At 64.3% G+C, this 230686-nt stretch carries 210 protein-coding genes and 11 pseudogenes (2 of these 221 cut by a window edge); 143 read left to right on the forward strand and 78 right to left on the reverse strand.

Going from position 1 to position 230686, the window contains the following annotated elements; genetic code table 11:
* The 3 genes in view from ACQCSV_RS09260 to ACQCSV_RS09270 are tightly spaced (at most 10 nt apart) and all read right to left on the reverse strand, a layout consistent with a single transcriptional unit that may run on beyond the window.
* Positions 1–722: the 5' portion of an amidohydrolase family protein gene (locus ACQCSV_RS09260; RefSeq protein ID WP_354154255.1), read on the reverse strand. It extends 703 nt beyond the left edge of the window; only the first 722 of its 1425 coding nucleotides appear in the window; the start codon lies at positions 720–722; the stop codon falls past the left edge of the window.
* Positions 715–1698: an acetamidase/formamidase family protein gene (locus ACQCSV_RS09265; protein ID WP_354154254.1), complete on the reverse strand. Its 984-nt coding sequence runs from the start codon at positions 1696–1698 to the stop codon at positions 715–717. The genes ACQCSV_RS09260 and ACQCSV_RS09265 overlap by 8 nt, the downstream gene beginning before the upstream one ends.
* Before the next feature lie 10 nt (positions 1699–1708).
* Positions 1709–2683 (reverse strand): branched-chain amino acid transaminase, encoded by a 975-nt coding sequence (locus tag ACQCSV_RS09270; RefSeq protein ID WP_354154253.1) that lies wholly within the window; start codon positions 2681–2683, stop codon positions 1709–1711.
* 461 nt (positions 2684–3144) lie between these two features.
* Here ACQCSV_RS09270 and ACQCSV_RS09275 point away from each other — a divergent pair, with 461 nt between their 5' ends.
* The 15 genes from ACQCSV_RS09275 (at position 3145) to ACQCSV_RS09345 (ending at position 16155) form a co-directional block, all read left to right on the forward strand.
* Positions 3145–4032: an ABC transporter permease gene (locus tag ACQCSV_RS09275; protein WP_354154252.1), complete on the forward strand. Its 888-nt coding sequence runs from the start codon at positions 3145–3147 to the stop codon at positions 4030–4032.
* A complete protein-coding gene (locus tag ACQCSV_RS09280; protein WP_354154251.1) occupies positions 4029–4892 on the forward strand; it encodes an ABC transporter ATP-binding protein in 864 nt (287 codons plus the stop codon). The genes ACQCSV_RS09275 and ACQCSV_RS09280 overlap by 4 nt, the downstream gene beginning before the upstream one ends.
* Before the next feature lie 2 nt (positions 4893–4894).
* Positions 4895–5698: an ATP-binding cassette domain-containing protein gene (locus ACQCSV_RS09285; protein WP_354154250.1), complete on the forward strand. Its 804-nt coding sequence runs from the start codon at positions 4895–4897 to the stop codon at positions 5696–5698.
* Positions 5695–6768, forward strand: a complete 1074-nt coding sequence (locus ACQCSV_RS09290; protein WP_354154249.1) for an ABC transporter permease — start codon at positions 5695–5697, stop codon at positions 6766–6768. Before ACQCSV_RS09285 ends, ACQCSV_RS09290 begins: the two co-directional genes overlap by 4 nt.
* Positions 6769–6825: 57 nt before the next feature.
* Positions 6826–7653 carry a hypothetical protein gene (locus tag ACQCSV_RS09295; RefSeq protein WP_354154248.1) on the forward strand — a complete coding sequence of 276 codons (828 nt, stop codon included), beginning with the start codon at positions 6826–6828 and terminating at the stop codon, positions 7651–7653.
* Positions 7654–7662: 9 nt separating this feature from the next.
* A complete protein-coding gene (locus ACQCSV_RS09300; RefSeq protein ID WP_354154247.1) occupies positions 7663–8493 on the forward strand; it encodes an MBL fold metallo-hydrolase in 831 nt (276 codons plus the stop codon).
* 27 nt (positions 8494–8520) lie between these two features.
* A complete protein-coding gene (locus ACQCSV_RS09305; protein ID WP_354154246.1) occupies positions 8521–10116 on the forward strand; it encodes an ABC transporter substrate-binding protein in 1596 nt (531 codons plus the stop codon).
* A 93-nt stretch (positions 10117–10209) separates the two neighbouring features.
* Entirely contained in the window at positions 10210–10884 is a 675-nt protein-coding gene (locus ACQCSV_RS09310) for an isochorismatase family cysteine hydrolase (RefSeq protein ID WP_354154245.1), read from the forward strand.
* 43 nt (positions 10885–10927) lie between these two features.
* The gene (locus ACQCSV_RS09315; RefSeq protein ID WP_354154244.1) at positions 10928–11695 is read left to right on the forward strand and encodes an MBL fold metallo-hydrolase; all 768 of its coding nucleotides are present in this window, start codon (positions 10928–10930) and stop codon (positions 11693–11695) included.
* The gene (locus ACQCSV_RS09320; protein ID WP_354154243.1) at positions 11692–12516 is read left to right on the forward strand and encodes an MBL fold metallo-hydrolase; all 825 of its coding nucleotides are present in this window, start codon (positions 11692–11694) and stop codon (positions 12514–12516) included. Before ACQCSV_RS09315 ends, ACQCSV_RS09320 begins: the two co-directional genes overlap by 4 nt.
* A 42-nt stretch (positions 12517–12558) precedes the next feature.
* Complete coding sequence (locus ACQCSV_RS09325; RefSeq protein ID WP_354154242.1) at positions 12559–13491, forward strand: polysaccharide deacetylase family protein; 933 nt, start codon at positions 12559–12561, stop codon at positions 13489–13491.
* A complete protein-coding gene (locus tag ACQCSV_RS09330) occupies positions 13488–13916 on the forward strand; it encodes a cupin domain-containing protein (RefSeq protein ID WP_354154241.1) in 429 nt (142 codons plus the stop codon). The genes ACQCSV_RS09325 and ACQCSV_RS09330 overlap by 4 nt, the downstream gene beginning before the upstream one ends.
* A 60-nt stretch (positions 13917–13976) precedes the next feature.
* On the forward strand, positions 13977–14699 hold the full coding sequence (locus ACQCSV_RS09335; protein WP_354165927.1) for an aldolase/citrate lyase family protein: 723 nt from the start codon (positions 13977–13979) through the stop codon (positions 14697–14699).
* 113 nt (positions 14700–14812) lie between these two features.
* Positions 14813–15430, forward strand: coding sequence for a cupin domain-containing protein (locus tag ACQCSV_RS09340; RefSeq protein ID WP_354154239.1), 618 nt, complete (start codon positions 14813–14815; stop codon positions 15428–15430).
* A 2-nt stretch (positions 15431–15432) separates the two neighbouring features.
* Positions 15433–16155, forward strand: a complete 723-nt coding sequence (locus tag ACQCSV_RS09345; RefSeq protein WP_354154238.1) for a hypothetical protein — start codon at positions 15433–15435, stop codon at positions 16153–16155.
* Here ACQCSV_RS09345 and ACQCSV_RS09350 read toward each other — a convergent pair.
* Positions 16152–17090: a polysaccharide deacetylase family protein gene (locus tag ACQCSV_RS09350; RefSeq protein ID WP_426939492.1), complete on the reverse strand. Its 939-nt coding sequence runs from the start codon at positions 17088–17090 to the stop codon at positions 16152–16154. The two genes, ACQCSV_RS09345 and ACQCSV_RS09350, sit on opposite strands and share 4 nt — an antisense overlap.
* Positions 17091–17178: 88 nt before the next feature.
* On the opposite strand from ACQCSV_RS09350, the gene ACQCSV_RS09355 reads away from it, so the two are divergent.
* Genes ACQCSV_RS09355 through ACQCSV_RS09365 form a run of 3 tightly spaced genes read left to right on the forward strand, consistent with a single transcriptional unit; the run spans position 17179 to position 20245 of the window.
* The gene (locus tag ACQCSV_RS09355) at positions 17179–18552 is read left to right on the forward strand and encodes an amidohydrolase family protein (protein WP_354165930.1); all 1374 of its coding nucleotides are present in this window, start codon (positions 17179–17181) and stop codon (positions 18550–18552) included.
* Positions 18549–18767 carry a hypothetical protein gene (locus ACQCSV_RS09360; protein ID WP_354154235.1) on the forward strand — a complete coding sequence of 73 codons (219 nt, stop codon included), beginning with the start codon at positions 18549–18551 and terminating at the stop codon, positions 18765–18767. Before ACQCSV_RS09355 ends, ACQCSV_RS09360 begins: the two co-directional genes overlap by 4 nt.
* Positions 18764–20245: an amidase gene (locus ACQCSV_RS09365; protein WP_354154234.1), complete on the forward strand. Its 1482-nt coding sequence runs from the start codon at positions 18764–18766 to the stop codon at positions 20243–20245. Before ACQCSV_RS09360 ends, ACQCSV_RS09365 begins: the two co-directional genes overlap by 4 nt.
* 686 nt (positions 20246–20931) lie before the next feature.
* Here ACQCSV_RS09365 and ACQCSV_RS09370 read toward each other — a convergent pair.
* From ACQCSV_RS09370 to ACQCSV_RS09400, 7 genes and pseudogenes are all read right to left on the reverse strand, one after another.
* On the reverse strand, positions 20932–21240 hold the full coding sequence (locus ACQCSV_RS09370) for a hypothetical protein (protein WP_354154233.1): 309 nt from the start codon (positions 21238–21240) through the stop codon (positions 20932–20934).
* 166 nt (positions 21241–21406) lie between these two features.
* Entirely contained in the window at positions 21407–22882 is a 1476-nt protein-coding gene (locus tag ACQCSV_RS09375) for an NCS1 family nucleobase:cation symporter-1 (protein ID WP_354154232.1), read from the reverse strand.
* Positions 22883–22936: 54 nt separating this feature from the next.
* Entirely contained in the window at positions 22937–24367 is a 1431-nt protein-coding gene (locus tag ACQCSV_RS09380) for an amidohydrolase family protein (protein WP_354154231.1), read from the reverse strand.
* A gap of 107 nt (positions 24368–24474) precedes the next feature.
* A complete protein-coding gene (locus ACQCSV_RS09385) occupies positions 24475–25119 on the reverse strand; it encodes a GntR family transcriptional regulator (protein ID WP_354154230.1) in 645 nt (214 codons plus the stop codon).
* A gap of 638 nt (positions 25120–25757) precedes the next feature.
* Positions 25758–26974, reverse strand: a pseudogene (locus ACQCSV_RS09390) (ISL3 family transposase); the annotation flags it as partial.
* Positions 26975–27022: 48 nt separating this feature from the next.
* Positions 27023–27892, reverse strand: a pseudogene (locus ACQCSV_RS09395) (IS3 family transposase); the annotation flags it as partial.
* Positions 27893–27912: 20 nt separating this feature from the next.
* Complete coding sequence (locus ACQCSV_RS09400) at positions 27913–28203, reverse strand: transposase (protein WP_426939106.1); 291 nt, start codon at positions 28201–28203, stop codon at positions 27913–27915.
* Between the two features lie 211 nt (positions 28204–28414).
* On the opposite strand from ACQCSV_RS09400, the pseudogene ACQCSV_RS09405 reads away from it, so the two are divergent.
* A pseudogene (locus tag ACQCSV_RS09405) lies at positions 28415–29701 on the forward strand (IS3 family transposase).
* A gap of 30 nt (positions 29702–29731) precedes the next feature.
* On the opposite strand, the pseudogene ACQCSV_RS09410 reads toward ACQCSV_RS09405, so the two are convergent.
* A pseudogene (locus tag ACQCSV_RS09410) lies at positions 29732–30613 on the reverse strand (IS481 family transposase); the annotation flags it as partial.
* 252 nt (positions 30614–30865) lie between these two features.
* On the opposite strand from ACQCSV_RS09410, the gene ACQCSV_RS09415 reads away from it, so the two are divergent.
* The 4 genes from ACQCSV_RS09415 to ACQCSV_RS09430 all read left to right on the forward strand — a co-directional run bounded on the left by ACQCSV_RS09415 (position 30866) and on the right by ACQCSV_RS09430 (position 35595).
* Positions 30866–32134 carry an alkaline phosphatase family protein gene (locus ACQCSV_RS09415; protein ID WP_426939493.1) on the forward strand — a complete coding sequence of 423 codons (1269 nt, stop codon included), beginning with the start codon at positions 30866–30868 and terminating at the stop codon, positions 32132–32134.
* Complete coding sequence (locus ACQCSV_RS09420) at positions 32131–33315, forward strand: alkaline phosphatase family protein (protein ID WP_426939494.1); 1185 nt, start codon at positions 32131–32133, stop codon at positions 33313–33315. Before ACQCSV_RS09415 ends, ACQCSV_RS09420 begins: the two co-directional genes overlap by 4 nt.
* Positions 33316–33682: 367 nt before the next feature.
* On the forward strand, positions 33683–34555 hold the full coding sequence (locus ACQCSV_RS09425; protein WP_426939495.1) for an NAD-dependent epimerase/dehydratase family protein: 873 nt from the start codon (positions 33683–33685) through the stop codon (positions 34553–34555).
* An 8-nt stretch (positions 34556–34563) separates the two neighbouring features.
* The gene (locus ACQCSV_RS09430) at positions 34564–35595 is read left to right on the forward strand and encodes an aldo/keto reductase (protein WP_426939496.1); all 1032 of its coding nucleotides are present in this window, start codon (positions 34564–34566) and stop codon (positions 35593–35595) included.
* A 311-nt stretch (positions 35596–35906) separates the two neighbouring features.
* Here ACQCSV_RS09430 and ACQCSV_RS09435 read toward each other — a convergent pair whose 3' ends face one another.
* A complete protein-coding gene (locus tag ACQCSV_RS09435) occupies positions 35907–36170 on the reverse strand; it encodes a hypothetical protein (RefSeq protein WP_354156395.1) in 264 nt (87 codons plus the stop codon).
* 681 nt (positions 36171–36851) lie between these two features.
* Between ACQCSV_RS09435 and ACQCSV_RS09440 the strand changes: the two genes are divergently transcribed.
* Entirely contained in the window at positions 36852–37679 is an 828-nt protein-coding gene (locus tag ACQCSV_RS09440) for a hypothetical protein (RefSeq protein ID WP_354224671.1), read from the forward strand.
* A 144-nt stretch (positions 37680–37823) separates the two neighbouring features.
* Here the strand turns inward: ACQCSV_RS09440 and ACQCSV_RS09445 are convergent, their stop codons facing one another.
* Complete coding sequence (locus tag ACQCSV_RS09445; RefSeq protein WP_354156393.1) at positions 37824–38111, reverse strand: hypothetical protein; 288 nt, start codon at positions 38109–38111, stop codon at positions 37824–37826.
* 285 nt (positions 38112–38396) lie between these two features.
* Between ACQCSV_RS09445 and ACQCSV_RS09450 the strand changes: the two genes are divergently transcribed.
* Positions 38397–39026, forward strand: coding sequence for a hypothetical protein (locus ACQCSV_RS09450; protein WP_354156392.1), 630 nt, complete (start codon positions 38397–38399; stop codon positions 39024–39026).
* A 299-nt stretch (positions 39027–39325) separates the two neighbouring features.
* Here ACQCSV_RS09450 and ACQCSV_RS09455 read toward each other — a convergent pair whose 3' ends face one another.
* Both ACQCSV_RS09455 and istA (ACQCSV_RS09460) read right to left on the reverse strand, forming a co-directional pair.
* Positions 39326–40075, reverse strand: a complete 750-nt coding sequence (locus ACQCSV_RS09455; protein WP_426939251.1) for an ATP-binding protein — start codon at positions 40073–40075, stop codon at positions 39326–39328.
* Positions 40072–41626 (reverse strand): annotated as a pseudogene (gene istA, locus ACQCSV_RS09460) (IS21 family transposase). The gene ACQCSV_RS09455 and the pseudogene istA (ACQCSV_RS09460) overlap by 4 nt, the downstream one beginning before the upstream one ends.
* Before the next feature lie 547 nt (positions 41627–42173).
* Here istA (ACQCSV_RS09460) and ACQCSV_RS09465 point away from each other — a divergent pair.
* From ACQCSV_RS09465 to ACQCSV_RS09485, 5 genes and pseudogenes are all read left to right on the forward strand, one after another.
* Positions 42174–43165 (forward strand): annotated as a pseudogene (locus ACQCSV_RS09465) (IS3-like element ISAar46 family transposase); the annotation flags it as partial.
* Between the two features lie 148 nt (positions 43166–43313).
* Positions 43314–44528, forward strand: coding sequence for a tyrosine-type recombinase/integrase (locus tag ACQCSV_RS09470; RefSeq protein WP_426938917.1), 1215 nt, complete (start codon positions 43314–43316; stop codon positions 44526–44528).
* A gap of 215 nt (positions 44529–44743) precedes the next feature.
* Positions 44744–45484, forward strand: a complete 741-nt coding sequence (locus ACQCSV_RS09475; protein WP_426938916.1) for a tyrosine-type recombinase/integrase — start codon at positions 44744–44746, stop codon at positions 45482–45484.
* Complete coding sequence (locus ACQCSV_RS09480) at positions 45481–46566, forward strand: tyrosine-type recombinase/integrase (protein WP_426939497.1); 1086 nt, start codon at positions 45481–45483, stop codon at positions 46564–46566. The genes ACQCSV_RS09475 and ACQCSV_RS09480 overlap by 4 nt, the downstream gene beginning before the upstream one ends.
* A 68-nt stretch (positions 46567–46634) precedes the next feature.
* Positions 46635–47075, forward strand: a pseudogene (locus ACQCSV_RS09485) (transposase); the annotation flags it as partial.
* A gap of 195 nt (positions 47076–47270) precedes the next feature.
* Here the strand turns inward: ACQCSV_RS09485 and ACQCSV_RS09490 are convergent.
* The 15 genes from ACQCSV_RS09490 to ACQCSV_RS09560 form a co-directional block, all read right to left on the reverse strand.
* On the reverse strand, positions 47271–47684 hold the full coding sequence (locus ACQCSV_RS09490; RefSeq protein ID WP_426939498.1) for a nuclear transport factor 2 family protein: 414 nt from the start codon (positions 47682–47684) through the stop codon (positions 47271–47273).
* A gap of 276 nt (positions 47685–47960) precedes the next feature.
* Positions 47961–48308 (reverse strand): hypothetical protein, encoded by a 348-nt coding sequence (locus tag ACQCSV_RS09495; RefSeq protein WP_426939499.1) that lies wholly within the window; start codon positions 48306–48308, stop codon positions 47961–47963.
* Between the two features lie 1594 nt (positions 48309–49902).
* A complete protein-coding gene (locus ACQCSV_RS09500; RefSeq protein WP_354154943.1) occupies positions 49903–50121 on the reverse strand; it encodes a hypothetical protein in 219 nt (72 codons plus the stop codon).
* Positions 50122–50351: 230 nt separating this feature from the next.
* Positions 50352–51836, reverse strand: a complete 1485-nt coding sequence (locus tag ACQCSV_RS09505) for an aldehyde dehydrogenase (NADP(+)) (protein WP_354154944.1) — start codon at positions 51834–51836, stop codon at positions 50352–50354.
* 40 nt (positions 51837–51876) lie between these two features.
* Positions 51877–53340 carry an FAD-dependent oxidoreductase gene (locus ACQCSV_RS09510; protein WP_354154945.1) on the reverse strand — a complete coding sequence of 488 codons (1464 nt, stop codon included), beginning with the start codon at positions 53338–53340 and terminating at the stop codon, positions 51877–51879.
* Positions 53337–53669, reverse strand: coding sequence for a (2Fe-2S)-binding protein (locus ACQCSV_RS09515; protein ID WP_354154946.1), 333 nt, complete (start codon positions 53667–53669; stop codon positions 53337–53339). Before ACQCSV_RS09515 ends, ACQCSV_RS09510 begins: the two co-directional genes overlap by 4 nt.
* Entirely contained in the window at positions 53666–54850 is a 1185-nt protein-coding gene (locus ACQCSV_RS09520) for an FAD-binding oxidoreductase (RefSeq protein WP_354154947.1), read from the reverse strand. Before ACQCSV_RS09520 ends, ACQCSV_RS09515 begins: the two co-directional genes overlap by 4 nt.
* A complete protein-coding gene (locus ACQCSV_RS09525) occupies positions 54847–55572 on the reverse strand; it encodes a GntR family transcriptional regulator (protein ID WP_185263362.1) in 726 nt (241 codons plus the stop codon). The genes ACQCSV_RS09520 and ACQCSV_RS09525 overlap by 4 nt, the downstream gene beginning before the upstream one ends.
* Positions 55569–56525 carry an ornithine cyclodeaminase family protein gene (locus tag ACQCSV_RS09530; protein WP_354154948.1) on the reverse strand — a complete coding sequence of 319 codons (957 nt, stop codon included), beginning with the start codon at positions 56523–56525 and terminating at the stop codon, positions 55569–55571. The genes ACQCSV_RS09525 and ACQCSV_RS09530 overlap by 4 nt, the downstream gene beginning before the upstream one ends.
* Entirely contained in the window at positions 56522–57523 is a 1002-nt protein-coding gene (locus ACQCSV_RS09535; protein WP_354154949.1) for a proline racemase family protein, read from the reverse strand. The genes ACQCSV_RS09530 and ACQCSV_RS09535 overlap by 4 nt, the downstream gene beginning before the upstream one ends.
* A 90-nt stretch (positions 57524–57613) precedes the next feature.
* Complete coding sequence (locus tag ACQCSV_RS09540) at positions 57614–58519, reverse strand: dihydrodipicolinate synthase family protein (protein ID WP_354154950.1); 906 nt, start codon at positions 58517–58519, stop codon at positions 57614–57616.
* Between the two features lie 152 nt (positions 58520–58671).
* The gene (locus tag ACQCSV_RS09545; RefSeq protein ID WP_185263366.1) at positions 58672–59544 is read right to left on the reverse strand and encodes a substrate-binding periplasmic protein; all 873 of its coding nucleotides are present in this window, start codon (positions 59542–59544) and stop codon (positions 58672–58674) included.
* A gap of 63 nt (positions 59545–59607) precedes the next feature.
* On the reverse strand, positions 59608–60261 hold the full coding sequence (locus ACQCSV_RS09550) for an amino acid ABC transporter permease (RefSeq protein ID WP_354154951.1): 654 nt from the start codon (positions 60259–60261) through the stop codon (positions 59608–59610).
* On the reverse strand, positions 60258–60902 hold the full coding sequence (locus tag ACQCSV_RS09555) for an amino acid ABC transporter permease (RefSeq protein WP_426938358.1): 645 nt from the start codon (positions 60900–60902) through the stop codon (positions 60258–60260). Before ACQCSV_RS09555 ends, ACQCSV_RS09550 begins: the two co-directional genes overlap by 4 nt.
* 1 nt (position 60903) lies before the next feature.
* On the reverse strand, positions 60904–61689 hold the full coding sequence (locus ACQCSV_RS09560) for an amino acid ABC transporter ATP-binding protein (protein ID WP_185263369.1): 786 nt from the start codon (positions 61687–61689) through the stop codon (positions 60904–60906).
* A 2312-nt stretch (positions 61690–64001) separates the two neighbouring features.
* Between ACQCSV_RS09560 and ACQCSV_RS09565 the strand changes: the two genes are divergently transcribed.
* From ACQCSV_RS09565 to ACQCSV_RS09575, 3 genes are all read left to right on the forward strand, one after another.
* Positions 64002–65036, forward strand: coding sequence for an AAA family ATPase (locus tag ACQCSV_RS09565; protein ID WP_426938359.1), 1035 nt, complete (start codon positions 64002–64004; stop codon positions 65034–65036).
* Positions 65037–65626: 590 nt separating this feature from the next.
* Positions 65627–65773, forward strand: a complete 147-nt coding sequence (locus tag ACQCSV_RS09570) for a lmo0937 family membrane protein (protein ID WP_354154953.1) — start codon at positions 65627–65629, stop codon at positions 65771–65773.
* Positions 65774–66239: 466 nt separating this feature from the next.
* The gene (locus ACQCSV_RS09575) at positions 66240–66608 is read left to right on the forward strand and encodes a Fic family protein (RefSeq protein ID WP_354154954.1); all 369 of its coding nucleotides are present in this window, start codon (positions 66240–66242) and stop codon (positions 66606–66608) included.
* Positions 66609–66770: 162 nt separating this feature from the next.
* On the opposite strand, the gene ACQCSV_RS09580 is transcribed toward ACQCSV_RS09575, so the two are convergent.
* Entirely contained in the window at positions 66771–67589 is an 819-nt protein-coding gene (locus ACQCSV_RS09580; protein ID WP_354154955.1) for a DUF1206 domain-containing protein, read from the reverse strand.
* A gap of 123 nt (positions 67590–67712) precedes the next feature.
* Positions 67713–68144 carry a DUF309 domain-containing protein gene (locus tag ACQCSV_RS09585; protein ID WP_354154956.1) on the reverse strand — a complete coding sequence of 144 codons (432 nt, stop codon included), beginning with the start codon at positions 68142–68144 and terminating at the stop codon, positions 67713–67715.
* A gap of 236 nt (positions 68145–68380) precedes the next feature.
* Between ACQCSV_RS09585 and ACQCSV_RS09590 the strand changes: the two are divergent.
* Both ACQCSV_RS09590 and ACQCSV_RS09595 read left to right on the forward strand, forming a co-directional pair.
* Positions 68381–68821, forward strand: a pseudogene (locus ACQCSV_RS09590) (DNA polymerase IV); the annotation flags it as partial.
* Positions 68822–69213: 392 nt separating this feature from the next.
* Entirely contained in the window at positions 69214–69609 is a 396-nt protein-coding gene (locus tag ACQCSV_RS09595) for a carboxypeptidase-like regulatory domain-containing protein (RefSeq protein WP_354154957.1), read from the forward strand.
* Between the two features lie 53 nt (positions 69610–69662).
* Here the strand turns inward: ACQCSV_RS09595 and ACQCSV_RS09600 are convergent, their stop codons facing one another.
* On the reverse strand, positions 69663–69839 hold the full coding sequence (locus ACQCSV_RS09600) for a hypothetical protein (RefSeq protein ID WP_354154958.1): 177 nt from the start codon (positions 69837–69839) through the stop codon (positions 69663–69665).
* A complete protein-coding gene (locus ACQCSV_RS09605; RefSeq protein WP_354154959.1) occupies positions 69836–70456 on the reverse strand; it encodes a transcriptional regulator in 621 nt (206 codons plus the stop codon). The genes ACQCSV_RS09600 and ACQCSV_RS09605 overlap by 4 nt, the downstream gene beginning before the upstream one ends.
* A 1340-nt stretch (positions 70457–71796) precedes the next feature.
* Here ACQCSV_RS09605 and ACQCSV_RS09610 point away from each other — a divergent pair.
* From ACQCSV_RS09610 to istB, 4 genes are all read left to right on the forward strand, one after another.
* Entirely contained in the window at positions 71797–72657 is an 861-nt protein-coding gene (locus tag ACQCSV_RS09610) for a DUF4062 domain-containing protein (protein ID WP_354154960.1), read from the forward strand.
* A gap of 332 nt (positions 72658–72989) precedes the next feature.
* Positions 72990–73274, forward strand: a complete 285-nt coding sequence (locus tag ACQCSV_RS09615) for a hypothetical protein (RefSeq protein WP_354154961.1) — start codon at positions 72990–72992, stop codon at positions 73272–73274.
* A 208-nt stretch (positions 73275–73482) separates the two neighbouring features.
* Entirely contained in the window at positions 73483–74727 is a 1245-nt protein-coding gene (gene istA, locus ACQCSV_RS09620; protein WP_426938360.1) for an IS21 family transposase, read from the forward strand.
* Positions 74724–75482, forward strand: a complete 759-nt coding sequence (istB, locus tag ACQCSV_RS09625; protein ID WP_354223765.1) for an IS21-like element helper ATPase IstB — start codon at positions 74724–74726, stop codon at positions 75480–75482. Before istA (ACQCSV_RS09620) ends, istB begins: the two co-directional genes overlap by 4 nt.
* Positions 75483–75804: 322 nt before the next feature.
* Here istB and ACQCSV_RS09630 read toward each other — a convergent pair whose 3' ends face one another.
* The 4 genes from ACQCSV_RS09630 to ACQCSV_RS09645 form a co-directional block, all read right to left on the reverse strand.
* Positions 75805–75966, reverse strand: a complete 162-nt coding sequence (locus ACQCSV_RS09630; protein ID WP_354154962.1) for a recombinase family protein — start codon at positions 75964–75966, stop codon at positions 75805–75807.
* 122 nt (positions 75967–76088) lie between these two features.
* Positions 76089–77969, reverse strand: a complete 1881-nt coding sequence (locus ACQCSV_RS09635) for a glycoside hydrolase family 15 protein (protein ID WP_426938361.1) — start codon at positions 77967–77969, stop codon at positions 76089–76091.
* A 200-nt stretch (positions 77970–78169) separates the two neighbouring features.
* The gene (locus tag ACQCSV_RS09640; RefSeq protein ID WP_354154964.1) at positions 78170–78418 is read right to left on the reverse strand and encodes a hypothetical protein; all 249 of its coding nucleotides are present in this window, start codon (positions 78416–78418) and stop codon (positions 78170–78172) included.
* 976 nt (positions 78419–79394) lie between these two features.
* Positions 79395–80075 carry a Pr6Pr family membrane protein gene (locus ACQCSV_RS09645; protein ID WP_354154965.1) on the reverse strand — a complete coding sequence of 227 codons (681 nt, stop codon included), beginning with the start codon at positions 80073–80075 and terminating at the stop codon, positions 79395–79397.
* 266 nt (positions 80076–80341) lie between these two features.
* Between ACQCSV_RS09645 and ACQCSV_RS09650 the strand changes: the two genes are divergently transcribed.
* The 3 genes from ACQCSV_RS09650 (at position 80342) to ACQCSV_RS09660 (ending at position 83687) form a co-directional block, all read left to right on the forward strand.
* Positions 80342–80923, forward strand: coding sequence for a GNAT family N-acetyltransferase (locus ACQCSV_RS09650; protein ID WP_354154966.1), 582 nt, complete (start codon positions 80342–80344; stop codon positions 80921–80923).
* Positions 80826–82289, forward strand: a complete 1464-nt coding sequence (locus tag ACQCSV_RS09655) for a protein adenylyltransferase SelO (protein ID WP_354154967.1) — start codon at positions 80826–80828, stop codon at positions 82287–82289. Before ACQCSV_RS09650 ends, ACQCSV_RS09655 begins: the two co-directional genes overlap by 98 nt.
* A gap of 126 nt (positions 82290–82415) precedes the next feature.
* The gene (locus ACQCSV_RS09660; protein WP_426938362.1) at positions 82416–83687 is read left to right on the forward strand and encodes a lytic transglycosylase domain-containing protein; all 1272 of its coding nucleotides are present in this window, start codon (positions 82416–82418) and stop codon (positions 83685–83687) included.
* A 23-nt stretch (positions 83688–83710) separates the two neighbouring features.
* Here ACQCSV_RS09660 and ACQCSV_RS09665 read toward each other — a convergent pair whose 3' ends face one another.
* The gene (locus ACQCSV_RS09665; RefSeq protein ID WP_354154969.1) at positions 83711–84091 is read right to left on the reverse strand and encodes a cupin domain-containing protein; all 381 of its coding nucleotides are present in this window, start codon (positions 84089–84091) and stop codon (positions 83711–83713) included.
* Between the two features lie 139 nt (positions 84092–84230).
* Between ACQCSV_RS09665 and ACQCSV_RS09670 the strand changes: the two genes are divergently transcribed.
* From ACQCSV_RS09670 to ACQCSV_RS09690, 5 genes are read left to right on the forward strand one after another with little or no spacing between them, the layout of a single operon-like run.
* The gene (locus tag ACQCSV_RS09670; RefSeq protein ID WP_354154970.1) at positions 84231–84593 is read left to right on the forward strand and encodes a TraR/DksA C4-type zinc finger protein; all 363 of its coding nucleotides are present in this window, start codon (positions 84231–84233) and stop codon (positions 84591–84593) included.
* Entirely contained in the window at positions 84583–85161 is a 579-nt protein-coding gene (locus ACQCSV_RS09675; RefSeq protein ID WP_354154971.1) for a DNA alkylation repair protein, read from the forward strand. Before ACQCSV_RS09670 ends, ACQCSV_RS09675 begins: the two co-directional genes overlap by 11 nt.
* Before the next feature lie 53 nt (positions 85162–85214).
* On the forward strand, positions 85215–85415 hold the full coding sequence (locus ACQCSV_RS09680) for a DUF1918 domain-containing protein (RefSeq protein WP_193342549.1): 201 nt from the start codon (positions 85215–85217) through the stop codon (positions 85413–85415).
* Positions 85416–85466: 51 nt separating this feature from the next.
* Positions 85467–86042, forward strand: a complete 576-nt coding sequence (locus tag ACQCSV_RS09685; RefSeq protein ID WP_354154972.1) for an NUDIX hydrolase — start codon at positions 85467–85469, stop codon at positions 86040–86042.
* Positions 86039–86842 carry a thioesterase family protein gene (locus ACQCSV_RS09690; protein WP_354154973.1) on the forward strand — a complete coding sequence of 268 codons (804 nt, stop codon included), beginning with the start codon at positions 86039–86041 and terminating at the stop codon, positions 86840–86842. The genes ACQCSV_RS09685 and ACQCSV_RS09690 overlap by 4 nt, the downstream gene beginning before the upstream one ends.
* 49 nt (positions 86843–86891) lie before the next feature.
* On the opposite strand, the gene ACQCSV_RS09695 is transcribed toward ACQCSV_RS09690, so the two are convergent.
* Both ACQCSV_RS09695 and ACQCSV_RS09700 read right to left on the reverse strand, forming a co-directional pair.
* Positions 86892–87596: an endonuclease/exonuclease/phosphatase family protein gene (locus tag ACQCSV_RS09695; protein WP_282331555.1), complete on the reverse strand. Its 705-nt coding sequence runs from the start codon at positions 87594–87596 to the stop codon at positions 86892–86894.
* Positions 87597–87688: 92 nt separating this feature from the next.
* On the reverse strand, positions 87689–88078 hold the full coding sequence (locus tag ACQCSV_RS09700; protein ID WP_354154974.1) for a DUF2177 family protein: 390 nt from the start codon (positions 88076–88078) through the stop codon (positions 87689–87691).
* Between the two features lie 16 nt (positions 88079–88094).
* On the opposite strand from ACQCSV_RS09700, the gene ACQCSV_RS09705 reads away from it, so the two are divergent.
* Positions 88095–88862 carry a lipoyl protein ligase domain-containing protein gene (locus tag ACQCSV_RS09705; protein ID WP_354155054.1) on the forward strand — a complete coding sequence of 256 codons (768 nt, stop codon included), beginning with the start codon at positions 88095–88097 and terminating at the stop codon, positions 88860–88862.
* Between the two features lie 44 nt (positions 88863–88906).
* On the opposite strand, the gene ACQCSV_RS09710 is transcribed toward ACQCSV_RS09705, so the two are convergent.
* The 3 genes from ACQCSV_RS09710 to ACQCSV_RS09720 all read right to left on the reverse strand — a co-directional run bounded on the left by ACQCSV_RS09710 (position 88907) and on the right by ACQCSV_RS09720 (position 90971).
* Positions 88907–89548 (reverse strand): MBL fold metallo-hydrolase, encoded by a 642-nt coding sequence (locus ACQCSV_RS09710; protein WP_354154975.1) that lies wholly within the window; start codon positions 89546–89548, stop codon positions 88907–88909.
* The gene (locus tag ACQCSV_RS09715; protein WP_354154976.1) at positions 89545–90630 is read right to left on the reverse strand and encodes an S-(hydroxymethyl)mycothiol dehydrogenase; all 1086 of its coding nucleotides are present in this window, start codon (positions 90628–90630) and stop codon (positions 89545–89547) included. The genes ACQCSV_RS09710 and ACQCSV_RS09715 overlap by 4 nt, the downstream gene beginning before the upstream one ends.
* Positions 90631–90713: 83 nt before the next feature.
* Complete coding sequence (locus ACQCSV_RS09720) at positions 90714–90971, reverse strand: mycoredoxin (protein ID WP_056340387.1); 258 nt, start codon at positions 90969–90971, stop codon at positions 90714–90716.
* 129 nt (positions 90972–91100) lie between these two features.
* Here ACQCSV_RS09720 and ACQCSV_RS09725 point away from each other — a divergent pair, with 129 nt between their 5' ends.
* On the forward strand, positions 91101–91850 hold the full coding sequence (locus ACQCSV_RS09725; protein WP_354154977.1) for an SOS response-associated peptidase: 750 nt from the start codon (positions 91101–91103) through the stop codon (positions 91848–91850).
* Positions 91851–91895: 45 nt separating this feature from the next.
* On the opposite strand, the gene ACQCSV_RS09730 is transcribed toward ACQCSV_RS09725, so the two are convergent.
* On the reverse strand, positions 91896–92318 hold the full coding sequence (locus tag ACQCSV_RS09730; RefSeq protein WP_354154978.1) for a VOC family protein: 423 nt from the start codon (positions 92316–92318) through the stop codon (positions 91896–91898).
* Between the two features lie 19 nt (positions 92319–92337).
* Between ACQCSV_RS09730 and ACQCSV_RS09735 the strand changes: the two genes are divergently transcribed.
* The gene (locus ACQCSV_RS09735; RefSeq protein ID WP_354154979.1) at positions 92338–92658 is read left to right on the forward strand and encodes a chorismate mutase; all 321 of its coding nucleotides are present in this window, start codon (positions 92338–92340) and stop codon (positions 92656–92658) included.
* Positions 92659–92729: 71 nt separating this feature from the next.
* Here ACQCSV_RS09735 and ACQCSV_RS09740 read toward each other — a convergent pair whose 3' ends face one another.
* Positions 92730–93119 carry a hypothetical protein gene (locus ACQCSV_RS09740; RefSeq protein WP_185260689.1) on the reverse strand — a complete coding sequence of 130 codons (390 nt, stop codon included), beginning with the start codon at positions 93117–93119 and terminating at the stop codon, positions 92730–92732.
* A 154-nt stretch (positions 93120–93273) separates the two neighbouring features.
* Here ACQCSV_RS09740 and ACQCSV_RS09745 point away from each other — a divergent pair, with 154 nt between their 5' ends.
* The 6 genes from ACQCSV_RS09745 (at position 93274) to pdxS (ending at position 101509) form a co-directional block, all read left to right on the forward strand.
* The gene (locus ACQCSV_RS09745) at positions 93274–93609 is read left to right on the forward strand and encodes a DUF6504 family protein (protein ID WP_354154980.1); all 336 of its coding nucleotides are present in this window, start codon (positions 93274–93276) and stop codon (positions 93607–93609) included.
* Positions 93606–97094 (forward strand): DNA polymerase III subunit alpha, encoded by a 3489-nt coding sequence (locus tag ACQCSV_RS09750; RefSeq protein ID WP_426938363.1) that lies wholly within the window; start codon positions 93606–93608, stop codon positions 97092–97094. The genes ACQCSV_RS09745 and ACQCSV_RS09750 overlap by 4 nt, the downstream gene beginning before the upstream one ends.
* 116 nt (positions 97095–97210) lie before the next feature.
* Positions 97211–99220: a threonine--tRNA ligase gene (gene thrS, locus ACQCSV_RS09755; RefSeq protein ID WP_354154982.1), complete on the forward strand. Its 2010-nt coding sequence runs from the start codon at positions 97211–97213 to the stop codon at positions 99218–99220.
* Between the two features lie 20 nt (positions 99221–99240).
* Positions 99241–99828: an HIT family protein gene (locus ACQCSV_RS09760; RefSeq protein WP_426938364.1), complete on the forward strand. Its 588-nt coding sequence runs from the start codon at positions 99241–99243 to the stop codon at positions 99826–99828.
* Entirely contained in the window at positions 99818–100441 is a 624-nt protein-coding gene (gene pgsA / locus ACQCSV_RS09765) for a phosphatidylinositol phosphate synthase (RefSeq protein ID WP_426938365.1), read from the forward strand. Before ACQCSV_RS09760 ends, pgsA begins: the two co-directional genes overlap by 11 nt.
* A 141-nt stretch (positions 100442–100582) precedes the next feature.
* Positions 100583–101509, forward strand: a complete 927-nt coding sequence (pdxS, locus tag ACQCSV_RS09770; RefSeq protein ID WP_354223206.1) for a pyridoxal 5'-phosphate synthase lyase subunit PdxS — start codon at positions 100583–100585, stop codon at positions 101507–101509.
* Positions 101510–101575: 66 nt separating this feature from the next.
* On the opposite strand, the gene ACQCSV_RS09775 is transcribed toward pdxS, so the two are convergent.
* Positions 101576–103588, reverse strand: a complete 2013-nt coding sequence (locus ACQCSV_RS09775; protein ID WP_354154986.1) for a M3 family metallopeptidase — start codon at positions 103586–103588, stop codon at positions 101576–101578.
* An 84-nt stretch (positions 103589–103672) separates the two neighbouring features.
* Here ACQCSV_RS09775 and ACQCSV_RS09780 point away from each other — a divergent pair, with 84 nt between their 5' ends.
* Complete coding sequence (locus ACQCSV_RS09780; protein ID WP_426938366.1) at positions 103673–104944, forward strand: CapA family protein; 1272 nt, start codon at positions 103673–103675, stop codon at positions 104942–104944.
* Positions 104945–104996: 52 nt separating this feature from the next.
* Here the strand turns inward: ACQCSV_RS09780 and ACQCSV_RS09785 are convergent, their stop codons facing one another.
* Positions 104997–105764 (reverse strand): glutamine amidotransferase, encoded by a 768-nt coding sequence (locus tag ACQCSV_RS09785; protein ID WP_354154988.1) that lies wholly within the window; start codon positions 105762–105764, stop codon positions 104997–104999.
* Positions 105761–107053: a MurT ligase domain-containing protein gene (locus ACQCSV_RS09790; protein ID WP_354154989.1), complete on the reverse strand. Its 1293-nt coding sequence runs from the start codon at positions 107051–107053 to the stop codon at positions 105761–105763. Before ACQCSV_RS09790 ends, ACQCSV_RS09785 begins: the two co-directional genes overlap by 4 nt.
* 90 nt (positions 107054–107143) lie before the next feature.
* On the opposite strand from ACQCSV_RS09790, the gene pdxT reads away from it, so the two are divergent.
* From pdxT to ACQCSV_RS09835, 9 genes are all read left to right on the forward strand, one after another.
* The gene (pdxT, locus tag ACQCSV_RS09795) at positions 107144–107854 is read left to right on the forward strand and encodes a pyridoxal 5'-phosphate synthase glutaminase subunit PdxT (RefSeq protein WP_282330648.1); all 711 of its coding nucleotides are present in this window, start codon (positions 107144–107146) and stop codon (positions 107852–107854) included.
* Between the two features lie 2 nt (positions 107855–107856).
* A complete protein-coding gene (locus tag ACQCSV_RS09800; protein ID WP_354154990.1) occupies positions 107857–108612 on the forward strand; it encodes a YebC/PmpR family DNA-binding transcriptional regulator in 756 nt (251 codons plus the stop codon).
* Between the two features lie 35 nt (positions 108613–108647).
* Positions 108648–109226 carry a crossover junction endodeoxyribonuclease RuvC gene (gene ruvC, locus ACQCSV_RS09805; protein ID WP_354154991.1) on the forward strand — a complete coding sequence of 193 codons (579 nt, stop codon included), beginning with the start codon at positions 108648–108650 and terminating at the stop codon, positions 109224–109226.
* 90 nt (positions 109227–109316) lie between these two features.
* Positions 109317–109961, forward strand: coding sequence for a Holliday junction branch migration protein RuvA (gene ruvA, locus ACQCSV_RS09810; protein ID WP_354154992.1), 645 nt, complete (start codon positions 109317–109319; stop codon positions 109959–109961).
* Positions 109954–111042, forward strand: a complete 1089-nt coding sequence (gene ruvB / locus ACQCSV_RS09815) for a Holliday junction branch migration DNA helicase RuvB (protein ID WP_354154993.1) — start codon at positions 109954–109956, stop codon at positions 111040–111042. Before ruvA ends, ruvB begins: the two co-directional genes overlap by 8 nt.
* Before the next feature lie 182 nt (positions 111043–111224).
* Positions 111225–111632, forward strand: coding sequence for a preprotein translocase subunit YajC (yajC, locus tag ACQCSV_RS09820; protein WP_354154994.1), 408 nt, complete (start codon positions 111225–111227; stop codon positions 111630–111632).
* Between the two features lie 111 nt (positions 111633–111743).
* On the forward strand, positions 111744–113501 hold the full coding sequence (secD, locus tag ACQCSV_RS09825; protein WP_354154995.1) for a protein translocase subunit SecD: 1758 nt from the start codon (positions 111744–111746) through the stop codon (positions 113499–113501).
* Positions 113501–114523 (forward strand): protein translocase subunit SecF, encoded by a 1023-nt coding sequence (gene secF / locus ACQCSV_RS09830; RefSeq protein ID WP_354154996.1) that lies wholly within the window; start codon positions 113501–113503, stop codon positions 114521–114523. The genes secD and secF overlap by 1 nt, the downstream gene beginning before the upstream one ends.
* 138 nt (positions 114524–114661) lie before the next feature.
* Entirely contained in the window at positions 114662–117055 is a 2394-nt protein-coding gene (locus tag ACQCSV_RS09835; RefSeq protein WP_282330656.1) for a RelA/SpoT family protein, read from the forward strand.
* 691 nt (positions 117056–117746) lie between these two features.
* On the opposite strand, the gene ACQCSV_RS09840 is transcribed toward ACQCSV_RS09835, so the two are convergent.
* Together ACQCSV_RS09840 and ACQCSV_RS09845 are read right to left on the reverse strand one after the other, a co-directional pair.
* Positions 117747–119363 (reverse strand): DUF349 domain-containing protein, encoded by a 1617-nt coding sequence (locus ACQCSV_RS09840; protein WP_354154997.1) that lies wholly within the window; start codon positions 119361–119363, stop codon positions 117747–117749.
* A 66-nt stretch (positions 119364–119429) separates the two neighbouring features.
* The gene (locus tag ACQCSV_RS09845) at positions 119430–120230 is read right to left on the reverse strand and encodes a peptidylprolyl isomerase (protein ID WP_354223220.1); all 801 of its coding nucleotides are present in this window, start codon (positions 120228–120230) and stop codon (positions 119430–119432) included.
* A gap of 235 nt (positions 120231–120465) precedes the next feature.
* On the opposite strand from ACQCSV_RS09845, the gene hisS reads away from it, so the two are divergent.
* Complete coding sequence (gene hisS, locus ACQCSV_RS09850; RefSeq protein ID WP_354154999.1) at positions 120466–121851, forward strand: histidine--tRNA ligase; 1386 nt, start codon at positions 120466–120468, stop codon at positions 121849–121851.
* A 23-nt stretch (positions 121852–121874) separates the two neighbouring features.
* On the opposite strand, the gene ACQCSV_RS09855 is transcribed toward hisS, so the two are convergent.
* Positions 121875–123131, reverse strand: coding sequence for an APC family permease (locus tag ACQCSV_RS09855; RefSeq protein ID WP_354155000.1), 1257 nt, complete (start codon positions 123129–123131; stop codon positions 121875–121877).
* Between the two features lie 109 nt (positions 123132–123240).
* Here ACQCSV_RS09855 and aspS point away from each other — a divergent pair, with 109 nt between their 5' ends.
* Together aspS and ACQCSV_RS09865 are read left to right on the forward strand one after the other, a co-directional pair.
* Positions 123241–125028 (forward strand): aspartate--tRNA ligase, encoded by a 1788-nt coding sequence (gene aspS / locus ACQCSV_RS09860; protein ID WP_354155001.1) that lies wholly within the window; start codon positions 123241–123243, stop codon positions 125026–125028.
* A gap of 69 nt (positions 125029–125097) precedes the next feature.
* Complete coding sequence (locus ACQCSV_RS09865; protein WP_354155002.1) at positions 125098–125976, forward strand: GNAT family N-acetyltransferase; 879 nt, start codon at positions 125098–125100, stop codon at positions 125974–125976.
* Here ACQCSV_RS09865 and ACQCSV_RS09870 read toward each other — a convergent pair.
* Positions 125973–126683: an acVLRF1 family peptidyl-tRNA hydrolase gene (locus ACQCSV_RS09870; RefSeq protein WP_354223222.1), complete on the reverse strand. Its 711-nt coding sequence runs from the start codon at positions 126681–126683 to the stop codon at positions 125973–125975. The genes ACQCSV_RS09865 and ACQCSV_RS09870 overlap by 4 nt on opposite strands.
* A gap of 75 nt (positions 126684–126758) precedes the next feature.
* Between ACQCSV_RS09870 and ACQCSV_RS09875 the strand changes: the two genes are divergently transcribed.
* The 23 genes and pseudogenes from ACQCSV_RS09875 to ACQCSV_RS09985 all read left to right on the forward strand — a co-directional run.
* On the forward strand, positions 126759–128159 hold the full coding sequence (locus ACQCSV_RS09875; RefSeq protein ID WP_354155004.1) for a replication-associated recombination protein A: 1401 nt from the start codon (positions 126759–126761) through the stop codon (positions 128157–128159).
* Positions 128160–128423: 264 nt separating this feature from the next.
* The gene (gene rpsD / locus ACQCSV_RS09880) at positions 128424–129050 is read left to right on the forward strand and encodes a 30S ribosomal protein S4 (protein ID WP_058932352.1); all 627 of its coding nucleotides are present in this window, start codon (positions 128424–128426) and stop codon (positions 129048–129050) included.
* Positions 129051–129195: 145 nt separating this feature from the next.
* Positions 129196–129570, forward strand: coding sequence for a DUF948 domain-containing protein (locus tag ACQCSV_RS09885; protein ID WP_354155005.1), 375 nt, complete (start codon positions 129196–129198; stop codon positions 129568–129570).
* Positions 129571–129587: 17 nt separating this feature from the next.
* Positions 129588–129833, forward strand: a complete 246-nt coding sequence (locus ACQCSV_RS09890; RefSeq protein WP_354155006.1) for a DUF6167 family protein — start codon at positions 129588–129590, stop codon at positions 129831–129833.
* A gap of 118 nt (positions 129834–129951) precedes the next feature.
* The gene (gene alaS / locus ACQCSV_RS09895) at positions 129952–132630 is read left to right on the forward strand and encodes an alanine--tRNA ligase (RefSeq protein WP_354155007.1); all 2679 of its coding nucleotides are present in this window, start codon (positions 129952–129954) and stop codon (positions 132628–132630) included.
* Positions 132631–132637: 7 nt separating this feature from the next.
* Positions 132638–133249 carry a Holliday junction resolvase RuvX gene (gene ruvX / locus ACQCSV_RS09900; protein WP_354155008.1) on the forward strand — a complete coding sequence of 204 codons (612 nt, stop codon included), beginning with the start codon at positions 132638–132640 and terminating at the stop codon, positions 133247–133249.
* The gene (gene mltG / locus ACQCSV_RS09905) at positions 133233–134873 is read left to right on the forward strand and encodes an endolytic transglycosylase MltG (RefSeq protein ID WP_354155009.1); all 1641 of its coding nucleotides are present in this window, start codon (positions 133233–133235) and stop codon (positions 134871–134873) included. Before ruvX ends, mltG begins: the two co-directional genes overlap by 17 nt.
* Positions 134870–135730, forward strand: coding sequence for a shikimate dehydrogenase (locus tag ACQCSV_RS09910; RefSeq protein ID WP_354155055.1), 861 nt, complete (start codon positions 134870–134872; stop codon positions 135728–135730). Before mltG ends, ACQCSV_RS09910 begins: the two co-directional genes overlap by 4 nt.
* A 26-nt stretch (positions 135731–135756) precedes the next feature.
* Positions 135757–136956, forward strand: coding sequence for a chorismate synthase (gene aroC / locus ACQCSV_RS09915; RefSeq protein ID WP_282330671.1), 1200 nt, complete (start codon positions 135757–135759; stop codon positions 136954–136956).
* Entirely contained in the window at positions 136956–137525 is a 570-nt protein-coding gene (locus tag ACQCSV_RS09920; protein WP_426938367.1) for a shikimate kinase, read from the forward strand. Before aroC ends, ACQCSV_RS09920 begins: the two co-directional genes overlap by 1 nt.
* Positions 137522–138613 carry a 3-dehydroquinate synthase gene (gene aroB / locus ACQCSV_RS09925; protein WP_354155010.1) on the forward strand — a complete coding sequence of 364 codons (1092 nt, stop codon included), beginning with the start codon at positions 137522–137524 and terminating at the stop codon, positions 138611–138613. Before ACQCSV_RS09920 ends, aroB begins: the two co-directional genes overlap by 4 nt.
* A complete protein-coding gene (locus ACQCSV_RS09930; RefSeq protein WP_354155011.1) occupies positions 138613–139131 on the forward strand; it encodes a tetratricopeptide repeat protein in 519 nt (172 codons plus the stop codon). The genes aroB and ACQCSV_RS09930 overlap by 1 nt, the downstream gene beginning before the upstream one ends.
* A 178-nt stretch (positions 139132–139309) precedes the next feature.
* Positions 139310–139873, forward strand: coding sequence for an elongation factor P (efp, locus tag ACQCSV_RS09935; protein ID WP_056340266.1), 564 nt, complete (start codon positions 139310–139312; stop codon positions 139871–139873).
* Positions 139873–140283, forward strand: a complete 411-nt coding sequence (gene nusB, locus ACQCSV_RS09940) for a transcription antitermination factor NusB (protein WP_056340263.1) — start codon at positions 139873–139875, stop codon at positions 140281–140283. The genes efp and nusB overlap by 1 nt, the downstream gene beginning before the upstream one ends.
* Before the next feature lie 72 nt (positions 140284–140355).
* Positions 140356–140641 (forward strand): annotated as a pseudogene (locus ACQCSV_RS09945) (GntR family transcriptional regulator); the annotation flags it as partial.
* A 192-nt stretch (positions 140642–140833) separates the two neighbouring features.
* Positions 140834–141155, forward strand: a pseudogene (locus ACQCSV_RS09950) (sugar phosphate isomerase/epimerase); the annotation flags it as partial.
* A 67-nt stretch (positions 141156–141222) separates the two neighbouring features.
* Positions 141223–142254, forward strand: coding sequence for a DUF4158 domain-containing protein (locus ACQCSV_RS09955; protein WP_426938368.1), 1032 nt, complete (start codon positions 141223–141225; stop codon positions 142252–142254).
* Positions 142255–142298: 44 nt separating this feature from the next.
* A complete protein-coding gene (locus ACQCSV_RS09960; RefSeq protein ID WP_426938369.1) occupies positions 142299–142610 on the forward strand; it encodes a hypothetical protein in 312 nt (103 codons plus the stop codon).
* A gap of 305 nt (positions 142611–142915) precedes the next feature.
* Positions 142916–144064, forward strand: a complete 1149-nt coding sequence (locus ACQCSV_RS09965) for a Tn3 family transposase (protein ID WP_426938370.1) — start codon at positions 142916–142918, stop codon at positions 144062–144064.
* A complete protein-coding gene (locus ACQCSV_RS09970) occupies positions 144061–144717 on the forward strand; it encodes a DedA family protein (protein ID WP_354155015.1) in 657 nt (218 codons plus the stop codon). The genes ACQCSV_RS09965 and ACQCSV_RS09970 overlap by 4 nt, the downstream gene beginning before the upstream one ends.
* Positions 144714–145841: an MFS transporter gene (locus ACQCSV_RS09975; RefSeq protein WP_426938371.1), complete on the forward strand. Its 1128-nt coding sequence runs from the start codon at positions 144714–144716 to the stop codon at positions 145839–145841. The genes ACQCSV_RS09970 and ACQCSV_RS09975 overlap by 4 nt, the downstream gene beginning before the upstream one ends.
* 47 nt (positions 145842–145888) lie before the next feature.
* A complete protein-coding gene (locus ACQCSV_RS09980) occupies positions 145889–147580 on the forward strand; it encodes an LssY C-terminal domain-containing protein (protein WP_426938372.1) in 1692 nt (563 codons plus the stop codon).
* A 270-nt stretch (positions 147581–147850) separates the two neighbouring features.
* A pseudogene (locus ACQCSV_RS09985) lies at positions 147851–148147 on the forward strand (dihydroxyacetone kinase subunit DhaK); the annotation flags it as partial.
* 322 nt (positions 148148–148469) lie between these two features.
* On the opposite strand, the gene ACQCSV_RS09990 reads toward ACQCSV_RS09985, so the two are convergent.
* Positions 148470–149744 (reverse strand): PrsW family intramembrane metalloprotease, encoded by a 1275-nt coding sequence (locus tag ACQCSV_RS09990; protein WP_426938373.1) that lies wholly within the window; start codon positions 149742–149744, stop codon positions 148470–148472.
* 100 nt (positions 149745–149844) lie between these two features.
* On the opposite strand from ACQCSV_RS09990, the gene pyrR reads away from it, so the two are divergent.
* From pyrR to ACQCSV_RS10055, 13 genes are all read left to right on the forward strand, one after another.
* A complete protein-coding gene (gene pyrR / locus ACQCSV_RS09995) occupies positions 149845–150432 on the forward strand; it encodes a bifunctional pyr operon transcriptional regulator/uracil phosphoribosyltransferase PyrR (protein WP_354155018.1) in 588 nt (195 codons plus the stop codon).
* A complete protein-coding gene (locus ACQCSV_RS10000; protein WP_354155019.1) occupies positions 150429–151472 on the forward strand; it encodes an aspartate carbamoyltransferase catalytic subunit in 1044 nt (347 codons plus the stop codon). The genes pyrR and ACQCSV_RS10000 overlap by 4 nt, the downstream gene beginning before the upstream one ends.
* Positions 151472–152824 carry a dihydroorotase gene (locus ACQCSV_RS10005; RefSeq protein ID WP_282330677.1) on the forward strand — a complete coding sequence of 451 codons (1353 nt, stop codon included), beginning with the start codon at positions 151472–151474 and terminating at the stop codon, positions 152822–152824. Before ACQCSV_RS10000 ends, ACQCSV_RS10005 begins: the two co-directional genes overlap by 1 nt.
* On the forward strand, positions 152824–153354 hold the full coding sequence (locus ACQCSV_RS10010) for a hypothetical protein (RefSeq protein ID WP_354155020.1): 531 nt from the start codon (positions 152824–152826) through the stop codon (positions 153352–153354). Before ACQCSV_RS10005 ends, ACQCSV_RS10010 begins: the two co-directional genes overlap by 1 nt.
* Positions 153335–154609: a glutamine-hydrolyzing carbamoyl-phosphate synthase small subunit gene (gene carA / locus ACQCSV_RS10015; RefSeq protein WP_426939552.1), complete on the forward strand. Its 1275-nt coding sequence runs from the start codon at positions 153335–153337 to the stop codon at positions 154607–154609. Before ACQCSV_RS10010 ends, carA begins: the two co-directional genes overlap by 20 nt.
* On the forward strand, positions 154609–157953 hold the full coding sequence (gene carB / locus ACQCSV_RS10020; protein WP_354155021.1) for a carbamoyl-phosphate synthase large subunit: 3345 nt from the start codon (positions 154609–154611) through the stop codon (positions 157951–157953). The genes carA and carB overlap by 1 nt, the downstream gene beginning before the upstream one ends.
* On the forward strand, positions 157946–158818 hold the full coding sequence (pyrF, locus tag ACQCSV_RS10025) for an orotidine-5'-phosphate decarboxylase (RefSeq protein ID WP_354155022.1): 873 nt from the start codon (positions 157946–157948) through the stop codon (positions 158816–158818). Before carB ends, pyrF begins: the two co-directional genes overlap by 8 nt.
* 109 nt (positions 158819–158927) lie before the next feature.
* Positions 158928–159245 (forward strand): integration host factor, actinobacterial type, encoded by a 318-nt coding sequence (gene mihF, locus ACQCSV_RS10030; RefSeq protein ID WP_181577315.1) that lies wholly within the window; start codon positions 158928–158930, stop codon positions 159243–159245.
* 46 nt (positions 159246–159291) lie between these two features.
* Complete coding sequence (gene gmk, locus ACQCSV_RS10035) at positions 159292–159864, forward strand: guanylate kinase (protein ID WP_354155023.1); 573 nt, start codon at positions 159292–159294, stop codon at positions 159862–159864.
* Between the two features lie 39 nt (positions 159865–159903).
* Positions 159904–160164 carry a DNA-directed RNA polymerase subunit omega gene (gene rpoZ, locus ACQCSV_RS10040; protein ID WP_090581074.1) on the forward strand — a complete coding sequence of 87 codons (261 nt, stop codon included), beginning with the start codon at positions 159904–159906 and terminating at the stop codon, positions 160162–160164.
* A gap of 28 nt (positions 160165–160192) precedes the next feature.
* Positions 160193–161443: a bifunctional phosphopantothenoylcysteine decarboxylase/phosphopantothenate--cysteine ligase CoaBC gene (gene coaBC / locus ACQCSV_RS10045; protein WP_354155024.1), complete on the forward strand. Its 1251-nt coding sequence runs from the start codon at positions 160193–160195 to the stop codon at positions 161441–161443.
* 78 nt (positions 161444–161521) lie between these two features.
* Complete coding sequence (gene metK / locus ACQCSV_RS10050; RefSeq protein WP_354155025.1) at positions 161522–162757, forward strand: methionine adenosyltransferase; 1236 nt, start codon at positions 161522–161524, stop codon at positions 162755–162757.
* Between the two features lie 11 nt (positions 162758–162768).
* Positions 162769–164919 carry a primosomal protein N' gene (locus tag ACQCSV_RS10055; RefSeq protein WP_354155026.1) on the forward strand — a complete coding sequence of 717 codons (2151 nt, stop codon included), beginning with the start codon at positions 162769–162771 and terminating at the stop codon, positions 164917–164919.
* A 41-nt stretch (positions 164920–164960) separates the two neighbouring features.
* Here ACQCSV_RS10055 and ACQCSV_RS10060 read toward each other — a convergent pair whose 3' ends face one another.
* Genes ACQCSV_RS10060 through ACQCSV_RS10075 form a run of 4 tightly spaced genes read right to left on the reverse strand, consistent with a single transcriptional unit; the run spans position 164961 to position 168829 of the window.
* The gene (locus ACQCSV_RS10060) at positions 164961–166037 is read right to left on the reverse strand and encodes a glycosyltransferase family 1 protein (RefSeq protein WP_354155027.1); all 1077 of its coding nucleotides are present in this window, start codon (positions 166035–166037) and stop codon (positions 164961–164963) included.
* Positions 166034–166963, reverse strand: coding sequence for an alpha/beta hydrolase (locus ACQCSV_RS10065; protein ID WP_354155028.1), 930 nt, complete (start codon positions 166961–166963; stop codon positions 166034–166036). Before ACQCSV_RS10065 ends, ACQCSV_RS10060 begins: the two co-directional genes overlap by 4 nt.
* An 11-nt stretch (positions 166964–166974) precedes the next feature.
* Positions 166975–167844, reverse strand: coding sequence for an aldo/keto reductase (locus ACQCSV_RS10070; protein ID WP_354155029.1), 870 nt, complete (start codon positions 167842–167844; stop codon positions 166975–166977).
* Between the two features lie 10 nt (positions 167845–167854).
* A complete protein-coding gene (locus ACQCSV_RS10075) occupies positions 167855–168829 on the reverse strand; it encodes a sugar-binding domain-containing protein (RefSeq protein WP_354155030.1) in 975 nt (324 codons plus the stop codon).
* Positions 168830–168953: 124 nt separating this feature from the next.
* Here ACQCSV_RS10075 and ACQCSV_RS10080 point away from each other — a divergent pair, with 124 nt between their 5' ends.
* The 8 genes from ACQCSV_RS10080 to holA all read left to right on the forward strand — a co-directional run bounded on the left by ACQCSV_RS10080 (position 168954) and on the right by holA (position 181046).
* Positions 168954–170765: a glycerol-3-phosphate dehydrogenase/oxidase gene (locus tag ACQCSV_RS10080; RefSeq protein WP_426938374.1), complete on the forward strand. Its 1812-nt coding sequence runs from the start codon at positions 168954–168956 to the stop codon at positions 170763–170765.
* 94 nt (positions 170766–170859) lie between these two features.
* Complete coding sequence (locus ACQCSV_RS10085; protein ID WP_354155031.1) at positions 170860–171612, forward strand: MIP/aquaporin family protein; 753 nt, start codon at positions 170860–170862, stop codon at positions 171610–171612.
* Between the two features lie 47 nt (positions 171613–171659).
* Entirely contained in the window at positions 171660–173174 is a 1515-nt protein-coding gene (gene glpK / locus ACQCSV_RS10090) for a glycerol kinase GlpK (RefSeq protein WP_354155032.1), read from the forward strand.
* A 337-nt stretch (positions 173175–173511) separates the two neighbouring features.
* Positions 173512–176043, forward strand: a complete 2532-nt coding sequence (gene leuS, locus ACQCSV_RS10095) for a leucine--tRNA ligase (protein WP_354155033.1) — start codon at positions 173512–173514, stop codon at positions 176041–176043.
* A 57-nt stretch (positions 176044–176100) separates the two neighbouring features.
* Positions 176101–177129: a DegV family protein gene (locus tag ACQCSV_RS10100; RefSeq protein ID WP_354155034.1), complete on the forward strand. Its 1029-nt coding sequence runs from the start codon at positions 176101–176103 to the stop codon at positions 177127–177129.
* 74 nt (positions 177130–177203) lie between these two features.
* A complete protein-coding gene (locus tag ACQCSV_RS10105) occupies positions 177204–178097 on the forward strand; it encodes a ComEA family DNA-binding protein (RefSeq protein ID WP_354155035.1) in 894 nt (297 codons plus the stop codon).
* Position 178098: 1 nt separating this feature from the next.
* Positions 178099–180096, forward strand: a complete 1998-nt coding sequence (locus ACQCSV_RS10110) for a ComEC/Rec2 family competence protein (RefSeq protein ID WP_354155036.1) — start codon at positions 178099–178101, stop codon at positions 180094–180096.
* Entirely contained in the window at positions 180030–181046 is a 1017-nt protein-coding gene (gene holA, locus ACQCSV_RS10115) for a DNA polymerase III subunit delta (RefSeq protein ID WP_354155037.1), read from the forward strand. Before ACQCSV_RS10110 ends, holA begins: the two co-directional genes overlap by 67 nt.
* 117 nt (positions 181047–181163) lie before the next feature.
* Here the strand turns inward: holA and rpsT are convergent, their stop codons facing one another.
* Both rpsT and ACQCSV_RS10125 read right to left on the reverse strand, forming a co-directional pair.
* Complete coding sequence (rpsT, locus tag ACQCSV_RS10120) at positions 181164–181424, reverse strand: 30S ribosomal protein S20 (RefSeq protein WP_056340153.1); 261 nt, start codon at positions 181422–181424, stop codon at positions 181164–181166.
* 168 nt (positions 181425–181592) lie between these two features.
* Positions 181593–182099 (reverse strand): type II toxin-antitoxin system PemK/MazF family toxin, encoded by a 507-nt coding sequence (locus ACQCSV_RS10125; RefSeq protein WP_426938375.1) that lies wholly within the window; start codon positions 182097–182099, stop codon positions 181593–181595.
* A gap of 163 nt (positions 182100–182262) precedes the next feature.
* Here ACQCSV_RS10125 and lepA point away from each other — a divergent pair, with 163 nt between their 5' ends.
* Both lepA and hemW read left to right on the forward strand, forming a co-directional pair.
* Positions 182263–184116: a translation elongation factor 4 gene (lepA, locus tag ACQCSV_RS10130; protein WP_248760508.1), complete on the forward strand. Its 1854-nt coding sequence runs from the start codon at positions 182263–182265 to the stop codon at positions 184114–184116.
* Between the two features lie 36 nt (positions 184117–184152).
* On the forward strand, positions 184153–185382 hold the full coding sequence (gene hemW, locus ACQCSV_RS10135; protein ID WP_354223246.1) for a radical SAM family heme chaperone HemW: 1230 nt from the start codon (positions 184153–184155) through the stop codon (positions 185380–185382).
* Positions 185383–185503: 121 nt separating this feature from the next.
* On the opposite strand, the gene ACQCSV_RS10140 is transcribed toward hemW, so the two are convergent.
* Complete coding sequence (locus tag ACQCSV_RS10140; protein WP_185260611.1) at positions 185504–185923, reverse strand: DUF4870 domain-containing protein; 420 nt, start codon at positions 185921–185923, stop codon at positions 185504–185506.
* Between the two features lie 129 nt (positions 185924–186052).
* Positions 186053–186901, reverse strand: coding sequence for a DUF3097 domain-containing protein (locus ACQCSV_RS10145; RefSeq protein WP_354155040.1), 849 nt, complete (start codon positions 186899–186901; stop codon positions 186053–186055).
* 147 nt (positions 186902–187048) lie between these two features.
* Here ACQCSV_RS10145 and hrcA point away from each other — a divergent pair, with 147 nt between their 5' ends.
* From hrcA to ACQCSV_RS10160, 3 genes are all read left to right on the forward strand, one after another.
* On the forward strand, positions 187049–188062 hold the full coding sequence (gene hrcA / locus ACQCSV_RS10150; protein ID WP_354155041.1) for a heat-inducible transcriptional repressor HrcA: 1014 nt from the start codon (positions 187049–187051) through the stop codon (positions 188060–188062).
* Between the two features lie 77 nt (positions 188063–188139).
* Positions 188140–189267: a molecular chaperone DnaJ gene (gene dnaJ, locus ACQCSV_RS10155; protein WP_354155042.1), complete on the forward strand. Its 1128-nt coding sequence runs from the start codon at positions 188140–188142 to the stop codon at positions 189265–189267.
* Positions 189268–189269: 2 nt separating this feature from the next.
* The gene (locus ACQCSV_RS10160) at positions 189270–190061 is read left to right on the forward strand and encodes a 16S rRNA (uracil(1498)-N(3))-methyltransferase (RefSeq protein WP_426938376.1); all 792 of its coding nucleotides are present in this window, start codon (positions 189270–189272) and stop codon (positions 190059–190061) included.
* Between the two features lie 9 nt (positions 190062–190070).
* Here ACQCSV_RS10160 and ACQCSV_RS10165 read toward each other — a convergent pair whose 3' ends face one another.
* Positions 190071–191027 carry a GerMN domain-containing protein gene (locus ACQCSV_RS10165; protein WP_354155044.1) on the reverse strand — a complete coding sequence of 319 codons (957 nt, stop codon included), beginning with the start codon at positions 191025–191027 and terminating at the stop codon, positions 190071–190073.
* A 386-nt stretch (positions 191028–191413) separates the two neighbouring features.
* Here ACQCSV_RS10165 and ACQCSV_RS10170 point away from each other — a divergent pair, with 386 nt between their 5' ends.
* From ACQCSV_RS10170 to ACQCSV_RS10190, 5 genes are all read left to right on the forward strand, one after another.
* On the forward strand, positions 191414–192499 hold the full coding sequence (locus ACQCSV_RS10170) for a PhoH family protein (protein ID WP_354155059.1): 1086 nt from the start codon (positions 191414–191416) through the stop codon (positions 192497–192499).
* Positions 192496–192969: an rRNA maturation RNase YbeY gene (ybeY, locus tag ACQCSV_RS10175; RefSeq protein WP_282330709.1), complete on the forward strand. Its 474-nt coding sequence runs from the start codon at positions 192496–192498 to the stop codon at positions 192967–192969. The genes ACQCSV_RS10170 and ybeY overlap by 4 nt, the downstream gene beginning before the upstream one ends.
* Positions 192966–194297 (forward strand): hemolysin family protein, encoded by a 1332-nt coding sequence (locus tag ACQCSV_RS10180; RefSeq protein WP_354158189.1) that lies wholly within the window; start codon positions 192966–192968, stop codon positions 194295–194297. The genes ybeY and ACQCSV_RS10180 overlap by 4 nt, the downstream gene beginning before the upstream one ends.
* Positions 194281–195255 carry a GTPase Era gene (era, locus tag ACQCSV_RS10185; RefSeq protein WP_185260602.1) on the forward strand — a complete coding sequence of 325 codons (975 nt, stop codon included), beginning with the start codon at positions 194281–194283 and terminating at the stop codon, positions 195253–195255. The genes ACQCSV_RS10180 and era overlap by 17 nt, the downstream gene beginning before the upstream one ends.
* Before the next feature lie 97 nt (positions 195256–195352).
* Complete coding sequence (locus ACQCSV_RS10190) at positions 195353–196927, forward strand: LCP family protein (protein WP_354155046.1); 1575 nt, start codon at positions 195353–195355, stop codon at positions 196925–196927.
* A gap of 70 nt (positions 196928–196997) precedes the next feature.
* On the opposite strand, the gene ACQCSV_RS10195 is transcribed toward ACQCSV_RS10190, so the two are convergent.
* Positions 196998–198950: a M13-type metalloendopeptidase gene (locus ACQCSV_RS10195; protein ID WP_354223248.1), complete on the reverse strand. Its 1953-nt coding sequence runs from the start codon at positions 198948–198950 to the stop codon at positions 196998–197000.
* Positions 198951–199205: 255 nt separating this feature from the next.
* Between ACQCSV_RS10195 and leuA the strand changes: the two genes are divergently transcribed.
* The 3 genes from leuA to ACQCSV_RS10210 all read left to right on the forward strand — a co-directional run bounded on the left by leuA (position 199206) and on the right by ACQCSV_RS10210 (position 202615).
* Positions 199206–200945 (forward strand): 2-isopropylmalate synthase, encoded by a 1740-nt coding sequence (gene leuA / locus ACQCSV_RS10200; protein ID WP_354155048.1) that lies wholly within the window; start codon positions 199206–199208, stop codon positions 200943–200945.
* An 84-nt stretch (positions 200946–201029) separates the two neighbouring features.
* Positions 201030–201782 (forward strand): DNA repair protein RecO, encoded by a 753-nt coding sequence (recO, locus tag ACQCSV_RS10205; protein ID WP_282330714.1) that lies wholly within the window; start codon positions 201030–201032, stop codon positions 201780–201782.
* Between the two features lie 2 nt (positions 201783–201784).
* Complete coding sequence (locus ACQCSV_RS10210; RefSeq protein ID WP_354155049.1) at positions 201785–202615, forward strand: isoprenyl transferase; 831 nt, start codon at positions 201785–201787, stop codon at positions 202613–202615.
* On the opposite strand, the gene ACQCSV_RS10215 is transcribed toward ACQCSV_RS10210, so the two are convergent.
* Positions 202570–203580: an alpha/beta hydrolase gene (locus ACQCSV_RS10215; protein ID WP_426938377.1), complete on the reverse strand. Its 1011-nt coding sequence runs from the start codon at positions 203578–203580 to the stop codon at positions 202570–202572. The genes ACQCSV_RS10210 and ACQCSV_RS10215 overlap by 46 nt on opposite strands.
* A 75-nt stretch (positions 203581–203655) precedes the next feature.
* On the opposite strand from ACQCSV_RS10215, the gene ACQCSV_RS10220 reads away from it, so the two are divergent.
* Positions 203656–204729 (forward strand): quinone-dependent dihydroorotate dehydrogenase, encoded by a 1074-nt coding sequence (locus ACQCSV_RS10220; RefSeq protein WP_354155051.1) that lies wholly within the window; start codon positions 203656–203658, stop codon positions 204727–204729.
* An 86-nt stretch (positions 204730–204815) separates the two neighbouring features.
* On the opposite strand, the gene ACQCSV_RS10225 is transcribed toward ACQCSV_RS10220, so the two are convergent.
* Entirely contained in the window at positions 204816–205418 is a 603-nt protein-coding gene (locus tag ACQCSV_RS10225) for a DUF3043 domain-containing protein (protein WP_354155052.1), read from the reverse strand.
* A 54-nt stretch (positions 205419–205472) separates the two neighbouring features.
* Here ACQCSV_RS10225 and ACQCSV_RS10230 point away from each other — a divergent pair, with 54 nt between their 5' ends.
* The 5 genes from ACQCSV_RS10230 (at position 205473) to ACQCSV_RS10250 (ending at position 210687) form a co-directional block, all read left to right on the forward strand.
* Positions 205473–206918 carry a dipeptidase gene (locus ACQCSV_RS10230; RefSeq protein WP_354155053.1) on the forward strand — a complete coding sequence of 482 codons (1446 nt, stop codon included), beginning with the start codon at positions 205473–205475 and terminating at the stop codon, positions 206916–206918.
* 183 nt (positions 206919–207101) lie between these two features.
* The gene (locus tag ACQCSV_RS10235; protein ID WP_426938378.1) at positions 207102–207491 is read left to right on the forward strand and encodes a HesB/IscA family protein; all 390 of its coding nucleotides are present in this window, start codon (positions 207102–207104) and stop codon (positions 207489–207491) included.
* A gap of 187 nt (positions 207492–207678) precedes the next feature.
* On the forward strand, positions 207679–208551 hold the full coding sequence (gene coxB, locus ACQCSV_RS10240; RefSeq protein WP_354156438.1) for an aa3-type cytochrome oxidase subunit II: 873 nt from the start codon (positions 207679–207681) through the stop codon (positions 208549–208551).
* A gap of 10 nt (positions 208552–208561) precedes the next feature.
* Positions 208562–210289, forward strand: a complete 1728-nt coding sequence (ctaD, locus tag ACQCSV_RS10245) for an aa3-type cytochrome oxidase subunit I (RefSeq protein ID WP_354156439.1) — start codon at positions 208562–208564, stop codon at positions 210287–210289.
* The gene (locus ACQCSV_RS10250; protein ID WP_354156440.1) at positions 210286–210687 is read left to right on the forward strand and encodes a cytochrome c oxidase subunit 4; all 402 of its coding nucleotides are present in this window, start codon (positions 210286–210288) and stop codon (positions 210685–210687) included. The genes ctaD and ACQCSV_RS10250 overlap by 4 nt, the downstream gene beginning before the upstream one ends.
* A gap of 130 nt (positions 210688–210817) precedes the next feature.
* On the opposite strand, the gene ACQCSV_RS10255 is transcribed toward ACQCSV_RS10250, so the two are convergent.
* Positions 210818–211123 carry an HPr family phosphocarrier protein gene (locus ACQCSV_RS10255; protein ID WP_354156441.1) on the reverse strand — a complete coding sequence of 102 codons (306 nt, stop codon included), beginning with the start codon at positions 211121–211123 and terminating at the stop codon, positions 210818–210820.
* Between the two features lie 173 nt (positions 211124–211296).
* Here ACQCSV_RS10255 and ACQCSV_RS10260 point away from each other — a divergent pair, with 173 nt between their 5' ends.
* A complete protein-coding gene (locus tag ACQCSV_RS10260; protein WP_282331368.1) occupies positions 211297–212085 on the forward strand; it encodes a GntR family transcriptional regulator in 789 nt (262 codons plus the stop codon).
* Positions 212086–212178: 93 nt separating this feature from the next.
* Here the strand turns inward: ACQCSV_RS10260 and ACQCSV_RS10265 are convergent, their stop codons facing one another.
* From ACQCSV_RS10265 to ACQCSV_RS10280, 4 genes are all read right to left on the reverse strand, one after another.
* Complete coding sequence (locus ACQCSV_RS10265; protein WP_354156442.1) at positions 212179–213855, reverse strand: cytochrome bc1 complex cytochrome b subunit; 1677 nt, start codon at positions 213853–213855, stop codon at positions 212179–212181.
* Positions 213833–214903, reverse strand: coding sequence for a cytochrome bc1 complex Rieske iron-sulfur subunit (locus ACQCSV_RS10270; protein ID WP_282331366.1), 1071 nt, complete (start codon positions 214901–214903; stop codon positions 213833–213835). Before ACQCSV_RS10270 ends, ACQCSV_RS10265 begins: the two co-directional genes overlap by 23 nt.
* 99 nt (positions 214904–215002) lie before the next feature.
* Positions 215003–215791: a cytochrome bc1 complex diheme cytochrome c subunit gene (locus ACQCSV_RS10275; protein WP_354156443.1), complete on the reverse strand. Its 789-nt coding sequence runs from the start codon at positions 215789–215791 to the stop codon at positions 215003–215005.
* Positions 215792–215878: 87 nt separating this feature from the next.
* Positions 215879–216553 carry a cytochrome c oxidase subunit 3 gene (locus ACQCSV_RS10280; RefSeq protein ID WP_426938379.1) on the reverse strand — a complete coding sequence of 225 codons (675 nt, stop codon included), beginning with the start codon at positions 216551–216553 and terminating at the stop codon, positions 215879–215881.
* A gap of 111 nt (positions 216554–216664) precedes the next feature.
* Between ACQCSV_RS10280 and trpD the strand changes: the two genes are divergently transcribed.
* Entirely contained in the window at positions 216665–217723 is a 1059-nt protein-coding gene (gene trpD, locus ACQCSV_RS10285) for an anthranilate phosphoribosyltransferase (protein ID WP_354156445.1), read from the forward strand.
* Positions 217724–217787: 64 nt separating this feature from the next.
* Here trpD and ACQCSV_RS10290 read toward each other — a convergent pair whose 3' ends face one another.
* Complete coding sequence (locus ACQCSV_RS10290) at positions 217788–218069, reverse strand: Lrp/AsnC family transcriptional regulator (RefSeq protein ID WP_056340053.1); 282 nt, start codon at positions 218067–218069, stop codon at positions 217788–217790.
* 120 nt (positions 218070–218189) lie between these two features.
* The gene (locus tag ACQCSV_RS10295; RefSeq protein ID WP_354156446.1) at positions 218190–218585 is read right to left on the reverse strand and encodes a DUF3054 domain-containing protein; all 396 of its coding nucleotides are present in this window, start codon (positions 218583–218585) and stop codon (positions 218190–218192) included.
* Between the two features lie 373 nt (positions 218586–218958).
* Here ACQCSV_RS10295 and ACQCSV_RS10300 point away from each other — a divergent pair, with 373 nt between their 5' ends.
* From ACQCSV_RS10300 to ACQCSV_RS10315, 4 genes are all read left to right on the forward strand, one after another.
* Positions 218959–219129 carry a VOC family protein gene (locus ACQCSV_RS10300; RefSeq protein WP_426939553.1) on the forward strand — a complete coding sequence of 57 codons (171 nt, stop codon included), beginning with the start codon at positions 218959–218961 and terminating at the stop codon, positions 219127–219129.
* 304 nt (positions 219130–219433) lie between these two features.
* Positions 219434–220615: a type III polyketide synthase gene (locus ACQCSV_RS10305; protein ID WP_354156447.1), complete on the forward strand. Its 1182-nt coding sequence runs from the start codon at positions 219434–219436 to the stop codon at positions 220613–220615.
* A gap of 12 nt (positions 220616–220627) precedes the next feature.
* Positions 220628–221320, forward strand: a complete 693-nt coding sequence (locus ACQCSV_RS10310; protein WP_354223253.1) for a class I SAM-dependent methyltransferase — start codon at positions 220628–220630, stop codon at positions 221318–221320.
* Positions 221313–222455: an NAD(P)/FAD-dependent oxidoreductase gene (locus ACQCSV_RS10315; RefSeq protein WP_354156449.1), complete on the forward strand. Its 1143-nt coding sequence runs from the start codon at positions 221313–221315 to the stop codon at positions 222453–222455. Before ACQCSV_RS10310 ends, ACQCSV_RS10315 begins: the two co-directional genes overlap by 8 nt.
* Positions 222456–222494: 39 nt before the next feature.
* Here the strand turns inward: ACQCSV_RS10315 and ACQCSV_RS10320 are convergent, their stop codons facing one another.
* On the reverse strand, positions 222495–222914 hold the full coding sequence (locus ACQCSV_RS10320) for a nuclear transport factor 2 family protein (protein ID WP_354156450.1): 420 nt from the start codon (positions 222912–222914) through the stop codon (positions 222495–222497).
* Positions 222915–222973: 59 nt separating this feature from the next.
* On the opposite strand from ACQCSV_RS10320, the gene ACQCSV_RS10325 reads away from it, so the two are divergent.
* The gene (locus ACQCSV_RS10325) at positions 222974–223639 is read left to right on the forward strand and encodes a peptide deformylase (RefSeq protein ID WP_354156451.1); all 666 of its coding nucleotides are present in this window, start codon (positions 222974–222976) and stop codon (positions 223637–223639) included.
* A 20-nt stretch (positions 223640–223659) separates the two neighbouring features.
* Here ACQCSV_RS10325 and ACQCSV_RS10330 read toward each other — a convergent pair whose 3' ends face one another.
* Positions 223660–225657 carry a S9 family peptidase gene (locus tag ACQCSV_RS10330; protein ID WP_426938380.1) on the reverse strand — a complete coding sequence of 666 codons (1998 nt, stop codon included), beginning with the start codon at positions 225655–225657 and terminating at the stop codon, positions 223660–223662.
* Positions 225658–225757: 100 nt separating this feature from the next.
* On the opposite strand from ACQCSV_RS10330, the gene ACQCSV_RS10335 reads away from it, so the two are divergent.
* The 4 genes from ACQCSV_RS10335 (at position 225758) to ACQCSV_RS10350 (ending at position 228791) form a co-directional block, all read left to right on the forward strand.
* On the forward strand, positions 225758–226645 hold the full coding sequence (locus tag ACQCSV_RS10335; RefSeq protein WP_354156453.1) for a putative RNA methyltransferase: 888 nt from the start codon (positions 225758–225760) through the stop codon (positions 226643–226645).
* A gap of 102 nt (positions 226646–226747) precedes the next feature.
* Entirely contained in the window at positions 226748–227212 is a 465-nt protein-coding gene (locus tag ACQCSV_RS10340) for an NfeD family protein (RefSeq protein ID WP_354156454.1), read from the forward strand.
* Between the two features lie 32 nt (positions 227213–227244).
* Complete coding sequence (locus tag ACQCSV_RS10345) at positions 227245–228195, forward strand: SPFH domain-containing protein (RefSeq protein WP_354156455.1); 951 nt, start codon at positions 227245–227247, stop codon at positions 228193–228195.
* A gap of 248 nt (positions 228196–228443) precedes the next feature.
* The gene (locus ACQCSV_RS10350; protein ID WP_185260564.1) at positions 228444–228791 is read left to right on the forward strand and encodes an RNA polymerase-binding protein RbpA; all 348 of its coding nucleotides are present in this window, start codon (positions 228444–228446) and stop codon (positions 228789–228791) included.
* Positions 228792–228933: 142 nt separating this feature from the next.
* Here ACQCSV_RS10350 and ACQCSV_RS10355 read toward each other — a convergent pair whose 3' ends face one another.
* A complete protein-coding gene (locus tag ACQCSV_RS10355; protein WP_354155706.1) occupies positions 228934–229677 on the reverse strand; it encodes a polyprenol monophosphomannose synthase in 744 nt (247 codons plus the stop codon).
* A gap of 117 nt (positions 229678–229794) precedes the next feature.
* Positions 229795–230686, reverse strand: partial view of an amidohydrolase family protein gene (locus ACQCSV_RS10360; RefSeq protein ID WP_354155707.1) — the 3' portion only. It continues 764 nt past the right edge of the window; 892 of the gene's 1656 nt are visible here — the last part of the coding sequence; the start codon falls outside the window, past its right edge; the stop codon is at positions 229795–229797.

Here is a 230686-nt window from a genome sequence, read left to right on the forward strand (position 1 = left end):
GCGAGGGTGATGGCCCGCTGGAAGGAGAGCTTTTCGGAGAGGTTGTTGTGGGCATGGTGCATGTACTCAAGGGCGGTCTTGCCCTGGCGCTGCAGCTTCTTGTACGAGTACATGACAATGTCGTCGTCCTCGGCATGGACCGCAAGCATTGCGCCCGCGGCGGCCGTCTGCTCCATCAGCCCCCACATGTTGCCCAGGTCCGTCTTCTGCTTGGGCCGGGTCGGCGTCGTGTTCGTCATCCACACCTTGTAGCTGCCGTGCCCGTTGGCCACCGCATCCGGGACCTGCTCCAGGACCTCGAACGGGATCTCCGGCTCCTTGAAGGTGCCGTGCAGCGCGTAGTCCGTGTACGTGGAGCCGGCCCACTCGGCGGACTTCCGTGCGAAGGACTCGGACAGTTCGTCGCCCGGCTTCCAGTGCGCAAAGTCAACGAGGGTGGTGGTGCCGCCGTAGATCGCGCCCTCGCTCACGCGGTCCGGCCCGAAGCACATGATGCCGCTCTCCGCCGCGGTGGGAAGCACCGAGTTGGTGTGCACATGGGGGTCCACGCCGCCGGGAACCACCAGCTTGCCTTTCAGGTCCACCACCCGCCGGGCTTCGTCGGGCGTGCCGACGCCTGAGGCGCGGAGCGACACGATCTTGCCCTCCGCAATGCCGATGTCCAGGCACTCGGCACCGGAGGGCGTGACGACCAGGCCGTTGGTCAGGAGGAGATCAAACATCGGAGACCTGCGCATTCATAGTGTCGGAAGAATCAAGAGTGAAGGGTTCGGCGCTGAAATAGCGCGAGGCCAGCGTGACCTTGGCCGAGACCCGGGCGTTGACCAGCTGCGAGACGGACACGTCCGCGGCCGCGCTAAGCAGCATCGCGGTCTTCTCCCGCGACCAGTTCCGGTCCGTTTGAAGCAGTTCGAGCATGTCGTCCAAGGCGAGCCTCGCCGCCTCGTCCAGGGTGTCGCCGTCGCCGATGGTGATGACGGAACCGGAGCTGAGGACCACCGGCCGCCGGATGCCGGCGCCGGCATCCGGAACCGCAGACCCGGGGACCACCGTGCAGGAGAGCCGCACGCTGCCTTCGACCTCGACGGCGGTCAGCGAGCACTCGCCGTCACCCTGGGCCGCGTGCAGATCCCCGGCGTACAGCATCGCTCCGGGCACCTGCACGGGGAGTACGACGGCGGAACCGGCCGTCACGTCCTTGCAGTCCATGTTCCCGCCATGGATTCCCACGGTGCTGGAATTGGGACCGGCACCGACCGGCGCCACCCCCACCTTGCCGACCATGGGCCGGACAGGGATGTTGATGCCGTGGTCGAACACCACCTGGCCGTCCACGATCTCCACCACGTGGCCCGCCCTGCCGAGGCCGCCGGTGAAGCCGCCGCGTCCTGGCAGGGTGACCATCGCCCCGCGGTCGGCGATCCTGATCTCGTGGATGTCCACGCGCAGGGCGTCGCCGGGATTCACCCCGCGGATTGCCACCGGTCCGGTGACCGGAATGGACAGCTTCTCGTACTCGCCGGTCTCCTCGAAGAGGCCGCCGGTGAGCAGGCTCCGCGCGTCGAGCCAGAAATGCTCGCCCTGGTTGACTGTGAGGACCGGTTCGGAGTTCGCCTCAAAGGACAGTGAGGCGTGCTCGTAGCCGGCGCGCGCCAGCTCCGCGGACGGCACCTCCTGCAGCGTCTGGATGTCTTGCATGGTTTTCCTCCTAGGCCGGGTAGACGGGCGTGGCCCAGTTCTGGTCCGCGGCCACACGTCCGAGGACGGCCTGCTGGTACAGTTCCTGGAGGCTGCGGGTGATGTCTCCGACTGTTCCCTTGCCGATGGGGGTGCGGTCCACGGACGCGACGTGGTTGACTTCTGCGGCGCTGCCGCAGACAAAGACTTCGTCGGCTGAGTACAGCTCGGTGCGGTCGATGGGGCGGATGTCGACGTCGAGGCCCAGCTCCGTGCGGGCGAGGTGCAGGACGCTGTCCCGGGTGATTCCCTCGAGGATGCTGTCCGTCACCGGGGGAGTGCACAGCTTTCCCTGGCGGACCATGAAGACGTTGTAGCCGGCGCCCTCGGCGACGTGTCCGTTCTCCGTGAGCAGCAGCGCCGCGTTGTAGCCGTTGCGCTTGGCTTCCAGCAGGGCGAGCCGGCCGTTCTGGTAGTTGGCGATCGACTTCACCCGGGGCGGCATGGACCGGTCCGAGAGTCGGGCCCAGCTGCTGATCTGCACATCCAGGCCGGTGGAACCGAAGTAGTTGCCCATGGGGATGGCTGCCATGAACACGGTGGAGGGACCGGTGTCTTCCGGCTTGCCGTCCTTGGAATCGACAAACACCTGGGCCCGCATGTGCAGATTACCCCGCAGTTCGTTGGCCCGGATCAGTCCCAGGAGCTGTTCGCCGAGCTGGACAATGTCCTTCGGGCCGTCAATCTCCACTACCCTCATGGAGTCGATCAGGCGCTTCATGTGGTCGCCGATCCTGAAGGCGTACAGCTGCTGCTCGTCTTCGCTCCAGTACGCGCGGAATCCCTCAAAGACTCCGACGCCGTACTTCAGCGAGGTGCTCAGCACATGGAGACGGGCATCGGCGTAGTCCACCAGCTCGCCGTCGTGGAGCAGATACTTCACCGGTTGGCCCGGAGCGGGCTGTTGGGTGGCTACTGCGGCTGCTGTTTCTTGAAAGTTGGGCATCGTGGGCTTCCCGTTCCTCATCTGTTGCGTGGGTGCTGGCGGCGTCGACAGCACTCTAGCTTCATCACAATCGGTACTTGATCACTATATTGAAGTCACTTCGGTGCCGTGTCAATGGCCTGCTTGCGATGGGAAGGGGTGCGCGCAGTGCCTTGCGAGCCTCCTTAATGGGGCCACTGAAGACCTGCACTACCACGCGGTCACTTCGGAGAGGTTCCCCGGTTCCCCAGAAAAAGAGTGCAATTCGTCACACTTGGCACTACAGTCAAATTCAATAAAGTGATGAGACTTTGATATGAGGCAGCTGCCGATCAAAGTCCGAGCAGGGAGCTGAACGTGCAACAGCCACTGGTCCTGACGCAGGACGATCTTCGATACATTGCGAGTGAACTCATTGTGAGCGGGCCCGGCGCCCACTTCGCCCCAAACGCCGTTGCCGGCCAACTCCACGCGGAGGCCCCATGAGCATCCAAGGCCTGCCGCGCACCTCACCCGGGCTCCGGGCTGCGGCGTGGGTCCGCCGCGGCCAGACCCTCCTGATCAACCGGTCCAGCCCCATCATGGCCACGATTGCGGTGGTCATCATTGTGGGTCTGCCCCTCATGGCCATTGTGGCACCGCTGCCGCACGATCCCATGCGTCCGGACACCGACGCGATCGGCATCGCGCCGAATGGGACCCACTGGTTCGGCACCGATGGAAACGGGATGGATATCTTCTCCCGGACTATCGAAGCGGCAAAGCTGGACCTGCCCGTAGCCCTCGCAGCCACAGCACTGTCGCTCCTCGTGGGTGTCCCGCTGGGGCTGTTTGCCACGAGCGGCAGGCTGGGGGAGGCCATCATGCGCGTCATTGACGCCTTCGCCGCACTGCCGATCATCGTGATCGCCGTCGTCGCCATCAAGCTCATGGGCGGCGGGGCAACGGACGTGGTCCTCGCGATCGCCATTGTGGCGGCGCCACGGTTCGTACGCCTGTCCCGGGCGGCGGCCATGGCCCTTCGCTCCGCGCGCTACGTGGAGGCTGCGGCGGCGATCGGGTGTTCGCCGGTCCGCATCGCGTTCAACCACATCTTCCGCAACGCCTACGGCGTGGTCCTGGTGCAGGCAACACTGACAGCGGCCAACGCACTGGGAACCATTGCGGCACTGAACTTCCTGGGCGTGGGGGTCAAGCCTCCCACGCCGACGTGGGGAGCCATGATCAACGACGGCGTCAGCATGCTGATCCGCGGCGAATGGTGGGCGGCTGCCTTCCCCACCGCCGCCATGCTCCTGGCCATCGGCTCACTGAATGTGATTGCCGGAGCAATCGAAACGAAAATCGAGCGAGTGGAGCGGGCGCGATGACAGCAGGACTTCACGTGCGGGACCTCGTGACGGAGTTCCACTCCCGCGAGGGTGTGACACGTGCCCTTCATGGCATCTCCTTCGATGTCGGCGCCAATGAAATCGTGGGCGTCGTGGGCGAATCAGGATCGGGTAAGTCCACCGTGGTGCGCTCAGTGGTCAAGTTGCTGATGCCGCCGGGGCGCGTCATGGAGGGCACTGCCGAGTTCCACGGCCAGGATCTGATCCGCATGCCGGAGCGGCAGATCCGCCACATCAGGGGCAAAGAGATCGGCTTCGTTGCGCAGAACCCTTTCAGTGCGCTGAACCCGGTGGTGCGCATCGAAAAGCAGTTCTTCAACATCGCCAAGGCGCACGGGCTTAAGGCCGACGCCGAATCGCGCGGCCGTGCCCTCGAACTGCTGGCCTCCTCCGGCGTCAATGATCCCGAACGCGTCATGCTCGGCTACGCGCACGAGCTCAGCGGCGGCATGGCCCAGCGCGTCGTCATCTCCATGGCCTTGTACCTGAACCCGCGTTTGGTCATCGCGGATGAACCGACGACGGCGCTGGACCTCACCGTGCAGCGGCAGGTGCTGGACACCCTCACGCGGCTGACGAAGGGGAGCGGCCGGTCGATGCTGATCGTCACCCATGACCTGGGGGTGGTGGCCCATTACTGCGACCGCGTCCTGGTGATGTACCGCGGCCGCATTGTTGAACAGGGTCCAGTCTCCGAGGTGTTCGTCCGGCCCCAGGACCCCTACACTGTCTCGCTGCTCAACTCCGTTGTTCAGCCAAAGGCGGCCTCAGTCAGCGCGGCGCCCTGCCACACCGGTAAAACGCATCCCACCGAACTCTCCGAATCCAGGAGCATCTGACCATGCCCATCATTGAATTGAAGGACGTCCGGAAGACGTTCCGAACGCCGCAAGGACTGCCTGTCACGGCAGTCGACGGTGTTTCTCTCGCCGTCGAACACGGCGAGACCTTGGGGATCATTGGCGAAAGCGGTTCCGGCAAGTCGACCCTTGGCCGCCTGATCCTCAGGCTCATTGAGGCCGATTCCGGCACGATACTCCTCGAAGGCGAGGATATCCGTGCGTTGTCGAAAGCGCAGCTGCGGAACCGGCGGAGGCGCTGGCAGATTGTCTTCCAGGAGCCGTTCGCATCACTTAATCCGCGCCTGACCATCCGCCAGATTGTCGAGGAACCCCTGATTGTCGCGAAAGCATATGGGTCGGGGGCCGAGCGCCTGCGCAGGGTCACGGACACCCTGGAAGAGGTGGGACTCTCGCAGGATTTCCTGAATCGCCGCCCGGCCAACCTCAGCGGGGGGCAGCAGCAAAGGGTGGGCATCGCCCGGTGCCTCGTCACGGACCCCGCCCTGGTGGTCCTGGACGAGCCGACGTCGTCCCTGGACCTCACCATCAGGGCGTCCATCCTGCGGATGCTCGCGAAGCTTCAGGCTTCGAGGGGGCTGACCTATGTCTTTGTCTCGCATGACATTGACACGGTCCGGCACTTCTGTTCCCACGTGGCCGTGATGCACAGGGGACGGTTCGTGGAAACGGGCACCACGGACGACGTTCTCTCCAATCCGCAAGAGCCCTACACGCAGGCCCTCATGTCGGCGGCAATGCCTCCCATCCCGTACACCCCTGGAGAAAAGGCGGCCTTGGCATGATCCGCTACGTCGCGTCCCGCCTTGTCATTGCCTTCCTGCTCCTTTTGGGACTGATCACCCTGAGCTTTGGCCTGGTCTCGCTGCTTCCCGGCAACCCGGCAGTCGCGCTGCTCGGCGAGTATGCCACTCCGACGGACATCGCTAGGATCAATGCCGAGTTGGGCTTGGACAAGCCGTTCTGGGAACGCTATCTGGAGTACATGGGCCGCACCCTGAGCGGGGACCTGGGAAAATCGTTCTTCACGGGAAGCCCTGTGGCGGGGGAGATCTGGATCCGGCTGCCCAATACCCTGGTCTACCTGGTTCCCGGCCTCGTCCTGGCGCTGCTCATCGGCATGGGAATGGGCACACTGGCGGCCTACCGCTACGGGCGCGGGGCAGACAAGGTCTTCACCGTCGGCGTCTCGTTCCTCATGGCCATGCCGGAGTTTGTCCTTGCCCTCCTCCTTCTGTTCATCTTCTACCAGCAGCTCCATTTGGCACCTGCGCCACTGGGAATGCTGTCCAGCGCCGACTTTCCACCTCCCAGAGTGACGGGATCCGTTGCCCTGGACGCGGTGATTGCCGGGCAGTGGGGAACGGTGCAATCCATCCTCAGCAGGGCCGTCCTGCCTATCGTCACCATGGGGCTCTTCTTCGCGGCCCCGTTCGGAAAGACCGTGCGGACCGGCCTCCTCCAGGTCCTGAATTCGCCTCAGATCGAATTCGCTAGGGCCTGCGGACTGAAGCCGCTGCAGGTCTTCCGCTACGCGCTAAGTGACGTCCGCGGGGCCTTGATGACATACATGGTCCTGCTGTTTGCCGCAGCACTCAGCGGCGCTGCCATCGTCGAAAGCGTCTTCTCCTGGCCCGGCGTCGGCGGCTGGTCCCTGGATGGTGTCCTCAAGGGTGACGTGCCTGTCATCCAAGGGTTCGTCCTCATTATGGGTGCCACGAGCCTCTTGGGTTATGTGCTGCTGGACGCCCTCATCACGCTCTTGGATCCACGGACCCGCAGCAGCGTCATGCGCGGCGTGAAGGGCCCGTCGAAGCCGCGCCCTGCGGCGGAACAGGCCGTACAGCAGGGTTGAGACCCGGCTTCGCAAGAATTTCCTTGACAAACCCTCAATATTCAATAGATTGAAGATATGTTCACTACATTGCAGACAGACAAGTTAGCAGTCCTCGGCGGGAGCATTCCGCTCGACGGCCGCGTGAGCTGGGTTCCCCAAGGTGCAAGAGGGTTCCAGCCGTCGAACGCCTATCTGTTGACCGAAGGCTCCTCCAGGCTCCTGGTCGATTCCGGGCTGGCCATCCACAGCGAGCAGATCCTTGACGACCTTGCAGGTCTCGTCGGAGAAGGCGGGGGAGTGTCCATCTTCTTCACCCGCAGCGAGATGGACTGCGTATCGAACCTCGAGCCGATCGCCGGCAGGTTCGATATCGAGCGGCTGTATACCGGCGGGGTCATCAATCCCTTCGATGCTTTCGATGACGTCAGCCGGCTTGCATTGCGGGGGCGCCGCCATCAGATCGACGCCCAGCGCACCGCGGAGGGCGACTCCATGGCGCGGGCGGCCGAAATTGAGATAGCTCCCGGCCGGGTGCTGGAAGTCGAAGCGCCCTTGCTGCGTCTCCTGCCCACCTTCTGGGGCTGGGACAAGGAAACGGGCACCCTCTTCACCTCGGACACCTTCACCCACGGAGTCATGGACCGGCCTGAGGGCCAGCGCATCATTGACTCCACGGTCGAGGACACCACCACGGTGGAGCAAGTGGCTGGCCACCTGTACGCAAAATACGAATGGATTCCACGCTCCACATGCGAGCCCCTGCGGGACTGGCTTCAGGAGAAGTTCGACACCCTCGACCCCGAGGTCATCGCCCCGTCCCGCGGCTGCGTCCTGAAGGGACGCGACGTGGTGCGGCGCCACCTCGATTTCATGCTCGACGCGCTCACCCCGCAGCTGGTTTAGGAGACCATCATGGAAGAACTACTCGTAGAAACGATGAGCACCGACCTTCCGCGCAGTGTCGCGAAGGGCGTCACCTGGATGAGCTCCTGCCTCCCGTTCCACCTGGCGGACCGTGTGATCCACGGCCACAACTCCACCTACCTCGTCCAGGGCGAGCACTCGTCCATCCTGGTCGATACGGGCAACCCGTCCAGCTGGCCCATCATTTCGCGCACGCTCGATGAGCTGCTGGACGGCCGCCAGCTGACGTACGTGTTTCCCACCCACCCCGAGCTTCCCCACACCGGAAACCTGCCGCGGCTTGTGGAGAAGTACCCGGACATCCAGGTGGTAGGGGACATCCGCGACTATCACCTCTTTTACCCGCAGATCGTTCCGAACCTCCATGCAAGGGTGCCCGGAGACCGGATCGATCTGGGCGGGCAGGAGTTCACGGTGGTGGAGGCCCTTATCCGGGACCTGCCCAACACCCAATGGGGATTCGCGCCGGGAGCCGGCGTGCTCTTCACCGCCGACGGCTTCTGCTACATGCACCGCCCCGAACTCGACGACGAAGACCCGGTACACCTCCCGGGCGAGTGCGGATTGACCACCGGCGAACTGCGGGTGCCCATCGCCGTCGAGAATGCCGCCTTCTTCACCGGAAGCGCCTTGTACTGGGCGCGCTTCGCGAACGACGCCGACGCAGTTTACGACCGCGTTCTTCATCTTATTGATGAGTTGGGCGTCAGGTCCGTTGCCCCCACCCACGGCAACTTCATCAGCAACATCCGCGACGTCGAGCCCATCATTCGCGCCGGCCACAAGAGTGCGTACCGCTACGAAACCGCCCAGCCCTAGATTCCCCCTAATAACGGAGTGACTGTTATGAAGAGTCTGCGTTTGCTCACCGGAGGCGCTGCTGTCGCCCTCACCACGTCCCTCGTCGCCTGCGGCGGTTCCACACCGCCGGCGGAAGTAAACCCGTCCATCGAAAGTGTTGTTGTTGCCGTCGGCGCCCTGCCGGACAGCCTCACGCCGTCGCCTTGGGGAGGCAGCGCTTCGCATGTAGTGCTGAGCGGCCTTGGCTCCCAACTCCTCGAGTACAAGGTCGGAGCCAGCGACGGCAGGACGTGCCCCGAACCATCCACAGAGGTCTCCGGCCGGCTGGCCGAGAGCGCCAAGGCCAGCCCGGACGGTACCGGCGTGGTTGTCACCCTCCGCAAGCTCACCAGCCAGTTCGGGAACGCGCTATCGGCCGAAGACGTCCGATGGAGCTTCGATATCGGTATGAAGCGGCAACCGGTGATGAGGGGAACACTGAAAAGCAGTGGCTTCAATGTGGACGACTTGGTCAAGGTGATCGACGAGCGGACCTTGCAGCTCAACACCACAGGGCTGACCTCCTACACCGAAGAATCCCTGCAGAACAACCTGTTCTACATCCACGACAGCACTGAAGCCAAGAAGCACGTCACGGCGGAAGATCCGACCGCGAATGCCTGGCTTTCGAAGAACCTGGCCGACTACAGCGGCTGGAAGCTTGAAGAATTCACGCCGGGCGCTTCGTTGACGGTGACGGCCGATCCGGTGTGGGAGGGTACGCGCGGGACCGTGAAGCGGGTGGCCGTCAAGGCTGTCCAGAGCACCGCCACCCGCAGCCAGCTGGTTGAAACCGGCGAAGTGCAGGTGGCCAATGGCTTCGAGTACGACCAGTACAAGTCCCTGGAGAAGTCACCGGGTGTCACTGTCCTGAACTGCGCCAGCCAAACCCGGGACACGATGATGATCAACACCAAGACAGGTCCGTTGGCTGACCCCAAGGTCCGTCACGCCGTTTCCATGGCGATCGACCGGGACGCCCTGGTGAAGGGTGCGTATGCCGGTTTCGGTGAACCCGCCGGCTCCATCTTCCCCATGGTTGAGGACTCTGCAATCTACAAGTTCAACAAGGATGAAGCCAAGAAGCTCCTGGCCGAGGCAGGGTACGGCAATGGGTTCCCGATGACGCTGAGCTACAGCACCACCCGCCCGGGCCCGGTGGCCGCCAAGTCGGCAGTCCTGATCCAGTCCATGCTCAAGGACGTCGGCATTGACGTCGAATTGCAGAATGTGGCCAGCTCCACCGACTTCTCCACGGCGCTGATCGACGGCCGGTACCAGGCGGTGCTTTACTCGGAGCCCATCGTGATCGCCGATCCCGCGTTCTACAGCTACGCGTTCTACGGAACCGGCGCCCCGAGCAACAGCACCGGTTGGTCCAACCCTGAGTTCGATAAGGCACGCAGCGAACTTGCCGCGACGCCTGACCAGGAAACAGACAAGCGCTCCACCCTTCTCAAGAAGATGGCAACACTGGTTGACGATGGCTCAGCCATCCTGTCGCTGGTCGAAACCAGGGGAGTGCTGGTTGCGAAGACCGGGCTGACCGGGGCCGTGCCCCTGACCAACGGTCAGATCTACTTCAACGCCCTCGGCCGCTAGGCCGCCAGCAGTCCCGCGTGGTGCCGGCCAGCCGACGTCCTGCCCGGCCGGCACCACTTCACAAAGCACCACCTCACAAAAGGAAAACTTCTCATGATTGAAATCTGCGGAAAGCAGGTCCGGGACACCCTGCAGGAACTGCTCGACCCGGCCACCACCGCCCTCGTGGTGATCGACATGCAGGAAGGTGCCGTGTACGCCGGCGGCGCGATCGGCGACTCCGGCCACGACCTGTCCATGATGCCCGACGTTGCCAAGCGATGCGGAAGCGCCATTGAATCGGCCCGGAAGAACGGAGTGCCCATCTTCCACATCCGTGTGGAAAACCTACCCGACGGCGCCAGCTCACCTGCTGCGTGGCTGCGGGCTCTGTACACGGCCGCGAATGGCCGGCCTATTGACCTTGGCAGGCTCAGCCTCAAAGGCGATCCGGCGACGGAGTTCTGCGCCGAGTGTATGCCCGAGGAAGGCGAGGTCATCATCACCAAGCGCCGACCCAGCGCGTTCGTGGGCACGGAACTGGCGCTCCTCCTGCGGAGCCAGGGCATCGAATCCGTTGCCCTGGTTGGCGTTTCCACCGGCGGATGCGTCGAGGCCACGTTGCGGGACGCCGTCCACAACGACTTCTACGCCGTGCTGATCGAGGACGCCGTGGGCGCCTACGACACAGTCGTCCACGATGCTGCGCTGACTGTGATGAGGGCCCGCCACGATGTCTGCACGCTGGACGACGCTATCGCCGTCTGGGACTCGGCCAGCGCCTCCTAGGCAGGCCAACGAAGCAAACCGGAACAAAGGGAAGGAGAAGTCGTTGAATCCACACACAGCCCAGGCAGCGGTCGCCGTCAACGGCGTCCACAGCCTCATCGGAGACCGCGTCCATCGCCTGGGGGCGGACATCACCCTTAACGAACAGGTCAGCTGGTGCCCGCCCGGCGTCCGCGTCACCCAGCCCGTCAATTGCTACCTCATCAAAGGAAGCGGCGGCTCGGTGCTCGTGGACACCGGCATCCGGCTCCACGAGGCGGAGATCATCCGGCAGCTGGAATCGCTGCTCAAACCAGGGGAACGGCTTACCGTCGTTCTCACGCGGACGGAGATGGAATGCTGCCTGAACCTACCCGCCATCGAGGCGCGGTTCGACGTCGAATCCGTCTGGTACACCGGCGGAATCACGGTCCCAAGGACCTCGGCGACGCCCCGGCGCATCATGGTCAACCCGGGAACGTCGCTTGCAGTGGAGGTCATGGCAGGACTGACACTGGAGTTTGTGTCACCGCTGATGCGGCTCCTGCCGACGTTATGGATCTTCGATCCCGTCTCCGGCGCGCTCCTGACCTCGGATGCCTTCACGCATGGCTCGTACGGCAGCTCGAACGCGGCGGCCGGTTTGCACAAGTTCCAGTGGTTTGCCCAGGCCGATACGCAAGGCATTTCGAGGGATGTTGAACAGGTCATCCGCGAACGTCAGGTGAAGGCCATCGGACCAGGCTACGGCGAACCGTTTGTTGGGACGGGCGAATGCGCAGCGGAGGCCGCAGCCTTGGCCGCGGCCATCCGGAAAGCAGGCCTCCAATGAGTCCCGACCCCCGCGGCGTGGAGCCCCCCAAGGGCCGCGTCCTCGCCGACGGCGTCCACTGGCTGGGCGGCTGCCTGTCGGCCAACGCCGAAGGCCAGGAAGTCCACTACCACGTCTCCTCGTATCTGGTGATCGGCTCCGAAGCGTCGATCCTGGTGGATACGGGAGATCCCGCACACCGGGAAACGGTCCTGGCGCAGCTGGACCATGCGCTGGGAGGACGGACTCTGGACTACGTCTTCCCGACGCATCCGGAAATCCCGCACGCAGGCAACCTCCCGGTCTTGCTGGCCAAGTACCCCTCGGCTGTTGTTGTGGGCGATGTCCGTGATTACGCCCTTCATTTTCCCGAATACAGGGACCGGCTGAGATCCAGGGCCGCGGGCGAGGCGCTGGATCTCGGCGACAGGGAGTTCCGCTTCTTTCCGGCTTACATCCGTGACTTGGAGAACACGCTCTGGGGCTATGACTCAGGCGCGCGGATCATGTTCGTCTCCGACGGTTTTTCCTACATCCACGACATTCCCGCCCCGGACGAGGATGACGAGCCCGTACACCTGCCAGGGCAGTGCCGCTTGCTCTCCAGCGAGATGCCGGAGCCGCCCTCGGTGGAACAGGCCGCCTACGGAACCGGCCGTGCGCTCTACTGGACCAAATTTGTCGACGTCAGCACGGCCTTCCAGTGCATCGAAGAGACCCTGGAGTCCTATCCTGCCGTGCTGATCGGGCCCGCCCACGGAAACGTCATTGACGACGTCGACAGCATGCTCAAGACGTCGCTGGCCGCCCACCGGAAAGTCTACGAGGGGCAGGCGTTGTAAAGTGAAATCTCATCAATATAATGAACAGGCAAGGAGAAGCCAATGCGGGACCTGATTGGATATGGGGAGAACCCTCCGATTGTCACGTGGCCGCACGGCGCGAAGGTTGCAGTCTCCGTGGTGCTGAACTACGAGGAAGGCGCCGAGAGTTCCATCGAAGCCGGCGACGAGCGGGACGAGGACGTCTCGATCTTCGGTGGCTGGTCCGCCGATCCCTCTCGGCGCAGCCTGATGAAGGAGTCCTTCTTCGAGTACGGCAGCCGCGTGGGCATCTGGCGCTACCTCGGGATGCTGCGCGAGTACAACGTCCAGGCAACGGTCATGGCCTGCGGTGCCGCCCTTGAACGGAATCCGGACGCCGCCCTGGCCATGATTCGGGACGGCCACGAGATCTGCGCCCACGGCTACAAGTGGCGCGGAACGGTGGGAATGGGCCCCGAGGAGGAGCGGCAGGAGATCCGCAAGTCCCTGGCCGCCGTCGAGGCCGTTTCCGGTGTGAGGCCGGTGGGCTGGTACGTCCGCGAGGGCATCACGGAGAACACCCGGACCATCCTGGCTGAGGAAGGCGTGCTGTACGACTCGAATTCCTACGCCGACGACCTTCCGTACTACGTGCAGGCAGGCCCGCACCGCCATCTGGTGGTTCCCTATTCGGGCGACACCAACGATGCCCGGTTCTGGGGCAACGGCAGCCTGGGCACCGGAGAGGACTTCTTCAACGTTTTGAAGGACTCCCTCGACTGCCTCCTCATCGAAGGCGAAACCGTGCCGAAGATGATGTCCGTGGGGCTGCACCTGAGGATCGGCGGCCGGCCCAGCGTCGCCCAGGGCGTGCGCCGCTTCCTCGAATACGCCCTTGCCCAGTCCGGGGTTTGGTTCGCCACCCGCGAGGACATCGCCCGGTGGTGGATGGACCACCCGCCTGTGCAGGGCGACACCATCGTCGCCGAGGCCGCCTTCGAAGGCGCGGCATGATGCGCCCCGGCGACGGCGGGACGGCCACGGTGGATATCGGCCGCCTGGTGCACAACGTCCACGAGCAAGGCTTCACGCCCCTGGACAAGGTTGGACTCAAGGGACAACGCGACCAGGGCCTGGTCAGCACGCTCATCTCCAGGGACCTCAGCGGTTCAGATGATTTATGCGTCAGCTGGGGAAGGATCCTGCCCGGCCAGCACCACCTGTGCCACCACCATCCTGACGCGTCCGAGTTCTACGTCGTCCTCAGCGGGGCACCCATCGTCCACCTCGGCGACACCACCTACCGGGCAAAACCCGGCGACGGCATTTACATCCCCCGGGGAACCACCCATGGACTCACAAACGACGGCGACGAGAACGTGGAGCTCATTGTGGGGGTCAGCAAGCCCGCGGACTGGCAATTCGTCCCTGACGAGTGACCAGCCTTTCAGGCACCAGATCGCTGTTCATTTCCGCGCCATCCGAATGAGGAACCTCCCATGACCCAGGAACCAGCCGCCGCCCTTGAACGCAGCGTCGGCATCATCACCGCAGATCCCACGCCCACCTTGTTGGCCCTCCTTGCCCACGCCACCATTGACTTCTTGGTCCTCGACGCCGAGCAGACCGGGATCACCGTTCAGCAATGCAGCGATGTGGTGCAGCGCCTGGCCGGCTCCGGGGTGAAGGTGGCGGTGCGCGTGCCCGACCTGGACAGGAACACGCTGGTGGCTTTCGCCAACACCGGTGTGGCGGAGATCGTGCTGCCGCAGGTACGGACGGTGGACGAACTGGAACGCGCCTACGAAGCCACGCGGTACGCTCCTGCGGGATCGCGTCCGCGGCAGGTGACGCCGGCCTCGGCCTTCGGCATGGACTACTCCTTTGCTCCCGTAATCACGGTGTTGTTCGAGACGGCCGAGGCCGTGGAGCGCGTCAAGGAATTCGTGGGCAGCGAGGCGTTCGGCGGGGGCTGGGTGGGCCCGACCGATCTGGCTGCCGACCTGCTTCGCCACGGAGATGAGCGGCCGGAGGCCTTGCAGGAAGCCGTCCAGCGCGTGGTGGACGTGGTTGCCGGTGCCAGCCGCAGTATCGGACTCCCGGCACCCGGAATGGCCGCCGCAGCGGGTGTTTTCGAGCGCGGAGCCGACCGCTGTGCCGTCTATTGGGAGAAGGAACTCGCCTCCATGTTGACTGGCTACACCGAACTGCGGGCCGCGTGAGCGCCATCGGCAGAGGCGGAACGCCCGTCGAATCCAGGCCATTCAAAAAACCACCAACGCCAAATTTTCTTCGATATACTGACGCAAAACCAAGGACTAATGAAGGAGTCGTTGTGGAAGGCACAGACACAGCCAGCAGCGAAGCAACCGAGTCCCTGGAACGCGACTTCTGGATCGCCCATCTCGGCGCGATGATCAAAGAGCAGCGCCTCGGACGGTTCACCGTGGAGGAGCTCGCCGAACGTGCAGGTGTCAGCGCGGGTCTCATCAGCCAGATCGAGCGGGGAATCGGCAACCCGTCCTTTGCCACGCTCCTGCGCCTGGCAAACTCCCTCGAACTGCCGCTGGCCAGCATGTTTACTGATCCCAACGAAGGGCAGAACCACATGCTGGTCCGCCGGGCAGACCGGCGCCGCATCGAAATCCCCTCGCAAGGCATCATCATGGAGCTGATCGTTCCCGATTCGGAGCGCAAGCTGGGGGTCATCAACATGACCATTCCCGCCAACTTCGACGGCTCCCATGTTCCGCACTCCCATGAGGGCGAGGAGTGCGTCATCCTCCAATCGGGCACACTGGTGGCGACCATTGGCGGCCAGGACTTTACGTTGGAAGCCGGCGACAGCCTGACCTATGACGCTTCCCTGCCGCATTGGTGGAGCAACCACACGACTTCGGCCGCAGTCATGCTCGCGATCTCCACGCCACCGTCCCTCGGCAAGGCGCACTGAACGTGGGCGTTCCCGGGCCGGGGACACGGCTGGGGATTCTTGTCCCATCGAGCAACTCGAATGCGGAGACGCTCACTGCGGCGATCCTTGCGGGGCAGCCGGACCTGGGCGTCCACTACAGCCGGTTCCGCCTTCCGCCGAGCCTTGATGACACGGTGGACCTGAGCGTTCTCGGGGAAGCCCCGGCATTGCTGAACGACGCCGATCTGCAGGCTATTGCGTTCCACGGCACCTCTGGTTCGTGGACGGGGATCACCAGCGACCGGGCACTCTGTGCCGAACTCGAAGCGGTGTGCGGCGGCGTGCCGGCGACTACGGCCTCCGTGGCCGTCGTGGAGGCCCTCGCCGCGTTAACGGCAACGCGCGTCGGCGTCGTCTTTCCCGGTCCGCGCGCCATCGCCTTACGGATACAGCGGGAATACGCCAACCACGGCATCGACGTGCAGGCCGTTTCGGTTCCAGAGGTGGCAATGAGCAACCCTGAGATCGCCCGTTTGGACACCGCCGCCATCGGCGCCATGATGCGGCCCGCATTCGCGGACGGCCTCGATGCTGTGGTGTGTGTCGGCACCAACCTGCGCTCGGGCTATCTGGTGGAGGGTTTCGAGGAGGAGTTCGGCATCGCTGTTGTCGATAGTGCCATCGCTACCTTATGGCATGTGCTTAACCTGGCCGGCGTTTCACGCCAGATCCCCGGTTGGGGTGCGCTGCTCGCAGCGCACTAGCCTGACGACGCCGATGACCCGTCCGCCGTCGTCTGGTCCGTCGTCGTGGTCTGTAACCAGGCGTTCACAATCTCTTCGCGCGTCGCGAACCAGGCTGCTTTGCCGTGCGCATGGTCAAGGAAGCGGTCAAGGGCGACGGCGTACGCCGGCCTTCCGATGAGCCGCGGGTGCAGTCCGACGCTCATCACGGAGGGCCCGCTGCGGGGGTCATCGAGCAGCAGGTCCAGGGCCGCGATCAGGTGGTTGCCAAACGATGCTGCCGTGGGGAACTGCCTGAACAGACCGGAATCGTTGGTGTCTCCCGCGTAGGGCAGGACCGGGAGCTTCGGGTTTGCCGGACCGGACCCCCAATGCGGCAGGTCGTCATTGAAACTGTTGGACTCGTAGGTGAATCCGTTCTCGGCGAGCACCCTGCGTGTACCGGGCTTGAGTCCATCCCGCGAATACCAGCTGGTGGGGGTCTGGCCCGTGCTGGCCTCGATCGCGTCGCGGGAGGCGACAATGAGGCGTTCCTCAGCATCGTCGTCGAGGTCCGTGTGGGTGTCCCACTGGTGGCCGTGGTCGGCAATTTCGTGTCCGTCGCGGACCAGTGCCGTGGCGATGGGCGGGTTCAGCTGCAGGGCTATGGCGCAGCAGAAGGCGGTGGCCCGGATGTCGTGTTTACGCAGGATCCGCAGCAATCGCCACATGCCGGCACGGGCACCATACTCGAAGGCCGATTCCAGGGTGAGGTTCCGGGCGGCTGAGGCAGGAGCCGGAATCCAGTGCGCACCCAGGTCATTGGCGCTATCGCCGCGGGGGATACTGCGCTCGGCGCCCTCCTCAACATTGATGACCAGGGAAACGGCCACACGCGCGTCGCCTGGCCAGCGGAAATCGGGAGGTGTTTCGCCATATCCGACGAAATCCCGATGCGTCTGTGGCTCTGCCATCATGTTCTCCGTTCGGGGGTTCCGACGCCGCATCGTTGCGGCTATAGTGAAGCAAACTTCGATATGATGAAACTAGCCGAGAGGGGAGCGAATGTCCACGCTCATTCGCGGAGGCACCGTTGTCACGGGCTCCGGGGACACCGTCATCGAGGCCGGTGCAGTGGTCATCCGCGACGGCCGCATTGCGGACGTCCTGGACCGCTGGGGTGCGGACCGGGAGTTTGCCGGCGACGTCATCGACGCGTCGGGCTGCGTGGTGATGCCGGGCCTCATCAACGGCCATACCCACGGAGTGACCCCCGGCGCCCTGTTCCCCAGTGCGGCACCGGCACTGTCCGCGGAGCGCTGGAGGGGCAACCTGGACAGGCACCTTCTGGCCGGAACCACCACCGTCCTTAATCTCTGTGGCTTCGCGTCCATGGAGGATGTTCGCGAGGCCGACCGCCGGCACGCCGTGCATGTGCGGGGCGCAACGACGCACCTGCCGCAGTGCCTGCAGGCAGCGGCCATGGCAGACGGCCAGGGACTGACGGCCGAGGCCCGTGAACTCACCGTTGAGCGGATGCTCGACGACGGTGCTGTCGCCATCGGGGAGCTGGGCGGAGGCCAGACACTGGGCGGAGGAGGCCAGGATCTCGTCTACATCCCCGCAGCCATCCATAAGGCCGCCGGGATCCGCATCACCATCGCCCAGGCCCGGTGCATCAAGGAAGCAGTGCTGGGCCGGTTCATCGATGCCGGCGCGCTCAACCTGACTGCCCTCGCCGAGGCGGCCAGAGAGGCTGGACTCGCGGAAGCCCTCACCGCCACTCAACTCGCCAAGATCGTCACGGACTCCGTGATGCCCTCGTTCGTCCCGGCCATCGAGGGGATCAGAGAAGGAGTCCACGCAGCGGCCAAGTTCTGCGTGCCGGCCATCGTGCACAGCGCCTCCGCCACCGCCGGTGTCCTGCGGGAGCTCATGCTCCAGCTGGACGGCAACGGGGCCACCGTGATTGCCGCCCACGCAAACCACCCCTCCCACACGCCCGACGAGGCCTACCAGCTGGCCGTCCTGGGCCGGAAAACGGGCTGGCCGGCCGAGGCATCGGTGTTCGACCTCCTGCACCGCAAGCACACCGTCACCACGCGCGAACACTGGGACCTGCTGCTCCGGGAACCGGGCCTCATCTCGGTCATCGGCACCGATTACGGGCACGACGGCGACCACGACGAGCTGATCTCCGCCGTCCAGGACATCGCGGCCCACGGACACCGCTCCCTCGCGGGTGCCGTCGCCATGGCAAGCTCGACGGTTGCGGACCTCATCCCGGGCATCGCCCCCGGAAGCGGACGGCTCAAGGCAGGCCGCGTCGCGGACGTGGTTGTCGCCCGAATGGAGGACTTTCGCGATGTGCGGACTGTCCTGGTTGACGGCGTCAGCGTGGTCCGGGACGGACAGCTCACCCCGGAGGCCCACCGATGAACCAACCATTGGGCCGTGACCCAGCATTGAGCAGCGAACAGCTGATGGTCATTCGCGAACTGGTGGGTGAGGTGATCGCGCGGGAGGACCTGCCGGCGCTGGAAGCCGCGTACCGGGACTTCCGGGCAGGGATGGATGAACTGCAGTCATCCTTCGAGCACCTGACCCGACCATCGGATCAGGCCGGCGCAGCGCACCCGGCGGTGGAACCGTGACCGAACCATGGGGGCTGGGCATCGCCGAAGCGGCGGGCCGCATCCGACGGCGGGAGCTGTCGGCGGTTGAACTTCTCGACTCCGTCCTGAACCGGCTCCAGGACACTGAAGGCTACGCCCACGCCTGGGCCTTCGTGGACGAGCGAGGGGCCCGCGCAGCAGCCACTCTGGCCGACGGCCAGGCCGCCAGGGGGCAGCTCGGCGGCGCCCTCCACGGGATTCCCCTGGGCGTAAAGGATGTCATCGATGTCCACCGGATGCCCACCGAAGGCGGCTCGGACAGCCTGCGGGGCAACATCGCCAAGGACGACGCCGGCGTCGTACGTCAACTCCGTGCCAGCGGTGCTGTGATCCTTGGCAAACTTCAAACGCATGAGTTCGCCTTCGGGCAGGGGACGCCACCATCACGTAACCCCTGGGATCCTGAGCGGTACGCAGGAGGATCCAGCGTTGGATCCGGAGTCGCCGTCGCCGTCGGAAGCATTCCCGGGGCCCTTGGCACGGACACCGGAGGCTCGGTTCGAAACCCCGCCGCCGTCAACGGCTTGGTGGGGCTCAAGCCAAGCGCCGGCATCGTGTCGTGCGCCGGGGTCCTGCACGTCAGCCACACGATGGATCACGTGGGACCGATCACCCGGAGCGTCGAAGATTGCGCGGCACTCCTTGACGGCATGGTGGAACCCCAGGCACTCACCCGGCTCGGAGGGCCGGTGTCCGCCCGGATTCGGGACGTTCCAGTTCCCGTGAGGCTTGGCGTCGACCGTCGGATGTGGTCTGAATGGGGGGTCGCCCCCGAAGTCATGGCCGTCGTGGAAAATGCCCTCTCCGTACTTGCGGACCTGGGGATGGAGATCGTAGAGCTGTCCCTCCCCGAACTGGACGTGGCGCTGCACTCCAGCGTAGCGATTTCCCTGTCGGAAGCGGCCCAGCATCACCGTGAGCGGCTGAAGCGAGCCGCCGGCGCGTATCTGCCCGGTACACGCGTCATGATCGAGACCGGCGCCCTGGCCACCGAGGACGATGTCCGCCTGGCCTGGCAGGTGCGGACCTATCTCCGAACGTACCTGCCGGAAGCCATGGCCCGCGCAGGCGTGGGCGGGCTGGTTTCGCCCACCCTCCCGGCGATCGCACCGCTCGCGTCCTCGATGTCCTCGGAACTCACTGGATCCACAGGCCAGGACTCGTTGGCTGCCGCCCTGCGCATGCTTTCCGCTGCGAACCTCACCGGAATGCCCGGCGTCAGTGTGCCCTGCGGCTTTGTCAGCGGGCAGCCCGTTGGAATGCACATCATGGGTCCTGAACACTCCGATGCGACGGTGCTCGCGATCGCCTATGCCTACGAGCGAACCACGCCGTGGTGGACGCAGGTCCCGGTGCACGAGTTGCCGACCGCGTCCCACTTGGGCTTTGGGGGTAACGCAGCAAATGGAAAGAGCCTGGACACCGCCGCAACCGCGGCTTCATGGAATCCGGCCTGAATTTGGGGCAATAAGCCGAAGGAAATCGGGCAAAAAGAGAAGTGTGGACAATGTCCACACTTAGGGTTTCGGATCGGGCCGTACATCGGCCGGACTGGGTCGGATTGGGGATGTTTTCAGGAGTTCCCAGTGTTTGCAGGGGCTGGAGTCCGGTTCAAGTCCCACCTCGGGCACGTGTTTAACTGTTCAGGGGCTTGTGGGCCTCTGAGTGTGGACAAACTGTTCACTTATTGACCCCCGATCGGATTTTCCGGGGGTGTGCGGGGTTCCGGAGTTCCTTTTCGGTTATGTGGGGGAGCGGCTCACGACAGGGTCCTGGTCCCGCCTGTACGGCCTTCTTCTGGGAGTTGATCTTCGTTCGTCCTTCCTTCCCTTTGGTCCTCGACTTCACTACTTCATGGCGGCTGGGGCCGGATACAACATGACCTGCTGACTATTTGTGGTGCCTGGATCGAGGTGGCGGCCAGTTCCGATATATCTGTTCTGACTCGTTCATGTCGGGATGTACGCGGGACGGCATGACGTCCCTGCGTTTGGGAGATACCCGTCGACACGTTTCGGTCTGCGGAGCACACGCAGGAGTGGAATTCTGATCCGGAGCGGTGGGATGCTGTGGTGTTCGGTTGGCTCCGTAACGGCCCGCCGTCGTCGGTCTCTTCATCCCAGTGACTGGTGTCTAGGTTGCTTCAAGGCCCGGATGGCCGGAAGGCCCGGTCTTTGTCCATGTTCCAGCCGGCGACCATTCCGCAGCCGATCATTTGGTCGCTGAGCCTGGCCAGACGGTAGGCGGGTCGGGCTTCGAGGGCGAGTTCCCGGAACTGGTGAGCTTTGCTGACTCGGCCTTCCCACCAGTTGATGAAGGCGACCGCGGTGAGGAGGGGCGCCGAGTGCCTGGTGCTGCTGTGCGTGTAGGCGCGGAGGAGCAGCTGCTCCGCCCATTCGACTCGGGACCACTGAAGCCCGCCGTGCGTTTGGGCGAGGAGGACCCGGTCCATGCCAAGCTCGACCGGGGCGGTCCGGGCTGGCGCTGCGCGAACGAGAGAAGTGCAGAGAGCCGGAACAAACCCAGTGTCCCGGCTCTCTGCTGGTTAGGCCTCGATTGGTTACCTCAAATAGTCCCGGACATATCTCTCGAGGCGGTCGAGGGGGGCGTTCAGCCCATCACTCTGCCGGCTCGAGCAGTGCTTCTGCTTCCGGGGCGACCGTGGAGACTTTCTTCTGGCCGCCCATTACGAAGAAGTAGGCGAATCCGGCGGTGAGGAGCCCGACGGGCCAGGCAAAGGCTGCAACCGCGCCAAGGGCTGGCACGAGTGCCATGGTGGCTGCGATCGCGGCCGTCGGGACGAATACGCCGACGGCTTTCGGGTTGACTCCCTTTCGGAAGAAGTACTCTCCGTTTTCGTCTGACCGATAAAGGTCTTTGATGTTGACGATGCCGCGGTTGATCAGGAAGTAGTCGGCGGCCATGATGCCGAACAGGGGTCCGAGGAAGGCGCCCAGGCCGCCGAGGAAGTAGTTGACGACGACCGGGTTGGAGTACAGGTTCCAGGGCATGACGAGCAGTGCCAGGACTGCGCTGATGATGCCGCCGCGGCGGAAGTTGATGTGCTTGGGCCAGACGTTGGCGAGGTCGTAGGCGGGGGACACAAAGTTCAGGACGACGTTCACTCCGATCGTGGCCACAATGAACATCACTGCGCCGACGACCAGGATGAATGTGTCGGGTACCTTAGCGAGGATCAACGCGGGGTCGGTGATGGCTTCGCCGAAGGCGACAACCGTTCCAATGGTCATGGTGATGCTGATGGCAGCGAATGCCGCGAAGTTCACAGGTATTCCCCAGAAGTTGCCGCGGACAACCGACTTCGCCGATTTCGCGAAGCGGGTGAAGTCGCAGTAGTTCAGGAGCATGGTGGCGTAGGTTGCGACGAGGAGGAAGGCGCCGGTCAGTACGCCCCGGAATGCGTCGCCCCCTGCTAGCGGGTTGATCGAGAGGTCCATGGGGATGTTCCACCCTGCCAGGCTGAAGAGCCAGATGGCCATGGCGAGCATGACGGCCCAGACAATGGGGCCGGCCCAGTCCTGGAAGCGGCGGACAGCTTCCATGCCGCGGGTGATGACCAACAATTGCAGGATCCAGAGCAGGATGAAGCAGGCCCATCCCAGGAGTGACAGGCCAAGGAAGCTTTGGTTCTGCCACTGCTGCAGGTCAGGATCGATCCTCAAGAGAAGGACGACGACAGCCATCGAGGCCAGATAGGTCTGGATTCCGTACCAGCAGATGGCAATGACGGCCCTGATGAGGGCGGGGATATTGGCGCCCCAGATCCCGAAGCTGATGCGTGCCATGACGGGGAAGGGGACGCCTGTTTGTTGGCCCATTTTCCCGGCCCAGTTCATGCCGAAAAAGAGGATCGCGGTGCCGATCAAAATTGCTGCCAGGACCTGCCAGCCGGTGAGGCCGATGACGAACAGACCCGCGACGAACGTGTATGTGCCGATGTTGTGGATCGCCGACATCCAGACGGCGAAGAAACTGTATGAGGTCCATTTCCGCTCCGTTGCGGGGGCAAGGTCCTCGTTGTAAAGCCGGCCCGATGGATCGAGCGCGGCCAGGGACTCGTGGCTGCTGTCCATGATGACTCCTTTGTCAAACATCTTCGGTGGGTTCGGTTGGGGTGATGCGGTTTGTTAGGCGGTGTGGTTCACGGCCTCGAGTGCTGCCGGGGCTGCGGGGGTGTCCCGGAATCCGTGGCGCTTGATGAACCGGCCGACCGGGCCGGGGTCGTGGAATCCGTTTTCATCCACGACGATCCGTCCGGCTGAGACCACAAGCTGGGGCCAGCCCCGCAGAGCCTTCCCGTCGAACTGCGAGAAATCGGTGCCCATATGCAGGGCGGCGCCGGAGACGGTCCGTACTTCGGCGGGGTCGACCAGGACGAGGTCGGCGTCGAAACCGGGTGCTACGACGCCCTTTCCCGGAACGGCGTTGATGCGGGCCGGCCCGGCGGAGAAGACCTCCACGAAGCGTTCAACACCATGGCCTTCGGGCGAAACCATGGTCGTGAAGGTGACCGGCATCCTGGTTTCGACACCGGGGAGCCCGTGCGGCATCTGCCGGATGTCATCGCTGCGCTCGCGTTTTTGTGACAGGTCGTAGCAGGAGTGGTCGGACGCGACGGTGTCGATGGCGCCGGCGAGTACCCGTTCCTTGAGGGCGGCGACCGTTTCCGGGCTGCGCATCGGAGGGCAGCAGGCGTACCATTCCGGAAAGTCTTCGCCGTAGACGTTTTCGTCCAGCGTCAGATAATGCGGACAGGTCTCCGAATAGGCCGTGAGCCCGTCCATTCGGGCTTCGGTCACCAGGTCGACAGCTCCCGGGGTGGACTGATGGACGAAGTACACCGGCGCTCCGGTGTATTCGGCCATCGCCAGGGTTTCTTTCACGGAGATTTCTTCGGCGAGCTCCGGCCGGGTCCGGTGCAGGTGGCGTATGCCAATGTCACCTGTGGCCGCGTGCCCGGCCGTGCAGTCGGCGATGATCGCGTCGTGTTCAGCATGAATGTAGGTGAGCCCGTCGAGCCGGACCATCTGCTTCATTACCCGCAGGATGGTGTCATTGTCCGCCATGGTGGACCCGCGATTCGTTGTGTACATCTTCACGGACCGGATTCCCAGCGCGGCTAGCTCTTCCAGCTGGGCCGGCACCGTTTCGTCCCACGTGACGACGGATGCGTGCAGGCCCACATCGCAGCGCGACTCGCGGGCCAAGGCGATCTTGTTGCGGGCTGCCTCCAACGGTGTTTCGGCGTCGTCCCGCGGGATGCCGAAGTCAATGATCGTCGTGGTACCACCCCAGAGTGCAGCCGTTGACGTCACCGCGTAATCGTCGAGGGTGCGGTGTTTCCCCGTTATCTGGGCGACGTGACAATGCCCGTCCACGCCGCCGGGGAGTAACAGGCGACCGCGAGCGTCGACGGTGGCGGATGCCTGGGGCACCCGATGAACGGTGTCAACGAGTTCCGCGATCTTTCGGCCCCTGATGACCACGTGTGCGTTCTTGCGGCCGTCGGCGTTGACGACCGTCGCATTGGAGATGACGAGATCTGGCAGATCTTCCATTGGATGTCCCTTCTGTGGGATTCTTTTGTCCGCCACGTGACGATTTTTGGGTGCACTAAATAGAGGGCCGGCAGGCTAATGGCAGCGAACCGTCCCGAATACCTGGGTCAGTGGTGCAGGTAATAGTCCTTGCGGTACTTCTGGATGTGTTCCCTGGACGCAGCGCCGGCGCGGTCAGGGTCCCCGCTGGCGATAGCTTCGTAGAGTTGGCGGTGCTCCCGGATCAGCTCGGGAAGATCAGTTGCGTGCCGGAAAAGCCAGTGCATCCGTCCTTGCAGCGGCTCCAACGCGGCCCGCAGGAACTCGTTTCGCGCGATGGTTGTGATGGCGTCGTGGAACTGATTGTTTGCTGCGTGGGCTTCGAAAATTGATCCCGTCGCCAGGCAGCTTTGCGCCGTATCCAGCAGAGAATTCAGATGGGCGAGCTCCGCGCGGGTGGCCCGTGCGGCTGCCAGTTCACTTGCCAGGACCTCAAGGGCAAGTCTGACATCGAACAGGTCGGCCACCTGTTCCGGCTTCAGGCTGCTGACCACTGTTCCCCGAGAGTTCGCCCGGTCGCTAACGAGTCCCTCCTGCCGCAGCATGCGCAGAGCCTCTCTAACCGGCAACCTGGAGACGCTGAACTCGTCCGCAAGGTCCCGCTCAACAAGCCGCGTGCCCGGAGCATAGTGGCCCTCGAAGATCCGGTTGCGGATCGCATCACGCACACTGTCACGCAATGGCCGGTCATCAATGCCTGCTGAACTGTCCATGATGTGTACCTCTGATATGGGTTCGAACGGGGGGGATGGTCCTCACCGGACACGAACGTCGTCAACGTTGTCCATACCGGCAGGTGGAGAGACGGCAGGGGCTGTTCTTCGGACCTAAGTGATGAACGGAATCCTTTTTGGGATACCTTCTTGGGATCCCAAAAACCAGTGTGAGGTATCACACTTGTCGACGTCAAGACTTTTTCTTGAAGCGGTCCGCAGAAGAAAAGCTGAGCCCTAGCAGCGGACTGCTCCCGGGCACCAGCATGCAAAAAAAATTCTGGTCGTTCGCCGACGCCCACACCATCGACACCGCTGACCTTCTGTCGGGTACCAACGGCCGGCCTCGTGGCCAGCAAATGTCAGGCTGACATGAAAATTGCGGTGACGTTGTCCCGTTGACTGAATGATCTGGCGGTCGGCGTTTTGAGGCAGGATTATCCGGTGGGTTGCAGGGGCGCGAGGGTCACTTGGTAGCCCAGGGATTCGAGCTGTCCGATCGCGCGGGCCTTGGTCTTGGCAGGTGCTTGCAGCCTGAAGTTGAACCACCCTGGGTTTGATGGAGACTCTAACCTCACACGGAGAATAGAGTCATGGCAAGTGGTAGAAAATTTGGGCTCTCCTGACTCTTCCGTGGGTCAATTTCGGCCGGGGAGCACCGGTTTGTGACCGCCGAGGCTGAGCATCGCGAGGGCGATGAGTGCTTCGGGTGATTTGAAGCCGAAAGCGATGCGGGTGATGAGTCTGATCTTCGTGTTCATCGATTCGACTCGTCCGTTGGAGAGCCCATGCTCGATCGCGGCGAGGATCGCGGCGCGGTGGTTGACGATGCTGCGTTGGAGCTTCACGAACGCGGGGATCCGGCACCGGCGCGCCCAGGCGACCCATTTATCGAGGGCTTCGGCGGCTTCGTCGTGGGGCAGTTTGAAGATGACCCGGAGTCCTTCCTTGAGGTAGTAGGCCCGGCCGAGGGTGGGGTTGGTCTGCACGATCCAGGCGAGCTTGACCTGCTGCTTCTCGGTCAGGTTCTCCGGGTTCTTCCAGAGCGCGTAGCGGAGTTCTTCACACCGGCTGCGCGGGCACTGTCCGGGCGGGGCGGCGCGTCTTTCGCTGGCCGGCCGCGGCCGCGCCTGGCCTCGGTGGTCCGGGCTGCCTTTCGGGCGTCGTTCCACGCGGCCCGGCGCACCTCGTCGAGGGCTTCGGTGGCCCATTTGACGACGTGGAACGGGTCGGCGCAGCGGACCGCATTCGGGCACCGCTGGGCCACGACAACGGCGATCCACGCGGCCCCGTCGGCGGAGACGTGCGTGATCCGGGCGCAGCGTTCTGCCCCGATGGCGTCGAAGAACGTGCCCAGGGTGGCCTTGTCTTGGCCCGGGGCCGCCCAGACCAGCCGGCCGCTGTCGTGGTCGACGACGACGGTCAGATACTTGTGGCCGCGCTTGTAGGAGATCTCGTCGATGCCGATCCGCCTCAGGCCGGCGAACTGGTCGTGGAGCTTCTCCGTGTCGTTCCAGACCCGGGTGATGATCGCGCCGACAGTGCGCCAGGCGATACGCATCAGCTCCGTGATGGCGGTCTTGGACGTTTGCGTGGCCAGCCAGGCGACCTGCGCGTCGAAATGGTGGGTGTGGCCGGCCTGATGCCGGGCCCAGGGCACGGCGGCGACGCTCACGCCGTGGACCCGGCAGGACACCCTCGGGGCGTCGGCTTCCAACTCGACCCGGATCGTCCCGGCGTCCAGTGCCCGCCAGCGGCGTCGACCCTGGCCCTGGTCGTATTTCGGGCAACGGCGGCGGCAGATCCCGCACCGGTTCCGCATCGAGCCTGTCGGCCTGACAGAGGCGACCAGTATCCCTGAGGTGTGTCAAGGATGTGAGACAGTCGCGTAGTTTCTTTTTGGTCAGGCAGCCGCTGGAAGCGGTTGCGCGGTGGGTGTGAAAGCCGCCATTGCTGTGGCCGGCGGGAGGCCGTCATTGTTGCTGTGGGGCCGCCAGCGGTTGTAGAACACTTCGATGTACTTCATCACTCCGCGCCGGGCTTCCTGGCGGGTTGTGAAGCTGTGGTGGTGGTAGAACTCGTTTTTCAGGGATGAGAACGCCGACTCGGCCACTGCATTATCCCAGCACACCCCGGTGGCTCCCATGGACTGTCGGATGCCGTTACCGGTGCACCAGACACTCATTTCCCGGGATGTGTACTGCGTTCCGCGGTCGCTGTGAAAAATGGCACCAGGCTGCAGATGACCGCGGTCCCTGGCCATCTTCAGCGCCCCGGTAGTCAGAGAGGCACGCATGTGGTCAGCCATCGCCCAGCCGACGACCATGCGCGTGCACAGATCGATGACAGTAGCCAGATACAGCCAGCCCTCGCCGGTGCGCAAGTATGTGATGTCCCCGACCAGACGGGTTCCCGGGGCGGCGGAGGTGAAATCCCGCCCGATGAGGTCCGCGAAGACCTTGTCCGGATCCGAGGGAATCGTCGTGCGCTTGAACGCCCGCATCCGCTTCGCGGCCCAGCCGTTCTCCGCCATGATGACCGCCACCGTTCCCACCGACACCTCGATGCCAGCGGCGGCAAGTTTCGTATGGACCATGCGGTGCCCGAATATCCCGTCGGAAGAATCGAACATGACCTTTACGTGTTCTGTCAGCTCCCGGTGCCGGGCCGCCGTCGGGGACTCTTCCGCGGCCAGCCACCGGTAATACGAGGCCCTGGAAATGCCCAGCCGCCCGCACATCCATTGGATGGGGAACTGCGCGTTCTTCGCCTGAACAAGGCGGTAGAGATCCTCTACCGTTGTTCTCTGGCGAAGAACGCTGAAACTTTTTTTAGGAAGTCATTTTCCCTCTCGACTTCACGCAGCCGGGCTTCCAATGCCCTGTATTTCGCCGGATCCACCGGATCATCGGGTTTGCCCCCGCCCTCCGATTGGCCCTCATGATGCAGCCGCACCCAACGCTTCAGAGCGGTTACGGAAATCCCCAGCTCCGGCGCAACCGAAGCCGGCGAACGTCCCGAGGAAATCACCAGCGCAACGGCATCAGCTTTGAACTCATCGGAATAGGTTGGTCGAGCAGACATGGGCACAATCCTTTCAAACTGTGTCTCACATCAGTAGTACACCTCACCCCGTTTCCTCGTCCAGATCGATGGCCTCGACGACCGTTTTCTCGACACCGAGCAGAGTTCGCCATAGTCTTGCATTTCGCACGCCGTTTTCCCGTCTGAAAGTTTCTGTTCCTTGAACAGTCAGAAACCTAGACAGGAAGCGGCGTGCGTTCGTTAAGGCGCGCTGAAAACGCCCACGGAAGAGTCAGGAGAGCCAAAATTTGATGAGGAAACCAAGGCCCGCGTGGTGCGGATGTATCTCGAGCGCCGGGGTGAAGTTGCCGGCGAGTCGGAAACGGCCGCCCGGAAGCACGTAGGTGCCCTGTTGGGCGTCAGCGCGGACACGATGCGGCCCTGGATCGTCCAGCACGAGATCGAGACCGGTTCCAGGCCCGGGGCGACGGTGGCGGAGAACGACGAAGTGAAGAAGCTGCGGCGCGAGAACGCCGAGCTGCGCCGGGCCAACGCGATCCTGAAGGCGGCCTCGGCTTTCTTCGCGGCCGAGATCGACCGGCCACACACCAGATAGTTGCCTTCATTACGGCCCACAAGGACCGTAAAGACGCCAAAGGCCTGCGATGGGGCGTCGAACCGATCTGCGCCGTGCTCACCGAGCACGGGACCAGGATTGCCCCGTCGACTTACTACGCCGCCATCAAGCGCGGCGTGTCCAAACGCGAACTCTCAGACAGGAAAATGATCGACATCATCAAGACCATCCATAAAGCCAATTTCAGCGTCTACGGTGTCCGTAAAATGTGGAAGAAGCTCCTGCGTGAAGGCCACGAGATCGGCCGGGACCGGGTCGGACGGCTGATGCGTGCCGCAGGGCTGCGGGGTGTGCTGCGCGGCGGACACAAGACCTTCACCACCCGCCGTGATGACCTGGCGGCAAGGTTCCCGGACCGGGTGAAACGCCAGTGGAATACCGGCGTCCAGGACAGGATCTGGGTCGCAGATTTTACGTATGTCTGGACGTACGCGGGGTTCTGCTATGTGTCTTTCGTCACGGACGCGGCGTCACGGCGGATCCTGGGCTGGAAGGCCTCGATGAGCAAAGAGACCCCTCGTCACTGATGCCCTCCAACAGGCCCTGTCGGTGCGCCGGCGTACCGACAGCGAGTTCACCGCGACCGGGCTGATACACCACAGCGACGCCGGGTCACAGTACACCTCCGTCATGCTCACCGAGCATCTGGTCGCTGCGGGCATGGAGGGCTCAATCGGTACCGTGGGGGACGCGTACGACAATGCCCTGATGGAATCGACCATCGGACTGTACAAGACCGAACTGATCGATTTCGACCGCTTCACCACCTGGAAATCACGCCAGCACGTCGAGTCCGAAACGGCCCGCTGGGTCCATTGGTGCAACACCGAACGGCTGCACACAAGCATCGGGGACATTCCGCCAACGGAATTTGAAACCACCCATCAACAAACGTGTATTCTGTCAACGCAGACTGCATAAACGAAGTCTCCATCAAACCCAGCGCGGTTCATGCAGCCACTCGGTGAAAGCGGCAACACGCTCGGACTCTGATGCGTAGGGTTTGGCGTAGGCCCATTCATCGAGCATGGTGCGGTTGTAGCGCTCAACTTTTCCGTTGGTCTGTGGCCGGTAGGGGCGGGTGCGTTTGTGCTTGATGTCCGGGCCCAGTGCGTCCTTGAATGCGTAGGAGCGGTAGCAGGAGCCGTTGTCGGTCAGCACCCGTTTCACGGTGATTCCGCAGGCTTCGAAGTAGGCGTTGGCGCGTTCCCAGAACCCGGCCGCGGTTTCCTTCTTCTCATCGGCCAGGATCTCGGTGTAGGCCAGTCGGGAGTGGTCATCGACCGCGTTGTGCAGGAAGGCGTAGCCCGGTCGCCGGTTCATTGCCGTGCCGGTCTTGTTCCGATTGCCTGCGGCCCTGCCCACCGTGCGGTGTCCGCCGCCTTCAGGGATCCGCCCGAGTTTCTTGATGTCGACGTGGACCAGCTCTCCGGGGCTGTGGTGTTCATAGCGGCGGATCACCCTGCCCGTGGCACGGTCCAGCCAGGACAGCCTTGCCAGCCCGAACCTGGAGAGGACCCGGTGCACCGTGGAGGGGTGGATGCCCAGCAGGTAACCGATCCTGGCAGGTCCCCACCGGCGGTTGATCCGGAGTGCGATGATCCGTCGCTCCCGCCGCACGGACGTCCGGCCCGGGGAGCTGACGGGCCGGCTGGACCGGTCATTCATCCCGTGCTCGCCGTGATCCCGGTAGCGGCCAGCCCACCGCGCCGCGGTCGTCACCGAGACTTGGAACCGTTCAGCTGCCCGGCGCAGCGGCCACCCGTCATCGACGATGCACTGAGCCAGCCGGAGCCTGCCCTTGGGCGTCAGGATGGCGTTAGCATGGGACATTGAAGACCTCCTTGTGGATCGGACTCTTAGACAAGCCCCACTCCACTCGGAGGTCTTCTTTTTGTCACCTAACCACGCCGAACGTTCCTAACGTCCGTGGTCAATACAGCTAGGCGTTGGCCGTCACCATTGCTGTGCCCACGAGACGGGCAGCGCGTAACTTTTCCGGCCCCGCGTTCGATTACCTGTGCGCTGGCCACAGCTCACTCAGTGGAGCAGGCGACCGGACCCGACGATGAAGGAACCCACGACGTGAACTTTTCCAGACGTAATTTCCTGGGCGTGGCAGGCACTGCTGCCGCCACCGCCTTAGCCACGGGCAGCACATTGCGGGCCGCGGATGCTGCCACACCGGCGCTGCCGGCCGCGGGTGCTTCCGGGATCGAGCACATCATCGTGGTGATGATGGAGAACCGCTCCTTCGACCACTTCCTTGGCTGGATGCCGGGCGCCGACGGGAAACAGTCCGGACTGAGCTACACGGACCGCTACGGCATCCCGCACACCACCCACCACCTGACGGATTTCCAGGGCTGCGGCCACCCGGACCCGGACCACTCGTACGAGGGCGGCCGGATCCAGTACAACAACGGCAAGAACAACGGCTGGCTCCGGGCGGGTAAAAATGACGAATTCGCCGTCGGCTACTACGACGCCGCGGACCTCGACTTCTGGCGCCAAGCCGGCCCGGATTGGACGGTCTGTGACCGGTACTTCGCCGCCACGATGGCCGAAACCTATCCGAACCGGTTCTACCAGCACGCGGCCGCCACCGACCGGCTGCACAACTCCACGGTCACGTCCACGCTCCCGACCATCTGGGACCGGCTGGCCGCTGCCGGAGTCTCCGGCAAGTACTACTACGGCGACATCCCCTTCACCGCACTCTGGGGCACCAAGTACCTAGACATATCGCACCACTACGCCGAATTCCTCGCCGACGCCAGCGCAGGCAGGCTGCCCGCTGTGTCCTTCGTGGATCCTCGCTTCACCGAGGAAGGCTCCGGCACCTCCGGGGATGACCACCCGCACGCGGACATCCGCTCCGGAGAGACCTTCCTCGCAGAGGTCTACAACGCGGTGACGACCGGCCCGGGCTGGGCCAACACCCTGCTGGTCATCAACTACGACGAGTGGGGCGGGTTCTACGACCACATCGCACCGGGCACGGCCCCGGACACGAGCCCGGACACGGCCCTGCGCGGCTTCCGGGTACCGTCCGTGGTCATCTCCCCGCGCGCCCGACGCCGGCACATCGCCCACGACGTCTATGACCACACCTCCGTGCTCAAAGCCATCGAATGGCGGTGGAACCTGCCAGCCCTGACACCCCGGGACAAGGCCGCCCGCAACATCGCCGAAGTCCTGGACTTCGGCACACCCGCCAATCTCGCAGCGCCCAAATATCTTGTCCCGCCGTTCGTCGCCGGGCCGGCCTGCACCCCTGTGGGCCCGCCCCCGGAAGAGGAATGGTCCGGCCTGAAACAGAAAGCACTCGCCGACGGATGGAAACTCGCGTGAACACCACCACAGATCACACGACGACGACCTCCGGATCCCGCAAGCGGGCCCGCCGGTTGGCTCTGCGGGCCTCCGCCGCGGCCATTGTCCTGCTCGCCGCGGCGGCGATCGGCTACGGACCGGCCCAGCCCTCCGCCACAGCCGGCGCTCCGACAGCCACTACCGCTGGCCAGGGCTACCTGCCCGGGGCGAAGCATGTCTTCGTCATCAACCTCGAAAATAAAGGCTACGACGAGACGTGGGGTCCGGCGTCAGCCGCCCCGTTCCTGTCCAAGACGCTCAGGGGCCAGGGGGTGCTGCTGAACCAGTACTTCGGCACGGCCCACAACTCCCAGCCGAATTACGTCGCCCAGATTTCCGGCCAGGGGCCCAACCCCCAGATGCAGGCCGACTGCCAGAACTACTCACCGTTTGTCGGAAGTGGCACGGCAAGTCCTGGCCAGGCCGTCGGCGACGGCTGCGTCTTCCCCGCCAGCGTCCCCACAGTGGCCGGCCAGCTGACCGGAGCCGGCAAGACGTGGAAGGGCTACATGGAAGACATGGGAACCCCTTGCCGGCACCCCGCCGTCGGCGCAGTAGACGACACCCAGAAGGCAAAAGTCGGCGACCAATACGCGGCCCGCCATAACCCCTTTGTCTACTTCGCCGGGATCACCGACTCACCGGACTGCGCTAAGAACGACGTCGACCTCAGCACCCTGAAAACGGACCTCGCCTCCGCCGCCACCACCCCTAATCTGTCCATGATCACCCCGAACCTCTGCCACGACGGCCACGACGCCCCCTGCGTGGACGGACAGCCTGGCGGCCTCAAGAGCGCCGACGAGTGGCTCAACCATTGGGTTCCGGCCATCACCTCCTCCCCGGCATTCAAACAGGACGGCGTCCTTGTGATCACCTTCGACGAATCGGACGGACCCCCGTCCGATGCAACCGCCTGCTGCGGGGAGGGTCCCGGGCCGAATTCGCCACTGCCTGGTATTACCGGGATGGGCGGCGGCCGCGTCGGAGCCCTTGTCCTCTCCCCGTTCACCAAAGGCGGGACCTGGTCCACCACCCCGTACAACCACTACAGCCTGCTGGCCAGCATCGAAGACACCTTCGGACTGCCCTACCTCGGCTACGCCGGCACGCCAGGACTGAACCGCTTCGGACTCGACGTGTACAACGCCAAGGTCTAGGACGAGTAACAGAATAAACGTAAGTGCCCGGCAGGTGTCCAAATCACCGGCCGGGCGTTTTTCGCGGCTACGAGCTACACACGGCCAGCGTCAGTGCCGCGCCACGTCTACTACAGGGAAGGTAGGACTCCGCGTCCTAGGAAAAGCAGGGACAGGAAAACCTGCTGACAACGCCGCGCGAGGTGCGTAACGTCCGATGGGGTAGTCCGCAGGAAACCGGTTCCCGCCGAGCGACCTGCAGGGCCGGCTGGCGAGCGTTTTGCACGAGGCTGCGTGGGCAATTCGGCCCGCCCCACCGGCTGTACCGAGTCCCGATGGGGCGGCCGCCGCGGGATGTCGAGCTTGATGGAGAAGTAAGGGAGTAGTCATGAGAATTGCAGTGACAGGCGGAAGCGGAAAACTGGGACGGCATGTGGTCCGCAGGCTGACCGACGACGGCCACCAGGTGCTGAACCTGGACCGGGTCGGGGACAGGAGTCCTGGGCTGGCCGTCGTGGACTTGCGCAATTATGGACAGGTGCTCGATGTGCTCCTCGGTCTGGACGACAGGCACAAGGGGTTCGACGCCGTTGTCCACCTGGGTGCAGTTCCCGCGCCCGGCATCATTCCGGATGCCGCCACGTTCGAGAACAATATGCTCTCCAGCTACAACGTCTTCCAGGCGTGCCGGCGGGCCGGGATCAAGAAGGTGGTTTACGCCTCCAGCGAGACGGTGCTGGGACTGCCGTTCGACGTCGACCCTCCCTACATCCCGGTGGATGAGGAATACCCGGCCCGTCCGGAAAGCACCTACTCACTCGTGAAGCATCTTGAGGAGCAGATGGCGGTCCAGCTGACGCGGTGGGATCCGGAGCTGAGCATCACGGGCCTGCGGTTCTCCAACGTCATGGACCCTGAGGACTACGAACGGTTCCCGTCGTTCGATGCGGACGCCAGTGCGCGGAAATGGAACCTCTGGGGCTACATCGACGGGCGCGACGGCGCGCAGGCTGTGGCGCGTGCGCTGGAACACGGCCAGCCCGGATTCCAGGCTTTCATCATCGCGAACGCGGACACCGTCATGACCCGTTCCAGCGTCAGCCTTGCCGCCGAGGTGTTCCCCAACGTCACCGTAACCAAGGAGCTGGGCGAACACGAGACCATGTTGTCGATCGACAAAGCCCGGCGCCTGCTGGGATTCGAGCCTGAACACACCTGGCGGACCTACCACTCCAACCGCACCACCCCCACCGAGAACTGAGGAGCATCATGCAGTACCGCACACTGGGCAACAGCGGCGCCGTGGTTTCGAACTACGCGCTGGGAACCATGACGTTCGGGGCCGAGGCCACCGAGGAAACGTCCCACGCCATCCTGGATAGCTATGTTGCCGCCGGCGGCAACTTCATCGACACCGCTGACGTTTACAGCACCGGTGTATCGGAGGAAATCATCGGACGCTGGCTCGCGCGGCGGCCCGAAGCCAAGGACAGCGTGGTACTGGCCACCAAGGGACGCTTCCCCATGGGCGAGGCCCCGAACAACGTCGGCACGTCCCGCCGCCACCTGACCCGGGCCTTGGATGATTCCCTCCGCCGCCTGGGAGTGGAGCAGATTGACCTCTACCAGATGCACGCATGGGACCCCATCACACCGCTGGAGGAGACGCTCCGCTTCCTGCACGACTCCGTCAGCAATGGCAAGATCGCCTACTACGGTTTCTCCAACTTCCTGGGGTGGCAGCTGACCAAGGCGATCCACCTGGCCAAAGCCCACGGCTGGAGCGCCCCCGTAACCCTGCAACCGCAGTACAGCCTGCTGGTCCGCGAGATCGAGTCGGAGATCGTCCCAGCCTCCTTGGACGCGAACATCGGCCTGCTGCCGTGGTCGCCCCTGGGTGGCGGCTGGCTGTCCGGCAAGTACAAGCGCGACGAGCCGCCCGCCGGTGCGACCCGGCTCGGCGAGAACCCCAACCGAGGCATGGAAGCGTGGCAGGCCCGCAACGACGACCCCCGCACCTGGGACGTTATCGGAACAGTGGAAAAGACTGCCGCTGACCACGGTGTGAGCGCCTCGCAAGTGGCCCTGGCCTGGCTGGCGGACCGGCCCGCGGTGACGTCCGTGATCCTGGGCGCCCGCAACATCGACCAACTGGCAGACAACCTCGCCGCGGCGGACCTCGAACTGACCCCCGAGGAAACAGAGCGGCTGACCCAAGCCAGCCAGCCGCGCGTCGGAGTGTATCCCTACGGCCCCATGGCACATGAACAGCGCAGCCGGAAGATCCAAGGCGGCAGGTAGGCGGGGTCTTCGGCCACCCGTCTGATCGGAAAGTTATGCAGAGGCATGACCCATTGTTACAGGCAACTCTCAGTTGTCTTCCTCCAATGAAGAGGGGGCCGAACGGGGATCAGAAGTTGCCCGCACCATCGAAGGTACACTCCGAGCACCCCCCAAGAAACACGGCGAGTCGTGTCTCTTACACCGAGCCCGTGAGCCGGCGCCTTACCGGACTTGCATACGTCCGGTAAGGGATCCTTCACCGCGACACGAGGTGAGTCCGTTCACAGCCAATATGCAGTTTTCGCGCACCCGCGCTTCCGAGAAAAGAACTACGCCTCGACGAGAATCACCAAGGTCTCGGGCAGCACGCCGTCATACGCCATCGCCTCGGCCCCTGCCTCGGATTGCATCAAGGCCATGACCGCATCCATGTCGGCAACGTCCATCAGCACCGCCACTTGCGTCGGGTTCTGTGGGTTGACGAACGTCCGGATGTTGGTGACGCCGAGGGGTCCGAAGATCTCTTCGCGTTTCGGTGAGGCAAGCCAATGATCCTTGTCCTTCACATCGTGGTGGCCGATCACGGTTGGCATAGCGCGTCCTCTCGACGAGGGGCCAGCGGTCCGCAGGCCCACTGCGCAGAACGCTACTGCTCGTTCCACACCCAGGCAAGGCCTTTCGTGGCCGCATCTCTCTCGGTCAGCGGGCTGCCGCAAAAGGTTCGGCTACGGGCGGCCGAGGGGTGACATTTATCGCTGCGATTCACATTGCACGCAAATCCCAGCGAATAGCGCGAATCCGCGGAGAGCGGACCGATTTCAGCTCCCCGGCTATTCGGTTATAAAGGAAATCTGTTAGTATCGTCGGTAATAACAAGACTTTGTAAGTACCGAGTAGCCGGGGAGTCCCCTATCAAAAACCCATACCGTCCCGGAGCGGCCAACACGCCACTCTTTCTTGCAGGACGTGAAAGTCAGGAAAGAATCCTACGGGCGATACTCAGGGGAGCCCCCGAGATCCCGGCCAACTATCGCATTACAGGGCTCCGCGGTGTGGGGAAAACCGTGTTGCTCAAGCACTTCGAAGAAGTCACGAAAGGGGAGCTCAACTGGGCCGTCGGCAGACTGCAGTTAGAGCCTCGACACAATCGCGAAGACGCCATCGTCGGAGTGCTCCACGACCTCCTCCTAGACGTTCAGGCTCAGGTATCACGGACCGAGAGTCTTCGCCAGAAGACGGAGGCCGTTATCAGTGGCGCGCGATCCCTGGCGACCATGACATTTGAAGAAGTCACCGTCTCGCTGGGCGGAGCGGCAAATTCGAAGGAATCCAACCTGGCGGCCGACCTTCTGGAAACGGCTCGGATCGCCGTAAAATCCGGAAGGGTCGGTCTTGTGCTGATGCTCGACGAGGCGCAGGTCCTCGTGGACGACAAGGACCGCGACGGACAGCATCCGCTGTCACTGCTCGTCGCCGCAGTCAACACACTCCAGGAGCAGCAGGTGCCGATTGCACTCGTGCTTTGCGGACTGCCGACCTTGATCGCGAACCTACTCAAGGCTCGAACCTATAGCGAGCGGATGTTCCGCGGGGAAGAAGTGGGTCGCCTGACACGGGACCAGACCCGTGAAGCGTTCCTTCGGCCACTGGATGGCACCGGCAAAGAGGCCAACGATGAGCTCCTTAAGGCCGTGATCGACGATGTTGAAGGCTATCCGTACTTCGTGCAGCTGTGGGGTGCCGAGCTCTGGGACGATGCCGTCGACACTTCATCGGACGTCCTGACAGCGGACCTGTTGAAAGGTCTCCGCGAGGCGATCTTCAAACGTTTGGACCACGATTTCTACTCACCCCGGCTGGACTCCCTGACCCCCGCCGAGCAGGACCTCCTCCTCCTCACCGGCGATTGCGATTACCCGCCGCTGCGGACGGCTGACATACACAGGGTTACTTCCCGCAAACAGGGCAACGTCAACGTCCTGATGGGCAGGCTAGCGGACCAAGGTGTGATTTACCGGCTACAAAAGGGCCTCTACGAATACACAGCGCCCAAGTTTCATGAGTACCTGATTCGCCGCAAGTCCCGTACAACCTGGACATAGTCTCGGCGTGCGTCGGGCAATCTAGACTGGCCCTGAGCGATGAATGGTGCGGGTCGCCAGAGGTTGGCATTACCACCAAGGGGCCATCTAGCCCACAACGCTGCAGGCATCCCGAAAGCGCCGTTCGGCCAGTCTGTATTCATCTTAGAGCGGGTTCGCCTCACCGGCGTTGCCGTCGGCCACCAACACCTTGAGGTAGTCAGCGACGATTTGTATATCGCTCTTCAAGGCTTCTGGGGATCTGGAGGCGAGATCGGCATATTTCCCAGTTGCCGTGTTACGCGATTCTTGGGACATGCCCGCTGGACCACCGGAAAAAGATGCAGCCAGAGCCTTGAATTCTTTGCACGTGTCCGCAGCGCTCTTCGGTGCGGAACACCCTCCGAGGAAAACCGCTCCTACAACGATCATGACTGGTGCGAGTGACTTCATGTTTCCCCCAAGGAAATCGATCAACGGCGAACGTCCAGCGTAAGCGTACCGTAGCGATAGATGCGGTCGTGCGCGGCCGCGTGCCCTATCAGGAAGCGCTTCTCCCGCCCCAAATGAGGTCAACCAGCCGGGTTATCCTCAGGGTCGTTGCTGGTTAGTTCCAGCTTTTTATCGCTGCGATTCACAGGCCTCGTTCACGCCATTCCCCAGCGGAGTGTCCCGCAGAAGGTTACATCCGAGGGCGGCTGACTCCCTTCGGGATTAATGAGGCTGTGGTTGCGGACAATGGTATTCGGGTTCGCCAGCATCTCAAGATTTACGCAATTTATCGCATCGATGGAAAAATTTCTTCCGTCTGGGCACTGTTGTTCCTATCGTGTTTGCAAGGACGACGATGTCCTTTCATTGAGCGGTAGGGGGCCACCGATCGAGAACACGGTGTTGCACAATATGGAGATGCGGGGAGTCCGACTGACGGTCGGGATTGCAGGCTCTTTTGGGATTCTGCATTACGCGGTTCTCGCGTTTACTGCCACCCGTCCCACTGCCGACAGGCAGCCGAACGTCGAGCAGTGGCCTTTGCTGACTGAGGATCTGCTGGGACGTGGGTTTAGGCCCGCGCGCAATGCTGATATTGAGGACATCGTTCTTAAAGCCCAGCCAGCTGACGACAGCATCCAGTGCCGGGCTTCTGCCGAGGGACTCGTTTCATTGCTGGTCGACAACAGCCTCGTGTGGTCACGTGTATTCAACCCGGAGGACCCGGAGACCGCCCTCTGGCTCAAAGCTGCGCGAACCAACGGAGTAACTATCATCAGCGGCGACCATCTCCGGAGCGCTGAGATCGGGGTCGATTGCGCCGCAACCATGGAGTCCCTAGCGATGGCCAAGGTTCCTACTGCGTGGACCCGTTAGCCGGACAAGCTGAACGAAAGCCCGGGAATCTTCGGGCTGCCAGTACTGCAAATGCCAAAGTAGATGAAAGTTGTTCGGGTATTCCTTTTTGACATGGCGCATCGAAGCCGGGAAGGAGCCCGGGAGGCCGCGACGGTCATTCTCAGGGCTGGCCAAATCTGCTGAATGATCGCGAGATGGCCTGGACTGAGTATTTGAGGCTTTGAGCACCGCCCAATCGTGCGGTTCAGCACCACCGATCGTGCGAGAGAGCGCCAGTGGTGGTGTGGCTGGGAGCCACTGACGCTCTCCGTCATCGATTACGCGCTGGCCAGCGCGGTGTGCTCCCTCATGTTGTAGGTGCCCGTCTCAACCCAGATCGTGTTGTGGATGATCCGGTCCATGATCGCGTCCGCATGAACACCGGAGCCGAGCCGCTGGTGCCAGTCCTTCTGCGAATACTGGGTGCAGAACACCGTCGACGTTTCGCCGTAACGGCGCTCCATCAGCTCCAGCAGCATGGTGCGCATCGACTCCGTCGGCCGGTCCAGCAACCACTCGTCAATAACGAGCAACGTGAATGCGGCGTATTTGCGCAGGAACTTCCCGGCCCCGCCGGGGGTGTCTTGGGCGGCGACCCAGGCTTCCTCGAGGTCGGGCATGCGGACGTAGTGGGCGCGGATGCGGTGCTCGCAGGCGCGTTTACCAATCGCGCATCCCAGATACGACTTCCCCGACCCGGTGAACCCCTGGAAGACGACGTTCTGCTGCCGGGCCACGAACGAGCAGGTGCCGAGCTGGGTCAGCAGCTGCCGGTTCAGGCCGCGTTCGTCGAGCAGGTCGATGCGACGCAAATCCGCGTTCGGATAACGCAGCCCCGCCCGTCGGATCAGCCCGGCGACCTTGGTGTGCGTGAAGGTGGAGTAGGCGTCATCGACGACCAACCTCACTCGCTCTTCGAACGACAGACTGATCGACAGCGTCTCGTCCTGGGTATCGATCACCTCCAGCAGCTCGCCTGCGTTCATCTCCCGCAGCTTGCGTTTGGTCTCCCCGTCCAAGCGGTTCAACGGGTCACTCCGGCGTAGTAGGCGCCGCCGCGGACGTAACCGCCATCATCGCACTCAGGCTCCTCCGAGACGTGGCCGGTCTTGTCCTGCCCGGTATCGAGAATCGGTCTCAGGTGTGCATACCGCGGGGAGCGGATCGGCCCTCGCAGCGCGAGCTGACAGGCGGCTTCCACCCGGGCTGGTGAGAACTTACGCGACAGGCGCAGGACCGCCAGGGCCGGGTCGTAGCCGGCCTCCTCGATGGAGGCTGCCTCGAAGATCTTGCCGATCACCGTCACCGTGGCCGGGCCCATCCGGGCACCCCAGTCGTCAATCCGGGCCCGGTCCCAGGCCTGGAAGCTGCGCCCCTCGGGCAGGTCCGCATCGTTCGTCTGATACTGATTCACCGTGCTTGCCGACAGCAGCAGGTGGCTGGTCAGACGCTCATCACCCCGATAGACCTCCAGCATCGTGTCCGTGACGCGAAGGTCAACGAGGGAGCCGATGTGACTGAAGGGGACGGAGTAGAAGTTCTTCGCCCAGACCACGTGGGCGTTCTTGTTCACCTTGCGCCGGTAGGACCACGTGCTGATCTCGAACGGGGCTGCCGGCAGCGTTGCATCAGCGGCAGCTCCTCGGTGGTGAAGACGCTCAGCCGGGACCCGGCGCGTTTCTGGAACGGTTGCCGGTTATAGGCATCCATCTGCTCATAGACCCGGGTGCGCAACTGCGCCAGAGATGTGAACTGCTCGTGCCTGAGCCCCGCGATGACCCAGGTCGCGACATGAGAGACCGTGTTCTCGACGCTCGCCTTGTCTTTCGGAGCCCGAACTCTGCCCGGTAATACCGCGGCCGAATAGTGCGCCGCCATCTCGCGGTAAGCGTCGTTGAGAACGACCTCTCCCTCGCGGGGGTGGGAGATCACCCCGGTCTTCAGGTTGTCGGGAACCAGGCGCGGGACGCTGCCGCCGAAGAATGCGAACATCGCCGCATGGGCGCGTAGCCACGACTCCTGCCGCATATCCAGGCTCGCTTCCACGAACGCATACCGGCTGAAGGGCAGGCAGGCGACGAACAAATACACCTTCGAGATCTCACCCGTACTCGGATCCACAGCTGCATCGTGGGCCCGGACCAGTCGACCTCGATGCTGCGGCCGGCCTTATGACCAACCCGGGACGACGCCCCGGTCACGGCGGCGTGCTCGCCGTAGAGCCGGCAGAACCGGTCATAACTCATCACTGCCTGTCCTGCGCGAGAAAACGCGTCGACATACTCCTGGTGCAGCAGCTTCAACGTCACCCCCACCCTGGCCAGCTCGGTGTGCACCCGAGGCCAGTCCGGCTGCGCAAAGACACTCTCACGGACGCCACGGCCGGGAAACAACGCCGCATACACCGCGGCCTCCGACAGCTCGGCGACGTCATCCCAACCGAGACCTGCCAGCTCCGCCGCATCGAGGACCGCCTGAATGCTGTGACGGGATATCCCATGAGCGGACTCAATTGCTCTTCGCGACAGGCTTTGATTACGCAGCTGCAACACCAGCTTCGCTTTGATCTTCCGTACCATTACCGGTACTCCTTCCACCATGTGTCCGTCACATGGTGGAAGGAGCTTTACAGGCGGTGCTCAACCACACCAACAGTGGTGCTCAACCACACCAGTCGCGCTACCGGACGATGGCGCTCACCCGCACCACAGGTGGAGCCCACACAAGCCAATATTCACTGGACGGGGTAAGCCGTCAGCCGGATATTCCCGGCAGCAATTAGAAGGATCCCCACCGTGGTCAGCAGCCCTATGAACATCAGCAGCGCAACGACCAATGTTTCCCCGGAGGTCAAGGAAAAACTTAACGTGTCCGCATCAAGGGGCATCGGGGGGTGCAGGGTCACTGCTTTTCTGCCCAACGTTCGTGGGCGGACTGGCGGCTGGTGCCGACGGCGCGGCCTATGTCGGCCCAAGATGCTCCGGCCGCCTTGGCCGCTGCCCTACGTGTCAGGCTGGAACGGTACCAGGGGCTCGTAGCAAGTCCGTTTAATCGCGTGGGGCGAGAGCCAGGAATCCAGTCATCATGTCCAGTCCAGTTTTGAGTGCAGTACGCGAAGATAGTGCTGTGAGTAGTAGTAGTAGTAGTAGTAGTAGTAGTAGTAGTAGTAGTAGTAGTTCTGGGCCGCGGGCCGGCGGGCCGCGGCCTCGCCGGTCATTCACCCCGGCCCAGAAGCTCGAGTTCTTGGCGGCATATGAGAATGCCTGCGAGAGCAATGAGGGTGGTGCTTTCCTGCGCACAGAGGGCCTGTACTCGTCGCAGATGACCGAATGGAGGCGGCTGAGGGACGCCGGCGTCCTGGCCGGAAAGAAGGCCGGGGAATCGATCGGGAAACTCTCGGCGGACCAGGCCGAGAACGCGCGTTTGCGCCGCCAGTTAGAGGTGAGCGAGAGCCGGTTGAAGAAGACCGAGGCAGCCCTGGACCTGATGGGAAAACTACAGGCGTTCTTAGAGAGCGCCTCAGAGGATATGCCGGACGAGCCCCGATCCAAGAAACGCTGATGGCAACGTACCGGTCGATGCTGGAACTGAAGATTCCATCACGCCGGGCGGCGGCATTGACCGGCGTTTCCAGGACGACCGCGAACCGCAAACCGGCACCGCCGCGGGACCACCATGCGGTGTTGCCGCAGAACAAGCTCAGCGCCGCTGAGCGGGCGGAGATCCTGGCCGCGCTGAACTCGCTGGAGTTCGTGGACCTGGCACCCATGCAGGTCTATACGAAGCTGCTGGACGAGGGAATCTATCTGGGATCCCTGTCGACCTTCTATCGTGTGCTGGAGGAAAACAAGCAGGTCAAAGAACGCCGCCGGCTGGCTAAGCACCCGCCCCGGACGGTTCCTGAACTGGTCGCCACCGCCCCGGGGCAGGTGTTCACGTGGGATATTACAAAGCTTGCGGGCCCGGTCAGGGGCAAGTACTTCGACTGCTACATGATGATCGATATCCATTCCAGATTCATAGTCGGCGCGCACGTCCACGCCACCGAATCCGGGGCGCTGGCGGTGGAAATGATGAAGGGAATCTTCGGAATCCACGGCATCCCCCAGGTCGTGCACGGATTATGCCGAGGAAAACGCTAAGCCGAGGAACTGTGTTGTGGGCCGTGCTACTCGGGGAATCGGGATTCTTTCTTCGGCTTAGTGCTGGGGACTCATTGCGGGGTTACCGTCGTCGTATCCATAGACCCGGTGAAAGGGGAATGTCATGGATACGAAGGTCAGAGAGATTGGCGAGCGGGTTGTTGCTGCGTTGGAAGCCGACGGCCATGCGAAGCTAACGATTGTCCAGTACCGCAACGCAATTCGGTGGTTGGAAATACTCGCTCAAGATCGTGGTGAAGAATATTCGCCTGCGTTAGGTGCCGACTTTGCCGTGATGACTGCAGACCCACGCACTGGAAAGGTATTCAGTCCGAGGCCGCGTGCGGACTTTGCCCGCTTGGCTGGAGTCTTCGACTCCTACGTGTTCACCGGGCAGGTGGACCTTTCGGCGAAAAGGCACGGCGGTGGTCGGGTTGTTCCGCAGTCAAAGGATTTCACCGTGCTCTTGGCTGCGTGGTCGGCGGAGATGGAGCAGCGCGGTCTGGCAGTGGCCACCCAGAGCGCTTACAGTCGTGCCGCGTGCGATTACCTCCTCTATTTGGAGGCCAACGGAATCATGTCCCTTCAGGAGGCCGACGGGGCCAGTGTATTTGGGTTCCTGGAATCATTGAGCGATCGCTGGGCGAAAACTGCGTTGTGGTCTGCGGTCACGAGTTTCCGTCCGTTCCTGAACTTCACCCAACGTGTCGACCTGCTCAATGCACTGAAAATGGCCGGGGTGAAACGTCACCACGGCATCGTTCCCTTGCTGGGCAACGACGAAGAAGAAATTGTTGTTCAAGCCTGCATGAATGGGCAAGTTTCCGCACGTGACGCAGCGATCACACTGCTGGCGCTGGTGACCGGCCTGAGGGCGTGTGATCTTGTTTCCCTGCGTTTGCAGGACATCGACTGGCGAGGGCGGACGGTCGGGATCGTCCAACAGAAGACCAGCAATCCGCTGACAATGCCGTTGCCTCCTGCGATCGCGGGGAAACTTGCAGAGTACGTCCTTGGTGAGCGGCCGAACGTTGTGGACGAGCACGTGTTTTTGCGTGTGGTGGCGCCCCATACTGAACTGGCGGGCCACGCGGCGATTTATCGAGTGACCGCGCGGGTGTTCAAAACAGCAGGGTTGGAACGTACAAGGGTGGGGACAAGGTTGCTACGCCACAATGCGGCCTCCAAGCTCCTGCGTGCAGGGACACCGCTGCCAACGATATCGGCGGTTTTGGGCCATTCAAGCCCTGATTCCACCGACGTCTATTTGAGTACTGACACCGAGCATATGCGCGCGTGCGTGCTCCCGCTCCCGATCCGGCAAGGAGTCATCCGGTGAACGGGCCCAGGTTCACCAGTGTGTTCGCGCCCGATCTTGAACGTTTCCTTGGCTTCAAGGAAAGCATGGGCATTCATTGCGCATCCCGGCTGTGGTATTTGAAGAATTTCGATCGCTACTGCACAGACCACGGCCTGCAGAATTTTGACCGGTCCGCCCTTGAAGGATGGGTCACCTCAAGGCTTTCGGGCCGGCCGAATTCCTGCCGGTCGTGGATGTCATACATCAGAGACTTCGGGCGCTGGGAGCGCATCAACGGCAACGAGAATGCGTACGTGTTATCGGATCAGTGGAAGAGCAAACGCATCCGCATCCAGCCGTATCTGTTCTCGCACGAAGAAGTCAGCAGGTTCTTCGATGCCGCGGCACGGTTGGAAAGCATCTCGCCATGGAAGTGGCAGGGGCTCGCGTTCTTCGCCCTCATGCATTCGTGCGGGCTGCGCACCTGCGAGGTGCGCCGCCTGGCAGTAAACGATGTGAACCTTGATGAAAGGTTCATCGACGTGCGCTGGTCCAAGGGCAACCGCAGCCGCCAGCTTCCGATCACCGATCAGGTCGTTGGCATCCTGGCTGAATGCGATCGGGCGTTGGAGCGGACCCTGGGCAAAAAACGAGCCGCATTCTTCGCTTCCTCCACCGGCAACCCGGTAGACCCGGTATCCGTTGGGGTGATGTTCACCAGGATCTGGGACCAGGCCCGGCTGCCGCGGCCCCTTGAAGGGAAGCAACCGAGGCCCTATGACCTGAGACATCACTATGCCTATGCCAACATCGAGCGGTGGATGGCCGAAGGCGTTGACGTCAATGCCATGCTGCCCTACCTGGCCCGGTACATGGGCCACGCGTCGCTAGACAGCACCTATTACTACATCCATACATCCGCGGATTTCATGGGCGGCTACGCCGACATCGTCCGTGAAGGCCAGAAGATACTGCCTGAGGTGGGATTCGAATGAAACGAGACACCAGCAGCGATACCCCGAACTTCTGGGGATACGCGCGTAACTATTTGCACGAATACATGCCCAAAGTCAGGGACCTGTCCCCAAAAACCATCGAAGCCTACCGGATCTCATTGGAGTGCTTCGTGGACTACCTCGTCACCGAGCAGCATATCCAGCACGAGGACATCGGCTTTGACCACTTCGAACGACGCTTCCTCAAGGGCTGGCTGATCTGGATGCGGGAGAGCAAAAACTATCAGCCAAAAACCCTGGGTCTGCGTCTGACCGCGATCAGGGCGTTCCTGCGCTACGCCTCCCAAGAGGACCTTCGGTTGGTGGCGTTGCATGATGCGGCCAAGACACTCAAGGCCCCAGCCGTGGCGAAGAAGCCCATCGAATACTTGGAGCAGCACGAAACCGCGGCGATCCTTGCGGCCTTCACCGGCGCAAGCGTGAAGTCGCGGCGCAACCGCATGCTCCTGATACTCCTCTACGAGTCCGCGGCACGCGTCAGTGAAATCACCGGTCTGACCCTCGGGGACCTGCAGCTGGCACGGTCGGCGCACCTGACGCTGACCGGTAAAGGGAACAAGAGCCGCGTCGTCCCCCTGGGCGATAAAACGGTCGAGCACCTGCAGGTCTATCTGGAGGAGTTTCATTCCCGGCGGGCGAGCCTGCCGGCCACGCGCCCGCTGTTCAACAGCACCCATTTCGGGGAACCTACCAGGCTCTCGGAAGACAGTGTCTCGGCGATCCTCAAGAAGGCCGGGGAAATCGCGCGGGGATCCTGTCCGTCAATTCCGGACAAGCTAAATTGCCACATGCTGCGCAAGACCAAGGCCATGGACCTCTACAAGCAAGGGATTCCGCTGCCGATCATCATGCAACTGCTCGGACACGAAAGCATGAGCACCACCTCGGCCTTCTACGCCTTTGCCACCCTGGACATGATGACGAAAGCCATGAACGCCGCAACCCCGGAATCAGCCACGCTGACACCGAATGGCTCAGCGAAGAAAGACTACAAATCCTCTACACGCTCCGGTAACCTCAAAAATGCTAAGCCGAAGAAAGAATCCCGATTCCCCGAGTAGCACGGCCCACAACACAGTTCCTCGGCTTAGCGTTTTCCTCGGCATAATCCGCGTTAAGCCGAATTCGGCTTAACGCGGACCGTGGAACGTCCATGACATCCAAAACCGTCGCCGCGCTGCTCTCGGATCTGGAAGTCACCCGATCCCATTCCAGACCCCGGGTGAGCAATGACAATCCCTACAGCGAGGCGCTGTTCAAGACGCTGAAATACGGTCCGGAATTCCCCGAACGCTTCGCCTCAGTCCACGATGCCGGCGCATTTATCAGCGGGTTCGTGGACTGGTATAACCATCATCACCAGCACTCCGGCATCGGCTTCCACACGCCCGCCAATGTCCATTACGGCCACGCCTCCACCGTGGCCAAGGAACGCTCTGCAACCCTCGCTGCAGCCCGCGCGAGACACCCCGAACGCTTCACCAAGAAAACAGATCCCAAAATCCTCGCACTCCCAGGACCAGCCTGGATCAACCAGCCAAAGGAAATCACCGAACAGTCAGCCGCCTAACTCCCACTGGTACCGCTCAGCTTGAAAAATTCCGCTGCGACGGCGCCTCATATCCCTAGAGATACGAGACGAAGGGATTAGGCACGCCCTCGCTCCCTGGACTCTTGACGCCATTTAGCGATCACAAAACACCGCCGAATAACGCCGAAAGTCACAGGAAAGGTCCTCGAGTAGGTCCGGAGCGCGATCGGGGTCTTAGCTATTCCCCTTGGTCATACGGTTGATCTGCGCATCAATCCCACCGGCGTCGCGCACAATTTCCGTATAGATCCGACCCGAGTGGAATCTGCCGTCTTTGACTTGAAAGATGTTGACCCCCACGAACTCCAGGAGCGTGCCGTCCCGGCGTGTTCCACGCATGCTCCACTCCATCCAGACATCATCGCCGTCCGCCACAGTCCGGGATATGGTGGCAGTGAGATCAGGTAGGTCGCTAAGAAGCATGCTGAAGTTTCGGCGGACGGAGTCCTGCCCCTGCACGGATTCCCCACGGCGTGCCGGCGCTTCGTCAACATACGCGGCGTCAAAGCAATTCACGGCCGCTTCCAGGTCATGCGCCGACAGGGATGTAATCCACAGCTGCGCCACCGCCTCCGGATCGCTACTCATGCACCCAATCGTGGAGGTTCACGGACAAGTTGGCAACATAACGCGCGGCCTTTTTCACGGGGCCGAGCCGCCTGAACATCGGGAACCTGGCTGAAGGAGGCAACACCGCTCCCGCAGAGTCGTAACGGCGAGGTGCCGCGAAGCCGGCACAGCGCGAGTGCGGTTGCATTCCTGGTGGTGAACGTGGCGGAAGTCCCGGCCGACCCGGACCTCTCTGGCGAACACCCGGCCCTGCCACCCCGCAGCTGAGGGAAGGGTCCGGCGATCGGCGGACGCTCAGTCCTTGAGACTGCTGGTAGTGACTTCGAATTCCTCCACTTCAAGGATCTGCGTTTTTTGCGCATCGCTGGTCTCTGTCCGGATTTTGTTTGCCGCCTCTCGGCTGGCACCCAGAGCTTCCTCACTATCCCACAGCGTAATGGAGAGGGCCTTGTCGGTTTCCTTCCCGTTCAAGTAATAGATCCCCCGGCATCCGGGGATTTCAAGCACCCTCTTGACTATTTCTTCCGAGGGTGCGTCTGCGGTGGTCTCCGGGCCGGTTTTATAGGTGCCGACTCTAGCGAACATCGATTTTCCTCCAATAATCCCTGGCTGGAACCCGCTTACCGATTCAATCTGCAACATATGGAGGGGGCCTGTGTGGCCAGAACACATGCTGCCCCGCGACAAGCTCTACCAGTGACTGAGCGTGGTTAGGGTGGCACCGTCAGCCCGCATTCCGTCAAATCAACAAGCCAGCACTCACCGTTGTTCGGATCAGCCCGCAGACACCGCATTCGACGCAATCATCAAAGTCGGCACCGGCGCGTTCAGAGCCCCAACCGAACCGTGCCCCTACCACTGCAACTTCGACGGCGACATGCACGGCACCCTCCATGAAATAATCTCACGAAGCGTGCCCGCCGCCCTGTCTGCCCCTCCATCCCTTCATCTGACAAGGCAGCCAATCACCATTCTGAGCTGCGAAATAGCCGCAGTGACGTGACGACGCACCAGAACCGGAACTCCAGCGGGCCACACCTGGCCGCAGTCGTTAGGAATCCAGCCCCATGTCTGTCAGTTCTTGCCCCAGAACCAGTTCCAGTGTGGAGATCTGCATGTCATCCAGATGTTCTTTCCTCCGCGCGATCATGGCCGAGAAATCCGGCCGAGCTTTGAACTCGTCGATCGCCTCCCGGCTCTCCCACACGGCGTATGTAACTGGGATAGCTCCGAGGCTGACTGAGATCCCGAAGTAGCCTGCACCGAAACAGCCGGGTCAGGAAGTCCATCAGGCGTACCTACAGAAGCAGAGATACAACCAACGGATCGCCCAAAATGAATGGCTACGCGGGCGGAGTTTGCAATTCGCCGTCGTCCCCGTGTCAATGGCCAATAGTTTGTGCCCACGGGCGGCCAGCAAAATGCCCGCTGGGCGAGTTCTAGTCATCGTTGCACTTCTCTTTGGCGCACAATTGTTCGGGTCCCAGACCCCTAGCGCTCTGTTTCTCCGGGCCGATCCTGCGACCCTGCATTACGGCCTTGGCATGAGTTAGTCCGCGGCGGGTCTAGTCCTGGCCATCTTTGCCTTTACCGCTTTCTTGGGGGGCGACTGTGAGCGACCGTGTGGCGAAATGGTTCGGGGGACCCAAAGCCATCATGCTTGCTGGCTTCTTGGGTGCGGCGGCCTACATACTGATGATTTTCGTGCGGGGGAACGCCCTGACTTTTACCGTATGGCTTGGTCTGTCCGGATTCAGTGGCGGAGTAATTATCGGCGCCTTGCCCACCATTGTGGTGAACCGGGCACCGGCAGACTCCGTCGGCATAGACTCGGCTGTATATAACACCGCAAGGACAGTCGCCGGGGCGGTCGCGGGTGCAGTCTTTGCCTTGGTGATGTCCTCACTTATGACCACCAGCACCGCGGGCGGGATCACGGTCCCTGTTTCATCCCACCTGTCGTATCAGGCAGTGTGGGGGATCTGCGCGGTGATTTGCGTTGTTCTCGCCATTTTTGGCCGGCCGGATGGGCCAGCCACTTGCCAGCCCTCCGGCTGACCTGGATGCCGGTGCGGAATCTACAGCAGTAAAAGAACCAGCGGCCACCTGACCGTCGTCGATCCTGGAGACGGGATCCGCGCACCCATCGTCGCGTCCCACTGACGGGCTCCGTGCGAGGCAGCTCATTAGCTGCCTCGGGCGGAGTTCGTCCCTGTGTCAGGGAGTCCCAGCGGCGTCACTGGATCATGGGGATGTATTCGCCCGTATGCCGTTCGGAATTGTCGAAGAAATGCCCCAGACGTTTGGGCGTACGGAGCACAACCTGCCTGCGGCCGCTCATGCTTGCCCGGAGCATGCTCTGAATCTTGGCTTCCAGTAGAGGCACGGCGGAGAGGCTGCGCAGCCAGACGTCGAACACCGGGTGGCCCGCCGCTGGCGTTGGCTGACCGTGCATTTACCTGTTGGCAAGCGAACTCTATTTGTCCGACGCTTCGGCATAGGCTCCGAATCCCGGCACATGTATCCCGCCGGCGAGGATCCACCAATAGGAGTCGCTGGCATACAAGCGCTTGCCTATGCTCTGCCGGCTGGTCTCCTGCTCGGGAACATCCCGGCCCTGTGCCCTGCTCCCGGGCCGGTCCACACGCCGGCTAAGAATCTGCCACACCGGGACCACAACCACGGCTACGCCTCCCGCCGGCCGTCCACCAGCCGAGGCACCCCAAGGGGATTATCCCCGCGGAGTGCCTCCGGCAGGAGGTGCTGGGGGAAGCCTTGGTAAGCGACCGGCCGCAGGAAGCGTTCGATCGCGGCCGTGCCCACGGACGTGCTTCCGGCGGCGGTGGTGGCGGGGTACGGTCCGCCATGCTGCTGCGCATAAGTGACCGAAACACCTGTTGGCCACTGGTTCCAGACCACCCGACCTGCCTTGCGGGCCAGGATCTCCACAAGTTCGGCCACCTGGCAGGAATCAGTTCCATGGACGGTGGCGGTCAGTTGACCTTCGAAGGTCTCGGCGAGCTCGGGGAGTTGGGACTCGTCGTCGTACGTGATGACTACGGCGGTGGGTCCGAAGCATTCGGTTTGGAGGGCATGCGGCTCCGACAGCATGTCCGCGGCAGTGGTGAGGAGGAGCGTCGGACCCGGGGGATCGGCCAGTGGGCCTGCTCCCTGGGCCAGCACCGTGAGGCGCGGGTTTGATTGCAGGTTCGCCAGGACGTCGGTGTAGCCGGACTGGATCCGTTCATTAAGCAGGGGCGCGGCCGGTGGCAGGGCGGCGTCGCGCAGGGCCTCCACCATCCCGGATCCAGCCGGAACAAAAAGCGTCCCGGGCTTGGTGCAGAATTGCCCGGCCCCCATGGTGAAGGAGCCCACGAACCCCTGGGCGATCTCCGCACCACGCTGGCTTGCTGCGGATTCGGTGACGAAGGCCGGGTTGTTGCTGCCCAGTTCCCCGAAGAAGGGGATCGGTTCCGGCCGGGAATTCGCGATATCGAACAGTGCGCGGCCGCCAGGGATGGACCCCGTGAAGGCGCCGGCTTTGACCCGAGGGTCGCGCAGGGCTGCGGCTCCCGCGGCAGTCCCGGCGATGAGGGCGAACGTGCCGTCCGGAGCGCCAGCCTCGCGAAGCGCGGAGGTCACCACCTCGGCTGTGAGCCGGGACAGTCCGGGGTGGCCGGAGTGGGCCTTGAGCAGCACCGGGCTGCCTGCAGCCAGGGCTGAAGCGGTGTCGCCGCCGGCAACGGAGAACGCGAAGGGAAAGTTGCTGGCCGCGAACACTACTACGGGGCCCACGGGCACGCGAACTCGCCGCAGGTCCGGTCGCGGCGCGCCCATTGGCCACTCGGCGTCGGCGTGGTCGATGCGGGCGTCAAGGTAGCCGCCGTCGCGCAGCTCTTCCCCGAAGAGGCGCAGCTGGAAGGTAGTGCGTTTGAGCTCTCCGCGCAGGCGCGCCCCGGGCAGGTGGGTTTCCTGTTCGGCTTCGTGAATGAGTTGGTCGGCTGCGGCATCCAAGCGGTCCGCGACGGCGTCGAGCAGCCGGGCGCGCTCGGCGGGACGGAGTGCGGCCAGTGGCGCCGCCGCCGTTTGGGCCGCTGCCAGCAGTTGTTCCAGCTCGGCGTCGGTGGTGGGCTGGAGTGCGACGGCGGAGGCCGGGGCGATCGTGGTCATGCGCAGTCTCCTTTCGGGAGGCAGGGTCAGAAGGGGAAGTTCAGTCGTCCGTAGTCTGGAGGGCGGCGAGTTCGCCGATCCCCACGGGTGCAGCCAATGGTCGTTTTGCGGCGGCGGACAGGCTTTCAATGGTGGGAGCACCACCCGGGCCTGCGCCCAGGCAGGCGGCCGCGAAACCGCAGACGCGGCCCTGGCACCAGCCCATTCCGGCGCGGGTGAAGGATTTGAGTGTGCGGGCGTCGCGGGCTCCCAGGTCGTCCCGGGCCCCGGTGATCTCGCCGGCCGTGACCTCTTCGCAGCGGCATACGGTGGTCTGCGGAGCGAGCCAGTCCTGCCAGGCGGCGGGCACAGGGTGGGCACGGTGCATGGCCTCGGCGAAGCGCCGGTGCCGCACCATGGCACGCAGGCCCTGCAGTGCCGCGGCGGGTTCCGGAGCGGCTGCTGCGGAGGTGCCGGCAGTGAGGCCCTCGAGCACCGCCAGGGTAGCGCCTCCGACACCGGTGACCTCCCCGGCAAGGAACAGGCCGGGAATGCTGGATTCCTGGCGGTCGGTGACGACGCCGACCAGGGAGCCATCGGCATCCAGGCGGGTTTCAACTCCGAGGGACAGGGGCAGCTCCATCTGCGGCGTGAAACCCCAGCCGAAGCCGATGACGTCCACGTCCCGGTAAACGCGCTCCGTGCCGGGCCGGACCCGGCCGGCAGCGTCCACCTTGGCTGTGCGCACGCCGGAGGCGCGGCCGTCTCCCAGTACCTCCGTGACGATGGTCCGGATGCGGTACGGGATCCGGTGCCGGGCGAACACGGCCGCGTACTCCACTCCCTCGACGGCCTTCTCGGGCACACCCGCGGCTGCCTTGAGGTGCGGCAGCCAGGCCTTGGGTGAGGACGATTCGAGCACTGCGGGGACCTGTCCGCCGGCTTCGGCAATGCCCGCCGCCACCGGTAAAAGGAACGGGCCGGTGCCGGCGATGACGAAGCGCTTCCCCGGCAGGGCTCCGTTGCCCTTGATGAACGCCTGGATTCCGCCGGCGGCCATCACGCCGGGCAGGTCCCAGCCGGGAACCGGCAGCTGGCGGTCGTAGCCGCCGGGGCACAAGACCAGGCGGCGGGCGACGACGGTGCTGCCGCCGTCGGCCGTTCCGGACATCGGGCCGGCCGTCACGGTGGGCGTTGTGCGGACAACGAATCCGGCGTCGACCTTTTCCGCCATCCAGACCTGTTGGCCGGGCACGTACGTGATCCGGCCCGTGTGGCTGGCGGCGTCGAAACGGGCACGGAGGTCCCTGTAGGTCCGCCAACCATGGTGGCCTTTACCATCGGGGTTGGGCTCGACGGTTTCGGGGCGGTGCCGCCAGAACTGGCCGCCTGGTTGGGGGCCGGCATCCACAACCACGACGGCGGCTCCGGCCTCGGCTGCCGAAACGGCCGCTCCCAGCCCCGCCGGCCCCGCACCCACGACGGCAACATCCGCTTCAACGATGCCCGGAACCGCGGCACTCATTCCCGTCCCCCCTCGGATCCAGCCAATGGACGTACGTTGGGCTCGCAGGAACCCTTGATGTCCATGCCCTCGCGCACTTCCACCAGGCAGGCGCGCTGGTTCGGTACGCCGTCGACCGCGACGAGACAGTCGAAGCACACGCCGATGCCGCAGAACAGCCCGCGGGGACGTGCGTGCGTGCGCGTATCGCGCCAGGCGGTGATGCCGTTGGTGACCAGCGCCGAGCCAACGCTTTGGCCCGCAGATGTCCTGATCGGACGGCCGTCAAAGCTGAGGGTTATCTCGCCCGGCGTGCCAGGCAAGTTGTCTCCTGATGTGTAGGCGCTCATGCTGTGGCCTCCTCTCGGTGTGTTGTGCTGTTGGGGGCTTGTTCGCCGAACCGGGCCGGGGCAAACGGGGCCAGGTCAAGATCCGGCGACTGGCCGGCCAGGGCCTGTGCCAGGAGCTTGCCCGTTCCCGCGGAAAGGCCAATGCCGGCACCCTCATGGCCGGCCGCATGCCACAGTCCGGGGGCGCGATCGTCATGGCCTATCACCGGGAGGTGATCCGGGCAGTAGGGCCGGAAACCGTGGTAGTGGCGGATGGCCTTAACGTGTTCGAGGAAAGGAAAGAGCGCCACGGCGTTACCCGCCAGGAGCCGGAGCGCGTCGGTGCTCACCGTGCGGTCGAAGCCGACGCGTTCGCGGGTGGAGCCGATGAGGATGGTGCCGCTGGGGGTTCCTTCGACCACTGGTGAGGCCTGGAGTCCGGCGTCGGAACTGCCCACGTTGTCGATGTACTCGGCCGCATAGACCTTGTGGTGGACCATGGGCGGCAACGGCTCGGTGACCATAACGAAGCCGCGGCGGGGGAGGAAAGGTACGCTCACCCCGGCCAGCGCGGCGAGTTGGCCGGCCCACGTCCCGGTGCAGTTGACCACGGCCGCGGCGGAGAAGTCGCCGCGCGGAGTCTGGACGCCGGTGACGCGGTCTCCGCTCCTAAGGAAGCCGCTAACGGGCGTATCCGCAACGAAACGTGCCCCGGCCTGAGTCGCCAGCCGGACCAGGTGCCCAGCAACCAGCATGGGCTGCACCTGGCAGTCCTCCGGGTAGAACGCTCCGCCCAGGGCGTCCGGTGTGATGTGCGGTTCGGCTTTCCGCAGCTCATCCGGGTCCAGCCTGTCCACAAGAACGCCGTAGCCGGACTGGGAGGCCATCACACGGTTGAGCGATGCCAGACTGCTTTCGCGGGAGGCCACGATGATGCCGCCCTTGGACTCGAATTCCCAGAGCCGCTTGTGCTCAGCCAGGTCGCCATGCCACACGTCCAGGGAGTAGCGGGTCAGTTCAAGCTCGGGGCCGAGTTCCTTGTCAGAGACGAGGATGTTTCCTTCGCAGGCCGACGACGTGCCGCTGGCGGGGAGCCCCTTGTCCAGGACGGTCACGGTGAGGCCCTGTTGCGTTGCGAAATAGGCAGTGGCGGCCCCGATTACGCCTGCGCCGATGACAAGCACATCGCTCGCTGCGTTCATGTCTGCTGCTCCTCGGCTGTCTCGGTCTCTCCGGTGGCCCAAAGGCCACGGGCGTGGCTGATGTGTTGGCGCATCAATTCAGTCGCCGCGGCTCCATCTCCGGCCTCGATGAGGTCCAGCAGGACGTGGTGTTCCTGGGCGGAATCGGCCAGCCGGTTGCTCTCGCTCAGGATCTTGAGGCCGTACAGGCGGGTTCGGGACCGGAGGCTGGTGGCCAATTCAACAAGCTGGCCGTTGCCGGCGTACCGCAGAAGCTCCGCGTGGAAGATGCGGTCCGCGGAAAGGTAGGCAGTGAGGTCGCCCTGCCGCGCAGCATCAACAATGTCGTCGGCCATGGACCGCAGGACCTTGACTCCGGATGGTGGAACAGTGCCGGCCACGTCGCCAACAACCGGCGGCTCGAGGAGCAGGCGGATCTCCGTAAGCTCGTCCAGCTCCCGGTCGCTCATGGTGGTGATCCGGAAGCCTTTGTTTTTGACTGTCTCCACCAGGCCTTCGCGCGTCAGGTCCATCATTGCCTCGCGCACGGGTGTGGCTGAGACACCGAAAGCGGCGGCAAGTGCCGGTGCGGAATAGAGGGTGCCCTCCTCCAACGTGCCGGCGATGATCGCTGTGCGCAGGGAATCGGTCACTGACTCGCGCAGGCTGTGCTGGCGGCCGAGCGGGGCGATCGGAAGCTGGTTGTTGGTTGGCACGGTGAGCACTCCTTGTACGGGATTCATGATCGAGTGCCTCCTTCATACACCAGGCTGGCGATCACGAGGTCTTCCCATGCCATCCCCACCCCGGCGTACAGGCAGGGCTTTCCTGCCGAGCGCCCGAATTCGCCTTTCACAAGATCGCGGAGGTTGGCGGGACGGATCGCTTGCCACTCCTCTGCAGACCGTGCAGGTATCAGGTCCCCGGCTTCGCGCAGCGCCGAGGCCCGTCCCTCGACCACGACGTCGCTGCGCCGCACAAAGGCGGCATCGACCTCCCGGGCATCCAGGCCGTGCTGGCCCACCGCTGCCACTACGGCACCGGGGGCAACCAAGCCGCCGTCGAACAGCGGCGTACGGGAGGAGGTTGCGCAGATCACCACATCGGCGTCGGGCACCTCCGCAGGGGTTCCGGGGCGGACTTCGATGCCCTCTGCGTCCAGCTGTTCGATCAGCGCCGACACCCGCTCCGGGCGCCGGCCGACGACGGCGAGGCTCGCCTCCGGGAGCACGGCGTGCGCGGCGCGAAGATGGTTGAGCGCTTGTACGCCGGTGCCGAACACAAGCACCCGGGTCGGGCCGGGGTGACGGGGAGCGGCGGGGCGGGGCGCCGAGGCAAGGATGTGCTTGATGGCCAGCAGCGTGGTGGCCGGTGTCCGGATGGCCGTGAGTTCGTTGCCATCCATCGTGGCCAAAGGGGTTGACGTGTCTGAATGGAAGAGAATATAGACCCCCTGGATCTTTTCCAGCCCCCGTGCCGGGTTGGCTGGGGCCACGGTGAGCGCCTTGATCCCGCTGTACTCGCGGTTTGTTGCAGGCATGAGCAGGAATTCGCCGTTTGGCGCGGGGCTGAACAACCGCGGGCTGTCGTCCTCAGGGTCAACCACGTTCAGGAGCGCCTGCTCAATGGCATCGATGGCCGTTGTCCAGGGAGCAGCAGCCCGCACCGACGTCGAATCAAAGTAAGGAATGTTCACAGCAGGAACCCCGCAGGAAAGGGATCGGTGGGATCGAGGAAATACTGTGCGGTGCCGGTCAGCCAGGCCCGTCCTGTGACGGTGGGGATCACCGCTGGACGGCCGGCGACTTCCGTCTCCTCGACTAGGCGGCCGATGAAACGCGAACCTATGTAGGACTCGTTGACGAAGTCCGTGCCCAAGGCCAGCTCGCCGCGGGCGTGCAGCTGGGCCATCCGGGCGCTTGTTCCTGTGCCGCAGGGTGAGCGGTCGAACCAACCAGGGTGGATGGCCATCGCGTGGCGGGAATGCTCCGCTGTGGACCCCGGCGCCTTGAGATACACGTGATGGCAGCCGCGGATGTCGTCGCGCTCCGGGTGGACCGGTTCGTCCGTGGCGTTGATCGCGTCCATGATCGCCAGTCCGGCCTTGAGCAGGTCATCCTTGCGTCCGCGCTCGAACGGCAAATTCAGGCTGTCTAGGTCTACGATCGCGTAGAAGTTTCCGCCGAACGCCAGGTCGTAGGACACCGGACGGAACCCGGGCACTTCGACCTTGGCGTCGAGCCGCTCAACGAACGATGGCACGTTGCGGATGGTCACGGACTCGGCCTGCCCGTCTTTGACTGCCACCTCTGCGATCACCAGGCCGGCAGGAGTGTCGAGCCGTACGGTGGTAACGGGCTCGACGACGTCGACCATGCCGGTCTCCACCAGGACGGTTGCGACCCCGATGGTGCCGTGGCCGCACATCGGCAGCAGACCGGAAACCTCGATAAACAGCACGCCGAAGTCCGCGTCCGGACGCGTGGATGGCTGGAGGATGGCCCCGCTCATCGAGGCGTGGCCGCGCGGCTCGGTCATCAGGAGGGTACGGATCCAATCGCTGTTCTCCATGAACCACAAGCGGCGCTCAGCCATCGTGTCACCGGGGATCGTCCCGATTCCGCCGGTGATGACCCGCGTGGGCATGCCTTCGGTGTGCGAGTCCACGGCGTGGAAAATGCGGCTGGTTCTCATGGAATACTCCCTCTTTGTTCCATCTGTTGCTCCGTAACTGCCCCTTGGCGTCCCAAGGGGCAGTTACGGAACTGGCGGTGAGCTGGTCGGTTATTTGTAGCCCTTGGCGAGTGCTGCTTCGGTGTCACGGATGACGGCGTCGCGCACGGCCGGGGTGAGCGGACCGCGCGGCGGGCGGCAGGCGCCGCCGCGGAGGCCAACGACGTCCATGGACAGCTTGATGGCCTGGACGAACTCCGTCTTGCTGTCCCAGCGGAGCAGCGAGTGCAGGTCGCGATAGATTTCGCGGGCCCGCTCGAGGTCTGCGACATCGCCGGAGGTGGAGAGCCGGTAGAGCTCGAGGGTGGCTTCCGGAATGGCGTTCGGGTAGCCCGCCACCCAGCCCACGGCACCTGCCAGGCCCATTTCGACGACGGTATCGTCGGTCCCGATCAGGAGGTCCACTTCGGGAGCGAGTTCCTTGATCTCGTAGGCGCGGCGGACATCGCCGGTGAACTCCTTGACGCCGACGATCAGGCCTTCGCCGTGCAACCGGGCGATCAGCTGCGGGGTCAGGTCCACCTTCGTGTCGATCGGGTTGTTGTACGCCACGACGGGCAGCCCGACGGCGGCCGCGAGGCGGTAGTGGTCCACTACCTCGTCATCGGTGGCCCGGTAGGAGTTCGGGGGGAGCAGCATCAGGGCGCCGGCGCCGGCTTCGGCGGCCTGTTCCGCCCATTTGCGGGTTTGCAGGCCACCGTAGGCGCCCACGCCGGCCATGACGGTAAAGCCTTCGGGGGCGGCGTCGACTGCCGTGGTGATTACCCGGGCGCGTTCTTCTTCGCTGAGGGTCTGGTATTCACCCAATGAACCATTCGGGGCCACACCGTGGCAGCCTGCGTTTGCCAGGGATCGGACGTGCTCGGCGTAGGCGTCGTAGTCCACACTCAAGTCGTCATTGAACGGCAGTGAGGTAGCGACGAGCACTCCATGCCACGGCTTACGGGTTTCAGTCATGATGGATGATCCTTTCGGTTGGCACGCTTGGCGCGTGTGTTGCAGCCGTGACGTACCTCACGGCCAAACTTACCATGTGACATTGCACAGGTTGCTAAAAATGGGTGATGGATTTCGTTGAGGTCAGGTTCCGATTCGATCGGGCACCGGGGCTAGCTGGCCGGAACCACGTACTGTTCGGCGGCGACCTTGCCAAGCCCCTCGGACAGGCCGGCGTCGATCAGTAGTTTCGCGATCGTTCCGTCTTCGCGCTGGGCGACAATTCCGGCGTCGAGCGCTTCCTTAAGGCTTGTGTTGCCTTTGGTGATCGGGAAGGCAGCCTCGGGGGCATTCTTGATGGCGCCGACGCGCGGATCCGGCTTCTCGTTGGAAAGGGCCACGGTCACACCCTGGGCATCCTTGAACTGGAGCACCTGCACGCCATAGGCGTCGACGTCAGCGTCGAGCCGACCGGCGTCGAAATCGGCCTTCAGCTCCACGCTGCTGGGGTACGTCACCAGGCGGTCGCCCAGGATCTTCTTGAGGTCCTCGACCCAGAGGTAGCCGTCGATGGTGCCGACCTTGTTCATCTTTTCAAGGTCGGTCACTGTGGTGGCGCCGGACTTGGAGACGATGCCCATGCCGTCAAGGTACGTGGAGGCGGAGAAATCAACAGCCTTGAGACGCTTCTCGGTGGCGTCGATCGTGCCGAGGGCGAGGTCGATGTTTCCGCCCGAGATGGACTGGACGGCGTCGGCATAGGTGGCCTGCTGGTACACCGGGGTCAGGCACTCATCCGTGGCGATCTTGTTGACGATCTGGATGTCGATGCCTGTCGGGGTGCCCGAGCCATAGCTGCTGAACGGCGGGATATCGATGACTCCGATAGTGAGCTTTCCCGGGGCGACGGTATGGATGTCTGTGTGCTTAGGCGTGCACCCTGAATTGCTGGCATCCGAGGTCCCTCCGCAGGCAGAGAGGCTGAGGCCCAGTGTGAGTGCGCTCGCGGTCAGGAGTCCGGCTGTCTTGATGCGATTGTTGATCATGATTGCTCCCGTGGTGGTTGGTTGGGGGACTGATGGAACGTTGACGATGATGCGGGAAAACGGTCAGGCGTGGCGGGCCATGCGTTTTTCGAAGAAGACGGTGATCCAGGTGGCGGGCATTGAGATGGCGGCGTAGCAAAGACCGGCGAGGGCGAAGATCTGCAGGTAATTGAAGTCCTGGCTGCCGATGTTGTAGGCGGACTTCATCAGCTCGGGGACTGCGATGGCGTATGCCAGGGACGTTCCTTGGAACATTTGAATGGCAACACCCATGAGCCCGGGGATTGCCGAGCGCATGCCTTGGGGCATGATGACCCGCCAGAAGGTGTGCCGCTGGGCGAGCCCCAGGGCGCTGGAAGCCTCGAGCTGTCCGCGGCCCACAGACTGGATGCCGGCCCGCATGATCTCGGACGAGTAAGCGGCCGAGTTCCAGATCAGCGCCAGGCACGCGGCGGTGATGCTTTCGAAGGCGATGCCGAACTTCGGCAGGCCGTAGTAGAAGAGGTAGAGGATCACCAATGCCGGTGCCCCCCGGCCGATTTCGACGACGGCAAGCGCCAGGGTGCGGACGGCCAGATTCTTTGCGCTCACCATGACGCTGAGGACCAGGCCCAGCGGGTAGCCGGCGACGATTGATACCCCTGCGATCAGAAGGCTGACGCCAAGGCCGGACATCATCTGCGGCAGGTATGCTGCCCATTCGGTAAGCCAGGTCATGCGTAAACAGCCTTCCTCATGCGGGAATCGAGTCTGCGGGACAGGTAGGCGACCGGCAGGCTGAGCACGATGTAGAGAATGCCCACCAGCATGTAGGGCAGGATCCCCTCGACGGTGGGGTGCTGCCGGGCGAAGGACTGGGACTGGAAGACCATCTCGGCAACGATGATCGTCGAGGCGATCGAGGAGTCCTTGAGTAGACCGGTCAGGTAGGTGGCGATGGGCGGCGACACTATCCGGAAGGCCTGGGGGACCATCACGCCGTAGAACGTGGTTCCGCGGGTCAGGCCCAGTGCGTGGGCAGCTTCGCCCTGTCCACGCGGAACTGCTTGGAGTCCGCCACGATAGATTTCGGCGAGATAGGCCATGGAAACCACACCCAGTCCGACTATCGCTGCGGCAACGGGGTTGAACTTGAAGGTTCCGATCTGGATGCCGAACTTCAGCAGGAACAGCCAAACGATGATCGGCACGCCCCGGACCAGGTCGACGAAGAGCCGCGACGCCAGCCGGATAAGCATGTTCGACGACGACAGGCCTACGGCCAGTGGGACGGCGCCTACTATGCCGATGGCGAATGCCGACAGGGTCAGCGCGATGGTCATGGGCAAGCCTTGGAGTACTGCTGAAAGGGCGTCCATATCAGCGCTCCAGCACAGCTCGCAGGAAGCGGCGGGTCCGGGCCTCCCGCGGGTCGCTCATGATGGCGTCCGGGTCGCCCTGTTCGATGATCTTGCAATCGGCCATGACCACGAGCGTGTCGGAAACGTCCCGGGCGAACTGCATCTCATGCGTGACCACGATCATCGTCATTCCATCGGCCGCCAGTTCGCGCATGACGGCCAGGACCTCGAGCCCCACCTCGGGGTCCAATGCCGACGTCGGCTCATCGAACAGCATGATGCTCGGATCAAGTGCCAGGGCGCGGGCGATGGCGATGCGTTGTTGCTGGCCGCCGGAGCACCTGCCCGGGTGTTGGTTCGCCTTCTCCCTGAGGCCAACCCGTTCCAGCAGCTCCAACGAGCGCGCGTCGGCCGCTTCCTTGGTGCGCCCCAGTACTTTCTGCTGCGGAAAGCTGATGTTTTTCATGGCGGACATGTGCGGGAACAGGTTGAAGGACTGGAACACCATGCCCACGGTGCTGCGCAGGGCGGCAAGGTCCTTGTTGTTGACCACCTTGCCCGGTTCGATGGTGTGCCCGGCAACCTGGATGGTGCCGGAATCGGGACGCTCCAAGAGGTTGATGCACCTCAGGAACGTGCTCTTGCCGGCACCCGAGGGGCCGATAAGTGCTGTGACCGTACCCGGCTCGACGTGCAGGGACACGTCGTCGAGGACAGTGTGGTCGCCGTAGCGCTTGGAAATGTTGTCTAACTTGATGCCCGTACGGGGCGCGAGCTTGCCGTCTGCAATTTCTGAAAGGGTCATAGCGATCTTCCATGTGGGGACCAAAAGGCCATCGGTCGATGTGGGCCATGTCACGTGATATGTGAAATGGTACATGTTACAGGGTCTCAATGGAAGAGGGGTTTTCGAAACTAAGGACGCGCGGGTCGACGGCCCTCGCTATGGCGCTCCGCCGGTAGGGAGCGACAATCGTGCTGGAAGCACTCAGCGTAGCGTCCCACGAGGTTCTCTTAAATTTGCAGTACGGGTTGGCCGGCCGACCTGACTGCACACCGCGCCGGTCCCGAGATGACGATTCCAAGGCCCATTAGGATCCCAGAGGAGCCGACAGCACTCCTTTTCGTCAGCCTGCAGGAGAAGTAATCCTGACCACTGAATACGGCCACGCAGGGCGGTTGCCCGCGCAAGGGGCGGAAACCAAAACGAACGGTCCAGGACGTGGGACTGGACACCCGAATCATGAAGGGATAATGACCTGCCGATAACAATGATTCGTCACGGCGGCCCCCGTCGCGGTAACGCCTGGCTGCGCGCGGGTTTCGCCCAAGGTCCTGGGTTCCGCGATGGCAAGGGCGGATCATACTTGTCAGTCAGGGGTGGTTTGGGCAAACCGGCAAGGCAGCGGTCGGTCGGCGCCGGTGCTCATGGTGTTCAGCGTCTGGCCTCCTCGTGTTTGATCAGGCGTGGTCCGACTCCTTAAGGCATGGCATGTTCGGAGGGAGGGACAAGCCGCGATGTCGTTTTCCATTCCCAGCCTGCGAGTTGCCACGTATTGGGGGTACTCGATGGCAGCCGTCGGCGGGGCCACGCCGCGGCGCTGGAACAACGTATTCAGAACGGTATAAGCGCACGCAAACGACAGAACTGCCTCGGCCGGAGGGTCGCGGCAGTCGCTCGGAAGAGCAGCAAAGTGGGTAAAAAAGAAGTGTGGACACTGTCCACACATTCGGCTTCGGACTGGGCCGTACCGCTGCCGGACTAGGCCGGATTCCGTATGTTTCCGCGGGAGCCCAGTGTTTGCAAGGGTAGGAATGCAGTTCGAGTCCCACCTCGGGCACGTTTTCCCACGTCAGAGGCGTTTTTTGCTTCTGATGTGTGTACATTTACCCTACGTTGGCCCCTGTGAGACCGGTTACGGAGTGCGCCTGGCGCCGCGCGCGCCTATGAAATTATTTGAGTGGCCGGCTCAGGACCTGGCGAGTATGCCCGCCGTTTGCTGGGGTGTGGGGGGCATTTGTGTCTCCTTTTCGGTTGATGTGGCGGCCGTAGTGGGCCTGTCGCCTATTCATGTCGCGCGGTTGCGCTGATGACATGACCTGGATGAGGTTTCTTGAGATCCTTTCGTTATTTTCGTTCCATCTTGGAGTCTGGGGGAGCGGGAATGTGGCCGTTTGTCCGGCCCAAGGGGTGTGGACATTGTCCACGGAGTCCACGGGCGATTGTTCCCTTTGCATTCCGTCCGTTCCTGCAGGTTCTGCCGGCACCACTTCATGCGTCCGGACGTTCCATGCGACATGACTTGGATGAGGATCGGTGTGCTTCGCCTCGTGACGGTTTGATCGGCTGCCCAACTTGCCATCTCGTTAGTTCTTTCCGCTGCTCGTCGGGTTCTGATGACACTTATCCATGTTGTGCGTCGACGATTCTGCTATGATCTGCGGGGGAGACCGGCGCGGAGGCCTGTCGTGGCCGCGGCGAGGGTGCCGTCGAAGGCAGTAGCGCCGGCTGGAACGGGCGCGCGTGCCAGTGGCTGGGAGTTCATAGCTGCCTTGCTCCTTTAGGATTGTGCTCCGCGACCTAGCGCTGTCACCTCTCCATGCCATCCGCACGCCGTTCAGACATGACCGCCTGATGAGATGTTCGCGAAGCCCTGCGCTCAGCCCACGCATGGGGTGGCGGATCGCCACACCTATCAGTGCTGTGTTGGGGTTGGCTGCTGGCTGGCCTAGGGCCGGGTATGCAGCCCGCAGGGCACGGCCGACAGAGTCCCGGGCCGCGTCGGAGCGAATGGTGTGTGGGTCCGGAGTAGACAGTGAGACACGGTGTTATCGCAGGTCAGTGTCACTTCAGGTTCACTGCGTGGACAAAACTCCGAATAATCGTGGACACGCACACGAGTCGTCTTCAAGTCACCTTCGCTAACCGATGGGTGCACTCGACTAGCCTGGCCGGCGCCGGCGCCGACGCCGATGAATCGAGGGGACGTGATCACGCACGTCAGACAGTTCACGCGAGGAAGCGAACGGTCTCGGCTTCAACGTCACAGACGCTGTCTCCGGGTACCTGGTGAGGCCAACCCCACCCTGGTCGGAATCGAGTACTACAGTGGATGCATGGCTGCCAGCCGCAATCCGCTCGACGACCTGCGCGAAACCATCGGCCATCTGACCGATCAGCTCAGGCTGCACGGTTCGGAGCGCGTTGACGACCTGGTCGGCGACCTCATCGGTGCGAGGCCCGGGCCGGCCCGGGCGCTGTCCGAGGTGCAGGCCGAGCTCGACGCGCTGGTCGGGCTGGAGACGGTGAAGGAACAGGTGCGGGCCCTCGTCGCACTGCTCCAGGTCCAGGCCCGCCGTAAGACGCACGGCCTGCCGGAGGTGGCCACATCACAGCATCTGGTGTTCCTCGGAAACCCGGGCACGGGCAAGACCACCGTGGCGCGGCTCCTGGCCGAGATGTACCGCGCGGTCGGTCTGCTGCAGAAAGGCCACCTGGTCGAGGTCGACCGTTCGGGCCTGGTGGGGCAGTACGTCGGCGCGACCGCCATCAAGACGGACCGGGTGATCCGGCGTGCGCTGGACGGCGTCCTGTTCATCGACGAGGCCTACGCGCTGGCCCCGGAGGACGGCCGGATGGACTTCGGCCCCGAGGCGATCGAGGTCCTGCTCAAGCGGATGGAGGACCACCGCCACCGCCTGGTCGTGATCGTGGCCGGGTACCCGCGGCTGATGGAGTCCTTCTTGCTCTCGAACCCCGGACTGCGCTCCCGGTTCGCCCGCGAGATCACGTTCCCTGACTACTCCGTCGGCGCACTCCAGACGATCTTCCATCAGATGCTGGCCCAGCACGAGTACACGCTGGAGCCGGGTGCGGACCAGATGCTGCGCCGCATCTTCACCGGGCTCCACGCGGGTGAGGACTCCGGCAACGCACGGTTCGCCCGCACGCTGTTCGAGCAGGCGCTCAACCGTCAGGCGCTGCGGCTGTCGCTCGACGAGGAACAAAGTCTCGACGCGCTCGATCGTGAGGCCGTCATGACGCTCACCGCGGACGACATCGTCGAGGCCGCGCTGGCCTTGGGCGAGGAGCCAGAGCCGGAACCGACGCCGGAACCGGAGCGGTCACGCTGGTGGCGCTGGCTGGTCTGACCGGATCTGGGGCGGCTGTCAGGCGAAGGCCCGTCCCGCCCCCGAGCGGGAAAAGCCCAACTATTCCACTGTCGTGCAACCGGAGGACAGCTTTCCTACCCGCCCCAAGCTTGCTCGCTACGGCCATGGACCCCCAAACCGGTCGCAAACAGCGCCACCGCGGCTTCGCGCTGCTCCTCAGACAACGAACTGCCCTTAAACATGAAACTGATGTGCGCGCCGTGGCCCTCGGCCACCGCTTAGACGTTGGCGGGTGCAGTATGACCCCGAACCGGGAACGGGCCCAGGCCTGGTCGCCAAGGTCCCGTCCGTCGGGGGATGGGGTTCCGGCTGGCTGGGGTTCTAAGCCGTTGCCACCTTCGGCGTCCTTGCACTTTCTGCTCTCGCAACCTCGTCTGCAAGGACCCCGCGCCGGGGGCGGCGAGCGGGGGCGCACGTCTTCTTCCGCGGTGAATCGAGGTGCCATAAATGCTTCGGGCTGCCGATCGGATGGTGTCAAGCCTTATCGTCTTGCCATTTGCAACAACCCGATCCTGACATATGGTGTTATCCACCACACGATTTTCGCGGGGTATTTAAAGGAGACTCTCATGCTGCTTTGGATAGCTATCGTTATCGCAGTTCTCTGGCTTCTCGGCCTGCTCGGAAACATAGGCGGCGGGTTAATTCACATACTGTTGGTCATCGCCGTGGTCGTCTTGGTCATCCACTTCGTTCGCGGCAGGTCACGCGTTTAATACGAAACTTTGGTCCGCCGATGCGGGACGGCGAGATGATCTGCCGCCGCGTTCTCGGATAAGGCTCGGCAGTTGAGAATATCCTTCAATCGTTGCTGCCGGAGGGGTCCCGGCTCTCTGCGTAAGGGCCGGCTCGGGACTTTCCGGGCTCCTTCTGTAACTCCGGTAGCCGGCCTTTCGTCAGATGCCGGTACGCAGCTGAGGTGTTCTCCCACTAGTTGGATCCTCTGAGGCGGTGGTACTGGTTTGGTGCCATAAATGTATGGCTATGAATCTGCGTGTTCCCGAAGAGCTGGACTGGCGACTGGACCTGCTGGCTGCCGAGGAAACATACCTCCAAGTCTGCGTTGCTGCTAGAGGGTGCAGAGCTTGTGCTGCAGCGCCACCGGTGCCGTCGGGACATCGGCGAGGGGCTGGATTTCCTTATGAGCCATGACGCGGAGCTCCTGACCCGCCTTGAGGATGCGTGACCGCGTACCTCGAGATTGAGGATGCGCTGCAGGTCGTTGACCCGTACGGGTTCCATATCCGTGACGTTGGGCTAGTTGCCTCGGCTTTGGCCCGGCCGGCAACAACTGTCTTGGGTGCGGAGGCCTATCCGCAGTTGCCGATGAAGGCAGCTGCCCTCTTGGATTCGGTGGGCCGGTTCCATCCTCTAATCGACGGCAACAAACGCACGGCGTGGACGCCGATGGTTGTGATGCCCTGGATCAACGGCTACCGGCACGACTTCACCACTGATGCGGCATTTGATCTCGTGGTGGGGGTGGCCGCCGGCGATGTCTCACTTGAAGTCAGTGCCGGGCTGATTGCCACGAATCTCGTCAGGCGCTAGTCGACGGTTTCGTGGGCATGCCGGTTGCGTGGTTCCTGAGCCGTCATGTGATTCTGTACCGGTCGGGTCATGAGATTGACTGACGCGCTCCTGGTGGCTCCCGGGCGGGCCGGCCGTTGCCCCAGGTCAGTGGAGCTGGAGCCGGCCGCGTCGGCGGGCGGCTTACATTCGCGCGACTTTGGCCTTCACCATCAGGTAGAGGCCGTAACAGATCAGACCGGCGCCGACGGCGGTCAGCATATAAACTCCGTAGGGCTGCTCGCGCAGGGCCTTCAATCCGCCGTCCAAGCCGGTGGACTCCTGAGGGTGGGCGTTGACTGTGGCAATGATGACCAGCAGTCCCACCAGAAACAGTGCGATGCCCTCTGCTACGTAGCCGACCACGCCCAGCCCCGTCACAACGGACCGGCCGGCGCCCGAGGACGGCAGCCGCAGATCCTTCCTGAACGATGCCTTGCATCCGAGGACCACGAAGACAATGCCGACGACAGCGACCGCGGCCCCGATGGCGATCAGCAGGAACGCACCCCCGGGTGCTTTCATGATTGAGACCGTGAAATCGCTGGTGGATTGTCCGCTGTTCTTGCTGTTTCCGCTTGCCGAGGCAGCGAACGTCAGCGCGATGACGGCGAACACTACCCCCTTGCCTGAGGCGGAAAGTTTCTTCCCCACCTTCTTCTTGGCTTCCAGCTGACCGTAGGCGAACACGGCGTTACCGGTTTGCCAGAGCGCCAGCGCCACACAGGCAGCGAATCCGGTCCACAGCAGCAGCAGTCCCGCGGGCTGGCCGGCGAGCTGGGCGACGGCCCCGCCCTGGTCCGCCTGTCCGGCTTTGCCGGAGGCCAACTGGATAGCGACGGACCCGGTCAGAACGTGCAACACGCCGCTGACGGCAAAACCTGCCCTGGCGGCGATCACGAGAGCCCGGGAGTTCGATGCTTCCTCGACCGCGTCCGCGGCGTCCTTCAGCTCTTTCTTCATTTTCCGATCCTCAGTGCCAGCGCGCGCAAATACGGTGCTGTGCAACACACTATTTTCTCACGGGAGCCCGCGCTCAAACAGGCCCGGTCTGAGCCCGCGAAGACGAACTGGCCCGCAGCCGGGTCAGGGGCCGGTGCGCATGCGATCGCGTGCGCAATTCACAACGGCGGACAAGTCGAGCCCGTAGGTCGGCCCCTCGCCGGAACCGTACTCCGCGAGTCGGGCCGCACCGCGCTCTAAAAGCCGGAGCGCGCCAACGCTGTTACCCCGGGCGGCGTGGGTGAGCCCGACGCAGATCTGGGCGAGACCTTGCCAAAGTTTGCGTTCTTCGGCTGGCCCAGCTTTCCATCGGGCCTCGAGTACCTCATGGGCGGCGAAGGGCCGGCCAGCTTCCACCAGACTCCGGGCCGATACCAAAGTCTGCGCCGGCGGCAGCGGCTCCTCCGAGACCGGCTCCACGCCAGCGCTTCCGTACGGCAGCGGCCGCCCAAGAGCGTCACGTGGCCGGGCCTGCCGCGGGCGCCTTGAAGCATCCCGATCCCTGTCACCAGTCATTGCAGTTTCCGCCCTGGGCGGCCCTGGACCTTATCAACCTTCATACGGCCAATGCTATGACCCGGCCGTTCGAACATCCGTCACCGCACTAAGATCCTCTGCGGGGGTCGGACAACCCTGAGGTGGTGGGAGCAGCAGTCCGGGACGCCGCGCAAGAACTTCGCGACTTTCTTCAAAGCGACGGAATCGACCTCGCTCTTGCTGACGTTGCCGTGCCGGGGCATCCGGAGCCCCTCCTGGTCCGGGAGTTCGGCCCCAGGATGGGTCCTTGGTACGCGGAGCTCGGACGCGGGGACGGTGCCAGCGTTTTGGATGACACCCCGTGGGTTGCCCGCGGGCATAGCCGGGAGACCACCTTCCAGCGGGACCTGACTGAGCCCGCCCAGGTGGACGACGCCGTGCGGGAGTTGACAGGGCGCGTCCTTGAGGATGTTGTGGCCGAAGGACGGCCCGTGGTGGGGCTGATCCTGAAGGTTCGGTACGCACCGTTCGTCACCAAGACCCACGCGAGGAAGATTCCCGAGACATTCGACCGGGAGGAAATCCTCGCGCGGGCCTTGGACCTCGCAGCCGGAATCGAAGCGGGCCGTCCGATCCGACTCCTGGGCCTGCGGGCCGAAATGGCAATGCCCGACGATGCCAGAAAGGGTCATACGCCTACGCGCGGCGGTTGGTGACGGCGTCGCTCCCTTCCTTACGAGCGCGGATGAGTCACTTCGCGGAAGTATCGGTCGTAGGTGTCGCGGGCGCCGGTGGTAAGGCCGGTGCCGACGTCGTACGTCGCTCCAGCGCCAGCGTTTGCCCGAGCCTGCGCCGTGGAACGGCACCGGGGATGACGGTGGTGACGGTCCCATGGCAAGGACACTGGCATTGGCCTGGTGGATGTCGGCAACTGAGGCGAGCGGGTTGTACGAGCCTGCGGGACGCGACACCGGCCCAGCTACGGTGGGTGGATACTCAGTGGTGTGCATCAATTTGTTGAGCCGCCTGTCGGCGACGTTGTCCGGTGCAGGCCAACGGACCGCCGCCGTAAGCCAGTGGCGGGCAGAGATCGTGATGTTGTGCTGGAATGTTGGTGAGTGAAGTGAAGTGTTCCGTCTGGGCCTTATTGCCAGCACTCCTGTGGTTGTGCGGGTGCAGCAGTCAAAGCGGTCCGGTTACGGGGCATTCCGGGGTTGTGACCGGGTTCGTCCTGACCGCCCCGGTCTGCCCCGTGGAAAATATTGGTCTGGAGTGTCCACCGCGCCCCGTATCAGGGGCCACGGTGGTGGCCTTGGACGGGGATGACGTCCAGGGCTCAACACAAACCGATAGCACCGGGGCCTTCCGTCTGACGCTGCCCGACGGTCGTTATGTGATCAGAGCGACCAACGTCGGCGGTTACGCTTCGACGGCTACCGAGCCTGTGGTCATCTCGGACCGGCCCGTTCACATCACGCTGGTTGTTGACAGCGGGATTCGCTAAGCCTGATCCGCGCAGGGCTGGTAGATGTCGCCGTCACTCAATGCCAGGAGCGATCACGTGCACGTTAGTTTCTGTGGCGGCGTGGTGAGCGTAGGGCCAATGCCCTGGAGGATGAGGGCAGCACCGCCGACCAGTTTGATGTCGGCATGGGTGCCGGCGGCTTGGAGACGCCGGCCGAGCTCCTGGAGGAGTGCATGGATTTGTGTGGTGGTGAGTTCGCCGCCGGTCATGCGGTGGCCAGGCTGCGTTCGCGGATGAAGACGTTCAAGGCGGCCAGTTCAGGGGGCGTTTGTGCGCGGGTGAGTTCCTTCATGGATGTACGGATGCTGCGGTAGGACTCTGCGGGCATCCACGCTGCGTCGAGGGGCTTGATGCGCCTGGTCCAGGAGGGGGAGGGCTGGCAGAGCCGGTGAGCGGTGTAGTTGGTGATGCCGGCCAGAGCTGCGGACCAGTGCGGGTCCTTGAGTCGCGGGCTGCGCTGGAGTAGCGGCCTGCCGGCTTTCAGGGATGCTGTGGCGTAGTCGGCGAGCATCTTGATGGCGAACTCGTAGTCGCGCGAGCTGATCAGTTGGGTGAAGGTCTTGGCGTAGTCGCGCCGTGCCGGGTCGTGGTCGCGGCCGCTGGGAATGGGGTCCGTGGCTTCCAGCGATAGTCCAAGGGCCGCGAAGATAGCAAGGGTTTTGCCGAGTTCGGCGCGTTCGTGGCCTGCTTCGAGATCCATAAGGAATTTCCGTGACACACCAGCGGTCTCGCCGAGAGACTGCTGCGACAGCCCGCGGTCCCGGCGCCGGGCACGGATGATTGCCCCGACTGTTGCGGGCGAGTCGATACTGGTTTCAAATGTCATGGCGTCCTCGCGGTCTCCCTCTATTATGTCACCGAACGGTGACAGGAGCATCCTTGTTGGGCAGGCCCTCGGATTCGGTCGGGGCGGTCATGTCCTGTGCCGTCGAATGTCCCATGATCAGAGAAGGAAATAGCCGGCGGATGGAAAGGGGCGGGTGGTGTGCTTGGATCCTCGATTCGTGGCCGAAAGTCATGGCCCGGCCAAATCGATACTCGCGACTAGTGTCGTGTTATTTTTCCGCGGTCAGTGCCGTGTGCCGCCGCTGCTTCCGGCGGGTTGGAGTTGTTTCCGCAAGGCAAAAAAGAGGGTGTGCACAATGTGCACACCCTGGGCTTCGGATTGGGTCGTACTGGTGGCGGACTGGGCCGGATTGCAGAGGTTATCGGGGGGAGTGGCGGAAATTCAAGGGCCGGAACCCGGTTCGAGTCCCACCTCGGGCACAGTGTTTTTGCAGGTCAGGGCATTTTGGTGCTTTTTCGCGTGCACAGTGTCCACACTCTTGCCTCTGATCTGATGTTCAGGGTGTGTGGGACCCGGATAGACCTATTTGGTTGTGTGGGGGAGCGGCTGCCTACGGCGGACCGGGTACCGTGCTGTGGGGTGTCTGCTGGGTGTTCATCCTCGTTCGTCCTTCCGTTGGGTTTTCGCGTTCACCCCTTCATGGTGGCTAAGGCCGCGCACGGCATGATTTGTTGTCTATTATTTAGGTCGGTCCAGGGTTGCGGTCTGTCCTGAATTTCGACTCCCTGATACCTGTTCATGCAGGCATGCGACGGTAACGGCATGACTTGGCAACTGATCCGGCGCTGATCACTCGGCCGCTGAGCCTGGCCAGTCGGTAGGCGGGGCCGGCCTCGAGGGCGGGCTGTAGGAGCTGGTGAGCCTTGCTGCATCTGCCTTCCCGCCAGTTAATCCGCCGCCGACGCCATCACTTTCCCGTCACCCCGGCATTCGGATTCTGGGTATCCGGCGTCGCTGTCCTCGCTGTTTTGGCGATGTGAGCTGGCCACTCTGCCCTCAATCAGATCCCGACGATCTCTGCCTCCCCGGGCGAGCAGTGCGGCGAGGACCCAGACCGGATCTATACCGATCGCCTGTGCGATCGCAGCGGTCGTTCGTGGATACGAGGGCGTATCAGATGAGGAGTCCGCCCCCCATCACCGGGCATTTTGCGGGCGGGTCATACGGGAATCGGGCGGCCATGGAAATTCGGCAAATCGTGATCCGGAAATTTTGGGTGGCGCTTTCGCCGGTGGGGGACCGGCTTACGGGCACACGCTGGCGCGAAAGAACGGCATGGGGTTCCGGGAAAGAACGGAGGAGTAGGCCAGAATGGCACCATGTCTTTTACTGCTACCGCAATAGTCGTCCTTATCGCGTCCCCTGGCGACACGGCTGACGAGCGGGCAGCGATCCAGCTCCAACTGAGTAGGTGGAATGTCAGTCGCGGCGAACGTGAAGGCGTCGTCGCCGTGCCATGGCTGTACGAGCAGCACGCGGTGCCGGTGTTGGGTGGACACCCTCAGTCAGTAATCAACGCTCAGGCCGTGGGTCGAGCGGACGTTGTGGTGGCCTTCTTCGATTCTCGGCTTGGCACAGAGACCCCGGAAGCTGTATCGGGTACCGCTGAGGAAATAAAGCGAGCACATGCTGCCGGCAAACCGGTCCACGTCTACTTCTCGACCGAGGACATTCCCAGATCTGCTGACCCAAATCAGCTGGCAAAACTCGCTCAGTTCAAGAAGGACATGGAGTCTGAGGGGCTTCTCGGGGAATACAGCAGCCCTGAGAATCTGGCTAGCCAGGTGTCGAACGCCATTGATTTCGATGTAAACACGCAGAATTGGTCCTCGACACTCAGTCGGACCGCAGGCACTGCCGGAGCTGCTCTCGAAGCCCGCCATGACTACCAAAGAGAACAGAACGGCGTCGATAACAAGGGAAAGCCGCGCTATCGGACGACCGCGAATCACTTAGTCATCCGCAATAAAGGCGAGGCAACCGTTTCTGACGTCCACGTCACTGTGGAGGAAGTTGACGGTCAGTTCTTATTCGAGGAGCCCGCAGCGTTCGACCTGACCAAAAACTCCGAGCTGCAGTTCAGCATGATTGCACTCCGTTCAGGCAATGCAAAGGTCAATATGAGCTGGACTGAGGACGGGGACTCGCGAGAAGCTGTGCAGTCCATCCGTGTAAGGTAGAGCGCCCGTTGATGGATCCTATACCGGGCGTCAGATGTGCTCGGCCGCCGCGATTAGACGTTCAAACTCATCCGCCAGTTCTGGGACCGGTCGACGGCCGTCGAGTTCGAGGGTCGCCCCGTTTCGAAGCAGCGGTTCGATGTCGAGAACGTATCGGCGGATCGCGGACTGGTCAGCCTCTGAGCTGCCGTAGGCATTGTTCGTACGAACCGAGACTCGCTCGATGAGGACTTCTACCGGCGCGCTCAGGAGAACAACAACGGAGAAGCGGTCATAGAAGCGACCTTGATTTTCGACAGACCCCGCGCTCCCACCGCTGAAAGGTACTCACTTTGTTTCTGATCCTGCACCAATACGACGAGGCAAAGGGCATCGGCACGAAGCGCATCGTCAACATCAACGACATTGACGAAGTGCGCTTTCCGTCTGGGGAAGGCAAGGAGATGCCAGAGGTCTGGATCTACTGGACCAATGGTGCCGCGAAGAGCACCTTTGCGCTGGCGCAGTTCGTCGGAGAGGGGAAATTTCACAGGAAAGCGACGGAGCAGGAGTTCATTGACGCCGTGGCCAAGGCTGCCGCACATCCCGGCGTTCACCTTTTCCCGGGAAGCGATTGAGTATCTACTCAAATGAGTAGACACTCAATAGCACTGCCTTTCGGCGGGGCCATTTTGCTGAGTGCTATGGCTTAGGGGAGCGGGCAAGGAGATGCCGGTAAAGCGTTGCGCGGGAAGGCCCGTTTTGGAGGCTATGTCCGTGTTAACGCCAACCGAAAATAGGGCCAGGAACGCCAACTGAAAATAGGGCCACCGACCATTATGGAAGGTGATCAATTTGGATGATTGGGCGGAGATACGCCACCTGTTTTCGACGGGCAAGCACTCGAAGCGTGAGATCGGCAGGATCGTGGGGGTTTCCCGCGGAACGGTGGATCGGGCTTTGGAGTCGGACCGGGCGCCGAAGTATCAGCGGGCGGCCGGGGTGTCGAGTTTTGATGCGTTTGCTCCCAGGGTGCGTGAGTTGTTGGTGAAGACGCCGACGATGCCGGCAGCGACGCTGGCGGAGCGGGTGGGTTGGTCTGGTTCCGCGTCGTTGTTCCGGGCGAAGGTCGCCGCGATCCGGCCTGAATACGCCCCGCCTGACCCGGCCGACCGTCTGGTCCACGAGCCGGGGTTCCAGGTGCAGTGCGATCTCTGGTTCCCGCACGAGCCGCTGCCCGTCGGTGCGGGCCAGAACGACACGCCACCGGTGCTGGTGATGACCTCGGCGTTCTCGGGATTCATCCAGGCACGGATGCTGCCGTCGCGGACGACGCCGGATCTTCTGGGCGGGATGTGGACTCTGCTGCAGGACGCTCAGGCGGTTCCGTCGCGGCTGTTGTGGGACAACGAGTCCGGCATCGGCCGGCGCAAACCGACGGAGCCGGTGGCGGCGTTCGCCGGGTCCCTAGGACTGGAGATTAAGCTGCTTCCGCCGCGAGATCCGGAGTCCAAGGGCATGGTCGAACGGATGAACAGGTTCTTCCGTCAACGGTTCATGCCGGGCCGGGACTTCCGCTCACCAGCGGATTTCAACGGCCAGCTGGAGGACTGGCTGCCCAAGGCCAATCACCGGTACTCGCGGTCCCGCCACGGCCGCCCTGACGAGCTGATCGTCCTGGACCGGGAGAGGATGCGGGAACTGCCGCCGGTGACCCCGGAGGCGGTGTTCCGCAACGCGGTGCGGCTCCCGCGGGATTACTACGTGCGGGTGTTCTCCAACGACTATTCCGTGGACCCTTCGTTCATTGGGAGGATCGTGGATGTCACTGCTGATCTGGACACTGTCTGGGTCACTCATGAGGGTGTCATCATCGCCACCCATGTCCGGGCATGGGCCCGGCACCTGGTCCTGACCGATCCGGCCCATGTGGCCCGCGCGGCGGTCATGCGCCGGGACTTCCGGACCCAGCGGGTGCACCGCCCCGAACCCGAGGAAGCGGTGGAGGTGCGGGATCTGGCCGCCTACGACGAGATCTTCGGCATCGACCTCGGCCAGCAGCCGAACCTGGTCCTGGAGGTGGCGTCATGAGCGGGACACCGTCACAGATCGAGTACTACGCCCGGGCCCTGCGTGCACCGCGGATCAGCGATGGGTTCCGCCGGCTCGGGGACCAGGCCCGGGACGCCGGCTGGTCCCATGAGGAGTACCTGGCCGCGGTCCTCTCCCGGGAAGTCTCCGAACGCGAAGCCTCCGGCGCGGCAACACGGATCAAGGCCGCACGGTTCCCGGCCCACAAGGACCTGGAGGAGTTCAACTTCGACCATCAGCCCTCCGCGGACCGGAACCTCATCGCGCACCTGGGCACCGGGGTGTTCCTCTCCGAGGCCAAAAACGTGGTCCTCCTCGGGCCGCCCGGCACCGGCAAAACGCACCTCGCGGTCGGCATCGGCATCAAGGCAGCCAAGGCCGGGCAGCGGGTCCTCTTCGACTCCGCCACGGGCTGGGTCGCCCGACTGCAGGAGGCCCACTCCCGAGGGAAACTCGCCCAGGAACTGGTCAAACTCCGCCGCTACGGGCTCCTCATAATTGACGAAGTAGGCTACATCCCGTTCGATCAGGACGCCGCGAACCTGTTCTTCCAGCTCGTCTCGAGCCGCTACGAACACGCGTCCATGATTCTGACGTCTAACCTCCCGTTCGCCCGCTGGGGCGACGTCTTCGGAGACCTGACCATCGCCTCGGCCATGATCGACCGGATCGTCCACCACGCCGACGTCATCAGCCTCAAAGGCAACAGCTACCGCCTCAAAAAACACCAACCTGCCGCCAGTACGGCACAATAGAACAACAACCCGTGGCCCCGTTCTCAATTGGCACTATTGGCCCTATTTTCGGTTGGCGTTAACAGTCCGCCATGGAGGTGCCTTTGTCCCCCAAGAGTGTTGCATGTTCGAGCTTGTCTGGATCGCCCACGGACGGCCGACCGGCGCCGCGCCCGTGCACCGTGGCCCCCGCGCTGGCATGGGAGGGCATGGGCCGAGCGTTCGGCCGCGTAGATACGTTCCATCTGACCGAAGAGAGCCAGCACAACAAGCGCCAGCTGGTTCATCGGATCATCCTTGGCTGTGGTGTCGATCCTGAACGGATCCGCCAGTGTTCGCAGCCCTATGTTCCGTCGGCCAGCTCGTGGACAAGGTTGAGCGTGTCCCGGACAGTCCGACCCAGGCAGTCAAGAGTATGGACTACCAGCACGTCCCCAGGGCGGGCGTAGCCCAAGGCCGCCGTAAGCCCAGGACGGGCGCGTGTGGCTCCCGACTTCTTGTCCACTTGTATCTCTCTGGGTGGGATCAATGCCGGCAGCGCCCAGGGCGTCCAGCTGGCGGTTTAGATCCTGCCAGGCCGGCACTGGCGAGGCCCAAGACCACGTTCAGGCTGCTCAACCGGTCGGGTTACCAAGGTCCGGTCCAATGCTGAAGCCATCTGGTCAAGAACGGGATGGCCGGGGTTCCGGACCCGGGGTACTTCTCCTCTGACCGGCTGATCGCCCAGGCAGCGTTGACCAGCCCGATGTGGCTGAACGCCTGCGGGAAGTTCCCCAACAACTCACCGCTGCCGGCGGCCACCTCTTCAGAAAGCAGGCCCAGCTCTGTGGCGAAGCCTGCAGCGCCTTCAAAAACTTCCCGGGCGCGCTCAACGGAGCCGGCGAGGGCAAGTGCATGGGCGAGCCAGAACGTACACAGCAGGAACGTCCCTTCAGCCCCGGGCAGCCCGTCTTCACCACCGTACCGGTACACCAGGCCCCTTGTGTCCGTGAGGTGCCGCTGGATCGCGTCAATTGTTGCCAGCATCCGTGGGTCATCCCCCGGCAGGAAGCCGACAATTGAGAGCATCAGTGCTGAAGCATCCAGCTCATCGGAGCCCAACGCCTGGGTGTAGGAGTTGGCAGTATCACTCCAGCCCTGGGCCTTTATAGCAGCGGCGATCTGCTCTCGTACGTCCCGCCAATAAGGAACCCTGTCGGTGGCATCCAGGAGGTCGGCAATGCTGACGGCGCGGTCCACGGCCACCCAGCACATGAGCTTTGAGTACAGGTAGTGGCGGGGCTCGCCGCGGACTTCCCAGATCCCCTGGTCCGGGGACTGCCATCGTGCGGCTGCTGCATCGGCGGCGTCCGCAAGGAATTTGCGGGTGTCCGGGTCCATGTCTGCGAGGTATTCCGGCAAGATTGCTGCAGCGTCCAGGAGTTCCCTGTACACGTCGAGCTGGCGTTGCCGCCATGCTGCGTTCCCTATTCGGACGGGCGTGCTTGAACGCCAACCCGGCAGGTGGGGCAGTTCACGTTCTGACAGGTCACGTTCACCACCGACCCCGTACATGATCCCGAGCTCTTCACCCTCGCCCAGTTGGCCGGAGCCAGCCGTCGCCAGAAAGCGGAAGAACCTTCCGGCTTCGACCGGGCAGGCGGCAACCCAGAGTGCCTGCAGCGTCATGCTTGCATCCCGGACCCATGTATAGCGGTAGTCCCAGTTGCGCTGGCCTCCGATGACCTCCGGCAGGGACGTGGTGGGGGCGGCCACGATCGCTCCAGTGGGGTGGAAGGTCAGCGCCCGCAACACCCTCCCGCTCAGGGAGACCAGTTCCTGCCACGGGCCCGTGTAGTTCTGGTGCATCCCCGACCAGCTCGTCCAGCCCTCAATGGTGTCGGCAAGCCGCCGGGAAATTTCCTCCTGTGCCCAGAAGACGGGCGCATCCTCCCAGCTGTTCGCGTGTTCAAGGGCGAATCCAAAAGCATCACCCTCTCGCACAACAACGCGGGCCCGGGCGACATCACTTTCGATCGTAAACGGAACAGGAGCAGACAATGACAGGACCGCGGCGCCTCCTCTAATCAACAGCCCACCTGATCCCCCGTGGACCAAAGGCCGTATCAACCCGTATTCCGGTCGCGCCACAAAGACGACGTCAAGCTGAACCGTTCCTCGTATGCAGGAAACTTGCCGCAACAGCGCCCCCGGTGATCCGGCACCGAGGTCATGGCCCCTGTTCCCGTTTCCAAGAGCCAGGGCGTCGGTCAGGGTGACCTCACCCTCGTCGGTGCGGAAAAAGGTCTCAAGAACCATGCTGGGACCGACATATCGCCGGGTGGACGTGAAGTCAGCAACAGGACGGATTGACCAGAACCCTGCGTCGTCACCCAGGAGACGTCCAAAAACCGAGGGACTATCGAACCGGGGCAGGCACAACCAGTCCACAGACCCTGCAGCACTCACCAACGCCGCAGACCGGCAGTCAGAGAGCAATCCGTAGTCTGCGATGGGGCTACTGCTCATTGACACAGCCTGACTGACTCGGTCCGCTTCAGCAAGGGGGGCTGGCAATGTCAACCCGATTTCAGCCCACCTGGCCCGGGAAACCGCAGCTTGAACAGGGACCACATTCCATTCCTCTAAGGAGAGTAGGCGCGGCTGTTGGTTCAGAATGGCGGCCTTTCACAGAGACCTAGGCGTGCAGCAACACGATTCCTGTCGGGTCAGGATTGGTCTGCCGGAAAGAACGGGCGTTCCCGGGGCGCGTCCTGGGCCTCAGTTGCCTTCAGCCGGATGAAGTCGCGGTCCTCTTGGGAAAGCACGGTCTCGCCGTGCCGGTTACCTTCGTCGGTTCCGGTTTTATTGCAGATGGTTGCTGTGACCGTGCGGGGCAGAATCAGGCATCCCGGATTGTCGGTGAGCCACTTCTGAGTGGCGGGATCGAGATGGTCCCACTGATCCCTGATGTTCATTTTCAACCGGTGTCCTTCCTTTGGGAACTCATGTCCATAGACCCCGGCAGGGGATCCCGGTATGAGAGTGTGCTCAGAGTACGCCGGTCCGTCGGTGAAGGACAGGGGCATATCGACGCTAGGAGAGCTTCTCGATTTCAACGAACATAATCCAGGCGGTGCCGCGGTACCAATCGTGTGCGCGGTACCTGCCGGGCGGACGTAGCTTTGGCCGATACTCAGCTCGACGGCCGTCTCGGCCCCGTCCGGGGCCGCCGCCCACAGGGTGCCTTCCGTGAGGGGGACGACCACGTACTCGTGTTCATGCACGTGTGCCGGGATCGTATCGCCCGGTTCCAGTTCCCAGCGTGTTACCCCGGAAGATGCCATTCTCGATCTGTGTTTCGCTGATGACCATGGTGCTCCTGTGTCGGCTACGTTCGTTGTGCTGCTCGGCCGGGCCTATCCACCCCCAACCGGGGGATGCCCTGCTCGGGTCAGGCGGCCCTGCGCCGGCCGCCTTTCCTGCCTCGTGCGGTGGATCGTAAACCGCAGTGTATGCGGCTGCCGGAACCATGCTGAGCCCCACCACCATGAGCTGCAAGCCGATAACCATGATGCAGGCAGCGGCGATGGTCCAGGGTCTGTTCGCTCTGGCCGTAGCGGGTTTCAGGTCCCGGTGTCGCTGGAGGCTCGGCAGGAGCTGAGTATTCCATCCTCATAGCCCCGAGTGCACACCCGGGTCCATGGCGCCTTGTGTGATCGTCGGCCGGTCTGTACTGCTCGGGGTCCATGCGTCTGCCCCCTCGGGCTTAGTGTCCCGCGGCCACCCGAGGCACCCGTCAACTTCGGGAGCGGCAGCTGGTCCGCAATGGTCCCGTAGAGGGTTCCCCAAGCGGGACAGCGGATCCCGGAACGGGCACCGATCCGTGTCGGGTCAGTCCTGGGAGAGAAAAGTTACCCGGCGGAACTCGGGTTTCTTCTGAACGACCGGTGCTTAGTTGATGGTGCTGGCGCCGGATTGAAGGGGTACCCCGTTGGCGCCGTAGGTGAGTCCGGCAGGTTGCGGGGCGATGTGAAGCCGCGTGGAGAACGCGGCGATGAGGGCGAAGAGGAAGGCTGCTGCCGCGATGGCCAGCGCCATCGCGGCGACGGTTCCGTAGCCGCTGACCCGTGGGTCGAGGAACGGGTAGGGGTACCAGTCGACGATGGGACCGCGGATCAGGCTGTAGACCAGGTAAAGGAGCGGGAACCCGAGCCAGATCAGCGAGGTGCGGACAGGGACCCTGGTTTTGGGCAGGTCAACAAGCCAGTCGATCACCATGATCGTCGGGATGGTGTAGTGCAGCGCGACGTTGATCCAGGGGATTGGAGTGTTGACGTCGATGTTGCTCAGCAGAAGGTTGTAAACGATCCCGGTGATGGTCATGTAGATGGTCGCAGCTCCGCGAAGGAGTTCGAGCCAACGGGGGCTTTCGCCTTTCCATGCGTACCGGCCGGCGATCGCCAGGGTGATGAAGGCAATGATGTTTGATTCGATGGTGAAATAGCTGAAGAAATTCCCCGCGGAGGCGCCGGGAACGTTCTGGAGCAGATGTGTCAGCTGGAAAAGTATGGCCAGGAATCCGAGCAGGGCAAACCAGAACCTGAAGAGCGCCAGCCCTCGATTGGGTGTCATATAGGGATCCTATGTGGCCAGGGATGTCGGGGCCGTGAGGTTGGCATTGTCGACGCCGGGTCTGCGTGCGACCCGGGGCCGGTGCTTCTCGCAGGGCGGGCTGACTCCATGGAGGTGCTGTTCCCTGGGCGCCCGTTCAGGGATCGGCTAGCGCGCACCAATTACGGTTCTCTCGTCCCGCACCGACGGGTGTTGTTCTACCGGTATCTTTTGAGGAACCGCACATCTCGCCCGAACCGGGCCGCATGGCATGGGATGATCTTGCAATGAGCGAACTTGAGGTCAAGCGCTTGGTCCGCGGGGACGCGGCTGCGGCATGCGTCATGTTTGAGATGATGGCGCGTGTCTTCGGAGAAGACAGCGAGCCGCTCAGCGAGGACTACCTCGAAGATCTTCTTGGTCCAGAGGGTTTCTGGGCCCTGGCGGCTTTCATTGGCCCGGATATTGTTGCCGGCCTAACTGCTCACACGTTGCCGATGACACGTTCACCAACGTCGGAGGTGTTCATCTACGATCTTGCCGTGCGGCAGGACCATCGGAGACAGGGCGTCGCAAGCCGACTGGTGCTCGAACTGCGCGCCACCGCCGCGCTGGAGGGCATCCACGAGATATTCGTCCCGGCCGACAACGAGGACGTGCACGCCTTGGATTTCTATCGGGCGCTGGGAGCTACCGCTTCGCCGGTCACGTTCTTCACCTTCAAGTCGGGCAATGACGCATGGACGGTGCTGCCGCGGGTAGTCTGGAAGGATGAGCTCCGCAATCCCAATAACGCTCACCTTCGATGGACGCTTCGCCCGCGAACTCGGGGAGCTGGCGGTTCCGTGGCAGGCGGACGAAGCACCTGATCCGCAGCTGCTGGTCCTGAACGAGCCGTTGGCCAGCGAGCTGGGCCTGGACCCGTCCGCGCTGCGGTCGGATGAGGGGACGCTGCTGCTGATCGGCAACCGGGTCCCTGACGGTGCCACGCCGGTGGCCCAGGCCTACGCGGGGCACCAGTTCGGCGGCTACTCACCGCAGCTCGGCGACGGGCGTGCCCTCCTGCTGGGCGAGGTCACGGACATCCACGGGCAGCTCAGGGACATCCACCTCAAGGGTTCCGGCCGGACACCGTTCGCCCGCGCGGGTGACGGACTCGCCGTCGTCGGTCCCATGCTGCGCGAGTACGTCGTCAGCGAAGCCATGCACGCCATGGGCATCCCCACCACGAGGTCCCTCGCCGTAGTGGCCACGGGCCGGCCCGTCCGCCGCGAAAGCATACTGCCCGGTGCTGTACTTACCCGGGTGGCGAGCAGCCACCTGCGCGTCGGCAGCTTCCAGTTCGCCCGCGTCAACGGCGACACGGACCTCCTCCGCCGCCTGGCCGATCATGCCATCAGCCGGCATTACCCGGACGCCGCGCTCGCCGACAAGCCCTATCTCGCGTTCTTTGACGCCGTCATAGCCGCGCAGGCATCCCTGGTGGCGCAATGGATGCTGGTGGGCTTCGTCCACGGCGTGATGAACACCGACAACATGACCATCTCCGGCGAGACCATCGACTACGGTCCGTGTGCATTTATGGACAGCTTCAATCCCGGCGCGGTCTACAGCTCCATCGACGCGGACGGACGCTACGCCTACGGCAACCAGCCGATCATTGCCGAATGGAACCTCACCCGGCTCGCCGAAGCACTCCTGCCCCTGCTCCACGAAGACCAGGACCAGGCCGTGGCGCTCGCAGTGGAGTCCCTCGGCGCCTTCCGCACGCTGTACAGCGCGGCCTGGTCAGCCGGCATGAAATCCAAGCTTGGGCTGCGCGCGGACACTCCCGACGACGTCGCGTCGCCGCTGGTGGACGGCGTGCTGGCGCTGCTTCAGGAAGCCGAAGTGGACTACACCTCCTTCTTCCGGAGCCTCGTCTCGGCAGCCCGCGGCACCCCGGAAACTGCCCGGGCCATGTTTGCGGAGCCCGAAGCCTGCGACGCCCGGGCGGCTCGGTGGCTGGCGCTGGCGCCGGACGCGGACCTGATGGAACAGGTCAATCCCGTCTACATCCCCAGGAACCACCTGGTTGAAGAAGCTCTTGACGCTGCTATTGCAGGCGACCTGGACCCCTTCAGCCGCCTGATGGCCGTCGTGGCTGAACCGTACACGCAGCGCCCCGGGCTGGAACGCTACGCCGGCCCCGCCCCTGAAGACTTCGGGAACTACCGGACCTTCTGCGGAACCTGAGCCAACAAGGGCGGCCGGATTGGCGCGCCCTGCAGGCTGTCGCCCCGGTAACGATGTGGCAGGTCAGGCCCCGCAAGCCCGATATGCCCGGTAAGCTCACCAACTATGTCCCGGATTGTTCAAAGAATGCGGCTGCCCGCCCTCGCGGGCATGCTGGCGGTCACCCTGGTGGGGTCGGCTGCGCTGCTTCCGTCACATGCCGCAGACGACGCGCCGCCGGGCGGCTATCCCTCATGGCAGGACGTGCAGAACGCCAAGCAAAGCGAGGCCGGCAAGGCGGCAGAAGTCACGAGAATCAACACGCTGCTGGGCGGGCTCCAGACCGAAGCCGAGGCACTGGGCAATGCGGCCGTAACGTCCGCCGCGGAATCCGCGTTGGCCGAAGCGGCGCTTCAGGCCTCGACCTCCACCGTGGACGCCCTGGCCGCCCAGACCGCACGCGCCACGGCCGAACTGGGACAGTACAAAAAGGAAATCGGTGCCCTGGCGGCCCAGTCGTACAAGACCGGTGGCACCAACATGGGTTTCTTTGTTGCCCTCGACGCCGTGCAGAACAACAGCATCCAAGGCCTGAACATCGTCCAGATCGTCAGTGATAAGACAGCCGTCCTGGTGTACAAATCCGCAGCCGCAGAACGCATTTCCCGCGCCCTGGCCGATCAGGAGCAGGCAGCCAGGGCCGAACGCGAGCGCCTGTCCGGGGAGGCCAGAACCAAGCTCGACGCCGCCCAGTCGGCACAGCAGGCCATGTCCCGGCAGATCGCGGAGCAGCAGGTACACGGCCAGGAGCTGACCGCGCAGCTGGCCTCCCTCAAGGGCACTACTGCTGCGGTGGAGGATGAGTTCCGGCAGGGCCGGGCGGCCCTGGCCGCATACGAAACCGCGCAGGCCGCCAAACGGGCCGCGGCGCAGGAGCAGGCACGCCAGCAGGCGGAGGCGGCAGCCAAGGCGGCGGCCCTCGCCGCTGCGCAAAAACCGGCTCCGGCCCCGCCTGCTGTACCGGGAGTCCCCGCCCCTGCTCCGGTCCCGAGCCCGACGCCGGTGCCGCCGCCCGTCGTCGTTGTACCTTCCGTGCCGGGAGGCGCCATGAACGACCCCGCGGGCGCAAAAAACTACGCGGCCGGGCAGTTGGCTGCCCACGGCTGGGGCCAGGACCAGTTCCAGTGCCTGGCGTCACTGTGGACCAAGGAGTCCAACTGGCTGACCACCGCCACCAACCCCTCCTCGGGCGCATACGGCATCGCCCAGGCGCTGCCGGCCAGTAAGTACGGGACGGCAGGCAGCGACTGGCTCACCAGTTACCGGACCCAGGTCAATTGGGGACTGTCCTATATCGCGGACCGCTACGGGTCACCTTGCGGCGCGTGGAACCATTCCGTGGCCAAGAACTGGTACTGACCTGGTCCGGGTCGGCAGCCGGGTCACGTTTCCGGGGCTTTGGCGTATTCCGCGGCGCTGAGGAATTCGATGCCGACGAAGGTTTCATCGCCGTCCACCCAGGCGTCATGCCCTGGCGGAATGGTATAGGAGTCACCGGCGCTGATGGTGATCCGGTTGCCATCGGTGGTCTCGACGTGGAGGGAGCCGGAAACGCAGAAACCCACGTGGTTGTTTTGGCACGACTCGGTCTGGACCACTGGCTTGATGCAGTCCGACCAGCGCCAGCCGGGACTGAACGTCATCCGGCCGATCGTGTAGTCACCCACTTTGACGATGTCGACTTCAGTCTTGTCCGGGCGGCGCTTCTCATCCGGTGTGTTATGGGATTTGACTTCAAGCTCGGTAACGATGTTTGTAGGCATGACACGCAGACTTTCTCTTTTGATTCTGTGTCCATCAGCCGTCTGTCCCTGGCTGACAGACGGCATCTGAGGCGCTTACGATTGCCAGCTTCCTCCAACCCGCCGCACTTGTCGAGACCCAAACCACTAGGCTTTTCCCATGCCCGATTTTGACCGTTTCCGGGTCCTGCTGGAGGAAGAGCGCGCCCGGAAACTTGCACTCCTCCCCGCCCTCCGTGCGGACATCTCCTCGGCCAACGCCGCCCGCCAGGATTCCAACGTGGACGACGAACACGACCCCGAGGGTTCCACCATTGCGTTCGAGCTGTCGCAGGCATCGGCGCTGCTGCGGCAGAGCAGCTCTGGCCTTGACCAGGTGGAGGCGGCGCTGGCGCGGATTGCGGCCGGCACCTACGGGACGTGCGCCGTGTGCGGGGATCCCATCGCGGAAAGACGGCTCGAAGCCCGCCCGTCGACGCCGTTCTGCATAGTCCACGCTGCGACCGGCCGGCATGGACGGTAGCGGTGCCGTGAACGAGCGCGTCCCGGAGGCTGCCGGCTTCATCGACGCCACCCTGCAGAACGAGGGCGCCTGGTACCGGGCTGAGGACGTGGAGTCCCGGGTGGGTGGGGCGCTGGGGTCCTATGGATCGTCGGTGGGAGCCGTCCGCGGCACTGTCCGCGACGCCGGCACGAAGTTTAAGGACCTTGGCCATGACGACGTGACCGCTTTAGCGTCGCTCCTCTGGGGCCGGCCCGGTCCAGGCAGGCTTCCAATCTATGAGCGGCGGCTCGCCGCCGTTGTGTTGCTGCAGTCCCGGGTTTCCCTCCTCCGCCACTCTGACCTGACCCGGCTGGAGGGCTTCATCCGAACCGCGCAGACCGGTGAACTGGTGGACGCCCTGATTGCCGACGTTGTGGGTCCGTTGCTGCAGGGTCTGGGCGGAAACGACCGACAGCGCGCCGACGTCGTCATCACCCGCTGGCACCAGGACCCGGACGACGCACTCCGCCGCGCAGCCCGGCTCATCGCGTCCCAGGGAACTGACCTGCCGTCCATTTCCGGGAAGCGCAACCGGGCACAGGACTGACCCCTGTTCCCTGATCCCCGTCAGCCGTACTCTGGGCCTTGGAGGTGATTGCCATGGAGGCAGCGCAGGGTGACAGGATCATCGTCAGGGGGAGGACCGTCGGATCGTCGGACCGGCACGGGGTAATCGTTGAAGTCCGCGGTCAGGAAGGTCATCCGCCCTATCTGGTCCGCTTCGACGACGGACACGAAACGGTTATGTACCCCGGCGGTGATTTCGCCGTCGAACGCGGCCACGGGGGACAAACAGGCTGACGCGCCGCGGGCTGCGCGTCCGGGCCAGCGGGCACCTGTCAGACTGGTGGAATGGATCACTCCTTGGCTGCCACGTCCCCTGATGCGAACCTCACGTTTCCGCCGGTCCGGACCGGTCCGCGGGACCCCGGTGACGCCTGGGTGGAGGGCAGCCGCGGCAAGTTCTGGGGCCGGTTCGGTGCCGCCGGCGTCCTGGCCTATGATCCCGGCAAGGGTGTCCTGCTGCAGCACCGCGCGCTGTGGAGCCACAACGGTGGTACCTGGGGACTGCCCGGCGGAGCGTTGCACCAGGGTGAGGACGCCGTCACCGGGGCCCTCCGCGAGGCGCACGAGGAAGCTGCGATGCCTGCCGCGGATGTGAGCGTCCTCTTCACCTCCGTGCTGGACATTGGCTACTGGTCCTACACCACCGTCATAGTACTGGTGACCGCGCCTTTCGAGCCCGTGATCAGTGATCCGGAAAGTCTCGAACTCCAGTGGGTTCCGGTGGATGCGGTGGACCTCAAAGAGCTCCATCCCGGTTTCGCAGCATCCTGGCCGGATCTGCGGACAGGCATGCTGGAGCGTTCTGCCCAGCGGACAGGGTGGGCTGAGCCCCACAAAGACAAGCGAAAGGGTCAATGTTGACTGCTGCACTCCCGGAACTGGCCGATGGCGATTTCTATTATGAGGCGTTCGGCGGTGGCCGATTCCGCTCCACCATCCACGCCCAGGGGGCCTGGAACGAGCACGAACAGCACATGGCGCCGGCTTCCGGCCTGATGGCGGACAGCCTGGAGCGCCACGAACCCCGCGACGACATGCGGATGGCCCGGCTGAGCTACGAGATCCTGGGCCTGATCCCCGGGGGCGGGTTCCACATCGAAACCACCACTCTGCGCCCCGGCCGGACCATCGAGCTCCTGCAGGCCGAACTGGTTGCCAACGGCCGCGTGGCCATCCGTGCCACAGCATGGCGGATGATCACCAGCGACACAGCCGGGGTTGCCGCCGTCGAGGACGCCGCCATTCCGGCGCCCGATGAATGCAAACCGCTCGACGGCCCTGCCATCTGGCCCGGCGGCTACATCCGGTCCCTGGAGATGCGTGTGGCAGAGGGCCACCGGCCCGGCGCGGGGATCGTCTGGCTCCGCACCCTGCACCCTCTCACCGACAACGCCGACAGCGGCGACCTGGCCCGACTGATGGGCCTCGTTGACACAGCCAACGGGATCGCGGCCAGGGTCCCGCCAGGTAAAGACAGCTATGCCTTCCCCAACCTGGACCTGCAGATCCACATGTACCGCAGGCCCGGGGGCGAATGGCTGGGCCTGGACAACGCCGTCTCCTTCGGAACCGACGGTATTGGCCTCACGTCCACCGTCCTGCACGATCTACAGGGGCCCTTCGGCCGCGCCGAACAGATCCTGACGCTGCGCAGGACCTGAGGCGCAGTTCCCAGGCGTTGATTTCTGCCTGGCCGCTTCCCGGCAGGCCTCAGGACGCCGGGGGCTCCTGGACCGGCGTCGAGTCCTGGCCGTATTCGGCGGTCACCAGGATGGGCAGGTGGTCGGAGGCGCCGCGGGGCAGGGTTTCCACGTTCTCGATGTTCAGGCCCAGGGACGTGGCAAAGTCGAAGTGGCCCTTGAACACCTTGTAGCGCGTGTAGGTCCGGCGATCACTGAGGGATAGTTCGTACCCCGTGTTCTTCATGTGTTCGTTGAGGTTCTTCGTGAAGAAGGGGTAGTTGAAGTCCCCCACCATTAAAGTCATCAGGCCGGTGCCCATGCCCAGCAGTTCCGCGTGGGCAGCATGGATCTGGTTGCGCCGCAGCGAGTTGGTGGCGGTCAGCGGTGCAGCGTGGAAAGACGCGATGACCAGTTCGTGATCGGTCTCGTTGTCCCGCACGCGAGTGCCGATGAGGCGCTCATGGGCGGGCGCCAGGACCATGTCGTGAAGGGACTTCTTGAGCGCGAATGCCTTGGTGCCGTGGGCGGTGAACCGGTCCGGCCGGTAGTAGATGGCCAGCCCAAGCCGGTTGCCTTTCGTGGAATCGGCCAGTTGCAATTGACCCAGTGTGTCCGGCAGGTCAGTGGTGTCACATTCCTGCAGGCACAGGGCATCAACGCCGAAGTCCTGTGCCAAGGCGACCAGCTCCCCGCTGGCCTTGTGCTTACGTAAGTTGTAGCTAATGACGCGTATCAGTGGATTACCTCTTCTGAGGAGTAGCGGGTGGGCCCAGTTCTTGAGTTTAGCCACCGATGGGGGACGGTGCAGTATTAATCCGCTGGATGTCAGGTGGAGCGGAACACCAGCCATCCGGCGAGGGTGGACAGCCCAGTCAGGGCGGCACCCCATAGGATGTCCACGACAATAAGCTGGAGTGGCCACGTCTTGAGCGTGGCGGCATTCGTGAGGTCGTAGGTGGCGTAGGCAAAGGCGCCCAAGGCGGCCCCGTAGCCGACGGCGGTCAGCCAGCTGCCGCCGTCGAGCGCCGGCCGCAGCGCAAAGAAGACAATTCCTGCTATGTACATGACATAGAAAGCCACGGCGTAACCTAAGTGTGGCTTGTCTGCGAGCAGGTCACCGATGTGGCTGCGGTAAAACGGGTTCATGAGTTTGAGCCAGACGGAGTCGATGACGGCAAACGCAGCAGCGACAACAAGGAATTGCAATATGACCATAAGGGAGCTTAGCAACATGCAGGACGCCGAAGCGGGAATGCAGACCCTGACCGTGGTGCGGCAGGATCACACCCTCGGCGCCGCACGCGACCTGGAATTCGGCCTCGAACTGCTGACCCATGCGAAGACCGGCAGGATCGGCCCCACGCTCCGGCTGTACCGGCCCGCACCCACTGTTGCGTTCGGTCAGCGGGATACCCGGCTGCCCGGCTTCGACACAGCCGCCCAGGCGTGCCGGGAGTACGGATTTGAACCCCTGGTGCGGAAGGCCGGTGGCCGCGCCGCCGCTTACCACGAGGGCACTCTGGTGGTGGACCACGTGATGCCCCATACCGATGCCATTGCCGGCTCCAAGGCCCGGTTCGGATTCTTTGGTGAGTTGCTGGCGCAGTCTTTGCGGAACGTCGGTGTGCAGGCCGCAGTTGGCGAAATTCCGGGGGAGTACTGCCCAGGCGAGTTCAGCGTTCACGGAACCGATCCGGCCGATCCGGCGCGCCGGATCAAACTCGTCGGAACAGCGCAACGCGTGGTGAGTGGCGGGTGGCTGTTCAGTTCCGTGATCGTGGTGGAAAACTCCGCCCCCATCCGCCACGTCCTGACGGACAGCTATGCCGCCTTGGGCCTGGACTGGGACCCGGCCACTGCCGGCGCGGCCAACGACCTCGTGCCCGGGCTGACGGTCCAGGATGTCCAGGACGCCGTAATTGCCGCGTACGCGGGCCACGCCTCCCTCCGGCACGCCGACTTCAGCAGCTATGCAGGTTTGGACACCAGGGAGGCGTAGCCCGCGCTAGCCGTGCTGGGCCAGATGGCGGGGCTCCGGGGCCCTTAGTGGCCCCGGGCGATCCACTCGTCCAGGTGCGGGGCTTCTGCTCCGATGGTGGTGCTGTCGCCGTGCCCGGTCCGGACCACCGTTTCGGCCGGCAGGGGCAGCAGCCACGTCCGGATCGACTCGATGATGGTGGGGAAGTCGCTGTAGGACCTGCCCGTGGCGCCGGGGCCACCCTGGAACAGGGTGTCCCCACTGAAAAGCGAGCCCTCACCATCGGGCCCGTCCGCCAGGTGGAAGGACACCGAGCCGGGCGAGTGCCCGGGGGTGTGCAGGGCCGTCAGGCTGGCCCCCGCCACCTCGATGATGTCGCCGTGCTTGATGGCGACATCGGGTTCCACATCCGGGTAGACGTTGCGCCACAGCATCCAGTCGTCCTGGTGAAGGTGGATCGGTGCCTGGACGAGGTCCCAGAAGTCAGCTACCGACCGGATGTGGTCGTCGTGGCCGTGGGTCAGCAGGATCGCCTTGAGTTTCCGGCCACCGACGGCGGCGGCTACGGCCTTGGCATCGTGCGCGGGATCGATGACCACGCATTCCTCCGCGTTGCCCACGATCCAGACGTTGTTGTCCACATCCCAGGTGCCGCCGTCGAGCGAGAACGTCCCGGATGTGACGAGGTGCTCGATCCTGACGCTCACAGTTCCACCACAGAACGCAGCACGGAACCGGAGTGCATCTTCTCGAACGCTTCCTCCACCTGGTCGATGGTGATCCGCTCGGTCACGAAGGCATCCAGATCCAGCTTGCCCTGCTTGTAGAGGCTGATCAGCATGGGGAAGTCCCGGGACGGCAGGCAGTCACCGTACCAGGAGGACTTCAGCGACCCGCCGCGGCCGAAAACGTCCAGGAGCGGCAGCTCCAGGGTCATCTCCGGCGTCGGGACGCCCACCAGTACCACGGTGCCGGCGAGGTCTCGGGCGTAGAAGGCCTGCTTGTACGTTTCGGGACGGCCGACGGCGTCAATCACCACGTCTGCGCCGAAGCCGCCGGTGAGTTCCCGGATCTTCTCCACCGGGTCGGAATCAGAGGAGTCCACGGTGTGGGTGGCACCGAGTTCCTTCGCGCGCTCCAGCTTTTTCGCGTCGATGTCGACGGCGATGACGGTGGTTGCGCCGGCGAGCGCGGCGCCGGCGATGGCAGCCATGCCCACACCACCGCAGCCGATGACGGCGACGGTGTCACCGCGCTTGACGCCGCCGGTGTTGATCGCGGCGCCCAGTCCGGCCATGACCCCGCAGCCGAGCAGGCCGATGGCGGCAGCATCGGCGTCGGGATCAACCTTCGTGCACTGGCCGGCAGCCACAAGGGTCTTTTCGATGAAGGCTCCGATGCCCAGGGCGGCGGACAGTTCGGTGCCGTCCTCCAGCGTCATCTTCTGGGTGGCGTTACGGGTGTTGAAGCAGTACTGGGCCTGGCCGCGGTTGCACGCACGGCAGTCGCCGCAGACGGCCCGCCAGTTCAATACCACGCGGTCGCCCGGGGCGACGTCCGTGACGTCCGGGCCAACGGCACTGACCACTCCAGTGGCTTCGTGCCCGAGGAGGAACGGAAAGTCGTCGCTGATGCCGCCCAGCTTGTAGTGCAGGTCGGTGTGGCAGACGCCGCTGGTGAGAATGTCCACCAGGGCCTCGCCCGGACCCGGATCCGGGACCAGGATGGTCTCCAGAGTGACCGGGGCGCCCTTGGAACGCGCTACGACACCTTTGACTTTATGGATCACGAAAGGCTCCCTCAATGCAGATAGACAGAACGGGACCAACACGGATGTTGGTCCCGTTCTGTTTACCACATGAGCTGCGGTGTTCAGGCCGCGAGGCGGCTCTTTACCTCGGCAGCGGAAGGATTGGTGGCGGCAGTGCCGTCCGGGAAGAGCACGGTGGGCACGGTGCGGTTGCCGCCGTTGAGCTTCTCCACGAGGTCGGCTGTGCCCTCCACCTCTTCGATGTTGATTTCCGTATAGCCGATGCCCTGCGCGTCCAGCTGCTTCTTCAGCCGGTTGCAGTAGCCGCACCAGGTGGTGGAAAACATGGTGATGGTGCCGTTCTCGGGGGTAAAGTCCACGGAGCTCTCCTGAAATCGTTGGGTAGGTTCCTTCCCGTCAACGGTAACCCGGGGCAGGCTATTCCCTGAGCCGGCCCGGTGGATGCGGTGCCGGATGACAGCAGATAACGCTGATGGCATGCTGGAGCCATGTGTGGACGCTATGTGATGGCACGGGCCGTGGGCGACTTGCTGGCCGACTTTGATGCCCAGCTGGAGGAGGAAGTGCACCTTCCCCCGTCATGGAACGTGGCGCCAACCGACGCTGTCCCGATCGTCCTGGAACGGCTGATCGACGACGGCCCCGTGCGGCAGCTCCACGTGGCCCGCTGGGGCCTGGTGCCGTCCTGGGCGAAGGATCCGGGCATCGGCCCCAGGATGATCAACGCGCGCAGCGAGACTTTGCTCGAGAAGCCGGCCTTCCGCAAAGCCGTGAAGTCACGTCGCTGCGCTGTCCCGGCGGACGGGTACTACGAATGGAAGCAGGGCACCGGCAAAGCCAAGCAGCCCTACTACGTCCATCCGGGCAAAGGCAGCGGGCTGGTGTTCGCGGGCCTGTACGAGTGGTGGAAGGATCCGTCCAAGGCCGAGGGTGACCCCGGCCGGTGGATGCTCTCCACATCCATCCTGACGGCGGACACCCCGCCGCCCGGTGCTGAGTCGACAATCTTCGGCAAGCTCACTGCCTTGCATGACCGCGTGCCGCTGCCCATGGACCGGGCCACGATGGCGTCGTGGATCGACCCGCAGATCGACGACGCCGCCTTCCTGGTGGACCTGGTCCGCGCCCATGTCAAGGACGTCGCGGCCGACTGGCACGTGGATTCCGTCGGCACCGAGGTGGGCAACGTGCGTAACAACTCCCCGGAACTCATCCGTCCGGTAGAGGCGCTGTTCTGAGGCGTTCCGGTCGCTGACCCGGCTGACGGCGGAGGTGCCCGGCCCTTAAACGGTGACCTGGCCGCCGTCGTCCACTGTCCAGGTGGGGTTATAGGCAATTTCCCAGCGGAAGCCGTCCGGATCGGCGAAATAGCCGCTGTACCCGCCCCAAGGCTGGGTGACCGGCGCAGCGACGATGGTGGCTCCGGCCGATGCCGCCTCCGCCATGACCCGGTCCACCGCCTCGGTGCTGGGCAGGTTGTGGCTGAGTGTGATGCAGGGGACCGGGCCGGGCGCGCCTACGCCGGCCTCGGCGTGCATCTGCGCGGCGTCCCACAAGGAAAGGACGAGGCCGTGGTTGACCTGGATGAACACCACATCGCCCGGGAATTCGCGGTGGACAGGCCAGCCGAGGCCTTCGGCGTAGAACCGGCGGGAGGCGTCAACACTGCGAACGCCTAGTGAGATGAAGTCGACTCTGGGCTGCATGCTTCGATACTGTCAGAAGATGGCAACAATTCAAGGAAACGATCGGGATGCTTTGGCCGACAAGGAACAGCTCGCAGCCGTTCGGATTGCGGTCGACGAAGTTGATGAGCAGATTGTCACGCTCATTGCGCGGCGTGAACGCCTGATCCGCATCGCCGGAAGCCTGAAGGGGGACGACGCTGAAGTCCGTGCCCCCGGCCGGGTGGAACGGGTGATTGAGCATGTCCGGTCCGCCGCGGAAAAGAAGGACATTGATCCGGACATCGTGGAATCAACCTACCGGGCCATGATCTTAGGGTTTATCGAACTTGAAATGAAGGTCCACAAAGAGAGCAGCTGACACCGCCGCAGGTGCTGTCCGGATTCGGGTCCGGCAGCACCTGCCCCGGTGTTTGCCTGCTCCAGTGTTTCCTAGAGCGCTTCGTCGACGGCGACGCCCGACTGGAATTCCCGGCCGTCGGCCTCGCTGAAGGCCGACATGACGTGTCCCTTGCCCAGGCCATGGACGGCCGCGACGGGGAAGTTGCCCGTGATGGTGTTGCCCGAGTGTGTCACACCGGCAAGATCATAGTTTTCCTCGGCGCTTTGGTCATGGCTGAACGAGTAGAAGGCAATGGCCTCCCCGTTCATGAACTCAATACCCAACCGTCTTTGTGATGAGTAATCAGGGCTCGCCGCCACCAGGCCCACTACGTACGCACCTGCCCCCGGTATGTTGCCGTCGATATCGAAGGTTGCCACGAGCTTTTCGTCCTGGGCCTTGATGCTTACGTGCTTGAGGAGTGCGTCATGGGTGCTCATGCCACAATCCTGCCCTCCTGCTGCCCGTCCGTCCACCCCTGTCTAGGTTTTGTCGGAGCGCCGTCGTAGACTGGATTTATTCGAATATGTGTTCGAATAATTTGCTGTTGCATCAGCATCCTGCATCAGCTCCGTTCAGTTCCGGGAGGCGCCCATGGGTACGTTCAGCGAGTCCGTGGACGTCGTCTGCACCCCCGCGGGCCAGCCGCTGAAACTCCAGTGGGCCGGGCGGCACTACACCGTGTGCGCCGAGCCTGTCCGGTGGTACGAACGCCGGCAGTGGTGGGCCGAGGAGCGCCGTGCGCCCCTCGGCAGCGGGCCGGGGCTGGTGGACCACGAAATCTGGCGCGTCCAAGTACATGCGGACCCGCAGGGTACCGGCCCTCGGGATGCAGGAGAGCCGCTCACCCTGGACCTGAGCAGGCATGTCGGCAGCGGCCGCTGGAGGATCCTGCGGATCCACGATGCACTCCGGCCCCAGACGGCATGAGCTTCTCCCACCTTCACGTTTCCACGGCCTTCAGCGCACACTATGGCGTGGCGTGGCCCGACGAACTGGCCCAGGTTGTCGCCGCGGACGGCGCAACCGCGCTCGCCTGCACGGACCGGGACGGCCTGTACGGCACCATCAAACACCTCAAAGCCTGCATGGCCGCCGGCATCGACCCCATCGTGGGTGTGGACCTAGCGGTCTTCGACGACGACGGCGACCACCGCACCCAGCTCGCCGGCAGGGTGGTGGTGCTCGCCCGGGGCAACAACAACGGGGCGGGGTACCGGGCCCTGTGCCGGCTGGTGTCCGATGCCCATGCCCGCACCTCCGGCAAAGCCGGGGGAGCGGTACCGGTGGCGGTCACCCGCGCCGAACTCGCCTCCCGCACGCTCGACCCCAAAACCCTGAAACCGGTCCTGACAGTACTGATCGGCCCGGATTCCGACGTCGGACGGGCCATGAGCGGCCGGCGCTACCTCCGTCCGCGCACCCTTTTCAAAGGCTGGCTGGACGCCATGCCCCCAAAAACCCTGGTGGCGGAAGTCGTTTCCCAGCTCACCGCCCCCGGGGCGCACCTGAGTACCGCGCATGCGGTACGTATGCTCAAGCTCGCGGAAGAACACCATGTACCGGCTGTGCTCACCAACGCGGTCCGCTACTGCGCAGAGGACGGTGCCGCCACGGCAGACGTGCTCGACTCCGCCCGGACCCTGAAGTCCCTCCCCGAACTCGCGGCCGAACCGCTGCTCCAGCCCAACGGGCAGGCCTGGCTCAAATCCTCTGCGCAGATGCTTCAGCTCGGCAAGGAAATTATCCGCGCCGCAGGGTATGGCGCAGCGGACCTCAAACAGCTGATGGCGCAGACCGAGGCGCTCGCCGACTTCTGCCGGATCGACCCGGTGACTGACATGGGCTGGAAGCAGCCGGTAGTCCCCGAGGCATCGGTCATAGGCATCAGCCAGGACCCGCACAATGAACTGGTGCAGCGCTGTGAGGCCGGGATCAGCAGGCGGTTCCCTGGGATATCAGGCTCAGCCCACAAGGACATGCGCTCGCGGCTGGAGCACGAGCTGGGGATCATCAGGAACCTGGGGTTTTCCTCTTACTTCCTCACGGTCGCGGAGGTCTCCCGGATGATCCAGGACATGGGGGTCAGGGCAGCCGCCCGTGGTTCCGGGGCTTCCAGCCTGGTCAACTACCTGATTGATGTCAGCCAGGTGGACCCCCTGCAACACGACCTGATCTTCGAACGCTTCCTGTCCCGGGACCGGGCCACGTTGCCGGACATCGACATCGACGTCGAAAGCGCCGAACGGCACAACGTATACCGGCGGATCTTTGACCGCTTCGGTTCCGAGCGCGTCACGCTGATGAGCATGCAGAACGGGTACCGCGCCCGCGGTGCCGTCCGCGACGCCGGGATGGCCCTGGGTATGGACCATGATGACGTCGGCGAGATCGCCAAGCAGCTGTGGCGCTTTTCGGCCCGGAAATTCCGTGAGGCACTGGTTGAGAAACCTGAGCTGCGTGAGTTCGCCGGGCGGGTGGAACAGCGGGACTTCGCCGAAAACCAGCAGCTTGACCTGCTGGTGGACCTCACCGAACGGCTGGACCGGCTGCCCCGCCATATCTCCATGCATCCCTGCGGGGTGATCCTGGGCGACGCCACGCTGCTTGACCGGACCCCTGTGCAGCCCAGCGGACTGGGGCTGCCCATGAGCCAGTTCGATAAACACGACATGGATCCCATGGGCATGCTCAAGCTTGATGTCCTGGGCGTCAGGATGCAGAGCGCCATGGCGTTTGCCGTCCGCGAAGTCATCCGGATCCATCCCTCCAAAGCGGAAGTGGTTGCGGCCGGGGCCCACCCTGCAGGTCCTGACGGGACCGGGCCGGACTACATCGCCGAGAACGGGCACATCGACCTCAACGCCGTGCCGCTGGATGATGAACCAACCTACGAACTGATCCGCAGCACCCACACCCTGGGCTGCTTCCAGATCGAGTCGCCCGGGCAGCGGGAGCTGATCGGCAAGCTGGCGCCGCGTGAGTTCAACGACCTCATCATCGACATTTCGCTGTTCCGGCCGGGCCCGATGAAATCGGACATGGTGCGGCCTTTCCTGGAGCACAGGCACGGCTTCGCGCCGGAGGTCTACCCGCACCCCGACCTGAAACCCGTGCTGCAGGAAACGCATGGGGTCACTGTCTTCCACGAACAGATCCTTAAAACCTTCCACGTGATGACCGGCTGCGGCCTGGCGCGCGCAGACGAGTTTCGCCGGGCGCTCGGCGACGAGGTCCACGAGCTGAAGGTGGAGGAGTTCTTCCGCAAGGAGGCCCGGATCAAGGGGTACGCCCCGGAGGTGGTGGACAAGGTCTGGGAGACCCTGAAAGCCTTTGGCAGCTTCGGCTTCTGCAAGGCGCACGGTGCGGCGTTTGCCGTTCCCACCTACCAGTCCGCCTGGCTCAAGACGCACCACCCCGAGGCTTTCCTGGCGGGGCTGTGGGAACACGATCCCGGCATGTACCCCAAACGGCTGCTGGTGGCCGAAGCCCGCAGGCTGGGCATTCCCATCCTGCCGCTGGACATCAACCGCAGCCAGGCCAAGTACAGGGTGGAACGAGTGGCGGCAGGGCCGGATGCCGGCAAGCTGGGGATCAGGCTGAGCCTTAACGGCATCTACGGCCTGTCCGGGACCGAGCTCAAGCGGATTGTCGCCGGCCAGCCCTACGACTCCCTGGCTGACCTCCGGGCCCGGTCCAGGCTGAGCAAGCCAAGTATCAAAAGGCTCGCCCAGCTGGGTGCTTTTGATTCCCTGCACCGTGAATCGGGCGGCGCCGCCAACCGCGCGGACCTCGTCCAGCACCTGCAACAGCTCCAGGCCGCGGGCGGTACCCGGAAAGGCATCGACATCATGGAAGGGCAGCTGTCCCTGCCGCTGGGGGATGTGGAACTGCGGAACGTCAAACCCGGGCTTCCCGCGCCCACCCTGGTGGAAAACGTCCGGGCAGAACTGGACCTGATGGCCATAGACGTCAGCGGGCACCTGATGGACAGCCACCGGCCCCTGCTGGACCGGCTCGGGGTCACCACTGCCGACAAACTGTTGAGCCTGCGCAACAACACCGAGGTACTGGTGGCCGGGGTGCGCATCGCCACCCAGACCCCGCCCATGCGTGGCGGCCGGCGGGTGGTGTTCATCAGCATCGATGACGGCACCGGCTGCGTCGATTCCGTGTTCTTCCATGAAGCCCAGGAGCAGGCGGGGCTGTTGCTGTTCGGCACCAGGCTGCTGCTGATCCGGGGCACTACACGCCGGACAGGTCCCCGGGGAATCAGCCTGAGCGCCAGCATGGCCTGGGACCTGAGCCGGGTGGAATCCCTGCCGTTCGCGGCGGACCGCGTGGAGAGCACCGATGTACCGCATCCCCTGGACGGGATCAGCCGAAGCCTTGCGATTACCGGAATGGGCGGCTGAGGGGTCGCGGGTCCCGTTGGTCGGCCTCCCGGGAAACCGATAGCATTGACGATGGCTGGCTGTGGTCCCCGTACGCCACAAGCTATGAAGCCTAAAACTTTGAATAGGAGACACCCGTGTCAGATGCCCAGCAGATCACCCTCATCGTCGATGGCGAAGAGACTAAGGTGACTACCGGGACAACCGGTGCGGAACTCTTCTTTGAGCGCCGCGATGTTGTTGTTGCCCGCGTCAACGGCGAGCTGAAGGACCTGGACCAGGAACTGCCCGAGGGCGCCGAGATCGAGGGCGTCACCATCGATTCCCCTGACGGCCTGGACGTCCTCCGCCACTCCACCGCCCACGTGATGGCCCAGGCAGTGCAGCAGCTGCGCCCGGACGCCAAGCTGGGCATCGGCCCGTACATCACCGACGGCTTCTACTTCGACTTCGACGTCGCCGAGCCGTTCACCCCCGAGGACCTCAAGACCCTCGAGAAGATGATGCTCAAGATCGTCAACCAGAACCAGAAGTTCGTCCGCCGTGTGGTCAGCGAGGACGAAGCCCGCGAGGCCATGAAGAACGAGCCCTACAAGCTAGAACTCCTGGGCAAGAAGAACAACGCCGCCGAAGCAGGCGAGGGCGTCAACGTCGAGGTCGGCGCCGGCGACATCACTATCTACGACAATGCTGAGCGCAAAGAGGGCACCACCGTCTGGTGCGACCTCTGCCGCGGCCCGCACCTGCCCAACACCAAGCTCATCTCCAACGCCTTCGCACTGACCCGGTCCTCCTCGGCGTACTGGCTGGGCAACCAGAAAAACCAGCAGCTGCAGCGCATCTACGGCACCGCCTGGCCCACCAAGGACGCGCTGAAGGCCTACCAGGAGCGCATCGCGGAGGCTGAGCGGCGCGACCACCGCAAGCTCGGCGTCGAACTTGACCTGTTCTCCTTCCCCGACGAGCTGGGCTCCGGCCTGCCGGTGTTCCACCCCAAGGGCGGCATCATCCGCAAGGAGATGGAGGACTACTCCCGCCAGCGCCACGTCGATGCCGGCTACGAGTTCGTCTACACCCCGCACATCACCAAGGGCCACCTGTACGAAGTCTCGGGCCACCTGGACTGGTACAAGGAGGGCATGTTCCCGGCCATGCACGTGGATGCCGAACTCAACGAGGACGGCACCGTGCGCAAGCCCGGCCAGGACTACTACCTGAAGCCGATGAACTGCCCCATGCACAACCTGATCTTCCGCTCGCGTGGACGGTCCTACCGTGAACTGCCCCTGCGTCTGTTCGAATTCGGTTCGGTCTACCGGTACGAAAAGTCCGGCGTGGTCCACGGCCTGACCCGGGTCCGTGGCATGACCCAGGACGACGCCCACATCTACTGCACCCGCGAGCAGATGAAGGACGAGCTCACCAAGACCCTGAAGTTCGTGCTCGACCTGCTCAAGGACTACGGTCTGAACGACTTCTACCTGGAGCTGTCCACCAAGGACCCGGAGAAGTACGTCGGCGAGGACGCAGCCTGGGAAGAAGCCACCCGGACACTCGCCGAGGTGGCCGAGGAATCCGGCCTGGAACTCGTCGCGGATCCGGGCGGCGCAGCCTTCTACGGACCGAAGATCTCCGTTCAGGCCAAGGACGCGCTGGGTCGCACCTGGCAGATGTCCACCATCCAGCTGGACTTTAACCTCCCGGAACGCTTCGAGCTGGAGTTCCAGGCAGCCGACGGCACCCGCCAGCGTCCCGTGATGATCCACCGTGCGCTCTTCGGTTCCATCGAGCGGTTCATGGGCGTGCTCACCGAGCACTACGCCGGCGCATTCCCGGCGTGGCTTTCCCCTATCCAGGTGGTGGGCATCCCGGTGGCCGAAACGTTCAACGAGTACATGTTCGACGTCGTTGACCAGCTCAAGGCGGCAGGCATCCGCGCCGAGGTGGACACGTCCTCGGACAGGTTCCCCAAGAAGATCCGCACCGCCAGCAAGGACAAGATCCCGTTTGTCCTGATCGCCGGCGGCGACGACGCCGAGGCCGGCGCGGTGTCCTTCCGCTTCCGTGACGGGAGCCAGGACAACGGCGTGCCGGTTGCCGAGGCCGTCAAGCGGATCACAGAAGCCGTCCGTAACCGGACCAGCTAGCGGAAACGGATAAAAACACGGTGCAGGACAACACAGGCGCAGGCTACCCAGGGGATGCCGGCGTGACAGATGACTTTGATCTCGCGGGCGTGCCGGATGCTTTCCAGCGCCTGTGGACTCCGCACCGGATGGCCTATATCAAGGGCGGCCAGCACCAGTTCAAGAACGAGAACGACTGCCCTTTCTGTGTGGGTCCGGGCCGGTCTGACGAGGAAGCCCTGATCGTTTACCGGGGCAAGACCTGTTACGTGGTCCTTAACCTGTTTCCGTACAATCCGGGCCACCTCCTGGTCTGCCCCTACCGGCACGTCCCGGACTACACCGACCTCACGGTGGAAGAGACCTCGGAATTTGCGGAGATCACCCAGACAGCCATGCGGGTCCTGCGCAAGGTTGCGAACCCGGGCGGGTTCAACCTCGGCATGAACCAAGGTGTGGTGGGCGGGGCAGGAATCGCCGCCCACCTGCACCAGCACATCGTTCCACGCTGGGGCGGGGACGGTAACTTCTTCCCCATCATCGCCCAGACCAAGGCCATCACGCAGACCCTGGATGAAGTCCGCCAGCAGGTTGCAGAGGCCTGGCCCGGGGAGACGGATGCTGAATAGGCATGCGCGCGGGTTTTTCACCGCACTGTTCACTCCGCTGGCGCGTTGGCTCCTGAGAATCGGTGTTTCCCCTGATGCCGTGACGGTCATCGGAACCGCCGGCGTGGTGGTCGGAGCGTTGGTCTTCTACCCCCTCGGCCAGCTCTGGTGGGGGACCCTGTTCATTACCGCGTTCATCTTCTCGGACGTGCTCGATGGCATAATGGCCCGGCTTCGGGACTCAGGCGGCCGCTGGGGAAACTTCCTGGACTCCACGCTGGACAGGATCGCCGACGGTGCACTGTTCGCCGGCGTTGCTATCTGGTTCTTCACCGGGGGCGCCGATTACGCCATCGCCGTCGCAGCCATGCTCTGCCTGGTTTTGGGCATGGTGGTCTCGTATGCGCGGTCCAAGGCCGAAGCCCTCGGTTTCACAGCCAATGTGGGCTTCGCCGAGCGCGCCGAGAGACTGGTGTCGGTGCTGGTGGTCACCGGATTTACCGGCCTGGGGCTGCCCCCCGTGGTCCTTCTGGTGACGCTCGGACTCCTGGCCCTGGCCAGCCTCATTACCATCATCCAGCGCGTAGCCACCGTCCATCGCCAGGCGTTTGCGGAGTCCGCGGCTTCGGATTAAGGCTGATTAAGCCCGCCGCCTGGCGTGGGACTAGTATTGTGACTGCCCGGTCAATGTATCCGGCAACCCGGTGCGTGTACTTTCGGTTTCTTGCCGCCCTCACGCCCGGCGAAGATCAGCTATCTACCCATAGGGGTTTTTGTGTCTACACCTGATGTAAGCAGCGAAGCCGGTTCGTCCGCGAACAGCGTCACGGGCAGCAACCGCGTCAAGCGGGGCATGGCTGAGATGCTCAAGGGCGGCGTCATCATGGACGTCGTCAACGTTGAACAGGCCCGCATCGCCGAAGACGCCGGTGCCGTTGCAGTCATGGCGCTCGAACGCGTTCCGGCCGATATCCGCGCCCAGGGCGGCGTGTCCCGCATGTCGGACCCGGACATGATCGACAAGATCATCGACGCCGTCTCCGTGCCGGTCATGGCCAAGGCCCGGATCGGCCACTTCGTGGAGGCCCAGGTCCTGCAGTCGTTGGGCGTGGACTACATTGACGAGTCCGAGGTCCTGACCCCGGCCGACTACGTCCACCACATCGACAAGTGGAACTTCACGGTTCCCTTCGTCTGTGGCGCCACGAACCTCGGTGAGGCGCTGCGCCGCATCAACGAAGGCGCGGCCATGATCCGCTCCAAGGGCGAGGCCGGCACCGGCGACGTCTCCAACGCCACCGGGCACATGCGCCAGATCCGCGCCGAGATCGCCAAGCTCGCGGCCTTGCCCGAGGACGAGCTGTACGTCGCGGCCAAGGAACTGCAGGCCCCGTACGAACTGGTCAAGGAAGTTGCCGCTGCCGGCAAGCTCCCCGTGGTGCTGTTCACCGCCGGAGGCATTGCCACCCCGGCCGACGCTGCGATGATGATGCAGCTCGGCGCTGACGGCGTGTTTGTAGGTTCCGGTATCTTCAAGTCCGGCAACCCGGCCCAGCGTGCCGCTGCCGTGGTCAAGGCCACCACGTTCTTTGACGACCCCGACGTCATCGCCAAGGCCTCCCGCGGCCTCGGCGAAGCCATGGTGGGCATCAACGTCGCTGACATCCCGCAGCCGCACCGCCTCGCCGAGCGCGGCTGGTAACAGCTCTAAAGCAGTACGACGGCGGCGGGTCACCTTACGAAGGTGGCCCGCCGCCGTCGTCGGTGGTTAGCCCAGGCCGCGGCGTTTCAGCAAGGGCTCCAGTTCGGCGTCGCGGCCGCGGAGTGCGCGGAAGGATTCCAGCGGGTCCCTGCTGTTTCCGCGGGAGAGCAGCTCCTGGCGGAAGCGTTCGCCGTTGGCCCGCGTTAGCCCGCCGTTCTCGGTGAACCAGTCCACAGTTTCGGCGTCCAGCACCTCACTCCAGATGTACGAGTAATAACCGGCCGCATAGCCGGCGCCCGCGAAGATGTGCTGGAAATAGCCGGTTCGGTAACGCGGCGGGATCAGGGCATGAGCCACGCCCGCGGCGGCAAGGGCCTTTTCCTCGAAGGCGAGTGCATCGTCCGGGACCTCGGTGACATCCAGCGTGTGCCAGGCCAGATCCAGCAACGCAGCGCCAAGGTATTCCGTGGTCCCGAAGCCTTCGCCCCAGAGCCGTGCGCCGTTCAACTTGTCCACAACCTGCTGCGGAAGCGGTTGGCCGGTGGCGTGGTGCCGGGCGTAATGTGCAAGTACCTCCGGCCACAGGATCCACATCTCGTTGACCTGCGATGGGTATTCCACAAAGTCGCGGGGTACAGCAGTCCCGGCGAACCGCGGATACGCCACGTTCGACAACAAGCCGTGGAGCGCGTGTCCGAACTCGTGGAATGTGGTGCGCAGTTCGTCCAGCGTCAGGAGCGTAGGCTCGCCTGCCGGCGGCTTGGAGATATTGAGGTTGTTGATCACCACGGGAAGGGTGCCGAGCAGGCCCGACTGTTCCACCAGCGAGTTCATCCAGGCGCCGCCCCGTTTGGATTCGCGGGTGTAGTAGTCGCCCAGGAACAATCCCAGCCCGCTGCCGTCCTGGTCCCGCACTTCCCAGACGCGGACGTCCGGGTGGTAGCCTGCGAGGTCCTTCCGTTCGTGGAAGGTGATGCCGTAGAGGGATGTGGCTGCGAAGAAGACGCCGTCCCGGAGAACGCTGTCCAGCTCGAAGTAGGGGCGGAGCGCCTGTTCGTCCACTGCGTACGTATCCCGCCGCACCTTGGCCGAGTAGAACGCCCAGTCCCAGGCCTCCAGCGGATGCCCTGCCGCCTCGGCCAGCGCCGCAGCCTCGGCGTCGGCATTGCGCACGGCGGCGGGGGACAGCCTGTTCAGCATGGACTGGACCGCCTCAAAGTCGCGGGCTGTCTGGCGGTCCACCACGAATTCGGCATAGTTGGCGAAACCCAGAAGGGCTGCCTTTTCAGCGCGCAAGCCAGCCGTTGACCTGGCCAGTTCCAGGACATCCAGGCCGCCGCCGTCACTGCCCCGGCCGGTGGAGGCCTCAAACAGCCGACGGCGGATGTTCCGGTTTTCCAGGGCAGCCAGGGCGGGCTGGTTGCTGGGCTGGATCAGCGTCAGCAGGAATTTTCCGTCGTGGCCAACGGCGCGGGCCGCCTCAGCGGCGCTGGCGACATCATCGGCCGGCAAGCCGGCCAACTCTGCTGCCGTGTCCAGCAGCAGTGCGGCCGATTTCATGGCCGCCTTGACCCGCTGGCCAAACTCCGTGCCCAGTGTGGACAGCTCCGCGTTGATTTGCTTCAGCCGTTCCTGGCCCGTTTTGTCGAGCTGGATCCCGGACTGGCGGAACTCCTTCACATACTCCTTCACGAGACGGACGGACTCAGGGTCAAGCCCGGAGGTGTCAATCGCCGCGAACCTGTCGAACAGCGCGCGATTGAGGTAGATCTCGTCCTGATGGGCCGAAATACGGGGTGAGAGTTCGGTCTCCAGGTCACGGATCTCGTCTGTCGCGTCAGCTGAGGCAAGCGTGAAGAAGGAGGCCGTGGCCCGCTCGAGAAGTTGGCCGGCCTTCTCCATGGCCACGGCCGTATTCTCGAAGTTCGCAGGCACCGGGTTGTCCACAATCGCCTGGATTTCCACCAGATGTTCCGCCAGGCCAGCCTCGATGGCCTCGGCGTAATCGGATGCTCTGATGTGGGCAAAAGGCGGCAACCCATAAGGCAGGGTGCTGGCACTAAGGAGGGGATTCGTCATCTCGCTAACCTTTCATACTGCCGTATGCTTCTCAACGCGCGGCTTTGCGGCATTGGTGCGACGGCCAGACCTACAATGACGCCTATGGGGAAAAGGTTGGGCGCCGCTTCTGTGGGCGCTGTTGCTCTTCGTTCCGCCGCGGCGCTGTCCGGCGGCATGCTGGCCGCGGCGCTGCTGGCAGGCTGCGGCCTGATCGCCGAAGAGACCGCTGCTTCCGCCGGGGCCGCCGCGAGTACCGGTGCCGGGACAGCGCAGCCGAGCCCGACGGCAACCCCCACCCCGACGCCCACTCCCACCCCCGGCGCGGGGCCGGCGTGTCCCACGCTGCGCTGCGCGTCCGTGCTGGTGACCGGCGACATGCTGGTCCATACCCAGCTCTGGCAGCAGGCCCGCGACGACGCCGCCGCGGCAGGGAAAACAGGCCTGGACTTCACCCCACTCCTCGAAGGCCAGCGCAAGTACATCCAAGCCAGCGACCTCGCCATCTGCCATCAGGAAACCCCTGTGGCCGGGCCCGACGGACCGTTCTCGGCGTACCCGTCGTTCAACGTCCCGCCTCAGATCATTACAGCGTCCAAGGCGGTGGGGTACGTGGCGTGCACCACCGCGAGCAACCACACCATCGACCGGAGCACGGACGGAGTGCTGCGCACCCTGGATGCACTGGATGCCGCGGGGCTGAAGCACACCGGTTCCTACCGCACGCAGACCGAGTCGCAGGGAATCCTGATCCTGCAAACCAACGCCGCCAAGATCGCCATCATTCAGGGGACTTACGGGCTCAACGGCCAATACCCTGAATATGACTGGCAGGTGGACATCCTGGATGCGCCCACCATGATCGCCAAGGCCGTCAAGGCACGGGCTCTCGGTGCGGACATTGTGCTCGGGGCCATGCACGCCGGTGATGAGTATTCCAGCGAAGTCAACGCCCAACAGCAGGAAGTGGCGCAGGCCCTGGTGGACAGCGGCCAGTTCACCATGATCTACGGCCACCACACCCACTCGGTGCTGCCCATCGAAAACTACAAGGGAACCTGGATCGTCTACGGGCTGGGCAACGGCGTCACTGAACTGTCGCCCTGGTATGTGGTGAACAACGAGGGCCTGCTGGTGCGGGCGCAGTTCAGCCAGGACGCTGCCGGAAAGTGGACGGCATCGGACCTCGCCTGGGCCCCTTCAGTGATTGTCCGCGACCCGTACCGCTGGTGTTCGGTGGCAACCGACGCGCCGCAGGGCGTCTGCGCGACTCCCGAGGCCGACGCCGCCACCCGGCTGAGGACCACCACCGTGGTGGACTCGATGGGCGCGGCTGCTGCGGGAGGGCACGAACTTCTGATCACCAAGGACCCCTGAGGCCCTTCGCCGGGGGAAACCGTCAGCGTGGTGCTACCCAGCGCAGTGGCACTCAGCGCGGACGGCGCGTCGCGTGCTCCCGGGCCAGTACTGCGTAGCGGTCGTCCGGGGCGCCGGCCGTGAAGGTGCCGTATTTACGCTCCGCGGCGGTCCTGATGAGGAAGTCGGCGATGGCAGGGTTCTTGGGCAGCAGGGAACCGTGCAGGTAGCTGGCCACCACATTTTTGTAGCGCGCGCCTTCGTGGCCGTCGCTGCTGTTGTTGCCGGTGCCCTTGGCAACGGTGCCGAGTGGCCGGACGCCAGCACCCAGGGTGGTCTGCCCGCTGTGGTTCTCGTAGCCCAGGACCTCGCCGAACTCCGGTGTGGCCACCTTGACGTTGCCGATCAGGCGTTCGTCGGTGCCGTGTGTTTCCACGTCCAGGATGCCGATCCCCGGGATGACCGTACCCAAGCGGGTCTTGAAGAAGCGTCCGAACAGCTGATACAGCCCGCAGATCACCAGCATGGGGGCGCCGTCTTCCGCCAGCCGGGTCAAGACGCCGGCGCGTGAGTGCAGGTCATCCTGGATGACCAGCTGGCCGCTGTCTTGCCCGCCGCCCCCGACAATGAGGTCCGCATCGGCGGGAAATTCGTCGCCCACGTTGTACTCCAGCAGCTCCGGGGTGTAACCGTGCCAGCCGATCCGCTGCTTGATCACCAGGGCGTTGCCCCAGTCGCCGTAGATGTTCATGTCCCGCGGGTAGAGCTGCAGGACGCGGATGGTGCCCTTGGAATTCTGTTCGACGCCGTCCGGACCGATGCCGGGTGATTCAGCAGTCATGAGACCACCTCCACTGTGGTGATTTTGGACAGCTCGCGGCGGATGGCCAGCATGGCTGTGTACGTGCAGAAGATCCGCTTCGGTTTGCCCTTGGCCGCACGGATGAATTCGGCCAGTGCGGGCGCGATCTCCGGCTGGACGCCGCCGATCCGGACGTCGTCATACTGCAGCCGCAGTGCCATATCGTAGGCCCGGGACCCGGTGAGCTGGTCCACGCCGCCGTCGCGGAGCGAATCGAATTCCACGTCCCACAGCCAGGACATGTCCCGGCCGTCGGCATAGTTGTCATTGATGGCGATCATGGTGGCGTAGCCGTCCGCGGGGAAGGACTTCAGCCCTAGCCGGAAACCGCTGGGGTTCTTGACCAGCACGAGGTCCAATGGCTGGCCGTCCACCGTGAGGCTTTCGCCGCGGCCGAACGCAGGCTCCACCCGGGATAGCGCCGTGAGCAGGGTGGCGTGGTCTGCTGTGACGGCACCACCGCCACAGATACTGCGGGCCAGGGTCAGCGCCGCAGCCGCATTAAAGATGTTGTAGACGCCGCGGAGCTTCATCGCTGTGGTGACCGTGACGCCGTCGTACTCAAAATCGGCGGTGTCCGGCCCCACTTTGCGGAGTACGACGTCGGCCGCCGGCTTGTGCGGGAGCGCTGCGGGGGCAGGACTGCCGGGCGCTGCCCGCATGTCGTCGTCGTTGGGGAAGGTGCTCAGGAGCGAATCGTCCAGGCCGAAGTACTGGACGTCCTGGCCGGTGAGCGTGTCCGCGATGCGGGCCACCCGCGGATCCTCCCGGTTGAGGACCACTGTTCCGGTGGTTTTGTCCGCGATGTGCTGCAGCAGCTGGGCCGTTTTGTCGATCTCGCCGAACCGGTCCAGCTGGTCGCGCAGGACGTTGAGAAGGAGGCTGTACCGCGGCGGAACACGGTTCACAAAATGCGTGGCGTGGGCTTCGTCGAGCTCCAGGACGGCGACGTCGGCCGTAAGCCTGCCGCGCCAGTCCACTTCGCCCAGCAGGGCAGCCGCCACACCACGGGTGAAATTGCTGCCGGTGCGATTGGTGAAGACCTTCAGGCCCTGGCTCTCCAGCAGTTCCACCACCATTTTTGTGGTGGTGGTTTTGCCGTTGGTCCCGCTCACAACTGCAACGCCGTGGGGGAGCGTGGCGAGCGTCCGCTGCATAAAGCCGGGATCGATTTTCTCGACCACCAGCCCGGGCAGCGCGGACCCTCCGCCCCTGAGCCGGGACACCCGGCGGACCAGCTTGCCGAGCGGAACACTGATGTAAAGCATGCTCTGTAATATATCCCAGCAACGGCATAGAACCCTTCCCGGAAGCGCTTCCGGCGCCGCCTCGGGACCAGCGCCCATTATGCTGATTGGATGACAAACCCCCTTTCGGCTGCTTCTGCACGCGTGGGCTCGGGCCTCCGGATCGGCGTCCTGGCACTTCAGGGCGACTTCCGCGAACACCTCCGGGCCGTGGAAGCCGCGGGTGCCGCCGGCGTCGGAATCCGCCGCCCCTCCGAACTGGACGGCCTGGACGGCCTCATCATTCCCGGCGGAGAATCAACAGCCATCGACAAGCTGGCCCGCGCCTTTGAGCTGGCCGGACCGTTGAAGGACCGGATCCGCGACGGACTGCCGGTCTACGGTTCCTGCGCCGGCATGATCCTTCTCGCAGACGCGATCGCCGATCCGGCCACGGACCTGGCCGGCAACCCGCAGCAGACTTTCGGTGGCCTGGACATCACGGTGCGGCGCAACGCCTTCGGCCGCCAGCGCGAGTCCTTTGAAGCGGACCTGGACTTCAAGGGCCTGGACTTCAGCGCCACGGAATCCGGTGTGGCCCCGGTGCATGCTGTGTTCATCCGCGGCCCCTGGGTGGAACGCGTCGGAGCCGGCGTGCAGATCCTGGCGCAGGTTGAGCCTGCGGACCCGGAGCATGCCTCCCATGCGGCCAGCCTGCCGGGGACAGCTAGAATTGTCGCAGTGCGTTCTGGCCACCTGTTGGCCACCTCCTTCCACCCGGAAGTGACTGGGGAGAAACGCGTACATGAACTTTTTATCCGCATGATCAGAGGAGACGCGTAAGCATGTCAGGACACTCCAAATGGGCAACGACCAAGCACAAGAAGGCCATCCTCGATAGCCGCCGCGCAAAGTCGTTCGCCAAACTGATCAAGAACATCGAAGTCGCTGCGCGTATGGGCGGACCGGACCTCGCCGGCAACCCGGGCCTGGAACTCGCCGTCACCAAGGCCAAGAAGACGTCGGTGCCCGCCGACAACATCGACCGTGCCATCAAGCGTGGCGCCGGCCTCACCGGTGAAGTGGTTGACTACACCGAGATCATGTACGAATGCCGCGGCCCGCAGGGTTCGGCGCTGCTGATCGAGTGCCTGACGGACAATAAAAACCGTGCAGCCTCCGAGGTCCGCCTGGCCATTTCCCGCAACGGCGGCACCATCGCTGACCCGGGTTCGGTGAGCTACCTCTTCAGCCGCAAGGGCGTCGTCTCGATGCTGAAGAACGGCCTCAGCGAGGACGACGTCCTGATGGCTGTCCTCGACGCCGGAGCCGAGGAAGTCAAGGACAACGGCGACAGCTTCGAGATCCACTCCGAACCGACCGACCTCCAGGCCATCCGCGATGCCCTCAAGGAAGCCGGAATGGAGTACGAGACCGACGAAGCCGAGTTTGTGCCGTCCATGCAGGTGCCGCTGGACCTCGACGCCGCCAAGAAGTTCATGAAGCTGGTGGACGCACTGGAAGAACTCGACGACGTCCAGAACGTCTACAGCAACGCCGACCTCAGCGACGAAGTCCAGGCCGCACTGGAAGCTGAGTGACCTTCAGCGTTGTGGCCTAGGGCGGATGTCCCAGGGTGACCCTGCGCGTATTGGGCGTTGACCCGGGCCTCACCCGCTGCGGCATCGGCGTTGTCGACGTCGAACGGAACCGGCGGGCCACGATGGTGGCCGTCGGGGTAGTGGGTACCTCTCCCGAGGAGACTCTGGACCAGCGCCTGCTGGTGATTGCCCTGGCCATCGACGAGTGGCTGGACCGCTATGAACCCCACGTAGTCGCCGTCGAACGCGTTTTTTCCCAACTCAACGTCAGCACGGTGATGGGGGTGGCGCAAGCCTCCGGTGTGGTGATTGCAGCCGCGGCCCGGCGCGGGATCCCGGTGGCTCTGCATACCCCGTCGGAGGTGAAGGCAGCCGTGACCGGCAGCGGCACCTCCAACAAGGAAGCCGTGACCAAACTTGTCACGAAAATCCTCCGGCTGGACGCGCCGCCGCGGCCGGCGGACGCTGCAGATGCCCTGGCACTGGCCATCACCCACGCCTGGCGGGCCGGCAGCGGCGCCGCCGTGGCCACCACCGGCCCCGGCAGCATGTCGCTGACGCCGGCCCAGCGCGCCTGGGCCGCCGCCGAGGCGAAAGCGCGCCGTGGGCGCTGAATGTCCGCCGTGCTTGCTAGGGTATTCGTAGATATGTTCGGATAGCCGGTCCTGCTCCCAGGAGTCCGGCAGTACACCAGGAGCCCGGCTTTGATCAGTTTCCTTCGCGGGACAGTAGCGCACGTTGGCCTTTCCTCTGCCGTAATCGACCTAAACGGGGCCGGTATGAGTGTCAACGCCACACCCCAGACCCTCAGCCGCCTCCGCACCGGCGAGGAAGGCAAGCTCTTCACCTCGCTGATCGTGCGCGAGGATTCGCTGACCCTGTTCGGTTTTGCCTCCGACGACGAACGTGAAGTCTTTGACGTCCTGCTGAGTGTGAGCGGCGTGGGCCCGCGGCTCGCTCTGGCGGTGCTCGCCGTGCACGAGCCTGAAGCGATCCGGGTTGCTGCCCACACTGGCGACAGCAAAACGTTCACGAAGGTGCCCGGCATCGGCCCCAAGGTGGCCGGACGGATCGTACTGGAACTGGCCGGCAAGCTGGTGCCACACGGCACGGCAGGTGCCCCCGGCGCTTCCACCCCGGCCGAAGCAGCCTGGAAGCCCCAGGTGGTGGCGGCCATGACCAGCCTCGGCTGGTCGGAAAAGGATGCCGCTGCCAGCATCGAGAAGGCCCTTGCGGACGATCCCGAGGTTGAATTCCGGGGCAACGTGGCCGAGATCCTACGGACCACGCTGCGCTGGCTGGGCCAGGATGGCGCGCGGGCCGGCAACCGCATAGGCAGCCGTGGCTGAGCCGTCGGTGGTGGCGGCAGGGGAGGAACCCGAGGAACGGGTGATCGAAGCCGCCCTCCGGCCGAAGAACCTGGATGACTTCGTCGGCCAGCACCGGGTACGCAGGCAACTCTCCTTGGTGCTGCAAGCGTCCCGGATGCGTGGACGCAGCGCCGACCACGTACTGTTTTCTGGCCCTCCCGGCCTGGGCAAAACCACCTTGGCCATGATCGTGGCTGCTGAGATGAACGCGCCTCTGCGGATCAGCAGCGGTCCGGCCATCCAGCACGCCGGGGACCTCGCCGCCATCCTTTCCTCGCTTTCCGAAGGGGAGGTCCTGTTCCTGGACGAGATCCACCGGATGTCACGGCCGGCAGAGGAAATGCTCTACATGGCCATGGAGGATTTCCGTGTGGACATTGTGGTGGGCAAGGGCGCCGGGGCCACCGCTATCCCGTTGGAGCTTCCGCCTTTCACTCTGGTAGGTGCCACTACACGCGCCGGCCTGCTGCCAGGACCGCTCCGGGACAGGTTCGGGTTCACCGGGCACCTGGAGTTTTACAGCGTGGCCGAGCTGGAACTGGTGCTCAGGCGCTCCGCCGGCCTGCTGGACCTCAAGGTCAACTCTGCGGGGTTCAGCGAAATTGCCGGCCGGTCCCGCGGTACGCCGCGTATCGCCAACCGGCTCCTCCGCCGGGTCCGGGACTGGGCACTGGTGCATGGGATTGAGCAGATCGATTCCCGCGCAGCCTCCGCTGCCTTGGACATGTATGAAGTGGACAAACGAGGCCTGGACCGGCTGGACCGGGCAGTCCTCGAAGCACTCATCACAAAGTTCGGCGGGGGACCCGTGGGACTTTCCACCCTGGCCATCGCGGTGGGGGAGGAGACCGAGACCGTTGAAACGGTGGCGGAACCGTTCCTTGTGCGCGAAGGCTTGCTGGGCCGGACGCCCCGGGGGCGCATCGCCATGGCCCCGGCCTGGACCCACTTGGGCTTTGCCATACCGGCCGGGGTTTTCGGGCAGGAGCCGCTGGATTTGTTCGAACCGGACCCGGACAGTGCCGAGTCCGCGGCCGAATGGGCGCCGAACGGTCAATAGCACTGTCCTCCCAGCTTTTCCCTTTAGACTGGTATGACACCCGGCACGTTCGGGTCTGTGTTCCCGCGGCGGCTCCGAGGAGCCGTTACCTGCCAGGCGCGATTTTCTGCAACGGGGAACGACGCGGACGCTGCCAAACACCCGATACGCCAGTACAGAACGGAATCTTCCCTGTGGATCCAATGAACATCGTCTTGTTCGCAATGCTCGGAATCTTTATCTTCATGATGTTCCGCCGCAACAAGAAGACCAAGGAACAGCAGGCAACGCTGCAGTCCCGGTTCGAGCCCGGTGTCGAGGTCATGACGAGCTTCGGACTCTTTGGCCGGATTGTCTCCATGGACGACGCCGAGAACAAGGTTGTCCTGGAACTCTCGCCCGGGAACTTGGCCACAGTTCACCGCCAGTCCGTGACCAAGATTGTGGAACCGGCTGTCGAAGCAGATGCTCCGGCCGTCCCGGATGACGCTTCGTCGCTGACCAGCCACTCATCCCTGACCAGCGAAGAAGCCGGCACCCCGGCAGTTTCCGCAGAAACCCCGGATGAGACCCTGAAGCGCCTCAATGACGAGGGCAAGAAGGACATCTAGTCCTCGCCGCACGGCAGCCCGCGTTATAACGCCTCTACGGCTGGGGACAACCGCCAGTGGGACTGTTAGTTCCCGCCGGTGGTTCCTCCGTAAATAAGAGAAAGATTCACAATGGCACGAACTGGCCCCAACAACTCAGGCCTGAGGGTACTGGTGTGGCTCGGTGTAGTCCTCGCCGTGCTGACCGCCGTCCTGGCCGGCGGCACCCTTGCCGGACAGGCAAGCTGGGCACCCAAGCTGGCACTGGACCTCGAGGGTGGCACCCAGATGATCCTGGCGCCGAAGGTTGAGGGCGGTTCGGACATCAATGAACAGCAGCTCAACCAGGCCGTGGCCATTATCCGCCAGCGTGTGGACGGCTCAGGTGTTGCCGAAGCGGAAATCAGCACCCAGTCCGGCCGCAACGTTGTGGTCAGCCTTCCGGGTACGCCTTCCACTCAGACCAGGGCTTTGATCCAGGCGTCCGCCGACATGAACTTCCGCCCGGTCCTCCTCAACGGAGCCGGCGCGCCCGTCTCCACGGAATCCCTCACCCCTGAAGACCAGCTGCCGAAGCCCACCGCGGACCCGGCCAACAGCAGCGACGTCAACTGGATCACTCCCGAGCTATACCGCGCCTTCGAAACCCTCGACTGCGACCACCCGTCCCAGGACAAGCAGAAACGGTCAGACCCCACCAAACCGCTGGTCACCTGCGAACCTGCCACGGCCACAACGCCGGCCCTGAAATACATCCTGGGCCCCGTCGAAGTCAAGGGCACCAACATTGTCACGTCCTCGTTCCAGCTTCAGCGGGGGTCTCAGGGTGCCGTCACGAACCAGTGGGCCGTGAACATCCAATTCGATGGCGAAGGCACGGCCAAGTTCAAAGACGTCACCCAGCGCCTGAACCAGTTCTACGTTGCCGCCGGTGGCGAAGCGGGCAAGGATCCCAAGGCTCAGTTCGCGATTGTTCTCGATGACCAGGTCATCTCCGCACCACGGTCGCTGGCTGTGATCACTGACGGGCGGCCGCAGATCACCGGTAACTTCACGGAGCAGACAGCCAAAGCGCTGTCCGATCAACTGCGGTTCGGTGCGCTTCCCATCAGCTTCGAAATCCAGAGCGAGCAGCAGATTTCCGCCACCCTGGGTGGCGAACAGTTGCGCATGGGCCTGTTGGCCGGTCTGATCGGCCTGCTGCTCGTGGTGGTCTACTCACTGTTCCAGTACCGCGCCCTGGGGTTCGTGACTATTGCATCGCTGGTGGTGGCCGGCGCCCTCACCTATCTGGCCATAGCCATCTTGGGATGGACTGAAAACTACCGGCTTTCCCTCGCCGGCGTGGCCGGCCTCATCGTCGCCATCGGCCAGACCGCTGACTCGTTCATCGTCTACTTTGAACGCATCCGCGATGAACTCCGCGAAGGCCGTGGATTGGTCTCCGCGGTGGAGAACGGCTGGAAGCGGGCCAAGCGCACTGTCCTTGCCTCCAAGGCCGTGAACCTGCTGGCTGCCCTGGTGCTCTACTTTGTGGCTGTCGGCAACGTCCGCGGGTTCGCTTTCACGCTGGGTCTGACGGCCATTGCCGACCTCCTGGTGGTCTTTATGTTCACGCATCCGACGCTCCAGGTCCTGGCGCGCACCAAGTTCTTCGGGGAGGGCCACCGGCTCTCAGGCCTGGACCCCAAGCGGCTGGGTGTTGTGCCGCTTTACCGCGGCGCCGGGCGCGTGCGGACGCCTGAGGCCAAGCCTTCCGTGGTCCGGGCCAAAAACACCGGTGCCGCAGCCGAAGCTGAACGACGCATGACCATCGCAGAACGCCGCCTTGCGGAAAAGCAGGAGCAGCTCACCGGCTCCTCCAAGAGCGCAGCCAAGGAGAACAAGTAATGTCCAGCAGCTTCGCCAATTTCGGCAACGAGCTTTACTCCGGCAAGCGCTCCTACAACTTTGTCGGGGCCAGGAAAGTCTGGTTCCTCGTCGCGGCGCTGGCGGTGGCTTTGTCCATTCTGATTCCCGTTGCCAAGGGCGGCTTCAACCTCGGCATCGAATTCCGCGGTGGGTCCGAGTTCACAGTCTCCAACGTGAAGACCGTTGATGCCGCGGCGGGCGAACAAGCCGTGCAGGACGTGATGCCAGGAGCCATTCCGCGCGTGGCCAACGTCGCCGGCACCACGATGCGGATCCAGACGGACAAACTCACTGATGATGAGACACTCAAAATCAAGGCGGGGCTGACGTCCGCCTACGGCGTCACCGACAACGAGGTGACCTCCACCTTTGTCGGTCCGACATGGGGTGCGGACGTTACCAAGCAGGCCTTGATCGGCCTGGCGGTGTTTGTGATCCTCGCCGCAGTCCTTATGGCGCTCTACTTCCGAACCTGGAAGATGTCGCTGTCGGCTGTTTCGGGCATGCTGGTGACGATGTTCGTCACCGCAGGCGTGTATGCCCTCAGCGACTTCGAGGTAACGCCGTCTGCCATCATCGGGTTCCTTACCGTGCTCAGCTACTCGCTGTATGACACGGTGGTGGTCTTCGACAAGATCCGTGAAAACACCGCCGATGTTGATGCGTCCACCCGCCGCACTTTTGGTGAGGAAGTCAACCTCGCCGTCAACCAGACCCTGGTGCGTTCCATCAACACAATGATGGTGGCCATCCTGCCGGTCGGAGCCATCCTGTTCATCGGTGCCGGCCTTTTGGGGGCGGGCACTTTGCGGGACCTGTCGCTGGCACTGTTCGTCGGAATCCTGATCGGTACGGCCGCGACCATATTTATCGCTGCCCCGATGTATGCCTGGCTGCGCCAGAATGAACCTGACCTGGTGAAGCAGGCCAAACGCGTGGAACAACGCAGGTCCGCGAACAACGCCAAGACCGAAGGATCAGCTGCGGCCGCAGGGGCCTGACCCATCGCACCACAACGGGCCGGGCGGCGTCGGGATATCGACGGCGCCCGGCCCGTTTCGCATTTCAGCGCCCGGTTACATATGTGAACTGGCGGGGGAATAGACTGAGGTAATTAAACAGTCGTGAGGGGTGCTTCATTGGAAGAACGTTCGGCGTCGGTGCCAACGGCAGACGGGGATAACAGCCCGGGCCACGGAATTCAGACCGGGCTGACCGCTTCCGCACGCCCGGCGCCGGCAGTTCCTGTAGACAATTCGGGCGCACGCCCTACATTTCCCGGCCGACGCGAGCGGACGCGCTCCCGGCTGGCCCGGCTGACCGGGCGCGGCGCGGTACCGTATTCGCCCATTCTTGAGCCTCTGCTGCGTACCGTACGCGCGAACAACCCCAAAGAAGACTTTGACCTCATCCAGCGCGCTTTTGAGGTGGCCGAGCAGAGCCACCGCGGGCAGAAGCGCAAAAGCGGCGACCCGTACATCACCCACCCCGTCGCCGTAGCCACCATCCTCGCTGAGCTCGGCCTTAGCGGAACCACGTTGGCCGCGGCCCTGCTGCACGACACGGTGGAGGACACTCCTTACACACTGGCTGACCTCAAGAAGGACTTCGGTCCTGAGGTTGCCATGCTGGTGGACGGCGTCACCAAGCTGGACAAAGTCAGCTTTGGTGAGGCCGCGCAGTCCGAGACCGTCCGCAAGATGGTTGTGGCCATGGCCAAGGACATCCGGGTCCTTATGATCAAGCTCGCGGACAGGCTCCACAACGCCCGGACCTGGCGGTTTGTTTCCGCGGAGTCATCGGCACGAAAAGCCCGCGAAACCCTGGAAATATTCGCGCCCCTGGCCCACCGGCTGGGCATGAACACCATCAAGTGGGAATTGGAGGATCTGTCCTTCGCTGCCCTCTACCCCAAGGTCTATGAAGAAATCGTCCGAATGGTGGGCGACCGCACCCCGGAACGGGAGAAGAGCCTGGGCGTCATCCGGGATCAGATCACCGACGACCTCCGTACCGCCCGGATCAAGGCCACCATTACGGGCAGGCCGAAACACTATTACTCGATTTACCAGAAGATGATCGTTCGGGACAAGGATTTCGACGACATCAACGACCTCATGGGCGTCCGGGTGCTCGTCGATTCGGTCCGGGACTGCTACGCAGCCCTGGGCACCATGCATTCGCGCTGGAACCCGTTGCCGGGGCGTTTCAAAGACTATATCGCCATGCCCAAGTTCAACATGTACCAGTCACTGCACACCACGGTGATCGGCCCCGGCGGCAAGCCCGTGGAGATCCAAATCAGGACCCACGAAATGCACCGCCGGGCTGAGTACGGTGTGGCAGCGCATTGGAAGTACAAGGATCAGCCCAACCGTACCGCAGTGGGGCCGGGCAGCCCCCGCGACGGCGACATGGGCTGGCTGAGATCCCTGGTTGACTGGCAGCAGGAGACCTCCGATCCGGGGGAGTTCCTGGACTCTCTGCGGTTTGAGATCAACGCCAGGGAAGTCTTTGTCTTTACCCCCAAGGGCGAGGTCATGGCCCTGCCTGCCGGTTCGACGCCGGTGGATTTTGCCTACGCGGTCCACACCGAAGTCGGTCACCGCACCATCGGCGCGCGGGTCAACGGCAAGCTCGTTCCCTTGAACAGCGAGCTGAACCACGGCGACTGGGTAGAGATCTTCACCTCGAAGGCTGAAGGCGCCGGACCGAGCCAGGATTGGCAGCACTTCGTCAAAAGTGCCCGCGCCCGGAACAAGATCCGTCAGTGGTTCAGCAAGGAACGGCGCGAAGAGGCAATCGACCGCGGCAAAGAACTGCTGACACGGGCCATGCGGAAGCAGAACCTGCCCCTGCAGCGACTCATGACGCACGAGGCCTTGGCAGCGGTGGCCGCAGAGTTCAAGTACGTTGACATCTCCGGCCTCTACGCCGGCGTAGGGGACGGCCATACGTCAGCGCAGTCGGTCATGGAGAAACTCGTTGAAAGCCTGGGCGGCAACGAGAGCACCGACGACGACATCACTGAAGTCAGCATCCCTACGCAGGTGGCCAAGACCAAGTTCTCCGATTCCGGAGTGGTGGTGCGCGGCGTTGGCGATGTCTGGGTGAAGCTCGCGCGCTGTTGCACGCCTGTTCCGCCGGACCCGATTCTCGGCTTTGTCACCCGCGGTTCCGGTGTTTCGGTGCACCGTACGGACTGCACCAACATTTCCGATCTCCGGGACCAGCCCGACAGGATCGTAGAGGTGGACTGGGCACCCACCCAGTCAAGTGTTTTCCTGGTGGAGATCCAGGTTGAGGCGCTGGACCGGAAGTCCCTGCTCTCGGATGTCACCCGCGTCCTGTCCGAGAACCACGTCAACATTCTGGCGGCCAGCGTTAACACCTCCACCGACAGGGTGGCTATCTCCAGGTTCGCCTTCGAGATGGGGGACCCCAAGTACCTCAGCCACGTCCTCAGTGCCGTGCGGCGCATCGATGGCGTGTTCGACGTCTACCGGACCACCGGCAACAAGCGCCGGAGCTAGCAGGGCCAGCTTTTCCAATCCAGCCCGTTTGTGCGGGACCCGGGGGCTGGCTTCGATGGCCAGGATCAGCAAGCGCAGCCGCACGTCCCGCTCCGGGCGGGCCAGCAACCCCGCCAGCGCGGGCAGGGCCCGGTGGGCGTCGACGTGCAGCGCAATATCCACGGCGGTACGCAGCGGACTGGAGACCATCAGCCCGCCCATACTTACAACGTCGAACGGCCCCAGCCGGACTTCATGGAGCGTGCACCCCCGTGTATTGCGGAGGCTCGAAATCCGCCGCTTCGCATCCACAAGCAACGCGAGGCGGTCCGGTTCAGCAGCACAGCCGTAGATCCACGCCGCCGTCATCCGCCCGGCTACCACGCGTTGCCTGACCGCCGCCGGCACCGCGCTGGCCACCGTTCTGGCCCGAATCTGGGGTGACGCTGCAGCGTCCGGCAACGTGAATCCGTGCTGGTGGAACTGCGCCAGGATGCCATCCGCCGCCAGCGACTGGAGTTCGGGCCACGCGAAAGGCTTCCCCGGCGAATACAGGTCCGGGTATTGGGACGGTGAGGAAGTGGCCATCCCTCCATTTTGCCGCGTCGTACCTTAACCAGCACAGGCCCCGTCCCGGTTATGTGGATAACCGGGACCGGGCCTGTGGGTCCTGCGACAGGCGCCTGGCGAAAGGCGTCCTACAAAGTATTGACTAGGAAAGCTCGCTGGCCGAGCGCTGGATCTGGTCCAACCAAGCCTGCCTCGCCTCGAGGGCTTCGCGGGCCCCCTTGATCTTGCGCTGGTCGCCGGCTTTCTCGGCCTTGGCGAGATCGTCCTGCAGGCCGGAAATGGCTGCTTCCAGCTGCGACAGGGCGCTGTTGGTGCGGGCCTTCGTCTCGGGGTTGGAACGCTGCCAGTTTTCCTCTTCGGCGTTGCGGACAGCGTCCTCCACTTTGCGGAGGCCGGCTTCGATGCGGCCCATGTCGGCGCGGGGCACCTTGCCGGCTTCCTCCCAGCGGTCCCGGACAGACTGAAGCGCCTTTTTGGCAGCGGCCAGGTCCTTGACCGGCAGGATGCTGTTCGCTTCGGTGAGGAGCGCTTCCTTCACCGTGAGGTTGGCGGCGTATTCCTGGTCGATCTCCTCGTTGGCTGCCTGCCTGTGTGTGAAGAACACGTCCTGGGCGGCACGGAAACGGGCCCAGAGGGCGTCGTCGTCCTTGCGGCTGGCACGAGGTGAGGCTTTCCATTCATCCATGAGCCGGCGGTATTCGCCCGCGGCGAAGCCCCAGTCGGTGGATGAGGACAGCGCTTCGGCTTCGGTGATGAGCTTTTCCTTGGCCGATTTTGCGGCCGAGTTGGTGCTGTCCAGCTGGGAGAAGTAGGCGCGGCGGTGACGGTCGAAGACGGTCCGGGCGGCACGGAATCGCTTCCACAAGGCGTCCTCGTTGCTGCGGCCAAGCCGGATGCCGCCCTTCTGGGCCGTTTTCCAGCTTTCAAAAAGATCGTTCATCCGGGCGCTGGAGGTCTTCCATTGGATCTGTGCGGGATCCTGCCCCGAGATCTCTTCGGCTTCGGCCACGATGGCCTCGCGGGCCGCGAGCTCGGCGGAGCGAACGGCGTCATGTTCTGCCTTCTCCGCCTTTTCGAGGTCTGCGATCTGCACGGAAACAGCGTCGAGCCGTGCTTCGGTGGATCGGAGGTCTCCCACCATGTTCCGCTCCGCCAGCTGCTCGCGCAGGTGCGTGACGGTCTTCTGCATATCGGTGCTGGGCGCTTTGGAGCTGATGCGCTGCTCCAGGAGCAGGACCTGGGCAACGATGTCGTCATGCTTCCGCGCGAAGTAGGCAAGGGCTTCGTCATTGCTGACGCCGGGGTACTGGCCCACCGGGTGCTCATCGCCCTCGATCGTCAGGAATACGTGGCCGTCACCCTCGACACGGCCCCACTTTGAGGCTTCCGCCAGGGACGTCGCGGAGGCCACGGGTGCCGGTGCTGCCACAGGTGCGGCTGCTGCCGGCTTGGGCCGGGCGGCGAAGGCTGCCGGTGACGGAGCGGGTCGAGCCGACGGAGCAGGCGCCGGGGCTTCCTCAGCGGGAGCCTGAACAGCCGCGCTGTCGTCAATGGCCGCAGGCTCTTCAGCGGGGGCCGTACCGGCCGCGTCACTTTCAAACGGGACGGCCACGCCGCCTTGATCCACGTCCGCTGGAACCTCGGTTTCAACCGTGGCCTGCTCGGCGGTTGCCTGGACAGCGTCTGCCTGGTCAGCCACGGGGGCCGCTACCTCGGTCAGGTCTGCTGTTGTTTCGTCGGATTTCTGACTGTCTGTCACCGCTAAAAGTCTTTCGCTTGGAGGGAAATACTCACGTACTGCACCGCGGCCATAAGGCCTGGCTTCCTACTTCAGAGAAACCGAGTCTATCGTGACTGGTTGCACAGGTGCTCCGTCTGACGCACTGGAGCCAGGGGTGATTCCAGCGGCGGCAATGGCGTTCACTGCTTCCATTCCGGAGGTCACCTTGCCCACCACCGTATAGCCCCCGGCCGAGTCGGCGGGAATCACTGTGTCTTTGTAGACCACAAAGAACTGTTTGCCGTTGCCGTAGGCGTTGTCGCCGGACCGGGCTATGGCAATCGTGCCGGCAGGGTAGGTGTTGTCTGCCGGAGTGTTTTCGAGGGGTCCCCAGGTGTACCCGGGGTCGGCGGCAGCGGTGGCCCCACCGCACTGCAGGAGGCCGAAGGTTTCACCCGTGGTCAGCCGGTGGCACGCGCTGCCGTTGTAGAAGCCCTCGTCCGTCAGTGCTTTGAAGACCGCGGCAGCCTGGGGTGCCTTGGTTCCGTCGATTTCGACGCCGAGCACGTTTCCGTTCAGTGCCATTTCACCAGTGAACACCTTGCCCGCGGCGGTGTCCGCGGCCGGGATGTTGGCGCCGTTCGTGGCGGGCGCGGAAGGCGCGGGGGAGTCCGTGGGGCTGGTCAGGCCGGCCGCAAGGGCCGCGTATTCGTCCTCCGTGGGGTTGCCGGCAAAGGCAGTCAGCTGGAGCACGACGGCGAGCAGGACGGCGGCGGTGCCGGCGCCGGCGGCGATGATGTTGTCACGCTTGCGCCGTTTTTCCTGGTCCCGCCGCAGCTCGCGCTTTGCCTCCATCTGCTGGATGCGCCGTTTGGCTTCGCGGGCGCTGCGTGAACTGGCCGCCACTGGTCCTCCTGTGTGTCGGGCCGCGTCCGGACAATATTGAATCCGAACGCGGGTGTCTGCCGGCCGCCCTCTGCGCTGCCGGCCGCTGTATTAGAGATGCCGGCGGATGACGCATAAACTGACTGCCGCACATAGTTTATGCATGAGTTGCCGGACTGCCGCCGTTCCCTGCCCGTTTCGGGTGGAATGCCGGGCAAAGTCCCAGGCACCCTTCATCAAGAGGAGAACATCCACCATGGCACGCACCGCCTCCCTGTCCGGATTCCCCGAGTGGCTTCCCGAGGAGCGGCTGGTGGAGCTGCACGTGTTGGACACCCTTCGCAAGGTTTTTGAGCTGCACGGCTTCGCGTCCATCGAGACGCGTGCCGTGGAGACCGTCGGCCAGCTCCTGCGAAAGGGTGAGATTGATAAAGAGGTCTACGGTCTCAGCCGCCTTCAGGACGACGAGGCCGATACCACCGACGCGGGGAAGGCCGGCAAATCGGACCCCAACGCCCTCGCGCTCCACTTCGACCTCACGGTGCCTTTTGCGCGGTACGTCGTCGAGAACGCGGGATACCTCGCGTTCCCGTTCCGGCGCTACCAGATCCAGAAAGTCTGGCGCGGGGAACGCCCGCAGGAAGGCCGGGCCCGCGAATTCACCCAGGCAGACATCGATGTTGTGGGCGACGGGGAGCTGCCGTTTCGCTATGACGTGGAGATTGCCCTGGTCATCGCGGAAGCCCTAAGCGCGCTGCCGATTCCGGACTTCCGCCTGCGGATCAACAACCGCAAGCTTGCCGAGGGCTTCTACCGCGGCATTGGCCTGGATGACACCGCCGGCGTGCTCCGCAGTATCGACAAGCTGGAAAAGATTGGCGCAACCAAGGTCGCAGAGCTGCTCAAGACCGAACTGGGCGCCTCCGATGAGCAGGCGCAGGCAGCGCTCAAGCTGGCAGGAATCCGCACCGAGGACACCTCGTTTGTGGCCCAGGTCCGGGCACTCGGCGTGACGAATGACCTCCTCGAGGAGGGCCTGAATGAACTGGAACAGGTGATCGCAGCCGCCGTGCAGCGCGCGCCGGGCAAGGTCATTGCCGATCTCAGCATCGCCCGCGGCCTGGACTACTACACCGGCACGGTGGTGGAGACGGTCCTGGTGGGCCACGAACAGCTCGGTTCCATCTGCTCCGGTGGCCGCTATGACGCGTTGGCGAGCAAGGGCAACCGCAAGTTCCCAGGCGTCGGCCTCTCCATCGGTGTGACCCGGCTGGTGTCGCGCATCTTGAGCCAGGACCTGGCCAAGGCCTCACGGTCGGTCCCCACCGCAGTGCTGGTGGCGCTCACCACTGACGATGGCTGGGGTGCAGCGCAGGACGTCGCCGCCCAGCTCCGCAGCCGGGGCATTGCCACGGAAGTGGCTGCCAAGGCGGAGAAATTCGGCAAGCAGATCAAATTCGCGGACCGCCGCGGCATCCCGTTCGTCTGGTTCACCGACGACGACGGCAGGCACCAGGTCAAGGACATCCGATCCGGTGCGCAGGCCGACGCCGATCCCGCAACCTGGATACCGCCGTCGGAAGACCTTAACGTCCAGGTCACAACAGCCCAGGTGCCAGCGGCGGCAGCCCAGCCGGCCTGACCGGCCCGGTCTGGCGTTGCCGGCTAGCGGCGCAGCCGAAGCACCACGAACCGGCCGGCCGCTCCTGCGGCCAGGACAGCGGCCATCCCCAGCACTGAGGCGGGCGGCAACGTGAACGCCAGCAACAGGCAGCTGATGAAGCCCGCCACATTGAGCCACCGTGGGCCGTGGGCCGGATGCTCCTCCAGGGTGTACGCCGCGGCGTTGGTCACCGCGTAGTAGATGAGCACGCCGAAGCTGGAGAACCCCACCACCGTCATCACGTCAGTGGTCAGGATCAGGAGAATCACGACGGCGGCCACCGCGAATTCTGCCACGAACGGCACCGCGTGCCGGCCGCCCACCCGTGCCAGGGGCGCCGGCAGATCGCGTTCCCGCGCCATGGCCAGGGTGGTGCGGCCCACGCCGGTGACGAGGGCCAGCAACGCGCCCAGGCAGGCCGCTGCCGCGCCGGCCTGGACGACCGGCGCGCCGGCGGCCAACTGCGAATTAACCACTGCGTCCAGCAGCGGGGCCGAAGTGGCGGCCAGCCGGCCTTCGGTCAAGTGGTTTTGGAGCAGCAGCGCCAACGCCAGGTAGATAACGAAGGCGCCGGCGAGGGCCGATAGGATCGCGCGCGGAATGGTCCTGGCCGGGTTCTTGACTTCCTCGCCCAGGGTGGCGATGCGCGCATAGCCGGCGAAGGCGAAGAACATCAGGCCGGCGGCCGGCAGCACGCCACTCAAGCCAGCGGCAGCTCCGCCGTCGGCCGTCCCGCCTGTTGAAAAGCCGGACGGATGCGGCCCGACGATCGCGGCAACGGCAACGAACACCAGCGTGGCCAGGACAACGCACAACAGGATCCTGGTCAGCAGCGCTGTGCGGGTAATCCCAAACAGGTTCACAGCGGTCAGCGCCACGACCGCAGCGATGGCCACCGGCACTGCATAGCCCGGTGAGACATAGTGGCCGACGGTGAGGGCCATGGCGGCGCAGGAGGCCGTTTTGCCGCTGACAAATCCCCAGCCGGCCAGGAAACCAGGCCATTCCCCCAAACGTCTGCGTCCGTATACGTACGTTCCGCCGCTCGCCGGATACCGGGCGGCTAACTCCGCGGAAGCCACCGCGTTGCAGTAGGCAACGGCACCCGCGATCAGGACGGAGAGGACCAGGAATTGTCCGGCCAGTCCCGCGGCCGGGGCGAAGACCACAAAAACGCCGGCCCCGAGCATGGAGCCGAGGCCGATGGACGTGGCGTCAAACACGCCAAGCCTCCGTTGCAGCTGCTGGTGTTCGGACATGGGGTAGGCGGGCCTTTCCAGCGGGTAAACTCAGACGGGATTGTTCCCGGAACGATCCTATGCAGTTTTTTCTTTTGTTTTCCTGCTGTCTTCTTCAGAAAGGCGTGCTGTGCTGCGCACACATGACCTCGGATCCCTTCGCTCCGAGCACATTGGACAAACCGTAACCCTGGCCGGCTGGGTGGGCCGCCGTCGTGATCACGGTGGTGTTGCATTCGTGGATCTGCGCGATGCGTCCGGCGTGGCCCAGGTTGTGGTTCGTGAGGAAGAGGTCTTCCACAGCCTGCGCAACGAGTACGTCCTGCAGATCACCGGCACCGTCTCCCAGCGCCCCGAGGGCAACGAGAACCCCGCCTTGGCCACCGGCGCCATCGAGGTCATGGCGGACAAGGTGGTTATCCTCAACACCTCCGATCCGCTGCCGTTCCAGATCGATGAGCACGTGGAGGTCGGTGAGGAAGCCCGCCTGAAGCACCGCTACCTTGACCTGCGCCGCCCCGGCCCCGCCCGCAACCTCCGGCTGCGCTCCGAAGCCAACCGGATTGCCCGCGAACTGCTCCACCAGGACGGTTACGTCGAAATCGAAACCCCCACGCTGACGCGTTCGACGCCGGAAGGCGCCCGCGACTTCGTGGTCCCCGCCCGCCTGGCGCCGGGTTCCTGGTACGCGCTGCCGCAGTCCCCGCAGCTTTTCAAGCAGCTCCTGCAGGTGGGTGGCTTCGAGAAGTACTACCAGATCGCGCGCTGCTACCGCGACGAGGACTTCCGCGCCGACCGCCAGCCCGAATTCACCCAACTGGACATCGAAGCCAGTTTCGTGGACCAGGACGACATCATTGCCCTGGGCGAAAACATCGTCAAGGCGCTGTGGAAGCTGATCGACGTCGAGATCCCCACGCCCATCCAGCGCATCACGTACGCAGATGCCATGGCGCGCTATGGCTCGGACAAGCCCGATCTCCGCTTCGGCGTGGAACTGACTGAGCTCACCGAATTCTTCAAGGACACCGGCTTCGGCGTCTTCAAGGCCTCGTATGTCGGCGCCGTGGTGATGCCCGGCGGCGCTTCCCAGCCGCGACGCACCCTGGACGGCTGGCAGGAATTCGCCAAGCAGCGCGGCCACAAGGGCCTGGCATACGTCCTCTTCAAGGAAGACGGCGAACTGGCTGGCCCGGTTGCCAAGAACCTGAACGACACCGAGCGTGCAGGCCTCGCCGACGCTGTGGGCGCCAAGCCGGGCGACTGCATCTTCTTCGCCGCAGGTGAGAAGTCAGCGGCGCGCGCCCTCCTGGGTGCTGCGCGCGTGGAGATCGGCCACCGTACCGGCCTGATCGATCCCGGCGCCTGGGCCTTCTGCTGGGTGGTTGACGCCCCCATGTTCGAACCGGCCGCCGCAGCGGTGGCGTCCGGCGATGTGGCTGTTGGTGCCGGAAAGTGGACGGCCGTCCACCACGCCTTCACCTCGCCCAAGCCTGAGTTCATGGACACGTTCGACAAGGATCCGGAATCGGCCCTGTCCTACGCCTACGACATTGTTTGCAACGGCAACGAAATCGGTGGCGGCTCAATCCGTATCCACGAGCGCGACGTCCAGGAACGCGTCTTCGAACTGATGGGGCTGGACAAGGCAGACGCCCAGACCAAGTTCGGCTTCCTTCTCGAAGGCTTCAAATTCGGCGCCCCTCCGCACGGCGGCATCGCGTTCGGCTGGGACCGCGTGGTTGCACTGCTGGCAGGCGTGGAGTCCATCCGCGACGTCATCGCTTTCCCGAAGACCGGCAACGGCTACGACCCGCTGACGCAGGCACCCGCGCCGATCACGGCGCAGCAGCGCAAGGAAGCCGGCGTGGACTTCAAGCCCCAGGCGAAAACGGAAGAGCCCGAAAAGGCCGAGTAACCTGGACACCGCAGTCGAGAGGCTCCCCGGGAAACCGGGGGGCCTTTCGCATTGGAAGAGTGGTACATCATGACAGTTTCACGTCCTGCACCAGCCCTTGCCCTGCCCGGGTTTGAGGCGCTGATGGACGCCGCCTGGCCGGCCCCGGACCGTGAGGAATCCGGCGGCTGGGTGCTTCGGGCAGCCTCCGGCGTGACCCAGCGGGCCAACTCGGTCTGGCTGCGCGAGCCGGATCGCGACACCGGCCGGCAGCACGAGGCCTTGCACGCGGCGCGGCTCTGGTACCGCCGCAGGCGCCTGCCGTTGATTTTCCAGGTCTTCGATGATCCCCGCTCCGCCGGACTGAATACCGTCCTCGACGGGGAAGGCTTCACCCGGCAGTCCGAAACACTGGTGATGTGCCGGCGCAACGGCGCGAACGGAGCGGACCAACCTGCGGTTCGACCATCGGTGACCCACCCTGCGGTTCGACCATCGGTGACCCACCCTGCGGTGGCCGATTCCGGCGTCGAGATCTCCACGGTCCCCAGCGATGAGTGGATCGAGCTGTGGTGGAGCGTGGATGGCCGCGGCGGCCCGGCCGAGCGCGAGACCGCACGCGGCATCCTGGCAGGCTGCCCGTCGCTCTATGCCCTGGTGAGGTCCGACGACGGTGTTCCCGCCGCCGTCGGCCGGCTCGCTGTCCCTCCCACCGGGGAGGCAGGAGGCAGTTGGGGCGGGCTGTACAGCATGGCCACCCGCCCGGACGCCCGGCGACGCGGCCATGCCCTGCGGATCATGCAGGCACTCCTGCATGAAGGCCACACGCGCAACCTGGCCCGCTACTGGCTGCTGGTCACCGAAGCGAACTCCGGAGCCCAGCAGCTCTACGCCAAGGCGGGATTCCAGGAAGCCGGCCGCTACCTTTACCGGCAGGAACGGCCCACGCGGCATCTGACCGGCTGCTAAGGGGCCCGGAGATTCTGATTGCTCGCCGGGTTGTTCGCAGGCGCGTCCGCTACCTGGATCCGGACGGCGCAGACATCCGCGGCGGCCTTCCTCAGCACCGAGCCGTTGGGATCGGGCACATCCAGGAAGTCCAGCCGCGGGACTGAGGCATAGGGCCTCAGGGCCGGGTGATCCATGACCAGCCCAGCAAGGGTCCTGTCCCCGCCGGGAGCAAGATACTCGAGTGGCTGGCCGTCGAAGACCGCTGCTGCGTGCGCTGCCACTTTCTCCACCAGCTCATCCGCCTGGTTGGCCCGGCGGCGTGCGAACCGCTGCTGGGACTGGCCACCGGCCGCGCTGCGGGACTGGACGTAGCGTGTGCCCGTCTTGGACGCGAGCAGGATACCTTCCCTGGCCACGGCCGCCGCGTAGCCGCCGCGCCGCACGAGCACCAGTCCGGCCGTCCGGGGCTGGGCGGCGACGGAGGCCAGGCGCTCCAGCAGATCGGCGCCCCGTCCCGGCCTTCCGTCCGGTGGCCAGGGCGCCTGGAGCAAGGCGGTGGTGCCGTCGTCCGCCACCAGCCGCACGCCGTCGTCGTCATCGCTGATCCGCAAGCCGCCGTGCGCGGCACCGAAGCGGTCCGCCCATCCCGCCAGGCGTTCGCCGGACACAAACGCGGTCCTGACGGACCCCGTACGGCCGGCGCCGGGGGTGCTGCGTGCGCTCATGGCGGGATCCCTTAGGTGGCGGGCGGAAAATGGCGGGCGGAAATGGGGCGGTGAACTAATGAGTAGCCTATCTATGTGGATGATCTCTTCGCCCAAGGGCATGGCAATGACGACGACGACAGTGACGAACCGCCGTCGTCCGGCCGTACCGCCGCGCCGCGCAGTCCTTTGGCCGTCCGGATGCGGCCACGCACGCTCGATGACGTGGTCGGCCAGCAGCACCTGCTGGGGCAGGGATCGCCGTTGCGGCAACTGGCGGCCGGCACCGACGCCCTGGGCCCCGCAGGCCCCAGCTCCCTGATCCTCTGGGGACCTCCCGGGACCGGGAAAACCACCCTGGCCCATGTGATCGCCAAGGGCAAGGGGCGGAAGTTCGTGGAGTTGTCGGCCATCACGGCGGGCGTCAAGGACGTTCGGCGGGTCATGGACGAAGCCCTCACAGCGCGGGATCTGTACAAAACCACCACGGTGCTTTTCCTCGACGAGATCCACCGCTTCAACAAGGCACAGCAGGATGCCCTGCTGCCCGGCGTGGAGAACCGCTGGGTGGTGCTCGTGGCGGCAACCACCGAAAACCCGTCCTTTTCGGTGGTTTCGCCGCTGCTGTCCCGTTCCCTCCTGCTCACCCTGAAACCACTGACGGAGGCGGACATCGAAGGGCTCCTGCAACGCGCCGTGTCCGACGATCGCGGCCTGAACGGGAAAGTGGAGCTCAGCTCCGAGGCCCTGGCCCACCTCGTCAGGCTCGCCGGCGGCGATGCGCGCCGTGCATTGACGGCACTAGAAGCCGCGGCGGGAGTGGCATTCGGGGATGCGGACGACGCAGGTGCCGACTCGCTGGTCACCGTCGAGCTCAAGCACACCGAACGTGCCCTGGATGTGGCCGCCGTGCGGTATGACCGCGCCGGGGACCAGCACTATGACGTCGCCAGCGCCTTCATCAAATCCGTCCGCGGGTCCGACGTGGACGCCGCACTGCACTACCTCGCCAGGATGCTGGAGGCTGGAGAGGACCCGAGGTTCATCGCCCGCCGCATCGTGATTTCGGCGGCGGAGGACGTGGGAATGGCGGACCCCACGGCGCTGCAGACGGCCGTTGCCGCCGCCCAGGCGGTGCAGCTGATCGGCATGCCCGAAGGGCGGATCGTCCTGGCCGAGGCCGTGGTGCACCTGGCCACCGCGCCGAAATCCAATGCCGCATATATGGGAATCAACAAGGCCGTCGCGGATGTCCGTGCCGGCCTGGGCAACGGGATCCCGGCGCACCTGCGTGATGCGCACTACCCGGGCTCCAAGCAGCTGGGCCACGGGCTCGGCTACAAGTACGCCCACGATGCCCCCCATTCGGTGGCCAGCCAGCAGTACCCGCCGGATGACCTGGTGGGACGCGACTACTACGAGCCGACCGGCAACGGTGCGGAACGGGACATTGCCGTGCGCCTCGAACGGCTGCGGAAGATCATCCGCGGCACCTGACCGGCGCCGGCCGTGGAGGGACCCGGGCAGTGATGCCCCGGGAGTCATGCGGGGAGCGGCGGCCGGAGTGTGGGATTGCAGTCGAATCCTGCTAAGATTGTTCGTTGTCTGGCAAGGCGCGGACGCAATCTCCCCATCCTTCAGTATTTTGTGCTGTTTCGTTGGGGTAGCCCTGTGCCCAGTAGCAAAAGGCAGCGGTTGGCCGATGCTCTCCATTATGGAGGCCAGTAACACTGACACACCGCAGATATTGGAAGGACACAAGTGGCTAACAACACTCGTGCTCGCCGTACAGCACGCCTCTCGCGTGCACTCGGCATTGCTCTGACCCCCAAGGCCGCCAAGTACATGGAGCGCCGCCCGTACGGCCCCGGTGAGCATGGCCGTGCCCGCAAGAAGCAGGACTCCGACTACGCCGTACGTCTGCGCGAAAAGCAGCGTCTGCGCGCCCAGTACGGCATCCGCGAAGCCCAGATGACCCGCGCCTTCGAAGAAGCCCGCCGCACCAAGGGCCTGACCGGTGAAAACCTGATCGAACTGCTCGAAATGCGTCTTGACGCCCTCGTGCTGCGTGCCGGCTTCGCCCGCACCATCGCCCAGGCCCGCCAGCTCGTTGTGCACCGCCACATCATGGTTGACGGCATCCGCGTTGACCGCCCGTCCTTCCGCGTCAGCGAAGGCCAGCTTGTCCACGTGCACACCCGCAGCGAAACCATGGTTCCGCTCCAGGTTGCAGCAGCCGGCGCACACCGCGACGTCCTGCCCCAGGTTCCGGCCTACCTGGACGTCAAGCTTGACGCCCTGCAGGCCCGCCTGGTCCGTCGCCCGAAGCGCTCCGAGGTTCCCGTAACCTGCGAAGAGCAGCTCGTCGTCGAATTCTACGCACGCTAAATCCCAGCAGCGTATCCAAAGAAGCCCGTGGCAAGCGCCACGGGCTTCTTTGTATGTAAGGTACTTGGGGGACATCTGCGGAACGCATCAAGGCAGCGTGCGCGGAGGTAAAAAATCCACGTCAGTTTCAAGGAGTTGAACGTCTATGTCTGGTGGCGATATTGCCGGCTTGATCGCGGCCGGGGTGTTCGCACTCCTGGTGCTGCTGCTCGCCGTACCCATCCTGAAGCTCGGCAGTGTGCTGGAAGAAATACGGACGTCCATCCGGTCCCTCAGCGATGGCGCGACGCCCCTGATGGACGAAGTCACCGCGACGGTCTCCACCACCAACCAGCAGCTCAAAAAAGTGGATGGCATCGCCTCCAACGTTTCGGATGCTTCGGCAAACCTTTCGGCGCTGTCATCACTCGTTGCAGCGACCGTAGGTTCACCGCTGATCAAAGTGTCGGCTTTCAGCTACGGCGTGCGCTCGGCCCTCGCCAACCGCAAGAAGCCCGCCCCCGGCCGCCGTAGCCGCTAAGCCACCGGAGAACTGAAATGAAACGATTTGTCTGGATGGGAATCGGCGTGGCTATCGGTGTCATCGCTTTCCGCAAGATCAGCGAAGCCCAGTCCAACGTGGGGCCAGAAGGCCTGAACCGCGCCGTGGGCCGGCTGGCCGACGGCGTGTACGACTTCGCCGATGCCGTGCGTGCCGGAATGCACGAACGCGAGACGGACCTCCGGGCCGCCCTCGGGATCGACTCCCCGGCCGTCCCATCGCGGGATGCAGCCCGCCGCTGAACGCACGGGAAAAACGCGCGAGAATTAAACCAGCAGCCGCCGCTTGCCGGCACTGCCGTCTGAATCAATAAGTCATGCGTGGCACACGCGTGAACCGAGAAGGGTATGTAATCAGCTCATGAAGTCGCAGGAGATCACAAAGCGCTGGGTGGACTTTTTTGTCAGCAAAGGGCACACCGCGGTTCCCTCCGCCTCGCTGGTCTCCAGCGACCCCTCCCTCCTGTTCACCGTGGCCGGCATGGTCCCGTTCATCCCTTACCTGACTGCCCGTGAAGAGGCCCCTTTCGACCGGGCCGCCAGCGTTCAGAAGTGCATCCGCACCGGCGACATCGAAGAGGTGGGCAAAACCGCCCGCCACGGCACCTTCTTCCAGATGTGCGGCAACTTCTCCTTCGGCGATTACTTCAAGGAAGACGCGATCAAGTACGCCTGGGAGCTGCTCACCAAGAGCGTGGACGACGGCGGCTACGGCCTTCCGCCGGAACTGCTGTGGGTGACGGTTTACGAAGAGGACGACGAAGCCAAGGAGCTGTGGCTGACACACACCGGCGTTCCGTCCGAGCGCATCCAGCGCATGGGCAAGGCCGACAACTACTGGCACACCGGCCAGCCGGGCCCGGCAGGCCCCTGCTCGGAGATCTACTACGACCGGGGCCCTGCCTACGGCGTCGAGGGCGGTCCCATCGCCGACGAAAACCGCTACGTTGAAATCTGGAACCTGGTGTTCATGCAGTACCAGATCGACAACGTCCGCTCCAAGGACGACTTCGACGTCGTCGGCGAGCTGCCCAAAAAGAACATCGACACCGGCCTCGGCATGGAGCGCCTTGCGATGATCCTGCAGGGCGTCGAGAACATGTACGAGACCGACCAGGTCCGGCCTGTGATCGACAGGGCCGCCGAGCTGTCCGGCCGGGAGTACACCTCGGCCGAAACACCCGAGGATCCGCACCACACGGACGACGTCCGCATGCGCGTTGTGGGTGACCACATCCGTTCGGCCCTGATGCTGATCGCCGACGGCGTGACCCCGTCCAACGAGGGCCGCGGCTACGTCCTGCGCCGCCTGATCCGCCGCGCCGTGCGTTCCATGCGCCTGCTCGGCGTCGAAAAAGCGTGCCTGCCGGACCTGCTCCCCGCCTCACGCGATGCCATGAAGGGCGTCTACCCCATCGTGGCGACCGATTTTGACCGCATCAGCCGGATCGCCTATGCCGAAGAGCGGGCCTTCCTGCGCACCATCGCTTCAGGTACCGCACGCCTCGAAGACGCCGTGACGGAGTCCAAGGCCGCCGGCACGCCGCTGTCCGGCGCTGACGCCTTCGCCCTGCACGACACCTATGGCTTCCCCATCGACCTCACGCTGGAGATGGCAGAGGAAGCCGGTCTCAAGGTCGATGAGCCGGAATTCCGACGCCTCATGCTCGAGCAGCGCCACCGTGCCCAGGCCGATGCCAAGGGCAAAAAGGGCGGCCACGCCGATCTCAGCGCCTTCCAGGAGTTGCTGGCGCAGGGCGAGACTGTTTTCACCGGTTACACGGAGCTGGATGGCGAGTCCCGGGTCCGGGGCATCCTCAGCCGCGGCCAGAACGTGGGGCACGCCGCCACCGGCGACGAGATTGAACTCGTCCTGGCGGAGACCCCGTTCTACGCTGAGGCAGGCGGCCAGTCGGCTGACACCGGCCTCATCACCGGTGAGGGATTCGTCGTCGAAGTCCTGGACGTCCAACGCCCCATCAAGGGGCTGAGCGTCCACAAGGCAGTCGTCCGCGAAGGCGAGATCGGCTCCGACTCCCTGGTCCGCGCAGCCGTGGACCGCGAGCGGCGCCACGCGGCCGAGCAGGCCCACACCGGTACGCACATTGTGCACGCCGCCCTGCACCAGGTCCTCGGCCCCGAAGCAACCCAGCGCGGTTCCTACAACAAGGCCGGCTACCTGCGCTTCGACTTCGCCTGGGGCGAAGGCCTCAGCACCGCCGCGCGTTCGGAAATAGAGGAAGTCTCCAACCTCGCCATCCGCAACAACTTCCGCGTGGAGACCAAGGTCATGGGCCTGGCAGAGGCCAAGGCGCTGGGCGCCATGGCGCTCTTCGGCGAAAACTACGGCAGTGAAGTCCGTGTTGTGGAGATCGACGGCGCGTGGTCCCGGGAACTCTGCGGCGGCACGCACGTGGCAAACACGTCGCTGATCGGCAGCCTGTCGTTGCTCGGCGAGCAGTCAGTCGGTTCAGGCAACCGCCGGGTTGAGGCTTTCGTGGGCATGGATGCGTTCCGCCATCTGGCCGCTGAGCGCGCCCTGGTGACTGAACTGACCGAGATGCTCAAAGTGCCGTCCGGCCAGCTCGCCGACAGGATCGCCAGCACGCTGATCAAGCTCAAGGCCACGGAGAAGGAACTCGAGCGCCTGCGTAAGGAACAAATCGCCGCGGCGGCCGGAAACCTCGTGGGTACAGCACGGGACGCAGCCGGCATCCGGGTCATCGCACACGACGCCGGCCAGATCGGCGGGGCAGACGACATCCGCAACCTCGCCCTCGACCTGCGCAACCGCCTCGGTTCGGGAGCCTCCACCGTGGCAGTGGCCGGTGTCAGCAATGACCGGCCCATGATTCTTGTGGCCACCAACGAGGCAGCCCGGGAAGCCGGTGTGAAGGCCGGTGCCCTGGTCCGGATCGCGGCCGGAATCCTCGGCGGCGGTGGCGGCGGCAAGGACGACGTTGCCCAGGGTGGCGGCACGGACGCCGCCAAGATCGCACCGGCGCTGGCCGCCGTTGTGGACGCCATCTCCCGGCGCTAGGGAAACTGTGACAGAATCCGTTGGCGCCGCCGTCTATCCCCAGGGCATCAAACTGGGGGTAGACGTCGGCACCGTGCGCGTGGGTGTCGCCATCTGCGACCCGGACGAAATCCTCGCCACTCCCCACAAGACCCTGGACCGCAACGTCAAGAAGAATTCCGACGTGCGTGTCATCGTGTCGCTTGCTGTAGAGCTCGGCGCCGTCCAGGTCTTCGTGGGGCTGCCACGCACCATGAAGGGCGAGGAACACGCCTCTGCCAGGATGGCCACCGTCTACGCCGAACTGCTGGTTGCGGAGTTCGTTGCCCGCGAAATGGATGTTTCCGTCAACCTGGTGGACGAGCGCCTGAGCAGTGTCACGGCGCACCGTAACCTGCACGAAGCTGGCATGAGCAGCCGGAACCACCGTAAAGTGGTGGATCAGGTCGCGGCGGCAGGCATCCTCCAGCACGCCATCGACATGCAAAAAGCCAGGGGAACGGACGTTGGCCGCCGTGTGACTGCGCCGCCCCGTACTCGGCCATCCGGAGCAGGCTCGGCGGTTCAGCCCGACCATGCGGCCCCTGAAGGCACGACCCGATCCCAGAACACGGAAGGCTACAGTGAGCCCGTCCAATAACGACGACGCCTCAGGCGCCACGAGCAACGATGGGGCCAGACCGCTGACCCGAAAAGAGCTCCGCGCCCTGGAGAAGCACACGGGAAGCAGCGATGTGGTTCCCGAACAGGCCTACGAAACGGGGCAGGATGCGCCTGCACCTGCCACGGTTTCCGGTCCCGACGCTGCACCCGCTCCTGAGCCTGCCTCCGTACGCGAGCCAGCCCCCGAGCCCCAGCCGGAACCGGTCCACGCACCCGATGCTGAGCTGCAGCCGATTATTCCCTCAGCTCCGGATGAGCCGCCGTCCATCCAGGACGCCGTGCCGATCGCAGACCACCATCCGGATGACGCCCAGGTCCAGGAGTACCACCCCGAAGACCAACACCTTTACGAAGCGCACGACGCCGGGCACCACTACCCCGACGAAGCGCTCCATGACGCCGGACACCACTACCCGGACGAAGAACACCACGATGCAGGCCACCTTGATGATCACCATGTCGATGACCACTATCCAGATGATCACTATGCCGGCTCCGGCCTGTTCGCCGGCGCAGCCGCGGGTTCCGTAGTGGCGAAGCCCTCCAAGAAGGTGCGGCGCCGCCGCCGCCTCCTGGCACTGTTCCTGACTCTTGTGGTGTTCGTGGCAGCGATCGCCGTGGGCGCGCAGTTCCTGAAGCCCCTGCTGGGAAACGACAAAGCGGCAGGTTACCCCGGCCCAGGCACGGGCGAAGTCATGGTTTCGGTCCAGCCAGGTGAAGGTACGCGCTCCGTGGCCACCAAACTGGAAAGCGGGAAAGTCGTAGCCAACGCTGACACTTTCCTGCAGGCATTTGCTTCTTCCGGCGGAACGCTGTCGCCTGGGGACTACAAATTCAAGATGGAAATGAAGAACTCCGACGCCGTCAGCGTCCTGCTCGGCACCGACAAGAGCAAGGTCATCTACTTCGCCTTGAGTGCTGGTCTCAGGGTCGGCGAATCGCTTCAGGCCATCTCCGAGGGCTCCGGTGTGTCGCTGCAGCAACTGAAGGAGCTCAGCAACGCTCCCGCACAGTTTGGGCTCCCGGCCAACGCCAAAAACCTTGAGGGTTACCTCGCACCGGGGGAGTACCGCTTCCCGCTTGGCACTCCGGCCAAGGACATCCTCCAGTCGCTGGTCAAAGTAACCACGGATGAAATTGTGGCACAGGGCATCACCGATCCGGCGAAGCAGTATGAAGCCGTGATCGTGGCGAGCATTGTCCAGGCCGAAGGCGGACAGGCTGAGTACGGCGACGTTGCCGGGGCCATCTACAACCGCCTCAAACCGAATGACCAGACCTCCGGATTTCTGCAGGTGGATTCGGCTGTGACGTACGGGCTGGGCACCAAGAGCTTCAATTTCACCGATGAAGAGCGCAAGGACAAATCCAACCTCTACAACACATACGCCAACCCGGGCCTGCCGCCGGGCCCCATCGGCTCCCCGGGCAAAACCGCCATCGATGCAGCGGCAAGGCCCAAAACCAACGACTACCTGTACTGGGTAACCATCAACCTGGACACGAAGGAGACAAAGTTCTCCAAGACGCTCGACGAACACAACCGCTACGTTGAGCAATACAACACCTGGTGTACGGCCAACGTGGGCCGCTGCGCATGAGTCTCCGGGCCGCCGTCCTGGGCCATCCGATCGGCCACTCCAAGTCCCCGGCCCTGCATCTTGCGGCCTACGGCAAACTCGGGATGGACATCGGCTACACGGCCCTGGACCTGACCGAGCAGGCGCTGCCCGCCTTTATGGAACAGGTCAGGACGCAGCAGGGCTGGCGGGGGCTCTCAGTCACCATGCCCCTGAAATCGGGCATGGTTGCCGAAGTGGACGAAGTCCGCGGCGTGGCACGGACCCTGGGCGTGGTCAACACCGTTGCCTTCGAGGAAGACCTCGGCTCCGTCAGGCGTATCGGTTACAACACCGACGTCGCCGGTATCGTCAACGCTGTCCTGAACGCCGGAGTGGCGGCCAGCCCCGCCGCCGTGGTCCTGGGCGGAGGGGGAACGGCCGCAGCCGCAGTGGCCGCGCTGAAGGATCTGGGGACGCAGCACGCCCAGGTGTTCGTCCGGGATACCTCCCGGGCAGGGGAAGCACGCGCCGCCGCGGCCGGAGTAGGCCTTTCCATCGTCGTCCGGCCGCTGACCGAAGCCGCCGTTCCGACCGCAAGTGCCGACGTCGTAATTTCCACTCTCCCGCCGCGCGCAGCGGACGGGCTGGCGGCGGAAATCGCCGCCTTGGGAACGGGAACACCCGGGGTTCTCCTGGACGTGGCCTATGATCCGTGGCCCAGCGAGATTGCGTCGGCGTGGCAGTCCGGCGGCGGCGCGGTGGTGCCCGGACTCGAGATGTTGATGTACCAGGCGGTGGAACAGGTACGCCTGTTCACCGGCCGCGGTGATGACGTGAATGCAGCTGTCATAGATGTGATGTGTGACGCAGTCGGCCTTCCCCGACGGGCGTTCTGACCGCCATACGTGGCAGGATGGAAATTATGTTGCGTTGGTTGACTGCCGGTGAATCCCATGGTCCGGCCCTGATGGGAATTATTGAAGGCGTCCCCGCCGGTGTTGAACTCACCAGCGGGCAGATCGCCGATTCATTGGCACGCCGCCGCCTTGGTTACGGCCGGGGCGCACGGATGAAGTTCGAGCAGGACGTCGTGACCATTCTCGGCGGCGTCCGCCACGGCCTGACCCAGGGCGGTCCGGTGGCCGTCCAGGTCGCCAACACCGAATGGCCTAAGTGGGAGCAGATCATGGCTGCCGATCCGGTGGATCCGGAAGTCTTGGCGGACCAGGCCCGCAACGCTCCGCTGACCCGGCCCAGGCCGGGCCACGCAGACTTCACCGGGATGCAGAAGTACGGGTTCACCGAGGCCAGGCCCGTTCTGGAACGCGCCAGCGCCCGGGAGACCGCCACACGGGTCGCCATGGGCACCGTGGCGTCCCAGTTCCTCAAAGCGCTCGGCATCGAACTGGTCAGCCACACAGTCTCCATTGCCAGCGTGACCGTACCGGAGGGCCGCCCGCTGCCCGTTCCGGCCAACGTGATTGCGCTCGACGCGGATCCTTTGCGCTGCTTTGACCGCGAGACCTCTGACGCCATGGTTGCCGAGGTTGACGCCGCCCACAAAGAAGGCGAAACCCTGGGCGGTGTGGTGGAAGTCCTCGCTTATGGGCTCCCGCCGGGGCTGGGCAGCTACGTCCACTGGGACCGCAGGCTGGACTCCCGGCTCGCCGCCGCCCTGATGGGCATCCAGGCCATCAAGGGCGTGGAAGTCGGCGACGGGTTTCTGACAGCTGCGCGCCGCGGCTCCGCAGCCCACGACGAAATCGTCAAGGACGCGGACGGCAAGATTATCCGTACCAGCAACCGGGCAGGTGGCATTGAAGGCGGCATGAGCATCGGCGACGTCCTGCGCGTGCGTGCAGCAATGAAGCCCATCGCCACGGTGCCCCGCGCCCTGCGCACGGTCGACGTCAGCACGGGCGAGCCTGCAAAGGCGCACCACCAGCGCTCGGACGTCTGTGCCGTGCCAGCCGCAGGTGTTGTAGCTGAGGCGATGGTGGCGCTGGTCCTGGCCGAAGCCGTCACCGAAAAGTTTGGCGGTGACTCCGTGGCGGAGACCGCCCGCAATATCAAGGGTTACCTGGACAACATTCCGGCATCCCTGGACTCGATCGGCCACTAGTGCCCGGGAGCCGTAAGGCCGGTGTGCCTGGCAACCGGCCGATTATCCTCATCGGACCCATGGCGGTGGGAAAGTCCGCAATCGGCCACGAGCTGGCCAGGCTGCTGGACGTGCCGTTTGTCGATACGGACAATCTGATCGTGGACGCCCATGGCAGTATCGCCTCCATTTTTGCAGGCCGCGGCGAGCACGCATTCCGGGAGATTGAGGCCCGGACCGTGGCCGGCGCGGTGGAACATGCAGAAGGCTCAGCCACCGTGATTTCCCTGGGCGGCGGTGCAGTGCTGGATTCCGGCACGCAGCAGCTTCTGGGCCGCTGCACTGTGGTGTACCTCGAATGTGATGAGGAAACCGTAGCCGTCCGCGTGGCCCGGAACTCGGGCCGGCCGCTGCTCGCCGGCGATGCCATGGCCCGATGGTCCGCACTCTTTCTTACCAGGAAACCCGTTTACGAACGGCTGGCCGACCTCGTGGTGGATGTCCGCCATGGCTCGGTCAGCGAGCTGGGACACCGGCTCGAAGTTGCACTGCGTGACTACGCGGCCGCCAAACAGGAAGTTGAAAATTGAGCGTTGATTCAACAGTCATCAAGGTCACCGGCGAATCCGCCGGGCAGAATTACGACGTCGTAGTTGGCCGCGGTCTGCTGGGGAACCTTCCGGCGTTGCTGGGGGAGCGGGTCCGGCGTGTGCTGGTCATCCATCCCCGTGCGCTGCGGCTCACGGGTGACACTGTCCGCGACGAACTCGCTGCAGCTGGTTTCACCTCGCTGACGGCGGAAATCCCGGACGCCGAGGAGGGCAAGCACATCCAGGTTGCTGCTTTCTGTTGGCAGGTCCTGGGCCAAAACGACTTCACGCGTTCCGACGCCATCGTGGCAGTGGGCGGCGGGGCCGTTACCGACTTGGCCGGTTTTGTGGCGGCTACCTGGCTCCGCGGCGTCAAGGTCATCCACATGCCCACCAGCCTGCTGGGTATGGTGGATGCTTCCGTGGGTGGCAAGACCGGCATCAACACCGCAGAAGGCAAGAACCTCGTGGGCTCCTTCCACCCGCCGGCCGGCGTGCTGGTGGACCTGGACACGCTGAACACGTTGCCCAGGAACGAAATCATTTCGGGCATGGCTGAAGTTATTAAATGCGGCTTCATCGCAGATCCGGCCATCCTTGACCTGATCGAAAAGGACCCTGCGGCGGCCACCGATCCCGGCTCGGACACCCTGCGGGAACTCATTGAACGCGCCATCGCGGTCAAGGCCAAAGTCGTCTCGGAAGATCTCAAGGAATCGGGGCTGCGCGAAATCCTGAACTACGGCCACACCCTGGCCCATGCCATTGAACTCGTGGAGCGGTACTCCTGGCGCCACGGCGCGGCTGTATCGGTGGGCATGATGTTCGCCGCTGAACTTGCCCGCAGCGTCGGCCGGCTCAGCGACGCCGACGCCGACCGCCACCGCAGCATCCTGGAAACCCTGGGCCTCCCCGTGACGTACCGGCGCGACCGCTGGCAGGGACTGCTGGACGGCATGCGGCTGGACAAGAAATCACGCGGGGACCTCCTGCGCTTTGTGGTTCTGGACGGGATCGCCAAACCGGGCATCCTGGATGTCCCGGACACATCCCTGCTCTTCGCGGCCTACCAGGAAATCGCGTCCTGATGCAGGGCGACGTGGCGGGCACCAGCGACTGGCCCGAGGCTGGCTTCCCCGGAGTCAGGATCAGTCCGGAGTCCCTGCTGCCGGAGATCGTCAACGAGGATGCCTGCCGCGAGGCCCTGGCGGCGTCCACGGACCCGTCGGACCACATCTTCGTCCTGATCGTGGAGGGACATGCTGCGGAGGCGGCCGAGCTGCTTGCGGAGGCCCGCTTCAAAGACCCCGAGTCCTTTCGTCTTCGCACATTCGAAGCCGACGTGCTGCGCGTCACTCACCGCACGGACCGCGCCCTTGACCTGTTCCGCCAGCTGCTCGCTGAGTTCCACGGAACTGACCGTGAAGCCGTGGTCCTGCAACACCTGGGCAAGACCCAGTACGCCGCCGGACACACGTCCGCCGCGGTGGAGGCCTTTTCCCGTGCCCTGGATCTTCGGGTCGCGCAATCGGCTGATGCCGCACAGATTTACTCGTCCGCGGTGGCGCTTCAGCGGGCGCGCGATGTACTGGATCTTGCCTGCTGACGGACCTGTTAGGTTCCGGGGCGGGTGGCCGGGAAAGACCGGACGCGAGCCGCCCTGGTTTTACCGGTAGAATGATTCTTGGATTTTTGATAAACACGCGCTGGCGGGCCGTTCGGCATGCCTGGCCGGCATAGAACGTCTGACAACTGACCAGACAGATAGAAACCAGAGGATACCAGTGGCAACCACTAACGACATCAAGAACGGAACGGTCCTTAAGCTCGAGGGCCAGCTCTGGAACATCATCGAATTCCAGCACGTCAAGCCCGGCAAAGGTGGCGCGTTTGTGCGGACCAAGATGCGGAACGTGATGTCCGGCAAAGTTGTAGACAAGACGTTCAACGCCGGCCTTAAGATCGAGACCGCCACGGTTGACCGCCGCGACTACCAGTACCTGTACCAGGACGGCGCCGACTTCGTGTTTATGGACACCTCGGACTTCGACCAGCTCACGGTCTCCGGCGCCACTGTTGGCGACGCCACCAACTTCATGCTGGAGAACCAGATGGTGAACATCGCCATCCACGAAGGCAACCCGCTGTACATTGAGCTTCCGCCCAGTGTTGTCCTGGAAATCACGTACACCGAGCCTGGCCTGCAGGGCGACCGCTCGTCCGCTGGCACCAAGCCTGCAACACTGGAAACGGGCTACGAGATCCAGGTTCCGCTGTTCGTCGAAAACAACACCAAGGTCAAAGTCGATACTCGCGACGGCAGCTACCTTGGCCGGGTCAGCGAGTAGTGAGCGCACGCGGTAAGGCCCGCAACAGGGCACTGGACGTTCTTTTCGAAGCTGAGCAGCGCTCGGTTTCCGCTTTTGATGTACTCAGGTCCCGGCGAGAACTGACTGACCAGATCGTGAACCCGTACACCCTCGAAATCGTGGAGGGCGTCGTCTCACAGCAGACCGCCATTGACGAATTCCTGGAGACCTACTCGCAGGGTTGGACCTTGGAACGTATGCCTTCGGTGGACCGTATTATCCTGCGGATCGGCACCTGGGAACTGCTGTATAACGATGACGTTCCCGATGGCGTCGCGGTCAGTGAGGCAGTAGCGCTGTCCAAGACGCTCTCAACGGATGAATCGCCGTCGTTCATTAACGGCCTCCTCGGCCGGCTGCAGCAGCTGAAGCCCTCGCTGCTCGCCTGAGCTGCTGCGGCCCTGGCCGCGAGTCCGTGCACGGCGTCATAAAGAGCCCCGACCAGGTCCGCCTGGCCGGGGCTCTTGGCTTCCCTTATGGATGGCCGGCTGACGCCCGGTGACGTGGTCAGCATTGACGGGACGGCCCGCGAATTGGACGTTTCGCCCACCCCGGTGCGCGAGTCCGTGGCGCGGCTTGAGCATACCGGGATGGTCCGGAGGCTGGCGCTGAAGAGGCTACCGTGTGGCTCCCGTTTTCATCCGAGAGGATTTTGCGGAGCTGGTGGAGGCCCGGCTGGCAATCGAACCGGTCAACGCCCGGCTGGCCTGTGAACGCATCAACCAGCGTGGCCTGGCCGAGCTCGAGTAGTCTGTCGAGGACTTGAAATCTGCACCGCGGGGGCCTTCGTTTGTCGACCATTGCCGACGCCCCGGAAAGCTGATCCCAGGCCAATGTAGGTTGCGGTAACTGGGGAGGACCCCGCCAGGTTGTGATCTTGACAACTCCATTTTGATAGTAGTTCCTATAGGAAAGAGGATTACGAAGGAATGAAGCATCGTGGCTTACACAGCTGAGAATTGGCCCATCACCGCAGCGCTGCTGCGGTTTCCGGGAACAGACGCCAAAGGCGCGCAGATCAACGCCGCCGACGCATCCAGTTGGGCGGAGGTCCTGACCGAGGTCAAGGATGCCGGCTTTGACAACGCAGACCTGACCGACAGCTGGGTCCGTCCGGGCGATCTGAGCTAGGAGCGGCTTGCCGGGTTCAAGCAGACCGCAGGGAAATGTGGGCATCGGTATCCCGGTCATTTCCGCCATCCGCCGCAGCGTGATCCACACGACGGACTGGGCAGAAAACTTCGCCTACAGCCACCGGACCAGGGGTCTGACCTGCAGCGGAACAGCGGTTGGCGCTAAGCCTTCTGCGTTGGCTTTACGTTAGCGTCATGCCAGTTGAGTTTCTCAGTGATGACCAGGTAGCGGTGTATGCGCAGTTCGCGGGTCCGGTTTCGCGGGCTGAGTTGGAACGGTTCTTCTTCCTCGATGACCGGGATCTGGAGTTGGTTGATTTCGTGGCAACGCAACTTGGGATCGTCGGCGGTTCCGTTTTGGGGAGTTACGCAGAACGGTCGAAGACGCCGTACGAGCACCGGTGGGAGATAGCGCAGGCTTATGGGTATAGGCGGCTGTCGGCGCCCGGGACTGCCGCCGAATTCAGGAGCTTCCTGACGGCTCGCGCGTGGACGCTGGCGGAGCGGCCGACCCAGCTCTTCGATCAGGGCGTGGCATGGATTCGTGCGGAGCGGGTCCTGCTTCCGGGTGTGAGTGTGTTGGCCAGGCTCGTCGCTGAGGTCAGGGGCGAGGCCGGCGACCGCTTGCATTCGGTGTTGGCGGGACGGGTTTCTGCAGAGCTTGGTCGCGGGCTTGATGGTTTGCGCGCGGTGCCGGCTGATTCTCTTTCGTCGGGGTTGGAGAGGTTGCGTCGTGCTCCGACCCGGGCGTCGGGGCCGGAGATGGTGCGGGCACTGGAACGCGCCGCGGAGATCGCTGGGTTGGGTGCAGGCGGCGTTGATCTGCGCGAGATTGCGGCGGGGCGCGTGGAGGTGCTGGCTCGACAGTGTCTGTCATCGGATCCGGCGATGCTGCGGCGCATGCCGGAGCATCGCCGTTGGGCGACGTTGGTTGCCACCGCCGGGGCTCTGCGGGTATCCGCGGTCGATGATGCGGTTGATTTGTTTTCGGTTCTGATGGCGACAAAGCTCATCGGGCCCGCGGTGCGTGCGTCGGCCAAGGACCGGATGCGGTCCTTGCCTCAGCTGAGGCGGTCGTCGGTGTCGTTGGCTGCGGCGGCCAAGGTGATGCTGGAATGTTCCGAGGTCCAGAGCGCTGGGCTGGGCCCGGCTGAGGCGCGGGCCCGGTTGCAGGCGGCCACCTCGCGGGAGCGGCTCATGGCCGCGGTGGCGACGGTCGGGGGCTAGCCCCCGACGCCGGGGAGGACGCGGACCAAGGCCAGGCGGAACTGGTGAAGCGATACGCCACGGTCCGACCATTTTTGACGGTGATCGCTAATGTCCTGCCGTTAGCCGCAACGCCGGCGGGCAGCCCGCTGTTGACCGCGGTCCGGGGTCTGGGGGGCCTGGTTGGACGCAAGCGGGTTACCCGGTCAGAGATCGTGGACGAGGTGGTGACCGGGACGTGGCGGCGGCTGGTGTTTCCCGGCACGGAATCGCCGGATGGGATCGTGGATCACCGGGTGTACACGCTGTGCGTGCTCGAGTCGCTGCATCGGGCGCTGCGTCGCCGGGGTGTCTACGCGGTGGGTTCCGCCCGATGAGGCGATCCGCGGGCCCGCCTTCTCGATGGTGAGGCATGGGAACAGGCCCGACCCGGTGTTCTCACGGCCCTGCGGTTACACGCCCCCGTTGAAACCCATCTCGGCGACCTTGCCGCACGGCTCGGCGCTGCCTACACGGGTCTCGCCGCCAGGATCCGCCCGGCTGCGACCTCCGTCGCCGCCCCGATTCGTTTGGAAACAGGTGCGGAGGGGCGGACACGGGTGAATCAGTCGCGGCTGGAACCGCTGCCGGAACCGGACACGCTGACCGTGTTGCGGGACACCGTCGAGCGGATGCTGCCCGGGTGGATCTGCCGGACGTGCTGCTCGAGGTGAACGCCTGGACCTGCCATTTGAACGATTTCACGCACCTGGGCATGACAGAGCGGGCGTCCGGTTCCGGGCTCGCCGATCTGGCCACGTCGATGGCCGCGGTACTGGTCGCTGAAGGCTGCAACCTCGGATTCGCCCCGGTGATCAAACACGGCCATCCGGCCCTGAGCCGGCGCCGGCTCCCGCACGTGGCGCAGAACTACCTGCGCAGCGATACCCTGGCCGCCGTCAACGCCCGTCTCATCGATGCCCAGGCCGGCGTTGCGACGGCTCAGGCGTGGGGCGGTGGCCAGGTTGCCTCCGTCGACGGATTACGGTTCGTTGTCCCGGTCCGCACCCTGGATGCCGGCCCGAATCCGCACTATTTCGGTCAGGGGCGCGGCGTGACCTGGCTCAACGCCATCAACGATCAGGTCTCCGGCATCGGGGCCGTCGTGGTCACGGGGACGATGCGCGACTCCCTTCACGTCCCGGATGTGATCCTCAACCGTGACGGCGGACCCGCACCGCAGATGATCGCGACGGCCACCGCATCCTACTCCGACATCGTGTTCGGGCTCTTCCGTCTGCTCGGCTACCAGTTCAGCCCGCGTCTGGCTGATATGCCCGACCAGCGTCTCTGGCGCCTCACCATACCCGGCGGGCGGGCCGCCGACTACGGCGCTCTGAACGCTGTCGGGACGAACAAGCTATCGGCCGGGCGCATCCGGGTCCAGTGGGCGGACATGCTGCGTGTCGTGGGATCCCTGCACAGCGGTTCGGTCGCCGACTATGACCTGTTGCGGATGCTGGGCCGTGACAGCAGCCCCACCCCGCTCGGCGCAGCGTTCGCTGAATACGGCCGCGCCGCCAAGACACTGCATCTCCTTGCCATGTATGACCCGGATGACGAGAGCTACCGTCGCTCGATCCATGTTCAACTCACCGTCCAGGAATCCCCGCACCGCATGGCCCGAAAAATTTTCTACGGCCAGCGCGGGGATATCATTTGTTACTTGAAGGCCGGATTTCTGCCGGTTGGCGCGACACGCGAGGAGCAGGCCGTGAACCAGGATCCAGTTGTCGAGCACTTCCCGAGTGGGGCCCGCGGTCTTCGAACCCGGGGAAGCGGTGCCGGGTGAGCGCGTTCCTGGACAGCATCCTGAACGTCAACCCGGTCCTGGCGTTGACCTTGGTGGGGCTGCTGGTGTTCGCTGAGGACGCTTTGTTCATCGGGTTCGTGATCCCGGGAGAGACAGCGGCGGTCCTCGGAGGCGTCGTCGCCAGCCGGGGCCACGTGGAGCTCTGGACGATGATGGTCCTGGTCGTGCTGGCCGCCGTTGTGGGGGACACGGTCGGCTACGAGATCGGCAAACACTTCGGCCCCCGGGTCCTGAACCTGAAGGTCATGAACAAACGCCGCGCCAAACTGGACAAGGCGCAGGACTTCCTGCGCCGCCGCGGAGGATCGGCGGTCTTCCTCGGCCGGTTTGTGGCGTTCTTCCGGGCGGTCATGCCTGCCCTGGCCGGGACGTCCCGGATGCACTATCCCCGGTTTCTGGTCTTCAACGCCGCCGGCGGCCTGGTCTGGGGGGCGGGGTTTGTGCTGCTGGGTTTCCTGGCCGGCAACTCCTACGAAGCCGTCGCCAAGACAGCCGGACGCGACATCACGGCCGTGGTGCTGGTGGTGGCCGTGATCGCGTACATCGTTTGGCGCGTGCGCAAAGCACGCCGGGAACGCCGCCCCAGCGCGCCCGTTTCCGGATCCGCGCCGGAGCCCGAGCCCGATCAATGACAGCCGACGCACAGGGCGCCGGGGTTCCAAGCCCCTGGCGGCATCTGTTCCCCCTATATGCAGCCGGCTTCACCACGGCGTTCGGTGCCAATGCCGTGGCGGCGAACCTCGGCGCCTACAGCATCGGCCACAGCCAGTTTCTGCTGCTACTCGGGGCGATGCTGGCCCTGTACGACGGGGCCGAGGTGCTTCTCAAACCCGTTTTCGGGACACTCTCGGACCGGATCGGCGCCAGACCGGTCCTGCTCGGCGGTCTGGCCGCCTTCGCACTCTTTTCCGCAGCCTTCGTCCTTGCCCGGGATCGGGCATGGCTGTGGCTGGCACGACTGGGCCAAGGCGCAGCCGCCTCAGCGTTCTCCCCGGCAGCCTCTGCCCTGGTTGCCCGGCTGAACCCCACGGGCCGCCAGGGCAGAGCGTTCGGCTCCTACGGGTTCTACAAAAGCATCGGATACACCGCCGGCCCGTTGATCGGAGGAATACTGGTGGCCTCCAGCGGGCTGAAACTGCTGTTCACCCTCACCGCACTCCTGGCACTGGCGGTAGCCGTGTGGGCCTTCCTGGCCGTGCCCGTGGCGGCGGCCCTGTCGGTCGGCGTCGGCTTCCTTCCCCTCTCTGGGGCAGCAGCGGGTCTGGGGCCCGTCGCCACCGGAGCTGCCGTCTCGGTCCTGGCCGTCTGCGGCGCCGTCGCCCAGCCCCTCGCCGGCAGGGCATCCGATACACCAGCCCGTCATCCGGGCCGCCTCGCGGGCCTGGGCCTGGCGCTCACGGCCGTAGGCCTGGCCGCCGCCATGCTACCCGGGAACGCCGGGCTGCTGGCGGCCGCCGCGGCCATCGGCGCCGGAACGGGCATCATCACCCCGGTGGCCTTTGCGGCCCTGGCCACCGCCACACCGCCTGAGCGGCTGGGCCAGACCATAGGCGCCGCCGAAGTCGGCCGCGAACTCGGCGACGCGGGCGGCCCGATGCTGGTAGGGGCGGTCGCCGCCGCCACGGGCCTCGCGGCCGGCTACGGCGCACTGGCCCTCCTGACCGCCGCCGTCGGAGTATTCAGCCGTCATCCCCGCACCGCAGGGATTTCCCCGGCAGTCGCGGACACGGGCCGGGACCGGACGGAGCCAGGATGAATCAAACCACAATCCCCCCGCCCGGCGGACGGAAAAGGCGGCCGGGAATGATCAGCGTACAGACGCTCTGGTACGAGGCAGCCCTGCTGGCTGTTGTTGTTTTTACTGCCCTGAACGCCTATCTGCTGAATACCCTGGATGTTGTCGGGATCCCGTTGATCTTTGCGGCCGCCTTGCTCGTGCAGCTGCTGTTGATCATTCTGTTCGTCTTCAGCCTGATCATGGTCCTGCGCACACCGCTGAAAATCGCGTGGTCGATACTGGTCTCCGCCTGGGAAGGCGTCCGGGCCAACACCTACGTCGTACGGCTCCGCCGACGCTACCCGCGCCTCGTCGGCTGGGCAGGCCGCCGGCTCTCGATGAAACGGCCAACCGGACTCGTCCTGACCATCGGTGCCGCGGCCGCGGCCGCCGCCCTCTGGCTTTTCATCAGCCTCACACGAGCGGTCGTCCTGAAGACCTCGTTCGCCGGCATCGACCAGCGGATCCTCAATCTCGTGCCGGACATCCGCACCGACGGGCAAAACGCGTTCTTCAGCGTCGTTACCTTTGCCGCGAGTTCAACGTCGGTTGTCGTTTTCCTCATCGTCCTGAGCCTGGCGTCCCGGCGGCGGCGACAATGGTGGGTACCGGTCCTGCTGGCGGCCGCCTTTGGCCTGGAAAGCGCCACCTCCACGGTGATCAAGCAGATCGTCGCACGGCCCCGGCCGGACCGCTCCCTGGGCCTGCTGACCGAAAACGGCTTCAGTTTTCCCAGCGGACACACCCTGACAGCGACCGTCATAGCCGGACTCACCGCCTACCTGCTGTGCCGCGCCATCAAGTCCTCCATAGCCAGGCTACTGATCGTCCTGGCAGCGCTAACCGCCGTCTTGCTGGTCGGAATCAGCCGGATATATTTGGGCGTCCACTACCCCAGCGACATCCTGGGCAGTCTCGCCCTGGGTTTGTTCCTTCTCGCCGGCATCATCACACCGTTGGAGATCAACGACCGGTTCCACCTGGTCCAACCGGTGAAACTCAGCGCCGCGGTCAAACAGCCGCTGCTAATCGCCGTGGCCGCTCCCTTGCTGTTCGCCGGGATGTTCGGCGCCCAGCTTACGCCCCTGACCGTCCTTGAACGTCAGGAGACAGCCCAGGCGTTGCCTGCGTTGGACGCGGCCGCCATCAGGCAGTTGCCCACCTACAGCGAAACATTGACCGGGGCCAGAATGGAACCGATCAACTTCATCTACCTCGGCAGCCAGCAGCAGATCGAGGACCTGTTCAAAAGGGCCGGATGGTACAAAGCCGACCCCTCGACCCTGGGCAACACCCTGCGTTCCATCCTCGTCGCAGTACGCAACGAGCAGTACCTCACCGCTCCGGTCACGCCGTCCTACCTGGATGCCCGGCCGGAGACAGTGGCATTCGAAAAACCCACCGACGCCAACACCCTGGTACAGCGGCACCACACAAGGATCTGGAGGACCAATTTTACCATCGGCGTCCAACCCGTGTGGGTCGCCACGGCCAGCTTCGACCGCGGCATCGGGATAGGAACGACGTCCGGATTGCCAACCCATCACATCGACCCGAATATCGACGCGGAGAGGGCCTACATCCTGCAATCACTGAAAGTGGCACAGCCCCACCTGGTGCACGTCGTAGACGCCCAGCAGGGACACAACGCAACCGGCGACGGATTCTTTACCGACGGCCAGGCCGCTGTACTCAATCCCGAAAACCTGAACCCGTAGTTGCAGTGCACCCCCGCCGGACGGCGCCGGCAAGCAACTGTCTGTGAGGGTGCGGGGACGATGCCGATTTTCTGTGAGGTCAGACTGTCGGTGAGGTCGATGAAGTCGTGCTCATGGAGGGCTTCATCCGTGTGGAGGGGAAGGGTGGTCAGGAGGCGCAGCAGGAGAGTTAGGAGACATCCGCGGTGTAGGACTGGCTCTAGACCAGTCTGCCCTGCTTGACCGCCGTGGCCAACTGAAACTCACCGATGTCTCCGACCGGATCCGCACCTCGGAACCGTCAAGTACGACGAACTTTTCCTCCTTTTCGGCAAGATCGAGAAACTCCTCGTCAACGCCGGGCTGACCGTGGTTGAACCGGAGTGCGGGGAGTTGGACACGAGCCTGGACATGTCCGGGCTTTCCCGCACCCTGCTTTGGCTCGATGAGGAACTCGAACACTACTGGGCCGCCCCCGCAGACTGGCCGGCCTACCGCAAGGGCAACCTGGCAATGCGTGCCCGCCGCGAGATAACCGGACCTGAGGCCGCCGTGGCCAGCTCTTTGGAGGAAACGACGCCGGCATCTCCCCGCTGCTGTGCGTGGGTGAGGACACACGCCATGGAACAAACGGGAACGGAGCCGATCAGGCGGCTGCGTTTGTCCATCAGCAGATCAGCGACGCTGGCTGCCCATTCGCACGAGGCAGGCAACGCATTGGGGGAGCTGCCGGTCATCTATGGCGGGTCAGCCAAGGCAGGGCTGCTGCCCGCGCTCGACGGCGTCTCCGGACTTTCCCGGGCCGGTTCGCCCACGATGCGGCGAACTTCGGCAAAGTCCTCGACGAGGCACTGTCACTGACGGCGGCACTGCCCGAAGAACTCCAAAGAACGTAGCCGGGGATCCCGGCTCAGCTTGCGACGGCGGCCCGCAACGAGAGGATACCCTGCAGCTGCTGCTGTTCCTCCAACTGGTGAAGCCGGACATCGCGGCCACTGAGGATGCGCTGCCTGGTGAATGCGAGCCGGGTGGCGGAGTGCAGGAAGGCCTTCATCTGCGGACGGCGGTTGTAGCCGGCGGCCCACTGCAGCGCGGTACGTCTGCCGCGTGGTGTGGCCAACAGTTCCACCTCGGCGGGGCTGAACCATCCGGCCGCGGAATATTCCATCAGCCGTTGGCGCGTCAGCCGGTTCTCTGCCACACGGAGCAGGATGATCCCCACAACGGCCAGCAGAAAGATGGGCACCTGGATCATGATGTACTCCGCCAGGAACCCCGCGGCCATGCTGTTCCACCGGTTGTGCAGCAGCATGGCCGGGATCAGTCCGATGACAAAGGCCAGCACGGAGGCTCCGGAGTGCCAGCGGCGGGAGGCGAAACCCATGATGAGCCCGGTGGTTCCGGTGAAGATGGCATGCGCGAACGGGGACATCACCCCACGGAGCAGGAAGACCTGGGCCAGGTCCGTTCCAGGGTTGGCGGATTCGGCGATGGCCCGGCCAAAGTAGAGGATGTTTTCGGTGAACGCGAAGCCGCCGGCGATGGTGAAGGCAAACACCACACCGTCCACCGGCCCGTCGAAGTGTTTGCGCGCCAGCAGCAGGATCATGAGCAGGCCCAAAGACTTGGCGAACTCCTCCACCACGGGCGCCTGGACGGTGGCCATAAACGTCCGGACGTCAGCCACGTCGCTGAAACGGAAGGTCAGGACGAAGAACGGCTGGATCAGCAGTGTGACGGCGATGGACACGGCGGCGCCCCAGGTGAACGCGAAGAACAGGAGCCGCTTGGGTTCAGGTTCCCACCGGTCGATCAGGTAGACAGCCAGGAGCACTGCGGACAGCGGAACCAGTGACAGCACAAACCCCACCATGAATCCGCCCACGCCGGTGTTGGCGAGCAGGAACGGCACCACCAGGAACAGGCTGAGAAAGACGAGGGCGCCGCCCCCCACGGTCAGTGCCAGGAGGCCGGTGGATCGCCGGACCGCCATCCTGCCCGCCAGACTTGCCGGCGGAGGCCCCAGGGGCGGCAGGGCAGCTGCGTTGGTTCCGGGCGCCGGGCGGTAGTATTCCGGTTCCACCCGGCCCATCCAACTGGGGTTGGCCTGCCTGGGGAAGGGATCCCGTGGACCGGCCGGCCCGCCGGCCTGGCCGGAACCCGGCTGATGGGGGTGCTTGGACATACTCGAAGCCTATGATGCCCCTGCCGATGTGGTAATTTTGAAACGCAAATGATCCTTTTTTAATTCCGTCCCGTGAGGCGGGGAAAGGGGAGACGAGAGTTTGACTTCTGTCACAAACGCACCGGTTCCAGCCAGGGTTGTCCTCAACCAGGCGGACATTGACCGTGCACTCACTCGAATCGCCCATGAGATCCTTGAGGCTAACAAAGGGTCCAAGGACCTGGTCCTGCTGGGAATCCCGCGCCGTGGTTACCCGCTGGCCGTCCGCCTCGCACACAAGATTGCCGCCGCCGATCCCACCGTGGACGCCACCGCCATTGTCGGGCAGCTGGACGTCACCATGTTCCGCGATGACCTTTCCCACCAGCCCACCAGACCGCCGTACCCCACACAGCTCCCGCGCACGGGAATAGATAACAAGGTTGTGGTGCTCATCGATGATGTCCTGTATTCCGGCCGCACGATCCGTGCCGCCCTTGACGCCATCATCGACCTCGGCCGTCCGCGGATCGTCCGGCTCGCTGTGCTGATCGACCGCGGGCACCGTGAGCTGCCCATCCGGGCCGACCATGTGGGCAAGAACCTGCCCACCTCGTCCGCCGAGAAGGTCCGGGTCCGCCTGGAGGAAACCGACACCGCCGCCAATGGCTCCGTAGTCAACGAAGTGGTTATCGAGGGCGGCGCGTGAAACACCTCCTCTCCACCGAAGACCTCAGCCTGGCCAACGCCATCCGCATCCTCGACACCGCCGAGGAAATGGCTGCCGTCGGGGACCGCGAAGTCAAGAAGCTCCCGGCCCTCCGCGGCCGCACCGTGGTGAACCTCTTCTTCGAAGACTCAACCCGCACGCGGATCTCCTTCGAAGCGGCCGCCAAGAGGCTGTCCGCCGACGTCATCAACTTCGCCGCGAAAGGCTCCTCCGTCTCCAAGGGCGAATCCCTCAAGGACACAGCCCAAACGCTGGCAGCCATGGGCGCAGACGCCGTCGTGATCCGGCACTGGGCCTCGGGCGCGCCGCACCGGCTCGCCGCGACCGACTGGATCGACGCCGCCGTCATCAATGCCGGCGACGGCACCCACGAACACCCCACGCAGGCACTCCTGGACGCCTTCACCATGCGCCGGCACTGGTCAAAACTGGCGGGCTCCTCGTCCATCGGGGCAGACCTCAAAGGCATGCGGGTAGCCATCGCCGGGGATGTCCTGCACTCCCGCGTGGCACGCTCCAACGTTTGGCTGCTGCGCACCCTCGGAGCCGACGTCACCCTCGTGGCACCACCCACCCTGCTGCCCATCGGCGTCGAACACTGGCCGTGCAAGGTCAGCTACAACATGGACGACACCCTGGCGCAGGGTGTGGACGCCGTGATGATGCTGCGCGTGCAGGGCGAGCGGATGAACGCCTCGTTCTTCCCCTCCACCCGCGAATACTCGCGCCGCTGGGGCTTTGATGACAACCGGCTCCGGGCCCTGGACAGCCTGGGACTGAAGGACACCATCATCATGCATCCCGGACCCATGAACCGTGGCCTGGAGATCTCTTCCGCCGCCGCTGACTCGCCCCGTTCCACCGTCCTTGCACAGGTACGCAACGGCGTCTCGGTCCGGATGGCCACCCTCTATCTGCTGCTCTCCGGGGATACCCGCGAACCAGCCGTCACAGCTGGCGCAGCCCACATTAATGCAGCGCGTTCCAACGCCGCCCATTCCACCAAGGAGAGCAACTGATGGCAGAGAACAACGGAACATACCTGATCCGCGGTGCATCGATCCTGGGCGCCGGGGCCGAGGACCTGCTCATCAGTGACGGCGTCATCGCCGCACGGGGAGCAGCCGCTGCGACCCACAAGGACGCGGACGGTGCCACCGTCATCGAAGCCGCCGGCCTGGTGGCACTGCCCGGCATGGTGGACGTGCACACACACCTGCGCGAACCCGGCCGCGAAGATGCCGAAACCGTAGAGACCGGCACCCGCGCCGCCGCCCTGGGCGGCTTCACGGCGGTCCATGCCATGGCCAACAGCAACCCGGTGGCAGATACCGCCGGTGTGGTGGAACAGGTCCACAGCCTGGGCCGCGCGGCCGGCTGGGTGGACGTCCGTCCCGTCGGCGCCGTGACCGTCGGCCTGGCCGGCGAGCAGTTGGCCGAACTCGGCGCCATGGCAGATTCCCGCGCCCAGGTCCGCATGTTCTCCGACGACGGCATCTGCGTCCACGATCCCGTGCTGATGCGCCGCGCCCTGGAGTACGTCAAAGCGTTCGACGGCGTGGTGGCCCAGCACGCGCAGGAACCACGCCTTACCGCCGGAGCGCAGATGAATGAGGGCGCCGTCTCCGCCGTCCTGGGACTCACCGGCTGGCCGGCGGTGGCCGAGGAGAGTATCATCGCCCGTGACGTCCTGCTGGCGCAGCACGTGGATTCCCGTCTTCACGTCTGCCACGTCTCCACCGCCGGCTCCGTGGAGATCATCCGCTGGGCCAAGGAACGCGGAATCAACGTCACCGCCGAAGTCACCCCGCACCACCTCCTGCTCACCGACGACCTGGTCCGCAGCTACAACCCTGTGTACAAGGTCAACCCGCCGCTGCGGACCGACGCCGATGTGCAGGCACTGCGCGCCGGCCTGGCCGACGGCACCATTGACGTGGTGGGCACCGACCACGCCCCGCACCCGAGCGAGCACAAGGAATGCGAGTGGGCGCAGGCCGCGATGGGCATGACCGGGCTGGAAACAGCCTTGTCCGTGGTCCAGCACACCATGATCGAAACCGGCCTCATGACCTGGGCCGATTTCGCCCGCGTAACCTCCACCGCAGCGGCGCAGATCGGCCGGATGACGGACCAGGGCCGTCCATTGGACGCCGGCGAACCCGCCAACATCATCCTGGTGGACCCGGCGGCACGCTGGACCGTTGACCCTGCCAAGATGGCAACCATGGGCCGCAACTCCCCGTTCGCCGGCCTGGAGCTCCCGGGCAAGGTAGTGGCCACCTTCTACAAGGGCCACCCCACCGTCCTGGATGGCAAGCTCAACACGCCGTACCGCGAATCGGCGGCGTCCGCGGCAGGCGCCTCCTGATGGACACCAAACTACTTACCGGCCTCATCACAACGGTGCTTATCGCCGTCGTCCTGCTGATGATCTGGGTAGGCTGGCGTAACCGACTCAGGCGGCAGGCCGACGTCGGCCGGTTGCCCGACGTGCCAGAGGCGCCCGGCGTGCCGCTCGCCGGGGCCGACGGCCAGTACGTTGCGTCGACCACCGCGGGAGACTGGCTGGACCGGATCGCGGTGCACAGGCTTGGCATCCGGACCAATGCCGTGCTCAGCGTGTACCCGCACGGCGTCCTCTTCGACAGAACCGGTGCCCCGGCGCTCTACATCCCGGCAGGAAGCCTCACCGCCGTCCGGCAGGAAAGCGGTATGGCCGGCAAGTTCGTGGAAAAGGACGGCCTCCTGGTCCTCACCTGGGACCTCGGAAGCCACGAACTCGACACCGGCTTCCGGACCCGCCGGGCCGCCGACAAAGACGCCCTCTATCACTCCCTTCAGCAATTGATCGCCGCAGCCCCCCGGGAACATTCCCAGGATCCCCAGAGTGGAAAGTAAGACAGTGACAGAAACAGCTACAGCACAAGCAAAGACTGCGGCACCCGCAGCCCTTTCCACCGCAGTTCCCACCCCGGCGGTATTCGTCCTGGAGGACGGCCGCATGTTCCGCGGCACCAGCTACGGCGCGCAGGGCACTGCCCTGGGCGAGGCTGTGTTTGCCACCGGCATGACCGGCTACCAGGAAACCATCACCGACCCCTCCTACGCCCGCCAGCTGGTGGTGCAGACCGCGCCGCACATCGGCAACACCGGTGTGAACGACGAGGACGCAGAATCCCGGCGCATCTGGGTGGCCGGCTACATCGTCCGCGACGCCGCCCGCCGCCCCTCCAACTGGCGCTCCGAACGCTCCCTGGACGAGGAACTCATCGAGCAGGGGATCGTCGGCATCCAGGGCGTCGACACCCGGGCCATCACCCGCCACCTGCGCGAGCACAAAACCATGCGCGCCGGCATCTTCTCGGGTGCGGCCGCGAAGGCTGCGGACAAGGAACTCGTTGACGCGGTCCTGGCCAGCGCCCCGATGGAGGGCGCCCGCCTGGCCGAGGAAGTCAGCGTCAGCGAGGCTTACGTGGTGGACCCCCAGGACCACGGCTGGGACGGCGAGCCCCGCTTCAGCATTGCCGCGATAGACCTCGGCATCAAGGCCATGACCCCCGTCCGCTTCGCTGAGCGTGGCGTCCGGGTGCATGTCCTGCCGGCAACCTCCACCCTCGAGGACGTCAAAGCCGTCAACCCGGACGGCTTTTTTATGTCCAACGGCCCGGGCGATCCCGCCACAGCCGACGCCCAGGTCAAGCTGCTCCGCTCCGTCCTGGACGAGAAGCTGCCGTACTTCGGCATCTGCTTCGGCAACCAGATCCTGGGACGTGCCCTGGGTTTCGGCACCTACAAGCTCCGCTACGGCCACCGCGGCATCAACCAGCCCGTGCTGGACCGCCGCACCGGCAAGGTGGAGATCACCTCGCAGAACCACGGCTTCGCCGTGGACGCACCGCTCGACGGCGCTACCCAGGCTCCCGAGGAGCGCTACGGCCGGGTCGAGGTCAGCCACATCAGCCTCAATGACGACGTCGTCGAAGGCCTCGCGTGCCTGGACATCCCCGCCTTCTCAGTGCAGTACCACCCGGAAGCCGCAGCCGGCCCGCACGACGCCGCCTACCTGTTTGACCGTTTCATCGATCTGATGGCGCACACCAAGGCAGCCGGCACCAAGATCACCACCGATTCCAAGACTGAGGACAAGAAGTAATGCCCAAGAGAACTGACCTTAAGAGCGTCCTGGTCATCGGTTCCGGCCCGATCGTCATCGGCCAGGCCGCGGAGTTCGATTACTCCGGCACCCAGGCACTGCGTGTCCTCAAGGAGGAGGGCCTGCGGGTCATCCTGGTGAACTCGAACCCGGCCACCATCATGACGGACCCCGAGTTCGCCGATGCCACCTACATCGAGCCCATCACCCCCGAGGTGGTGGAGAAGATCATCGCCAAGGAACGCCCGGACGCCATCCTGCCCACCCTCGGCGGGCAGACTGCGCTGAACACGGCCATCGCGCTGGACAAGAACGGCGTGCTGGCAAAGTACAACGTGGAGCTCATCGGCGCGAACATCGCCGCCATCGAGCTCGGCGAGGACCGCGAAAAGTTCAAGGGCGTCGTGGAACGCTGCGGCGCCGAATCGGCCCGCAGCCACATCATCCACTCCTTGGACGAGGCGTTCACAGCCGCCGAGGACCTCGGCTACCCGATGGTGGTCAGGCCCTCTTTCACCATGGGCGGCCTGGGCTCCGGCCTCGCGTACAACGAAAATGACCTGCGTCGCATCGTCGGCCAGGGCCTGCAGTACAGCCCCACCACCGAAGTGCTGCTTGAAGAAAGCATCCTCGGCTGGAAGGAATACGAGCTTGAGATGATGCGCGACAAAAACGACAACGTCGTGGTGGTCTGCTCCATCGAGAACTTCGACCCCGTGGGCGTGCACACCGGCGACTCCATCACCGTGGCACCGGCGCTGACCCTGACGGACCGCGAATACCAGCGGCTGCGCGATATCTCCATCGCCGTCATCCGTGAGGTGGGCGTGGACACCGGCGGCTGCAACATCCAGTTCGCCATTGAGCCGGACACCGGCCGGGTAGTGGTCATCGAGATGAACCCGCGTGTGTCCCGGTCCTCCGCCCTGGCGTCCAAGGCCACGGGCTTCGCCATCGCCAAGATCGCCACCAAGCTCTCCCTCGGCTACACGCTGGACGAGATCCCGAACGACATCACGCAGAAGACCCCGGCGTCGTTCGAACCCACCCTGGACTACGTGGTGGTCAAGGTTCCGCGCTTCGCCTTCGAGAAGTTCCCGGCCGCCGACGACACCCTCACCACCACCATGAAGTCCGTGGGCGAAGCCATGGCCATGGGCCGCAACTTCACCGAGGCACTGCAGAAGGCGCTGCGCTCTTTGGAGCAGAAGGGATCGCAGCTGGACTTCACCTCCGTCCCCGAATGGGAAGTCCCGGAGCTGATCGAGAAGGCCAAACGGCCCACCACGGAACGCCTGCACCAGGTCCAGCGCGCCCTGCTCGGCGGCGCCACCGTGGAACAGCTGTTCGAAGCCACCAAGATCGACCCCTGGTACCTGGACCAGCTCCAGTTGCTCAACGAGATCTCGCACGAGATCCGCAAAGCCGGGTCCCTGACCGTGGAGATGCTCAAGCGCGCCAAGCGCCACGGCTTCTCGGACGAGCAGATCGGTTCCCTCACGCACAACTCCGAAGCCGTGGTCCGCGGTGTCCGGCAGGCCCTCGGGATCCGTCCGGTCTATAAGACCGTGGATACCTGCGCCGCCGAGTTCGCCGCCTACACCCCGTACCACTACTCGTCATACGACGAGGAGGACGAGATTGCGCTGCACTCCAAGCCGTCCATCCTGATCCTCGGCTCCGGCCCCAACCGCATCGGGCAGGGCATCGAATTCGATTACTCGTGCGTCCACGCCTCCATGGCGCTGCGCAAGGCCGGCTACGAGACCGTGATGGTCAACTGCAACCCGGAGACGGTTTCCACCGACTACGACGTCTCCACCCGCCTCTACTTCGAGCCGCTGACGCTGGAGGACGTCCTCGAGGTCATCGCCGCCGAGGAACGCACCGGCGGCGTGATGGGCGTCTTTGTGCAGCTCGGAGGCCAGACCCCGCTGAAGCTGGCACAGCAGCTGGCCGACGCCGGCGTTCCCATCCTGGGCACCTCCCCGGAAGCGATCGACCTCGCTGAGCACCGCGGCGAGTTCTCCCGCGTACTCGACAACGCCGGGCTGATCGCTCCGAAGAACGGCACCGCGGTGTCCTTCGACGACGCCAAGAAGATCGCCGACGAGATCGGCTACCCCGTCCTGGTCCGCCCGTCCTACGTGCTCGGCGGCCGTGGCATGGAAATCGTCTACGACGAGCCGAACCTCTCCCGGTACATCGCCAACGCCACGGAAATCACCCCGGACCACCCGGTGCTGATCGACCGGTTCCTGGAGGACGCCGTCGAAATCGACGTTGACGCGCTCTTCGACGGTACCGACATGTACCTGGGCGGCATCATGGAACACATCGAGGAGGCCGGAATCCACTCCGGCGACTCCGCGTGTGTCCTGCCTCCCATCACCCTGGGCAACAACGTGATTGAACGTGTCCGCACAGCAACCCGCGCCATCGCCGAGGGTGTGGGCGTCCGCGGCTTGATCAACATCCAGTTCGCGCTGGCCTCAGATGTTCTCTACGTGCTCGAAGCGAACCCGCGTGCGTCGCGCACCGTGCCGTTCGTCTCCAAGGCCACTGGAGTCCAGATGGCCAAGGCCGCCGCGCTGATCGGCACCGGCGTGACCATCCACCAGCTCCGGACCGCCTACAAGATGCTGCCGGAAACCGGCGACGGCTCCACGCTGCCGCTCGACGCTCCCGTCTCGGTCAAGGAAGCCGTGCTTCCGTTCAGCCGCTTCCGTACCCCCGAAGGCAAGGTTGTGGACTCGCTGCTCGGCCCGGAGATGCGCTCCACCGGCGAAGTCATGGGCATCGACAAGCACTTCGACACCGCCTTCGCCAAGAGCCAGGCAGCCGCAAACAACGCCCTGCCCACAGAAGGCAAGATCTTCGTCTCCGTGGCCAACCGGGACAAGCGTGCGGTCATCATGGCTGTCAAGCGCCTGTCGGACCTCGGCTTTGAGATCGTCTCCACGGGTGGCACCGCCGACGTCCTGCGCCGCAACGGCATCCAGGCCAGCACGGTCCGCAAGGTCGCCGAGGGAAGCAGCGCCGAAGGTGAGGGCACCATCGCAGACCTCGTTATCGCCGGCGAGATCGACATGGTCTTCAACACGCCCTCCGGCGGCGAAGCCCGCAGCGACGGCTACGCCCTGCGTGCCGCCGCGACCTCCATCGGCATCCCCTGCATCACCACGGTGGCCGAGTTCAACGCGGCCGTGCAGGCCATCGAGGCCATGCGCACCTACGAGTGGTCAGTGACCAGCCTGCAGGAGCACGCCGCTGCCCTGGTGGCGTCCCAGAAGGCAGCCGCGGAGAACGCGGCAGCCGAGTCCGCGGTATCGCAGCATGCCTGAGGCCGGTTCCACCTCATCAGGCCCCGCCGGCCGGGAGTCCTTCGGCTCCCGGCTCGGGGCGGCCATGGCGTCCCGCGGGCCGCTGTGCGTGGGCATTGACCCGCACCCGGCACTCCTGAAGGAGTGGGGACTGGCCGACGACGCCGCAGGGCTGAGGCGGTTCTCGCTGACGGTCTTGGAGGCCGTCAGTTCCCTCGCTGCCGCGGTGAAGCCGCAGGTGGCGCTTTACGAGCGCCACGGCTCGGCCGGGATGGCAGTCCTTGAAGAGGTCCTGGCCGCGGCAGCGCAGGCGCAGGTCCTCACCATTGCCGACGCCAAGCGGGGGGATATCGGCTCCACGATGGCTGCCTACGCGGACGCCTGGCTGCGGGACGGCTCGTCCCTGGCGGCCGACTCCGTGACCCTCAGCCCCTACCTGGGGTTTGAGTCGCTCCGCCCGGCGTTTGACCTGGCAGCGGACAACGGCCGCGGCGTTTTTGTCCTCGCCCTGACCTCCAATCCGGAAGGGGCATCCGTGCAGCATGTGGGCGGAGCCGACTCCGTGGCCCGGCGGATCGTCGCGGCGGCAGCGGCAGAAAACAGCCGGTACGCCGGCAGCCTGGGGTCCGTTGGACTCGTCGTCGGCGCCACCGTTGGGTCGGCGCTGACTGACCTGCACCTGGACCTGCCGTCGGTCCGCGGACCGATCCTCGCCCCGGGACTGGGCGCGCAGGGGGCCACCCCTGCGGACCTGCGCCGGACGTTCGGGGCCGCGTACCCGCAGGTCCTGGGGACGTCCAGCCGGGATATCCTTGCTGCCGGTCCAGGGGTTCAGGGCCTCCGAAATGCTGCGTTGCGCACGCTTGTTGGACTGCTGGGCGAATAGGTGCCTCCTGGCGGCATCCATTGATTCACCGCCCGCCAAGGGGTAGGTTTCAGGACAAGTCCAATGGCGGTCGCCATGGACTCAGCCGATGAATCCGGGGGTGTCCTCCATGAGCCTGCGACCCTTATCCGCTTCGGAACGCGCGGCCGCCCTGAACAAGGCGGCCGCCGCCCGGGCCGCCCGGGCGGCCGCGAAAGATCGCCTCAAGAACGGCAAGACATCGGCCGCGGACCTCCTTGACGCCTCCGCAGCGGACGACGCCTTGGCCCGGATGCGGGTGGTGGAGCTGCTGGAGGCCCTGCCGGGCATTGGAAAAGTCAGGGCTGCGGCCATTATGGAGCAGCTGGGCATCGCGGCGTCCCGCCGGCTCCGCGGCCTGGGCATTCACCAGCGCCAGGCGCTGGTAGATTTTATAGACGAGAAATAGGGCGTTCGTAGAGGCGCCCGCACCCTAACTCTGCCCAAAGGAATACGTGAGCAAGAAACCGGGACTGACAGTCCTCGCCGGTCCGACGGCTGTTGGCAAAGGCACCGTGTCCACCTACATCCGGGATAACTACCCCGAAGTCTGGCTTTCCGTATCAGCCACCACCCGCGCTCCGCGGCCGGGTGAGCAGGATGGAGTCCATTACTTCTTCAAGTCCAAGGAAGAGTTTGAGTCGCTCATTGCGGCCGGCGAGTTCCTGGAGTGGGCAGTAGTCCACGGCCAAAACACCTACGGCACGCTGCGGAGTTCCGTGGACCGGGCCATCGCCGCCGGCAGGTCTGTCCTCCTGGAGATCGATCTCCAGGGTGCACGACAGGTCAAAGAGGCCGTTCCGGACGCCCAGTTTGTGTTCCTGGCACCGCCCACCTGGGAAGAAATGGTCCGCCGGCTGGTGGGTCGCGGCACGGAAACAGCGCAGGAACAGCAGCGCCGTCTGGAAACCGCTAAACTGGAACTAGCCGCTGAGCCGGAGTTCGACCACACCGTCATCAATGATGACGTTCGACGCGCAGCGGACGAGCTTGTTTCACTCATGGGGCTGACCCCGCACCCGCACTAGACGTAGGGTCGGATCGGCCCGTTAGAATTTGGAGAATTCGTGTCCACGAACCTTGAAGGCATCATCAACCCTCCGATCGACGAGCTGCTGAAGGCAGCTGATTCCAAGTACGGCCTGGTGATCTTCGGTGCCAAGCGTGCACGTCAGATCAACGCTTACTACGCCCAGCTGCACGAGGGCCTGTTTGAGTACGTCGGCCCCCTGGTCGACACCAAGCTGAACGAGAAGTCGCTGTCGATCGCCCTTCGCGAAATCAACGAAGGCAAGCTCGTTTCTACGCCGATCGAAGCCGCAGAGTAAGTTCAGACTGCCTGTTGACGGAGGTCACGTGCGCATAGTCCTCGGAGTCGGGGGAGGGATTGCGGCCTACAAGGTCGCATCGCTCCTCCGGCTTTTTACTGAAGCCGGACACAATGTCACGGTGATTCCCACTGAGGCGGCTACCCGCTTCGTGGGTGTCGCCACGTGGGAGGCCCTGTCCGGGAATCCGGTCAGCAACAGCGTCTTCGACGACGTGCACCAGGTCAACCACGTCAGGCTTGGCCATGAGGCCGACCTCATTGTGGTGGCACCCGCGACAGCGGACCTGCTGGCGCGCGCGGCCACCGGCCAGGCCAACGACCTCCTCACCAACACGTTGCTGATGGCCAGCGGCCCGGTGCTTTTCGCCCCGGCCATGCACACAGAAATGTGGCGGCACGCCGCCACCCGCGCCAACGTTGAAACGCTGCGAAGCAGGGGAGTGGCCGTCCTGGAACCGGCCAGCGGCCGGCTCACCGGCACGGACTCCGGTCCCGGCCGCCTGCCTGAGCCCGAAGCCATCTTCGACGCCGCCATGGCGCTTGCACAGGGTCAGTCCGATTACCAGCTTCCGCTGGCCGGCCGTACCGTCACCGTAAGTGCAGGCGGAACCCGGGAACCGCTGGACCCTGTCCGTTTCCTGGGCAACAGGTCCTCCGGAAAGCAGGGCGTGGCGCTGGCTGTCGCTGCCCGCAATGCAGGAGCCACGGTGCGGCTGGTCGCCGCCCACATGGACGTGCCGGCGCCGGCCGGAGTCGACGTCCTCACGGTTGAGACTGCGCTGGAATTGCGGGAGGCGATGCTGGCAGCCGCGGTGGATTCCGACGTCGTGATTATGGCGGCGGCCGTTGCGGACTTCCGTCCCGCGGAGATCTCCGGCACCAAAATCAAAAAACGTGATGACACCGCTGACCCCGTCATTTCCCTGGTCCGGAATCCGGACATCCTCCAGGAACTGGTCGAACTCCGTGATCATGCTCCCGAACGCCAGGCCATTCGCCGCAGCCAGCTGATTGTCGGCTTCGCGGCCGAGACCGGTGACGGCCAGGGCGACGTCCTCTCCTACGCGGAAGCAAAGCTCAGGCGCAAGGGCTGCGATCTCCTGGTGGTCAACCATGTGGGAGCGGACAAGGTTTTTGGCCAGGACAGCAACTCGGTAGTCATCCTTGCCCGCTCCGGCGCCGAACCACAACTGGCCGCCGGATCCAAAACAGAGGTTTCGGTGGCCGTCATCACGCGGGTCGGCTATGAGCTGAACCACGTTTCGCCACGCGCCTGACCGAAAGCCACGCACCGTCTCCTTAGCACGGGGACACATGCCGCCGGAGGTCCGATTCCAAACCAGTAAGGTAGTTGAGTGACTTTACCGCTGCACCTTCCCAATACGCACGGGGCTACGCCCACCGCCCTCCGGCTCTTCACGTCCGAGTCGGTCACTGAAGGCCATCCGGACAAGATCTGCGACCAGATCAGTGACGCCATCCTGGATGCACTGCTCGCCGCGGATCCGGAGTCCCGCGTCGCGGTGGAGACCATGGCCACCACCGGCCTGGTCCATGTTGCCGGTGAGGTCACCACCGACGCCTACGTTGAAATCCCGCAGATCGTCCGGGAAACCATCCTGGGCATCGGCTACGACTCCTCGGCCAACGGCTTTGACGGCGCCCGCTGCGGTGTGTCCGTCTCCATCGGCCAGCAGTCCAACGACATCGCCGGCGGTGTCTTCAACTCCCTTGAAGCCCGCGAAGGGCGCCAGGAGGACGACTATGACCTCCAGGGCGCCGGCGACCAGGGCCTGATGTTCGGGTACGCGAGCGACGAAACCCCGTCCTACATGCCGGTCCCGATCTGGATTGCGCACCGCCTGTCCGAGCGCCTCACCGAGGTGCGCAAGTCCGGCGAGCTCTCCTACCTCCGCCCCGACGGCAAGACCCAGGTCACCATCGGTTACGACAAGGACGTGCCGGTTTCCGTGGAAACCGTCGTCATCTCCAGCCAGCACGCCGAAGGAACCAGCCTGGACCGCCTGCGCGCGGACCTCGTCTCCTTTGTGATTGAGCCGGTGTTGGGAGTCGCCAATCTGGACATTTCCGGGGCCGTCAACATCCTGAACCCGGCCGGCGAGTTTGTCATCGGCGGGCCGGTCGGTGACGCCGGCCTGACCGGACGCAAGATCATTGTGGACACATACGGCGGCATGGCGCGCCACGGCGGCGGCGCCTTCTCGGGCAAGGACCCGTCCAAGGTAGACCGTTCCGCTGCCTACGCGATGCGCTGGGTTGCCAAGAACGTTGTGGCGGCCGGACTGGCAAAGCGTGCCGAGATCCAGATTGCCTACGCCATCGGACAAGCCCGGCCCGTAGGCACGTACGTGGAAACCTTCGGCACGGAAACAGTGGATCCGGCCCGGATCAGCGCCGCCATCGCGGAGATCTTCGACCTCCGCCCACGTGCCATCATCGATGCCTTGGACCTCAAGCGTCCCATCTACGCCAAAACCGCCGCGCACGGACACTTCGGCCGTGACGATCCCGACTTCACCTGGGAGCGCCTGGACCGGGTGGAGGACCTGAAGGCCTTCTTCAACGCGTAGGCCAGCCCGCCATGGCCTCTGACGAGTCTGTCCCTCCCGGCACAGTCCAGTTGTCGCTGCTGCAGGGCTTCCCGGCGAAGGCCAGGCCGTCCGGACCTCCGCTGGCCACGCACCTTCCGGTGGCCAGGGTATTCGTCGAGACGCCGCTGCCGCACCTGGACCGACCCTTCGACTACAGCGTGCCGGCTGAACTGGATGAGGCCGCGCAGGCCGGCGTCAGGGTCAAAGTCAGTTTCAACGGCCAGGACCTGTCCGGCTTCATCATTGAACGGACGGCAGAATCCGACGCCGGCCACACCCTGGTGCCCCTCCAGAAGGTCGTCTCCCCGGTGGTTGTCCTGACGCCGCCCGTCCGGGATCTGGTGGCCGCCGTCGCGGCCAGGTACGCGGGCACGGTCAGCGACGTCTTGCGCGTTGCGGTGCCTCCGCGCATGGCCAGGCTCGAGAAGGAGTTCCTCACCGCCCCTGCGGCAGAGCCCGCGGCACCGGATCCGCTTGCCGTCGTCGCGGCCGCTACTGGCCCTGACGTCACTTCCGGGACGGATTCCGACTGGGTCGGGTACCGTAACGGCCCGGCATTTGTCCGCCACCTGCGGGACGGCGGATCTCCGCGGGCGGTCTTCAACCCACTCCAGGGATTCGGCCCGGCCGCATGGCCGCACCTGCTGGCAACGGCGGTGGCTGCAGTCCGTGCCTCCGGCCGCGGCGCCGTGGTGGTGGTTCCGGACTACAGGGACCTGGACCAGCTGGAAAAGGCGCTCCTGGCCGTGCTGCCCGCCGATGATATTGCGCGGCTGACGGCCGATGACGGGCCAACGCCCCGCTACAGGAGTTTCCTGCGCCTCCTTGCCGGGTCTGCACGCGTTGCCATCGGCACGCGTTCTGCAGCATTTGCCCCCGTCCGCGATCTGGGTCTTATTGCCTGCTGGGATGACGGCGATGACCTTCACATCGAACAGCGCGCCCCGTACGCCCATAGCCGCGACGTCCTCCTGCTGCGAGCGGAACAGGAAGGCGCCGCCTGCTTGATGGCGGGTCATTCCAGGAGTACGGAACTCCAGCGGCTGGTGGAGGCCGGCTGGGCCATGCCAGTCGAGGCCGATCGGGCGTTCGCACGACGGACTGTGCCCAGGGTGCTGAACACGGCGGACAGCTTCGAACAGGAACGCGACCCCCTCGCCCTGGTTGCGCGGCTTCCCGGTGCGGCCTGGCGCGCCGCCAAGGACGGGCTGGAACGTGGGCCTGTCCTGGTGCAGGTGGCCCGAGCCGGCTACGCCCCGTCGCTCGTCTGTGAGACCTGCCGTGAACCTGCCCGGTGCCAGGCCTGCCAGGGCCCTCTGGCCTTGGCCGGAGGCAGCGGCAGCTCTGCGATCCCGCAGTGCCGCTGGTGTTCCATGCCGGCGCCGGAGTGGCAGTGTGCCCACTGCGCGGGGCACAAGCTCCGTAAGGGCGCCACCGGAGTCCTGCGGACTGCTGAAGAGCTGGGCCGTGCATTTCCCGGAAAACCCGTTATTACGTCCTCGGGCGGCAACATCAAAGCCGGAGTTGGTGGCGCCAAGGCGCTGGTGGTGGCCACCGTCGGCGCCGAGCCCGTAGCGGAGGGCGGTTACGCGGCGGCCCTGCTGCTCGACGGCGACTCCCTGCTGCGCCGGGAGAATCTCCGCGCCGGCGAAGACACCGTGCGCCGCTGGTTCAACGCCGCAGCTTTGGTGCGTCCGGCGTCCGACGGCGGACTGGTGGTTATCACTGCGACGGAAAGCGTGGCTGTTGGCGCGTTGCTGCGGTGGGACCCGGCCGGGTACGCCCGGCGCGAGCTCGAACTCCGGATGGAACTCCAACTACCGCCGGCAGTCAGGATTGCCTCGATCACCGGCCCCCGGGCCGCCGTCGTACATTTTTCCGGGACCGTCGAGAAGGAGCTGGCCACCGCCGGTGTGGCGCTGCGGACCGCAGGTCCGGCCCCGCTGGTGCTCACCGGTCCCGCAACCGGCGGAGCCGGCAGCACCGCGGCGGCTGGGGAGGACGCCCGGAGCCTGCTGTTCTTTGCGTACGGGCAGGCAGCCACCGTCACCCGGGTACTGCGTGCAACAAAGGCTGCGGCCGCCGCCAAGCGGAGCACGGAACCGGTCCAGGTCAGGCTTGATGGCGTGGACGTCCTTTAGTAGACGTCCGTTAGCAGGCGTCCCTTAGAGGACTCGCGGCGTCAGCGTCCGCGGCGTGCCATGATGTCGTGGACCACGTCCACCAGTTGCTGGGCGGATTCGTCCCAGCTGAATTCCCGGGCACGCGCCACCGAACGGCGGGACACCTGCTGCCAGTGGGCGTCGTCGCGCAGTTTCTGCACGGCTGCGGCAAACTCTGCCGGGGACGCGGGATCAACGTAGGCTGCCGCGTCGCCGCCCACTTCCCGGAAAATCGGGATGTCGCTGGCGATGACCGGCGTGCCGAGGGCCATGGCCTCCACCAGCGGGAGACCGTAACCTTCGGCGCGGGAGAGGCTCACCAGTGCGGTGGCCCGCTTGAGCAGGACGGTGTATTCGTCGTCGGTGACCCCGTTGTGGAAGACTACCTTGGCGCCAGGCGGAACCATGATCTCCAGCTCGGCCCGGCGATCCGCGGTGATCCTGCTCAGCAGGTGCAAGGTGAAATCGGGCAGCCCGGACATTCCGGCCACCATCGTTTCAACGTTTTTGTAGGGCATAAACGAGCCCATGTACACGAGCGAATGTTCTGCACCGGCGGCGGGATCGCGCGGGTCCTGCGCGGGCTGCGGGGCGTTGCTGATGATCCGCACCGGTCTCTGGGTGAGCCGGTACTTGGCCATCAGGGCTTCAGTGGTCCGGCTGATAGTGGCCACGGTGTCCGCCCGGTTGAGGAGGACCCGTTGGGGCCAGAACGCCTTGTGGTACAGGCGCCACAGCACGCGGACGGGTGCCGGCAGGAATCCCGGGGGGGCAGGGTGCTCGTAGTAGATGAGGTCGTGCAGGGTCAGGACCAGCCCGTACTTGCGCCCCCAGCTGCCCATGGTCTGCATGGGGCACACCACAACGTCGGCCCCCAGCGGGTTGACCCTGCGGGCCACGAACAGCTCCAGCGGGGACAGCGGACTGTTGATCAGTGTGTACGGAACATCCGGAAGCAGCGCCAGCTGACGGAGGTCGCTGATGAGCATGGAAACGTCTGCAACCTTCGCGGTGGCGGCGATGAGGCTGGCCCCGTAGCGGCTGATGCCGTCGTGGTGGTCGGTCCGGGTGAATCGTGCATCGATGACAATCTTCACGCGGGGTGGTCCTTAAGGAAGCTGCGGATGAAGCCGGCGGCGGGGCCGGGCGTTTCATAGTGGATCAGGTGGCCGACGCCGGGAATGACTTTGAGGACACCGTCGGGGAGGAGCCCGGCGAGGCGGTGCTGGTCGGGCAGGGTGGCAATCTCGTCCTTTTCGCCGGCGACCAGGAGCACCGGCAGGTCCAGTTTCCCGGCAACCTCTGCAACATGGCCGCTGACCGACGCTGTGAACGATTCGAGGAGACTCTCCCGGTTCGCGAACGCACTGAAGTAGGCATGGTGCTGGCCGTGGATGAAGCCGCGCAGCTCTTTGTCAGGCGTCTTGGCCATGGCCTCGCTCATGACCCTGACAATCAGCGGACTGCGCAGCAGCGCCAGTCCCAGCGAACGGGGGAGCCGGGCCGCCAGCCGGTAGTAGAGAACGGCCAGTCTGGTCATGATCCCCTTGGGGCCTTCCAGGGCAGGCGCGGCGATGGGATTGATCAGGATCAGCGGAGCGACGGCGCCCGGATGGGTCGCCACAAAATGGGCAGCGACGATCGAGCCGAAGGAGTGCCCTAGCAACACCGTGTCCGGACCAAGGCCGAGCGCTGCCATAAAGTCGGTGACAAAGGTGCCGTACTGTTCCACCGAGTGTGTACCGGAGGCGAACGCGGCGGAGCTGCCGAACCCTGGCAGGTCCGGCATAATGATGCGCATTTCCGGCAATTGGTCTGCCACCCGGAGGAGGCCGTGGTGATCGCCGCGGAAGCCGTGGATCACCAGGATGGTGCGGGTGTCCGGGGTGGCCTGGATGGGTTCGTAGGTCCAATACGCCACGGCGGTGCCGTCGATCACGATGTTTGCGGCACGGGTGCGGGCCGCCAGCCCCGCGCTGAAGAACGACGGCGCGGGGGATGGCTGCTGATCGGCGGTTTTCATGACCCTCGGTCCTAGTTGACGTTGTCGGGGTGGGACCCGGTGCGCTGCCCGCGGTCAAGCTCAGCCAAGGCTGCCGTGTCGCGGTCTGAAAGTTCAAAGCCGAAGACGTCCAGGTTTTCCCGGATCCGTGCCTCGGAGCTTGCCTTCGGGATGGCGATGTTCCCCAACTGGATATGCCACCGAAGAATGATCTGGGCTGCTGTGCGGCCGTGCTCGGCCGCCAGTGCCAGGACCACGGAATCCGACAGTACGTGTCCGCGCCCCAGGGGGCTCCAGGCTTCAGTCCGGATGCCCAGGGTGTGGTGCTTCTCCCTGAGCTCCACCTGCTGAAGCCACGGGTGCAGTTCAATCTGGTTCACAGCCGGCACCACTTCGGCACTCTCGAGCAGGCGGTCCAGGTGCGCCGGCTGGAAGTTGCAGACACCGATGGCCCTGACCTTCCCTTCGCGGTACAGCGTTTCGAGGGCGCGGTACGTGTCGCTGAACAGATCCCGATTGGCGCAGGGCCAGTGGATCAGGTACATGTCCACGTAGTCCAGGCCGAGGTTAACCATGGAGGTATCGAAGGCACGGAGGGTTGCGTCGTACCCCTGGTCATCGTTCCACACCTTCGTGGTGACAAATACGTCCTCGCGCCGCAGGCCGGGCGAGGACTCCCCGGAGCCGCCGCTCCTGCCGTCGGAATCCATGGCCGGGCCCAGTCCTCGCGCCACGCCGGTTTCGTTGCCGTACATGGCTGCCGTGTCAAAGTGGCGGTATCCGGTGCCCAGGGCCGTGGCCACCAGGCCGGCGGCTTCCGCTGCCGGAACTTTGTACAGCCCGAAGCCCAACTGGTCGATCAGCACACCGTTGTTAAGGCTGAGCCGGGGTGAGGTTTTCATAGCATTGACTCTACCCATTGGGCCAAGCGACACCGCCAAACCCCACCAGGCGGCGCGCGGTGGCTTCATCCACGATCAGGTCGGTGGCGAGGCCGGCGGACAGGGCGCCCCGCAGGCCATTGATCTTCGATGCCCCGGAGACCACGCAGATCCGACGCCGGACCTGGCGCAGCTGGGAGAGGGCCGGACCCGTGGAGCGTTCATTGAGGACGATGCCGTCGGAGGATCCGTCACGCCGGAAAAACACCGTGGCGACGTCACCCACAACGTCAGAATGGGCAAGCACCTTGAGATCGCTTTCGTCCAGGTAGCCACCCGCGTAAACGTGGCTTGGGTAGTCTGCGTGCACGGATCCAACGCCGAAGATGGCGATGCTCATCCGGGCCTGCAAATCCAGGATGCGCTGCACGCTGCGCTCATTCCACATGGCGGTTTTGGTGGCCGCATGGTCAAAGAATGCGGGAACAGGGAACTGCTCCACGCGTGCACCGTAGGCACTTCCGAAGCGTCGCATGATGTCACTCGCGTACGTGATGCCGGTGGTGTGCATGTTGCCGGCGCCGTTCAGCTGGACCACCACGGTATCGTGCGTGATCTTGCGGGTGAGGTGCCTGCTGACGGCGCTGAGCGTTGATCCCCACGCGACGCCGATGATCGCATTGGAATCCACCAGGGGGCCGATGGTTCGTGCTGCCTGGATGGCCACCCGGTCCAGGGTTTCCGCCTCGTTCAGAGACTCCACCACCGGAACCACGTGCACGTCAACGCTGTACTCGCGCCGGATCATGCTTTCGAGTTCGGGGCCGGTATCCATTGGATTGCGGATCTGGATCTGGACCAAACCCGTATCCCTGGCGGCCGAGAGGAGCCTGGAAACAGTGGACCGGGACGTCCGCAGTTCCCGTGCGATTGCGTCCATGGTCAGGTCCTGGAGGTAATACATCTGTGCAGCCCTGAGCGCATCTGAGTGCCGTGAAGGCGTCATTCGGACTCCAATCTGCACGTTTGTGCATAGTGCTTGACTCCATTTTCCAATACTCCAAACAATAGTTGAAGAACGACGGTTCGTCCGGCGGTTGCCCGCAGGCCAATAAACCCAGGGAGCAGTTTTGGGAATCAGAGATTCATTCAGCCACAGCGGAGCCACGCCCGCCCACGGCCCGGTGCTGCGCGCATCGGTCCAGGGTCTGCGAAATCGTCCGCACGCCAAAGTTTTGATCATCGGCGGTGGCATCAACGGCGTGGGAACGTTCCGGGACCTCGCCCTGCAGGGAGTGGATGTGGCCCTGGTGGAGCGTGGAGACTACTGCCAGGGTGCCAGCGGTGCGTCCTCACACATGATTCATGGCGGTATCCGTTACCTCGAAAACGGAGAATTCCGCCTCGTCCAGGAATCTGTAGTGGAACGCAACCGACTCCTGCGGATCGCACCGCATTATGTGAAGCCCCTCCAGACCACCATCCCCATCTTCAGCACCTTTTCCGGCGTCCTGTCCGCACCCCTGCGGTTCCTCACGCACAAACAGCAGGGCAAGCCCAAGGAGCGCGGCGCGTTCCTGATCAAACTGGGCCTGAGCATGTATGACTCGTTTTCCCGCGACGGCGGTGCCGTGCCGCGCCACCAGTTCCGCGGACGGAAGCGGGCCCTCGCCGAGCTGCCGCAGCTGCACCCAGGCATCAAATACGCCGCCACATACTTCGACGCGTCGGTGCATAACCCCGAGCGGCTCACGCTCGATGTGCTCCAGGACGGCGAAAAAGCAGGCAAGGGCAACGGCGGACCGGAAACCTCAACAGCCCGGGCAAGCAACTACCTCGCACTTCATTCTCTCGGCGGGCCTGCCACACAGTCCGGCACCACGGTCCAGCTGCGCGACGAACTGACAGGCGAGCTCTTCGATTTCACCGCGGACGTCATCGTCAACACAACCGGCGCCTGGGTGGACCTGACCAACGAAGCCATGGGGGCGGCGTCGGCCTTTATGGGCGGCACAAAAGGATCGCACATCGTACTGGACCACCCGGTCCTGCTCGAGGCCTGCAAAGGCCGGGAGATCTTCTTTGAACACACGGACGGCCGGATTGTCCTCATCTACCCCATGGGCGACCGGGTCCTGGTAGGAACCACTGACATCAATGCGGACATGACGCAGGACGCCGTGTGCACGGACGAGGAGATCGACTACTTCTTTAACCTGATCGGCCACGTCTTCCCGGACATCAGCGTGCAGCGTGACCAGATCGTTTACACGTTCTCCGGCGTCCGCCCGCTGCCACGCCACGATGCCACCCAGCCTGGGTTTGTTTCGCGCGACTACAGCATCGAACGGCGCACCCCGGATGCCGCGGTGCCCGGCGCCGGAACCGCGGTCGTACTCAGCCTGGTGGGGGGCAAGTGGACCACATTCCGGGCGTTGGCCGAGCACATGGCAAATGATGTGCTTGCCGAGCTGGGAATGGAGCGGAAGGTCTCCACGGCGAAGCTCGCCATCGGAGGCGGTGCCGGTTTCCCCGAGAATGAGGCCGGCATCCAGAAATGGATCAAGGCGCACATGGGTACAGGGCGGGATGCTGACCGCTCTGCCGTCCTCTTGACGCGTTACGGCACGAGGGCAGACGACGTGATCCGCTACCTTGATGCAGGCCCGGACAGGCTGCTCCGTTCCACCCGTGAACTCAGTGTCCGGGAGCTGGAGTTCATGGCCCGGAATGAGCAGATCGGGCACCTCATCGATGTCCTGATCAGGCGTACGTCGCTCGCCTTCCGTGGACTTGTCACCGGAGAACTTCTTGTCGAGGTTGCGGACGTCCTGTCCGCCCCGCTGGGCTGGGATGCCACAGCCAGGACCGACGAGATCAAGCATGCGCGGGAAGTACTGGAGCGATTCCACCGCGTACAGATCCACAGCCTGGTGGCCTAGGCAGACCAGGCTGCAGCCGGGGCGTCAAAGCGCTCCGGTTCAACGGTCCCTCAACCCGCGAAGGACCGCAAAATAGAAAATAGAGGAGTCAATGATGTCTCTTGGAATTGTTTTTCTTTCCGAAGTCTTCGGAACGGCGATGCTCACCCTGCTGGGGTGTGGTGTCGTGGCCAACGTGGCCCTGAAGGGCACAAAAGGCAACAGCGGCGGGTTCCTGATGGTGACCTGGGGGTGGGGGATCGCCGTGTTCGCGGGTGTTTTTGTTGCCGCCAAATCCGGCGCCCACCTTAATCCCGCCGTCACGCTGGGCCTACTGGTCAAGGGCGGCAAGGAGTATGCCAAGGACGTCCCGGTAGATGTCGCGTCCACATTCACCTACTTCGGTGGTGAACTGGTCGGCGCCTTCCTGGGCGCGGTCGTTTGTTGGGCCGCGTACAAGCAGCATTTTGATGCCGAGCCCGTGGCAGCCAACAAGCTCGCAACGTTCTCCACCGGGCCGGCCATCCGATCCGTACCGTGGAACCTCGTCACGGAGATCATCGGTACGTTCGTCCTGGTCTTCGTCATCCTGACGCTTGGCGGGACGCCCTCGGGCCTGGGGCCGCTGGCGGTCGCCCTGCTCGTGGTGGGCATCGGTGTATCACTGGGCGGACCGACGGGCTATGCCATCAATCCCGCCCGTGACCTCGGGCCGCGCATCGCACACGCACTCCTGCCCATCAAGGGCAAGGGTTCAAGTGACTGGGCCTACTCGTGGATCCCCGTGGTGGGGCCGCTGATCGGAGGGACCCTTGCCGGTCTGGTGGCCCTCTTGGTTCCCATGATCATGCCCGCCATCGCCGGCTAGTAACTGCATCAAAAACACACACAAAAAATACAGACAAGGACGTCACCATGAACCAATACGTAATCGCCATCGATCAGGGCACCACCAGCTCCCGCGCCATCGTCTTTGACCACAGCGGCACTATCGTGTCCTCGGGCCAGATGGAGCACGAGCAGATCTTCCCGCAGGCGGGCTGGGTAGAGCACAACCCTGCCGAGATCTGGAACAACACCCGCGAGGTGATCGCTTCCGCGCTCTCCAAGGCGAACCTGACCCGGCACGACATCGCCGCCGTCGGGATTACCAATCAGCGCGAGACCGCCGTCGTCTGGGACAAAACCACCGGCGAGGCCGTCTATAACGCGATTGTCTGGCAGGACACCAGGACCCAGGACATCGTGGATGAGCTGGCGAAGGACGGCGGGCCGGAGCGGTTTAAGCAGAAGGTGGGCCTGCCCCTAGCCACGTATTTCTCCGGGACAAAGATCAAGTGGATCCTGGACAACGTCGACGGCGCACGGGCCAAGGCGGACGCCGGTGACCTGGTCTTCGGAAACACCGATTCCTGGGTCCTCTGGAACCTGACGGGCGGTGTTGACGGCGGAGTGCACGCCACAGACGTCACGAACGCGTCCCGCACCCTGTTCATGGACCTCGAAACGTTGAGCTGGGATGAGGAGATCCTGGGCATCTTCGGCGTGCCGCTGAGCATGATGCCGGCGATCAAGTCCTCCTCAGAGGTCTACGGCACCGTGCATACGTCGCAACTCTTGCGCGAAGTGCCTGTCGCCGGCATTCTCGGCGATCAGCAGGCGGCCACGTTCGGCCAGGCGGCATTCGAAGCAGGTGAAGCCAAAAACACGTACGGCACCGGCTGCTTCCTGATCTTCAACACCGGCGAGGAGATCGTTCACTCGAAAAACGGACTGCTCACCACGGTCGGGTACAAGCTCGGAGACGCCCCCACGCACTATGCGCTGGAAGGCTCTATTGCGGTCACCGGTTCGCTGATCCAGTGGCTCCGGGACAACCTCGGCATGATCAGCAGCGCGCCGGAAGTGGAAACGCTGGCGGCGGCCGTTGAGGACAACGGCGGCGTCTACATCGTGCCGGCGTTCTCGGGGCTCTTTGCCCCGTACTGGCGTTCGGATGCCCGCGGCGCCATTGTGGGCCTGACCCGGTTCGTCAACAAGAACCACATCGCCCGGGCGGCGCTTGAGGCCACGGCGTTCCAGACCCGCGAGGTACTGGACGCAGTCAATGCTGACTCCGGCGTTCCGCTCACTGAGTTGAAGGTCGACGGCGGCATGGTGGCCAACGACGCTCTGATGCAATTCCAGGCGGACATCCTGGGCGTGCCGGTGATCCGTCCGAAAGTGGTGGAGACGACCGCGCTGGGCGCCGCCTACGCAGCCGGCCTCGCCGTCGGATTCTGGAAGGACCTTGGCGAGTGCTCGGCCAACTGGGCCGAGGACAAGCGGTGGGAGCCGCAAATGGACCAGACCGAGCAGGACCGGCAGTTGCGCCTCTGGAAGAAGGCCGTGACGAAGTCCATGGACTGGGTCGACGAGGATGTGAAATAGCCTGAGTCCGTCGTTGACGGAAGCCGCACCTGCCCCGCCCGCTTCGCGGTGCCCACCACACCCGGGGCAGGTGCGGCTTCCGTCAACGTCATCTACAGTGAACCGATCGTGGCGACTTACGTTTAGGTGAAGGGACGCGTGCGCTAAAGTAGACCTATGCGTGCGATCCTTCTGCTTAGCTAGCCGCCCGGTGTCCGGAAACAACCGGAATGCCGTGCGGCTGCCCCTCCATGGCGAGGGGCTTTTGTGTGTCCGGGCACGTTTGACGGGCCGGCAACAGAGGGGATCAGACCGTTGTGGCAGCACCGATGCCACAACAGAACAGAAGAGGGCAGCAGTGAGCGTTCAGCCGGAGACAGAGACCGGAACAGCAGCAGTGGCGGCAGTAACACCCGATGAGGGTGCCTACAGCTTCGCGGCGATGGAGGCAAGGTGGCCGCAGGTGTGGGAAGACCTCAAGGTTTTCACGCCGGTGGATGATGGTTCCCGCGAGCGCCGCTACGTGCTGGACATGTTCCCGTACCCCTCGGGTGACCTGCACATGGGCCACGCCGAGGCCTTTGCCATGGGCGATGTTGTGGCCCGCTACCTGCGGCAAAAGGGCTTCGACGTCCTGCACCCGATCGGTTGGGACTCGTTCGGGCTGCCGGCGGAAAACGCCGCCATCAAGCGCAACGCCCACCCCAGCGAGTGGACCTACGCCAACATCGACACCCAGGCGGCCTCGTTCAAGCGTTACGCGATCTCCGCGGACTGGTCCCGGCGTGTCCACACCTCGGACCCCGAGTACTACCGCTGGACCCAGTGGCTGTTCAAGCGCTTCTACGAGAAGGGCCTCGCGTACCGCAAGGACTCCCCGGTCAACTGGTGCCCCAAGGACCAGACCGTTCTGGCCAACGAACAGGTGGTCAACGGTGCCTGCGAACGCTGCGGAACGCCCGTTACCAAGAAGTCCCTGAACCAGTGGTACTTCAAGATCACCGAGTACGCTGACCGCCTGCTCGATGATATGGACGGGCTGCGCGGCCACTGGCCCGAGCGCGTGCTGGCGATGCAGAAGAACTGGATCGGGCGCTCCGAAGGTGCCCACGTCAACTTTGTGATCGAAGCCGACAGCGGCAAGCCCGCCAAGGACGTCACCGTCTTCACCACCCGACCGGACACCCTGTACGGTGCCACGTTCTTTGTTGTGGCCGCCGACGCGCCGATCGCCGTCGAACTTGTCACCGAGGAGCACGCCGCCGCCCTGGACGCCTACCGCGAACAGGTCAAGGCACTGACCGAAATCGAACGCCAGTCCACCGAACGAGAAAAGACTGGTGTCTTCACCGGCCGCTACGCCGTCAATCCCCTCAACGGTGAAAAGCTGCCGGTCTGGGCTGCTGATTACGTCCTGGCCGACTACGGCACCGGCGCTATCATGGCTGTCCCGGCCCACGACCAGCGCGACCTCGACTTTGCCACGACGTTCGACCTGCCCGTCCGTGCCGTGCTTGACACCGGCGAAGAGGACCCCACCGTTTCCGGCAAGGCCACCTCCGGCGAGGGCACCCTGATCAACTCTGGCATCCTCGATGGGCTGCCGAAGGCAGATGCCATCCCCGCTGCCATCGGCATCCTCGAGAAGCAGGGCACCGGCGAGAAGTTCGTCAACTTCCGCCTGCGTGACTGGCTGCTGAGCCGCCAGCGGTTCTGGGGCACGCCCATCCCGATCATCCACTGCCCTGCCTGCGGCGAGGTTCCCGTTCCTGACGAGCAGCTGCCTGTCAGGCTGCCGGCTGACCTGCGCGGCGAAGACTTGTCCCCGAAGGGCACGTCACCGCTGGCCGCCGCTGAGGCCTGGGTCAACGTTGACTGCCCCAATTGCCACGGGCCTGCAAAGCGCGATACCGACACCATGGACACGTTTGTGGATTCGTCCTGGTACTTCCTGCGGTTCGTCTCACCGCAGTACACCGAAGGCCCGTTCGATCCGGCGAAGATCAACGAGTGGATGCCCGTGGGCCAATATGTGGGCGGCGTGGAGCACGCCATCCTGCACCTGCTGTACGCCCGGTTCTTCACCAAGGTCATCCACGACCTCGGCATGATCGACGTGGACGAACCGTTCAGCGCGCTGCTGAACCAGGGCCAGGTCCTCAATGGGGGCAAGGCCATGAGCAAGTCGCTGGGCAACGGTGTAGACCTCAGCGAGCAGCTGGACAAGTACGGCGTGGACGCCGTGCGTCTGACCATGATCTTCGCGTCCCCGCCGGAGGACGACGTCGACTGGGCGGACGTTTCGCCGTCGGGATCCGCAAAGTTCCTGGCCCGTGCCTGGCGCCTGGCGCAGGACGTCACCAGTGAGCCGGGTGCCGCTGTCGCCGCCGGTGACCGTGCCCTGCGCTCCGTCATTCACCGCACCATCGCGGACGCCGCCGCGCTGCTTGACACCAACAAGTTCAACGTGGTGGTGGCCAAGCTCATGGAACTGGTCAACGCAACACGCAAAACCATAGATGCAGCCAGCGGCGCCGGCGGGGCGGATCCTGCCGTCCGGGAGGCGGCGGAAGCCGTCGCCGTCATCCTGAGCCTCTTCGCGCCGTACACCGCGGAGGACATGTGGAACGTCCTGGGCCATCCCGCGTCCGTGGCGAACGCCGGCTGGCCGGTACACGACGAAGCGCTGCTGGTCCAGGAAACCGTCACCGCGGTGATCCAGGTCCAGGGCAAAGTCCGTGACCGCGTCGAAGTCTCGCCGGGGATCGGCGAAGACGAACTGCGGGAACTGGCCCTGGCCAGCGAAAACGTCCAGCGCGCGCTTGACGGCCGCGGCATCCGCACGGTGATCGTGCGAGCGCCTAAACTGGTCAACATCGTCCCGGCCTAACCCGGGACACCGGCCGCCGGTTCCAACTGGCGGCCGGTCCTAGAGCAGGAGGCGTTCTTGCCCGACCGTGACGCCGCTGCCTGGCTTTGGCTCCGGGAGCGTCTGTCTGCCCTCCGTCCTGCACCGCGCCCTGGCACGCAACTGTCGCCAGTCCCGGTGGCGCCCGCCGTCGTCGTCCGTACCGCAGTGGTTACCGACTCTGCCTCCGCACTGCCGCCCGACTGGGTGCGTTCGTGCGCCGGTGACGGACGCCTGACTGTCATCCCGATGCCCGTTATGGTGGGCGCGGAAATCTACGGCGAGGGCGAAGACGACATCACCGAAACCATTGCGCTGGCACTCGCCAGCGGCACATCGGTCAAGACGTCCCGCCCGTCACCGGGACAGTTTGAACAGGTCTTCCTGGCCGCTGAACGCCTGGGCTATGAAAGCGTGGTCTCCATTCACATCTCCGGAGGCTTGTCCGGGACCGCGGATGCGGCGAGGCTCGCGGCCACCCGGGTGGCAATCCCGGTGGAAGTCCTCGACTCCTCCACTGTGGGCATGGCTCTGGGCATGGGTGTGCAGGCCGCGGTGGCGGCAGCCGCGGCAGGCAGCGACATCACAGCCGTAGCAGCCGCGGCGGCGGCGCAGTTCGCGCGCACCAAGGTCTATTTCTACGTGCCCAGCCTTGAACAGCTCCGCCGGGGCGGCCGGATCGGCGCGGCCGCGTCGCTGCTGGGGACCATGTTCGCCATCAAACCCATCCTTGCCGTCGACGACGGCAAGATCATACCGCTGGAAAAGGTCAGATCGGCAGTCAAGGCTGTCGCCCGCCTCGAGGAGCTGGCCACCGCGGACGCCGCATCGCGCCCCCATGGCCAGGCCCGCCTTGCCGTCCACCACTTCGGTAATCCGGCCGAGGCAGAGGCTTTGGCAGCCCGGCTGTCCGCCGCCTTGCCCAGCTGCCCGCCTGCCCAGATCAGCTCCCTGCCAGCCGTCCTGGCAGCCCACGCCGGGCTTGGTGTGCTCGCGGTGATCGTGGGGGAGAATGGCCCAACTGTGCGGAACCCCGAGTCGGAGCTCCCGGCAGCTTCGACGTCGTAGCTTCGGACTAGCGGTTTCCACATAGGTGCAGCCGGGACTGTCCCCGGCGGCTATGCTTCCCTAGCGTTGGGTGCATGTCACGCCGGGACGCTGGAGCAGCAGCACGCCAGGGGGCCCGGCATGCCCGGGACCGGTTGCGGTCCACGCTCGGAGCCAGCCCGGGGCTACTGCTCACCGACGGCGGCGATAGGGTGTTTGAGTACGACGGGGCGGCTCACGGTTCCTGTGACGACGCCGCTTCGGGGGCCGCTGATGATTCCCCTGCCGGTACAGAGAGGACGGGACCGTTACTGAGGTGGCGGGTGGGCCTGCGTGTCGCTTTGCTCATTGCCGCCATCGCGGTACTTGGCAGCGTCTGGTTCTGGGCTCAGGTAGCCGCCGGTCAGCCCGAAGTCAGGCCACTGAGTGACAGCTCCGCCCAGGGCAGCATGCCTGAGGGGGTGGTCAGCCACGGCCCCGAGCCACGCGGGGCCGGGCAGCGTGAACTGGCGCCGGAAAGTACACAGGCCGGCACCGTCATCATCCACGTGGCCGGGGCCGTCGCCGTGCCCGGGGTTGTGCAGTTGCCCGCGGGCAGCCGGGTTCACCAGGCAATCGCCGCGGCAGGCGGCGGCACGGCCGCTGCAGACCTGAACCGGCTTAACCTTGCTGCCGTACTGACGGACGGACAAAAGCTCTACGTTCCCCAGGCCGGCGAAGAAGTCCCCGCCGGATCGTCCGGCCCACCCGGGGAAGCTGGGGAGGAGCCTGGCAATAGTGGGACCGCGTCAGCAGGAGGAAAGGTCAACCTCAACACGGCAAGCGTCGAAGAGTTGGATGCGCTGCCGAAAGTCGGGCCAGTACTGGCTCAGCGGATCGTGGACTGGCGCAAGGAACACGGCTCCTTCACATCGGTTGAGGATCTTGACGCCGTGGACGGCGTGGGCCCCAAGATGCTCGAAACGCTTCTTCCCCTGGTAAGGGTCTGAGGTGGCCGGGCGCAGCCCGTGGAGCCGCTTTGTTGACTCAGCCGTGCAGGGCCAGCGGGCTCCGGGAGCGTTCCCGGCTTCCGTGGGTAGGCCGGCCGTAACTCCGCCCTCCGGGTTTCGAGCCGTCGGTCTGAACCTCCGCAGGCTGGGTGAACGCGTTGGGCCGAAACTTCGGGGCAAGGAGCCATCGATTTCATCAGCGGATGCGCCGCGCCGGCGCACGGACGTCAGGCTGGCGCTGCCCGCCCTCCTCGTCTGGAGTGCCGCTGTCGCCGGTGTCTGGCTTACCCCAGGGGCGCTGGTAGGGCTCTGCTGCGGGTTGGTGCTGGTGGCTGCCTGTCTGTTGATCGGGGCATTGCGAGGCAGGGCGCTGGTGGCAGGCCGCCGGAGCTTTCTGATGACCACCGCGGTTGCCTTGTTACTGGCCGCGACCGCGGCTGCCCATTCGGCAGTCTCCTCGTCCCAACGCCACGACGGGCCGTTTGCCGAAGCTGCCGCGGCCGGGAACTCTGTGGTGGCCATCCTGGAAGTAACCGGATCCCCGCGTGCCATCACAGTCCCGGGCACTTCTGGGCCGCCCGCACGGTGGTCGGTAACAGCGCAGACAGCGGAGATTGCCGTCAGCAGCCAGGTCATCCGCACGCGTGCCCCTGTGGTGGTGATGGGCGGCGAGGGCTGGGGAGACCTGGTGCCCGGGCAGGTGGTCCGGACGGCCGGCAAGCTGAAGGCGCCCGTCGCAGGCCAGCAGGAAACCGCTGTCCTGTCGGCCTCCCTGCCACCCCGTACCGGTTCCGGGGCCGTCAGCAGCGCCGCAGTTGATGATGCCGATGCCCCGGCTTGGCAGCTTGTAGCCAAGGATCTGCGCGTCCGCTATGTCTCCGCTGCATCTTTCCTTGCCGCCGATCCGGCCGGTCTCCTCCCGGGCATGGTCACCGGAGATACCAGCGCCCTGGACGAAGGGCTCAATGCGGCGATGAAAACTGTGGGCATGACCCATTTGACCGCGGTCAGCGGAGCGAACTGCAGCCTGGTCCTGGGTGCGCTGCTGATCGCTGCACGCAGCCTTCGCCTGCCCCGGCTCCCTGCTGGGGGACTGGCACTGACCGGCCTGGCCATGTTTGTGGTGCTCGTGGGCCCGGACGCCAGCGTGTTGCGTGCCGCGCTGATGGGTGCAATCGCAGTGGCCGCGTTGGCAGGCGGCCGGACGGGCCGTGGCCTCAGTTTCCTCTCCCTCGCCGTAATGGGCCTGCTCCTGATGGACCCCGGCCTCGGTACCAGCTTTGGGTTCCTCCTGTCCGTACTCGCGACCCTGGGAATCATCGTCCTGGGCCGACGGATGATCGACTGGACCCCGGCAGTTATTCCACGCTGGGCAGCCGCGGCCTGCGCCGTTCCGCTCTCCGCGCAGTTGCTGTGCGGCCCGGTGATTGTGCTCCTGCAGCCCCAGTTCTCCACGTACTCGCTGCTCGCTAACCTGATGGCAGCCCCGCTGGTAGCACCGGTGACGTTGCTGGGAACGGCAGCGGTCCCAGTGGTGGTTGCTGCGCCGTGGCTGGCCACCGTCCTGATCGCCGTGGCAGGCACTTTCAGCGCCGGGGTGGCAGGCACCGCGCGGATCACGGCCGGATTGCCGGGGGCTGCACTGCCCTGGCCCGAAGGACCATTCGGACTCCTGACCATGGGGCTGCTCTCCGGGCTGACGTTTGCCATTGTGTGGCTATCCGTCAGGCCGCGGCAGGTGTTCCGGGGGGTCCGGGTACTGCACGCCCGGACCGAATCCGTGTTGGACCTATTGGAACGGCATCTGGGGGCCGCGGTGTCCCGGTGCCGGCCAGGCCGACGTTGGCCATGCCATCGTGACCCCGGCTTGGCGGCTGCGGCCCACCGTGGCAGGCTTAGACACGGCACCAGAATTTCCGGGAGGAATCCACCATGGCCGCAGCCCAGACCACTCGAACCAGGACTCCGGCGTCCAACACGGCCACCTGGCGGGACGTGACGCCAGCCGAAATCGTCCTCGTGGGCGGACCGGAGGAATACCTCGGCATCCGGGCCATGGACCATCTCCGCGCCCAGGTGCGAACGGCGTTCCCTGACGTGGAGGTCAGCCGCCTCGCAGCCGGCGCCTACGAAGCCGGAACCCTCGCGATGAATGTCAGCCCCTCACTCTTCGGTGAGCGCAAGCTGATCGAAGTCGAAGGCGTAGAAGGCATGAACGATGCTTTCCTGGCCGACGCGCTGACCTACCTGTCCCGCCCGGAACCGGACGCGGTGCTCGTCCTGCGCCACGCCGGGGGAGTCCGGGGCAAGAAGCTCCTCGATGCTATCAAAGCGGGCGGTTGGCCGGTGGTGGACTGCCAGCCACTGAAGAAGGACGCGGATAAGGCAACTTTCGTGTCGACTGAATTCAGGGCAGCCGGACGCAAGATCAGCTCGGACGCCGTACAGACGCTGGTGAACGCCGTTGGTGCCAACCTTTCGGAACTCGCGGCGGCGTGCAGCCAGCTGATCGCGGATGCCACGGGGGCAGTGACCCCGGACATGGTGGACCGCTACTACGGCGGCCGGATTGAGGCCACGGCGTTCAAGGTCGCGGACGCTGCGATGGCAGGAAACGGGCCAGTAGCTCTCTCCATCCTTCGCCACGCGCTTGCCACCGGAGCCGATCCGGTTCCGCTGGTGGCGGCGCTGGCGGCCAAGCTGCGGACGGTGGCTAAAGTTGCCGGCGCCCAGGGGTCCCCGGCGCAGATCGCCCGGGACTTGGGCATGCAGCCGTGGCTCGTGGAGCAGGCTCAGCGCGATGTGCGCCGGTGGACCCCGGAAGGCCTGGTCCGCTCCATCCAGGCGACCGCCGAGGCCGATGCCCAGGTCAAAGGTCTTTCGCGTGATCCCGTCTATGCCGTTGAACATGCCGTGACCGTCATTGCAACCTCTGTGCGCGGACACTGATTCCAGTTGGCTGCGGCTGCGTACGTAACGCTGACGTAGCGGCTGGTAACTTAAAGATGTGTGGCCGGCACCCATCGGGTGCCGGCCACAATCATCAGTTCAGGTGAACTGGAAACCTTACAGCGCGTTGACCTTCTTGGAGATGGCCGACTTGCGGTTTGCTGCGTTGTTCTTGTGCAGAACACCCTTGCTGACAGCCTTGTCCAGCTTGCGGCCGGCAACAAGCAGAGCAGCGGCAGCTGCATCCTTGTCGGTGGACTCAACGGCGGTGTTGACGGCGCGGATGGCCGTCTTCAGCTCAGACTTGACTGCGTTGTTGCGCAGGCGGGCCTTCTCGTTGGTAAGGATGCGCTTCTTCTGGGACTTGATATTAGCCACGTGTGAACTCTCTTTTTAATGCGGAAATGGTCTAGAGGGCTTTCAGATTGGCCATTGACTGAGCGGCGTGGGGATACCTATGGCGACCAACCATGAGTGGCCGTCGACCTGCACGGACACACAGCTATACAGAATAGCAGACCCCCCGCAGACTGGCCATTTGGCGGGTTACGTCCAGCCGTGTCGGCGCCGGATGCCTGCGGCCACCAGATCGAAGCGTTTCCGGTCCAGGACAGCACCTTCGCGCCGGATGGTGTCCGGTCTGATCTGCAGGATCCGTCCCAGGTTGGCCTCGCTGGGCCGCTGCTGGCGGTCCCAGCTGCCGGTCCCGATGTCCACGTAGTCTCCGGAGCCGTTGCCGGTATGGTCGTGGTCCTTGCTGGTGAGCATCACTCCCAGCAAGTACCGGCCGCTCGTGCCTACCAGCAGAACAGGGCGGTCTTTGCCCCGGCTGTGGTCCTCTTCGTACGGTACCCAGGTCCACACGATCTCGCCGGGGTCGGGACTGCCGTCGGGCTGCGGGGCGTACCGTATGGCAGCCGTGCCGCCAAAGTCGCCAGGATAGATGGCGGGCGTGTCCGGTCCCGCAAGTTGGGTTGGGCCGGGACGGAAGTTCTGCAGGACCCTGACGGAGATCCGGACGGCATTGGCCAAGGAGCGGAGGTTGAAAGTCATGGGCCAACACTATCGCCGGGCCCCCCGGGGCCGGTTTGACCTGGATGCAATACGATGCGCCCGGACGTGGGAGACTGGAGGTTCCAAATGTGCGGTCCAGCCGCAGGGTGCCTTCGGTGCGTCCTGGCGGCGGCCGCATGAATGTCAACAGTAAGGACCCTGCGTGTCTCCCATGGCCCGCACCGCCCCGGTGCCCGCCGCGACTGATCCGGCCATCATTCGGAATTTCTGCATCATCGCGCACATTGACCACGGTAAATCCACCCTGGCTGACCGCATGCTGCAGTTTACCGGGGTGGTTAAGTCCCGCGATATGAAGGCCCAGTATCTGGATCGCATGGACATTGAGCGCGAACGCGGCATCACCATTAAGTCCCAGGCGGTCCGCATGCCCTGGGAGCTCGACGGGACCAGTTACGCGCTGAACATGATCGACACCCCCGGTCACGTGGACTTCACCTACGAGGTGTCCCGTTCGCTGGCGGCCTGCGAAGGGGCAGTACTGCTTGTTGACGCGGCGCAGGGCATCGAGGCGCAGACTCTCGCGAACCTCTACCTGGCAATGGAAAACAACCTCACCATCATTCCGGTGCTGAACAAGATCGACCTCCCGGCAGCTCAGCCCGAGAAGTACGCGGCCGAACTGGCCAGCCTGATCGGCGGCGACCCCGACGACGTGCTCCGCGTCTCCGGCAAGACCGGCATGGGTGTCGAGGTGCTGCTGGACAAGATCGTCCGCGACCTGCCGGCCCCAGTGGGGGACCCAAACGCCCCCGCGCGCGCCATGATCTTCGACTCCGTCTACGATACGTACCGCGGTGTGGTCACCTACGTCCGTGTGGTTGACGGCATGCTGCACCCCCGTGAACGTATCCAGATGATGTCCACCCGGGCCACCCACGAACTCCTGGAAATCGGGGTGAGTTCCCCGGAGCCCACCCCTTCCAAAGGCCTCGGCGTGGGCGAAGTGGGCTACCTCATCACCGGTGTGAAGGACGTCCGCCTGTCCAAAGTGGGCGACACCGTCACTAACCTGGCCAAGCCTGCGACTGCCTCCCTTCCCGGCTACGCCGACGCCAAGCCGATGGTCTTCTCCGGCCTGTATCCGCTGGACGGCACGGACTATCCTGTGCTCCGCGATGCGCTGGAGAAACTGATGCTTAACGACGCCGCACTGGTCTATGAGCCGGAAACGTCCGCCGCGCTGGGATTCGGCTTCCGGGTGGGCTTCCTCGGCCTGCTACACCTCGAAATCACCAGGGAGCGGCTCGAACGCGAATACAATCTGGACCTGATCTCCACGGCCCCCAATGTGGAGTACGAGGTAACGCTGGAGGACAAGAAGGTGGTCCACGTGACCAATCCCAGCGAATACCCCTCCGGCAAGATCGCCGAGGTCCGCGAGCCTATGGTGGCCGCCACCATCCTTGCTCCGAATGAGTTCGTGGGCGCCATCATGGAACTTTGCCAGAGCCGCCGCGGTGTTATCGGCGGCATGGACTACCTGTCCGAGGACAGGGTCGAAATCCGGTACCGGTTGCCGCTCGCTGAGATCGTGTTCGATTTCTTTGACATCCTTAAATCCAAGACCCGGGGCTACGGCTCGCTCGACTGGAAGGCTGACGGCGAGCAGGTGGCCGACCTGGTCAAGGTGGACATCATGCTCCAGGGCGAACAGGTGGATGCCTTCTCCGCCATCACGCACCGCGAGAAGGCTTATGCCTACGGTGTGATGATGACCGGCAAATTGCGCGAGCTTATTCCCCGCCAGCAGTTCGAAGTACCCATCCAGGCTGCCATCGGCTCCAGGATCATCGCCCGGGAAAGCATCCGCGCCATCCGCAAGGACGTTCTGGCCAAGTGCTACGGCGGCGACATTTCCCGTAAGCGCAAGCTGCTGGAGAAGCAGAAGGAAGGCAAAAAGCGCATGAAGATGGTGGGCCGTGTTGAGGTTCCCCAGGAAGCCTTTATCGCTGCGTTGACCACTGACGAGTCCAAGGACAAGGCCAAGAAGTAGTGATCACAGTGGCCGGCAACACCGGAGGCCCCTGCAATGCCTAGCATCCTTCCGCTCGGCGACCCGGCGCCGTCGGACGGTCTGCTGCCCGCCCAGGCGGTGGACGGTGCGGCACGCCGGGCCTTCGGACTGTACGTGCATATCCCGTTCTGCGCGGTGCGCTGCGGATACTGCGACTTCAACACCTATACGGCCACCGAGCTGGGCGGCGGAGCGTCGCAGGACGCCTACGCCAGCACGGCTGTGTCCGAAGTCGACTTTGCCGCCACCGCCCTGCGGGACTCGGGTCTGCCGGACCGTCCGCTGAGTACAGTCTTCTTTGGCGGTGGCACTCCTACGCTGCTCCCCGCGGAAGACCTCGCCCGGATCCTGACTGCCGCCGTCGGGCACTGGGGCCTGGAACCCGGCGCCGAAGTGACCACCGAAGCAAACCCGGACTCGGTCACCCCCGCATCACTGCAGGTGCTGGCCGACGCCGGTTTCACCCGGGTGTCCTTTGGCATGCAGTCCGCGGTACCCCATGTCCTGAAGGTCCTGGACCGCACGCACACGCCCAGCCGTGTGCCGCAGGTGGTCCAGTGGGCTCGGGACGCCGGACTGGCCGTGAGCCTGGATCTTATTTACGGGACGCCGGGGGAGTCCCTGGCGGACTGGCGGTTCTCCCTGGAGACGGCGCTGTCCTATCAGCCTGACCACATCAGTGCCTACGCGCTGATCGTGGAGGACGGCACCAAGCTGGCCGCCCAGATCCGCCGTGGTGAAGTCCCTGGAATCGACGACGACGACCACGCCGACAAGTACGAACTCGCCGACGAACTGATCGGCGCGGCGGGCCTCAGCTGGTATGAGGTCAGTAACTGGTCCCGGACGCCGGAGCAGGCATGTCGGCATAACCTGGCGTACTGGCGGGGGGACGACTGGTGGGGCATCGGACCCGGTGCACACTCACACGTCGGCGGAGTGCGGTGGTGGAACGTCAAGCACCCCACGGCCTACGCCGGACGGCTCGCGCAGGGGCTGTCACCGGCCGCCGGGCGGGAAACGCTCGACGCCGAAACCCGTGATGTGGAGCGCGTGATGCTTGAGGCCCGGCTCGTGTCGGGGCTGGCAACGTCAACGTTGGGTGAACACGGCCGGCACGCCGTGGCCGGGCTCATCGCGGACGGCCTGGTGGAGCCGCCGGCAGCCTTCCACGGCACGCTGGTTTTGACCCTGAAGGGGCGCCTGTTGGCCGACGCCGTGGTCCGCAGGATCCTGCCGGACTAACAGTGGTGGGCCCACGCCCGCAGGGTTCCCTGGCCGAGCCTGCGAGCTTAGCGCGGCGGTCCCTTCCCAACACTCGCAAGCTCGCGTCGGGGCCCTCGGGACGCCGCTTAGCGGGTGGGGACTACTTGATCCAGCGCAGGTTGTACTGGTAGCGGTGCGGCTGGCCCTTGTTGACATGGATGCCTGCGGCCACCGAGAAGCAGGTCAGGGCAATCCAGATCAGGGTGGCGATGACAGCGAAGATGTTTCCCACCACCGGAATAAACACCAGGACATTGGCCACCAGCGCAGCAATGGTGGGCGGCAGGCTGAAGTTCAGTGCTTCCTTGGATTCCTGGGCGGTAAACGGCCCGCGCTCACGGAAAATCAGGTAGATCAGCAGGGACGGAACACAGCCGAGAATCCCGCCGAAGTGCGCCAGCGTGGCCCACTGGCGGTCTTCGCTGGCCGTCAGCGGCAGCGCATTTGCCGGAACGCCCTGGTACTCGGAACGGCCCTGGCCGCCGTGATCGTCCCGGTGCTCGCGTGCGTTTTGTGCCACGGTTTTCTTCCTTCGAAAGTGCAATGGTGCTGGGTTGGAGAGTGCCGGACTGAAAGCAACTGCAGCGCCCGCAGTACCAAGAATACTGGTTCGGCCACCAAATGCCGCCGCGCGGAGCCGGATCCGGCGTTAAGGCACTGTCAGGAAGTCGATGACTTCCTCCACCCGCCCGAGCAGTGACGCCTCCAGGTCCGCATAGCTGCGGACTGCGCCCAGCAGCCTTTGCCAGCCAAGCCCGATATCTTCCTTCGTGGAGTGCGGCCAGCCGAATGCTGTCAGGATGCCGGTCTTCCAGTCCTGCCCGCGCGGCACCACCGGCCACTGTTCGAGGCCCAGGACCGCGGGCCGGATGGCTTGCCACACGTCAACGTAAGGATGACCGACGATAAGAACGTTGCCGGCAGCGCCGGGGGAAGCCAATACGGCGGCAGCGATGCGCGACTCCTTCGAACCCGGCACCAGGTGGTCCACCAGGACCCCCAGCCGGCGGCCGGGACCGGGACCGAACGCGGCCACCGCCCCGGCGAGGTCATCAATGCCATGCAAAGGTTCGACGACGATGCCCTCAACGCGGAGATCGTCACCCCAGACCTTCTCCACCAGTTCGGCGTCGTGCTTTCCTTCCACCCAGATTCTGCTCGCCTTGGCCACTTGGGCACGCTGGCCGGCCACGCGGACTGAGCCGGACGCCGTCCGGCCGGCCACCACGGGGGCGGCCTGCCTGGGCGCCGGGGGAACGAGCCGGATGGGCTGCCCCTCCAGGAGGAACCCGAAGCCGAGTCGGAAGGACCGGGACTTTCCTCGCCGGTCTTCGAGGGCCACCACATGCATGCCGCCGGACTTCTCCACCCGGGTCACCGCTCCCACCCAGCCGGACTGGACATCTTCAAGGACCATGCCGCGCGCCACGGGAACCTCAGGAAGTTCGCTCCTGACGGGCGCGGTGATCTCCTGCGGACCCCAGTTCTGGTAGTGCATGGATTGATTCCGCCTCGCCGCTAGATCCTGGCCCGGAATTTCGCCCGGAGCGGTACCAATGCTAACAACGGGGTGACTCATATTAGACTGTTAGCACTTAGGCATGTCGAGTGCTAACCCCGCAGCGATCACGGATGGAGGTGGAGTATGAGCGAGCCGCGCAAACTCGAAGTACTGCGCGCCATCGTGGAGGACTATGTGCACTCCCGCGAGCCAGTGGGTTCCAAAGCGCTCGTGGAACGCCACCACCTTGGCGTGTCCAGCGCCACCATCCGCAACGACATGGCGGCTTTGGAAGACGACGGCCTGATCACCGCCCCGCACACGAGCGCAGGAAGGATTCCCACAGACAAAGGCTACCGGCTGTTTGTGGACCAGATTTCAGCGGTAAAGCCGCTTTCCCAGGCGGAACGGCGGGCAATCCAGGCGCTGCTGGAGGGTGCAGACGATCTGGATGACGTCCTGGACAGAACCGTCAGGATGCTGTCGCAGCTGACCAACCAGGTCGCCGTCGTGCAGTATCCGCATCTGAGCCGCGCCACCATCCGCCACATCGAATTCGTCCTGCTTGCGCCGCAGCAGGTACTCGTGGTCCTCATCGCCACCACCGGCAAGGTAGAACAGCGTGTGATCGACGTAGGCCTGGACCTTGGCGACGACGCCGTCGCGGCGTTGCGGGCACACTTCCTCGGATCCCTCGCGGGCATCTCGCTGAGCCGACTGGCGCCCTCGCTGCCGGGGGTCGTTTCGTCCGTCAGCCCGGGCCAGCGTGCGGCGGCCCAGGCATTGGCCCACGGGCTGGAAACGCTCGCCCACAACACCCGCGAGGAACGCATGGTCATGGCCGGAACAGCAAACCTCGCCCGCTCCAATGTGGATTTTCCGCTCAGTATCGGACCAGTCCTCGAAGCCCTCGAGGAGCAGGTTGTCTTGCTGCGCCTCTTAGGCGACATGGCGCAGGATCCGAGGGGGGTGGCAGTCAGTATCGGGCGTGAAAACCCGTACGACGGGCTCGCGGAAGCCTCCGTGGTGGCCACGGGCTACGGACCAGACAGCACCGCCAAGATCGGTGTGCTGGGCCCCACCCGGATGGATTATCCCACCACCATGGCCGCCGTCAGGGCAGTAGCCCGTTACCTTTCAAGAATTCTGGGTCCGTAACAGTACTACGGTCCAGGCACGAAGAGCAGTGCCGGCAGCCCGCCTGCCGGCAGTACAACAAGGAAGAGATACGAACTTTGAGCAGCCACTACGACGTCCTCGGAGTCTCGCCGGAAGCCACCGGGGAAGAGATCAAGAAGGCCTACCGCAAGCTGGCCCGCACTCTTCACCCGGATGTAAACCCCGGGGATGATGCTTCGGACCGCTTCAAGGCCGTGACCCACGCCTACGAGGTACTTTCGGACCCGCAGAAGCGCCGGATCTATGACACCACCGGCAACGAGAACGGAACCGACAACGGGTTCGGCGGCGGCGGATACTCCGGCCAGGGCTTCGCGTTCCAGGATATCTTCGACACGTTCTTCGGCGCGGGCGGCTCCTCCGGCCCCGCGTCCCGGGTCCGCCGCGGCCAGGACGCACTGATCAGTGTCCGGATCGAACTGCGCGATGCCGTGTTCGGCGTCAACCGGAAACTCGAAGTGGACACCGCGGTCACCTGCCCCACCTGCAACGGGTCATGCTGCCGCGAAGGCAGCCACCCTGTCCGCTGCGATATCTGCGGCGGCAGCGGCCAGGTTCAGCGTGCGGTGCGCTCCATCCTGGGCCAGGTCATGACGGCGGCCCCGTGCGGCAGCTGCGAGGGGTTCGGGACGGTTATCAAGGACCCTTGCAACGAATGCAGCGGACAGGGCCGCATCCGCAGCCGGCGGTCCCTGACCATCAAGGTGCCCGCCGGAGTTGCCACAGGCACGCGGATCCAGCTCTCCGGGCAAGGCGAAGCAGGCCCGGCCGGAGGACCATCCGGGGACCTCTATGTGGAACTACGGGTCAACAACGACGCCACCTACGCCCGCGACGGCGACGACCTGCACGCAACGCTGCACATTCCGATGACAGCCGCCGCCCTGGGCACCGAGCTGTCACTGGAAACCTTTGACGGACTGCAGGAGATCGACGTCAAGGCAGGCACGCAGTCAGGGGAGATCATCACGCTCCGCGGACTCGGCGTGACGCACCTGCGCGGTTACGGCCGCGGGGATCTGATGGTCCATCTGCAGGTTGAGACGCCAGCCAAGCTGGATGCTGCGCAGGAGGACCTCCTGCGGCAGCTGGCGAAGCTTCGGGGCGAGCAGTTCACGGAAGGCAAACTGGCAGCCAGCGGCGGCGTCTTTGCCAAGCTGCGGGACCGGTTCGGTAACCTGTAGCGGTGAGCAATCCCGTTTTCTTCAGCGGTGCCGGGTCGCTCGACGAGCTGGTGCCCGGTGCCCGATTTGTCCTTCAAGGGCCGGAGGCACGCCACGCCGTGACCGTGAAACGGCTATCTCCTGGAGAGTCCGTGGACCTTGCCGACGGCGCCGGAAAACGGCTGACGGGAACTGTTGTCTCGGCGTCGCCTGCAGAGCTTACCGTGCAATGCTCCGCCGTCTCCGTGGAGGACCGGCACGACATCCGGCTGGTGCTGGTGCAGGCCCTCGCCAAGGGGGACCGCGACGAACTGGCCGTGGAAACGGCAACCGAACTCGGGATTGACGCCGTAATTCCCTGGCAGTCCGAGCGCTCAATCGTCCGCTGGAAGGGCGAGCGTGCGGCCAAGGCCCACGCGAAATGGCAGTCCGTGGTCACGGCGGCCGCCAAGCAGGCACGCCGCGCCTGGATCCCCGAGGTGCGCGCCGCCGTCGAAACGGCAGGCCTTGTGGCAGCAGTGGCGGCAGCGGATCTGGCCGTAATCCTGCACGAAGATGCTGTCCGGCCGCTCCGGTCCGTCCTGGAATCATGGCAGGGTGCCCAGGGTGCCCAGGGTGACGCCGGAGCCCAGGAAATTCTGCTCATCGTTGGCCCGGAAGGCGGAATCAGTCCCCGCGAAGTCACCCGGCTTTGCGACGCCGGCGCCATGACGGCCCTCCTGGGACACCACGTCCTCAGGTCATCCACGGCCGGACCGGCGGCGGTTGTCCTGGCGAGCGATGTCCTGGGACGCTGGACAGCGCCGGTCTCCTGAAGCGGCCTGCTACCGGACGCTGAAGTTCCGCGTGTCCAGATTCAGCTCCTGGCTGCTGCCGGCCGTCTCCACCTGCGAAACACGGAGCTCATAGTTCCCGGCGGACAGGCTCAGCGCAAGCGTGAACACTCCTGCCTGTGCCGCTTCGGCCGCTGCAGTGCTCTCCCCCGTGAGGTAGGGCGTCTTGTTCCCGTTTGCTTCGGCCCGCAGGATCTGCCAGCGAAGTTTACCGCCCGGAACCGTGCTGCGGCCGGTGATCTTGACGCTTCCGCCTGCAAGGTCTGTCCCTTCCTGCGGATCGATGATCCAGACAGGCGCCACCATTCCGGCAGCCCGGGACATGGGGTCGCCAAGCTGGACGTGGTTGAAGGCAATGTAGTCGGTGTGGCTATCCACCAGGATCCTGACCTGGATCTGCTGTCCGGAATCGATCAGGCCGGAACTCGCGGCCGCCGCCGTAGCGGTAAAGACCAGCTGCTGGATAGCGCGGCCGGCCATGTCAGCGTCGAGATTGCTGTTAAAGGCATCCTCCGAGACGTCGACGGTAATGACGTTCTTGCCGGAGATGGAGGAGGCGAGTTTCTCGGGATTCTGCCAGGGCGTGAAGAAATCCGGGTCAAGCGGCTTCTCCGACATCATGGCCCGCAGGGCGCGTGTCACGGGATTCTCCTGCTCCGGCACGTCCCGGAACTCCCGGTACAGGAACACGTTGTTGTTGCTTCGGCCAATCCAGTAGACGGGTGCCTTGTTGGAAGACTGTGTGGTTTCCAGGGGCGCGCTGGTGGAGGGGCCCCCGGGTGAGCCGGTGGCCGCCTGGCTGGGGTTTGCCGTCGGGGTGGTCCCGGGATTGGGCTCCGCGATGCAACCGGTGAGAAGGAGGAATGCTGCCAGTAGACCCAGGAGGCGTTGCGGACGGAAGCGCGGTGCGGCGCGTCTGGCAGTAAGGGGGGTCGCTGTTTCCGGCACTCTCGTGGCCTGTCCTTTCCCGGCTGTGAAATGGTGAGGCCTGGGCCCCGTGAGCCGGTCCCCGGACGGCTGTGATTTCCAGCATGGCATAGCCGGTTCTGCCAAAAGCACCAAATTCCGGCTGCCGGCGTAACTGCAACGGGAACGATACGCGCCTGATATGAAGTTGATACCTAATGGCAGCAACCGTCCCGCAGCACGGCGGTGACGGGCACCCGTCCCGGCGACCGCCGGGCGCTGCCGGGAGGTGCCGGGAGGTGCCTCCTAGCGTAAGATGGAAGGACTCCGCTGGCTCCTGCGTGCTCGGCAACAGCCCCGCCCACACAGCAGCCGGCGGCACTTTAAGTTTCGAACTGGAGGAGACCACAGGCCTGCGGGCCAGCACCATGACTGAATCAGCGAACGGAAAGCGCCGGCTCAATACTGACGGCGCCGCCGCAGAATTCCCCCATTCACTTCCTGGTGTCCGGACGGAGGTGGTTCTCTTTGACAACTCCGACCAGATGGTCCAATCCCTCGGCAGCCATGACGAGGCCCTGCGTTACATCGAAGAGCAGTTCCCGTCGGTTAACTTCCACGTTCGTGGAAACGAGCTATCCATCAGCGGCCCCGCCAACGAAGTTCCGCGCATTATGCGGCTCCTGCACGAGGTGCGCGGCCTCGTGGCCCGCGGCACCGTCATCAGCCCCGCGGTGCTGCACCAGCTCGTAGCGCTGCTGCGCAGCCAGTCATTGCAGAACCCTGTGGATGTCCTCACCCATGACATCCTCTCCAGCCGGGGGAAGACCATCCGGCCCAAAACCCTGAACCAGAAAAACTACGTGGACGCGATTGACGCGAACACCGTGATTTTCGGGATTGGCCCTGCAGGCACGGGTAAGACCTACCTCGCGATGGCTAAGGCTGTCCAGGCCCTGCAGCAGAAGGAAGTCAGCCGAATTATCCTGACCAGGCCCGCGGTCGAGGCCGGCGAGCGGCTGGGATTCCTGCCGGGCACACTGAGCGACAAGATCGATCCCTACCTGCGCCCGCTGTACGACGCGCTGCACGACATGATGGACCCCGAGTCCATCCCGCGGCTGATGGCGGCGGGAACCATCGAAGTGGCGCCGCTGGCCTACATGCGGGGCCGCACGCTCAATGACGCCTTTATCATTCTGGACGAAGCACAGAACACCACACCGGCACAGATGAAGATGTTTCTGACGCGCTTGGGCTTCGGGTCCAAAATGGTGGTCACCGGCGACGTCACCCAGGTGGACCTTCCCTTTGGTACCCGGTCGGGCCTGCGGATCGTAGAGGAGATCCTGCAGGGAATCGAGGGCGTGAACTTCACCGTTCTGGACTCCACTGACGTGGTCCGTCACCGTCTTGTGGGTGACATCGTGCGTGCCTACAGTCTCTGGGACGACGTCCAGCGGAGCAAAGTCAATCACTCAGTGACCCGGGAAAAGCGGGGGGAAAACGCGTGAGCATTGAGGTCAACAACGAATCCGGCATCCAGGTTGATGAAGCCGCGCTCGTGGCACTGTCCCGGTACGTTTTCGAGCAGTTGTTTATCCACCCGCAGGCTGAACTCTCCATTCTCCTGGTGGATGAACCAGCCATGGAAAAGCTCCACATCGAACTCATGGACGAGCCCGGATCCACAGATGTGCTCTCGGTTCCCATGGACGAACTGACTCCCGGTACGCCGGACCGGCCCACTCCACAAGGGATGCTGGGTGACATTGCCGTGTGCCCCCAGGTGGCGCAGGTGCAGGCAGTCAACGCCAGGCATTCCCTGCAGGATGAGATGCTGCTGCTGACCACCCACGGAATCCTCCACCTGCTCGGCTATGACCACGCGGAGCCCGAGGAAAAGGAAGAGATGTTCGGCCTCCAGCGCCAGCTGCTTTCCGGCTTCACCGGCAAAGAAGCACCCGCCGAGACCACGCAGTGACGCCTCTGCTCCTTGTCGGCATGGCCCTGGCGTTCCTCAGCACCGCAGCAGTCCTGACCGCAGCCGAGGCCGCGTTCACATTTCTTTCCAGGCATGACGCGGAAGACGCGCTGCTGAAAAGCCGCGGAAACGCCATGCAGCGCATCCTGGCCCAGCCGGTGGCCCACATCCGGGCCTTGAGGTTCTGGCGGGTCTGGTTCGAGATGGCTTCAGCCGTGGCGGTGGCTGTGCTGCTCCACAGCCTGCTGGACAACGTCTGGCTGGCTGGGCTTGCCGCAACCGGGATCATGGCCTTGCTCGGCTTCGTCATCGTGGGAGTTTCCCCGCGGCAGATCGGCAGGCTCCATTCGGCCGCGGTGGTCCGGTATACGGCGTCGCTGATCAGGTTCCTGACGTGGGTCCTCGGTCCCATTCCCGGGTGGCTTGTGGCACTGGGCAGTGCCGTCGCTCCCGGCGCCCCTGCCGGTGATGACGCGTTCTTCAGCGAACAGGAATTCCGCGAGCTCGTGGACCGGGCCTCTGAATCGGACATGATCGAAGACACCGAAGCGGAAATGATCCAATCAGTCTTTGACTTCGGCGATACCCTGGTGCGCGCCGTAATGGTGCCCAGAACCGATATCCTCAGCATCGACGCCGGTTCCAGCCTCAGACGGGCAATGTCGATGTTCCTGCGGTCGGGCTACTCGCGGATCCCCGTGATCCGCGACAACACGGACCAGATCCTCGGAATTGTCTACCTCAAGGACGTTGCGGCTACGCTTCACGAGCTGGGGCCCGACGACGAGCCACCCCCGGTCGAAACCTTGGCCCGCGAGGTGCGGTACGTCCCGGAGTCCAAGCCGGTCAGCGACCTCCTCCGGGAGCTGCAGAAGGAGTCTACCCACGTGGCCATCGTGATCGACGAATACGGTGGCACGGCCGGCCTTGTCACCCTCGAAGACCTCATCGAGGAAATCGTCGGCGAAATCGTGGACGAATATGACACGGAAAGCGCCGAGGCCGTGGCCCTGGGCAGTGGTTCGTACCGCGTGAGCGCCCGGATGAGCATCGATGACCTCGGAGAACTGTTCGACATAGAGCTCGACGACGACGAAGTTGACACCGTGGGCGGGCTGCTGGCCAAGGCACTGGGCCGCGTTCCCATTGTGGGCAGCCGCGTGGAGGTGGATGGCATCTCGCTGCTCGCCGAACGGCTCGAGGGCCGCCGCAACCGCGTCAGCCACATCATTGCCGCAGCAGCACCAAAGACAGACACTGACCTTGAAGACGTCCTCGACGAGGCGGAAGCAACCCAGCAGGGAGTTCCACGTGAGCAAGAAAAATAGTCGTCCGGCCAGCCCGGATTCAGCCGCAACAGAGTTCGGCGGATACAGGGCGGGCTTTGCGGTCCTCGTGGGGCGGCCGAACGCGGGCAAATCAACCCTGACGAACGCCCTGGTGGGCCAGAAGGTGGCGATCACTTCCGCCAAGCCGCAGACCACGCGGCACACCATCCGAGGGATCGTGCACCGCGATGACGCCCAGTTGATCCTGGTTGATACGCCTGGCCTGCACCGCCCCCGTACCCTGCTGGGAAAACGGTTGAACGAACTCGTCGCCGACACGCTCGCCGAGGTCGACGCGATCGGCTTCTGCCTTCCCGCCAACGAGAAGATCGGCCCGGGCGACAAGTACATCGCCGCGCAGCTCGCAGCCATCGGCAACAAGCCGGTCATCGCGGTCGTCACCAAGGCGGACACGGTGGACCGGCAGGCGCTCACGGAGCAGTTGCTCGCCGTCGCTGCATTGGGCAGGGATGTCATAGGCGAGGACGGCTGGAAAGACATCGTGCCCGTTTCCGCCACCGACGGGTTCCAGGTCGACACCCTCGCAGACGTCCTGATCAGCCACATGCCAGCATCGCCGCCCCTGTATCCGGATGGCCACCTGACGGACGAACCCGAAGCTGTGATGATCGCGGAACTCATCCGGGAAGCGGCCCTCGAAGGTGTAAGGGACGAACTGCCCCACTCACTGGCGGTCGTCGTTGATGAGATTGTTCCGCGTGAAGGCCGGCCCGAAGACAGGCCCTTCCTCGACGTCCGGGTCAACCTTTATGTAGAGCGTCCGTCGCAGAAGGCCATCATCATCGGCAAAGGCGGCGCACGTCTCCGCGAAGTCGGTACCACCGCCCGCAAGGGGATCGAGGCGCTGCTCGGCGCCCGAATCTACCTTGACCTGCATGTGAAGGTGGCAAAGGACTGGCAGCGTGACCCTAAGCAGCTGGTCAAGCTGGGTTTCTGACGCGGCCCTTACACCATGCCCCGGCCGGTCGTCGGGAAGTTCCCAGACTGGGCAACTAAAATAGGCGGGTTCAATTTTTTCGAGGAAGGTACCACACATGGGGCGAGGCCGCGACAATCGCGAGTACGGAGCTGACGCGTCAGCCGGGACCGGTCCTGTCTCCCGCCACGCTGATGCCACAGCCGTCGGCGTTGCCCGGCATCTCGGCTCCCGCAGCCGGATGCGGGCGTGGCTGAAGGTGACTACCGCAGTGGTGACCATCCTGGTGGTCGGCGGTCTTGGTTTTGCCGGGTATTGGTATTTTCGGCTTCAGTCCAACATCACGACTGCGCCGCTGAACGCCGGTGGCACCGCGAACCCCGAGGCAGACAAATCGGCGCGGATGCAGATCCTGATCCTGGGCTCGGATACCAGGGACGGCGCAAACGCGGAGTACGGCTCTACGGACGACTCAACCGGGTACGGCAAGTCCGACGTCATGATGCTGATGGATGTCTCGGCCGATAACAAACGCGTCAGCGTCATCAGCTTCCCCCGGGACCTGCTGGTCGATATTCCGGAGTGCACCGATCAGAAGACCAAACGGACGTATCCTGCCCGCAGCGGTGTCATGATCAACGAGGCCATGAATGAAGCAGGAATCGGCTGCGCCGTAGACACGGTCAACAAACTGACTGGCCTGGAGATCGATCACTTCATGATGGCGGACTTTACCGCAGTGAAGGAACTTTCCAACACGGTGGGCGGCGTTGACGTGTGCATCAGTGACGCCGTCTACGATCCGGACTCCCGGCTGCGCCTGCCGAAGGGCACGTCCTCGGTCAAGGGCGAAATGGCCCTTGCCTTCCTGCGGACCAGGCACGCCTTCGCCGACGGCGGCGATCTCGGCCGGATCAGGGCACAGCAGGGATTCCTGTCCTCCCTTACGCGCAAGATCAAGGACGACGGCACACTGTCCGACCCGTCTAAAATGCTGAACATTGCCGATGTTGTGACGAAGAACCTCACCGTGGATGAGGGGCTGGCCTCCGTGCCGTCGCTCGTGAGTATTGGTAGCCGGCTGAAGGACATCGACATCAGCAAGGTGGCGTTTGTGGCCGTGCCCAACACGCCGGCAACCACGGACATCAACCGCCTGCAGATTGCGGAGCCCGCAGGGTCACAGCTGTTTGCAGCGCTCCGCGAGGACGTGGACCTCACGGATCCAACAGCTCCCACCACTCCTACCCCGGCGCCGACAGAAACGACAGCCCCGCCCACAGAAACAGCCCCGGCTGTGCCGCCTTATGACAAGGCGCTGCAGCCAGTCACCGTGGCCAACGGCAGCGGCATCCCGGGACGCGCCCAGGAAATCGTGCAGGCCTTGATCACCGGCGGTTTCACCCAATCCGGGCCACTGCAAGCCGCACCTGTCGCGCAGAGCGTTGTCTACTACGGTCCTGAATTCGCCGACGTCGCAGCCGATGTGGCTGCGCTGCTCGGGATCCCGGCCGTCCAGGTCCAGCCGGCACCCCGCGTCGCCGGAGTCCAGGTCTACCTTGGAACTGACTTCACCGCCGGGGCAACCTACAGCGCCGGTGCGGGCACCGCCCTGCCAGAGGACATCGTCAACCAGACGGCCGGCGATACAGTGTGCCAGCAGGCCAACCCGGTGCTGATCGTCCAGGACTGACGGCAAAACCCAGCAGACACCGGGAGGCGGGGCCTGGATGCCCCGCCTCCCGGTGTCTCTGCCGGGAAGATTACCAGATGCTGACGCGGGCTTCCTGGGGCATCCACATGCCGTCCTGCTCGGTCACGCCAAAGGCCTCGTGGAAGGCGTCGAGGTTCCTGGCGATGGCGTTGGTTCTGAACTCGTTGGGGGAGTGGGGATCCGTAGCGAGCCTCCTGATGGCCTCTTCAGACCGGATCACCTGCCGCCAGCCGGCCGCCCAGGACGCGAAGAACCGCTGCTGCCCCGTCAGCCCGTCCAGCACCTCGGGTTCCCTGCCATCGAGGCTGAGGAGATAAGCCTTGTAGGCGATGGTCAGGCCACCGAGGTCGCCGATGTTTTCCCCGAGGGTTAGCTTGCCGTTGACGTTGTGCCCTGGCGCGGCATACGGCGACAACGCGTCGAACTGTGCCACCAGCTTCGCCGTGAGCTCCTCAAAGGCCGTCCTGTCCTCCTCGGTCCACCAGTTCCGCAGCGCGCCGCCGCCGTCGAACTGCGACCCCTGGTCATCAAAACCGTGGCCGATCTCGTGGCCGATCACCGCTCCGATGCCGCCGTAGTTGACGGCGTCATCGGCGTCGGCCGTGAAGAACGGTGGCTGCAGGATGGCGGCTGGGAAGACAATCTCGTTGAGCATCGGGTGGTAGTACGCATTCACCGTCTGCGGTGTCATAAGCCACTTGTTGAGGTCCACCGGTTTGCCCACCTCATCCAGGTGGCGGTTGACGTCGGCGTTGTGGGCCCGCTCGACGTTGCCCAGCAGGTCCACCGTGTCGATGTCCACAGCGGAGTAATCGATCCACTGGTCGGGGTAGCCGATCTTGGCGCGGAAAGCCTCCAGCTTCCGCAGCGCCTCAGCCTTGGTATCCGCACCCATCCACCCAAGGCCGGTGATGGACTGCCGGTAAGCCTCGATCAGGTTGGCCACCAAGGTCTGCATGCGGGCCTTGTGGGTTTCAGGGAAGTGCTTCGAGACGTAAATCTGCCCAACGGCCTCACCGAGTGCGGCCTCCACGACGGCGACGGCCCGCTTCCAGCGGTCCTTGTTTCGGGGCGTGCCGCTGATGGTTGTTCCGTAGAAGGCAAAGTTGGCGTCCACGAACTCAGACGACAGGTACGGCGCAGCACTGTTGACGACGCGCAAGGCCAGCCACTCCTGCCACACGGAGAGCGGTTCGGAGTCCAGCAGACCCGCGGCCCCGCTGAAGAAATCCGGGGTGCTCACGACGATCTCACCGCGTTTGTCGGCGTCGATCCCGGCAGCTTCGAACCAGGTGTTAAGCAGCGGGAACAGCGTGGCTGCTTCCTCCGCGGACTTGAGGTTGTAGGTCTTCTGCGGGTCCCGCAGGGTGACGTTGTCCCAGTGGTGGGAGGCCAGGCTGGTTTCGAGGGCAACGACGCGTGCGGCCGCAGGTTCCGGATCCGCCACTCCGGCCAGGGTGAACATGGTCCTGACATGCTCGCCGTAGGCCTTGACCATGGGGGTGAACTTCTCTTCCCGGTAGTAGGACTCGTCCGGCAGTCCCAGGCCGCCCTGGCCGGTGTAGAGCAGGATGCGGTCCGGGTTGCCAGCGTCCGGAGCCGGGTAGATGTAGAAGAGCCCGGAAACGTCTGACCGGAACAGGCGCCCGGCCAAGGCCATAAGGTCGGCAACCGTGGTGGTGGCGAACACGTCGGCAAGGCGACCGCGGATGGGCTCCATACCCTTGGCCTCCACGGTGGCTTCGTCCATAAAGCTGTTGTAGAGCTCGCCGACCTTCCGCTCTATCCCGCTGGCGGCCTCACCTTTGGCGGCTGCTTCCTCGATGATGTCCCGGACCGCGATTTCCGCTCCGTCACGCAGTGCGGTGAATGTTCCCTCGAGTGGCCGGTCATCCGGAATTTCCGTGGCCTTGAGCCAGGACCCGTTCACGTGCTGGTACAGGTCGTCCTGCGGCCTGACGGTGTGGTCAATGTTGGACAGATCGATCCCCGAGATGGGCACAAAAGCTCCTTCGTGTGACGTGCCGCGGCCGGCGCTGGCACCGGCGCGGCGTCTGCATTGTGGACGATAAGGACGGTGGCGCCCTCTCATCTTACGCACGCGTGCTACCCTCAAATGGTGCGCGCAGAACTGCTCCTTCTTAGCTGCCGCGGCGAGGCCTCAGACGCGATCTAGCGCAAGGCCCATCCTCGTCGCGGAGTTTGTGTTGCCCGGCCACCCTTTCAGATTTGAACCACAGAAAAGGCCCCGATAGTAATGCGAAACGCACAGAAGCCCTCCGGAATGCCCGTCCACCGCTACACGCCGTTCCAGGATCTGATCACCGTTGAACTGCCTGACCGCACGTGGCCGGACAAGGTCATCACCAAGGCCCCGCGCTGGTGCGCCGTGGACCTGCGTGACGGTAACCAGGCGCTGATCGACCCTATGAGCCCAGCCCGCAAGATGAAGATGTTCGATCTGCTGGTCCGCATGGGCTACAAGGAAATTGAAGTCGGCTTCCCGTCTGCTTCGCAGACCGATTTCGACTTTGTCCGTCAGCTCATCGTCGGAAACCACATCCCGGACGACGTCACCATCCAGGTCCTCACCCAGGCACGCGAGCACCTGATCGAACGGACCTATGAGTCCTTGGTCGGCGCTAAGCAGGCGATCGTCCACCTGTACAACTCAACGTCCGTCCTGCAGCGCCGCGTGGTGTTTAACCAGGATCAGGACGGCATTCTGGACATCGCGCTCCAGGGCGCCCGTCTGTGCAAGAAGTACGAGGAAACCCTGGTGGACACGCACATCACCTATGAATACTCGCCGGAGTCGTTCACCGGAACCGAACTGGACTATGCCGTCCGGGTCTGCAATGCCATCGCCGACGTCTTCGAAGCATCCGCCGACAGCCAGGTCATCATCAACCTGCCCGCCACGGTGGAAATGGCCACTCCGAACGTTTACGCCGATTCCATTGAGTGGATGAGCCGGAACCTGCACCCGCGCGAAGGCATCATCCTGTCCCTGCACCCGCACAACGACCGGGGCACCGGCGTGGCCGCCGCCGAGCTGGGGTACCTGGCTGGCGCGGACCGGATCGAGGGCTGCCTGTTCGGCAACGGCGAGCGGACCGGCAACGTGGACCTCGTCACCCTGGGCCTGAACATGTTCGTGCAGGGTATCGATCCCATGATCGATTTCTCCGACATCGACGAGATCCGGCGCACGGTGGAGTACTGCAACCAGCTCCCCGTCGCCGAGCGTTCCCCCTACGGCGGCGACCTCGTGTTTACCGCGTTCTCAGGCTCGCACCAGGACGCCATCAAGAAGGGCTTCGAGGCGCTGGAGAAGGACGCTGCCGCCGCCGGCACGGACGTCGCGGACTTCACCTGGCAAGTTCCGTACCTGCCCGTTGACCCCAAGGACCTGGGCCGCAGTTACGAGGCCGTCATCCGGGTCAACTCGCAGTCCGGCAAGGGTGGCGTGGCCTACCTGCTCAAGAACGAACACAGCCTGGACCTGCCCCGCCGTGCCCAGATGGAATTTTCCGGCGTCATCCAGAAGAAGACCGATACCGTGGGCGGCGAAGTCAGCGGCGCCCAGTTGTGGCAACATTTCCAGGACGAGTACCTGCCCTCCAGCGAAACGGACGGCCAGTGGGGCCGTTACTCGCTCGGTTCCGTCAGCACCGAAACCGATGACGACGGCGGGATGACACTGCACGCCTCGCTCACCGTTGATGGTGTCCAGGCCCGACGGACGGGCACCGGAAACGGGCCCATCGCCGCGCTGTTGAGCATCCTGCGCGAGGACGGCGTGGATGTCCGGGTGCTGGACTACAGCGAGCATGCCCTTTCGGAAGGCGGCAGCGCCATGGCCGCAGCCTACGTCGAGTGCGCCGTTGGGGAGCGGGTCCTGTGGGGTGTCGGAATCGATGCCAACACCAGCATGTCCTCGCTCAAGGCCGTCATTTCCGCGGTCAACCGGGCCATCCGGGATTCCCGCGCCTGATTCGGAATGCGTTGCGCGCCGGGAATCACGGCGCGCAACGCACCGGCATCGCCGGCTTTCCGGAACTCAGTGCGAAGATTAACCGTGGTCCAACAATCCTTTGCTGCCCGGTCTTACCGGGATGACGCCGTGGTACTTCGTACCCACAAGCTGGGCGAAGCCGACCGCATCATCACCCTGCTGACCAAGCACCACGGCCAGATCCGCGCCGTCGCCAAGGGAGTACGGCGGACCAGCAGCAAGTTTGGGGCGCGGCTGGAGCCCTTTATGGTTGCAGACCTGCAGCTCGTCTCCGGAAAGACACTGGACATCGTCACCCAGGCGGTTGCCAAGGGCGGCTACGGCAGCAACATCGCCGCAGACTATGGCCGTTACACCGTGGCCGCTGCCATGACTGAAACTGCGGAGAAACTGACGGATGTAGACGGCGAAGCCGGCACCGCCCAGTACAACTTGCTGGTGGGTGCGCTGGCATCGCTGAGCCGGGCCGAACATGCGCCCGGACTGATTCTCGATTCCTATCTCCTGCGCGCTCTCGCCACCGGCGGCTGGGCGCCGAGTTTCACCAACTGTGCCCGCTGCGGCCGGCCCGGCCCCCATACGGCGTTTTCAGCTCCCCTCGGCGGCATGGTCTGTGCCGACTGCAGGCCACCGGGTTCGCCTGCGCCGGCGGCGGAGACCGTCGTACTGCTGGGTGCCTTGCTGACGGGGGACTGGACGACGGCGGACGGTTCGCAGGTGCCGCACCGCAGGGAGGCTGCGGGGCTGGTGGCCGTATACCTGCAATGGCACCTTGAACGTGTCCTGAAATCCCTCAAACATGTGGAGCGTGGCTGACAGTGGCCTTGGGAAAGAAGATGAGTCCTTCGCGGCAACGGACCACCCCTGTGGTGGCACCGTATCCGCACCCTTCAGGCGCGGTTGCCCCGGCGATTCCCGCCGAATTCGTCCCCCGCCATGTCGCTATTGTGATGGACGGAAACGGCCGTTGGGCCAACCAGCGGGGCCTGCCGCGGATCGAGGGTCACAAGGCGGGCGAGCCTGCCCTCCTGGATGTCGTGGCGGGCGCCATCGAATTGGGCATCGAGTTCGTGAGCGTCTATGCATTCTCCACCGAAAACTGGCGCCGCTCACCAGAGGAGGTCCGCTTCCTGATGGGTTTTAACAAGGACGTGCTACGAAGGCAGCGAAACCAGCTGGACGAGTGGGGTGTCCGCGTGCGGTGGTCCGGCCGGCGTCCCAGGCTGTGGGGCTCGGTGATCCGCGAACTTGAAGAGGCCGAGGAATTTACCGCGGGCAACAGCACCTGCACGTTGACCATGTGTGTTAATTACGGCGGCCGGGCGGAAATCACTGACGCAGTTTCGGCAATTGCCGCCGAGGTTGCCGCAGGCCGTATCAAGCCCGGTGCCATCACCGAGAAAACCATCCAGAAGTACCTGGACGAGCCGGACCTGCCGGACGTGGACCTGTTCCTGCGGAGCTCGGGGGAGCAGCGGCTCTCCAACTTCCTGCTGTGGCAGTCGGCGTATGCGGAGTTCGTCTTTATGGACACGCTGTGGCCCGATGTCGACAGGCGGACCCTGTGGGACGCCGTCGAAATCTACGCCCAGCGGGACCGGCGCTACGGCGGCGCCGTCGACGCCGCGCCGGGTTCGGCAGTACCGTAACCCCGGAGCCAGCGGGCGAGCCGCGCATAGGCGTCGGCCCGCACTTTGGCAGGGGAGAGGAAGACGTCGTGGAGCGCGCCGTCGATCCGTTCCACCGTGACGCTGCACCCCAGTGTCAGGGCGCGGAGGGCGATGATGTTGACGTCCAGTACCGCGTCGGTGCGCCGCATTTCCTCGGACCAGAACGGCCCGGTGGCGCTGCCCCGGGAAAGCAGCACCAGGATGGGTATGTCGATGTTCAGGCCACGGGCCACCTTGGTGTGACCGGCCAGGATGGCGCTGAGCCAGCCCGCGCGGAGCGGAAACGCCATGGGCGGCCGGAACCTGTCGTCAAGCGGCCACTCGCCGTCGGCTGAACTGCTGATGGTCCGCCAATAAAACCCCCGCTCCGGCAGCCGCAGGACAGCCTCCGGCCGGAACCGCGCCACGGGTCCCACCATCGTGGACGCTGCACGGCGGACCAGCGAGCTGCCGTGCATCTCCAGCCAGGGACTGTTCAACACCAGCTGGGCGGCTGCTCCGGGGTGGTTGCTGACACAGAGGGCGGCCACCAGGCCGCCGGTGGAGTGGCCCATCAGCGTGAGGGAGGCCTGTGGTTCCTGTCCCGGCGTGTGCGTGTCGGCCCGGATGATGGCGAGGGCCGCTTCGATCTCGGCGTCATAGTCCGCCAGGTTCGCCACGTAGCCGCCCGGCGTTTCCGGGCGCAGGCTGCGGCCGTGGTTGTGCATGTCCAGGGCGTAGAACTCGTAGCCCCGGCCCGTCCAGAACCGGGCGAGGTCCACATTGAAGAAGTAGTCGCTCCAACCATGGAGGAACAGCACGGTCCGTCGCCGGCCGGTGGCCGCCGGTTCGTTCGCCGGACGGAAGCGCACCAGCGTGGCGGTGCGCTGGACGCCGTCGTCGCCCCCGGCCTCGAAGGTGCAGGCTTCGAAGCCAGCACCGAGGATATCTGGCTGCCACCTCATGGCTTTATGCTAGCCGGGGTCGCGTGTATGGCGTCCCGGTTTGGTCTGGACCGTCCGAGACGGAAAACTAGAGCCATGCGCGTATATCCGACATTCTTCAGGCTGGCCTTTTCGTGGATGGACGCGGAACGCGCCCACAAGATCGGATTCAAGGGAATCAAGCTTGCCCATGCTTCCGGCGCAGGACGCCTGCTGCACCGGTTCACGGCGCCCGCGGCCTCACTGCAGACTTCTGCCTTCGGGCTGACCTTCCCGTCCCCGTTCGGCCTCGCAGCCGGGTTCGACAAGGAGGGGTTCGGCATCGAGGCCCTCACCGAACTTGGCTTTGGCCATGTCGAAGTAGGAACCATCACCGGGCAGGCGCAGCCGGGCAACGAGAAGCCGCGCCTTTTCAGGCTGATCGAGGACCGGGCTGTCATTAACCGGATGGGGTTCAACAACGATGGCGCGGCCGCCGTCGAACCGCGCCTCAAAGCGGCACGCGCGGCGCTGCAGCGCCGGCATCCCACAGTGCGCCCCGTGATCGGGGTGAACATTGGCAAGAGCAAGGTGGTGGAACTCGACGACGCCGTGGCCGATTACCTGATCAGTGCAAGGAGCCTGGCGCCGGCCGCGGACTATCTGGTAGTCAATGTCAGCTCACCCAACACGCCCGGGCTGCGCCTCCTGCAGGATGTCCAGACCCTCCGTCCGCTGCTGACCGCAGTGGGGCACGAGGCGGACAAGGCAGCTGGCCGGCATGTCCCGCTGCTGGTGAAGATCGCACCGGATCTCAGTGATGAGGACATCGACGACGTCGCCAAGCTGGCCCTGGACCTTAAGCTGGACGGCATTATTGCCACGAATACGACGATCGGGCGTGAGGGGCTGTCGTCGCCGGCTGCGAAAGTGGAGGAATGTGGTGCCGGGGGCCTGTCCGGGGCACCGCTGAAGCAGCGTTCCTTGGAAGTCCTTCGCCGCCTCAGGGAGGCCACTGGGAGTGCGATCACGCTGGTGGCGGTCGGCGGCGTCGAGACGGCCAAAGACGTCCAGGACCGCCTGGATGCCGGGGCCACGCTGGTCCAGGGCTACACGGCATTCCTGTACGAGGGGCCCTTCTGGGCGTCCCGGATCAACCGCGGCCTGGCGAAAGCCCGACGCAACAGTTAATTAGGCAACAAAACCCCGGCAGTCTGACTGCCGGGGTTTTCGTTGTCTAAGGGAGGAGTGCTGCCGGGTCTGGCCCGGCCTGCACATCAGGACGGGTATTGCCCGCGCTTCACCAGCGGTTTGGGCAGGCGCAGTTTGCGGAACTGCAGGGATCGCATGGAGCCGTACCAGACGGTGCCACGCTCAACCTCGCCGAACTTCCCGGTCAGCTTCTTGCGGAGCTGCCGGGACAGGATGAACACATCCACAAAGACGGCCAGGAACATCACCCAGAAACCGCCCAGGACATAAACCATCTGCTCGCTCGAAGCCGGCACGATCAGGGAAATGATGACAAATACCAAGGCGCCGAACATCAGGTATTCGCCCAGGCTGAAGCGCGCATCCACGTAGTCGCGGGCATAACGCTTTTGCGGTCCCTTGTCGCGCAAGGGCAGGAATTTCTCATCACCCGTATCGAGCGCCCGGCGCATTTTGGTCCGCTGGTCCTGGATGGCCTGGCGCTCAACGGCCTTGGACGCCTTGCGGTCCTCCGGCACCAGGGGCCGTTTGCGGGCGGCCTCCTGGGCTTTGCGTTTGGGCGTGGGCGCACCCTTGCCTAACGCGGCATCCTGCCGGGCTGCCGCTTCGGCGGCCTGCTGGTCTATTGATTGCTGCGCCGTTGGCGCTTCCTTTTTACGTCCGAACACGTGAACAGAATACCTTGCGGCCCAAGGAGATTCGGCGCGGGTATCGTGTTCGCCATGACTCCCACTCCAGCAGCCAACCCGTCAGCCGCCAACATCCCCGGCTCGGGTCACCCTGCGCCGGCCATCGACGCGGACGGACTCAGGCTGTCCGTCGCAGCTTCGTTCGACTCCACCCTCGACCGGCTCAAGGAACTTGTGGCCATTCCCGGCATCGCCTGGCCGAGTTTTGATCCGGCCCCCTTGGAAGCCAGCGCGCATGCCGTTGCGGAACTGTTACGCACTGCCGGCGTGGAGGATGTCCAGGTCCTGCGCAGTAATAAGGACGACGGCGGCCCCGGCGGCCCTGCCGTCGTCGCACGTTGCCAGGCGGCGGCAGGGAAGCCGACTATCCTGCTGTACGCCCACCACGATGTCCAGCCGCCCGGAGATCCGGCGCTGTGGGAAACAGAGCCTTTTGCCGCCGTCGAACGGAACGGCAGGTTGTACGGACGCGGCGCTGCTGACGACAAGGCCGGGATCATGGCCCATGTGGCCGCCTATGCCGCAGCGACCGAGGTGCTGGGCGCGGAATTCGGGCTTGGCGTGACGTTTTTCTTCGAAGGGGAGGAGGAGGCTGGTTCTCCCACCTTCCGTTCGTTCCTGGAAACGCACCGGGAACTACTGAAGGCCGATGTGATCGTGGTGGCCGACTCCAGCAACTGGAAGGTGGGCATTCCCGCCCTTACCACCAGCCTGCGTGGCCTTGTGGACGGAACCATTGAAGTTCAGGTGCTGGAGCATGCTGTCCACTCGGGCATGTTCGGCGGCCCCGTGCTGGACGCGCCAACCCTGCTGTCCCGATTGATTGCCACGCTGCACGACGCAGACGGCAATGTGGCCATCGAAGGCCTGGTATCAAATGACAACGTCGGCGTAGAGCTCACCGAAGCGGAGTACCGTGCCGATTCCTCCGTTCTCGACGGCGTCCGGCTCGCCGGCACGGGCAGCATCGCCGCCCGGCTGTGGACCAAGCCCGCGCTGTCCATCATCGGCTTCGATGCTCCCGCCGTGGACGTGGCCTCAAATACGCTCCTGCCAAGGGCGCGTGCCAAGTTCAGCCTGCGCCTGGCGCCCGGCCAGGCTCCGGCGGCAGCGATGGAAGCCGTTCAGCGCCACGTCCAGACCAATGCACCCTTTGGGGCAAAGGTGGTGTTCACTCCCGGGGAAAGCGGAAAATCGTTCCTCGCGGATACATCTTCAACGGCGGCGAAGTTCGCCATGTGGGCGCTGGGGGAGGCCTGGGGTGTTCCGGCCGTGGAGACTGGAATCGGCGGGTCAATTCCGTTCATCGCGGACCTGATGGATGTTTATCCGGACGTCCAGATCCTCGTGACCGGTGTTGAGGATCCAGATTCCCGTGCCCACAGTGCCAACGAGTCCCTTCACATTGGTGATTTCAAGAATGCTGTGGTTGCCGAGGCGCTGCTGCTTGCCCGGCTGAACACAGAAGGCCTGGCCTGATCCCGGGCCCCGCTGATGCCGGGATTAGTTCACCATTGGGAACAATCAGCGGTCCGGCCTGGTTACGTCAGGAGTTAGAGCTACAGGGCTGACCGAAGTAGCATGTAGCTATAGCCCGTACCGTATCCGTAGGGGCAGGCACCGCTGACGCGGGGCCGCCAGGACCGTCCTAAGGTAGGCCAAATGAGCACTGCAACCAACGAGAACATCACCGAGACCACCAGCGCTGCCAGCGATGTACTGGCCGCACACGAGGTCAAACTGACCGACGTCGCAGCAGGCAAGGTGCGCAGCCTCCTGGAGCAGGAAGGCCGGACCGATCTCCGCCTCCGCGTTGCCGTCCAGCCCGGCGGCTGCTCCGGCCTAATTTACCAGCTGTACTTCGACGAGCGCCTCCTCGATGGAGATGCCGTCCGCGACTATGACGGCGTCGAAGTTGTGGTGGACAAGATGAGCGTGCCGTACCTCAGCGGAGCCAGCATCGACTTCGAGGACACAATCTCCAAGCAGGGCTTCACCATCGACAACCCCAATGCCGGTGGCTCCTGCGCCTGTGGTGATTCGTTCCACTGACCCGGTTATTTCGCCCGATGCCGGCGCCTACATTCCGTCCGCCAAAAACGGTACGGAGGCACGGCGCCGACATGTGGGCGAAACGCCCGGCAGAGCGGTAAGCTCTACACCGAGTAGTAAAACTTTTAGTGTGCCCGGCCGGCCCCTTGGGTGGCCGGGCAACAGCAACAAGTAGGAAGGGCCGTCTGTGAGTTCGCAGAACCGAACCGGCAGCCGACGCAAAACGATCACTACGATCTCAGGCTTGGCAGTTGCCGGCGCGTTGGTTTTGACTGGATGTTCGCCAGAGGTAGAGAAGGGGTGGCTGCCCACCGAGCGTGGCACCACCAATCACACTGACCGGATCATGGACCTCTGGGTCAACTCATGGATTGCAGCCCTTGTTGTGGGCATCATCACGTGGGGCTTGATCGTTTGGTGCCTTGTCGCCTACCGCCGCCGCAAGGGCACCACGGGTTTCCCGCGGCAGACCAGCTTTAATCTCCCGCTGGAGGTCTTTTACCTGACCATCCCGCTGTTCATGGTCCTGGTGTTCTTCTACTTCACCGACCGCGACCAGCAGGCCATCGATGACCGCTCCAAGCCCGCCGACGTCGTTGTTGACGTCCGCGGCAAGCAGTGGGCTTGGGACTTCAACTACAAGTCCGGCGATGTCGTCACCGAGGATGTCCACGAGGCAGGTGTCCAAGCACACCTGACCGGTAACACCATCAATAAGGAAGCGCTGCCGACGCTCTACCTGCCGGTTGGAAAGTCTGTGGACCTCGAACTGAACTCCCGCGATGTCATCCACTCTTTCTGGGTTCCCGCCTTCCTCCAGAAGCGCGACATGATACCCGGCAAGACCAACTACATCAGGTTCACACCCACCAAAGAGGGAACTTACGACGGCAAGTGCGCCGAGCTCTGCGGTGAGTACCACTCCGAAATGCTGTTCCGCGTCAAGGTTGTCTCCGAAACCGAATTCCAGGCTCACATGGACAAGCTCAAGGCAGACGGCAACACCGGACTCCTCGGCGAAGAGTATGACCGCAACCCGAACCTGAACGAAATTAAGTAAGGGGAGCGACGTGGCTACTTATACCCAGACCGCACCTGCCGGAACCCTAGAGGCTCCCGTAGTTCCTAAGTCCAAGGGACGCATCGTCGTCAACTGGATCACCTCCACCGACCACAAGACCATCGGGTACATGTACCTGATCGCCTCATTTGTGTTCTTCTGCCTCGGTGGCGTCATGGCTCTGCTCATCCGGGCTGAACTGTTCGAACCCGGCATGCAGATCCTGCAGACCAAGGAGCAGTACAACCAGCTGTTCACGATGCACGGCACCGTCATGCTGCTGATGTTCGCCACCCCGCTTTTCGCCGGCTTCACCAACGTCATCATGCCGCTGCAGATCGGTGCCCCCGATGTCGCGTTCCCACGACTGAACGCCCTGGCCTTCTGGTTCTTCCTCTTCGGCTCCACCATCGCGGTGTCCGGCTTTATCACCCCCCAGGGTGCGGCGTCGTTCGGCTGGTTCGCTTACGCGCCGCTGTCCAACACTACGTTCAGCCCGGGCATCGGAGGTGACCTCTGGGTCTTCGGCCTGGCGCTGTCCGGATTCGGAACCATCCTGGGTGCGGTCAACTTCATCACCACCATCATCTGTATGCGCGCTCCGGGCATGACCATGTGGCGGATGCCCATCTTCACCTGGAACGCCCTGGTGACGTCCATCCTCGTGCTGATGGCCTTCCCGCCGCTGGCTGCCGCACTGTTCGCACTCGGCGCCGACCGCCGCTTCGGTGCACACATCTTCGATCCGGAAAACGGCGGCGCGGTGCTGTGGCAGCACCTGTTCTGGTTCTTCGGACACCCGGAGGTGTACATCATCGCGCTGCCGTTCTTCGGCATTGTGTCCGAGATCTTCCCGGTCTTCAGCCGCAAGCCGATCTTCGGGTACAAGGGCCTGGTCTACGCGACCATCGCCATTGCAGCCCTGTCCGTGACCGTGTGGGCGCACCACATGTACGTGACCGGCTCGGTGCTGCTGCCGTTCTTCGCTTTCATGACCATGCTGATTGCGGTCCCCACCGGCGTGAAGTTCTTCAACTGGATCGGCACCATGTGGCGGGGGTCCATTACATTCGAGACCCCCATGCTGTGGAGCATCGGCTTCCTCATCACCTTCCTTTTCGGCGGCCTGACCGGCATCATCCTGGCGTCCCCGCCGCTGGACTTCCACGTCTCTGACTCCTACTTTGTGGTGGCGCACTTCCACTACGTGGTCTTCGGCACAGTGGTGTTCGCGATGTTCGCAGGCTTCTACTTCTGGTGGCCAAAATTCACCGGCAAGATGCTCAACGAGCGCCTCGGAAAGATCCACTTCTGGATGCTGTTCCTTGGCTTTCACGGCACGTTCCTGATCCAGCACTGGCTGGGGGTCATGGGCATGCCCCGCCGCTACGCCGACTATCTGGTGGAGGACAATTTCGCCTGGATGAACCAGTTCTCCACCATCGGCTCCTTCCTGCTCGGCGCCTCAATGATTCCGTTCTTCTGGAACGTTTACATCACGTCGCGCAGCTCCGAACGCGTTGAGGTTGATGACCCGTGGGGCTTCGGCGCCTCGCTTGAGTGGGCTACCTCCTGCCCGCCGCCGCGGCACAACTTCACCTCGCTGCCCAGGATCCGTTCAGAGCGTCCCGCCCTGGACCTGCACCACCCCGAGCTCTCGCAGGTACATACCGTTGACTCGCCTGCAGCTGCAGCAGCGGTGCTCGGTAACGCCGACCAGAAGGACACCGCCAAGTGAAAATCGAATCATGGATATTTGGAGCCGGAGTCTTCTTCTTCGTACCGGTTTCGCTGGTCTACGGTTTCCTGACCAACTGGCATGAGTGGGTCGGAACCCTCGGAATCCTCCTGGTTGGCGGCCTCTCCGGGATGATCGGCGGCTACCTTGGCTTCACCGGCAAGCGCATCGGCATGCGTCCTGAGGACCGCAACGATGCCGAGGTCCACGAGGGCGCCGGCGAGCAGGGGCACTTCAGCCCCTGGAGTTGGTGGCCGCTGGTTCTGGGCCTCGCCTGCGCCGGTGGATTCCTGGGCCTCGCGGTGGGCTTCTGGATTTTGTTCGTTGCAGCCGGCCTCGCAGTCGTAGCCCTCGTGGGTTGGGTCTTCGAGTACAGCCGCGGGGACCACGCCCATTAGCAGGCGCTGAGCTTCAGCAAAGTTTTCGCACATTACGACGTCGGGCCCCACCGGAAGGTGGGGCCCGACGTCGTTCTTGTCCGTTCGATGTTGTGAGCGGAGCCGCGGCCCAAATGCCCCGCGGGAGGGCCTAGCTGGCCCCCTGTGACGCCAAGAGCTCAGCCAGCATACGGAGAGCCGCTTCTGCGTCACGGTGAGTGACAGAGCCACTGAGGGCACTCTCGGGAACTGAAAGTTCTACCTCGCAGCCGAACGGGAAATCGGCAGTCATCACTTCCAACAGGGATCGGGCGTCGACACCCTGGATACCGGCCTTGCGGATACTGACAGTAAATCCCGTTTCGGTCACTGCCTTAACGAATATTGCGGCGGGACGGGCATGCAAGCCGACTGACGCTGACACAACGGCCTTATGCACTGGCAAAGGGTCTCCCATTTCCTGACGGCCCCCAAACCGTCATCGCTGAATTTCCTGTCCAATATATCCCGCAGGATGGCCGCGCGACCAAACCGGTGAAGTCGGATGCTTCGGCGCTGGAAGTGGTCTAGTCCAGCGGTGTTGCGTGCCTTAAGCTTGGATAGTGAAAACTGAAGCAAGGGCTTTCCTTCGTGGCTGATGCCCGCGGTGTTGCCGGTGAGATAGACCGCGGCAGCGGGATTGCCATCTACATCCAACTCAGAGAGATCCTCCGGGCCTACATCAGCGATTCCTGTCCGTCCGGCTCCGCTCTGCCCTCGGAACGTGACCTTGCACTGCGCTTTGGCCTGGCGCGGATGACCGTCCGGCAGGCCATCGATGCCCTTGTCGGTGAGGAAGTCCTCGAGCGTGTTGTGGGCCTTGGCACGTTCGTACGCAAGCCCAAACTCGACCTTCAGGTAAAACTCACTTCGTACAGCGAGGAGATGCAACGCCGCGGCATGATCCCGGCCGCTAAAGTCCTGAGCTTTGAACAGATCGGCGCCAGTGCCTTCCTGGCCCGTGAACTGCAGGTCGAGGAGGGCACGCCACTGGTCCGTTTCCGTCGGCTGCTGCTGGCGGACGGAGAACCCATGAGCGTGGACGAGAACTTCATCCCGGCGCAGCGGGTTCCGGGGCTCCTCGACGGCGAGCCGCCAACTTCGCTCTACAACGTGCTGAGTGAGCAGTTCGGCCTCGTGATGGAATGGGGGGAGGACATGATCGAGGCGACGGCTGCTTCGCCTTCGACGGCACGGCTGCTCAATGTCGACGTCGGCGCCCCCTTGCTGAAAATCCAGAGGCACGCTTTTGTTGCCCGGGCGATGGTTGATTATTCGGTTTCGTATTACCGTGCCGACCGCTACAAGCTATGGGTACCACTTCAACGGCCAGGTGCGAGGCCTGCCCGCAACCAATCTCTGGGCTACCGAAACCACTAGCAACGGGCTGGCCGCAGCCAACAGCGGCGGCCGCCAGTAACGGGAAAGGCCCGGTCCAAATGGATCGGGCCTTTCCCGTTACTGCTATGAGTGTTAGTGGCTGAGGCTCTTCTTGGTTTCCTCGCCGGCCTCTACCGCAGGGGCGTGGTGGCCGTGGGCGGCCTCCAGCTCTACAGGCGTGGCCGGTGCAACACGGTCCTCGAAGAACCACCTGGACAGGAAAGCACGCTGTTTTTCCTTGCGCGTCACAATGCCGTGGTCGTTCGGGACCGCGGGCAGCGGCGAGGGTGATTCGAAGCCAACGAGCTTGTAGCGCTTGTACTCATCCAGCGGCGCATGCACCTCGATGAATTCGCCGTGCGGAAGGCGGACAATACGTCCTGTTTCCCGGCCGTGGAGCGCGATCTCGCGGTCCTTGCGCTGGAGTGCGAGGGCTACCCGCTTAGCAACGACAAACGCGATGACCGGGCCGACGAAGAACAAGGTGCGGAGCCAGTACGTCACATCGTTCAGGGACACATGGAAGTGTGTTGCGATGAGGTCCGAACCAGCGGCTGCCCACATCACGCAGTACCAGACAAAGCCGGCCACCCCGATGGCGGTGCGGGTGGGAGCGTTCCGCGGACGGTCCAGGACATGGTGTTCGCGGGTGTCCTTGGTGATCCAGCTTTCGATCCACGGGTACATAAACATCACCGTGAACAGAATGCCGGCGGGCACCAGGGCGGGCAGTAGAACATTCAGCGTCAGGGTGTATCCGAAGATGACGTACTCGAAGTGGAAGTCGCCGATGACACCAGGCATAAGCCTCAGCGCGCCGTCAACAAACCCGATGTACCAGTCAGGCTGCGTACCGGCCGATACAGGGGAGGGGTCGTAGGGGCCGTAGTTCCAGATCGGGTTGATGGTGAAGAAGGCGGCCATCAGGGCAATGACACCGAACACGATGAAGAAGAAGCCGCCCGCCTTGGCTGCGTACACGGGACCGAGCGGGTAGCCAACAACGTTGCCGTCGTTGCGGCCCGGGCCGGGGTACTGGGTGTGCTTGTGGACAACCACCATAAAGAGGTGCAGAACGATCATCAAGAGGATCAGCGCAGGGACGAGCAGGATGTGCAGCATGTAGAGGCGGCCGATCACAGCCGTTCCCGGGAATTCCCCGCCGAAGAGGAAGAAGGAAATGTAGGTTCCAACGACGGGGATGGCCTTGATAACACCGTCGATGATCCTCAGTCCGTTGCCGGAGAGCAGGTCATCGGGGAGGGAGTAGCCGGTGAAGCCGGCTGCCATGGCGAGGATCAGCAGCACGCTGCCGACAACCCAGTTCATTTCACGTGGTTTGCGGAAAGCCCCAGTGAAGAAAACTCGCAGCATGTGCACGCCGATCGACGCGACAAAAAGCAGCGCGGCCCAGTGGTGGACCTGGCGCATAAACAGGCCCCCACGAACGTCGAAGGAAATATCCAGTGAGGAACTGTACGCCACGGACATCTCGACATTTTTCAGCGGCAGGTATGAACCGTCGTAGCGGGTCTCCGCCATGGACGGATCAAAGAAGAAGGTGAGGAAGGTGCCCGAAAGCAACAGGATGACGAAGGAATAGAGGGCGACTTCACCGAACATGAATGACCAGTGATCGGGGAACACCTTGCGTCCAAATTCACGCAGCATTCCTGATCCGCCCACGCGCGCGTCAACAAAGTCAGTGATGCGTCCGGCTTTAGTCTTGGCGACGAAGGCGGGGGCTTCAGCTCTTGATGCTCCGCTCATGCTCATCACGCTCCCAGTAACTCGGTCCTACAGGTTCATTGAAGTCGCTGGTTGCGACCAGGTAGCCCTCGGCATCCACTGCAATAGGCAGCTGCGGGAGGGGCCGGCTGGCCGGGCCAAAGATCACTTTGCACTCGTTCGTAAGGTCAAAGGTGGACTGGTGGCACGGGCACAGCAGGTGGTGCGTCTGCTGCTCGTACAGAGCAACGGGGCAACCGACGTGGGTGCAGATCTTGGAATAGGCAACGATTCCGTTGTAGCTCCAGTCTTCGCGGCCCTCGGAGGGGTTCAGCGAAGCGGGGTCAAGGCGCATCAGCAGGACTACTGCCTTGGCTTTTTCGTTCAGTTTGCCTTCGTGCAGTTCGTTAAGGCCCTCGGGAATCACGTGGAAGGCTGAACCGATGGTTACGTCAGAGGCCTTGATAGGCGTGCCGTCGGGATCGCGGGTTAGGCGCTTGAGCTTGCCCTCCTGCGGTGCCCACATCGTGTGGGACAGCGCACGGTCTGGGCGGGGGCCGAGGTCACCGAAAACCGCAATTGCGGGGAGCGGTGCCAGGGCCATAGCTCCGAGCAGCGTGTTGCGGATGAGGGGGCGGCGCTTGATGCCGGTCTCCTCCACGATGTCATCCACGATCCGGACGGCCGCCAGGCGGTCTTCTTCGGTGCGGATGGGATGGCGCTCCTCGGAGACTTCATGGTCCGGCATCAGGGCTTTGGCCCAGTGCACAATACCGGTGCCGATGCCGAGCATCGCAAACGCGGTGCCGACGCCCAACAGGGCGTTCTGCAGCCGGATGGTGGCGATGCTTGTGCCCTCGCCCAAGTCGATGGCGAAGTACGCCACCAGGAAGATCAGGGTGCCGACAACTGACGCGCCGAAGAGTACGGCGACCTGCCGTTCTGCACGCTTTGCGGCCTTCGGGTCCGTGTCGGCCAGGCGCAAACGGTGCGGGGGAATTCCAGGATCCTGGAACTTCTCCACCTCATTCTGACCAGCCGTAGCTACGGTGCCCGAGTGGTTCGGACTGCCGTCACTATGGTTGCCCATAATTCGCCTCATCCTTCTCTCGTCCCGGCGTCTGCCGGGTTAGTTTTCAATTTCAAACTGCTGACTGGGCAGCAGAAGTTCTTAATTTTCCCGTTTCGCCTAAGACGTCCGGGAAGTAAGCCAGATGGTGAACGCGATGATGACACCCAGGCCTGCAATCCAGACAAAGAGTCCTTCAGCCACCGGGCCCAGGGCGCCGAGGTCAGCGCCCCCGGGAGAGCCGTTGGCTTCGATCTGCTTCAGGAACGTGACAATGTCGCGCTTGCCCTCGGGGGTGACGTTTGCGTTATTGAAGACGGGCATGTTCTGCGGTCCGGTGACCATCGCTTCGTAGATGTGTTTGCCGGACACATCGGCAAGGGCGGGAGCGAACTTGCCGCGGGTAAGTGCACCGCCGGCGGCCGCCGCATTGTGGCACATCGCGCAGTTCACACGGAAGAGCTCGCCACCCTTGGCGGCGTCACCCTGCTCATCAAGCAGGTGCTCTTCAGGAATTGCCGGGCCGGCTCCCAGGGAAGCTACGTAGGCTGAAAGCTGGTGGGTCTGGTCATCGTTGAACTGGGCCGGCTTTTTGTAAGCCTGCGGACCGTTCATCTGCATGGGCATCCGGCCGGTACCGACCTGGAAGTCAACCGCCGCAGCACCGACACCCACCAGTGACGGGCCATCCTGGCTGCCGCTCGCGCCCATGCCGTGGCAGGTGGCGCAGTTCGCGGCGAAAAGCTTTTCGCCCTCGGCAGTGTCATTGGCGCTGAAGCTGGTGCTGGATGCCTTGGCCTGGTTGACGGTAGTGGCAACGGCGTACAGCCCACCAGTGATGAGCAGTCCCATCAGTAGCAGCGCGATTACTGCGAGTGGGTGACGCCGCTTTTGCGAGAGAGCCTTCACGTGGTGGTTCCTTTATTCGATCGTGCGCCGGCTCCGTGAGCCGCTTCTTGAAATTCTGCCTCTTGTAGAAAAGGAATCAAAGCTTGACTACTTCAGTACGTAGATGACCAGGAAGAGGCCGATCCAGACAACATCCACAAAATGCCAATAGTAGGACGTGACGATCGCGGAGGTTGCTTCGAAGTGGCCGAACTTCTTTGCTGCGAACGAGCGTCCGATGATGAAGAGGAAGGCTATGAGGCCGCCGATGACGTGCAGGCCGTGGAAGCCGGTGGTCATGTAGAACGCTGAACCGTACGCGTTGGATGAGAGCGAAACGTGTTCTGAAACAAGCATCGCGTATTCAGTTGCCTGGCCGGCGACGAAGAACGCACCCATGATGAAGGTCAGCGTGAACCATTCGTTCATACCCCAGCGGGAGAACTGGAACGGACCGCCTGACTTGCGGGGCTGCAGCCGTTCGGCGGCGAAGACGCCCATCTGGCAAGTAAAGGAACTGGCCACGAGGACGATCGTGTTGACGAGCGCAAAGGGGAAGTTGAGCTTTGCTGTCTCTTCCGCCCACATCTGTCCGCTCGTGGAGCGCAGCGTGAAGTACATGGCGAAGAGACCGGCGAAGAACATCAACTCACTGGACAGCCAGACTACGGTTCCGACAGAAACCATATTGGGGCGGTTCAGCGTGGGGTGCGCCGGGGTACTGGGGGCATGGGTCGCAGATGTCACATAGACATTATGTCTATAAAAGTCCGTAGTTCCCAACGCAAACCGCCTTTTCAATGGACTTTTTCTACAAAGACGCGAAATCACTGCGAAAAGTTCCAGGCGGCCTTCACATTGGTCAGGTCCGAGGTGGCTCGATAGCATCAGATGGTGACTTCTCAGGCAACCGCGCCGGCGGACAGCAACACTTGGCCACGGCTCATATCGGCTCTCATCAACGGTGCTGACCTTACAGCGGGCAATACCGCTTGGGCGATGGACAGAATCATGTCAGGGGAGGCGACCCCTTCGCAGATTGCCGGATTCCTGGTTGCCCTCAGTGCCAAGGGTGAAACCGTGGACGAAATCTCGGGCCTGGTGGACGCAATGCTGCGCCATGCAACACCCATCGACATCCCCGGCGAGAAGCTGGACATCGTTGGTACCGGCGGTGACCAGCTGAACACCGTCAACATTTCCACCATGTCCGCCCTCGTCGCTGCTGGCGCTGGAGCGAAAGTGGTTAAGCACGGCAACCGTGCAGCGTCTTCGTCCTCCGGATCGGCCGATGTACTCGAAGCACTGGGGGTCAGGCTCGACCTCCCGGTGGCTCAGGTGGCCCGCAACGCGGGTGAGGCTGGAATCACTTTCTGTTTCGCCCAGGTGTTCCACCCGTCTTTCCGTCACACAGCCGTGCCCCGCCGGGAGCTCGCCATCCCGACCGCTTTTAATTTCCTGGGACCGCTGACCAACCCTGCGCGGGTGCAGGCGTCAGCCGTGGGCGTGGCGAATGCCCGGATGGCTCCGCTGGTTGCGGGCGTCCTGGCGAAGCGTGGTAGCCGCGGCCTGGTTTTCCGTGGCAATGACGGGCTGGACGAGCTGACGACAACGGGTCCCTCCACCGTTTGGGAAATCCGTGCGGGCGCGGTCGCCGAACTGAATTTTGAACCGGCCGAGCTGGGCATCCGTCCCGCAACTGTGGCGGAACTCCGTGGCGGGGACGCTCAGGCGAACGCCGCCGTCGTACGAGATGTCCTTGCCGGCAAATCCGGTGCAGCACGTGATGCTGTGCTGCTCAACGCAGCCGCTGGACTGGTGGCTTTCGATGAATCGTCCGAGGGCCCGTTTCTGGAGCGTATGCGTTCGGCGCTTGCCCGGGCCGCGGAATCGATTGATACCGGCGCTGCGGCCGCGGTCCTCGATAGGTGGGTTGCACTGACGCAGCCTTGACCCGTTTACAAAAGGCGCGGGCCGGCTGTGATGGGCGGGTCCGCTTCATTTTGGGGAAGTGCTCCTACTGTTCGAAGCCGAGCGCGAATGCTGCGTCGAGATCGTGCTGGGAGTAGGCACGGAACGCAATGTGCGTGGTGGTGTGAACCACCGCGGGTACTTTTGAGAGCTTGTCGGCAATGACGTCAGCCAGATCCTCGTGCCGGGCGACGCGGGCAACGGCGATAAGGTCCCATTCGCCGGTGACGGAATAGACCTCGCTGATGCCTGGGATCGCGGAAATTTCCTCGGCGGTTTCCGGGATGCGGGCGGCGTCGGTCTTGATCAGAACGAATGCGGTGATCACTGTTCAATCCTTCCGGATCTGTTGGCCGTAGCTGTGCCCGGCAAGACTCTATGGTGATGCCAGCCTATTACATGGGCGGTGTCCATCAGGTGCGGCCCGGACGCAGGGCCGGCAGCGGTGTCACGACTTTCGAAGCCTGCGCGCCAGTGCAAGAAGCGCCCGGTAACCCACAAGGAGAAGCCCCAGGCTCAAGAGCGCAACAACCACGAAGGCCAGTACTACGCTTTGTCCCGTCAGCGCCCTCAGGATCATGCCGCCGGCTACGGCGCCAAGCCAAACCATGACGCCGGTTGCCATGGACAGCGGACGCCGCCAGGCCCGGCCCGCAAACCAGGCGATGGCGGCTCCAGCCAGGAACGGCCATGCCGTGAGGAAAACTCCTGTGACGATGTCGCCGCGCTGGTGGGCATCCCTGCCGATCGCCGCGAAAACCAAAATCAGGAAGGCATCCGCCAGGGCGGCGGCAATAATGGCCTGCCGGGGAGCTCGAATGGACAGTTTGGTCTCGGAATTCATGGCTTCGAGCCTAACCCAGCGAGGGGGGGCAGCCCGGTCCTGATGCTTGGCGTGCGGCTCTTGCTGGAGCGCGGCGCGCCGTCGTCGGTCCTCTATCTGGCGGTGGAGGACGTCCGGGCGATCATCAGCATCCTTTAGGGCAGGGGAGTGGGGGTAATTGCGCTGCTTGATGTGTCTTTCACCATGGCGACGCTGCCCTGGGTCCGGCAGGAACCGATGAATAGATGGCCTTCATCCGCGACTCGGAAGGGAACACAGTGGGTCTGGTCAGCCGGCATCCTCCGGCCGTTGTGCGGGGGAGCGCCCCGGGCTAGGCGCTAGCCGGACGGGAGTAACATGCAAAAGATTTCCACGTGCCTGTGGTTCGCAAAAGATTTCCACGTGCCTGTGGTTCGAAAAACAGGCCGATGAGGCTGCCGGGTTCTATGTGTCCCGCTTCGGCGATTCCAGGATTCTGGACGTCTCGCGGTTCGACGACGGAGGCCATAAGGCCAGGCGCTGTTCTGCCCGGCGTACCTATACGCTAATCCCTGTAACGGCGTAAACTTCGGCGCTCAAGCTCTCGAAACCTGGGACCGCGCATCACCGGGTCCTAATCTGCAAATTCTGCAATCGGATCACATATAGTTGACATAATGTAGATTATCGGCGCTTAGAGTACCGGAGCAGACGTAGCGGTGTGAACGTGACCAATACAGCGTTTTCGCAGGTCAATCAAACTTTGTTGGATTTCCATAAGTCAGCGCCGGAGCCCATTTTAATGTCCGAAACACCGTGCGGCGGCACAAAAGCCGGTCCCTGAATGCACAGCCATTGTCTAATCCCGCGTGCTCGCCAAGAATGAACCAATGACGGTCTACCTGCGTTCACTTGAAACTGCTGTTCCGCCGACTGTGCTGGTCCAGGCCGAAGCCCGTGAAGTTTTCGCGGCCCAGCCGGGCCTGACCAGGTTGGGTTCGCGGCTGGTGAACACTTGTTTTGATTCAGCCGCCATCGACACCCGCCATACCGCGGTCGATGAAATGACCATGGCTTTCCGCGCGGACGATCCGCAGTTCTTTGATCCCGCCACGGGCCTGCTCCTGAACCCCACCACCAAGGTGCGCAACGAGATCTTCGCCCGGGAGGTCACTAAACTCTTCATCGAGTCCGCCCGAGCTGCCGTGGACGCATGCCCGGACTTGTCCTTACTTGACATAACCCACGTCGTTACCGTTTCCTGCACAGGGTTCTTCAACCCCGGCCCTGACTATAAGATCGTCCGCGCGTTGGGGCTGGACCCGGCTGTCCAGCGTTATCACCTCGGATTCATGGGCTGCTACGCAGCTTTTCCGGCGCTGCGGGCCGCCAAGTCCTTCTGCGAAGCAGATCCGCAGGCCGTTGTCCTGGTGGTCTGTGCCGAGCTGTGCTCCCTGCACGTCCGGACGTCCAACGATCCTGACACCATCATGGGTTCGGCGCTTTTCGCCGACGGGGCGGCGGCAGCCATCATTACGTCCCGGAATAATCCGGATGCTCCTGCGCTGATGCAACTGGACCACTTCGAAACCGTCCTCACGCCTGTGGGCGAAGAATCCATGGCATGGAACATCGGTGACCATGGCTTTGAGATGGTGCTGGGCAACTACGTACCCCACATCATCGACGACCACATCATCGGCGCGCTTACACCGCTGCTGACCCGGGATCCCTCGCTGTGTGGACTCCCCTACCGGGACATCCGCCATTGGGCCATCCATCCCGGCGGCCGGAGCATCCTGGACAAAGTCCAGACGCGCCTCGACCTCACGGACCAGCAACTCGTTCCGGCACGGGATACGCTGCGGGACTACGGCAACATGAGCAGCGCCACCGTGCTGTTTGTCCTCCGGCACATCCTGGAACAGCCACAAGTGGAGGGTGAGGAACGCATCTGCTCCATGGCATTCGGCCCCGGACTCACGGTGGAGACCGGGCTCTTCACGAAACTCCGCCAGGCAGCTACCGGGAAGCGGGCGGTGCAGCCAGAGGCGGCCTCGTCGCTGGTCTGACCGTTGTCCCCGATGCGGCAAAGGGCTGCGGACGCAGTGGAAATGATGGACCTGCCGGACTGTGATCCCACCAAACTGGAGCTCACGTACCGGCAATTCGAACTGGTGAACCGGCTCTTCTCCGGCTGGCGGCAGCTGTACTGCAACGAGCTTCGCCCTCTGCTCTCCCACGACTCTGAAACCACGCTCCTCGACATAGGATGCGGCGGTGGGGACCTGGCACGCCAGCTCGCCCTCTGGTCCGCCCGGGACAAACTGCTGCTCGACGTCACCGGCATTGACCCGGACGCCAGGGCATACAGCTACTCGTCACGCCGCCCCCACCACGTCTCAGTCCGGTTCCGCCAGGCGGACAGTGCCCACCTGGTCCGCGAAGGCCGCCGGTTCGACGTCGTCATCTCGAACCACGTCATCCACCACCTCCAACCAGCGGACCTGGCTCAGCTCCTGGCAGATTCGCAAGCCCTGGCGCGCCGGATTTCCGTGCACAACGACCTCCGCCGGAGCATTGCAGCCTACGCACTTTTCTCCCTGGCGGCCCTCCCGTTCCGCGGCTCGTTCATCCGTAAGGATGGCCTGACGTCAATCAGGCGCAGCTACACCCCGGCAGAACTCATCGCCGCCGCTCCCCCGGGCTGGCACGTGGAGCGCCGCTCCCCTTTCCATCAGGTCCTCCTGCACGATCCGGACCATCCCGATGGCTGACGTGGTGATCGTCGGCGGCGGACCCGTGGGTCTGTATCTCGCCGCCCTGCTGCTTCAGGAAGGCGTCGCGGTGAGGGTCCTTGAACAGCGGCTTCACCGGGAATCCCACTCCCGGGCCATCGGCATCCATCCCCCCGCCCTCGCGGCACTGGACAGGGCAGCGGTGGCCAGCGCCATGGTTGATGCCGGCGTGCAGATCCGCGGCGGTATTGCGGTCAGCGGGGGAAAAACCGTGGGGTCAATGTCCTTCGCATCCGTTTCGGAGCGCTTCCCGTTTGTCCTGTCCCTCCCCCAGGTCACAACGGAATACCTGCTGGAGCGGCGGGTAGACGAATTGGACAGCACCGCCTTGGTCAGGGGTGCCAGGGTGACGGAAATAGCGGACGACGGCGGGCTGGTAACCGTGCACGCTGAGGCCACCAAAGCGGGCGGTGCCGACGTCCGGATCACCTCTCGCCTTGTGGTCGCCGCCGACGGCTCACGGTCCCGGATGCGCGGTCTGCTGGGCATCCGGGCCACGTCCCGAAGTTATCCCGACCACTACGTGATGGGTGACTACGCAGATTCCGGCGCAAATCTGCACGAAGCCGTCCTGTATCTCGAAGGCGAAGGGATAGTGGAATCTTTTCCCCTGCCGGGCGGTCTGCGTCGCTGGGTGGTCAGGATTCACCGGCCCGCCGCGGTCCCGGACGCGGTCGAACTGGTACGGGTGATCCACCGGCGCACGGGGATCCGGCCGGACCCGGCCACCAACATCATGCTCAGCAGCTTCAGCCCCCGGTCCACGGTGGCGCGCCGATCAGTCGCGGGCCGGGCGGTCTTGGTTGGTGATGCGGCCCATGAAATAAGCCCCATCGGCGGCCAAGGCATGAACCTGGGCTGGCTGGACGCGGCGGAACTCGCGCCGATCATCTGTGCTTCCCTGGCGGGGAAACCGGTGGGTCCGCGCCTGCATGCCTATTCCACCCGGCGTCGGAAGGCCGCCTCGGTGGCGCGATGGCAGTCCGAAGTGAATATGACGCTGGGGCGTCCGCTGGCGCCGCCGTTCCTGGCGTTGAGGAACGGCGCAGTCAGCGCGGTGTCCGGGATCCCGCCGGTCAACAGGCTGGTGGCCCGTCGGTTCACCATGCAGTGAGCCCGCACCGGACGAGGCCGCCAGGCAGTGCCCGCCGGTTCAGGAGTGCACAAAATAGCAGTCGTAACTGTCCTGGCTGATGATCAGGCCGTCCCGGACTTCAAAGACCGACGACGTTCGGGCGCGAATGGTCTCGCCGGCATCCCAGTACCGCAGGTCCATCAGCGTCCTCGCCGACCAGTCGGCCTCCACCACCACGCGACCGCCTTCGCAGGTGGTGCGGCGGCTTTCGAACTTCTGGTCCGCCACTACTTCGCCGCTTTGGTCGAGGCCGGCCATCGCCTGGTCCCGCGTCCGCGTGGAGCCTTCAGCCGCAAGCAGATGCGGCGCCTCGACCAGTACGAAGTCCGCGGCGAGGAAAGGCCCGATGGCCCCGCCGTCGCCGCCGGCTTCCAGGGCCCGGATAAATTCCAGGACAACGTCCAGTGCGTTGGTTTGGGGCGCAATCGGTTCAGCCATGGCATCGACATTAGCCGACTCCGCCGACGCCGTGCCGAGTCCGCCGCTAGGCTTTCCGCATGACAGCCGTATCACCGTCCACTTCATTCACTCCTGCGCACCTGAGGGAACGGGTGCAGGAAATCCTGGCCGCGGGATCGCTGCCGCCCATCGTCCAGGCCGGAAATCCCGTACTCCGCCAGCGGGCTGCGGCCTTCGACGGCCAGATCAGCGCCGGCGAGTTGGACCAGTTGATAGTCCTCATGCGCGAAGTGATGCACGATGCCCCTGGCGTGGGGCTGGCCGCCCCGCAACTCGGAATCCCGCTGCAGCTGGCAGTCCTTGAGGACCAGTACGACGTCGACCCGGAGACCGCTGTACTGCGGCACCGTAGCCCGTTGGAGTTCCTCACCATCATCAACCCGCGCTTTACGGCTGTAGGAACGGAAACATCCGCGTTCTTCGAGGGGTGCCTCTCACTGAGCGGCCTGCAGGCAGTGGTGGTCAGGCCTGAACGGGTGTTGCTTCGATTCGACAGCCCCGCCGGCTTGGCGTCGGAACGGGAATTTGAGGGGTGGCAGGCGCGGATTGTGCAGCACGAAACCGATCACCTTCATGGCACCTTGTACGTTGACCGGGCCGAGTTGAGGTCCTTGAGTTCCAACGCCGAGTACGCCGCCAACTGGGCCGAGCCGGGGATCGGAAAGGCCCGTGCCGCCTTGGGATTCCTGCCCGGGAATCCCTGACACATCCACGCGTCACCGCGTCATTCCGGCGGTACGGCTGCCGGATTCGCGTCGGTCGGGAGGAACCGGGCCCACCATCGCAGGATGTGCTCGAATCGCTGCCGCCGGTGCAGTGGCCTGCCTGACCGGGATAGTTCATGATCCTCACCCGGGAATACGAGCAGCTGGGCTTCAACACCGTGCCACTTCAGTGCCGTGAAATATCTCTGGCCCTGCTCCAGCGGACACCTCAGATCGTTTTCGCTGTGGATAACCAGCGTAGGAGTTTGCACTTTGCCTACGTGTTCGATCGGGCTTTGGGCGGCGACCTCCACAGCCGAATTGCCGAGATACTCGCTGCCGAAGTACCAGCCAATGTCGGCGGAGCCCTCGAAGCTGACCGGGTCCAGGAATCCGCGCTCCACGATGGCACCCTTGAACCTGTGGTGGTGCGCTATGGTCCAGGCGGTCAGGTATCCGCCGTACGAGCCGCCCATGATGCCTAGCCGGCCGGCGTCCAGCGCCGGAAATCTGGCCAGGGTGCCGTCCAGGAACGCGAGGACATCCTCCATGTCATCGGTGCCAAAGCGGCCCTTGATGGCCAGTCCGTGTTCCCGGCCATAGCCTGCAGAGCCGCGTGGGTTGCACATCAGTACGGCGTACCCGGCAGCCGCGTAGACCTGGGCTTCGTCGAACAGGGCGACAGTGAACTGGGCGAAGGGCCCGCCATGGATGTTCAACAGAACCGGGTACGGACCCTTGCCTGCAGGCCTGACCAGCCAGCCATGGACGGGATACCCCTCGGACGCTTCGACGGTTACTTCCTGCGGAACCACAATGTCCGCCTGCGTCCTCAGAATGGCCGAAAAGTCTGTCAGCAGCCGCAACTGCGCGTCGTCGAGCACTGCAACGTCCCCATGGGTGGACGGATCGCTGAACACCACGAGCAGCGAACCACCTGCCCAGGCAGCCCCCGTCACCACCTTGTCACCGTGCAGCAGCAGGGCATGCCCGCCCGTCGCCCCCAGCTCGAGGAGCTCAACAGTGCCCTGCGCAACGTTCAGTACCAGCGCCCGGTCCGGGCCGCGGAGCTCAATCCGGGCACCCGGGGCTGCCACGTCCATCAGATCAGGGTCGGTCAACGCAACCGGCACGCCGCCGTCGGCTGCGACACAGTACAAAACGGCGTTACGTGCCACAAAATCCCGGCCCGTGCTCCCCAGGTCCCGGGCAATATAGAACAGCCATTTGCCGTCCCGCGACTGCCGGACCTCCGTGACGCTTTGAGGTGCAGCTGCTCCCTGATCCACCGGTACGGGGTTGCCGCCGTTGACCGGCACCCTATAGATCAGGGTGGCCAAGTCGTCATCGTTCTCCGGCGGTGCTGCCACAAAGTAGACGGCCGATCCGTCTGCACTGAAAACCCCGGAGCCGGTGTCCGTGGCGAGCGATGTCAGCTGACGGGTTGCTGGTAGGTGCGGAGCGGCCGGGGTTGTTTGCGGCTCACCGCCAAGTTCCGGGACGTCCACGATGAACAGCTGCTGCGGCTTGTCGCGTGTGTAGCCAACCCCGTTCAGCCTGTACTGGTAGGAGGAGATCAATCGTGGTTCCTCCGCCTCCGCGGTGATGGCCTCGCTGCTGCCGTACCGTCCGGCGTCGGGTTCGCGGGAGCTGAAAACTATCCGGTGCGAGTCTGGAGACCACGCGAAGGACTCCACTCCGAGCAGCCTGCAGGTTACGACCTGGGGTTCGCCGCCGCCGGCCTCCACCACAACGAGCTGCGCTTTCGACGACGGTCCGCCTGTCCGGAGGAAGGCAAGGACCAGCCCGTCAGGAGAGAAGGCAGGGGCGGTATCCCGAAAGCCCCTGGTAATTCGCCGCGGCAGCTGTTCCTGGTTCAGCGGGATGTTCCACAGCTGGCCCACGTAGGAATCAGTGTTGAAATCCGGTCTGGTTACCGACACAACAGCACGGCTGCCGTCCGGGTGGACGGCTGGCGCGGAGACCGAATTGAGCAGCGGGAGGTGTTCTGGCTTCACCCACGTGAGCCTAACGTGCGGCTTTCCTCCAGGCGAACACCCGGCCGGAACGCTGCCGCGGTCGCCGCCGGGGCCCGCTCCCCACCCTAAGATGGTCCGTATGCCATCAAGCCCTCGCCCTCCGCTGCGCTGCCCGTTGTGCGGCGCCGCACTGAATGCCCAGGGCGGCGCAGCTGACGCTGCCCGCAAGGCCCTGGTCTGCGGGTCCGGGCACAGTTTCGATGCGGCGAAGCAGGGCTACTACAACCTGCTGGTGGGCAAGGGGACAGTCTTCGAATCCGATACCGCCGAGATGGTGGCTGCCCGCTACGCCTTCCTCGACGGCGGGCACTACCGTCCTCTGGCAGACGCCGTCGCGGCCGCCGTTGTGTCCGGGCTAACCCCTGGCGAAGCCTACACAGTCCTCGATTCGGGCACGGGGACCGGCCACTACCTCAGGGTGGTGCTGGATGCGGTGCAGCGGACTACGAACAGTTGCACCGCCGTCGCGCTCGACATCTCCAAGTTCGCGCTCCGGCGCGCCGCGCGCCTCAACCCCGAGGCCATCAGCCTCGCCTGCGATGTGTGGCAACCTCTTCCGGTGGCCGACGCCGCCGTCGACGCCATTACGGTGATCTTCGCTCCCCGCAATGCCGCCGAATTCGCCAGAGTCCTCCGCCCCGGCGGGAGACTGGTGGTGGTGACGCCGCGCGCCGGACACCTGGCTGCCATCGCCGTCCAGGCAGGGATGCTGTCCATCGAGGACGACAAGGACACACGGCTGTCAGAATCCCTCTCGCCGCACTTCGTCGCCGAGTCCACCCGGGACCTGGATATCCAGATGATGCTTACGCCCAGCGAGCTGGCTGACCTGGCCTTTATGGGTCCGGCCGGGCACCACCTGGACCGCATGGCCATTGCCGCCAAAATCGGCAGCGGCCACGTGTCCCCACAGGTGGAGGCACGATTCCGGCTCACCGTCTTCGGCCTGGTACCGTCTGCACAGTAACGACTTGAGCACGTTCAAGCGCCGCCCCGGATGCAACCTGCCGTCCTGCTTTCCGGCAGACTAGGATAAATAGACAGGTACCGGAAGGTCAAGGGGCACGGAATGTTTGAATGGCTCGGCGAAAACTGGTGGGCACTGTGGCTCACAGCCTTCCTCGCGTTCGCAGTGATCGAAATGATCACCCTTGACCTGTTCTTCATCATGCTCGGCGGCGGAACACTTGCCGCGCTCGTCGCGGATTTCGCCGGCGCTGACCTGTGGCTGCAGATCGTGGTGTTCTGCGTCGTCTCGCTGCTGATGATCGCCTTCATCCGCCCGGTCGCGCTCAGCCATCTGAAAAAAGGACCCGCGGACCAGCGCACCAACATAGACCGCCTCATTGGCGAGCAGGCCCTGGTGATGGAAGCAGTCAGCTCCACCGGCGGCCTCGTCAAGATCGGGGGCGATGTCTGGAGTGCCAGGTCCTCCGGCGGCGTCCTGCCTGCCGGCCAGAAAGCAGTGGTCTCGGCCATCGACGGCGCCACGGCAGTTGTCGCCGCACCGCCGGAGCAGTCCGCACAGTCATAAATACAGCCTAACAATTGGGGAATGGGAGACGTATGGATAATGCAGGAGGAGCCGCCTTGGCCATTGTGCTGGTGGTCCTGATCGTGTTCGTGATCATTGTTTTGGTCCGCTCAGTGCGGATCATCCCGCAGGCGAGGGCCGGTGTCGTTGAACGGCTCGGTAAATACCAGCGGACCCTCAACCCGGGACTCACCATCCTGATCCCGTTTGTGGACCGGCTCTTGCCGCTCCTGGACCTGAGGGAGCAGGTGGTGTCCTTTCCGCCTCAGCCGGTCATCACCGAAGACAACCTAGTGGTTTCCATCGACACCGTGGTGTATTTTCAGGTCACTGACCCGCGCGCTGCCACGTATGAAATTGCCAACTACATCCAGGCCGTGGAGCAGCTGACCACTACCACCCTGCGTAACGTTGTGGGCGGCCTGAACCTGGAAGAGGCGCTCACATCCCGCGACCAGATCAACGGCCAACTGCGCGGTGTATTGGACGAGGCAACCGGCCGCTGGGGCATCCGCGTCTCGCGCGTGGAGCTCAAGGCCATTGACCCGCCCCACTCCATCCAGGACTCGATGGAGAAGCAGATGCGGGCCGAGCGAGACCGCCGCGCTGCGATCCTCACCGCCGAAGGCACCAAGCAGTCTGCCATCCTGACGGCTGAAGGCCAGCGGCAAGCATCGATCCTCGCGGCAGAGGGCGACGCCAAGGCAGCCATCCTTCGTGCAGACGGTGAGGCGCAGGCCATCCAGAAGGTCTTCGATGCCATCCACAAGGGCAACCCCGACCAGAAGCTGTTGGCTTACCAGTACCTCCAGACGCTTCCGAAGATCGCAGAGGGCTCATCGAACAAGCTCTGGATCATTCCCAGCGAAATTGGTGAGGCACTCAAGGGCATCGGCCAGGCACTGGGGGGCACCAATCCGGACCCGAGCGCCGGCGTCAGCGGGCTGTTCGACGAGGAACCCGCCAAACAGCCTGGGTCCTGACCGGGATCTGCCTCAGACGGGCCGGGAGGGGATCCGCGATTCGTCGCGGGTCCCCTCCCGTTTTGCGGCTTGGCCTCACGCCGGTATAATTGAGTATTTGTCCGGTCGGACCAGATCCGCTGGAACAAGAATGCTTCGCAATGCGTTGAATCATATGATGCAGCACAGTGCACACAGTAGTCCGGGGCGGTTATGCCGGTCCGGCTTGCGTGGAGTCCTGCTCCGCGAACCGACCAGAGGGAGAAAACATGAGCGATCGCAGCCTGCGGGGTATGCGTCTTGGCGCGCAGAGCATGGAGACCGAGTCCGGCGTTGAGCCGGCTCCGCGCCAGCGTGTCGAATACCGGTGCGAGGACGGCGAGCAGGTCTTCGTGACGTTCTCTTCAGAGGCTGAAATTCCTCCTGTGTGGGTTTCCAAGACCGGCAAGGACGCGCTCCTCGTTGACGGAGAGCGTCCGGACACCAGCAACGAAAAGGCTGTCCGAACCCACTGGGATATGCTCCTGGAGCGCCGTTCCCTTCCGGAACTGGAGCAGATCCTCGAGGACCGGCTGACCATCCTGCGCGAACGCCGTGGGGAACGGCGCACGGCCTGACCCCAAGCGGCGGTCAAGGCCCTCGGCAGAGGCCAAGCGTCATGGCCTGACGCGAGCTGAATGATTGAGAAAGGGCCGGCCCGGCAACGTGATCACGTTGCCGGGCCGGCCCTTATCTTTTTGTCCTAGCCGCTGCTGCAGGTCAGCCCTGTGCCGGATCTTTCTTGCCTGTGAGCTTGTTCCAGCGCGCCTGCAGGCCCCACCGGGTGACGTTGACCATGGCCTCAACAACAATGTTGCCGCTCATCTTTGACGCTCCGAGCTCGCGCTCCACGAACGTAATAGGGCGCTCCTCGATTCGGAGGCCCAGCTTGGCTACACGCCACGCCAAGTCAACCTGGAAGCCGTAGCCCACTGAATCGACCAGGTCAAGATTCAATTTTTCCAGCGTGGTCCGCCGGAACGCGCGGTAGCCGCCGGTGACGTCCTTGATCTTCAGGCCCAGCATCAGCCGGGCGTAGGTGCTGCCAACGCGTGAAATCGCCTGCCGGTACAGCGGCCAGTTGACCACGCTGCCACCGGGAACCCAGCGGGATCCCATGGCAAGGTCCGCGCCCTGTTCAACGGCTTCCAGCAGCTGGGGAAGCTGTTCGGGCTGGTGTGAGCCGTCCGCATCCATTTCCACCAGCACGTCATAGCCGGCCTCGAGCCCCCATTTGAACCCGGCAATGTATGCGGCTCCCAGCCCTGCCTTGCCTTTGCGGTGCAGGACGTGGACTTGCGTATCCTCGCCGGCAAAGCCGTCAGCAAGCTGCCCGGTGCCGTCCGGGCTGTTGTCATCCACCACCAGAACGTCGGAAGCCGGAACGGCTGCACGCAGGCGTTGCAGGGTCTTGGGCAGCGATTCCAGCTCGTTGTAAGTAGGAATGATGGTGAGGACGCGCACAAAGGGCCTTCCTGGACGGGAGCGGTCGGAGCGGCTGAACTGCGGCGTAATAGCTGGCGGTCAGGCGCAACTATCTATTATAGGGCGCTTTGTTGGGGCGCTGGCCGTTGTCTGCGGTCAGGACCGCAGTGCGGCACTGGAATACAGCTCAATGCCGTCCCTCACCGTCTGCAGGCACACCGGGTCCGCGCCGGTGTCCATTGCCGGGAGAAGCGGCGTTCGGGCCCGCGGATCCGTGCTCCAGGACTGGACCCGGCCGTCCGCCACCTGGACCATGAGCTCCTCAACTTCCCAGACGGCGAAACTTGCTGGTGCGCCGGGAACCAGTTGCCCGGCCATGGGATTGTGGTACTTAGCTGCCCGCCACCCCGCGCGGGTGTGGCCCAGGAATGCTGCCCGGGCAGAGATCCGTTCAGCGTGGTTGTGGTGGTCCAGGCAGGCGCGGACGCTGGACCACGGGCGGAGCGGTGTCACGGGGCTGTCGCTGCCGAAGCTGATCGGGACTCCGGCAGCGTAGAACGAGGCAAACGGGTTCATGGACCGGCTTCGGCTCCCCAGACGCTGCGCATACATTCCGCCGGCGCTCCCCCAGGCAGCGTCGAAGCCTGGCTGGGCGCTGACGGTGACGGCGTAGCGGCCCAGTTGCTGAACTGCGTCGGCGTCTGCCAGTTCCACGTGCTCGAAACGGTGGCCGGCTGCACGGATCCGCTGCTCCCCTACTTCGGCAGCAGCGATTTCCAGAGCCTCCAGCGCGGCATCAAGTCCAGCGTCGCCGATGACGTGGAAGCCGCCCTGAATGCCCAGCAGCGAACAGGCCGCCAGGTGGGCGCCGGCCTGCTCCGCCGAGACGTACAGGTTGCCCCGCTCCTCCGCCGCGTCGCTGTAGCCGGACCTCAGGGCCGCTGTCCTGGAGCCGATGGAACCGTCAATGTTCAGGTCGCCTGCCAGGCCGCGCACGGATACCCCCAGGTCATCCAGCAGCGCCCTGGCCTGCTCCTCCGAGGTGGCC

Origin of the sequence: Pseudarthrobacter sp. S3, assembly GCF_050156905.1 — a bacterium.
GTDB lineage: Bacteria > Actinomycetota > Actinomycetes > Actinomycetales > Micrococcaceae > Arthrobacter.

Bases quoted from the DNA above. Each gene is read 5' to 3' on its own strand.
- ACQCSV_RS09515 (WP_354154946.1), bottom strand. From the start codon at position 53,669: ATGAGCGCCTACACATCAGGAGACAACTTGCCTGGCACGCCGGGCGAG.
- ACQCSV_RS10005 (WP_282330677.1), top strand. From the start codon at position 151,472: ATGGCAGAGAACAACGGAACATACCTGATCCGCGGTGCATCGATCCTG.
- aroC (WP_282330671.1), top strand. From the start codon at position 135,757: ATGTTGCGTTGGTTGACTGCCGGTGAATCCCATGGTCCGGCCCTGATG.
- ACQCSV_RS10265 (WP_354156442.1), bottom strand. From the start codon at position 213,855: ATGAGCGGAGCATCAAGAGCTGAAGCCCCCGCCTTCGTCGCCAAGACT.
- ACQCSV_RS09335 (WP_354165927.1), top strand. From the start codon at position 13,977: ATGACCCAGGAACCAGCCGCCGCCCTTGAACGCAGCGTCGGCATCATC.
- ACQCSV_RS09990 (WP_426938373.1), bottom strand. From the start codon at position 149,744: ATGTCCAAGCACCCCCATCAGCCGGGTTCCGGCCAGGCCGGCGGGCCG.
- ACQCSV_RS09520 (WP_354154947.1), bottom strand. From the start codon at position 54,850: ATGAACGCAGCGAGCGATGTGCTTGTCATCGGCGCAGGCGTAATCGGG.
- hisS (WP_354154999.1), top strand. From the start codon at position 120,466: ATGGCACGCACCGCCTCCCTGTCCGGATTCCCCGAGTGGCTTCCCGAG.
- ACQCSV_RS09585 (WP_354154956.1), bottom strand. From the start codon at position 68,144: ATGACTGGTGACAGGGATCGGGATGCTTCAAGGCGCCCGCGGCAGGCC.
- alaS (WP_354155007.1), top strand. From the start codon at position 129,952: ATGAAGTCGCAGGAGATCACAAAGCGCTGGGTGGACTTTTTTGTCAGC.
- ACQCSV_RS09360 (WP_354154235.1), top strand. From the start codon at position 18,549: ATGAACCAACCATTGGGCCGTGACCCAGCATTGAGCAGCGAACAGCTG.
- ACQCSV_RS09605 (WP_354154959.1), bottom strand. From the start codon at position 70,456: ATGACATTTGAAACCAGTATCGACTCGCCCGCAACAGTCGGGGCAATC.
- ACQCSV_RS10345 (WP_354156455.1), top strand. From the start codon at position 227,245: ATGGATAATGCAGGAGGAGCCGCCTTGGCCATTGTGCTGGTGGTCCTG.
- ACQCSV_RS09355 (WP_354165930.1), top strand. From the start codon at position 17,179: ATGTCCACGCTCATTCGCGGAGGCACCGTTGTCACGGGCTCCGGGGAC.
- ACQCSV_RS09785 (WP_354154988.1), bottom strand. From the start codon at position 105,764: ATGACTGCTGAATCACCCGGCATCGGTCCGGACGGCGTCGAACAGAAT.
- hrcA (WP_354155041.1), top strand. From the start codon at position 187,049: ATGAGCGAGCCGCGCAAACTCGAAGTACTGCGCGCCATCGTGGAGGAC.
- ACQCSV_RS09750 (WP_426938363.1), top strand. From the start codon at position 93,606: ATGAGCTTCTCCCACCTTCACGTTTCCACGGCCTTCAGCGCACACTAT.
- ACQCSV_RS10065 (WP_354155028.1), bottom strand. From the start codon at position 166,963: ATGAAAACCGCCGATCAGCAGCCATCCCCCGCGCCGTCGTTCTTCAGC.
- ACQCSV_RS09540 (WP_354154950.1), bottom strand. From the start codon at position 58,519: ATGACTGAAACCCGTAAGCCGTGGCATGGAGTGCTCGTCGCTACCTCA.
- ACQCSV_RS09290 (WP_354154249.1), top strand. From the start codon at position 5,695: ATGATCCGCTACGTCGCGTCCCGCCTTGTCATTGCCTTCCTGCTCCTT.
- ACQCSV_RS09865 (WP_354155002.1), top strand. From the start codon at position 125,098: ATGACAGTTTCACGTCCTGCACCAGCCCTTGCCCTGCCCGGGTTTGAG.
- ACQCSV_RS09435 (WP_354156395.1), bottom strand. From the start codon at position 36,170: ATGCCAACCGTGATCGGCCACCACGATGTGAAGGACAAGGATCATTGG.
- yajC (WP_354154994.1), top strand. From the start codon at position 111,225: ATGAACATCGTCTTGTTCGCAATGCTCGGAATCTTTATCTTCATGATG.
- ACQCSV_RS10070 (WP_354155029.1), bottom strand. From the start codon at position 167,844: ATGAAAACCTCACCCCGGCTCAGCCTTAACAACGGTGTGCTGATCGAC.
- ACQCSV_RS09870 (WP_354223222.1), bottom strand. From the start codon at position 126,683: ATGAGCGCACGCAGCACCCCCGGCGCCGGCCGTACGGGGTCCGTCAGG.
- ACQCSV_RS09470 (WP_426938917.1), top strand. From the start codon at position 43,314: ATGGATACGAAGGTCAGAGAGATTGGCGAGCGGGTTGTTGCTGCGTTG.
- ACQCSV_RS09425 (WP_426939495.1), top strand. From the start codon at position 33,683: ATGAGAATTGCAGTGACAGGCGGAAGCGGAAAACTGGGACGGCATGTG.
- ACQCSV_RS09505 (WP_354154944.1), bottom strand. From the start codon at position 51,836: ATGACCACGATCGCCCCGGCCTCCGCCGTCGCACTCCAGCCCACCACC.
- pgsA (WP_426938365.1), top strand. From the start codon at position 99,818: ATGCTGAATAGGCATGCGCGCGGGTTTTTCACCGCACTGTTCACTCCG.
- ACQCSV_RS09640 (WP_354154964.1), bottom strand. From the start codon at position 78,418: ATGAACATCAGGGATCAGTGGGACCATCTCGATCCCGCCACTCAGAAG.
- ACQCSV_RS09570 (WP_354154953.1), top strand. From the start codon at position 65,627: ATGCTGCTTTGGATAGCTATCGTTATCGCAGTTCTCTGGCTTCTCGGC.
- glpK (WP_354155032.1), top strand. From the start codon at position 171,660: ATGAACCAATACGTAATCGCCATCGATCAGGGCACCACCAGCTCCCGC.
- ACQCSV_RS10055 (WP_354155026.1), top strand. From the start codon at position 162,769: ATGGCCTCTGACGAGTCTGTCCCTCCCGGCACAGTCCAGTTGTCGCTG.
- ACQCSV_RS09780 (WP_426938366.1), top strand. From the start codon at position 103,673: ATGGGGAAAAGGTTGGGCGCCGCTTCTGTGGGCGCTGTTGCTCTTCGT.
- ACQCSV_RS09680 (WP_193342549.1), top strand. From the start codon at position 85,215: ATGGAGGCAGCGCAGGGTGACAGGATCATCGTCAGGGGGAGGACCGTC.
- secF (WP_354154996.1), top strand. From the start codon at position 113,501: ATGTCCAGCAGCTTCGCCAATTTCGGCAACGAGCTTTACTCCGGCAAG.
- ACQCSV_RS09350 (WP_426939492.1), bottom strand. From the start codon at position 17,090: ATGATGGCAGAGCCACAGACGCATCGGGATTTCGTCGGATATGGCGAA.
- ACQCSV_RS09475 (WP_426938916.1), top strand. From the start codon at position 44,744: ATGTCATACATCAGAGACTTCGGGCGCTGGGAGCGCATCAACGGCAAC.
- secD (WP_354154995.1), top strand. From the start codon at position 111,744: ATGGCACGAACTGGCCCCAACAACTCAGGCCTGAGGGTACTGGTGTGG.
- ACQCSV_RS09910 (WP_354155055.1), top strand. From the start codon at position 134,870: ATGAGTCTCCGGGCCGCCGTCCTGGGCCATCCGATCGGCCACTCCAAG.
- ACQCSV_RS09775 (WP_354154986.1), bottom strand. From the start codon at position 103,588: ATGACGAATCCCCTCCTTAGTGCCAGCACCCTGCCTTATGGGTTGCCG.
- ACQCSV_RS09730 (WP_354154978.1), bottom strand. From the start codon at position 92,318: ATGCAGCCCAGAGTCGACTTCATCTCACTAGGCGTTCGCAGTGTTGAC.
- ACQCSV_RS09725 (WP_354154977.1), top strand. From the start codon at position 91,101: ATGTGTGGACGCTATGTGATGGCACGGGCCGTGGGCGACTTGCTGGCC.
- ACQCSV_RS09580 (WP_354154955.1), bottom strand. From the start codon at position 67,589: ATGAAGAAAGAGCTGAAGGACGCCGCGGACGCGGTCGAGGAAGCATCG.
- ACQCSV_RS09740 (WP_185260689.1), bottom strand. From the start codon at position 93,119: ATGAGCACCCATGACGCACTCCTCAAGCACGTAAGCATCAAGGCCCAG.
- carB (WP_354155021.1), top strand. From the start codon at position 154,609: ATGCCCAAGAGAACTGACCTTAAGAGCGTCCTGGTCATCGGTTCCGGC.
- ACQCSV_RS09660 (WP_426938362.1), top strand. From the start codon at position 82,416: ATGCGGCTGCCCGCCCTCGCGGGCATGCTGGCGGTCACCCTGGTGGGG.
- ACQCSV_RS10170 (WP_354155059.1), top strand. From the start codon at position 191,414: ATGACTGAATCAGCGAACGGAAAGCGCCGGCTCAATACTGACGGCGCC.
- ACQCSV_RS09655 (WP_354154967.1), top strand. From the start codon at position 80,826: ATGAGCTCCGCAATCCCAATAACGCTCACCTTCGATGGACGCTTCGCC.
- holA (WP_354155037.1), top strand. From the start codon at position 180,030: ATGGCCGCAGCCCAGACCACTCGAACCAGGACTCCGGCGTCCAACACG.
- ACQCSV_RS09265 (WP_354154254.1), bottom strand. From the start codon at position 1,698: ATGCAAGACATCCAGACGCTGCAGGAGGTGCCGTCCGCGGAGCTGGCG.
- ACQCSV_RS09675 (WP_354154971.1), top strand. From the start codon at position 84,583: ATGGACGGTAGCGGTGCCGTGAACGAGCGCGTCCCGGAGGCTGCCGGC.
- ACQCSV_RS10305 (WP_354156447.1), top strand. From the start codon at position 219,434: ATGACGGTCTACCTGCGTTCACTTGAAACTGCTGTTCCGCCGACTGTG.
- ACQCSV_RS09380 (WP_354154231.1), bottom strand. From the start codon at position 24,367: ATGGAAGATCTGCCAGATCTCGTCATCTCCAATGCGACGGTCGTCAAC.
- ACQCSV_RS09855 (WP_354155000.1), bottom strand. From the start codon at position 123,131: ATGTCCGAACACCAGCAGCTGCAACGGAGGCTTGGCGTGTTTGACGCC.
- ACQCSV_RS09400 (WP_426939106.1), bottom strand. From the start codon at position 28,203: ATGTCTGCTCGACCAACCTATTCCGATGAGTTCAAAGCTGATGCCGTT.
- ACQCSV_RS09560 (WP_185263369.1), bottom strand. From the start codon at position 61,689: ATGACCCTTTCAGAAATTGCAGACGGCAAGCTCGCGCCCCGTACGGGC.
- istB (WP_354223765.1), top strand. From the start codon at position 74,724: ATGAGCGGGACACCGTCACAGATCGAGTACTACGCCCGGGCCCTGCGT.
- ACQCSV_RS09665 (WP_354154969.1), bottom strand. From the start codon at position 84,091: ATGCCTACAAACATCGTTACCGAGCTTGAAGTCAAATCCCATAACACA.
- ACQCSV_RS09375 (WP_354154232.1), bottom strand. From the start codon at position 22,882: ATGGACAGCAGCCACGAGTCCCTGGCCGCGCTCGATCCATCGGGCCGG.
- ACQCSV_RS09955 (WP_426938368.1), top strand. From the start codon at position 141,223: ATGCCAGTTGAGTTTCTCAGTGATGACCAGGTAGCGGTGTATGCGCAG.
- ACQCSV_RS09320 (WP_354154243.1), top strand. From the start codon at position 11,692: ATGAGTCCCGACCCCCGCGGCGTGGAGCCCCCCAAGGGCCGCGTCCTC.
- ACQCSV_RS10215 (WP_426938377.1), bottom strand. From the start codon at position 203,580: ATGAGGTGGCAGCCAGATATCCTCGGTGCTGGCTTCGAAGCCTGCACC.
- ACQCSV_RS09700 (WP_354154974.1), bottom strand. From the start codon at position 88,078: ATGGTCATATTGCAATTCCTTGTTGTCGCTGCTGCGTTTGCCGTCATC.
- ACQCSV_RS09610 (WP_354154960.1), top strand. From the start codon at position 71,797: ATGTCTTTTACTGCTACCGCAATAGTCGTCCTTATCGCGTCCCCTGGC.
- ACQCSV_RS09545 (WP_185263366.1), bottom strand. From the start codon at position 59,544: ATGATCAACAATCGCATCAAGACAGCCGGACTCCTGACCGCGAGCGCA.
- ACQCSV_RS09270 (WP_354154253.1), bottom strand. From the start codon at position 2,683: ATGCCCAACTTTCAAGAAACAGCAGCCGCAGTAGCCACCCAACAGCCC.
- ACQCSV_RS10125 (WP_426938375.1), bottom strand. From the start codon at position 182,099: ATGACTTTCAACCTCCGCTCCTTGGCCAATGCCGTCCGGATCTCCGTC.
- ACQCSV_RS09635 (WP_426938361.1), bottom strand. From the start codon at position 77,969: ATGAGCAGTAGCCCCATCGCAGACTACGGATTGCTCTCTGACTGCCGG.
- ACQCSV_RS09305 (WP_354154246.1), top strand. From the start codon at position 8,521: ATGAAGAGTCTGCGTTTGCTCACCGGAGGCGCTGCTGTCGCCCTCACC.
- mihF (WP_181577315.1), top strand. From the start codon at position 158,928: ATGAGCCTGCGACCCTTATCCGCTTCGGAACGCGCGGCCGCCCTGAAC.
- ACQCSV_RS09565 (WP_426938359.1), top strand. From the start codon at position 64,002: ATGGCTGCCAGCCGCAATCCGCTCGACGACCTGCGCGAAACCATCGGC.
- ACQCSV_RS09325 (WP_354154242.1), top strand. From the start codon at position 12,559: ATGCGGGACCTGATTGGATATGGGGAGAACCCTCCGATTGTCACGTGG.
- ACQCSV_RS09440 (WP_354224671.1), top strand. From the start codon at position 36,852: ATGACATTTGAAGAAGTCACCGTCTCGCTGGGCGGAGCGGCAAATTCG.
- ACQCSV_RS09330 (WP_354154241.1), top strand. From the start codon at position 13,488: ATGATGCGCCCCGGCGACGGCGGGACGGCCACGGTGGATATCGGCCGC.
- ACQCSV_RS09645 (WP_354154965.1), bottom strand. From the start codon at position 80,075: ATGACACCCAATCGAGGGCTGGCGCTCTTCAGGTTCTGGTTTGCCCTG.
- ACQCSV_RS09800 (WP_354154990.1), top strand. From the start codon at position 107,857: ATGTCAGGACACTCCAAATGGGCAACGACCAAGCACAAGAAGGCCATC.
- ACQCSV_RS10235 (WP_426938378.1), top strand. From the start codon at position 207,102: ATGAGCACTGCAACCAACGAGAACATCACCGAGACCACCAGCGCTGCC.
- pdxT (WP_282330648.1), top strand. From the start codon at position 107,144: ATGACAAACCCCCTTTCGGCTGCTTCTGCACGCGTGGGCTCGGGCCTC.
- ACQCSV_RS10085 (WP_354155031.1), top strand. From the start codon at position 170,860: ATGTCTCTTGGAATTGTTTTTCTTTCCGAAGTCTTCGGAACGGCGATG.
- leuA (WP_354155048.1), top strand. From the start codon at position 199,206: ATGCGAAACGCACAGAAGCCCTCCGGAATGCCCGTCCACCGCTACACG.
- ACQCSV_RS09285 (WP_354154250.1), top strand. From the start codon at position 4,895: ATGCCCATCATTGAATTGAAGGACGTCCGGAAGACGTTCCGAACGCCG.
- ACQCSV_RS10310 (WP_354223253.1), top strand. From the start codon at position 220,628: ATGCGGCAAAGGGCTGCGGACGCAGTGGAAATGATGGACCTGCCGGAC.
- ACQCSV_RS10105 (WP_354155035.1), top strand. From the start codon at position 177,204: ATGTCACGCCGGGACGCTGGAGCAGCAGCACGCCAGGGGGCCCGGCAT.
- ACQCSV_RS09600 (WP_354154958.1), bottom strand. From the start codon at position 69,839: ATGACCGGCGGCGAACTCACCACCACACAAATCCATGCACTCCTCCAG.
- ACQCSV_RS10320 (WP_354156450.1), bottom strand. From the start codon at position 222,914: ATGGCTGAACCGATTGCGCCCCAAACCAACGCACTGGACGTTGTCCTG.
- ACQCSV_RS10340 (WP_354156454.1), top strand. From the start codon at position 226,748: ATGTTTGAATGGCTCGGCGAAAACTGGTGGGCACTGTGGCTCACAGCC.
- ACQCSV_RS10075 (WP_354155030.1), bottom strand. From the start codon at position 168,829: ATGACGCCTTCACGGCACTCAGATGCGCTCAGGGCTGCACAGATGTAT.
- ACQCSV_RS09885 (WP_354155005.1), top strand. From the start codon at position 129,196: ATGTCTGGTGGCGATATTGCCGGCTTGATCGCGGCCGGGGTGTTCGCA.
- ACQCSV_RS09275 (WP_354154252.1), top strand. From the start codon at position 3,145: ATGAGCATCCAAGGCCTGCCGCGCACCTCACCCGGGCTCCGGGCTGCG.
- ACQCSV_RS10295 (WP_354156446.1), bottom strand. From the start codon at position 218,585: ATGAATTCCGAGACCAAACTGTCCATTCGAGCTCCCCGGCAGGCCATT.
- ACQCSV_RS10220 (WP_354155051.1), top strand. From the start codon at position 203,656: ATGCGCGTATATCCGACATTCTTCAGGCTGGCCTTTTCGTGGATGGAC.
- ACQCSV_RS09490 (WP_426939498.1), bottom strand. From the start codon at position 47,684: ATGAGTAGCGATCCGGAGGCGGTGGCGCAGCTGTGGATTACATCCCTG.
- ACQCSV_RS09555 (WP_426938358.1), bottom strand. From the start codon at position 60,902: ATGGACGCCCTTTCAGCAGTACTCCAAGGCTTGCCCATGACCATCGCG.
- ACQCSV_RS09930 (WP_354155011.1), top strand. From the start codon at position 138,613: ATGCAGGGCGACGTGGCGGGCACCAGCGACTGGCCCGAGGCTGGCTTC.
- ACQCSV_RS09705 (WP_354155054.1), top strand. From the start codon at position 88,095: ATGCAGGACGCCGAAGCGGGAATGCAGACCCTGACCGTGGTGCGGCAG.
- ACQCSV_RS09430 (WP_426939496.1), top strand. From the start codon at position 34,564: ATGCAGTACCGCACACTGGGCAACAGCGGCGCCGTGGTTTCGAACTAC.
- pyrF (WP_354155022.1), top strand. From the start codon at position 157,946: ATGCCTGAGGCCGGTTCCACCTCATCAGGCCCCGCCGGCCGGGAGTCC.
- ACQCSV_RS09450 (WP_354156392.1), top strand. From the start codon at position 38,397: ATGGTATTCGGGTTCGCCAGCATCTCAAGATTTACGCAATTTATCGCA.
- ACQCSV_RS10315 (WP_354156449.1), top strand. From the start codon at position 221,313: ATGGCTGACGTGGTGATCGTCGGCGGCGGACCCGTGGGTCTGTATCTC.
- ACQCSV_RS09370 (WP_354154233.1), bottom strand. From the start codon at position 21,240: ATGGACCGGGTCCTCCTCGCCCAAACGCACGGCGGGCTTCAGTGGTCC.
- ACQCSV_RS09310 (WP_354154245.1), top strand. From the start codon at position 10,210: ATGATTGAAATCTGCGGAAAGCAGGTCCGGGACACCCTGCAGGAACTG.
- ACQCSV_RS09295 (WP_354154248.1), top strand. From the start codon at position 6,826: ATGTTCACTACATTGCAGACAGACAAGTTAGCAGTCCTCGGCGGGAGC.
- ACQCSV_RS09595 (WP_354154957.1), top strand. From the start codon at position 69,214: ATGTTGGTGAGTGAAGTGAAGTGTTCCGTCTGGGCCTTATTGCCAGCA.
- ACQCSV_RS09685 (WP_354154972.1), top strand. From the start codon at position 85,467: ATGGATCACTCCTTGGCTGCCACGTCCCCTGATGCGAACCTCACGTTT.
- ACQCSV_RS09500 (WP_354154943.1), bottom strand. From the start codon at position 50,121: ATGCACGGTCAGCCAACGCCAGCGGCGGGCCACCCGGTGTTCGACGTC.
- ACQCSV_RS09745 (WP_354154980.1), top strand. From the start codon at position 93,274: ATGGGTACGTTCAGCGAGTCCGTGGACGTCGTCTGCACCCCCGCGGGC.
- ACQCSV_RS10350 (WP_185260564.1), top strand. From the start codon at position 228,444: ATGAGCGATCGCAGCCTGCGGGGTATGCGTCTTGGCGCGCAGAGCATG.
- ACQCSV_RS10325 (WP_354156451.1), top strand. From the start codon at position 222,974: ATGACAGCCGTATCACCGTCCACTTCATTCACTCCTGCGCACCTGAGG.
- ACQCSV_RS10190 (WP_354155046.1), top strand. From the start codon at position 195,353: ATGGGGCGAGGCCGCGACAATCGCGAGTACGGAGCTGACGCGTCAGCC.
- ACQCSV_RS09650 (WP_354154966.1), top strand. From the start codon at position 80,342: ATGAGCGAACTTGAGGTCAAGCGCTTGGTCCGCGGGGACGCGGCTGCG.
- ACQCSV_RS09975 (WP_426938371.1), top strand. From the start codon at position 144,714: ATGACAGCCGACGCACAGGGCGCCGGGGTTCCAAGCCCCTGGCGGCAT.
- ACQCSV_RS09980 (WP_426938372.1), top strand. From the start codon at position 145,889: ATGATCAGCGTACAGACGCTCTGGTACGAGGCAGCCCTGCTGGCTGTT.
- ACQCSV_RS10255 (WP_354156441.1), bottom strand. From the start codon at position 211,123: ATGGGAGACCCTTTGCCAGTGCATAAGGCCGTTGTGTCAGCGTCAGTC.
- ACQCSV_RS10145 (WP_354155040.1), bottom strand. From the start codon at position 186,901: ATGCACTACCAGAACTGGGGTCCGCAGGAGATCACCGCGCCCGTCAGG.
- ACQCSV_RS10230 (WP_354155053.1), top strand. From the start codon at position 205,473: ATGACTCCCACTCCAGCAGCCAACCCGTCAGCCGCCAACATCCCCGGC.
- ACQCSV_RS09495 (WP_426939499.1), bottom strand. From the start codon at position 48,308: ATGTTGCAGATTGAATCGGTAAGCGGGTTCCAGCCAGGGATTATTGGA.
- ACQCSV_RS09550 (WP_354154951.1), bottom strand. From the start codon at position 60,261: ATGACCTGGCTTACCGAATGGGCAGCATACCTGCCGCAGATGATGTCC.
- ACQCSV_RS09280 (WP_354154251.1), top strand. From the start codon at position 4,029: ATGACAGCAGGACTTCACGTGCGGGACCTCGTGACGGAGTTCCACTCC.
- ACQCSV_RS09445 (WP_354156393.1), bottom strand. From the start codon at position 38,111: ATGAAGTCACTCGCACCAGTCATGATCGTTGTAGGAGCGGTTTTCCTC.
- ACQCSV_RS09525 (WP_185263362.1), bottom strand. From the start codon at position 55,572: ATGAATCCCGTACAAGGAGTGCTCACCGTGCCAACCAACAACCAGCTT.
- ACQCSV_RS09385 (WP_354154230.1), bottom strand. From the start codon at position 25,119: ATGGACAGTTCAGCAGGCATTGATGACCGGCCATTGCGTGACAGTGTG.
- ACQCSV_RS09480 (WP_426939497.1), top strand. From the start codon at position 45,481: ATGAAACGAGACACCAGCAGCGATACCCCGAACTTCTGGGGATACGCG.
- ACQCSV_RS09735 (WP_354154979.1), top strand. From the start codon at position 92,338: ATGGCAACAATTCAAGGAAACGATCGGGATGCTTTGGCCGACAAGGAA.
- ACQCSV_RS09535 (WP_354154949.1), bottom strand. From the start codon at position 57,523: ATGAGAACCAGCCGCATTTTCCACGCCGTGGACTCGCACACCGAAGGC.
- ACQCSV_RS09890 (WP_354155006.1), top strand. From the start codon at position 129,588: ATGAAACGATTTGTCTGGATGGGAATCGGCGTGGCTATCGGTGTCATC.
- ACQCSV_RS10270 (WP_282331366.1), bottom strand. From the start codon at position 214,903: ATGGGCAACCATAGTGACGGCAGTCCGAACCACTCGGGCACCGTAGCT.
- ACQCSV_RS10010 (WP_354155020.1), top strand. From the start codon at position 152,824: ATGGACACCAAACTACTTACCGGCCTCATCACAACGGTGCTTATCGCC.
- hemW (WP_354223246.1), top strand. From the start codon at position 184,153: ATGCCTAGCATCCTTCCGCTCGGCGACCCGGCGCCGTCGGACGGTCTG.
- ACQCSV_RS10335 (WP_354156453.1), top strand. From the start codon at position 225,758: ATGCCATCAAGCCCTCGCCCTCCGCTGCGCTGCCCGTTGTGCGGCGCC.
- ACQCSV_RS09670 (WP_354154970.1), top strand. From the start codon at position 84,231: ATGCCCGATTTTGACCGTTTCCGGGTCCTGCTGGAGGAAGAGCGCGCC.
- ACQCSV_RS09510 (WP_354154945.1), bottom strand. From the start codon at position 53,340: ATGAGTGCCGCGGTTCCGGGCATCGTTGAAGCGGATGTTGCCGTCGTG.
- ACQCSV_RS09300 (WP_354154247.1), top strand. From the start codon at position 7,663: ATGGAAGAACTACTCGTAGAAACGATGAGCACCGACCTTCCGCGCAGT.
- ACQCSV_RS09790 (WP_354154989.1), bottom strand. From the start codon at position 107,053: ATGCTTTACATCAGTGTTCCGCTCGGCAAGCTGGTCCGCCGGGTGTCC.